This is a genomic window from Pseudomonas azerbaijanoccidentalis (assembly GCF_019145495.1).
GTDB classification, from domain to species: Bacteria; Pseudomonadota; Gammaproteobacteria; order Pseudomonadales; family Pseudomonadaceae; genus Aquipseudomonas; species Aquipseudomonas azerbaijanoccidentalis.
The window spans coordinates 1-222,619 of record NZ_JAHSTU010000001.1; the positions used below are offsets into that span (position 1 = coordinate 1).

The following is a 222,619-nucleotide window of genomic DNA, read 5'->3' on the forward strand; positions in this document are numbered from 1 at the left end:
GAGTTTCGCGAGTCCACGATAACGAAATCATCGCCATTGGCGTGCATTTTATGAAAACTCAGCGGCATAAATAGACCTGGCGACCAGACATGATGAGTTGAGGTTTTAAAGCGATCTATCCTGACTCGCGTGACATTAGCAAGTTGTGTGGAAGCTAATGAGGCAAATAAGTTTGGCAGACCGGGTCATTGTTGTGTTTGATTCGTAAGCGGCTGCCGAGAAATCGGGCCAGCAACGTCCGCTTCTGGCCGTTAGCGGTCGCTTGCAAACTTCCGCTTATGGCTGCAATCGGAATCTCGTTAGCAGCAGCGACCGGACAAAAGAGGATTCTGGTCGCAGTCTGGTTTCGAGATAAAGTGGATGTCTTGGACAAAACGCGAAACGGCATCAAACCATTGATGGAATTCAAATTTACCGAAAATGTTTCACGAGCCTGAATGTGGGGCCTTGCCGCCCCTTAGGATGTTTACCGACTGTGCGAAACGAAATAATCGATTGATGCTTTGCAATTATTCTCTGGCTGGAATTGATAACGTCGCCCTCAAACCTCCCTCTGCCCGGTTTACGAGTTCGATACGGCCGTTCAGGCGCAGGGCGATCGTGTTGACGATGGTTAGGCCTAACCCCGCGCCTTGCGCAGTGCCACGACTGTAGAAACGCTCAAACAATCGCTCTCGACATGACTCATCAATTCCGGGCCCGTGATCGTCCACCGTCAAATTACAGAAGCCATCAGCCTGGCTCAGTTGTACGGTGATTACCCCATTTTCGGGAGAGAAATTGGCTGCGTTGGTGATCAGGTTGTTCAGCGCGATGTCGATGGCGGCGGGGTTGGCGAATACGTGAAAGGGCTGTTCGCTGACGTCGAAGATCAGTTCAAGGTGTTTACTCAGTAACCACGGTGTTAGTTGCACGAGGCTGTTGCGCACGGTTTCGCTGAGGTCGATGCGTTGTAGCAGCGGTGGATTGGGTTTTGGCTCCAGACGCGCCATGGTCAGCAACTGGTAGACCAGTCGGCTGGTGCGATCGACGCCTGAGATGAGGAACTCCAGCGATTCGCGACGCTCCTGTTCAGTGCCTGCTTCCAGCAAATTCTGCGCGTGCACTCGCAGCACAGCCAATGGTGTACGCATTTCGTGGGCGGCGTCGGCAATGAAGCGTCGTTCGCGGCCAAGCACTTCCTGAATCTGCGCGAGCATGCGGTTGAGCGCCGCTTGCATAGGCTCAAGTTCACTGGGTAGAGGCGTCAGTTGCAAAGGCTCAAGTGAGCCGCTGTGGCGGGCCCGCAGGGTCTCAGCCATGTTCGCCAAGGGCTTCAGCCCCCAGCCGATCGCGAGCCAGACCATCGCCGCGAGCAGCAAACTGCCGACAACGTTTGGCCACAGTGTATGACGCACGATGCGGCCGACCAGATCTGCGCGCACATCATCGCGCTCGCCGACCCAGATGCGCATGCCGTTTTGCGGGTCTTCAAGGAGGAACGCGCGCCAGTGACGCTGCTTTAAATCGACTACATCACTGAAGCCCGGCTGAGTCGGCGGATTATTGAAGGAGGGCGCGCTGGCGGTATGCACCAGCACCTCGCCGCCAGGGTTCCATACCTGAAAGGCAACCTTGCGTTCGTAAGGGTGACCATCGCCGCGCGGCACCGCTTCACTCAGTGCGGTATTGAACGCCCGGTACAGTTCGGCGTGTTCTTTGCTCGCCAGTGGCATGCGCATGACGCCTTGCAACAGGCGCGCATTCTGCGCCAGTTGAGCGTCGTAAACCTCGGCGATTTCGTGATTGCTGTCGTGCAGATTGAAGAGGCTGAGCACCGCCAGACCGGCCAGCAACAGGCCGATGATCAGGGTCAGTGTGCGGCGGCGGATGGAAGTCATCAGCGTTCCTCCACTAGATAGCCCACACCCCGAATGGTGCGGATCAGCTCAGTCGAGAACTTCTTGCGCAGGTGATAGATATGCACTTCCAGAGTGTTGCTTTCCGCTTCTTCGTTCCAGCCGTAAAGCAGTTGAATCAGTTGATCACGTGTCATCACTCGGCCCGGCGGTGATAGCAGTTCATGCAGCAACTGATATTCCTTTGGCGTCAGCGCTACAGGATGGCCCTGATAGCTGACCTGCTGGGTGCCGGGGTTGAGGCTGATGCCAGCATGTTCGATCAGCGCTTGCGCACGGCCGGCACTGCGCCGTAACAGGGCGCGCAGTCGCGCTTTGAGTTCAGCCAGGTCGAACGGTTTGATCAGGTAATCGTCGGCACCGGCATCAAGCCCGGCGATGCGATCTTCAGTGGCATCGCGGGCGGTGAGTATCAGCACCGGCAGGTTTGAGCCACTGTCGCGCAGGCGCCGCAACACTTCGAGGCCGTCCATGCGCGGCAAACCGAGATCCAGCACGGCGACATCGAACGTTTCGCTGAGCAGGGCGTGTAGCGCGCTGCTGCCGTCCTGGAGCCAGTCAACGGTGTAGCCCTCGCGCCCCAGCGCTTGATGAATGCCTTCACCGAGCGCCACGTCATCCTCAATCAGTAATAAACGCACGCGGACTCCTGTCAGTCGAGTTTCTTGTTGACGTCCACCAGCAGGGCGGCGATTTCTTTGCGGCGCCCGGCGTCCGCCGTTTCACGGCCGGGACGCGGCGCTGCTTGCAGGGCTTTTTGCAACGCTGCTTTTGCTTCAGCGTAGCGTTTCTGACGGTAGAGGTGATCGCCCCAGAAGTACAGGCTGTCGATGCCGTCGGGGTTGAGTTGCAGCGCCTGCTTGAGCAGTTGTTCCGCTTTATCGCTGTCGCCGAAACCGATGGGCCAGCCGGGCACCCGGTCATACAGCGCCGCCAGGCTGGTGTAGGCCGAGCCTTGCAGGGCCTTAGGGTCGAGGGTCAGCGATTTTTCAAGGTCAGCCTTGGCATCCTTGGCTTTGCCCAGCGCTCCAAGTCCGCCTTGGGCTCCGGCCCAACTGCTGGTGACGATTCCTTGCCAGATCCAGGCTTCGGCCAGCACCGGACGCTGCGACGTGAACGCCTGGGTTTCACCGAACAATTGTTCGAATGCGGCGGCGCGCTGTTTTTCCGCCACTTCATATTGGATGTGCGCCCAGCGGTTTTGGATGCTGCTGAGGCGCTGTTGGTCGGCGGCCTCCAGCGCCCAGACGCTTGGACTAAGGGCTGCGATCAACAGGCACGCGAAGATTTTTTTCATGGCTTGAGGCTCTCGTTGTCGGGTTTTTCGCTGAGGCGGCGGATCAACGGCAATTGCTTGCGCAGACCGCGATCGACCAGATGCGGGAGAAGATTGTTGAGACGCACGAAGAAACGCTCGGGCCAGCCCAGATACAAATCGCGGCGGTCGCCGGCAATCGCGTGGATCACCGCCGAGGCCACGGCTTGCGGGTCATCGACGCTGGCCTTGAGCGCATCGTTCAAGGCTTGCGCCGCCGCGCTGTTCATCGACGTGCGGGTGGCCCGAGGCGCAACGTAGAGTACGTTTACACGGGTGTCGGCCAGCTCTCGGCGCAACGCTTCGGAAAAACCGCGCAAGGCAAACTTGGACGCGCAATAGCTGGCGTAACCGGCATAGCCGATCGAACCGTAGGTCGAGCCGACATTGACCACCATGGCGCTGTCGGCCTGCTTGAGCAGCGGCAGCAACAGCTTGGTCAGGCAGATCGGCGCGCTGATGTTCACCGCGAGCATCGCGTCGATGTCGCCGTCGTCGAGCTGTTCGAGCATGGCGAAGTGATTCACCCCGGCGGCGTTGATCAGCAGATTGACGCCGCCGATCGCTTCGGCGGCGGCGGCGAGCACTTTGCGCCGGTCGCTGAGGGACGTCAGGTCTGCCGCGACCCAGCACAGGGTGTCGGGGTAGCGTTCGAGCATCGGGGCCAAGGCTTGCTGGTGCCGCGCGACAGCCAATACCCGAGAACCGGCGGCGCACAAAGCGTCGGTAATGGCCATGCCGATACCACCACTGGCGCCGGTCAAAACCACGCGCGCGTCATGCAGCTGCATGTTCAGTCTCCGTGTCACGCGGCAGACCACGGAACATGTCGATGTATAGTCGATACACCACTTTAGAGGCATGAACCACCGCCGCTTGGTCTTGAGGATCTTCCAGTCGATTCATCAGGCGGCGATAGGTGTGCATGTGTTCGATGTCGAGCGAACCGTGTGAACTCAGATAAGTGAAAGCGGTTTCCGGCAACGCCAGACGCTCGCGAATGCTCCCCGCAGCGTGCGTGGCCAGCGCGATGCTGGTGCCTTCAAGTACATTGACCATACCGAACAGACCGACCGGATTACCACGGGCGATCTGGTCATAAAGAAAGCTGATCATCAGCTCGATTGGCAGCGACGGCCGGCCATCGCGCACCGCATCGCGATCACCACCGCAGGCTGCAATGTCGTTGAGCACCCACTGCTCGTGGCCGTATTCGTCTTCGATGTACTCGCACACCGCTTTGCGCAGCCATTCCAGGCGCGTCGGCAAACGAGCCCCGCACGCCATCATCAACGGCACGGTGTGACGCACGTGGTAGTAGGCCTGCGCGAGAAACGCCCGATAGCTATCAAGACTGACTTTGCCGTGCAACGCATCGACAATGATTGGCAGGTTGAACAGTTCGTGGCGTTCACGCTGTGTGGCTTCTTGCAGAGTGTCGAAAAAACTCATGATGCGGATTCCTCCCGGACAACGGATTCGGTCAATTGCGCGTGGTACTGCGCGACGATAGCGTCGCGACGGGGGCGACCATTGGCGGTAAGCAGCCCATTGGCGTTGGTGAAGGGACACGGCAGGCGCGTCCATTGATGCACTTGGGCGTAATCAGGCAAGGCGTCATTGGCTTCGGCGACGGTGGCGGCCAGTTCGGCATCGGTGCAGTCAGGTCGATGTGGCCAGAGCAGGGCGAGGTTGCGCGGCAGCGCTTCGCCGTAAACGAAGGCCTGGGCGATGTGGCGGCGTTGGGTGAGTTCCGACTCGACCCATTCCGGGTTGACGTTGCGCCCGTAACTGGTGATGAACTGGTGCTTTTTGCGGCCCTTGATATAGAGAAAACCTTCCGGGTCAAATTCGCCCAGATCGCCGCTCGGCCACCATTCTTCGCTGTTCGGCGTTTCCCCCAGATAGCCCAGCAGCGACGAGCCCTTGATCAGTACTTCGCCGTCATCCGCCAGGCGTACCTCAACGTGCGCCAGGGGCCGGCCGACACTGCCCAGACGCCGTGCACCAGGTCGATTGAGGCAAACCACCGAGGCGCATTCGGATAGCCCGTAACCTTCGTAAACTGGAAGCCCGACACGTTGCGCGCGTTGCAGCAAATCTTCGCTGACGCGTGCTCCACCGACAGCGGCAAACCGCAGGGTTTGTGGATCAAAGGCTTTTTGTTCCGCTGCGCCGACCAGCAATGACAATAATTGCGGCACCAGAATCAGGCTCTGCGGCGCGCGACTGGCCAGATAACTCAGCAGGCGTGGGACGTCGACACCACTGGCGCTTTGAATGCCGAGGGTTTTCTGGCTCGGCAGACTCAGCATCGCACCGGCATACAGCGCAGCGTAACAGCCAAGGTTTTCCAGAAGAATCGCCAGCGGTAGCAACGCCAGATGATGCTGCGGGTCGGCAGGCTCGCTCGCCTGTTGCAGCTCCCGTGCGACGCGCAACAGGCTGTCGCTACTGAGGCAAACACCTTTCGGTGTGCCGGTGGTGCCGGAGGTGAAGGTCAGTTTGGCGGTGCCCATCGGCATGCGTCTTTGGTCGCTAGAGACGCGCCACCAGAACTCGCCGCGTAGCTCATAACCTGCGGCAAGCAACTCGGAGTCCAACTGCGGTTCGGCAATCACGCGTTCGGCCTGACTTTGCTCCAGGCAATGGGCGCGTTGTGCTGGGCTGAAAAACGGCGGCAGCGTTACGCAAGTCAACCCTTCGAACAATACCGCCAGATCCCAAAGCATCGCGTCGACGCCGTTGTCCAGCGCCAGGGCGACAACTTGTACTTGTTCATCACGCAGGCGTTCTTGGCGATACAGCACTTCTGCATACACAGTGGCGTAGTCGAGCTTCAGCGTGTCGCTCCACATGGCGGTCGCGTTGTCATTGCGCCTGGCATGATCGCGCAGGGTTTCTTGAAAGCGTTGCAGTTCAAGCGACATGGCAGGCTTCTTCAATCGAGGTCGGCAAGCCCAGGCGGCTGAACAGGCCGATATTGCTAAGATGGACGAACCCGGCGCGGATGTTGCCGACGTGCACCCAGGGTTTGCTTTCGTAATAACTGCCCCAGTGTTGACGCTCGTCACCCAGTCGATCCGGATCGGCGGCGCACAATGTCAACGGTTTCAAACCGAGACGATGGAAGCTGTTGACCAGTCCGATATTGCCCGTGAACGTCACCCATTGCAGGCCACCCATGGCCAGCAGATAGGTCATCGCGATGATGCTCAGGCGCGCGCTGCCGGTGTCGCTCGCTGCCAGATTGCCGACCTCGACAATGGCACTGCGGTCAACCGGATGATCAGCCGCCGTGCTGATCAACGGCTCGATCGGTTCATCCAGATACCTCTCCAGAAACAGCGGTCCTAAGTGCGCGCGACGCACGCCGGCCACTGCACATAATTGCCCGCCGCCGTTGTGCATACCGAAAAGCTCGGGCATGAAGTGGCGGATGTCGGCACCGTGAGCCTTGCGGAAACGCTGCTGGATAAACGCTTCGAACGCCCCTCGCAAGACGTTGTCCGAAAGCGCGCCGGTCAGTGTTAGCGGGGGCGTTTCGGCGGGGCCGAAGCGCAAGGGTAGCGGGATGTTCCAGTCAAAATCGGGCATGGCTCGAACGCCTCCCTCAATGGGTTTGAGCGAAGTATCCAAGCCATTTCTTAACGAAGTCTGAAGGTGAAAAAAGGTTAACCTGAGAGCCGATCTTCAGACTCTCTTAAGACAGGACGAGTACTGTGGCGCGGCCGGTTCAAGGCAACTGGATTGACCGTCGCTCACAACAACCAAAAGGCATTTTTTATGACCCGCGACACCGCTGTAACTCGTTATGGAAAACTTTCAATCACCTTGCACTGGCTGATGCTGGTGCTGTTTGTCGGCGTGTATGCCTGCGTGGAAATCAAAGGCTACATGCCCAAAGGTAGCGAAGCGCGTGGTTTGCTCATGGGCTTCCACGGCCTGTTTGGCGCAAGTATCTTCGCCCTGGTCTGGATTCGCCTGCTCGGTCGCTTGAGCCCACGACCACCAATCATCCCTAAACCCCCGGCCTGGCAGACCGCTATCGCACATCTCACCCACCTGGCGCTGTACGCCCTGATGATCGTCACGCCGATCCTGGCTTGGCTGATGCTCGCCGCAGGTGACAAGCCGTTCCCGTACTTCGGTTTTCACGTACCGGCGCCGGTGGCGATTGATCCTGACTTTGCCAAACAGCTCAAGTATTGGCATGAGCTGATCGGTACAACAGGGTATTGGCTGATTGGTCTGCACGCAGCGGCGGGGCTGTTTCATCACTTTTGGGTAAAGGACAACACGCTGGAAAGGATGTTGATTGAGCGGAACACATGAGGGACAGCTATTGGCCGATTGCTGCCCCTTGTAACAAGCAGAAAAAGGCCATGAGCAGATGTTAAAAATGACCGAGCAAGACCAAAGCTACCTGACAGATTTCATTGTTGACTGGCGTGGCAGGAGAACAGCAGTTCATAGATTTCAAATGCGTTGTCTGCCATAAGCAGCTCTTTCGCGCGGCTCACGGCGCGTTCCAGGGCGGCATGATCAAGTGCCTGGATGATCAATAACCCCGAAAACTCTCCTTCCTGGCTGCTGCGCATCGACTTCTCTCGAGTGGCGATAGCCGTGGCGTCGGTCTGCACTGTCATCATCTGAACGTTTACGACCCAATCCAGCTCCGCCAGCGCCTCAACCAATTGACGTCCCTTCGACCCTGTCAACGCATCAGGCAGGGCGCCATCGAAGCGCGCAATAGCGAGATGACTACCATGTGCGCCGACATGCCCGCCGCTGATGTCGACCGAACCGCCACCGCGACGGAACTGCATCAGCCGGGGCATGATCCGTTGCGTCCATGGAGTAGGGTCGTTGAGTCGTGCGAGATACGCCGGGCTGGACATCACACTCGCTTCAGCCAACTCATACAACATGAAGTATTGCGATGGCTGACTGTTGCGCCGCTTGAACACACGGCCAGAGAGAAAGCCCGGCACGCTGACACGCTCGAAAATATGTTCGCGTGTAAGCCAGTGCAAATAGTCTGTTTCCACATCCGCCGCAATCGTGCTCCAGATCGCAAGCAAGCCTTTGGATTGGTCGGTCATCAATGTTCTCGCTTTTACGGTTTAGATGTAGCGGTGCGACCCGCGCACCGCTGGATAAGGTCAAGAGTTCGCGTGACGCACTTGCGCATGCTGGTTGCCGGCGACCTCATCGACTGAATCAAGGCGATTCATGTCGACACCCGCTGTTTCGGGACCTATTGCAATCATGCAGAACGAGATCACGTTCAGCGTTCCGACAAGTGCCACGAGTGCCCATGGCGAGCCGTTGCTCAAGTTCAAGAGCCAGGTGGCGACAATGGGAATCGGGCCACCGGCGAACAAACTAGCTCCCGTGAAAGCCAGGGCCGAAGCGGAATAGCGCACATTGGTCGGAAATGCTTCTGCGAACGCAACAGGTTGAATACCGGTCTGGACTTGCGTGAAACCCAGGAACAAGCCCATTGCAATCGCCATCGTCGCGAAGTCTTTGGTTTCAAGCAAAGGGAAGTACAGCATCATCATGATGAACGTCGCGGTCGACGCAAGAAGGAGAGTGCGTTTACGCCCGATCCGGTCACTGAGCAGACCACCCATAATTGAACCCACTATCGCGCAGGCGTTAGCGATCATTAACAGCGTAAAACCCGTCTGTTTAGGAATACCCAGGGTGTTCGTCAAATAGCCGAGGGTGAACACAACGGCGAGATAGAACATTGCCGTCGGCCCGCAGAAGAACAGCATCAGCCGCAGAATGGTTTTCCAGTGAAGTTTGAAAGCGTCGCGAAGAGGGCTACTGACCGTCGCCACCGCAGACTGTTTCATCTGTACAAAAGCTGGCGTCTCCTCTACTCGCATTCGTATGTAAATGCCCACCAGAACTAAAAGGAAACTCATGACGAAGGGGATTCGCCAGCCGTAACTCATAAAGTCATCTGCGCTCAAGGAGGCTGAAAGCAGAAGGAGCACGGCATTAGCGACTATCTGGCTGAGCGGTGCGCACATGCCGATGAGACCTGAATACCGGCCGCGTCGGGCCGCAGGGGCATGTTCGAGCGCCATGAGTTGCCCGCCGGTCGATTCACCCCCAAGCGCAAATCCCTGAATGATACGCAGCAGGACCAGCAGGATTGGCGCGAGTATTCCTATCTGCGCATAGGTCGGAAGCAGTCCCATCAGCACGGAAGTAATACCCATTGCCGATACGGTGCCGAGCATCAAGTTACGCCGGCCAATCTTGTCGCCCAAATGGCCACAGATTATGGCGCCAAGTGGCCGTGCAGCGAGGCCCACGCTGAACGTGGCCAAAGATGCCAACAGCGCAGAACCAGGCTCCATCGCAGGGAAGAACAACTTGGGCAACACGGTAGCTGCCACAACCCCGTACAAGGTGAAGTCGAACCATTCCAAAGCGGTTCCGACCGTGGCAGCGGTGACTGCCCGATTCGCCATGGAACGCGGCGAAGTGTTTGAATCGTTCCCCATACTTATTACCTCCGCTGTACAAAGTGCTCGCAGATACAAACACCAGTACTGTTTATTGTTAGTTATTGTCAGGCATACGAAGTCTTACAGCTTAAGTTTTTAACTTACCGTTCAGGCACAGACTAACCCGCCAACTTTATCGACAAAGTTGGCAGCTTAATTAAATTAGATGGATGCGCGACGCATTACCGGTGAAACGCTACTTGCCTCGGATAACTCTGCTGCCGTGGACAGCAGTGCGGGTAGCAATTCCTTCATTTTTTCATGAGTAAGCCGTGACATCGGTCCTGCAATAATGAGAAGTGCGCCAACGTCACCATTGCCGATAGTCACCGTCGTCGCCAGGGAACTCATTGCTGGCAAGAACATATCTTGCGTCGTGGCATAGCCGTTCTTGCGTGCGGTCTCAATGAGCGGAAGTAGCGTTTTGAAGGTGGTCGGTGCGCTGGGACCAAAGTTGGCCGGAAGACCAAAACCTTGCGCGGAGACAAGCCGCATGACTTCTTCGTCGCTCTTGCCGGCCAGCCAGCTTATCCCGGCGGCACTGCAAGACAGCGTCACAGGGCGGCCCATTTCCGGGTCATAGCGCAACCCTTCGCGCGCGCCTTGGGCCTTGGCTACATAGACCAGTTGCTCCCCATCGACGATCGCCAAACGTACCAACTCTCCGGAAATGACGGCCAGCCGTTCAAGGATAGGCTGAGCAATATCAACCACGCCGCCGGCGCTCAAGAAGCGCAGACCCAAGGATGGCAATTTCATGGTCAAGGTGAACTCACCTCGTCTTTCGTCCTTGCGAACGTAGTCCTGTTCGATCAAATCCCCGAGTAATCGGTGTACGGCCGTGATAGGCATACCAAGAACAGCCGTGAGTTCAGAGAGCGTCATGCCCTCTGGCGAGTTTGCAAGCTCTTCCAAAACACGAAGAATGCGTTCAGCGACGGCGCTCATAGATTGTCGTAGTCCAAGCGGTTACAGGGCCGAAATTGGCAGGTGGCTCACTATAGTGAAAACAGTTTTCAAAATGCAAACTGTTTTCACTTTTTCATTTTCCTGTGGATCACGCTCACCCGAAACGCCGTCGGCCACCTTGGAATGACAACGCTGTAACGCACACATAGGTGTGTAGGTGGCGTGGCTCCTTAAATGAATTCCCATACAGTCAGGTACTTCCGACGCGCTCAGATCGATGGACCAAAGCAGTCTGCAAGCTGGAAAAACCCTGACATTGGCGCAAGAGGCGGGGGCTTCACTGGTCGAAATTACCGAGTCAATCAAGCAAGTGAACGATCGCAACATGTTGATTGCTTCGGCAGCTGAAGAGCAATCACACGCGGCTCGAAAAGTAGACCAAAGCTTGGTAAGTATTCGAGACCTGGCGACCCAAACGGCCGCTGGCTCGCATCAGACAGCGTCCTCCAGCGGAGAATTGTCAATGCTTGCTGTGGATCTTAGCCAGTTAGTCAAGTCCTTCAAGATGTAGCACGCGTGCCGTTCTGTGAACCGCGTGGCGAGGGGATAAATCCCCTCGCCACAGGTTTTTTGTTCGCCTGAAAAGGGAACAGCATTACGGGCAATTGCCGGGCATTTTCATTCTTGGAAACCCAGTGGCGCGGCTTAGATTGCTGCTTCCGGTTGTGACGCGCCGTCCGCGCCCTTACGGGCGATCACGGTTAGGATCGCCAGCGCGGCGATAACCAGCCCGGGTGAGGTTGCCAGCAGCACGCCAGTGGTACCCGCACCGGCGGCGAGGATCTGGCCGGCGGCGAGAGGACCTGCCACCGAACCGAGCCGGCCGATGGCCACGGCCGCGCCGACACCGGTGGCGCGCACCGAAGTCGGGTAGGACGGCGGGGCCAGGGCATACAGCACAAGCTGTGCGGCCATGACGAACAGCCCGACAGCGAACCCGGCGATTGCCATCGGTACGATGCCCACGGACATACCGAGCCCGGCCAATGCCGCCAACACCCCGGCGTACACGAACAGGACGACTTTCACACCGTTGCAGCGATCCAGCATCACCCCGCCGAGCAGCGAACCAATGGCCCCGCCGATATTGAACAGCATTTGCACCATGCCTGCCTGGGGCTTGGTGAAACCCTGTTCCAGCAACAGCGAGGGCAGCCAGTTGAGCAGCATGTACATCACGGTCAGGGTGAAGAAGTAGCTTAACCACAAGGCCAGCGTGTTGCGTGCCCGTCCTTCGCCGAATAATGCCAGGGCGGTAGACGAGCGTGGGCTGCCGGTCGCGACATGTTGCTGGCGGAACGCAGTGGATTCGGGCAGCAGCAGGGCCATCACCGGCACCACCAGCAAGGGCGCGAGACCGCCGATGATAAAAGTGGTTTGCCAGTGTTCACTGGAAAACATCGCCACTACGGCCGCCAGCGCGCCACCCAAAGGCACGCCGCAGTACATGACGCTGATGGCTGTGCCGCGACGGCGCTCGCTCACGGCCTCGGCGCACAAGGCAATCAGGTTGGGCAGGGCAGCGCCCAGGCCAAGGCCGGTCATGAAACGCACCAGCAGCAGGCTGGAGTAGCTCTCGACATAGGCGGTGCAAAGCGAGAAGACGCCAAACAGCAGCACGGCGCCGACGAGGATTTTCTTGCGGCCGATACGATCGGCCACCCAGCCGCCAAAAAAAGCGCCCGGCAGCAGACCGATGATCCCGGCGCTGAACACCCAGCCCATCATCTTCGGGTCCAGGGCAAAGCTCTGTCGCAAGCCAGCGGCAGCGGTGCCGGCGGCCTGCAGATCGAACCCCTCGATAAGCGCAACGATAAAGCACAAAGCGATTGTCAGCGTCGAGCGACGCGATGGACTGTCCATGGGTGAGCCTCGTTGTTGTTTTTGTTATGCAGTCGAGCCGTCCGTGCGTTGGGAACGCCGTAGGAGACCACTGGTGATTAAGATAACAAAGATAACTAAAAAAAGAATGTCACCCGGAAATCTGTAAAAAACGCAGATAAAACCTTTAAAAACAGATGTCTATGAGCGAATTAAGATGGGTATGAAAAAATAGATAATAATATTAATGTTCGATTATCGATCATTTGCGATTGACGGCGACCTTTGGCTGTTTCCATTCTCTGGTTGTGAAGCCGGCAGTCTCGGGTGGATCCGGCAACCACAAACAACAATAAAAAATGGACATCGAACATGCCAAAACGCCTCATGAACACAGGTTCCATAGCGTCGCTCTCATGCATTTGCAGTATCCATTCAAGGTGGATCGTGGCACTGCTAGGCATCAGCGTACTGCCCTCAACATTGCGCGCAGAGGGGTTTATCGAGGACAGCCACGGCAACCTGACCCTGCGCAATTACTATCTGGACCGTGACTACAAGGATGGAGGGGCAAAGTCCGCTGCGCGGGAGTGGGCACAGGGTTTTATCCTTGGCATGGAGTCGGGTTTTACCCAAGGCGTGGTGGGATTCGGTCTGGACGTCCGCGGGTTGCTGGGGGTCAAGCTCGACTCCGCACCGGATCGCAGCGGCACCGAACTGTTGCCGGTGTCGGCCAGCGACAAGCGCGCGGCGGATGAGTATTCACGCCTTGCCCCGACGGCCAAACTAAGGTTTGCCCAATCCACGGTGAAGAGCGGTGACGTCTCGATATTCCTGCCGTTCGCTTTCGCGAGTCCATCGCGACTGCTGCCACAGACCTTTCGCGGCACGACCCTCAGTTCCAAAGATATCGATGGCCTGACCCTCAATACCGGCTACATCGACCGCATCAACAAGCGCGATTCCACGGACTATCAGGCCATGAGCATCGCCACGCCGAACCGGCGATTCAATGGCGCCGCCACTACCTCGCATCTGGCGTATGTGGGGGGTGATTATCAGGTCAACAAAGAGCTCAGTCTGCGCGCTTATCATGCCGAAGTGGCCGAGTTGTACCAACAGGACACCCTGGCGCTGCTGCACAACCTGCCGCTTGGCGACGGTGTGTTCACCAGTGACTTGCGCAGCTTTTTCAGCCGTGAGGATGGCGCCGCCAAAGCGGGGGAGGTGGACAACCGCAACCTTTCGGCGTTGTTCGGCTACCGCCTCGGCGGGCACCGTGTGAGCCTCGGCTACATGCACTCCAGCGGCGACACGGCGACGCCCTACATCTCCGGCACGGAGTTGATGGGCATGAGCGAACTGACCATGGCTTCGGATTTTCTCAACGCCAAGGAGCGTACCTGGCAAGCGATCTATGACTACGACTTCGTCGCATCCGGGGTGCCCGGCTTGAAGGGAAGGTTGCGTTACGTGCGCGGCGACAATATCGAACTGGCCGCCTTCAACGCCGAGGACCGCAAGGAGCGAGAGTTCCAGATGGAACTGGGCTATGTGATTCAGAGCGGCCCGTTGAAAAACGTCGGGCTGTTGGCGCGCAAGGCGATCTATCGCAATGACTTCCCGAGCGGTACGGCGTTTCGTGATGAAAACCAGACCCGCTTCCAAGTGCTTTACACCTTGCCGATCTGGTAACGCCAAGTTGCTCGATGTACTGGCCCGGCCACCCCTCAGGGGTGTGCCGGCATAACGCGTTCAGTCCTGATAAACCTTCTTCAGCAAACGCAGCAGCTCTTCGCGCTCCCCGCCGGTCAGCGTTGATGTGGAGTCTAAATCGCTTTGCGCGGCGATCTGCTTGAGCTCCTTGAGCAAGGTTTCGCCGCTCTTGCTCAGGAAGATCCCGTAGGAGCGTTTGTCCGGCTTGCAGCGTACTCGCACCGCCAGCGCGCGGCTTTCCAGTTTATTGAGCAGTGGCACTACCTGCGGCGGCTCGATGGCCAAGGCGCGGGCCAGGTCGGCCTGCATCAGCCCCGGATTCTGGTCGATGATCGCCAGCGCCGAGAACTGCGCGGGGCGCAGATCGTGGGCTGACAGACGACCAATCAAATTCTGGAACAGCTTGAGTTGGGCGCGACGCATCGCGTAGCCGATCAGGTCATCCAGTGCCGAATCCAGAGGGGCCTGCATCTCGACGGTGGCGGGTGTGGACTCGCTTTGATCGGCGAGGGGAGAAGGCTTGGCCATTGCGGGTGAATCCTGAAAAGGTGGAGGTTAACAAGTGTATCTAGTTTGCCGTGGTTGTTGGCTGATAGCTATGCCTGCTGTTCATGGATCTTGGTTTTCACGATGTCTTGTGGTGGATAAAAAACTGTTAATCAGGTTAATAGTTAATTGACATAACTAAATGGCTGCTTTAATTTCCAGTCATCTCCTAGCCAGAACAAGAGAACAACACCATGAGCAACTACGAAGGTCGCTGGACAACCGTCAAGGTCGAGATCGAAGAAGGTATCGCCTGGGTCATCCTTAATCGCCCGGAAAAACGCAACGCCATGAGCCCGACGCTAAATCGGGAAATGATCGATGTGCTGGAAACCCTGGAGCAGGATCCGGCCGCTAGCGTGCTGGTGCTGACCGGTGCCGGCGATGCCTGGACCGCAGGTATGGACCTCAAGGAATACTTCCGCGAAGTGGACGCGGGCCCGGAGATCCTCCAGGAAAAAATCCGCCGCGAAGCCTCGCAATGGCAATGGAAACTGCTGCGCATGTACGCCAAGCCAACCATCGCCATGGTCAATGGCTGGTGTTTCGGTGGCGGCTTCAGCCCGCTGGTGGCTTGCGACCTGGCAATCTGCGCCGATGAAGCCACCTTCGGTTTGTCGGAAATCAACTGGGGCATTCCACCGGGCAATCTGGTGAGCAAAGCCATGGCCGACACCGTGGGCCATCGTCAGTCGTTGTATTACATCATGACCGGCAAGACCTTCGGTGGGCAGAAAGCTGCCGAGATGGGCCTGGTCAACGAAAGCGTGCCCCTGGCGCAACTGCGTGAAGTCACCGTGGATCTGGCGCGCAACCTGCTGGAGAAAAACCCGGTGGTGCTGCGTGCGGCCAAACATGGTTTCAAACGCTGCCGCGAGCTGACGTGGGAGCAGAACGAAGACTACCTATACGCCAAGCTCGACCAGTCGCGCTTGCTCGACACCGAAGGTGGCCGCGAGCAGGGCATGAAGCAGTTCCTCGACGACAAGAGCATCAAACCCGGTCTGCAGGCCTACAAGCGCTGAGATTGATCGCCGGGTGCATACCCGCCCCGGCGTGCTTTATCGCTCGAATGCATTCCCGACAAAGACAAAAAAGAGGAATCACCATGCTGGAAGTGCCCCTGCTGATTGGCGGCCAGTCGCTGCCTGCCCGCGACGGTCGGACCTTCGAACGCCGCAACCCGATGACCGGTGAAGTGGTATCGCGGGTGGCCGCCGCCACCCTGGAAGATGCCGATGCCGCGGTGGCTGCGGCCCAGGCAGCGTTTCCGGTCTGGGCCGCGCTGGCGCCCAATGAACGTCGCACCCGTTTGCTCAAGGCCGCCGAGCAGTTGCAGGCGCGTAGCGACGAGTTCATTGCGGCGGCTGGCGAAACCGGGGCCATGGCCAACTGGTACGGATTCAACGTGCGGCTGGCGGCCAACATGCTACGTGAAGCGGCTTCGATGACCACCCAGATTCATGGTGAGGTCATCCCCTCTGATGTGCCGGGCAGTTTTGCCATGGCCCTGCGCCAACCCTGCGGCGTGGTGTTGGGCATTGCCCCGTGGAACGCCCCAGTGATTCTCGCCACCCGCGCTATCGCGATGCCGTTGGCGTGCGGCAATACCGTGGTGCTCAAGGCTTCCGAATTGAGCCCGGCGGTGCATCGCCTGATCGGTCAGGTCTTGCAGGATGCAGGTCTGGGCGATGGCGTGGTCAATGTCATCAGCAATGCCCCGGCGGACGCCCCGGCGATCGTCGAGCGGCTGATCGCCAACCCGGCGGTGCGACGGGTCAACTTCACCGGTTCAACCCATGTCGGGCGCATCGTCGGCGAGCTCTCGGCGCGTCACCTCAAACCGGCGCTGTTGGAGTTGGGCGGCAAGGCACCGTTGCTGGTACTCGACGATGCCGATCTGGATGCGGCGGTCGAAGCTGCCGCTTTCGGCGCGTACTTCAATCAGGGGCAGATTTGCATGTCCACCGAACGGTTGATCGTCGATGCGAAGGTCGCCGACGCTTTTGTTGCCAAGCTGGCGGCCAAGGTCGAGACCCTGCGCGCCGGTGATCCTGCATCGGTGGATTCGGTGCTCGGGTCGCTGATAGATGCCAGTGCTGGCACGCGCATCCAATCGCTGATCGACGACGCCCTCGCCAAGGGTGCGCGGCGAGTGGTGGGCGGACAACTGGACGGCAGCATTTTGCAGCCAACGCTGCTCGAAGGCGTCGACGAGACCATGCGTTTGTATCGCGAGGAATCGTTCGGCCCCGTGGCGGTGTTAATGCGCGCTGACGGTGATGAAGCTTTGCTGCGACTGGCCAATGATTCCGAGTTCGGTTTGTCGGCAGCTATCTTCAGTCGCGATACCGGACGCGCGCTGGCGCTGGCCCAGCGGGTCGAGTCGGGCATTTGCCATATCAATGGCCCGACCGTGCACGATGAAGCGCAAATGCCCTTTGGCGGAGTCAAGTCCAGCGGCTACGGTAGTTTTGGCGGCAAGGCGTCTATTGAGCACTTTACCCAGTTGCGTTGGGTCACCTTGCAGCATGGGCCGCGGCATTACCCGATCTGAACCGCACAAACAACAATAAAAAGGCGCCTGCCGCCGCCATGTCCCGTTCGCGTGACTTGGTGGTAGCGTGCCCTGATGGAGAACACGCACGTGAGTCCAGAATTCAGATCGCAACCCCACATCGAGGCCAGTGCGCCGCGCTATCGTCAGGTGTCCATCGGTCGCGCAGCGGTCGAGGTGACGGAGCAGCAGGGCGCACTGCACATGCGTTCCCTAGAACCATTGGACGAGTATCCGCCACGACTGCTCGACCGTCTGGTGCATTGGGCGCAGGTGCGTCCCGAGCAGACTTTCATCGCCGCCCGCCAGGCCGACGGTGAGTGGCGCCGGATCAGTTACGCGCAGATGCTCGACAGTGTCCGGAGCATCGCCCAAAGCCTGTTGAGCTACGGCCTGTCGGCAGACAAACCGCTGGTGCTGCTCTCGGGCAACGACATCGAGCATTTGCAACTCGCCTTCGGCGCCCTGTACGCGGGCATTCCCTACTGCCCGGTGTCGCCGGCCTATTCGTTGCTGTCCCAGGATTTCGCCAAGCTGCGTCACGTTTGCGATCTGCTGCAACCCGGCCTGGTGTTTGTCAGTGATGCCGAGCCTTTCCAGCGTGCAATCGATACCGTGCTGCCGGTCGAAACACCCCTGATCACTGTGCGTGGTCAGGTCACGGGGCGTCGCCAGGTCAGCTTCGCCAGTCTGCTGGAACAGCGGGGCAGTGCCGAGGCCGAAGCCGCGTTCGCCAGCACAGGCCCTGACAGCATCGCCAAGTTCCTGTTCACCTCGGGCTCGACCAAGCTGCCCAAGGCGGTGATCACCACCCAACGCATGCTGTGCGCTAACCAACAGATGCTGCTGCAGACGTTTCCGGTGTTCGGCGAAGAACCGCCGGTGCTGGTGGACTGGCTGCCCTGGAACCACACCTTCGGCGGCAGCCATAACGTCGGCATCGTGCTCTACAACGGTGGCAGCTTTTACCTGGACGACGGCAAGCCCACGGCGCAAGGTTTCGCGCAAACCCTGCGTAACCTTAAGGACGTGTCGCCCACCGCTTATCTGACCGTGCCAAAGGGTTGGGAGGAACTGGCTTCGGCACTGGAGCAGGACCCGGAGCTGCGGGAGGTTTTTTTCAAGCGCATCAGCCTGTTCTTTTTTGCTGCGGCCGGCCTGTCGCAAAGTGTCTGGGACCGCCTCGACCGCGTGGCAGAGCAGCACTGTGGTGAGCGTATCCGAATGATGGCCGGGCTGGGCATGACCGAGGCTTCGCCGTCCTGCACCTTCACTACCGGGCCTTTGTCGATGGCCGGTTATGTCGGCCTGCCGGCGCCGGCTTGCGAGGTGCGACTGGTGCCGGTGGACGGCAAGCTGGAAGCTCGCTTTCGCGGGCCGCACATCATGCCCGGTTACTGGCGGTCGCCGCAGCAGACCCTTGAGGCCTTCGACGCGCAGGGCTTTTACTGTTCCGGTGATGCGCTCAAGCTAGCCGATCCGCGTGAGCCGCAATTGGGGCTGATGTTCGATGGGCGTATCGCTGAAGACTTCAAGTTGTCATCGGGGGTGTTCGTCAGCGTCGGGCCTTTACGCAGCCGTGCGGTGCTCGAAGGTTCGCCTTATGTCCAGGACCTGGTGATCACCGCGCCGGATCGTGAATGCCTGGGCGCGCTGGTCTTTGCGCGGATGTTCGAATGCCGCAAGCTGTCCGGGCTGGCGCCTGATGCCAGCGACGCCGAGGTGTTGGCCAGCGCGCCGGTGCGCGAGTGGTTCGCCGACTGGTTGCAGCGACTCAATCGCGAAGCCACGGGCAACGCCAGCCGACTGGAGTGGATCGCCTTGCTCGATAAGCCGGCGTCCATCGACCGGGGGGAAATCACAGACAAGGGCTCGATCAATCAGCGTGCCGTTCTGCAGTGGCGTGCGGAGCAGGTCGAGGCGCTGTATCGCGGGCTCGATCCGACCATACTGCGCGCGAGAACGAAGTCGTGAGGGCGGGCGGGCAGTACTCGGCTTTTGACGATACGGCGATCATCGCTGCGGTGCGTACCCCATGGGTGGACCTCGGCGGGGCATTGGCCGAGGTGTCGCCGATTGACTTGGGCATCAAGGTCGGGCGTGAAGTACTGGCTCGCTCGGGAATCGATCCGCTGGCAGTCGACAGCGTGCTGGCGGGCTCCATGGCCCAGGCCAGCTTCGATGCCTACATGCTGCCACGCCACATCGGTCTCTACAGCGGCGTGGCGCAATCGGTTCCGGCGCTGGGAGTACAGCGTATTTGCGCCACTGGTTTCGAACTGCTGCGCCAGGCCGCCAGCCAACTGGATGACGGCGTGCAATTGGCCCTGTGTGTGGGCACCGAATCGATGTCACGCAATCCGATTGCCGCCTACACCCATCGAGGTGGCTTTCGCCTTGGCGCAGAAGTGCAGTTCAAGGATTTTCTTTGGGAGGCCTTGTATGACCCGGCTCCCGGGGTGGACATGATCACTACCGCCGACAACCTGGCGCGGCGTTATGGGTTAAGTCGCGAAGCGGTGGATGCCTACGCCTGCGCCAGCCATCAGCGTGCGTTTGCGGCACAACAATCGGGATGGTTGGCACCCGAGACCGTTGCCGTAGGGCATCAAGCGTTTGAACTGGAAGGCTACCAGCCACGCGGTATTCGCCTGCCACGCGGTATCGATACGGTGAGTGAAGACAGCCATCCACGGCCCGCAGACATCGCGGCATTGGGCCGGTTGCGCACCGTTCATGAAGGCGGGGTGCAAACCGCCGGCAACAGTTGTGCGGTAGTCGACGGCGCGGCGGCTGCGCTGGTCGGGCGCGTTTCTGACTATCGCAATACACCGTTGGCCTTGCTGCGCGCCAGTGCGGTAGTGGGGGTGGCGCCAGAATTCATGGGTATTGGGCCAGCACCAGCGATTCGTCTGCTGTTGCAGCGCAGTGGCTTGCGTCTGGAGCAGATCGACCGCTTTGAAATCAATGAAGCGCAGGCCGCCCAGGTGCTGGCGGTGGCCAAGGAACTGGAGTTGGATCCGTCGCGCCTTAACAACCTGGGAGGCTCACTGGCGCTCGGTCACCCCTTGGCTGCCAGTGGCTTGCGTCTGGTGTTGACCCTGGCTCGACAACTGCGTGAGCACAATTTGCGTTACGGCATCGCCGCGGCCTGTGTGGGCGGCGGGCAGGGCATGGCGCTTTTGATCGAGAACCCGGCTTGGCAAGCCTGAGATTTCGTCGGCTGACGTGCAAGCTATGTTTCCAGCCAGTCAGACAGCTGCGGAAAACGCTCCTGCAACCACTCAATAAAAACTTGTACCTGAGGAGCCAGATGTGTCCGGCTTGGATACAACAACGACACAGGGCGAGGGGCTGGCCGATAGGGCTTTAGAATTTCCACCAAGCCGCGACTGTCCAAATGCTCGGCCACGGTTATGCCTGGCGCCTGGATTATTCCGAAGCCCGAAACCCCGCACTGAACGTACGCATTCGACTCGGTGACGGTGATACCGGCGTTGCTCACAAACGCTCGATCGTGACCCTTTACCGAGAAATGCCAAGGCAATGTCCTGTTGCTCTGACCGGATAAGAAGTTGACGCCTCGATGGTCGGCCAGATCGTCGAGTGTTTCGGGTTCACCATGCTCGAGCAGATACTCGGGCGCTGCACACGTCACCATGGTCGCCATCGCAATAGGGCGAGCGATCAAAGTCGAATCCGGTAGATCGCCGATACGCAACGCACAGTCGATGCCTTCACCGATCAGATCGACGACCCGGTCAGTCACGCCCAGTACCAGGTTGATACCAGGGTAGGAGGCGGTGAATTCTTTAAGGCTTTTGATGAATTTCAGTTGCGCGAAAGCGGTCGGGATATCGACGCGAAGTCGGCCTGCCAGCGTTGCTCCGGATCGGTCGAACATCGAGGTCGCAGCAGAAATATCCGCCAGGATTTCCTGTACCCGCTCATAGAACCTCTCGCCTTCGGCGGTGAGTGCCACCTTTCTCGTGGTGCGCTGGAACAGGCGCACGCCTAATGACGTCTCCAACTCCTGGATATACCGAGTGACTTGTGGTCGCCCGATGTCCAGCGATTCGGCGGCTTTGGTAAAACTGCCGAGTTCGGCAAGCCTGGCGAACAGGCGCATCGATTGAAGCAATTCCATGACGCTTTCCTATGAACCCCGCCTGAACGACGAAGTTGAAGATGATTGTTGTCCAAGAATAGAACAATCATGTCTTTTTCCACGCATTTATTGCGCACCCTCGAAGGCGAAAAATGCAGCCAAGGCTAAACCGGTTCTGGTTCTAGTTCATTGATGTGTATTTGGAGATTCGCAATGAAAGCTTGGTTATTGAAAGACTTCGGACTCGACAACCTGCAATTGGGAGAGGTAGAGACCCCGCAACCAAAGGCTGGCGAATTGCTGGTCAAGGTCGGTGCTGTCTCGCTCAACTTTCGCGACAAGGCTATCGTCGACGGCATTTATGAGCCGCACATGGTCCCCAAACCACTGATCCCTGTGAGTGATGCAGCTGGCACGGTGGTAGCGGTCGGTGACAACGTAACGCGATTCAAAGTCGGTGATCGCGTCAACTCGCATCTTTACTCACGTTGGCTGGATGGCGAGCCGGGGCCGAACGAGCCCGATTACTGCTTCGGTTCGCCGTTGCCCGGCGGTTTGGCCGAATACATGATCATTCATGAAGACAGCGCCGTCGGTGCACCCGACAACATGAGTGATGTAGAGGCGGCAACACTGCCTATCGCTGCGCTTACGGCTTGGTATTCGCTGGTCGACTTTGGACAAATTCAGCCGGGCCAGACCGTATTGGTTCAAGGCACTGGAGGCGTATCGATATTTGCCGTGCAGATCGCTACTGCGCTTGGCGCGAAAGTAATCGCAACGTCGAGCAGCGACCAGAATCTGCAAACCGTGAAGACGCTGGGGGCTGTGGCAGGCATCAACTACAGAACGACTCCGAAATGGGCGGACGAAGCGCTGAAGCTGACCGAAGGTAAGGGCGTTGATCTGTTACTCGATGTGGCCGGTGGCAGCGGCATCAATCAATCGGTCGCAGCAACCAAGGCATCGGGGCGTATTGCGCAGATCGGCTTTTTGACAGGGCAAACCGTTGAACTGAATCTGATGCCGCTGATTTTCCGCCAGACGACCATTCGCGGCATCGCCGTGGCGCCGCGCTCATCATTTGATCGGATGAATGCATTCCTCAATGAACACAAGATCCGTCCCGTCATTGATCAGGTGTATCCGTTCGAAAAAGCACGAGAAGCTTACGAGCATCTTGCGAGGGGAGCATTTGGAAAGGTTGTGATCAAAGTCGCTTGATAAAGTGAGGCGCCATTTTGGCGCCTTTTTTGTCTAGCTCAGTAAATTCGACTCCCGAGGGGCTGGCTTTTTGTGATCTACACTCCCGTGGCAAGCGAGCTGGCGCTTCGTCGAGCCGGGGGCTGTGAGCAGTCTCGGTACCTGCTTGCTCAGAACACACGAGGTGAAAATGAACAGGAAGTCTAACCGAAGCTGGACCAAGGCTGCGGCACTCGTAGTAGTGGGTACAACGCTTTTCACGGGGTGTGCGGGCAAAAACGACCCGATATCACAAGCAGACAAAGCGGATGTGGCCAAGGGCGTGGCCGCGCCGAGTCTTGAGCAGACCAAGGCAATCGCCGAGGAAGGTTTTATCTACGGCTTGCCGCTGGTGATGAACTATGCCGTGATGAACGAGTTCGCGGTGGACCCCAAGTCCAGCCAGTTCAAAGCCCCGTTCAATCAACTGCACAACGAGCATCGAGTCGCGACGCCCGCCGACACCGCCGTCATTACGCCAAACAGCGATACACCATATTCGATACTCTGGGCCGACCTGCGCGCGGAGCCGCTGGTGATCACGGTGCCGGCAGTCCCCAAACAGCGCTACTACTCGATTCAACTGATCGACGGCAACACCTATAACTATGGGTACATCGGCAGTCGGGCAACTGCCAGCGCACCCGGCAGCTATCTGGTTGTAGGGCCCGACTGGAAGGGGACGGCACCTCCAGGCATCGACAAGGTGTTTACCTCCTCGACCCCCTTCGCGCTCACCTTGATCCGCACCCAGTTGTTCAACCCGGCCGACATGCCCAATGTCGAGAAGGTGCAGGCGGGCTACAAGATCCGGGGGTTGTCTGCTTTCCTTCATCAACCCGCGCCGCCCGCTGCGCCCAAGATCGATTTCTTGCCGGCTACCACGGCAGGTATCAAGGCTAACTTCTTCGAGTACCTGTCCGCCGCGATGCAGTATGTGCCAGCATCGGCTGACGACAAGGCGATCCGTGCCAGGCTGGCGAGCATCGGGGTAGGGCCTGGTCGGAACTTTGAATTCAAGGACCTCTCGCTCGAACACAAGGCCGCGGTCCTGCTTGGTATGAAGGCCGGCGACGAAAAGGTCGACAGGTTTCTCTCAAGCGGAATGAAGAATATCAATGGCTGGAACGTCGGTGCGTTCTTCGGTGATCAGGCGTTCTACCAGTCCAACTGGCTCATGCGTTCCGGTGCCGCGAAGGGTGGCTTGTACGGCAACGACGCCGCCGAGGCGATGTACCCGTTCACGCGTACCGATGGCAGCGGCCAGACGCTCGATACCAGCAAACACAATTACACGCTCACATTCCCGGCTGGCAAGCTGCCGCCTGTTAACGCCTTCTGGTCGGTGACCATGTACGATGGCAAAAGCCAGTTACTGATCAGCAATCCGCTCAACCGCTACCTGATCAATTCGCCGATGCTGTCGGCCATGAAAAAGAACGCGGATGGCTCACTGACGCTGCACATCCAGAAGGACTCCCCCGGCAAGGCCAAGGAATCCAACTGGCTGCCGGCACCTGACAACACGGTCTATCTGGTGATGCGCCTCTACTGGCCGAAGACCACACCGCCTTCGATTCTTCCCGCTGGCGAGGGCAGCTGGCAGCCACCGGCGCTGGTGGTTTCGAAGTAGTGTGACCTACTGCTGATACGTGCTGTAGGTCGGTATTGGCAGGTGTGCTTTCGCCGATAGCAGCTGATTATGAAGGGCTGTTATTGGCTGGATCGCGATGGGAGCATCGGCGGTTACCATGGATGGTCAGGCTTCCGTTTGCTCCAGCATTTCCAGCGCATCATCGATCTCGATTTCCAGTTTTCTACTTGCATGCTTTTAAGTGAAAACTGCCTTCACCAAACGCCTGAACCGAAAAGCTATCCACAAAAGGAGTGGGTATTCCTGTGGATAATGTGCCAGGAAGCACGGGCCATAAGGTCTGTCGAACGTTGGTCATAATGTGCGCAAACTGACACCTCGGAACTGAGCGCGTATCCCAATGCGCTCAGCCGCTGGCAGCCACAGACAGAAACCTATGCCTGCACGGGGCCAGTCAGTTGGTTGCGGGTATCAATGCTCGTCCGCGACCTTCAAAACCCTCAAAGCAGCCGTTCATGGCAGAATCCCCATAACTTGATGTTTTGGAGACCACAATGCTTCGCGTGTTTGAACGTAGGCTCGACCCTTTTCCTCCTGACGAAGTACCACCGCCACCCGATGGCCTGGCCCGCTTCCTGTGGGCCTGTACGCGGGGAGCTCGCGGTTACGTTCTGGCGCTGGCGCTGCTCAGTGCCGGTGTGTCGATTTACGAAGCCTGGCTGTTTTCCTTTCTCGGGCAGGTCGTGGACCTGCTCTCGACCTGGCAGGCGGGCGGTGAAGCGGCGGCGCAGGAAAGTCGCGTGTTGTGGGGCATGGGCATTGTCATGCTGACCAGTGTCGGGCTGGTGGCGTTGCGCACGATGGTGCAGCACCAGATATTGGCGATTAACCTGCCGTTGCGATTGCGCTGGGACTTCCATCGCCTGATGCTGCGACAAAGTCTTTCGTTTTTTTCCGATGAGTTTTCCGGGCGGGTCACCACCAAGGTGATGCAGACGGCGCTCGCGGTTCGCGACGTGCTCTTCACGCTGATCGAGATTGCACCGGGGATCGGCGTGTATTTCATCGCGATCATCGCCCTGGCCGGCGGCTTCGCCCTTAAGCTGATGCTGCCTTTCATTGCCTGGGCTGCGTTGTTCGGCCTGGCCATGTGGTACTTCGTGCCCCGTCTGGGGAAGGTCGGGCAGGAACAGGCCAATGCGCGCTCGATGATGACCGGGCGTATCTCGGATGCCTACACCAACATCACGACGGTGAAGCTGTTCTCCCACTCCAATCGTGAAGCGCATTTCGCGCGCGCAGCGATGGAAGATTTCAAGTTGACCGGCTTTCGCCAGATGCGCCTGGTCAGCCAGTTCGAGATCGTCAACCAGGCCTTGGTCGTGGCATTGATCATGGGCGCCGGTGGTTACGCCCTGTGGCTCTGGCACCAGGGTGACGTCGGTGCCGGTGCCGTGGCGGCGATCACTGCCATGGCGCTGCGGATCAATGGCATGTCGAACTGGATCATGTGGCAAATGACCTCGCTGTTCGAGAGCATCGGCACCGTGCAGGATGGCATGGCGACGCTGACCCTGGGCACCAAGGTGCAAGACGCGCCCGATGCCGGTGTGCTGGTGACCTCCGGTGGTGCGGTCACCTTCGATAAAGTGAGCTTTAACTACAATGGTGAACGCCAGGTGCTCGATGGCCTGAGCCTGAACATCCGCCCCGGCGAAAAAATCGGTCTGGTGGGCCGCTCCGGCGCTGGCAAATCCACGCTGATCAACTTGCTGCTGCGCTTCTATGACGTCGACAGCGGGGAGATTCGCATCGACGGCCAAAACATCGCACACGTAACGCAAGACAGCCTGCGTGCCTCCATCGGCATGGTCACGCAAGATACCTCGCTGCTGCACCGTTCGATTCGCGACAACATCGCTTATGGCCGTCCCGACGCGACCGACGCGCAAATCCGCAACGCTGCTGCCAATGCCCAGGCCCATGAGTTCATCAGCCAACTGAGCGACCGCCAAGGTCACACCGGCTACGACACGTTAGTGGGCGAGCGCGGCATCAAGCTGTCGGGCGGCCAACGCCAGCGCGTCGCGATTGCCCGGGTAATGCTCAAGAACGCCCCGATCCTGCTGCTGGACGAGGCCACCAGCGCGCTGGACTCGGAAGTCGAAGTGGCCATCCAGGAAAGCCTCGATGAAATGATGCAGGGCAAGACCGTAATCGCCATCGCCCATCGGCTGTCGACGATTGCGGCCATGGACCGGCTCATCGTCATGGACGACGGACGCATCGTTGAACAGGGCACCCACTCCGAACTGCTTGAGAAGAACGGCGTGTATGCGCGGCTTTGGCAGCATCAGAGTGGCGGGTTTCTGGGGGAGGACAAGGGCGTGGTCGAGGCAGTGGATCAGGCGTAAACCCGAAGGCGCCCGGGGAGCGAGAGCATGGCAAAAATGGCATGATCCGTATGCCTGTCAAAAGTTCTGCTTGCACGGGCGTCGAAGCGACAACGTTTACAAGTGCCCCTCATGGAGCAGTCACCCGCGACCTCAAGGCTGCTTGCGGAAGAACAAGGTGATCTGACCGACCTCCACCCCGAATTTGCTCATGAACGAGCGATTGATCATGGTGTTCTTGTCCATCAGGTACATCCAGTCGTCTAAGTGAACCTCGTACTCCTTGCCATCCACCGGAAGGTTGAGCACATATTTCCAGCGCAGTGCATTGCCTGCCACCTCACCAAGCGCCTCGCCCACCACGTCGCCAGCGGTGCCGCGCCATTGGCCAGGGCCGGCAGGGGTTAGCGTCCACACCCGTTTTTGCGTAGTACCATCGCTGTACGTAAACGATTCGTCGAGGATCAGCCTGCGGCCTTCTGAGTGGCCATTGATCACCACATGAAAGCGCTTGGTTACCTCGCCCGAGCGCTTTTGAAACATACCCCACGCTTCGACCCGGCCCTCGAAGAATTCGCGCAATTCAAGCGTGGGCGTCTCCTGGCTGTAGGTATGCACATCCACCCGGCTGCAACTCGCAAGGCCAATGCATAACAGCATTATCCATATCTTGAGCATGTGCATTTCCTCAACGGTCTCAGGGTTTAAGTGGCCCATTTTAGGTCGGCGATTACCGAGCTATTTTCGAGTTGAGTCGTAGCCCAGTTGATTGGTTCAGTGCATTGCAAATGGGGATAGCTAAGCGCGACCTATCGAACGCATGGACGTAACGCAATTAAAGAGGTTCCTATGTCTTGCCCAGCTCCTGCCCAGCCATTAGTAACGACTCGAAATCATCGTTATTTAAAGGTCGACTCAAGAAGTATCCCTGGCCCTCTTCGCAGCAAACCTCTTTGAGCAGATCCATGTGTTGAACAGTTTCAATGCCTTCGGCGGTTACGCTCAAAGATAAAGCGCGGCCCAGCCCTACGATGGCTTTAATGATCGATCTGTCTTCTTCGCTTTCCCCCAATCGGCTGACAAAGCTGCGGTCTATTTTGAGTCCATCAAACGGGAACGAACGAAGGTAACTGAGCGATGAATAACCCGTTCCAAAGTCGTCCATTGAAAGGCGTACGCCTATTCGTTTTAGTGCTCGCATGACCTCCAGCGCGCCCAATGCGTCTTCCAGCATGACACTCTCGGTAACCTCTAACTCTAATCGTTGCGCTTGAAGCCCTGTGGTTGTGATTGCAACGCCTATCCGTTCAACCAGATTTCCACGCTGAAACTCAGTGGGAGATAAATTGACTGAAACAAATAGATTTGTGGGCCAACGAGCCGCACGTTCGCAAGCAGTCGTGAGTACCCAATTACTCAGCGCCAGGATAAGTCCGGTCTCTTCAGCGATAGGAATAAAAGTATCGGGGGGTATGAGGCCTCGTCTAGGATGCTGCCACCGCACAAGCGCTTCGGCACCGACCATTTGCCCGTCTGCGATGCGAAAGCGGGGTTGGAAATGTAGGCGTAGCTCACCGTGTGCTATGCCATAGCGGAGATCATTTTCGAGCTGGCGGCGTTCGATGATTTTGGTATTCATTTCATTGGCATAGAAGCGCCAGGTTTTTCGCCCTCCGGCTTTTGCTTCATACAAGGCGATGTCTGCATATCGGAGTAATTCTGCTGCTTGCGTAGCATCATTAGGTGCCATTGCAATTCCAATGCTGGCACTTACAAAAACCTCCTGATCTTCGACCTTCACTGGTTTCTCAATCGAATCAATCAGTCGGCGGCACGCGATTTCTACTTGTTCAACTGAGCCCAAGTCGTTAAGAATCAACACGAATTCATCGCCACCAATGCGCGCCACGAGATCTCCGCTGCGCACACACTCACCTAGCCGTCGCGACACTTCATTGAGCACCTCATCACCGGCCGCGTGACCGAGAAGGTCGTTTACCGGTTTAAATCGATCAAGGTCTAAAATAAGCATCACGAGAGGATGCTCCGGAGTCGGCGCAGCTTTAAGTTTGCCGTCTAAAAATTCTTGTAGCCTTGTCCTGTTCGGCAGCCCGGTCAGAGCATCATGCTGCGAAAGAAACTCTATACGCCGACGCGCCTCCACTTCATCTGTTATGTCGGTTGCCGTGCCTCGAAATCCTTGGTTGACCAATCCTCGCGCGGATATTCGCGTAAAGCGCGCCGATCGTTTCAAATCAACATAACTACACTGAACACTGATGCTTTGACGACGCTTCGGAATGCTCAACCATTGAGAAACCGTACCAAGTTCCATACGCAGCAAGTCATCAATATTTGCGCCGATCCAAAGGTCTCGAGATAGCCCTGTAACACTTTCAAACCGCTCGGAAAGGTAGGTGAAACGCCACTGCTGATCTATTTCCCAGATCCAATCGGAGCTTGCTTCTGCCACGTCCCGAAAACGCGCTTCGCTCTGCGCAAGGGCCAACTGGCTTAATTGCAGGGACTCATAGCTGCAGTCGAGCGCCCTGGCGGCAGCGGTTGTGCGTCGAATGATGGCCCAGATCATGAACACCACTAGAAGGGCCGCGATGGCGATCAGTGGGAGCATAAGCCCTAATAATCGAGTGCTGGGCGTCGCCGCTTCCCAATGCAGTCCTCCTGCGGATCCGCCTTCACCGAGTGGCAAGATTGATGACTTATGAATCTCGTCGGGCGTAGCGATATGCAGTCCTTTGATGCCGTAATCTTTGCCCATGGCTTCCAGTTTGGCGCTGTCCAGCATTTCCACAAAAAGCAGTACTGAAGATGGCCCGTTATCTGGTTGAACGGTTGGATCGGCCCCAGGAGTCAGAGCGGCTGCGGCAATAAGTGCAGGCATGCCATGGACATTGAGGAACGTCGTTACCACCGCTTCGTTCTCTGCGCCCTGTCGCGCTTGGGCGAGTAGCGCCCCGATGGGTTGTCCTAACCAATTCGCAGCATCAACGGTATTCAGCTCTCCTCTTAAAACCGAGTAGACAGTGCGATCTGCTGCATTTACTACGAATAGGCCGGGTAAACCAAAATCTGAGTAAAGCGTTGGGCCGAGGTTCTGTCTGGTAAATGCCCAGTCGGTATCAACCGTTTTGTGCAAATGCAGGTATCCGTCACCCCAGAAGGCGTAATCCTTGATGGTGGATCGCAGGTTTTTTTCAAGCGACTCAACAGCTTTTTGGGCGTAGAAAGCGTTCTCTGACTCTTCATTGCTATCAAGATTTTTGGCTACGAAAAACAGCAGTCCCGTTGCAAGAATAAATACGATGCCCAGCAACCCTGCGAACTTGAACAAAGAGGCTTTGGCGAGCGCAACGTTTGAGTTTAACGGGACTGCGGGAGTCGCGATGATAGCTTCAGGCTTGGGCATAACACTCCAAGTGATACATCTGGGGTTTGGTCTCGGTCATCTTTTGTCTTCAACGGGTAGAATTTTCAAACGCTGACCAAAGCGTAGTGGCTTTTTAGACTTATCGTATAGATTCCCGATGGTTTCGCACTGGAAATTGCGATGAGGGAAAGGACAGGATCCGGACCCGCGATAGCCGTCAAGGCTAGGGAGCTCTTGCTGAAGGTTCTTCCATACAGTGACGGTGGGGCGGAGTCATATAACGGAGAGGTTCTTGAAATCCGGACGCGTTATTGTTGAATGTTCAGCGCAATGACTTGTCAATCGAGCTATACCTCGTGAGTTCTGGTCATGTCTATTGCTGACGAAACGGTTGTATATCTTCGCGAACATTCGCTGGTGGTGACTACGGCCGAATCCTGTACCGCCGGAAAAATCGTGACGCTTTTGTCCGAGGTCGAGGGCAGCGGCGAGTTTATCGAATGCGGTTACGTGGTTTATTCACCGCAGGCCAAACAACGTGTTTTGCATGTCAGTCCGCACACCATCGAAACCTTCAATCTGACGAGTGTCGAAGTCGCCACGGAAATGGCGATGGGCGCTCTGCGTGACAGCACCGCCAATGTCGCTGTGGCCACCACCGGCATTCTGGGCCCGGAAGATGTGGACGGCATCCCCGCTGGCACCATCTGCTTCGCCTGGGCCTTTCAATTGGCAGGGGGCTGTCATGTTTTTAGTGACGAGCAGCGATTCGCCGGCACTCGTTGCCAGGTGCAAAAAGAAGCAACCGAATACGCCTTGGAACGCCTGCCGTATTTCCATCGTCGAGCGCTGCTCGGCGAAGATGAGTGAACTCATGAGTGGCGATGCAGAACATCCAGATTGGCACCTCAATCACGGTGAGCCCGTTTGTCGTACGCCCCAAAAGTTTTTGAAATTAACTTCGTTGCGCTTGCTTCTGATGAGTGTACGCAGCATTTGATCGCCACAAGCCTATCCTTTGAGCGGGAGGCGCAACGGGTTTCCAGAGCGTTGATGTCGTCTTTGCCATCAACTTCTGCTAAACGCTCAACTCGGAAATAAGGAACACACCATGTCGGAACCACCGTCTTCATTGGTAGCGCCCTTACGTGCCTTGTTTGGACAGGTGACCCGTTCGGGATGGGGCGCAATGTTGTTTTGGCTGGTTCTTGTGGGTGTGATGGTTGTGCTGATGGTCAGCGGTTACGGCGCGTTCGTCGGGGCCAACAAGGACAATCTGCGTTTCGCTTTTGTCGGCGGGTTGTCCGGCTTTGCCGCGACAGCAGTGGGGGCTGTCGTCGCGATTGCACTGCGCGATATTGCGGCGCGCACTCAGGACATCATGCTTGGATTCGCTGCCGGGATGATGCTGGCTGCCAGTTCTTTCTCGCTTATCTTGCCGGGGATCGAAGCCGCTCAGGAACTCAGCGGTAACAGTCTGCTGGCGGCCAGTATCGTGGTGCTGGGATTGGCGCTCGGTGTTGCATTGATGATCGGCCTTGATCGATTTGTTCCTCACGAACATGAGAAAAGTGGCCGGCGCGGGCCTGACGCCAAGCGCATCAATCGAGTCTGGCTTTTCGTCCTGGCGATCACCCTGCATAACCTGCCGGAAGGCATGGCGATAGGTGTCAGCTTTGCCACAGGTGACATGCAAGTTGGTATATCGCTGACGACCGCGATCGCCATTCAGGACATACCCGAGGGTTTGGCCGTCGCCATGGCTTTACGGGTGACCGGGATCTCGGCTCTACGCGCGGCCCTGATTGCAGTCGGCTCTGGCTTGATGGAACCTTTTGGCGCCTTGGTAGGGCTTGGTATTTCCAGCAGCTTCGCTTTGGGTTACCCCATTGCACTTGGCCTTGCTGCGGGTGCGATGATTTTTGTCGTCTCCCATGAAGTCATTCCGGAGACGCATCGCAACGGTCATGAGACGCCTGCCACCTTGGGTCTGATGCTCGGTTTTGGCGTCATGATGTTCCTTGATACCGCGTTGGGCTAGGGCACGCTACGTTTCGTCCGGGACGCGTTTAAAATCTTGGAACATCGATACAGAACCTCTGGTCATTCCCCATGTACAGCCTGTTGTTTTGGCTCGTCGCTCCTTATGCGTCGAAGATTGCAGAGCAGGGCGGAAATCAGGCAGCTCGCAGCCCAGGTCCAGGAGTCCATCATGAAAAAACTCTACGTGTGTCTGAGTCTCTGCAGTGTGTTTTTGCTGCATGGGTGCTTTGACAGTTCAAAGAACACCACCAAAAACAATACCGACGGCAGCAAGTCATCTGTGCAAATGCAAGAAGGTAAAGCCGATGAGAGCAAGTAGCCTGGCCGTGCGAAAAGAATAAATTTTCGATGAACACGTAATTACGGGCGCTAAAGAGGGCGTGTCTGCTCAACCTGCTGGCCGCCAAGGTCTGCAGGTCGACAGACCCAAGATGATCTGCCTGCAATGGACGTCAAACATCAATTTGCAATTCCAGATCTCCATTTGCCAATTTGCGAGTGTGCACAAGGGTACCGGTCAACGGCTGCTTCGAAAGCGGCGTGACGGTTATGGTATGCGCCTTGTGAAGATCATCGGGGAAGGGGGCTTGCACCTGAACTTGAAAGGCACCGGGCGTGATCGGGACGATCAGTGCCTCGCACTCCGCGCTTTTCGCGATGGGGCCCAAAAATGTGTCCAGCAGATAATCCAAGCGTACGCGGCAGCTCATGAACAGACTCCGTTCAGCACAGTGGTCAGAGGATTCACAACGACTTGTTCGCTAGAGGGTCTATCCGTGTTGAAGTTCAACGCGGGGGCCTCAGTGGCTCGCAAAATGGTTTTATTCTCGTCACTGCTGACGGCGTAGCGCTGTGAGCGCAATGGCCGGTGTGTAGTTGTGATGGGACGTCTGGCGTATGGCCTGGATAAGTGCATGGGCTACATTCCTTGGTGGAATGCAGCATATAAAATTAATGAATTTTTATTATCGATATACCAGGCGTAGTTTGATTTGAGGACATGGAGAATTGCCTTGAAATCATCCACTCTCAACTCTGCTGAAAAATTCGATGCTTCACGGGCCAATGAGTACGCGCGACAGAGCCGTATTGCATTAGCCGGTTACGACGCCTGCCAGGATTTGGTGGCGTGCATGCTAGCGGCAAGCCTCGGCAGTACTGTGTCGGCAAAGGTACTCGTGGTGGGGGCTGGCGGTACGGCTCAGGAGATTATTGCCATGGCCAGGCTCGAGCCAAATTGGCACTTCACTGCCGTTGACCCTTCCGAGTCGATGGTTGAAACCGCAAGGCAGCAGTTAGCCTTGAATAATTTGCTTGAGCGCACGGACATTCATCTTGGGTATGTTGAGGATCTGGCGGCGGAGGCGTCATACGACGCCGCCACGTTGATCGGTGTACTCCATCATCTCGATGGAGATGATGCCAAAAGACAAATTTTACGATCTATTCGGGCTCGTCTGAAACCAGGGGCGCCGCTAATTGTTGCAGGCAATCAATATGCCTATGCCAGCCAACCATTACTCCTCGCTGCCTGGGGGCAACGCTGGCGGCAGCACGGCGCCAGTCCTGATGAAGTGAAGGCAAAGCTTGGGAAAATCCTTCAAGGCGCTGATCCGCCACATTCAGAAGCTGCGGTACAGAAACTTTTGCATGACAGCGGATTTGGGGACGCCACTCGTTTCTTCAGCAGCCTTTTCTGGAGTGCCTGGATGACGTGCAAGCTATAAAACTGTCGTCTTTTTGCTGGTGGCAATAGCTGATGCGCCGTGGACTTACTACGAAGTTGTCGCGAGTCCCTGGTTCTCTCCGAACTGGCTACTGAGGGGTGATCGTTGACGCAGGGAATGGATGTGCCTATACAGTCTTTTCTTTCAATTTTTGTTTCGGTAAGTCATGAGCGAAGAACGAGATATTCCAGAGCCCGAGCACGACCACTTGCTCGATCATGAATTTCATGAAGACGAGTCATGGGTTGAAGAAGACGCTCAGGCCATTGTTGACGAAGATGATGATGACGTTGATTTTCTTGATCAGATAGATCAGGACGACTGACTCGGTATTAACACCCAAGGGATTCATGGCGCTCAGAGTTCGAGCATTACGCCAAACTGTGGATTCCCTTGGTGACTCGATTAGGTGGCGGGCAAGTCGACGGTATCGAAGGGCGGCGCTCTGCACTCGCTCAGGGCGCGAGCGTCTGTAAGGCATCGAGCACCTGCCGTAGCGCCTTACCCAACGGCTTATCCTGACGCAGCACAATGCCTAGCGTGCGGCTCAGGGGCGGCTTCAACGGTTCGACTCGTAAGCCACGCCGATAATGAGTTGACGCCACTGACATAGCGGGCACGATGCTGTAGCCCAGCCCGGCAGCAACCATCTCCTTGATTGCTTCGATGCTGCCCAACTCCATCACCGGTTTGACGCGTAGGCCGGCCTGCAAATACCACTCATCGATCAATAACCGCGTGCTACTGCCGGCTTCAAAAACCACCAAGGGCATGCTTGCCAGTGACTGAGGCGTCACACACTGCGGCACATCCGCCTGCTCGGAGCTGAAGATCACCACGAACTCGTCCTCGAGCAAAGGGCATATCGACAAACTGCGCCCGGCGGCGGGAAGAGTGACGAGTGCCAGGTCAAGGCGGTTCTCCTCGACTGCGCGCAGGATGCCATCGGTATTGCCGGTACTGACTCGTACATCCAGCGCCGGAAACTTTCGCCGCAGGGTTTGCAGAATGGGCGGCAGTAAATGGATGCAGGCGGTGGCACCGGTGCCGATGGAGATCTGGCCGGCGACCCCTTGAGCATGACTGGACAGATCGAGAAGGGCGTCTTCAACCACGGCATTAATTCGGCCGATGTGCTCAAGCAAGGTGTTCCCCGCCGACGTCGGCTTTATGCGCTTGCCGACACGTTCTATCAGCTTCAGGTTCAGCCATGTTTCCAGTTGACGAATTTGCAGGCTGACGGCGGGTTGGGTCAGGCCCTGACGCTCGGCGGCGCCGGAGAAGCTACCGTGCTCGATGACCTGAGCGAAGGTGTGCAAATGCTTGAGATTGAGACCATGCATGACAAAGTTTTACTTATGCTGAGGATGAGGAATCATAGCTTTGTTTTGGTTTGTCCTGGCGTCATTATTTGTTCAGCGGGCAGTTGCTCTGCGCGAAGGCGACAGCCAGCAATCCATAATCAATCTGATATTCCTGACGAAGATTATCCATGCCTCACACCTTGTTAGTTCGAGACGCCAGTGACAACGACATGCCTGCGGTGCAGGTGATTTATGCCCATCATGTGATTCATGGCACGGCCAGTTTCGAATTGAACCCACCGACCCTCGAACAGATGCGTCAACGGCACGCCGATATCTATGCCCATGGGCTGCCGTTTCTGGTGGCTGAGCGCGATGGGGAATTGGTCGGTTATGGCTACGCCACCCTGTATCGGCCGCGTCCGGCCTATCGTTTTACGGTCGAGGACTCTGTCTATGTCCGCGAGGATATGTCTGGTTTGGGCATTGGGCAGGCGCTGTTGAGCAAGGTAATCGAACGTTGCATCGAGGGTGGACGGCGGCAAATGGTCGCGATCATCGGCAACAGCGAAAACCTCGCGTCGATCCGTTTGCACGAGCGCCAGGGCTTTCGCACGGTCGGGGTATTTGAATCGGTAGGCTTCAAGCACGGCCGCTGGCTCGACACCGTTATCATGCAGCGTGAATTAGGCGAGGGGGCCGGTAGCACACCCCATGATTAGTGCGGGTATCCGATCCGTGGGTATGCGGACGGCCATGGCACTGGGCCTCTCGCAATTGATCAACTGGGGTGTGTCGTTCTATCTGCTCGGCGCATTCGGCCCGGCCATGGTGAAAGACCTGGGCTGGAGTGGCCAGCAGGTGTTTGCCGGACTCTCGGTGGCGATGGTCGTTATGGGCCTTGTGTCGCCGTTTACGGGTGGCTTGGTGGAGCGCTGTGGCGGGCGTGCAGTGTTGCGATTCGGCACTTTGCTCAATGCAGTCTCTTGTATGCTGTTGGCAAGCAGCTGGCCGTCGCTGCCGATTTACTACCTGATCTGGATGTTGTTCGGCGTCGGCATGCGTCTGTCGTTGTACGATGCATTGTTTGCTGTTCTCGCCGGGCTGGCCGGTGAGCGGGCGCGGGGCACCATGGTGCGTATCACCCTGCTCGGCGGTTTGTCATCGACGGTGTTCTGGCCGCTGGGCAGTGGCTTGCAGGACCTGATCGGCTGGCGACACGGATTGATGGTCTATGCCGCACTGTGTCTTGTCAGCGTCACATTGCTCTATGTGCTGCCTGCTGGTGCGGCCATGTTGAAGGCTGAGCTCGGCGATTCGCACGCTACGCCTCAACGTGCAGCTTCGGTTTTCAACCAATGGTTGTTCGGCCTTGGCGTGACGTTGGTGGGTGTGCTCTCGGCGGGATTGGCACCACAGCTTCCGGATTTACTCACGTCCTTGGGTGCGCCGATCGGCCTGGTGGCATTGTGGGGCATCGGCCAGACGTGTGCACGGATGACGCAAAGCCTGTTGGGCGAGTCGATAACTGCTTTATCGCTTAACGTATGGGTGGGGATCAGTCTGCCGCTGTGTTTCGCCATTGGCCTACTGAGCCAGGGCAGGGTGCTGCTGGCAGGGCTATTCGTGTTTGGTTACGGCGCGCTGAATGGTCTCTCGACACTGCTGCGAGCGAGCCTCCCGTTCGAGCTATTCGCGCCCGACCAATACGCGCGCCTGACCGGAAAGCTGGTGGCGCCAGCTTTCATCCTGTCAGCCTTCGCGCCCTGGTTATTTGCCGCTGTGCGTGATCACTCGGGAGATCGCACCTTGTTATGGATGGCCTTGGGCATTGGACTGTGCAGCCTGATGGTGGCCATTGCCCTGAAGGCTGTGGGAGGTATTGATCATGGGCCGACCACAAAAGAGTGATCTTCGATATGAACGCGGGAAGTGATAACCGTGCGTTTATTGAGGGTTGCTTGTTTGGTATCGCTGACGTGGTCGCCGCGGCTTTCGGGAAGTAAGGTGCCTTGGCCTCGATGTTCATCTTGGATAAGCGCTTCATGGGCGATTTTGCGATGAAATCCTCAGAAATCATAGCAACGGTTCGCGTAGGCGTTTTACACACTCTGGGCCGATTGCTGCTGTTGCAAAAGGTTAAGTAAAACTCCGGGCAGGCGTTATCCAACAGCTGATTTTTATCTTTTCCAAGGGGGGGGGCGAGCAGCGTTCTCCAAGGTCAATGCAACGAAATCCACACCCGGGCCTCATACATAAACGAACCGAGCCCTTGTTGCTGCTAACGGACGCAAGGGTCGGTGCAGGCTCTCTCCCAACTAGAGGCAATGGTGTTCATGACGACTGCTGAAAATAACCATGTGGCGTGGTTGGTCGAACAATCCATGCTGCATGCCGCAAGGCAACGGGCCAAACTTTATTCGGGACAGGGACGCTTGTGGCAACAGCCCTACGCCCAAACCCGGCCTCGCGACGCTTCGGCCCTGGCTTCGGTGTGGTTTACCGCCTATCCAGCGTCCATTGTTACCCGTGAAAACGGCACCGTACTGGAGGCCCTGGGCGATGAAAGCTTGTGGCATGTGCTGTCGAGAATCGGCATCCAGGGCATCCATAACGGGCCGCTGAAAAAGTCCGGGGGCCTGCGGGGGACCGAACACACGCCGACCATCGATGGCAATTTTGACCGCATCAGTTTCGACATCGACCCGCAGTTGGGGACCGAGGCGCAGCTACAGGCGCTGACCCGCATGGCCGCTGCGCACAATGCTGTCATCATCGATGATGTCATCCCGTCTCATACCGGAAAGGGCGCAGACTTTCGTCTGGCCGAGATGGCTTACGAAGATTATCCGGGGCTCTATCACATGGTGGAGATTCGCGAGGAGGATTGGCCGCTGCTGCCTGAGGTGACACCGGGCCGCGACGCGCAGAATCTCAACCCACAGCAAGTTGATGCGCTGCGAGACAAGCATTACATCGTCGGCCAGTTGCAGCGGGTAATTTTCTTTGAACCGGGTGTAAAGGAAACCGACTGGAGTACGACGCCAATCGTATTGGGCGTCGATGGCAAGCCGCGACGCTGGGTGTATTTGCATTACTTCAAGGAAGGTCAGCCCTCGTTGAACTGGCTGGACCCGACCTTTGCCGCGCAACAGATGATCATCGGCGACGCGTTGCATGCCATCGATGTCATGGGGGCGAAAATCCTGCGTCTCGATGCCAACGGATTTCTCGGTGTGGAACGCAAACTCGATGGCACCGCCTGGTCGGAAAGCCATCCGCTGTCCATCACCGGTAACCAGTTGTTGGGCGGGGCGATCCGCAAGGCTGGTGGCTTCAGTTTCCAGGAGCTGAATCTGACCGTTGACGACATCGCTGCGATGTCCCACGGCGGTGCCGATCTTTCCTACGATTTCATCACCCGGCCTGCCTACCAGCACGCGTTGCTGATGGGCGATACCGAATTCCTGCGGCTGATGCTGCGCCAAATGCATGCACTGGGTATCGACCCCGGCTCGCTGATCCACGCCTTGCAGAATCACGACGAGCTGACGCTGGAACTGGTGCATTTCTGGACCCTGCATGCCCACGACACCTTTCTGTTCCAGGGCCAGACTTTCCCCGGCAATATCCTGCGCGAACACATCCGCGAGCAGATGTACGAGCGCCTGGCCGGAGAACACGCGCCCTATAATCTCAAGTTCGTCACAAACGGCGTGTCTTGCACCACCGCCAGCATCATTACGGCCGCCCTCGGGATCCGCGATCTCGAGGCAATCACCGCTGCCGATATTCAACAGATCCGCCAGATTCATTTGCTGTTGGTGATGTACAACGCGATGCAGCCCGGCGTGTTCGCATTATCGGGGTGGGATCTGGTGGGTGCGCTGCCACTACCGGCGGACCAGGTCGAGCATCTGATGGGCGATGGTGATACCCGCTGGATTCACCGTGGCGCCTACGATCTGGTGGATCTGAATCCGGATGCGCCACTGTCAGCGGGCCTGATGCCCCGTCCGAAAACCCTTTACGGCAGCCTGACCACGCAATTGAAAGACCCGGATTCCTTTGCCTCGCAACTGAAGAGAATCCTGGCGGCTCGCCGCGCCTACGATATCGCCGCCAGTCGACAGATCCTGGTCCCGGATGTCCAGCACCCGGGGCTGCTGATCATGGTCCACGAATTGCCAGCGGGCAAAGGCACGCAAATCACCGCGCTGAACTTCGGTGCGACAGTGATTACCGAAACGCTGCATCTACCCAACATCGCGCCGGGCCCCGTGGTCGACATCATCAATGAACGGGTCGAGGGTGACCTCACGGCCGAGGGCGAATTCACCATCACCCTCGATGCTTATGAAGGCCTGGCGCTGCGTATCGTCAGCGCTTCACCGATGATCTAGGCGGGCAGGCCCGCAAGCCTGATGCCAGGTCTGGCCGGTTGCTGCCTGGCGCCACGGTCTGGATTTAATCTGAAGGCGTGTTAAGCAATGAATGCACCCGCGAAGTGAGTTCATTCAGGCTGAAGGGTTTGGTTAGTAATCGGGTTGTCTTATCAACCGAGACCAGTCGCGAACCGCCAGCAAACCCGGTGATGAAAAGCACTTTGAGTCGTGGAAATTTCTTTCTGAGTTCAGCAGCGAGGCTGATCCCGTTCATCGATCCAGGTAAGCCAACATCACTCAACAGTAAGTCCAGGTGTCCCAGCGTTTCTGCCTGTTTGATGGCAGAAACGCTATCGGCTGCTTCAATGACGCGATAGCCAATTTCGGACAGAAGCTCCAGCGCCATTTGCCGGATTGCCGGTTCATCGTCCACCAGTAATATCGTTTCGTTATGCCCGGATGAAATCAGCTGATTGGCGTCGCCCAGATCTACTTTCGGCACTTCCGGTTGCGAATCATCCACCGGGAAATACAGGGTCACAGTGGTGCCGACACCCAGACTGCTATGGACTCTGACCTGGCCACCGGATTGCTGAGTGAAGCCATAGATCATTGACAGACCCAGCCCGGTTCCCTCGCCCAACTTCTTGGTGGTAAAGAATGGATCAAAAATTCGCGACAAAATCTCGGGACTGATCCCTGTGCCGGAATCCGTGGCAGAAATGCTCACATAGGATCCAGCTGGTAGCATTTTGTCGGATGAAGAAGCCTCATCGATTACGCATCGATCAACCTTAATGTCGAGCCTACCTCCATCGGGCATTGCATCGCGTGCATTGATCGCAAGATTAAGCAGCGCGTTTTCCAGTTGGTTCAAGTCGCACCTGATACGATCGGTTGTTCTGAATGAGCACTCAACAACGATGCTTGGACCCACTGCACGCCGGATCATCTCTTCCAGGTCGGCAACCACTTTTCGGGGATCAAGGAGTTCGGGTTCGAGGGATTGCTGCCTGGAGAACGCAAGGAGTCGTTGCGTTAATGCGGCTGCTCGTGATGCCGAAGTCAAGGCGACTGAGTTGTATCGGGCCAAATCGTCGTAACGACCTGCATCAATACGTCGTTGCATCAGTTCCAGGCTACCGATCATGCCCGCCAACAGATTATTGAAGTCATGAGCGATCCCGCCGGTAAGCTGCCCGACCGCTTCCATTTTTTGGCTTTGTCTCAACTTGGATTCCGTCACAGCGCGCTCTCGCTGCTCCTCTTCCAGTTGTTGGGTGCGTTCTGCTATCCGAACTTCAAGCAGGTCGTTCCAGTCACGCAGCGCACTTTCCAATTGCACCCGGTCATCGATGTCCTCGATGGTGCCGTACCATTGTTCGCAGTTTCCGGAGAGGTCGAGGCTGCACAGCGCACGGACTCTAAACCAACGGTAAACGCCAGTGTGCTTTCGTAATCGGACCTGAAGATCAAAAGGCTGCAGCGTGCCCAGAGATTGATCCCAGAGCGCGGCAATTGACACCTGATCTGCCTCATGCGCGGCATTGGCCCACTGGCGTTCCAATGTCTGCTCGAGCGACAGGCCGGTGTATTCGTACCAACGTGGATCGATAGAGATCAGGTTGCCACCCTTGTCGGCAGTCCAAGGCCAAAGTGGATTAAGCTCCGCGGCAATGCGGTAATGCCTTTCGCTTTCACGCAGCCGTTTTTCCGTTGACCGCATAACGTCCAATGTTTTGAAACGCTTCAACGCCGCGCCCAGCAGGTTGCTATACCCACGGAGAAAGTCGATATCGCTGTCTGTAAACTGACGAGGCGTTCGACTGTCCACCTCAAATATTCCGAAAGGGCGTTCTCCGTTAGCGCCGCGCACTAGAACATTGACGAAGGCTTTGACCCCATTGTTCTTTTGAAAATCGTGATAGTGAAATCGGGTTTCCGTTGCAATATCTGTCGAAATGACGGGTGCATTGGTGTTGAGCGAGACGATTTCGGGGCTGCCTTCGCATGCTTGCACGCGAACCTTTCCGACCACATCTGGCGCCCAACCCACGCCGTTTCTTACCAGAAACGTGATGCCGTCTTCTTCTAGCAGCATGAATTTGGCCAGATTAGTTTCAAGGGCATCACCGACTAATCGACACGCCTCGTCGAGGATTTGCTCAAGGTCATCTGACGCCAAGGCAAGCTCGCCAAATCGGGCAAGCACCTTACGCTGACGCAGTAACGTATCCTCGATATTCATAGGTTCACCAAAGGCGGTTTCAATATCCGAGGCTTGAGTTTCAGCTAGGTTCAAAAAGCCTGATTGAAAGCAGTTTTCGCTGAACCTCAGGGCAACTCCTGCGCCAGTTCAATCAGTGCGCGCAATCGTGCCGGCACGAAGCGATGGCCGGAGTAGTAGAGCCTCAACCCGCCAAACGACGGGCACCATGGCACCAACACCGGCACCAGTGCGCCGCTTGCCAGTTCATCGACGATGAACCACTCGGAAATAAATCCAATGCCAAGGCCCAACAACACAGCCTGTTTGATAGCCAGCAACTCGTTGGAGGCGAAGTGAACCGGCAGATCCATCTGCAGCTTTTGGCCATCGCGCTCCAATTCCCACTGGTAGAGGCCACCATGGGCCATGCGCATGCCGATGCTCCGGTGGGTGAGTAAATCTCGCGGATGCTCGGGCACGCCGTGGCGTTCGAGGTATTCGGGCGTTGCTACCACGAGCATTCGGACGTCACCCGACAGGGCCACGGCGATCATGTCTTGTGGCACAGACTCTGCCAGGCGAACCCCGGCGTCGAAGCCTCCGGCGATGATGTCGACCATGCTTGATTCGCTGACGATGTCGATGCGCACGTCGGGATAGCGCTGTGCATACTGCTTCAAGAGCGGTTCCAACAGCAGGTAAGCCGCGCCATAGGGTGCATTGATGCGCAATGTGCCGCTGGGTTCATCGGGGCCGACGCTGGCCTCTTCACCGGCACTTTTGATCTGTGCCAGCGCAGGTGCGATGCGTGCGACATAACGTTGCCCGATGTCGGTGAGGGCAACGCTGCGCGTGGAACGATTGAACAGTCGTACTTTCAGGCGTGCTTCCAGGCCGGCTACCGCACTGCTCACAGCCGTAGTGGACATGCCCAACTCCTGTGCTGCACCGCGAAAACTGTTGCGACGCGCAACGGCCAGTACCACTTCCAGCTCGGTCATTCCTGTTCTGTGCATGGATAGTCCTGAATATAGGGATTCTTCATAAGCCAAAAGATGGCTTATCGGAATAATGAACCCTTCTTAGACTTCATCACAGAGGCTCGCTTCGGGCGAGTCAATTTGAGCGAGGAGTCGCCATGCAACGCGTTGAACATATCTACATCAACGGTGAGTTCGTCATTCCACACGGTCAGGAATGGTTCGACCTTCATAACCCGAGCACCGAAGAAGTCATCGGACAGGTTCGGCTGGGCGATGCACTTGACGCACAGCGTGCGATCGCCGCCGCCAAGGTTGCGTTTCCGGCGTGGGCTCGTACTGGCCGGGAGGAGCGCATTGCGGCACTGCAACGGATGCACCGGGCCATGGCGGCAAGGGAGGAAGAACTGCTGGAGGCCATCCTCGTGGAATACGGCGCACCGTCGGTTCGCGGGCGGTGGATGGCGACTTATCCGGCTGATGTGATCGCCCAAGCAATCGATGCATTGGAAGCGTTCGATTTCGAGGAACAGGTTGGCATGGCCAGGGTGATTCTGACGCCCGTGGGCGTGACCGGTCTGATTACACCCTGGAACAGCAATGCGGGTTTCATTTGCAACAAACTGGCCACCGCGCTGGCGGCAGGCTGCACTGCCGTCATCAAACCCAGCGAGATGAGCGCGCTACAGACGCAGGTCGTGGTCAGGGCGTTGCACGAAGCGGGGCTGCCACCGGGTGTTTTCAATATCGTCAACGGACGGGGTGACGTGGTTGGCGAGGAGATCGCCCGACATCCCGATGTTGCCAAGATCTCGTTCACGGGGTCGTCCGCTATCGGCCAACATCTGGTAAAAGCCGGTGCTGACACCATGAAGCGCGTGACGCTTGAACTCGGCGGCAAGTCGCCCACCGTGGTTCTTGACGATGCGGATTTTCCGGCCGTCATGCCGCTGGTGCTGCAAGCGGGATTTCTCAACAGCGGCCAGGCTTGTATCGCAGGCACTCGCATTCTCGTGCCGCGCAGTCGGTTGGCAGAGTTTGAGCGGATTGCGAAGGAGGGTGTCGCACAGATTCAATCGGGTGATCCACGCAACGCCGACACTGACATCGGTCCGATGGTGAGCCAGAAACAATGGGAACGGGTGCAGCGCTACATCCGTACCGGCCAGGAAGAAGGTGCGAGGTTATTGGCCGGTGGTGAGGGTCGTCCGGAAGGCTTGCATGCGGGATGGTTTGTGAAGCCCACGATTTTCACAGATGCCAACAACCGGATGCGCATCGCGCGTGAGGAAATCTTCGGCCCCGTGCTGACGATCATCCCCTATGAGGATGATGCCGATGCGATCAGCATTGCCAACGATACGGACTATGGGCTGAGCGCCCTGGTGCTGGGGAAGAGTTCAGAACGCTGCTTGAACATCGCCCGTCAGATCGATTCGGGACGCGTGCTCATCAACACCCTGGCCCACGAACCGCGCGCCCCCTTCGGTGGATTCAAGCACTCAGGCCTTGGGCGCGAAATGGGCAGGTGGGGGATGAGCGCGTTTTTGGAGCCGAAGACGTTGATCAGGTATGAACCGTTGAAATGACGGGGTCAGATGCCTGTCTGGCAGCACTGGATGGGAATGGCAGCCGGCGTCCACTTTTGGCCGAGAGCTTTCGTTCGTGAACGCAGCTGCCGGCGAAAGGCGGCCTGTCAGGAGACGGCGGTTCGGACGTTTCCAGCCTTGGTAAACCAACATAGAGCGGCCACGCCGAGCAGCGTGGTTAGCACGGCCAGGAACAGGATTACGCGTTCAGTCCCCAATGGTGCGGCCAACAGCGCCACCAGCAGGCCGGCAAGCGGTTGAGACAGGTTGTTGAGTAAGGTAATCACGCCCACAGTCTTGCCGAAATCCTGAGGCGGAATCACCCGTTGACGCAGACTGCGCATGTAGACGTTGAACATCTTGTCGAAGCCAACGATCAACAGGAACCCCAGCGTATAACCGGCCAAATTAGGGCTCAGGGCGCTGATGAAGGCACCGGCGGCGATCATCGCATAGCCGACACCGCCCAGCACCCGCAGTGGCAGTACCACCCGAGCGAGAAAGAACAGGATCGCGATGGTGGTCACAGCGCCAGCCGCCTGCAGCGCGGCGTAGCCATCCTTGCCACCACCGTATTGGCCGATCACCATGGCCGCCGATGTGGCCAGGGTAACCCCGACGATCAGGTTGACGCCAACGGCCAGCGTGATGATTTTTTGCAACTGTACCTGCTCGCGGATATGCCCGAAGGCAATACGCAGAGGTTGCAGCCAGACGTCCTGGTGCTGCTCGAACACTTTTACGGTGATGCGGCTCCAACGTTGCCACGCCCGCATGCTCAGGTCAGCCAGCAGGAATAACCCGGCGACCCATAGGACCACCCAGTGCCAGCCCCAGACCTCCAGCAACAGCGCCGCTGCCAAAGGCCCGAGAACCAACCCGGTCTGATCGGCGATTTGCGAGTAGGACAAAGTCCTGGTGTAGTCGTATTGCTGGAAGACGTGTGGCATCAGCACCTCTCTCGCCATGATGCCCTGGGTGGTCAACACCCCGCACATCGCTGACAGTATCACCACCCAGGTGATGCCGCCGAAGAGGGCATAGAGCCCCACGGCCACCCCACAAAGCAGGGCCCGATAGACCTGGCTGATGTGCAGGATCCTGACGGGCGAGAACTTGTCGCACAAGGCCCCGCACAAAGGAAACGCCAGAAAGCGTGGCAGTGATTCGACGAAAAACGCCAGCCCCGCCCAGGACACACTGTTGGTGGTCTGGAATACCACCAACGGGACGATGAACAGCAGGATCTGATCTGCCAGACGCGACAGAAACAACGAAATGAAAAAAGCCAGGTAATCCTTACGCATGATGACTTCCTGTCGAAGTGTTTGCTTTTACGTCCTTCAAAGGCCGGTCCTAGGCGCAATGTGGGCTGTTTGCCGGTCCAGTGGCTGAGATAAACCTTGGCGCAGCTGGTTGCATGGATCGAGACGTTTTGACCTGGGCTGGGGGCGATTAATTACCGCAGTGGCGAGCAGAATAGCGATGGGTTGCTCGGTATCAAAGTAGCGTTTTGATAGGGAAAGGTTTTGATTCGGTAGAGCCTTCTGCAACTGGACGCATGATAGAGAATACAGAACCAACTACTCCACTTTGATAGTTCGATATATCACGCGTTGCAGGATTTTCTCGATGGGTGGCTGTCTTAATCGGCGATTGATTGATTCAGATTAATGCACGGCCGACTACGCGTTGACCTGACAATTTCGGGCCGCCAGAATTTCCTGCTCTTGTGAATTTCCAGAGGTCTGTCAGATGCTTAAATCATTGTCTATTGTTGCGTTTAGCTTTTGTGTATCTCAATACGCCTTCGCCGGTGAAACTACGAACACTGCAGTCGGTGGAGGTATCGGTGGTGCTCTCGGAAGCGTTGTCGGTCAAGCTGTAGGGGGCAGCACTGGCGCCGCGATCGGAGCCGGTGTAGGTGGCGCCGCTGGTGGTGCAATGACGGCAAAGAGCGGCAAGAAGACTGAATCAGCCATTGGCGGAGGTCTTGGGGCCGCTGGTGGACAGGTGATCGGCAACAGTGTGGGTGGCTCCACAGGCGGTCTGATTGGTGCGGGACTTGGGGGCGCAGCAGGCAGTGCGGTCGGCAACAATCTGGCCGACGATAACGACCATCACTCTGACTATAAGCATAAGAATAAATACAAACACAAGCATGGCGGTTAGTCGGATACGTCATCCGTAACCTTGTTCTTTGACCTCCTGACCATGCGCTTGAATGAACCGAAAGCCGAAGGCAAGCGCTGCTGTCGTTTCGCCAAGTTTTCAGCCCTTGTCAGAAATCGTATTTCACACCGAGCATGCCCTCGTAGCTATGGCTATCCCCATCAAACGATTTCTGATAGCCGGCGGAGATGAAGAACGTAACCTTCTTGTCTGCCTGGTAATCCACGCCAAGGTTGGCTTCCCACCAGCTTCCGCTGACATCCGCTTCGAAGGGCACGAAGCCGTTGGCCGAGGAAAACTCAGTCTTGGGCTGTCCCTTGAACTCATGCCAGACGCTGGGGCGTAACCAGCCGTTAGTGCGCAGCGTCTCGCCCTTGTCGTTCTCGCGGAACCAGTCTTTAGACGCGCGTACGCCGAGGCGGCCGATCAGCGAGTCGACATCCTTGAAGCGAACGTCGGCGGCGATATCGTCGCTGTTGTCGAGGTCGACATGGGAATAGATCAACTGGGCCTGCGGTTCGAGGTAAAGGTTTTCATTCTTGTGTTGGTCATCGCCCTCGTCGATCAAGAAGGGATATCCGCCCTCTACCGACGCGGTGTAACCCCAACCCTGGGTGTCCAGCTCATCGATGTCGCCCGGTTTTGCCTCGATGTCGAAGCGGTGCAGTTGCAGCACGCCATCCACATAGCCGCCGTCGGGACCGAAATGAGTCCAGTAGGCGCCCAGGCTGTAGGCGCGCAGTTCATCGTCGCCGGCACCGATGCCGGTGTAATGATCGACCCCGCCGGATATGTGGCCGATGGCCAGAGACACACCGGCTTGATCATGGCTGCCGTCGGTGTCCTCGCCGCGATACAGGTCAAGGCCGACCTGGAACGCCTGCATGTCGTAGTTGTAAGCCGGGGAGTCGCCAAACGGGCCGCTGTGGCCGCTCTCGCGCTCGCCATTGCGGAAGATCATCCGGCCCCAACCCAGCGAAGGTCCGTAGGTCTCTTCATGTTCCTTGGGCAGCGGGTCGGTGGGCATGCGCCGCTCTTCGGCCACCCGCTCGTGAAGGGTGTCGATCACGCCGCGGCTGTACACCAGCGCCATGGCGGGAATGGCGCCATAGAGCGAGGTTTCCGGACGGAAGTTCGGTACCGCCGGGTTAGGGGGCGTTGGGTCATCGGAGGGCACCGGAGGTGTCGGTTCGGCAGTGGAGCGCAGGTACCAGGCTTCGCCATTGGTGGCATCCACGCTGGAGCGATGCAGGGAGTACTCGTAGGGGCCGGCGATTGCCCGATTGCCCAGGCGAAAGGCATTGCTGGCGGTGGTGCCGCCATTCTGCGTGTCCACCACCAGGATGCCGTTTCCGGTGGTCAGCGCACCCTGACCGAGCAGGCCGCTTGCATCCCGGGCGTTGCGGATCAGCAACGCGGTGTTGCCGGTGGCGAGTGGTGCCGCGCTACCGCCGTCGATCACCAATTTGTCCGAGGGCGAGCCGTCTTCCTGCAGGAAGGTGTTGAGCGCAATGACGCCATCGCCACTGTAGTTGTTGACGGTTAGCGTCTTGAACACACCGCCTGCCGGTGGCGAGAAGTCGATCAGGCTGGGGTCGTTGACCAGGTTGGTCACGTTCGAGTCCCCGGTCATGCGCCAGACGCTGTTATTGGTCAACGTCAGGTTGGAAACGCTGCCGGGCGCGGTGAAGGCTGAACCCGTCACCGTCGAACCGGAGAGGGTGATGGTGGCCAGTCCTGGGACTACGGGCGGTGCCGGCGCTGTGACCGGAGGCGACTGCAAGGGCGGCAGGGCGCCGGTAATCTCGTCCGGGAAGTCGGACGGACCGGTCAGGGGTGGGTGTGGCGCGGCCAGCAAAGGAAAGTCGTTGAGCGTGCCTACCCGCAGCCACTCGCTGGCACCCGTCACGGTCGAGTCGGTCAGCGTGATGTTCGCATCACCCGCGACACCGATAATCGGTCCGCTACTGTTATTCAGAGAGCTGCGGGTAAAGTCGGCCGTGGACACCGCCCCAGGTATGCCCAAGGCGTAGAGCGCCATCGAGTTGGCCCCGCGGGCCACCACTGAAGTATCGGTGCCGCTGATGCGCCCGCCGATGACCGCCACTGCACCGTGGGCTGTCGCCCCGATGGTCTGGATCGAACCCTGGTTGAGTGTCACCGAAGTGGGATTGTCGCGGGAAAAGGCACCATGGGCGCCGACGCCTTCAGTGAGTACCGTGGTGCGGTTGGCGACCACGTCGGCTTGCCCACGACCGGTGGGGGTTGAACCGTAGTTCTCGAGTACCGCGCGAAGCCCTGAGGCACCGGTGCCATGGGTCGTGATCAAGGTATCGTTCAAGTTCACCGTGGCGGTACTCACCGCTTGGTCATTGCGCGCTTGAGCCTGTGCGCCGTATGCCTTGTTAGGTTTAGTCCAATCTGCGACTTTTTTCGCTAGCTTTGGCGAATTTCGGATCCAACTATCACCCGTCATGAAGGGCTGCCTGCCACCATAAAAAACGCCCGCGAAGATTTAGCCTCGCGGGCGTTTTTACTCATTTGATTACAGCGCGGCGCGTTTTAGTTCGCTGCGTGGTTACCAGGCACTCAGAGGTCGGTAATTTCCTTGTGACGTGGAACCAAAGCCTTCATCACACTCCACGCGACCAGATAGGCAACGGCGCAAATAGCGAACATGATCATGTAGCCGGTGTGGATATCACCAATCATTTTGTAGTGGTCAATTACCCAGCCGCCGATTTTTGTCATCACGACGCCTCCCAAGCCACCGGCCAAGCCGCCAATGCCAACGACTGAGGCAATCGATTTTTGCGGGAACATGTCGGATACCGTGGTGAAAATGTTGCACGACCACGCCTGGTGCGCCGACGCGCCCACCCCGATCAACAATACGGGTACCCAGAAACTGATGTAGCCGAACGGTTGCGCCAGCAATACCAGCAGCGGGAAGCAGGCAATCACCAGCATCGCTTTCATGCGACCGTCATACGGTGCATCGCCACGCGACATAAAATAGCTCGGGAACCAGCCACCACCAATACTGCCGACCATGGTCATGGTGTACAAAACGGACAGGGGGAGCACGATGGCCGAACCCTTCATGCCGTATTGGGCCGAGAGGTAGGTCGGAAGCCAGAACAGGAAGAACCACCACACGCCGTCGGTCATAAACTTGCCGAAGGCAAAGGCCCAGGTTTGGCGGTAGCTCAGCAATTTGAACCAGGATACTTTTTTCGCCTCGACGTTCGATCCCATCGGGTCGATGACTATTGGCGAATCGCTGCGGATGTAGGCCAACTCCTCTGCCGACAGGCGCTTTTGCTTTTCCGGGCTTTCATACAGCGCAATCCACACAGCCACCCAAACGAAACCCAGCCCCCCGATCACGATAAAGGCCGCTTCCCAGCCCCAGAGCGCGGCGATCAGCGGTACGCAAATCGGCGCCAGGATTGCGCCCACGTTCGCACCGGAATTGAAGATGCCGGTTGCAAATGAACGTTCTTTCTTCGGGAAGTATTCGGCAGTCGCCTTGATCGCGATTGGAAAGTTGCCCGCTTCGCCTATCGCCAGCACTGCACGCGACAGCATGAAACCGGCGATCGAAACCGGGATAACGGCCAGGCCGATCGCCCCGGACAGGGAGGCGATGCCTTCACCCATCGGCACCGCAAAGGCGTGCATCACGGCACCTGTGGACCAAACCGCAATCGCCAGTATGTAAGCGGACTTGGTGCCGATCTTGTCGACCAATCGACCTGCAAACAGCATGGAAATCGCATAGACAAACTGAAAAACCGAGGCGATGTTGGCGTAGTCAGTGTTGCTCCAGCCAAATTGCGTCGACAGTTCAGGTGCCAGCAGACTGAGTACCTGGCGATCGAGGTAATTAACAGTGGTCGCAAAAAACAACAACGCACAAATCGTCCAGCGATATTTGCCAACTGCTTGGCCAACGCGTTGCGGATTGATGGGCTCGTTTAGATTCATGGCATCACTTTATTGTTGAATTATGGTGATGATCTCTCGGTTTCAAGCGAGATCAGTTGGGTCTTAGTGCATTGCCAGTCTGTACATGGCCGACGCAGTGGCTGACATCGGCTGCTGTCATCGGCTTTCTCAAGCGTTCTTCAGCCTAATGGCCAAAAGCTGATGTGTAGCTCGCGCAGTCAAACGAGACGCACAGTCATGCGTACTCGACCGGAGCCCGCAAAAAGCAATCCACGTTCGAGGTATCAATATTGGCGTTGAGCAAAAAAGGAGGAGGGAGGCACGTAGGCGTCATGATGGGCATCGACTCATTATTATTTTTGAAGTCAGTTGATGACTATTCGTCAGTCATCGTACAACGTGGTCTTTATATCGATTTCTGTTGGGGGCTGTCAACGTGTTCTCTCACCGTCCGTCAGTCTTTAAAGCACAAACATACATAGGGTTTAAGGCTCTGGATTCGCGCGTTTGATTCTTCGAATGGTGGCACCGGCCGCTTATGCATCGGGCTGAATTGCGCGGTGTTGTCTGATGACAAGGTCGCCCAGCATGCCCGAGAAAATCCCGTTCAAGGGCCACACGCAAACGCCACCGGGCTTATGGTGCAGCAGGTTCTCGTAAGGTTGGATATCGCTGTTTTGGTTTTAATGGATCCATTAATGTTCATTTGTCCGCAAAAAGCTTGACGAATATCAGGTTTGTCCGCTCAAATGGATCCATAAAAACAAGCCTGTCCCGGAGAACCTTATGTATCCGAAAAACACCTGGTATGTCGCCTGCACCCCCGACGAGATCGCTTCCAAGCCCCTGGGGCGGCAGATTTGCGGTGAGAAAATCGTCTTCTATCGTGGGAAAGAAGGGCGCGTGGCCGCCGTCGAGGATTTTTGCCCGCACCGCGGCGCCCCCCTTTCGCTGGGTTATGTCGAGAACGGCAACCTGGTCTGTGGTTACCATGGCCTGGTCATGGGCTGCGATGGCAAGACCGTCGAAATGCCGGGTCAGCGCGTACGGGGCTTTCCGTGCAACAAGACCTACGCCGTTGAAGAACGTTACGGGTTCATCTGGGTCTGGCCTGGTGAGCAGGACAAGGCTGATCCTGCGTTGATCCATCATCTGGAATGGGCGGTCAGCGAGGAATGGGCCTATGGCGGCGGGCTGTTCCACATCAATTGCGACTATCGGTTGATGATCGATAACCTGATGGACCTCACCCACGAAACCTACGTGCACGCCTCGAGCATCGGCCAGAAAGAGATCGATGAAGTGGCGCCGGTCACCACTGTCGAAGGTGACGAAGTGGTCACCGCACGGCACATGGAAAACATCATGGCGCCGCCGTTCTGGCGCATGGCCCTGCGTGGCAACAACCTGGCCGACGACGTGCCGGTGGACCGCTGGCAGATCTGCCGCTTCAGTCCACCCAGCCACGTGTTGATCGAGGTGGGCGTAGCCCACGCCGGCAAAGGCGGTTACCACGCCGAGCCGCAACACAAGGCCGCGAGCATCGTGGTCGACTTCATTACTCCGGAAACCGAGACGTCGATCTGGTATTTCTGGGGCATGGCGCGCAATTTCAATCCCCACGACGAAGAACTGACCGCCACCATCCGCGAGGGCCAGGGCAAGATTTTCAGCGAAGACCTGGACATGCTCGAACAGCAGCAGAAGAACCTGCTGGCCAACCCCGAGCGTAACCTGCTCAAGCTCAATATCGATGCCGGTGGCGTGCAGTCCCGCCGCGTGCTGGAGCGCTTCATCGCCCGTGAGCGCGCGCCCGCTGTCGAGCTGATTGCCACGGCCAACTAGCTCGAACGCGAGGCCAGTCCACTCCCATTGATCCTGTCTGCGGCCACTGCGGTGGCCGGTTTTGAAGGTGCGCCATGATTGAAGTCGTCGTGACATCCCGCAACAACGAAGCGCTGGATATTTGCAGCTACGAGCTGGCCTGTGCACAAGGCGGGCAATTGCCCGGCTTCAGTGCCGGTGCGCACATCGACGTGCATCTGCCCGGCGGGCTGATCCGCCAGTACTCGCTGTGCAATCACCCGCAAGAGCGCCATCGCTACCTGATCGGCGTACTCAAGGACACTGCCTCGCGCGGCGGTTCCCAGAGCCTGCACGAGCAGATCAACAGCGGCGACCGCCTGTTCATCAGCGAGCCGCGCAACCTGTTCCCGCTAGTGGCTGAGGGCCGGCGCAGCCTGTTGTTCGCCGGCGGCATCGGCATCACCCCGATCCTGTGCATGGCCGAGCAACTGGCTCACAGCGGTGCGGATTTCGAGCTGCATTACTGTGCGCGTTCCAGCGAGAGGGCGGCGTTTGTCGAGCGACTCAAAGGCGCCACCTTTGCCGATCGCGTGCACCTGCATTTCGACGAAGAAGCCGATTCGCGCCTGGATGCGGCCAGGGTCCTGGCCAATCCGCAGCCGGATGTGCACCTGTACGTCTGCGGTCCTTCAGGTTTCATGCAGCATGTGCTCGACAGCGCCAAGGCACAGGGCTGGAGCGACGAGCACTTGCACCGTGAATACTTCGCCGCGGCGCCGGTGGATACCAGTGCCGATGGCTCGTTCCAGGTCAAGCTGGCCAGCAGCGGGAAGGTGTTCGACGTTCCAGCCGACAAGACGGTGGTCCAGGTGCTGGAAAGTCACGGCGTCGAGATTGCGCTTTCCTGCGAGCAGGGCATCTGCGGCACCTGCCTGACCCGTGTGCTGGAAGGGGTGCCGGAGCACCGCGACCTGTTCCTCACCGAAGAAGAGCAAGCGGCCAATGATCAGTTCACGCCTTGCTGTTCGAGGGCCAAGTCCAAGTTGTTAGTGCTGGACCTCTGACCCTGTCGATTACTCGCCGCGGGCGATCACTTTCATCCGGTCGCCGTTGTTGATCGCACCGAAGACCTCGGCGTAGCGCAGTGTCGCATTGGCGTGTTCGCGCATGATGGCTTCAGCGCGTGCGCCCTGGCGGCTGACCAATGCGTCGAAGACCGAATGATGTTGCATGTGTGCGAAGTTGAAGCGCCGGTATTCGCGCGCCATGTCCTGGCGATCGATCGCCAGCGCCGACACTGAAGCGAAAGGGCGATGGTCGTTGCGCGCCAGGGCTTCGGCAATCGCCGGGTTGGCGCTGCTGTCGACAATTACCTGATGAAAGCGCATGTTGAGGTCATGAAACGCCTCGAGGTCTTCTTCCGTCACGTAGCCCTTGTCGAACAGCGCATCGCCTTGCACCAGGCATTCGCGCAGCGCCGCCTGGGCTTCTTCACTCAAGCCGCGTTCGGCACTCTGCCGCGCCGCCAGACCCTCCAGCACCCCGCGCACCTCCACGGCCCCGGCGATATCGTCGGCACTCACCGAGCGCACCTGATAACCCCGCCCGCCATGGCGCACCAGCAAGCCTTCCTGCTCCAGGGTCAGGAAGGCCATGCGCACCGGCATGCGCGAGACGCCGAAGCGTTCCGCCGTCGGGATCTCCATCAGCCGTTCGCCGGCCGCCAGCTCGCCCGAAGCAATCATTTTGCGCAGTGCGACCAGCACCATTTGACCCGGTTTGCTCATGCAGGCGACTTCCAGAAGTTGGTCCGCCATAGTAGCGCAAGGAGGGGATAGATGCAGGGGCGACAAGCGCCCCTGGCGGGAGGATCAGAGAGACAGCGGGTAGCTGACGATAACGCGGGTCTGATCGAAGTCGCTGTTGAAACTGCGACGGTTGGTGGCGTTGTTGACCCGCACGCTGAGATTTTTCAGCGGGCCACTTTGCAGGGTGTAGCTGACCTCGGTGTCGCGTTCCCATTCCTTGCCATTGCTGCCGGTCTTGGTGGTGGCGTTGTCGCCATGGCCGTAGCGGGTCATCAGCAGCAGGCCGGGAATGCCGACGGCGACGAAGTTGTAGTCATAACGCGCCTGCCAGGAGCGCTCGTCAGCGTTGCTGAAATTGCCGTTGAACATGTCGTTGCCCAGGGTCCGTCCGCTGCTGCCATATACCGACATCCAGCCGGTATCGCCGCTGACCTTTTGCAGCCCCAGGTACAGGGTATGGCCACCCAGGTTGGCCGAGAATAGCCCGTAGGCGGTATGGCTTTGCACGTTGCCGATCAGGGCGCTGCCGTCATCCTTGTCGATGAAGTAGCCCAGGTTTGCGCCCAGGGTCCAGTCACCGACTTTCTGTTTGTGCAGCAGGTTCAGATAGCTTTGCTGATAGATGTCTTCGAGCTGCGAGTACCAGGCACCGATCTGAGTCTGTTGTTCGTTGAAGCGGTATTCGGCGCCCGCATAGTTGAAGCCGTCCGACTTGACGGTGGGCGCAGCCCAGGCTGAAAGGTCTTGCATGTCCGAGGAGTTGCGCAGGCTCACCGAGGTGTATTGACCGCCCTGCAGGCTCAGACCGGGGAGTTCCCGGGACACCAGCATGGCGCCCTGGAAGGTTTGTGGCAGCAAGCGTCCGTCGTCGTAGCGCAGCAGCGGAATATCCGGCATGAGCTCGCCGAGCATCAGCTCGGTGTCGGACATTCGCATTTTTGCCGCCAGCCCGGCGCGCCCATAGTCGTCGGCGGCGCGACCATCGTCATGCACCGGCAGCAGCTCCGAACCGCTGCGTTGCGGGCCACTGTCGAGCTTGACGCCCAGCATCGCGATACCATCAAGGCCAAAGCCGACAACGCCCGGGGTATAACCGGAGCTGAACTTGAGGATCGCGCCCTGGGCCCATTCCTCGATCTTGCTCTTGCTGGCGCCGGGGTCGTTGAAGTCCCGATTGAAGTAGTAGTTTCGCAGGGTCAGGCTGGTCTTGGAGTCTTCGAAAAAACCGCTGCTTTCAGCGTGTGCCGAAGGCATCAGGGCAAGCGCCATTGCACCGCCGAACAAAGCCCGGGGAGGGAGAGGGAAGCAAGTCATTATTGTTGTTTTCCTGGAGGATGTTGTCAGTAGCGAGGGCGGGGCCTCGCTACTGTTTTGGGTCAGGCCTGGCTGGGTTGGGCGGCAGGCTGCGCCGGGGCCTTGGGTCGCAGTTGCAGCAACACGACAGCGGCAATCACGAAGACCACGGCAAATACCCCATACAGGTGCAGTGGCTGCCAACCGCTGTCGAGCAATAGGCCGGCGACGGTGGGCGACAGGATCGCGCCGATACGCCCGATACCGATGCCCCAACCGACCCCAGTGGTGCGCACTGAAGCGTCGTAGATAATTGGCGACAGCGCGTACAAGCCAGCCACGCAACCGTTGACGAACAAGCCGATCAACAGGCCGAGGCCCAGTGCCATCGAGACCGATGACGCAGAGCCGACGAACAGCACCAGCAGGCCCGCGGTAATCAACATGAACACCGACAGCACTCGGGTCAGCCGCCAGCGCGAGGCCAGGCCGCCTATCAGCGCGGCGCCGAAGATGCCGCCGACGCTCAGGAGCACGCCGCCGCTGATGCCTTGCTGTGCCGTTAGCCCTGCCGAGACCAACAGCTTCGGCGTCCAGCTCATTACGAAGTAGAAGCCGAACATCACCAGGAAGAACAGCAGCCAGATCAGCAGGGTGGTGCGCCGGGATTCAGGCGAGAGCAATTGCGCCAGGCGGCCACGGCCGGAAGTCGGCGCCGAAAGGGCGACGGGCAGTTCGCGCAGTGCCGGCTGGCCGAGACGGGCCGCCAGGCGATTGATGCGAACCAGGGCATTCGCGGGGCGACTGGCGATCAGGAAGTCCAGCGATTCAGGCAAATACAGCAGTACCAAAGGAATCACCGCCAGGGTCACGACGCCGCCGAAGATGAACACCGAACGCCAGCCAAAGTGTGTCAGCAACCACACCGACAACAGTCCGCCCAGGGTCGCGCCCAAGGCATAACCGGTGGATTGCAGGCTCACCGCCAAACCGCGCCAGCGCTTGTTGGCATATTCACTGGCAATCACGTTACTGCTGGCCAGGATTCCCCCGATCCCCAGGCCGGTCAGCCCGCGCAGCAGTGCCAGTTGCAGCGGCGTCTGGCTCAGGGCCGACAACAGCATGCCGGCACCCGAAAGCAGCAGGCAAAACAGGATCAATGGCCGGCGTCCATAACGATCCGCCCATGGCGCAATGAACAGCGAGCCTGCCGCCATGCCAAACAATCCGGCACTCAACAACAAGCCGATCTGCGCGCCGTTCAAACCCCATTCGGCAGACACCGAGGACGCCGTGAAGGCCATCACCAGCACGTCGAAACCATCGATCATGTTCAGGACAATACAGATGCCCACGGCCAGCCACTGGAAGTGTGCCATGGGACGCTCATCGACCACGCTTTTCAGATCGACACTCATGGCTGCCCCTCGAGAAGAGGCTGCGCAACGACAAAGCGAGAAAGGCACACGAAGCTGGGTGCAAGCCGAAGCTCCAACCCTATTGAGAACTCATTCATCCCGACACCCTTGTTATTTTTATGAGCGGGCAGGCGCTGTACCTGACACCGTGCAGTGGCAGTCAATCAATTTATGGATCCATTGAAAAGTGGGTTAATTTATTTGTCTGCGTTATTTTTTCTTTTTTATGGGATTAATCGTTAAAAAACAGATAGTTAGATATATAAATAAATCGTTCGATTATCGGACGATTTACTGTCTTCTTTTTAAAGGATCCAATGTTCAAGGAGAGATAAATTTGCTTGAGACGCACGAGACGTACTGGCAAGGCAGAAAACAAGGCGGCTGCTGTGAGCCGCGAGAAAGGATTGCCAACAGTCAATCAACAAGGTGGTTCAGGTGACCAAGGACTGATTGCGTTTGCTGCCTGCCAGGCCTGCGTGCGTGCAATTGCTCCCATTATCAAATGACCGTTTTTGTTTGCGGTGTCAGCCCGTCAAGAATTCCGCGAAGCCGCTCGGCTTCACGCTGGTGTCCTCTCGCCGATATGTCCAGGTCGTAAAGCTGCTTGCGTAGTTTCGCCGACTCTCCCGATCGCTCTCGCAAATTTGCCATGGCTTCATCGCGCTGACTGATCGCCTCGGTATGCATCTCGACAAGCTTGAAGATCTTTTCTCGGGCCTGGCGCAGTTGCAGGGTCAGTTCCTGGACTTCGTTCTCATAGACGCGCAATGAGTGCCGGCAGGTTTCAAGCGGCGTCGGGCTGCCGAGCCAGTCGTCGGTGTCTTCGATTTCGTAGCGGTTCATCATTTGTGTCTTACTGATACTGTTTGGATATACAGTATCCGAAAGGCGCTTTCGGGGCGAGAGACATTCGACAAACTGGCCAGGTACGCCGTGGTCTGCGATCACTCGACGGCACTGTTCATGAGTTTGAAGAGGCGAGGCCGACCAGGGTGGAAAACCGTTACCCTTTTCGGATCGACCCCCAAATGAAAAAAGGACGAGAGTTTCGGTAAAAAAACCGAATCATCTCGTCCTTTCCACTTACCGATAGGCTTAGGTAGTCAACAGTGTTGCGCTGCTATCGGTCTCCAGAATAGCGATGTGGCTATCGCCGGGTGTCAGAATGACTTTTCGGCAGTCCTCTTCTTTTTTATCAAAGATTTTATATCCCTCAGCGGCCTGTTCCAGTGACATGCGATGGCTGATGATGACTTCCGGTGAGAGACGACCAGTCTCGATGTGGTCGAGGAGCTCAGGTAGGAATCGATGCACATGGGTCTGACCCATTTTGAAGGTCAGCCCCTTGTCGAATGCGTCACCGAAAAGGAAGCCATGAATGAACCCAGAATAGACGCCTGGTACGCTCACAATGCCCCCGCGTCTGACTGCAGCGATACACTGACGTAAAGCTTTGCCGCTGCTGCCCTCCAGCTTGAGTGTCGCGAGAACTGTTTCCGTCGTACTACCTTTTGCTTCAAAACCGACCGCATCCACGACGCCATCAACACCTCGCATTCCTTTGGTTTGCCGAATAATCGTATCTGCGGGATCGTCGTCTTCATCGAAGTTGATCGGAATTACACCATATGTTTTCTGCGCGTAAGCCAAGCGGTAAGGATGGTGATCGACCATGAAAATTTGGTCGGCACCGAGCATCCTTGCACAAGCCGCACTCAACAACCCGACGGGGCCTGCACCATAGATGGCGATGCTTGAGCCATTACCAATCTCCGCGTTCGTTACAGCCTGATAAGCAGTTGGAAGAATGTCAGACAGGAAAAGAACCTTTTCATCCGACAGCGTACCCGGCACTTTAAACGGCCCGGTGTTGGCTTTCGGTACGCGCACGTATTCGGCTTGCCCGCCAGGAACGCCGCCGTACATATGGCTGAAGCCGAACAGCGCGGCTCCTGGTGGAATCGCCTTTTTATTTATGATCGCTCCACGCCCTGTGTTTGTTGTTTCGCAGGCAGCGAACAGATCCATCGCGCAAAAGAAACAACTGCCGCAGGCGATTACAAAGGGGATCACCACACGGTCGCCCGGTTGCACTGCGGTCACCGCTGAGCCTGCCTCTTCAACAATCCCCATGAACTCATGGCCGAAGATGTCGCCATGCTCGACAGTTGGAATCTTCCCCCGATAGAGATGGAGGTCAGATCCGCATATCGCCGTTGCGGTAACACGAAGAATGATGTCATCACTTTCCTCGATAATCGGATCGGGAACCGTGTCGACTTTGACGCTGTGCGCGCCGTGATAGGTGAGTGCTCTCATGACGTCTTACCTACTTCAGCTGGATGGTAAGTTGGAGAGGAAGATCGAAGAAAGTAAGTTCATAGTGATATAGGCGCAAATGACTAGCGGTCGCTTATGTTGGCATGCTCGTTATTTTTTAAACCTAAAGGACCGCGCACGGGGAGGGGTTCCTTTGCCCGAGACTTGCAATTGGATCGTTCGGAGCCGAGCCAGGTCTGAATCCATAATTGAGACCATGCTCTGAAGGATTGGAGTGGCCCCTCTAATGCCGCCATCTCAGTGACATGAACCGAGGGGACATCAATGACAACGCGCCAACTGACCGTCGAAAACCTGCAGTTGAACGTTTCAATATGCGGGCAAGGTAGGCCTTTGCTCTTGCTTAACGGGTTGGGTGGCTTGATCCGTACCTTCGATCCGCTGCGAGAGGAACTTGGGGACTACATGACCATTACGTTGGACGTGCCAGGGGTCGGTGAATCGCAAATGCCTCGCTGGCCGATGCGTCTACCGCGCCATGCCGACGTGATCGCCGAAATGCTGAAGCAGTTGGGAATCGACCATATCGACGTGTTCGGCGTGAGTTGGGGTGGTGCCCTGGCGCAAGAGGTCGCCCTACGTCACCCTAATATGGTGCGCCGCCTGATCCTCGCGGCTACTTCGGCCGGGCCGGTAGTTCTAGTGAAGCCCGCCGACATCTTAGAATTTTTTGGTAAAAGCAAAAGTACCAAGCCGTACAGGCAAGCAGGAACCCGCAATTCAATTCCAGCGCTGCTGCGCTTTGGTGCAGTGAAAGGCATGCTTTCTCTTAATCCGCGGACCTACTACTACCAGCTTGCTGCCTTGGTCGGCTGGACTAGCCTGCTGCGGCTGTTCCGTCTTAGCCAACGCACGCTGATCCTCGCCGGCGACCGCGACACCCTAATTCATGTGTACAACGCGCATATTCTGCGCCGCTCCATCCGCCGGGCCGAACTGCAGATCATGAAGGGGGAGGGGCATTTTTTTGTGTTCACCAGCGCGAAGCGAACTGCCCAACTGCTACGCGAATTCCTTTCTCAGCCAGATGATGGGTTGCGGAAATGATAAAAAAGATGCGGAAACGATCCAGAAAGGGAGAACCACAAATCTCAAGCCTTAGAAACGACAAAGCCCTGAATAATCAGGGCTTTGTCGGTACAAATATGGCGGAGGCGATGGGATTCGAACTCATGGACCTGTTACAGTCGACGGTTTTCAAGACCGCTATATCGACGTAAACGGGCTGCTGCTTCTAGCGATTTTCCGTTCCATTACTTTCATTTTTCAGCACCTCTACAGACCGCATTCTACAAGGGGCCTGCTTCGAGTTATGGAACGGATTTTCAGGCTATTTTGATGGTTTGGCGATGGCACCGATCCTACGGTAAACCCGCTCGGTGATGTCGCCTTTGGTGTGGCCCAGCAGCAAACTTGCCTCGCCGACATCAATGATTTCAGACGCAGCTTTCGGCCGGATGTCCCGGAACTGAAACCCACCAATCTTCGCCGCCAGAAGGTCGTCGCCGATCTCGATTGCCGCTAACTTCGCTTTCTCGCGCGCGATGTCCCAGCGCTTACGCAGCATCGTAGCGGTCATCCGTTTACCGTGCTGGCTCACAATCAGGTAGTTCGAGACATGCCGGGCGTTGCGCTCGGTTATTTCGGCGATCAGCCGGCCCAGGCTATTCGCCTTACCGTCAGTGGTCATCTGAATACGCAGCTTCTTGTGCGTCTTGTTCTGCTGCACCCCCAAATATCCCCCCTCTGCATCATCCTTCCGCATAACCAGGACATCTGCCGGCCGCTGGCCTGTCAGATAGGCCAGGTCCATCGCATCTTTCAGCTCTTGAGCTGCCTTCATGTAAACAGCATCCCAAACCACATCGTTTGCGTAGTAATCCCGCGGCGTTTCCTTGTTTTTGCGCACGCCCTGGCACGGGTTTTCCTTGGTCGTCAGTCCCCACTCCCGGGCAATGTTGAACACGTGGGAGAGGGTGGCGATCTCCCGATTCGCCCGTACCTTGGCCGTCCGTGCGTCCCGGTACCCGGCAATCGTTGCCGGGGTTATCGAGTCGATCGGGGCACTGTCGAACATCGGCCGGAGCTGCTTGATCTCCGCCATATTGTCTTTCTGTGTCCGGGGTGCTTTCTTGGAAACGACATCACGGATATAGCGGTCGAATATTCCTTTCATGGTGCGGAGATCCAGCGGCTTTTCTTTCGCCTCCAGTTCGGCCCATTTGATCCTGGCCTTGTCGAGGTCCTTGCCCAAGGGGATATCTTTGCCGAGCAGGTCGCGGTAGTAGTAGGCCGTCCACGTACTACCGTTTTTGCGCTTGCGTGAACGTTGATACATCCGCGGGGGAAGGTGGTGGTGTTCGGTCTTGCGGGGGCGCATATCAGTTCACTCGCGAGAAGTCAGGCGTCCATGCCGGAACTGCCGGGGTTGGGTTTGGATCGACGATGCTCGGCGAAAGCATGCCCAGCTTCATGCGGGCGTACATCCGGCCAACGAGTGGGCGCTTGCCGCGGCTTTCGACGAACACCCAGTGGCGATCCACCAACCAGCGCCGCTGGTAGGCCCTGGCCTTGTAGCCGGTGAGTTCCGCCAGTTCTTCGTCCGAGAGAATTTCGGTTTCCATGATGATGCTCCATGCCGCGCGTGGCGGCAGAAGGTGGTTTATTCGGTGCGGAAGACTTCGGCTCGAACCGCGCGCCATTCCTGTTTTGTGGTAACCGGTTCGCGGCCAAACCATTGCTCGGCTTCTTTCGCCAGATCCTCGCGAGCCTGGCTCCATCCGCCACCGAGGCGAAGCGCCAGAACGCGCACCTGATCGCCGAGCGATTTGCACCGCCCGATCTTGGTTTCTGCGCAAATAAACATGCGTGCACCTCGCCCGCCGTCCACCGGCAGGCTTTGTGGTTTAATGAGATAGTTTCTTAAGGGAGTTGTTGCTATGGAAAAGGCGTTACGAAATCCGTTGTTTTTAACCGGGCTGCCTCTGGCAATCTGCGGTGTTGCGATTACTGCGCCCGGCCTTTGGATTCCTGGTCTAGCACTGATGGTTGCCGGCTGGGCTAAGGGAAGTAAGCGAGCCTGACGTTCATGGGCAGCCTGCACGCGGATCGTGGAAATCAGACGAGGGGCGTCAGGTAAGCTGGATTGGTGAGCTACGGTTTGTTGGTTCGCCTCGCCAGTTGCGTACACGCTTTCTCCCCTGAGGTGACTGGCGGGGTGAACCCTTACCGACGCGGCCCCTTGTAGATGAGTCAGAGCATGTAGAGCGGCGCTGCGATCATGGCGTCACCTTCTGGCCGAGCAGCACATCGCTGACGACCTCCCAGAGCTGAGCGGGCGACCACTGGAACCGGTCGAAGTCCGTGTCTGGCTCGACCCCGACGCGGCAGGTTGAGTGGGCTCCGGCCTGCCATTCACCAGTCTTTCGCATGATCGTAGCTACCCGGCCATAACCACCTGGCTCTGTGCGGTGGTAGACGTACGCAGTGCTGTCGTAATCCTTGCCGGCCGGTACTTCAAACGAGGCGACCAGATTGAAGTCGGCGCAGCCGTCCGGGGTCCAAGGGCGTCCACCATTGGCGGTCCGCTTGCCCTCATGCAGGTACAGCACGAATTCGCCGTCATGCTTTTTCTGATGGGCATAGACATGGTTGATCTGCGTCCCCACCAGCACGCGCGACACGAAGTCGAAGCGGTGGTCATGAATTGCGGAATGCTCGAAGCAACCGCGGCGCGGAAGCTCTGGGTGCCAAACATGCAGCCGTTGGTTTCCCTGGAGCTGGACCTGCACAAAGCCGAGGCCGTGCAGTGTGATTTTGTCGGTCATTACGTCATCGATGATCATGTGGCCACCGCTGCGACAGAGAGGATGATGGCGCCCCAGATGCAGGCGCTTACGGCCATGCATTTCAGGATCATGCTGCGGCCCTCGCTTCTGTGATCTCGTCGATGAGTGATTGCGGGAGCCGTGCGGCAAACTCACCCTCTGACCACGACAGCGGCTGAGACTGGCGGATCATCTCGTTCAGCAGATCGAATGCCGCAAGCAACTCGTCATCGTTGATCTCGCCGTCCTCCGGCAAGTCATCGCAGAAGTGGTCTGCCGGATCGATTTCACTTGGATAGTTCGGCTCACAGATGCAGAGCTGCAGGTCAGCCAGGTCGATTTCGCTGTCGACCAGGTAGTCGCGCAGATCGTCTTCATCGAAGAAGTACCGATCACCATCGAAGATGACCAGAGGTTCGCCGGCCCAGTCCCTGACTGGCATCGCCGCGAATTTCGCTTGGCGGCGCGCATGGCGACACTCATTGCAGGAGCTGTTCACCTCATAGATTGGATGCTCAGGGTTCACGTCGCAGCGGCGATGAGTTGCGCCACAGTAGCGGGCACGGTTTTCGTCGCCACCGAAAAAGCGACCGTCAGAGGAAACCCAACCGGTTACCGTTTTGAGGCTGGCCGCTTCCGGAGCGTCGAACATGATGATTGGCTTTTGTGCAGGCATGACTTCGTCCTTGCCGCTATAGCGGCTGACTTTGAAGGGGGAGGGAATGGGTGGTAACGATTTAGGTAAAAGTCTAAATGATATTTTGGATCCAATTTGCTAGGATCTGATCACCCGCCTGACTCTGGCTCTTTACCAAGCACGGATTGCTAGGCCAGAGTTGGGCGGGTACTCGTAGGAACTGGATGCTGGAGAGGCGCCTTGATAGAGGCCAGTTACAGCCTCGCTGTAGATGAATTTGATTTGATCCCCACGAGATCATGTGCTGCTGCCCATACCCGTGTGGGTGCGCCAAGGGACCTTGACGTCGTTGACCAGCAAGCCCCAGCCACCGCGCCACTTGCTTGTGATGAGGGTGATGACGCGTCAATTTCGCGCCCGACCGGCAGCGGTTGAATCAAAGTAGTTTCTTCAGGTATGACTTCGTCCTTGCCGCTATAGCGGCTGAAAGTTGTACGAAAATTTGAATTTGTATAGCTGTTGAGACCAGCTGTCAGTTGCGGTTTAGGCGCGCTTGCGCTTCGTTCTCATCGGTCTAGATTTGAACTCGACTCACCATCATGCGAAATTGGCGGGAGGCGATATGAGACTTCGAGGCGATATCTTCTGGGAATGGGCAGACCCGGAACTCCACTGCAGAACACATGATGAAACTCTCAGTGATGGGACTCACATTGACGTGCAGGTCAGGCTATCGCGAGCCGGCGAGACACAGATGTTCATTGGAATCTATGCCTCGGATGGAATGGCTTTGCATGAAGAGGCTGATGACTCACACCCTCGCGAATCGATGACCAGAGCCCTGGCTTGGGGGGTTGGTAGAGCTCGGAAGCTGGCTGCTGGTTCAGGTGCGGGGAATCGCCGATCCGCTTCCTCGAGATAGCCTCTGACCTTAACAGGGCGCTGAGCGTTGGATTGGCAGCCAATTGCCATCGCAACCGGTGGTCTGAGCATGAGGCACAAAACTCAGGATAATGTCACAATGATGCCATGTAGAAGGGTGCTCGCTCCCTTACAACTCATAAAAATAAGTGTGACATCATGCCTTCCATTGATGATTTTCGCTTCAAGGCTCATCACCTCTTGCTCGATCTTGATGCAACAACCAACCACCTCATGATGCTCGTCGTTTCACGCGAAGTCTCAGGTCCGTCGTGGGAAGAAGGCGTGGCCCGTCACAGACAAGCATATGAAGCTTGGGCATCCATCATCACCGGTGTTCAGACGGATCCGATGCCCGCCCTTGATGGTCGACCGCCCCAAGACTCAGCAAGCTCACCAGATTAAAGAGACTCCGTCGCTACCTGGTCATGGGCATTCACTGTCGGCTTCTGCCGCTCTTGGCGTAGCGCTTCTTGCACAGCCTCGACAACTCGGCGCAGATACGTGAACTTGTGGTTCTCCTCGACTGCCTTGCCGTCTAGCGAGTAATGCCATTCATCGCCGAACAAGTCGGTCAGCAGCGCGCTTTGATGCCAGCATTCGCTTGGGCTCTCGATGCTGCGTAGCACGTCGATGTCTTGCCATAGCTCGTGGGCTTCCTCTTTGCTTAGCTCGCCAAGTTCCCAATCGTGGCGTCCGGTCTGCTGCCGTCGGCGCTGGACGATGCACTTCTTGGCCAGGGCGAGTAGCGCGTCGCCGCTGAACACCGTGGGACTGATGCCTCGATCCAAGCAGTTCAGGACGTAGTCCCAGCCGCAGTCGGCGACGAACTCGGCGACGGTGCGCGGGCCCATGCCACCCCAGTAGGCGTTCCAACTCTTATCCCAGCAGTTGATGGTGATCTTACCTTGGGCTGTCTGGTAGTTTGGATCAGGTTCTATGGGGCAGTCGCGCCGGCCGAAGTCCTCGAGGAACACGGTGATCACGTCAAGCCTCGGCGCGCCAGTGATTACCAGTTTCGTGACTGTCGAGCGCTCAATCTTCAACGGCTCGGCCGGTTTGTTTTCTGTGGGCATGGGGATACCTCGGCGCTACTATCGCCATGAATGAATGGAGGCTTGAGATGTCGATCTGTTTGGTGATTTCTGATGTGGATTGGTCGCTCACAAAAGACGTTTTTGCGGTGATCGGAACGGTGATTTCGGGTGTGGGTGTAGTTACTGCCGCGATCATAGGATTCATTAGCCTTGCAACTTGGAGGCGGCAAATTAAAGGTCAAAATGACCACGAGCTGGCTCGTCGATTGCTCGTTGAGCTATATCGGACGGTAGAAAACTTTAAAAAATATCGCGCAAGAGCAATTTACTCCCATGAGGTAAAGAGAGAGGGTGATCCGGTATTTTCCGGTAGCCATCACGATCGACACGCCCGTCAGGAGTTGGGTTTCAGTCGTCGAATAGAAAGTCTTCACGAATCTTATGCACAGATGGCAGCATCGTTGTTTGAGGCTCAAGCTCTCTGGGGTGAGGATGTTGTTTCCAGAGCGACGCACATTAAGCGTCTGATAGATGAATATGGCGATTATGTAAACTTGTTGTTGTTGTCAAGAGATCCTTCAGAGCCCGAGGATGAGCGCGAGGACCACTTGGAGTTCTTAAATTCCCGGCGGATAGTGTTCAAAAATAGACTCAGCGAACAAGATGAGTTTGGAGATGAGCTAGAGCGAGCGGTTCGTAATTTCGAGGTTGTGTTGAAACTGAAGCTGGCGCGATAGATAGCAAATACCGGTGAGCAGTGCATATAGATTCGGTTCATCCACCGAGGCCGACTATCAAAATGCTTGCTGTGGGCATGAGAATTTGCCTGTGATGGCGTGTTGATATTTTTCGGCAGGTAAGTTAGATTTTCTGCCGCTCAGCCTCCTGCGGAAAGCAACAGCTTTCCAGAGGTGGCAGAGTGGCCTATTGCACCGACCTGATAAGTCGACGACTGGGAAACCGGTCCACGGGTTCGAATCCCGTCCTCTCCACAAAACCCCTTCCAGTAATGGAGGGGGTTTTGCGGTTCTGGGGTACGGGTTATGCCGCAACCGCTTGCCGCTGCTCGACTCGCCACGGGTCGTTGGCGCGAGCCAGTGCAGCCATCGGGGGAGGGCTGACGCTGTTGCCGCACATGTGAACCTGCTGGGTTTTGGTGAATGGCTTGCCGTCGGCACCGTGGCTGATGATGTAGTCGGCGGGGAAGCCCTGAGCCTTGTACAGCTCGGCCGGTTGCAGCATCCGCAGGCAGATGTCGACGATCACGTAGGGCGTGCCCTTGATTGTGACGGTGACCAGGCCGAGTCGATCCTTGGTAGTAATCGTTGGCGCTGGTGCGTCGGCGGCGCTCATGTTCTCGGTGCCGTAGTAGCTGATCAGGAATGCCGCAACACGCAGGGCACCGGCTTCCACCTCTGGCGCCAATTGGAACTCGACCAGCGAGCTCTTGCCGCCACCGCCGGCGGTAATGGTTGGTGCTGGTTCGTCCATGCCTTGGCCTACGCTGGCGCCGAACTGGCGTTCCATGAAGGCGGTGACCAGTCCGTGGTGAGTGCCTCCGGCGCTGATGGTATGCAAAGGGTCGGCGACGTCACGCGCATCGCAGTTTCCGCGCAGGTGCACCAGGTTGGCGGTCACCAACTGCTGCTGGCTGCCGGTGTTGGTCACCGTGGTCAGCGGGTCCTCAATGCTCTTGGCGGCCGTGGTGTTGAAGCCGCCATTCATCTGGGCCATGAACACACTCGATATCCCCATCGCATGGGCGGCGCCGGCCGGGCGCTGGTAGTTCCCGCCGCTGGTGATGGTCGGCAACGGTTCGTCGAGCGCCTTGCCTTCGTCCGCAAACCGAAACTTCACCAAGTGCGCCGCCGCGATCACGCGGTGGTTCTGGGTCATCAGTGTCCCGGATGGTTGATCAATCGATGTCGGCTTGCCCGAGTACTCTGGTCCGCCAGCGCCGACCAGCACCGGGCTGATCAGCGTCAGTTCGCCACGATTTGCGCAGGTCACCGTCGGCAGCGGGGCGTGCGGATCGTTTATCCGGTCACTGCCCTGATGCGTGGCTGGCGCGATGATTGGGCTTGCGATGGCGAACGAACCACCACGCGGCCAAGAGGTCACGGTGCGCAGCGGCTCGTGTGCTGACTGAACGCTTTCTCCGGACCAGTTTGCGATCGGCACAATGAACGGGTCGGCGGCATCGATGACGAACTTCTTCATGCCTTTGGCGATTCGGCGCAGGGTGGCGTCCGCCAGCGGCTTCGGCCGACCGAAGATGCTTTTGCTCGGCACTGTCCAGTCGATGCACTCGGCGGCGGTGCGCCACTTCTTTTGGCCTTTGACCGGGTTCTTCGCGTGGGTCGGCTCGGGCCACACAATTGGCTGTCCATCGCACCGGGCAATCATGAACAAGCGCTCACGGCTGGTCGGTGCGCCGAAGTCACAGGCCTTGATCACTCGCCACTCAACGTCGTAGCCCAGGCGTTCCAGTTCAGCCACGAAGACGGCCCATGTCTGCCCGCGGCGTGAAGGATCGGGAACCAGGAACTGATTATCCACTGGTACCACCTCGCCTTGGGCGGCGATGCGGTTCACCATGCTCTTGGGTTTGGTCGGGTGCGGCACCAGGTCGAGAGTCACCACGCGGCCGGTGGCCTTGCAACGCTTGGCGATCAGTGGACCCCACTGGAGGATCTGTTTCACGTTCTCCAGGCTGATGACTCGCGGCTTCTTCTTGCCGGCCCACTTCAGGCCGATCCACGACAGGTTCCGGATCTCGCGCTTGCGGGGCTGGCCGCCGGCGGCCTGGCTGTGGTGCGTGCAGTCTGGCGACATGTGAAACCAACCTACTGCCTTGCCGCCGCCTTCGGTGTCCGGATCACCGTCGAACACGTCGGTGGTGTAGTGCACAGCGCCCGGGTGATTCACGGTGTGCATGCTGATCGCCTGAGGACTGTGATTCTTCGCGACATTCACCGCGCGGCCAAGGCCCATTTCCAGCCCGGTACCGGCGCCGCCACCACCACAGAAGAAGTCGACAACGATCTCGTCGTCCTGAGTGTTGAAGCCAAGGCCGTATTGAGTTTTGAAATCGAAGGGGTGTTTCTTCTGTTGTGCGGACATAGGGGATCCTCGCCGGCTGGCGTGATTCGTTTAAGTGGGAATTCGGTCTACGCTTAACGCGTAAATATGAGGCGTGCTTTATGAGTGATCGCGAAAACAAGGAGCTGGGAATGTCGGATTGCGCATACTGCGGGTTAACGATGAACTTCGTTCCCGATAACAACAGGCAACGGTTTGAGGTCGAGTGCGAGCATTGCCAAAAGGTCAACATAGTGAGTTGGAAAGTTTGGGCAACGGGCGTTTGGTACACAGGGGTTAAGCAAGACTGAAGCGCAGCAAATGAGTCATTCAGACGCTGCCCTTGGTGGTTGGCGTGATACGTCAATTGAGTTGATGATTTGCACTCAGCAAAACCCGGCGGTGATTGCGATGAGCACGAAAACCGATGTGGAAGCGATACGTCTGATCGGCGATGAGGTTGTGCGGCTGCTCAGCCTCCCTGAAGATCAACTTGAGTCTCAGGTGCGAGCCGGGCTCAAGTTGATCGGTGATCTTGCCCGATGGCGCGACTTGGCCGGCTTATCCAACGTCGAGCCAGCTGGCGTGATTCGTTGAAGTGGGGTATTTTTCTGTGTTTGGATGGCTATTTGCTATCCACTTTAGGAGCAGGGCAGGTAACTAATGGCTAAGAAAAGCGAAGATAATTCGGTGTCGCCACCTCTTACTTGTGGCTTAGTGATGCCCATTTCTGCGATCGACGGCTGCACTGCAGATCATTGGGCAGAGGTGAAAAACATTATTTGCGATGCAGTTAGTGCGATCGAAGGTTTAACATTTGTACCAAAGTTAGTAAGCGAGCAAGATGATGTTGGTGTGATCCAAAAGAGGATAGTACAGAATATCTACTCTTCAGATATAGTGATTTGTGATGTTAGCTGTAAAAACGCTAACGTTATGTTCGAGCTCGGAATGAGATTGGCGTTTGACAAGCCAACAATCCTTATTAAGGATGACAAAACCGATTTTTCTTTTGACACCGGAGTGATTGAACATCTTTTATATCCCCGTGATTTGCGGTTTTCTCGCATTGTTAGTTTTAAGAAATCATTGGCTGAAAAAGTATATGCTACATATCAAGCATCTATCAGTGATCCAGCTCACTCTACCTTCTTAAAGAATTTTGGTAGTTTCAAAGTTGCTGCATTGAATCAGACGGAAGGTACCCCTGATCAAGTAATGCTCGATATGCTCCAAGACATTTCCCGGGATGTTTCGAGACTCAAACGAAATGCGTTTTCGGTATTGAATAAGAATAGTCCGCACAAACTTGATCAAATGTCGGATATCCATTCTGCATTTCAAACATACAAAGAGGTGAATGGTTGGGCAGGAAGTTCCTTTGATTTAATCGGCAATGATTCTTTTTATGACTTCATGGAAGGGCATGTGAACTTGCGCTTTTATGAGTCGCGGAAAAGCCTTGTAACTGCGGTTGATGATTATGTTCTGACTAGTGTCTAGTTATTCTTCATCATTTGTGAGGCTCTCTAACCTTTCGATTTCCTCATAAAGTCTCCGCGACATCTTTTTGCTTGGCGCATAAGGTGTCGTGACACACCGAAGCATCTTGGCCTGGGTATCGAAGCCGGCGGCAATCAGGTTCATCAGCAGCCGCTGGTGAATGTCTTGCTGGTTGTTGATGCCGTGGTCCTTCATGACCTTCTTCAGGTCTGGCTTGAAGACCCCGGCAACCTCCACCGTGAACTTCTCGATGCCCAGGGCAGCGTCCTTCGCTGCTGCCTTCTCGCGCTTGCGGCGCTGCTTGAGCGCTTCCGCCGTCGGTTCCTGTTCCTCGGCCATACCCCGCCTCTTCAATTCCGTGGGCCGGTAGATCCAGCCATGTCTGTCGTCGGCGCTGGCGCACCTGGTTGCTGATTCGTCTCATGCTGCTTTCTGCTGACTCCAGACACCCACGGCGTCGAACACCCGGGCAGCCTGTTCTTCTGTGAGCGATACCTCGGCAGGAATGGCGATCCAGCCCGACGCGATCCGGTGATTAGGATTGCTCTCCGCGACCAGGTCCTTGTAGGTTTCCTCGATCACGTCTTCGAGGTGCGCGGCCAAGTAGTTGCCCTGGGGAGCGACCTCGACCGATTTGGTGTAGCGGTGTCCCCACTGATCGCGGCACTGGACGCTGAGGTAGATCGTCCAGCGGTGGGCAAAATCGCACACCGCATCCGCGATGCGCTGGCCGGGCGGGATGTTCTTGCAGTTCTTCCAGTTGATCATGCCCTGACGGCCACTGGGATCGATGTTCACCACTGCAACGTGATTGGTGCTGAGCAGCGCCCGACACGAACGCTCGAACCGGGCGCGCATGTTGTTGGGCTTGCGTCTGCTCATAGTGAATCCGCCATTTTGCGTAGTGCCTGCCGCTGCGCCCAGTTCAATCCCTTGGGTTTGCGCTTGAGCACCGTTTCGGGATCAATTTTCTGGGAGCGGGGAGGCGGCAGCGGATTGCGCGGCGGGCTATTCATTTGGGCGATCTGCCCGCCGGCGGCCAGGTACTGTGCGACCCGGTCGTTGATTGATTCTGCGCTCTGGCGCTGTTGCTCGATGAGGTTGAGATGGTTGCTGATCATGCTGCCCTCACTTGATCCGGATTGAGCTTTCACCACGCTCAAGGTGAGCCCAGATCGGCTCGGGGATCAGTTCGTGTTCCGCGTCTTCGCCGCCTTCCATGCGCTTGCGAACCGCCACGTTGTGATCCCGGATTTCCTTCAGCTTCGCCGCAATCGATTTCTTATCCGGAGCGAACACTGTCTTCGTTTCAATGAAGTCGTCCGGGATCTCGTCTTCCTTGTCGACGATCACCTTTTCCGGTGCGAGCGCCAGGGTGATGGTGAAGAGTGGTCGCTTGATCGACTTGATGTCGGCAGCCTCCATGTTGCGGCGCAGGTAGTCGCTGATCTGGCTGACACTGTTCTTTTTCACGCGCTTCAGTTCATTGAGTCGCTCGACTTCTTTGTCGATAGCGTCGATGTCGCCTTCGATATTGCGACGCAGCATGACAATGTTGTCGGCCTTGACCTCGAATTCACCCTGGATGTCGTCCATGGCGTATTGGAGGGCTTCTTTCAAGCCTTCGTCGTCCGTGTCGGCCATGGCCTGCAGTTCTGCGAGTTTTCCGGTCAATGCATAGAGTTGGGTCATGCTGCGTTCTCCCGTTCAGTGGCTTCGGTGATGCGCTTCCACTCCAGTGAAATGCGCTCCGCACCTTTGGTGTCTTTGCGAATGGTCAGCTTGCGCACGGCGACGTCGTGGATCTTCTTCAGCTCCTGCGCGGACTGGGCGCCGGCCATGGTGTCGATCACGGATTTGATGTAGTCCAAGCGTTCCTGTTTTTGGCGATCCTCTTCGGCGACTCGGTCTTCGGCTTTGTTCAGCGCGACTTCATCCCGCACCGTTTCGACATAGGCTGCATCGTCGAACAGTCCCATATGGATGTCCGCGGCGAAGCCGAGGGGTTGCAGGCATTTGCCGATAGCGTCGGTGAGTGATTTCTTGGCCGCCTCCCAGTCGGTCATGATTTTGCCTTGCTGGAAGTAAACAAACGGGGTGTGGCCGTAGTGCTGGACCGTGCATTTCTGACCGTCCTTGCCCAGGTACCAGAGCTCGATTTTCAACGTGTGCAACTTCGCATTAATGCGCGGGGCTTCTGGCCACTCTTTCGTAGGCGCCTGGAGGGGACCGCCCTCGTCGAACCGGTCTTCAATAACAGTCCAGCCCCAGCCTTCGCCGCATGGACCGAAAACCTCGGTTGCCTTGCGCATGAGGTAGGTTGGCTTGATGGCCGTTCCCTTGAAGCCGCCCATACCGGTAAAGTTTTTCGTTGCGCTGGGATCGGTCGTATCGACCTGGTCCCAGATTCTGGTGTTCTCAGACATGGGGAATCCTTGCCGCGATGTTCGCAGCGTTTGAAGGTGCTGGTTATTGAGTGACGCGATCAGCCAGGACGCTGAGCAACATCAGAAAGGAGAGTGTGGTGATTGCCGAGAACGAACCGCGCCAGATCAGTACGCGGCGCTCCCACTGCCGGCCGGTCACCGGAACACCCTGTAGGTGGTCGAGTGAGGCACCTGGCAGACTTCCGAGTCGCGGGTAACTGCGTAGTCGGCCATGACGATCAGTAGACCGCTTGCGAGGATCCAGAACATGCACTTCATGGCCGAGCCCTCACCACGATACGACCGCCCTTCATGGTTGCAGCCAAGCGTCGTGGTAGGTCGGCGACCAGTTCGTCACGCTGTCGGCCGATCACCTCATTGAAGGGAATGCCGAAACCGAGAATGGCGATGCGGCGCTCGATGTCGTCGAGCTGTTCGTCGATCAGCGTTTTAACCGGTGGCGTACTCATGCGAACTCCTTGCTCTGCCTGCAATGTTTCAGCAGGCGCTGGCAGTAGTGGCTGAATTCTTCGAGGGTGATCAACTGGTCCGTCATCAGGTTGGTGATGATCTGCTGAACCAGAATGCTGTTGCCGGGTGGGCTGTCTGGATGAGTGAGGCTATCTAGCGCTTCATCGATAAGGATGTGAGGGCTCATAGGTCGCCATCCAAATCGTCTTCGGCCTCTTCACGCTGGGCGGCGGCCGCGTCGGCGGCGTGCGGGCGAAGTAGGTCGGCGGCGATTTCCTCAAGCCGTTCGACCAGTCGCTCACTCCCCAACAGGTATTTCGCGTGGGTACGGCAATCACTGCCGCTGCCGACAACAGTGCTCAGCACTAGCTTGGCGAACGAGTCACGATCATCGAGACCGTCGATCTGCCGCTGGTTCAAATACAGCTGCAGGTGCTCGGCGTACTGCGCCGAGGTCACCTTCTGCGCTGGGCCAAACCGGCGCTTCCACGTCACGTCAGTTCCGCACACCAGCTGTTCGGCGGCGCCTTCCAGCCATTCCTGTTGCTCGTCCGACTCGCTCACCGGCGAAGGTAGCTGCGCGTCGTACACGGCCTGACTGAGTTTGAGTGCTGCGTTCATGGTCGCCTCCAGATCGGCGGTGTTGATCCAACAAAACTCGGCTGCACTCATCCATTCCGCTGGTTGCCGTTGGGCGCGGAGGGGAGTGTATGCGGGTGGTGTCGGAAGGGAGTTACCCAGGCCCGCTACTGGCGACGGCCTGGGTTTGCAGCATCAGCAATGTCCGTCGACTTTAGGTTGGGCCTACCGGTCCCCGGTTGATGCGCGGTCACATCCTCGGCCCTGCTTTCCGCTGCCTGTCAGGTGCTGGGCGCAGCCTTCAGGCTTACTGCGCCACACAGGTGAATCGTTCGGCTACTTCATGGCGGTAGCTCCTACTGTTCGCTCACTGGGCAGGCAGTGGCCACCTGTGATTTCCCGTCTGGCCCTGTTGCCAAGGCCAGCCAGTGAAATCTGTTTTCCATTCCATGCGCGGCGCCGCGGATTCCCCACCTGGCCGGCGTCACAAATTTCGTGTTCGGTGTTCTTCGCCGGCTGGCTTGCATGGTTTGGCGTCCTCCCATGAGGGGAGTCCGGCAGGTTCCAGAGCCTGCATGGACTGGTGCTACTATCTGGGCTCCAAAGGAGGGTGGTTGATGGATTTCGATCTGCTTACGCATGAGCTGAAAAAGGCATTTGCTCAACTGGACGTAACCGAAAAGCAAGAAGCGGCGAAAGCTGAAAAGCTCCAGCGAAAAACCGAACGCGCCGCACGACGAAAAGCTGCGCGTAGAAAGCCGGTAACCGTCAAAACAATTCAAAGACCGCCAGCAACAGCGATGTGCAAGGACTGCGGAAAGTCGACGAATCCAGATCCAGAGCTCTATTTCTTGCCAGTTCAGTGTTTGCATTGCCAACAATTATCCGAAGCTATTGACCTCGGCATTCGCAGCAAATCGTGCACTGAGTTTTCGTCGGTAAGCGTGGTTCCGGGCGGTGCGCCGGGTCTTGGCAAGAGAAAGTAATTCCTCCTCACTTCCCAATGCAGCCTGTTGCCAAGCTGCATCAGCGAAATGTTCAGCCGTGACCCGCTACTGGCGTCGGTCATCGGCCTATCTCAAATTATTCCTCCAGCCGCGGGCCTTTCGGCTTGTTCTCCCGCTGGATAACTGCTTTCGACGTTTTACGCTGCACGCCCGGGTCAGTTGCCAACCCTCTGAACCGTTGAGGCCGGTTCATCGCTGCCTTCGAATCTGGGCCGGTGGTAATCCGGCAAGGGGTGTCGCTAAAGAGCGGCGGGTCTGTTGAGGCCCTTCGTAGTGACTGTGTCGCTGCGATCGACGTAGTTAACCATCGGTATATTTTAACGTCAACACCGATGGTTAATTTATTTTCGATTGGTGTGAGATATGCTTTGGTTATAACTGGATGGATGTACAGCTATGGGTGGGGTTATGGCAAAAGCAGCGAAGCAGGTTAAACCAGCAGCACGGCAGGAGATGAGCAGCGTGGAGCGGTTAGGCCTGCGTGTTTCGTCAATGATCAATTCGCCACGCGCCATGGAAAGGTGCTCAGCATTGATTCATCGGCTGGACTCAGATCAGGACGCGGATTGGGATGAAGTTATGGGGCGGATAGCTGAGACGGACGGGGTAAATATGATCTTCCAGGACGATGGTGGGGTTTTGTTAGAGTGGGAGCCGCCCAGCGATGAGGATCGTGTGCTTGAGACGGGCGACATAGAGCTGATAGAGGAACCGGCGCCATTCTGATAGGCGCAAAAAAGCCCGCGCTCGGCGGGCTTTTCTGTGATCTCAATCGGTAATCGGGTGATATTTGCCGCTGACCGAATCCCTATAAACGATTTCGCTGTATAGCCTCGGCCCATCCCGCATCTGCTTCAGGGCAGCCTTGGCTTTGTCCTTTGTTTCAAAGGGGCCGGCACCCACGGCGAGACCCATCATAGAAACTACCGGCAGACCGATCGCGGCAATGGCATCAATCGTGCGCTCCTGCTCTTCTATGTCTCGGCATGTGGTTGTTGCTACCCAGCCGTTTTTGAGGCGAGGGACCGCTACCGCTTCAACTTCTGCACTGCAGTGTTTGCACTTCACCGCTGCCATTTTGATGGTCTCAGCACACAAAGGGCAGGGGCGAGTCTCGGTCTCAGTGCGTGCAGATGTGGTAGCGACTTTCCCGCCCAACAGAATCATCAGCAAGCCTGCCAGCGTAATCATGGCGCCGACGATAGTGTGAACCTGGCGGTCAGCCATGAGGCCTAGATTGTTCACCCGGCCACCCGAGCCCGTTGCCACGGAAACATCCATACCTAGAGCGAATACCAGCCAGCAGACGCCGACGATCATCGCAAACGTACCGAATCCCTTCATTGGTTGCCTCCCAAAATTTAGTCCGAACTCTACCATTCGTGGCGCATGGCCACCATTGGTCGCTCAGAGTGCCATCATTCTGAACGGACCCAGTAACCTGACCTCTACTCCCATAGATCACCATTAGGGGCTCCAATGAGAGAGGCACAGCGAAGACTGGCCATGACGGCCTGGCGCGAGATTTACGTCCTGTCTGAAAACCAAATAGACGCAGAAGAAAAGTATTTCGGACTGCTAAGGCGTGCTGATGCGATGGAGCGTGCCGATCTCATAACCAGCGATGAGTGGAGGAAGCTTGTACAGCAGGCCGGCGCACTTCTTTCCAGCTCCGCAGAGTGTATGGGCGGAGCAGGGTAGACAAGGGCAGAAACAAGAAGCCCGGCGCTGGGCCGGGCTATCGGTTGTAAATCAGAAAAGGTCGGAAGTGCCGCGCCAGAGTTCGTAACGGTTCTGAGTTTCGATCTTCGTAGTGACCTTGAGCGACTCCGGAAATCATATCCGCAAACTGCACGCAGAGATTTTTAGAGCTATCACAAGGGACCGTTTTCAGTTCCGTTGCAACCCCGCGATCCATCCACAGCTGTGTTTGTAAATAGTCATGAAGGCTATTCCCGCTTTGCACCTTTATGCTTCGATCATCAGGCGCGAAAATAACCTCATCAACTCTAGCCATATGATCCAAGAGAAGCATGCCGATCATATAGTTGTAGAGCTTGTTAGGGTCGCGACGTATGTGGGGCATCACATTTTCTTTTTTTGCCGTGATGGATACGTATTGGATTGATCCAGCATTCCCGGCGCATAGCTTTGCAGCCAGCCTGGCAAATTCTAGTCGTTCTTCAGGAGTCATCCGCGCCCACTTCTTTTCTTTGTCGGTGGGCCAATTAAATTTATCGTAGAGCTTTCGCATGACGCGCGCGGGCAATCGAACTGATTGCTCGGAAGCAATTAATGCGGAAATTGTGAGATATCGGCTGGATCCACCATCCCTGTAGGGAAGGTCAAATTTCCAGCCTAGGTCACCGCTTTCATCCAGGAAAATGAATAATTTCGTCATTGAACGCGGTTTCAGAAGAGGGGCGGTGCATTCCCTAAGGCCGACGCTCTTACAGAGCGCTTACGATACAAATCATGCTTCGCGGTTGTCTTAGGATTTACATGCACCGTGACTGAATGTTAAGAACGAAAGGTTCATATGTCAAGAAAATGTTGAATTTGTCATGCCTTATGTGCTTGGGGTTTTACAAAACCTATCTCACATTAAAAGGCTCTACTTGCCTTCCCTCCGCACGATCCTCCCCGCCTTCACCTATTCCGCACGCTCATCGGCCGGCAACGGCTGCTTCTTGAGGAGCAGTCGCTCGGCTTCTTGATACTCCTGCTGAGTCATCGGCATGTTGCCCTGAGGAAGAGGAGAGGGCACTGGTGTGTGTGCGTTGCAGCCAACAAGCGTTGCCAGCGCAAAGAATGCCATAGTCTTTTTCATACCTATCCTTGGCTCAAATTAAAATCCGTTTTCAAGTAAATTTTTCGGCGCCTACTCAGACTTCGCTCGCGTTATTCGCCCAACCTTCACTTCCTCGGCATACTCCATCAGCCGATCCATGTGCTCATGCAGCATTGCGATCTTCTCCATGACTGCCAGGAACTCAGGCTCAGCGTAGGTCTTGGCCTCACGGAAAAGATCGTGTGCGGCATCCTCGATCGCGGAGGCTGCGGCTTTCAGATCGCGGCTTAGTTCCTGGTTGGGCTTGGTGAGAGGCATGGCTCAAGCTTTCCTCGCATTCCAGATCAGCAGCACTTTGGCGTGAACCGTCACGTCTTCGATTCTCGCCTCTTGATCCCTGACGTGCGGATTGTCGGACACAAGCAAGAAACGCTCTGAGTCCAGTAACTGAATACGCTTTATGAATAAATGCTCATGCCAGGTCAGTACGTATATCCCGTCGCCTGCGTACTCGTTGACACCCTTGTCGACGATCAGTGGGTCTTTATCGTTGATCGTTCCCTCCATGCTCTGACCCCAGCCGGTAATCATGGCGAGAGAGTGGGGGGAGGTGTAGGTAATGCCTTTTTCGCGCAGCACGTCCTCGCGAATAATGAGGTTTCTTATTACCTCGTTGTATTCAGCTGGGACCTGGCCGTGCCCCATGGACGCGCGCACGTCGTATTGGCGAATCACGATTTCTTCAGGCCTTGCTTTTATCCCGGAAAAATCAGCCTGAATTACTTTGCCGTGCGCCTCGCCAGCGGCAGACAGCGCCGCCGCCGCGATTTTTTCCTGAGCGTCCGCATCCAGATTCTTACCTGCATGCTTGCGGATCATCTCCATCACTTTATCGGCCGCACTCGATCCTACCGCTACGGCTGGCTTGGCCGTGGCGCTGGTCAGCGCCGCTATCTCGTCAGCCAGGCGCGGGCTGAATGCAGAGACAGGCTCATCAAGCATGCGTGCAAGAACGGCGGCGAATTTAGTGTTCAGGGGATTGATGCCCTTGAAGTAAAGATTCACTGCAGCCGGAGTCATCCCGGCCTCATCGGCAATTTTCTTCTGGCTGAGCTTCAGCTCGTTCTTCTTCGACAGGAATAAGTCGTGCGCGGCTGCGCATTCGGCGATCAGCTCAGGCGGGAGGATTCGTTTTTTGGTCATCGCGCGAATGTATACCAACGGTTAAAAATAAGAAGAAACCATCGGTATTGATTTAGAATTAACAGATGGTTAATATTCGAGTCATCTACGACCGAGGCTTGATCATGAACGAGACCCCCCTCGACAAGTTTGTTGCTGAAAAAGGGCAGTCCGAAGCCGCAAGGCTGCTTCGTGTCACTGCCCCAGCAATTCACAAGGCGCTTTCAGCCAAACGCGACATCCGTGTTCAGGAGCTTCCTGACGGAAGTTTCCAAGCAAATGAACAGCGCCCGTTTCCGTCACAAAAGTCCGCTGCTTAACCACGCTTCGAGCTGAGCGTAATTGTCGCCTGCTCGAAGCCGCGAAGAGCTTCTTGGCTCAACTGACAACGCAGTTGATTGGCCTTCGATTCAAACGCAGGCCAAAGCCTGAGCTGAGAAGACAAGGGCAGGGTGGATGCCAAGGCAGCCACAAAGCAGCAAAGGGCGGTTATCTCGCCTTGCAGTTCTGAAGAGTCGGTCATGGATGCGTCCCTGATCAGTAGTAGCGATTTGGCATGAACCCAGAATACGAACGAGAGAGCCCCATGAATACGTCCAGTTCAAGACACAGCGTTCAAACCCGTGACCAGGTGCTGGTCGCTCATGCTCAAAACCAGATCGCCCGCACCAGCTTGAGCCAGGACGATTTCGCCCAAGCACTGAGCCGGGAAATTTACCTGCGCGTTCCGGCCTTGAAGATCGAGCTGGCCAAGGTGCCTGACTTCGACGAATTGGCCCGCCAGAACGACGTAAGCGAATTCGTGAAAGCGACCGGTCGCTGGCTCAAGCGTGTTCAGCGCTGGCTGACCGGCGATCAGGAAATGCCGTCGTGGCTTGAAGAGTCCTGGGTGAATGCCCTGGAGCCTGAATTTCGCGATCACTGCATCAACGAGCTGGCGGGCCGCCACGGCTTGACGGGTGCCCGCCAAATGCAGAGCGAGCAATGCGCGAACAAGAGCTTTGGCGCGCTGATCCGGGCACTCGGTGACGTCATCGACACCGGCAGCGAAGTGTTCGATGACCAAGTGATGTGCGAAGCCGATCTGCCGCATCTGCCAGCTTTCGTGACGCAGTGCCGCCAGGTGGAAGCGCGGGCAGGGGAGTTGGGGCGGAAGGCCGAAGCACTGCTGGCGAAGCACCGCCCGAGTTTGAAATCCATCGCCTAAATCCCAGGCACAAAAAAGCCGACGGAGAAGGTCGGCTCATCTGCAAAACTAGAGAGACTCGATTATGCAGAGCCAATTCAATTCGAGCAATACCACGGCCAATGTCGCGACACGTTTTGCGAATTCTGAAAACGTGTCGCGGACCACAATGTCGTCCCGCGAGATCGCCAACGTCACCGGTAAGCGTCACGCAAACGTAAAACGCGACATCGTGGCGATGCTGAAAGAGCTGAAGATAGATGTACTCAGTTTTGAGCACATCTACCTGGATGGGCAGAACCGCGAGCAGGCCGAGTACATGCTCGACCGCGAGCACACTGATTGCCTGCTCACCGGCTATAGCGCACCGCTACGCATAAAGGTGATCCGCCGCTGGCATGAACTGGAGCGGCAGCAGGGCGCCCGGGAGCAGGTGCTGCTGAATGGCACCAAGGTCGTCGGCGAGATCGCAATCATGGAGTGCTTCACTCGGCTGCTGAAGCCGGCGGCGTCTTGCCAGATGGCCATGCTCACCAAAATTGCCCAGAACAACGGACTAGATCCGAAGTTTCTCCCAGGCTACGCGGTGGACGCTGCATCCGACGCAGCTGGCGGTTACTCGATGCCCACCAAGTCAGCCACAGCCTTGCTGAAAGACCACAGCATCCGTTACGCGCCGGCGGCGTTCAATCGTGCACTTGAGGCCAGGGGTTACCTGACGCAACTCAAACGCAAGAACTCCAAGCAGGAAATGGTCCCGTTCTGGTCGATCACCGAGAAGGGCATGGCCTTCGGCAAGAACCTCACCAGCCCTCAATCCCCCCGCGAGACGCAACCTCACTGGTACGTCGATCGCTTCCTTGAACTGGCCAAACTGGTCGGGAAGGCCTGATATGCAATTCACCGTCACGATCAATCAGGTGAAGGCGCTGGAGTGGGGGCTGAACTCTCAGCAGGCCCTACTGTTCGCCTTCGTCTACGGCTGCCCGAGCTGGACCAAGCCAATCAAGACGGACGACGGGATCTTCTTCGCGCTGAGCAAGGCCAAGATCATTGAGGAGCTGCCGCTGCTCACCGATAAGCCGGACACCGCTTACCGCATGCTGAAGGCCCTGGAAGAAGCCGGTTTGATTGAGCTTTCCAGCACCTCGAACATCACTCTGTTCCGCTTGACCGAGAAGGCGATCGAGTGGAATCAGAAGCTTGATGGGTCGGAAAAATATCCGACCCCACCAGAGAACAAGGGTCGGAAAAAAATCCGATCTACCTCGGAAAAAAATCCGATCAAGGTCGGAGAAAAATCCGAGCCAGGGTCGGAAAAATCTCCGACAAATCAGGATACCAATCATCAGGGTACCAATCAGGGTACCAATCAGGATACCAGTCAGGACTTGCAAGACGGCCCGGACAAGCCGGCCCGCAACTTGGTGCTGGTGGTTGATCGCACCGACGGTCCCCGCGTCGAGATTCCCGCCGACATGCCTGGCCCCAAAGACCAGTCCTGCAAAACCTTCAAGGCCTGGGCGAACTACGCCATGGCCTACCGCAAACGCTACAGCACCTGGCCGGTGTGGAACGCCAAGGTCGGTGGCCAGCTTGGCCAACTTGTTGACCGCCTCGGTGCCGATGTCGCGCATCACGTCGCTGCTCACTTCCTGAAGACCAGCGATGCCGCCGTCCTGCGCAAGTGCCACAGCCTCAACGAACTGCTGGCCAACGCCGAGAGCTATCACACCCAGTGGGTCACCGGTCAGCGCATCAACGGGACCACGGCCCGCCAGATGGAACGGACTGAGGCGAACGTCTCCGCCGCCGAGCAGGCTGCGCAGATGGTTTTGGCCAAACGCCAAGCAGGTGACCGCAATGAATACCTTTGAGATGAATGACCAGCAGGTTGCCGGCCTGGCAGCGGCGATCTGCGCCACCGCTGAGGCCATGGGCCAGGAGATGAACCCAGGTACTGCGGCGATGATGGCTGAAGACCTGTGCGCTTACTCCGTGCCCGTCGTGAAAGCTGCGCTGAAGGCCTGCCGCTTCGAGGTGAAGGGCAAGCTGGCCATGGCGGACATCCTGCAGCGCGTTCAGGCCGCCGACGGCCGCCCGGGCAAGGATGAGGCATGGTCGATTGCTCTTTGCGGGCACGACGAAAGCGAAACTGTGGTTCTCACCGCTGAGATCCAGCAAGCCATGACCGCGGCTGATTCGATCCTTCGATTGGGTGACAAGGTCGGCGCGCGAATGGCGTTCATGAGTGCGTACGAACGCCTGGTAGCCCAGGCTCGCGCCGAAGCGACCCCGGTGTCTTGGAGTGTTTCGCTGGGCCATAACCCAGTACGGCGGGTGACGGCAATTGAATCGGCAGTTCGCATGCAACTGATCAGCCAGCAAACCGGCACCCAGTACCTGTCTGACCTTCGCATTGCGCCAATCACCGAAGATGGCCAGGCCATTGCTGGCTTGCTAACAGGGTCAGCTGTGCAGCCTTCCGCAAAGCTTCGGGCCCGTTGGCAAGAGGTCAGGGACGACCTGCAGGCACTACGCCGCCGCAAACAAATTCAATCCCGATGGGATGCGCGGTCAGAGCGCCGGCGAGTCGCCTCGCGCAAGGCCCACCAACTGAAATTGATAGATCAAATGACACGCAAGGAGCGCCTGTGATGACAGATAAAATCAGCGTCAACTGTCAGGCCAAGCTATCCGAAGCCATCACGAAGCTCAGCGCCATGTTCCGTGACAAGAAGTTCGTTGTGGTATCGCTGCGCCCGGGCAAGGACCGCACGCTCGACCAAAACAGGCTGTGGTTTGCGATGTACAAACGCATCGCCGAGATGACCCAGATCGGCGACGAGGCCGACGCCCGACGCTACTGCAAGTTGCACATCGGCGTGCAGATCCTGCTGAACGAGGATGCCGGGTTTCAGGCCGAGTGGTACCGGGTGATGCGCCACCTGCCATACGAAACGAAGCTGGCCATGATGGGCGGCTGCAAGCTCTTCGGCCCGGATGGCTTCCCGGTGACCAGCCTGTTCAACCGCGCCCAGGGCGTGGCGTACACCGACCGCATTGTCGCGCGGTTCGCTCCGCAGGGCGTGTACTTCGATGACCTGCTGAGCCAGGAGGCTGCATGAGTCTCACAGCAAGGAAGCCTCGCCCGAAGAAATGCCGCGTCGAAACCTGCGGGGCCTCATTCGTCCCTGCACGCCTGGGTCAGGCAGTTTGCAGCCCAGCCTGCGCGCTCAAGGACGCACCCCGGAATGAGCAGAAGGCGAAGAAGGCCATCGACCAGCGCGATCGCCGCGAGATCAAGGTCCGCAAGGAGAAGCTGAAGAGCAGAGCGGAGCACCTTAAAGATACCCAGCATGCATTCAACGCCTGGGTGCGAGCCCGTGACGCGGAGCTTCCGTGCGTCAGTTGTGGTCGGCAGCACCAGGGCAAGTACGACGCAGGTCATTACCGGACGGTGGGGAGCAATCCGGCGCTGCGCTTCGAGCCAATGAACTGCCATCGGCAATGCTCGCCATGCAATACCCGGCTTTCCGGGAATATCGTGAACTACCGCATTGAGCTGGTGAAGCGGATCGGCGCCGAGGCAGTCGAGTGGTTGGAAGGCCCACACGAACCGAAGAAATACACCATCGAACAACTGAAGGCGATGACCGCCGATTACCGGGCCAAGACCCGCGAACTGAAGAGGGCTGTAGCATGATCTATCCAGGCGTTCTCAACGCAGTTGTCTCCGCCCTCGCGGCCGAGGCCATTGACAACACCAGCAAACAGGCATGGCAGAAGCTGTACAATTCCGCCGACGAGGAGGGGGGCGGAGACCTGGCGACGCTGGTCCGCTCCCGCGGTGCTGATACCATTGACCGCACGCAAGTGGACTGCTGGGTGTCCGCTCGGCTGCACAGTGTGCTTGAGAAAAAGTACTGGGACGCGCTGGTGGCGAAGTACAGCACCCACAAGGGCCGCAAAGTGCAGGCCATCTCTGCATTGCAAGCGCTCATCAACACTCCAGCCCCAAAGCTGTTCCTGTTCAAGGCGACCACTGCCTGGGCTATCCCGCAGCTGAAGGGCGCGCGGCCGAAGGTGGCTACGTCCGTTTCCGTCGAGATCCCAATCGATGCGCCAGAGTGGCGCCGTGAGGCCGTGGTGAAGGCTGCGCTGGCTGCCGGCCAAGCGAAGGTCAAGCGCGACAGCTCCCGATCCGCCGACATGGTCGTGCTCAAGGACAGCTTCTACGACATGAACACCTGGGACAACGACGGCACGCCGGAGTCAACTCGACGCCGGTGGCGGCAGGATATCGGCCGTGCCGCTGACGACCTCGTCAACGAAGCGCTGGCGCACGCCGCCGACATTCTTGAGGCTGAAGGTCTGCTGATTGAACGTGCTGCGTGATTGCCTGTTGACATCAGTGAGCGGATGAGCGAAATTAATCCCATCCTGTTATACCTGCGTGTATCGAGGATTGGATAAAGCCCGACCATTGCGTCGGGCTTTTTTGTGGCTGCGATTTAATTGTGATGCTTGAAGTAGTACGTCAACGCATCGTAAACCGGCTCATTGAATTCAACTTGAATCAGGTCGTCGCCGCGGCGTTTCAGGCGGTAGAAGTTCAAACCGCCCTGGAATCTGATTTTTGTATCCCTTGGCTCTCCTCTAAGTGAGTCAAGCAGTTCGCCCACTGTCATGCTGCTTCCGTCGTCCTTCATGGCACTCTCCAATTAATTGAGCCGCTATTTTGCCATGACTGGAAAAACAGCGTTTTGCATGGTTTGCGTGACGGTCACGGAAATTCCTTCACCCATTACGACCTCGGCATTTGCTGGGGACTTTCTGTTGTCGGCTCCACCACACCCATCGCGCTGAGCTGGGAGTGATGCTGGGGCTGATCCAAATCAAGTCATGCCAACGGAGTCGAGCGCATGGAGTATTTGCAGCGCCTGCTCGACAATCTCGACAGGTTTGGATTGCTGATCGCTGGCCTCACTGGCGCCGTCATTGCCAGCTGGTGGCACAAGGACGATTTAACGGACTGGCGCGCCTGGGCGATCTTCCTGATTACCGGTGTCGCCTGCTCGTGGTACCTGACGAGCATGGTAAGCACATACCTGGGCGTGACCGAACCGAGAATTGTCGCTGGCATCGGCTTTCTGCTGGGTACCTTCGGTGGCTCGCTCTTGGCAGCCATCAACCGCGCCATCAAAGCCGCTGACCTCTGGGCGCTTATCCGCCAGCGGTTCGGGGGAGGCAACCCACCATGAATCTTGAACTGATCAACTCCATCGCCTGCGGCTTGATTGCCTTGTGGGCGACCTGGTGTGTCCTGAGTGGCCGAGTGCGGGACGGCATCCTCGGCAAGCTGATCTATTCGGCGATCGCCATCAGCGGTTTCGTCGTTATGACTCGCAACCAGAATATCTTCTTCGGCCCGACGACTGCAGGCCTGACTCTGCATGTGTCCCTGGCCCTTGCCGGCCTGCGCCATATCTTCATGGTCATCTGGTGGCAGAGGGTGAAGGCCTGGCTCTGCCGCACGCTGAACTGTGAGCACTGCTTGCGCTGCGACAAGGCGCCAGGCGGGATCGAGCGCCGGAGCAAGTAAACCGCGACACGTTTCGCGAATGAGCAAATTGTGTCGCGACGATACGGAAAAACGCCACCCTGAATTGGTCGCACTAGCCGCGACCAAATGAGTAGCGAAAGAGTCTGCATATCAGTACGCCGAGTAGTTGGGTTGCCCCCTCATATACTGCCTAAGCTCATGAAGTGTGGAATCTACCTCGCCGTAAGCCTTTTTCAATGACTCGAATGCAGCGTTCATATGAGACTCGCTGGCATACGCGACGGCATAACCGGTGTGATCAGAAACCCATCTGGTTTTGTCTGAGAGCAAATCGATCATTTGCCGAATGGTGCTGATTACATAATCCTGTTTTGAAAGCGTCACGTGATTGCCAGAGTGGCAAGGGTGACCCGGGTGCCAGTGATAGCCTGAGCACTCTCGGATTAAGCGCTGCATAGCGTTAACTGGTTCCTTCGGCACCTGAAACCCGGCGAAAAAAAATGTAGTCATACGGAAGTCAATAGCTTTACTTGCGAGCGGGATGAACTTCGCGAGAGCAGAGCTGATTTCAGGTTGAGTAGTTGGGGCAGCTGTCGAAACGCCATAGACGTCATTGCATGCTCTAGCCTCAGCACTACGTTGCCATCCTTGAAGAGCACTAGGCGGAAAATCCTCAGGAGCCCTGTCCACGAGAGTGGCGTGCGTTGCACATAACCACGCTCCATTTTCATATGCCCTGCGTTGCTCGGGAGTAAGGGACGCGTCGTATCGAGGCCCATTAGTGGATGCAGCGGTGATGTGAGCAGCGTTGCCGATATTTATTAAAGTGTCGCCTGAAAGGGACGGGCCATGAGTAGCTTTCTGGCAGGGTGGGTATACGCACATAAATCGTACGTTTAAGGCCAGACGAAGCTTTGTGATGTCTGAAAAATTGTCCCTAGTCATTGCAAGTCCCTGAGCGTTTATGAGGGTGTCTGTTAACAAGATACCCGTGCAAGCTTCCTTGCACTAGGAGAGACTCCACTCCAGATTCGCCGACAATTAACCACTATTTAAACTATCAGCGTGACCTCATGACAATTAAGCAACCCGACTGGGAGGCGATCGAACGAGCCTACCGGGCTGGTGCGCTTTCCATCCGCACCATCGCAGACCGGAACAGAGTCAGCGACACCGCGATCCGCAAGAAGGCCAAGGCCTTGGGCTGGGCGCGAGACCTTTCCGAGCAAGTCCGCAAAGAGGTTCGCAATAAGCTGGTTCGCGGTGAGGTTCGCGATGATCAATGTGCGAACCCTGAGCGGGACGCCGAGATCATCGAAGAGGCAGCGGAAGAGGGCGCGACTGTTGTTCGCAGTCATCGCCGAGATATTCGCAAAGCCGCGAACCTTGCGAACCTGCTGATGGACGATCTGCTCACCACGATTAAGCGACGCGAGGAAATCGAAGACGCCATTACTGAAGAAACTGCCGACGATGAGAGCGGCTTCCGTCGCGGCTCGATGCTCGCAGCGGTTGCCCTGCCCAGCAACGCCAAAACCCTTTTCCAATTGTCCTCGGCCATGAAGAACCTGCAGGTACTCGAACGCACCGCATTCGGCCTTGATGACAAGGAGCAGTCGAAAGACTCCGACGAACTCTCGCAACTGATGGACGAACTATCGAAGGACGCCTGACATGAAGCCCGAGCACATGAAGCTGCTCCGGGATCGATTCTGGCGACTGAATAACCTCTACTTCATCACCGACAAGCAGGGGAAGAAGGTTCGCTTCCGCATGACGCAGGAGCAGATCGATTACTTCCAGGGGATGCACACTCGAAACATTATCCTCAAGGCGCGGCAGCTGGGCTTTACGACTCTGGTCTGCATCGTCCAGCTGGACGCTGCGCTGTTCGAAGCTGCTAAGTGCGCGCTGATCGCTCACACCCTGAACGACGCCAAGAGGCTGTTCCGGGAGAAGGTCAAACACGCCTACGACAATCTGCCCAAGGAGATCAGGGCAGCCAACCCGGCACGCAACGACGCTGCCGGGGAGTTGGTGTTCAGCAAAGGCGGCTCACTGTATGTCTCGACCTCATTCCGCGGCGGTACGCTGCGTTACTTGCACGTTTCCGAATTCGGGAAGATCTGCGCCAAATTCCCACACAAGGCGCGTGAGATCGTCACCGGCGCCTTCGAAGCCGTGGCCGCTGAATGCTTCGTCACCATCGAGTCGACAGCAGAAGGTCGGGCTGGATACTTCTTCGACTACAGCCAGTCTGCCGAGAGGCAGCAAATGGCCGGCGTGCCCCTGGGTCTGCTGGACTGGAAGTTCTTTTTCTTCAGCTGGTGGCGCAACCCGCTGTACTGGCTGGATTCGACCGACGTCGTCATCCCGGACCGGCTGACCAAGTACTTCGACGACCTGGTCGCCAAGCATGGCATCGTCACAAACCCAGGCCAGCGCGCCTGGTACAGCGCCAAGGAAAAGACCCTCGGCGAAGACATGAAGCGCGAATACCCATCGATACCTGCCGAAGCATTCCAGCAGACGATCGATGGTGCCTACTACGCCAAGCAATTCACCAAGCTGTATGCGGCCCAGCGCATCGGCAAGCTGCCAGACAACAGCCACTTGCCGGTTCACACGTTCTGGGACATCGGCGTCGGCGACTCCACGGCAATCTGGTTCGTCCGCATCGTTGGCGACGAATACCACGTCATCGACTTCTACCAGAACAGCGGGGAAGGCCTGCGGCACTACATGAAGGTGCTTAAGGATCGAGGTTACACCTACGCAGAGCACTGGGGTCCGCACGACATCGACAACCGGGAATTCGGCAGCGATGGCAAGACCCGCCGAGAGCTCGCCCGAGAGGGCTACGAGATCGACGGTCAGCGCTATTCGATGACGTTCCAGGTGGTGCCGAAGCTCGGTATCGACGAAGGCATCGAGCAGGCCCGCGAGATCCTTCCTAAATGCGCTTTCGACGAAGCCAAGTGCGAGGAAGGCATCACCGCCTTGGAGAGTTACCGCAAGGAGTGGGACGACAAGCGTGGGTGCTGGAAGGACAAACCCCTTCACGATTGGTCCTCTCACCCGGCCGATGCATTCCGGTACTTCGCTGTCGCCCAAAGCGCAAGGAAGCCGGTCAAATCAATCAAAATGGGATTCGCACGCTAATGGCAGACGTCACCTACACCCGCCCGGAATACGACGCGGCACAGTCCCGTTGGCGGCTGGTGCGCGACGTGTGCAAGGGTTCCGAAACAGTCAAAGCTCGCGGCGATGTCTATCTGCCGAAGCCGAATCCGCACGATACTAGCCAGGAGAACGTCGAGCGGTACAAGGGGTACAAGCAGCGCGCCGTGTTCTACAACGCCACCGGCCGGACGAAACACAGCCTAGTGGGCGCAGTGTTCCGGACCTGGCCAACGCTGACTGTCCCCGTGGCTCTCGACTATGTATCGAAAGACATTGATGGGCAGGGCGTGAGCATCTACCAGCAGTCGCAGTCGGTTATAGGGCATTTGCTCGAAGTTGGGCGCCACGGGCTGCTGGTGGATTACGCCGCTGTGAAGGCCGGCACCGTGAGCAAGGCCGATGAGCAGGCAGGCCGTGCCCGGGCGAGTGTCGCCAGCTACCCGGCCGAGTCCATCAGGAACTGGAAGACTCGCAAGGTCGGTGGTCAGCACCTGCTGAGCCTGGTTGTGTTGCGCGAAGAGGTGGACATCGATACCGATGACGGCTTCGGCAGTGAGCGGGTCGTACAATATCGGGTGCTGCGCCTAGACGTTTCCGGCGTATACACGCAGGAAGTCTGGCAAGAGGGCAGCAGCGAAACTGCGATGATCACTCCGCCTTTCACGCCATTGAATGGTCTTGGGCAACCGTGGAAGTTGATCCCGTTCCAGTTCCTGGGCAGCGAAAACAACGACACCAGCATCGACGACTCGCCGCTGTACGACATGGCTGTGCTCAACATCGGCCACTACTGCAACAGTGCGGACTACGAGGACTCGGTGTGGTTCTCCGGACAGCCACAATTCTGGATATCCGGGCTTGATGAAGCCTGGCGCGATCACTTGGAAGCGAACGGTATCTATGTTGGCTCTCGGGCGCCCCTGACGCTCCCGGCCAACGGTTCGTGCGGCTTTGCTCAGCCTGAACCGAACACTCTCGTCAAGGAGGCCATGGACGCCAAGAAAGAGGACATGGTTTCGCTCGGCGCCCGGTTGATCGAACGTGGCAGCGCAGTGAAAACAGCGACTCAGGCTGACAACGATAGCGCCGCCGAGCATAGCGTCCTGTCGCTTGTAGTGAGCAACGTCAGCGAGGCATACAGCCAGTGCCTGATCTGGATGGCCGAGTTCGTAAATGCCCCGGGCGAACCCCTCTACAAACTCAATCAGGACTTCAGCCAGATCACCCTGGACGCGACGATCCTTTCGGCACTGTTCAATGCAGTGCAGGGCGGCAAGCTGCCGGCGGGCGACTTCTGGCAGTACCTGCGCGATCGTGGGGTTATCGATCCAGAAAAGACCGACGACCAGATCCGCGATGAACTGGAAACCGAGAATCCCGGTCCCGACCTGGATGACGACGAGGTAATCCCGAATGGCGGCAAACCAAGCGATCCTTGATGCCACGATTCGGCACGCCGTCTTCCTCGAGCAACTGAAGTCGGGGGAGGTGGCGAAGTTCGGGCCTTTTCTCAAAGAGATCGACCGCTCGATTCGTGAGCGGCTGACCCGGGTCGACCTGACGGATTACACCGTCGCTCGGCTGGAGAGGCTGCTGAGCGAAGTCGACAGCCTGTTGCTGGGCATTTTCGATCGGTACAGCGAGAAGCTGAACCTCGACCTGGTGGATATCGCCAACTACGAGGCCGAGTTTGAAGCAACCAGCCTGACCCGGGCAGCACCGGTGGGTGTTTCGTTCGACGCCGCGGTGCCGGGTGCCGCCGCGATTCGGGCAGCCATTCTCACCAATCCGCTCAGCGTGCGCGGTGTGGACGGCGGGAAGCTGCTCGAATCGTTTATTGAGGGATTCACCAGTACCGAGCGGCAACACCTCACAGGCGCGATCCGGCAGGGCTTCTTCGAAGGCCAGACCAACTTCCAGATCATCAAGAACATTCGCGGTACCAAGGCGCTGAAGTACAACGACGGCATACTGGCCACGACCAACCGGAACGCCGGTGCGATCGTACGGACAGCGGTGCAGCACGTCGCTACCCAGGCGCGCATGGAGACGCTGAAAGAGAACTCAGATGTCGTTCAATCGGTGGAGTGGGTCAGCACCCTAGACACAAAGACGACCAGCCAGTGCCGAACGCTCGACAAGCGCCGGTTCAAACTGACCGAGGGGCCGCGGCCGCCGATTCACATTAACTGTCGCTCGACAGTTGTTGCGGTGACGCGCTTCAGTGCTTTGTTCGCCAAGGATGCCACCCGGGCATCCATCGGTGACGGTGGCGCCCAGCAGGTGAGGGCAGATCTCAGCTACTACGACTGGCTCAAGCAGCAGCCGGCGGCGTTTCAGGATAGGGCTATCGGCCCGGTTCGGGCGAAGCTGTTCCGTGAAGGTGGTCTGAGCGTCGAGCGTTTCGCTGAGCTGCAGCTTGATCGCAACTTTGCGCCTCTGACCCTTGTTCAAATGAAGGCTCTTGAACCGCTGGCTTTTGAACGTGCCGGGTTGCTATAAAGCCCCCATTAATTTGGAGGTGGCATGAAATATCTACTGCTGATAGTGGCCTTTATTGCCTGCATTCTCTGTGGGTTTGCTGGTTTAACCATGGGAGTCAATCTCAATCCAGCCACTACTACGCGATATGTTCCAAATTGGGGGAGTATCGGTGATTGGGTTTCTGGTCTCGGAGCTTTGCTCGCTGTTGGAGTTGCTCTTTGGCAGTCCTATATTCAGCGCAAAGAGGATGTTGAGGACCTTGTAATAAATCAGGCTCAGGGAAATGATCGGTGGAGAGTATCGGTCGTGTCAAAAGGCAAAAGACCTGCACGGGTGCAATGGATCGGATTTTACTCCCGTGAGATTGATACGATTTTGCCAATCAAGAGTTTTGTGTTTCATGGTGACGATGCATCATTGCCTCAAACGCTCAGCTACGCGGAAGACATTCAATTCGTGACTCGCCCAGACTTATTCCTGGATCTTGCGATAAACGCGGTTGTCACATTTGATGATTCGCTGAAGGATCTAGAGATTCACGTCAAGACGACGCTAGGTGTATTTAGAGCCCCTGTCCTTGAAGAAACAAAAGACGCATTTCGTGCTGCAATAAAGAAGCAGCATGATGATTACGTGAATGCAGTTGTTGTTTGAAGAATCTCAGCGTCAAGCTGTCGGGTGATCGTTGACTGAGCACGGGGATCTGCATATACAGTCCGTTCTTTCTTTTTTTTTTTGGTAAGTCATGAGCGAAGAACGAGACATCCCCGAGCCAGAACACGACCACCTGCTCGATCATGAATTCCACGATGACGAGTCATGGGTTGAAGAAGACGCTCAAGCAGCTTTTGACGAAGAAGACAATGACGTTGATTTTCTTGATCAGATCGATCAGGAGGAATGACCCGAAGGGTCTACATGTTTCAAATCAAGCCCTGGCATCCGCCGGGGTTTTTTTATGCCAACGATTTAAACAGGCCTCGTCAATGACGGGGCTTTTTCATATCTGCGGGCAGGGCCTGCAAATCGTCTCTGGGAGACAAAAAAATGGGTTTGAAATATCAGCTGGACACTCTGGATGGTCTCGAAGACTCCGTTAAATCGCTCTACACCGAGAAGGAAGGAAAGTTTGTCCTCGGTATTGAAGGCCTGCCGCAACCAGAAGACGTATCTGGCCTGAAATCCAAGGTCCAAGAGTTGCTGGACGAGAAGAAGGCCGCCGACAAGGCGCGCAAGGATGCTGAAGAGCAGGCCCGACTCGATCGCGAGGAAGCCGCTCGCAAGTCTGGCAACGTCGAAGAGCTCGAACGATCCTGGACTGAAAAATACAACCGCCGCGAAGCTGAGCTGAACGGCATGTTGGAGCAGGAGCGTGGAACGCTGAGCGGACAGATCCGGGATCTGACCGTTGGCCGTACCGCTACCGATATCGCGTCCGCCCTGGCAATCCCGGGCAGCGCCAAAGCCCTGTTGCCGCATATCGAGCGCCGCCTTGGCGTCGAGCAGCGCGACGGGAAGCCTGTTGTGGTCGTCCTCGATCCGCAGGGCAAGCTCTCGGCGGCAACGCTGGATGAGCTGAAAGCAGAATTCGCAAACGACACGGCGTTCGCGCCGTTGATCGCGGGTAGCAAGGCATCGGGCGGCGGGGCTGCTGGTGCTGGAGGTGGCGGCGGGGCCGCAAAAGGAAAAATCGGCGGCACCAAAGAGGAACGCACGGCTGCAATCGCGAGCCGGTTCCCGGATCTCCCTCAATCGTAAGGAATAACTCATGTCCCTGTCGCAAATGCAGGTTTTCAACGAATACATCATGCCGGCGACTCTCGAGACGCTGGATCAGTACCTCGCCGCTTTCAACGCCGCAAGCCGCGGTGCAATCGTGCTGTCCCCGGACGGCTTCACGGGCGACTTCCTCCAAGAGTCGTTCTTCCAGACCTTGGCGGCAGCCCAGCGCCGCGTGGACCGTTACAGCGCAAACGCCGCAGTCGCTGCCACCGACCTGACCGAGCTGAAGAACACTTCGGTGAAGGTAGCCGGCGGCTTCGGTCCGATCCGCTACGAGCCATCGCAGATGACCTGGCTGGAACGCCCAACTGCGCAGGGCGTCGAAGTGGCGAGCCGCGCATTCGCTGAGATCCTGCTCAAGGACCAGCTGAACACTGCAATCGCTGCACTGGTTGCCGCGATCACCGCTCAGGCCGCAGCTGTCAACGATGTGTCGGCTACCGCAGGCATCACCTACGCCGGTCTGAACAACGCCCATGCGAAGTTCGGCGACGCAAGCCAGAACCTTGTAACCCAGGTGATGCAGGGCACCAGCTACCACAAGTTGGTCGGCCAGAACCTGGCAAACCAGCAACAGCTGTTCCAGGCGGGCAATGTTCGCGTCGTGGACATCCTCGGCAAGATTTCCGTGGTGACGGACGCCCCTGCGCTGATGCAGGCCGGTACCCCAAACAAGGAAATCATTCTGTCCCTGGTGCAGGGCGCGGCGTTGGTGCACGACGGTCGCGACATCATCAGCAACGTCCAGACCACCAACGGCAAGGAGCGTATCGAAACCACGCTCCAAACCGATTACACCTTCGGCCTGGGCTTGAAGGGTTATACCTGGGACACCACCACCGGTGGCAAGTCGCCAACCGACGCCGAACTGGCGACCGGTACCAACTGGGACAAGACTGCCACCAGCATCAAGCACACCGCCGGTGTCGCTCTGATCGGTGACGCTTCCAAGTAACTCCTGAATGTTGAGCCGGGCGACGTGCCCGGTTCAACGAGGTAATGATCATGAGCCAAAAAAATATCTGGTACTTGCCCGGTCCATTCCACCAGTACCAGGAAGATGTGAAGGCGCTGGCCAAGGAAAACGGTCTGCGCATTGTCGACGCGAACGCCACCGGAAGCCGCGAGGATGAGGCTGACGATGTTCCGGAGGTGACGGTTCGACAGGTTGAGTCGGCGCCGGTAATGCTGATCGACGGCCAGGGTGGTGTCGATGGTGCTGCGCTGCAGGAGCTCATCGACAAGTTATATGCTGAGCGCGATGGCATCGTGCTGCTGATCGAAGCGGCCGAAGGCCTGTCGGAGCTGGAACATCCGGGTGCTGGCGAATTACCGATCCGCTTGTTCGATGCGCTGAAAGCCTTCCACGAAGGTGTCGTCACCATCGAGGGTGAACGCGATACTCTGGCGGGCGAGGTCGAATTGCTCCGCGCTGAAGTCGAACGCCTCAAGTCGGCAGTGGAGCCCGTCGACAATGCCGAAAAGATCGCAAGCCTCAAGGCGCAGCTCGACGCTGCCAACGTGACGTATCGGGCGAATGCTTCGGTAGAATCACTGGAAAAGGCAGTTGCCGATCTGCCAAGGGCTTAATAATACGGGTGCCAGGGTTTGGGGCGTCCGAATCCAACCCATACAGCGAGCTGATTCATGACTCTCATCATTGAGGACGGTACCGGCAAGCATGACGCCGAAAGCTACGCATCCGCCGAGGATCTGACGTTTTACGCGGTGAAGTTCGGCGTCGTCATTCCTGCGGAAGAGCCTGCGCAAGAAGCGCTGCTGCGCCGGGCCGCCTTGGCGATGGATGGCAAAAGCTGGAAGGGGCGCAAGACCAACAGCGAACAAGCCCTGGCCTGGCCGCGCCGCGGTGTTGAACTCGATCAGGAGATCAAACCCGACAACTACCTGCCGGCGCGAATCCAGTACGGCCAGATGGCCCTGGCTGCCGAGATTCATCAGGACGACATCGATCCGATTGAGAAGCGTAAAGGAGCGGTAACGCTTGAGCGCGTCGAGGGCGCGGTAACTCGCGAGTACGCGACGATCCCGAACACCAGCGGCCGACTGTTGCCCGCGGCGCCGGATCGGCCGAGCGCCACGCAGTTTGCCGACTATCTACAGAAACGAGGGCTATTCGCGGTGCGCGCATAGCCGAACTGGAGACCACCATGGCCACCTTCTACGACGAAATGGCCGTGATGGCTCTGGAGATGATCACAGAGTTCGGCCAGCCCGTGACCATCCGGGCATTTACTGTCGGCGAGTACGACCCGGAAACTGGTACCGCACCGCCCGACACGATCACAGAGCAGACTGCCCAAGGCATCCTGCTCGACTTCACAGGTCAAGAATTCCAGAACAACAGCCTGATCAAGCAGGGCGATAAGAAGCTGAAGATCGCCGCGCAGGGACTTGAGTGGGCGCCTGACCTGCTGAACAAAATCATCGTTCAAGGCCACACCTGGTCAATCGTCCCGCCGCTGAAAGAGATCAACCCCGCTGGCACGCCGATTCTGTATGAACTGCAGGTGAGATCGTGAGCCGGGCCGGTGCCGGACAGTCCGGAAGTTTCGCCCTGAGCCTTGCCGAGTTCGCGGCCCAGGCAACGGAAGCCATCGACGCGAGCCTGCGCGAAATCATTATCGAGATCGGCAGTAGCGTCATCCGCATGTCGCCGGTGGGTAACCCGGAGATCTGGGCGCAGAACACCGTGGCCCGCCAGTACAACAAAGCGGTCGACGATCACAACAGCAGTCTCCGCAGCGATCCCGCCAACCTGACTAAGGCAGGCCGACTCAAGCCTGGCCGTAAGCTGAACGATGGAATGGATATCGTCGCGCCAGAAGGCTATGTCGGCGGGCGGTTCCGGGCCAACTGGCACCTTTCGATTGATGTCGTCGAGAACGTCACATTTGACGAGGTTGACCCCGGTGGCCAGGAGACGATTGCCGCGTTGGTTTCAGCCGTGAGCGACTTCACTGCCGGGCAGACCGCGTACCTCATCAACAACCTGCCGTACGCGATTCCGCTCGAGTTCGGACATTCGACCCAGGCCCCCGGCGGCATGGTCCGTATCACCGTGGCCCGCTTCCAGCAGATCGTGCAGGAGGCCATCAGGAACAACCAGGTATGAGCCACAACATCATCGCCTCGATCTATGAGGCCAAGCTGATCAATTGGGCAAAAGCCTTGCCGGTACCGCTAAAGGTCGTCGTCGAGAACGAGGCCTACACGCCCGCGAACGGCGCCACTTACCTGAAGGCATTCACGCTACCGGCTGACACCGCGAGCAACACGCTCGCTGGTGATCACAAGCTGTTCACCGGAGTGTTTCAGGTCAGCATCGTGACACCGTCCGGCAAGTTCCGTGGCGCGGCAGGCGCGATAGCCGACCAGATTGCCGCTTTGTTCCCTCTGTACGAGCGAATCACGAAAGGCACGCTCACCGTGGTGACCATGAGCCCGGTGGACCCTGGCCCTGGTATCGCTGACGACACCACCTACACGGTGCCGGTGTCTTTCATGTACCGCGCTGACACCACACCCTAATCCGCCCGTTGGGCAAACCCAGAACCCGCCGCTGAGCGGGTTTTGTCATTTCTGCACAGAGGAAACACCCGATGAGCGCCATTCTCCCCAACGGCTCCATTCTCGAAATCGCCGGGACTTTCAGCACTGCGAAGCCGGTCACCGCAATCACCAACGCCAATCCGGCGGTCGCCACGGCTGCGGCTCACGGCCTGGCTGACGGTGACGTCATCGTCGTCGCGTCCGGCTGGACCCGTCTGAACGACAAAGTCGCGCGCGTGGCTGAGTCGGACACCGGCACCTTCGAGCTCGAAGGCATCAACACCACCAACGCTGTTGTGTACACCGCCGGTGCTGGCGCAGGATCGGTGCGCGCTGCCAGCGGCTGGGCTCAGATCAGCCAGATCACCGACAGCACCAGTTCCGGTGGCGACCAGCAGTTCACCACTTTCGGCTTCCTCGAAGAGTCGGACGACCGCCAGCTGCCGACCACGAAGTCGCCGATCAGCATGACCATCACCGTGGCGGATGATCCTGATCTGCCGTATGTGGCAGTGGTGGAAGCAGCCGACGACGATCGTGCGCCGCGTGTGCTGCGTCTGACCCTGCCGAATGGCTCCGTGATCTACTACAACGCGTATGTGTCGATCACGTCGACTCCGACGCTGTCCCGCAACAACATCATGACCCGAACCATCACCCTGTCCCTGGCTGCACGCCCAACCCGCTATGCGGCAGCGGTGTAATCCATGGCTAAATTCTCGATTGCACCAAAGCCCACGTTTACCGTGGAAGTGGCAATCCCCCAGGTCGGCGGCAGGCCGGCCATGGTCCCGTTCACGTTCAAATACCGTGATCGCACGGAATTGGCCGAACTGTTCGACGCCTGGAAGGAAAAGGCCGAGGCCATCGGTGAGCGCTTCAAGGGTACCGAGCCGACGCTGTCCGAAGTCACGGCGGCCGAGGTTGAGCAGGGTGTGGCCCAGATCAAGGATCTTGTCGTGTCGTGGGGCTTTGGCGACAAATTCAACGACGAGTCGATCACTGCCCTGGTGAAAAGCTGCATTGGTGTCTCTGACGCTGTAGTGAAGGCTTACAGCGATGCATTCGGCAATGCCCGCTTGGGAAACTGACGGCCGCCGCCCGGGCGCTGTATGAGCCCGGGCCATCGGAATCGGCCCTGGCTGCCTTCGGGCTGACCAAGGCGGATATTCCTGGCGTGGAATACGAGATCTGGCCGGATGGCTGGCTCTCGTTCCTCGTCATGGATGCCATGGGCACTCAATGGCGAACCGGCGCGTGCGGCGCAACAGGTCTTGACTACGGGGTGCTGCCAAACGTGATGCGGCTCGTCGGCGTTCCGGCGAAGGATCGCCCCCGCGTTTTTCAGGACATCCGCGTCATGGAGTCGGAAGCCATCGCGGTCATGGCTGAGGCACGCGATAACAGCCCGTAAAAACGGGCACTTATTCAAGGTGAGTCGATGAACATTGCAGAACTCGGCATCAAGGTCGATTCGGCTGATGCCGCCAACGCTGCGAACGATCTCGACAAGTTGACCAAGGCCGGTGATCGCGCTGAACAGTCCGCCGTTGGCCTGATGAAAGAGATGGAGGCGCTGGAGAAGTCGCTGTCGAAGGGCGCGACCACCACGCAGGAGCTGGCCAAGCAGCGCGAGAGCCTGGCGAAACTCACTCAAACCGGCGCATACGGTGAAGCTGAATTCACCAAAATCAGTGCGCAGCTCGACAAGCAACAGGTCGCCCTGGCCAAGTCCACCATGGACGAGCAGAAGGCTTTGAACAGCCTGCTGGGGGCAATTGACCCGGCCCGGGCAGCTATGGCCAAACTGGATGGTCAGGTTGAGCAACTGGGCAAGCATCTGGATGCTGGTCGCATCAGTCAGGACCAGTACAACAGCGCACTGAGCAAGATCGACAAGGACTACGACAAGCTCAACAAAACCGCCACCGGCTTCGACAAGTTGCGCCTCGGGACCCGCCAGGCGCAGGAAAATGTCGTTCAGCTCGGCAACGCGCTGTCGTCTGGCGATTGGGGTAGCGGTGTTCGTGCCGTTGCGCAACTGGGCGCGGGCGCGGGCGCCTCTGCCGCCGGACTTCTCGCCATCCTTGCACCTATCGCCCTGGCTACTGCCGCTGTGGGTGGCTTGGCTGTCGCCTACTACAAGGGCAGCAAAGAGCAGGACGCCTACAACAAATCCCTGATCCTCACCGGCAACTATGCCGGTGTGAGCGCTGCGCAGTTGGGCGACATGGCGCGCCAGGTGAGCGCCACGGTAGGCACCACCGGGCAGGCGGCCGAAGTGCTCGCACTACTGGCGGGAAACGGGAAGATCGCCGGCGAGAGCTTCGCCGAAATTACCCAGGCTGTCGTGTCGATGCAGGAGGCCACAGGCAAGGCAGTCAGCGAAACGGTCGCTGAGTTTTCCAAGCTGGCTGATGATCCGGTCAAAGCATCTGCTGCGCTGAATGAGCAATACCACTACCTGACGGCCTCGGTTTACTCGCAGATCGCGGCCCTGGAAGAGCAGGGCGACCACGCAGGGGCGGTCAAGCTCGCGACGGAGCAGTACGCCGACGCGATTAATGATCGAACCCCCAAAATTCTGGAAAACCTGAGCTATTGGGAGAAAGGCTACAACTTGGTAGCCCGCGCAGCGGACAGGCTGAAAGATATTGGTCGGCCTAATCTGGATCTCGATATTTTCTTCGCGCAGCGGAGTTTAGATAACGCGAAAGCAGGAAATGTTGGGCTGTTCCAGGACAAACAGGTCATGGTGGAGTACTACCAAGACCAGCTCAACATGCTGGAGGATCAGAAGGCCGCGGCTGCTGATATTGCCAAGTGGGAAGGCGAACAGGCGAAGGCGCAGCAAAGCGCAGTCGTAGCGATGTCCAAAGTGGACGCCATCACTAAGTCCTCACTGACCAACGAGCAAAAGCGCGCCGAGGCAATCAAGGATTACAAGAAAAGCCTGGACGATATCCGCAAGGTCGATCCGAACGACTCCCGGCTTGATCCAGCTGCGGTTGCCAAGAACATCGCGAACATCTACGACAAGTTCAAGGATCCGAAGGTCGCTGCGGGCAGTGTCGACACTACCGGCTTCAACAACGCGAAGAACGCACTGGCCGAAACCCTGGCCTACTACAAAAACGCCGACAAGGAGTTGGAAGCATCCCAGCGCGCCGGCGTGATCAGCCAGGCCAGTTACACCGAGCAGCGGATCAGCCTGTTGAAGCAGCAGGCCGACGAAGTCGCCCAGGGCTACCAGGCGGAGATCGATGCGCTTGAAGCTGCCAAGGCGAAGAAGGGCACCACTGGTGCCCAGATCATCCAGATTGATCAGAAGATCGCCGACGCCCGAACCGCAATGGTCAAGGCTCAGCAGGACAGCGACAGCGAACTGGCAGTCATTGCAACGAACGAAGAGGGGCGATTGCGCAAGCAGACGCTGGCCGTCAACACGTACACCAGCGCTTTGCAGCAGCAGGTCGACACGCTTCGTCAGCAGGGCCTGCGCGCAGCATCGAGCCTCGGCCAGGGAGACCGGCAACGCGGGCTGACGGATCAGCAAAACGGAATCGACGACCGCTTCAATCAGCAGCGCCTGGAACTGGCCAATCAATACGGCGACGGCTCGCGCGGCATGAGCCTCGACGAGTACACCCAGAAGCTGGCAGCGCTGAAAGCCACTCAGCAGGGTCTGCATGACACGGTGCGGGCCAACTACGACGACATGACGGATGCCCAAGGCGACTGGAGTGCCGGCGCGTCGTCGGCTTGGCAGAACTACCTGGAGTCGGCACGGGATGTTGCGGGGCAAACGAAGAGCCTGTTCACCAACGCCTTCAGCTCGATGGAGGACGCAATCGTCAACTTCGCCATGACCGGGAAGCTGTCGTTTGCCGACTTCACGAAGTCGATCCTCGCAGACATGGCGCGAATCGCCACACGGCAGGCCAGTTCTGCGCTGCTGGGCAGCCTGGTCGGCGCGGCAACCGGTTACTTCGCCGGCAGTGGTTCGTCGCCGTCGTCAGCAGGGTCTACTCAGGGTGGCTACTCCAATGTCGATTTCTCTGGTTATCGCGCTGCTGGCGGCCCAGTCGCAGCCAACTCCTTGTACGAGGTCAACGAACTCGGTCCGGAGCTCTACAACGAGGGCGGCCGATCATTTCTCATGACCGGTGCGAACGGCGGTAGCGTCACTCCGCTCACTTCCGGCGCACGTATTGCGGCAATGAGTGGTGGTGGCGGAGAAGGTGGAATCAGCATCAACGCGCCGGTCAGCGTCGTTACCCAAGATCGAAGCTCTGAAGGGATGCAACTCGATCAGCAGGCGCTGACACAAAACCTTCAAACGCAGATGAAGGCCGCAGCCGAAAAAGCTGTGGCCGAATCATGGCGGCCAGGTGGTACCAGCTTCCGTAACGTCAATGGGAGGGCCTGATGGCAATCGAGACATTCACCTGGCCAACAGAACGCGGGAGTTCACCCGAGATTACCTATCGGGTGCGCACCTCAAAGTTCGGTGGCGGCTACAAGCAGGAAGTAGGTGATGGGCCGAACAACAAGGAAGACTCCTACCCAGTCACCTACAGCGGCCCGCAGGCCAAAGTACTGGAGATCATGGAGTTCCTTGACCGTCACGCTGGTGCGAAAGCCTTCCTTTGGACGACGCCATTGGGTCAGCTCGGCTTGTTCAGCTGCAAGAATCCCGTGCCCACCCCGGTGGGCGGCGGCGTTTTCAAACTCACCGCCACGTTCGAGCGTGCATTCCATCCATAAGGGGCAACCATGCCGCTGATTAGTGACATCCAGGTGCTTGAGCCTGGCAGTGAAGTCTTGCTCTTTGAATTGGACGGCACGGACTACGGGGCGGATATTCTGCGTTTTCATGGGCATGCAATACCGCACTCGGCGGCAGAGTTGATCGCTGCTGGCGCTGATGCCGACCAGTTGCCGGCGAAGGCGATCTACTGGCAGGGCAATGAATACAGCGCCTGGCCGATGCAGATCGATGGCATCGAGGCGAACGGCGACGGCACCGCGGTTCGGCCGACACTGTCTGTGGGCAACGTCAACGGGCGCATCACCGCGCTTTGCCTGGCCTTCGAGGATCTGCTCGAATTCAAGCTGACGATGCGGCACACGCTCGGCACCTACCTTGACGCGGCGAACTTCCCGGCCGGCAACCCAGCGGCCGACCCAACCCAAGAGACGATCGAGGTCTGGTACATCGACCAGAAAATGAACGAGGACGGGGAGAACGTCAGTTGGGAGTTGGCCAGCCCTGGCGATGTCGGTAATGAGTCAATCGGCCGGCAAGCCACAACGCTGTGCCATTGGTGTCTTATCGGCGGATATCGCGGACCGAACTGCGGCTACACCGGCCCGTACGTCACGAAGGACGGCGTCATCACCGACAACCCTGAACTGGACCAATGTGACGCCACGCTTGGAAAGGGCTGCATCCCGCGCTTCGGCGAGGGTAACCCGCTGCCGTTCGGTGGCTTCCCGGCTGTTTCTCTGATTGCCAGGAGTTGACCATGCGCAAGCACATCTTGAACGCCATCCAGGCGCACGCGGCGGCCGAGTACCCGAAAGAGTGCTGCGGGCTGCTGCTGTCGGTCGGACGAAAACAGCACTACTTCCCGTGCCGCAACGTTTCCAGCGAGCCGAACGAAGAATTTCGGATCGATCCGGAGGAATACGCCGCGGCCGAGGATATAGGCGAAGTGATCGGCGTCGTGCACTCGCACCCAGATGCAACCAGCCGACCTTCACCGCGCGACCTGGCTATGTGCGAAGCGACGGCCATCCCGTGGCATATCCTGAGTTGGCCGGAGGGCGATCTGCGCACCATTGTCCCGACCGGAGACGTCCCGCTTCTGAAACGTCCGTTCGTACATGGTGCGTGGGACTGCTGGCAGGTCTGCGCCGATTGGTACAAGCGCGAGTGGGGGCTGGAGTTCGAAGCCTTCAAGCGCGCCGACGGCTGGTGGGAGAGCAAGGACAACACCAGTCTGTACGAGGCCAACCACGAGGCCGCCGGCTTTTACCGCGTTGACCAGCCGCAGCGCGGCGACATGATCGTGATGGAAGTAGGGCGGACGGTTCACCCGAACCATGCCGGGATATTTCTTGGCGACGATCCGGCACTACCGGGTGAGGATGCCGCAACGTTTGGCCCAGGCCCGTTCCTGCTGCACCACCTGTACGGACGGCCGTCAGAGGTCATCGTCTTCGGCGGTCCGTGGCTCGACCGTACGCGCCTGATACTCAGGCACATAAATGCGCAACCACTTACATGATGCGGCGTGGCCGCTGGAGTGTGTCATGAGTCAAATTATTCGCCATGCAACGGCCGGTCTTGTAGATCCCTTCCCTGGAAATCGTGACGCAGGGAAGGTATTGGATTGGCTCAGTCGCCAGATTTCTCAGACGAAACTGGGGAAAGACCTGTTAGCAGAGCTTCAAGAGGAGCATGGTAAATCGAGTCGCCGCCTTTGAATTTTGGTTGTTCTGGAAGTTTGGACTTCAGCACTTCAACCAATTCAATCATTTTATTGCGCTTATCAAATCCGGTGGCTGCTAGGGAAACTCCGATTGCGGTCAGCGCAGCGAGAGTACCAGCCTCAAACGGTGTGATAACGTGATCGCCGCTGCTCGCCTCTACCTTCTTTTCGACTGATTTCAGTCGCTCATCAAGACTTTGCATGCTAATTCCAGCAGTGTTTTCGCTCACATTGACCTCCAGGTCATAAACGCGCCGAAATTGGCGCTACCCCAGTCCTTGGGCTTGCAGGCAAAGGACTGGGAATCCTTCAATTCGTTTTTTAGCGAACCGGGTAAACACCAGACAAAAGAAATTGAGCTAACGCATATGGTCGCTCTTCTTTCTTCTGGTAAATATCCAAGTACTCCTGCGCACCGTCGACCCGTCCAGCAAGGCATTCAGCGTGCTGAATATGGTTTCGAATCATGCTGAAGTTTTCATTGCCCATGCGCTCGCTGAGAAATGCTGCAGCGAAACCCTGGCGAATGTGCGCATCGTATTCTTCCCCAGAAACCTTTCCGTTTTTTGCTACCTCTATTGCTGCTTGGTAAACCCCAAAGCAGTAGCCAAGCGCATAGTAGGTGTGACTTCTGGCGTAGAACTCCTTGAGTGCACCGCCAAGTTCGAATTGCATATGTATGATTCTGGTGCCTAGCTCAATGCTTTCAACTCGCGACTTTTCTTCCGACTTACCCTTACTAAACCAACCCATGGTCTGCCTCGGCGCGATTACTGTTTGATGGGGAGTGGCACAAAGCTACCTTTGCGGGCACCCAATACGCCACTGGCCTTTCATCCACACTGGATGCCTGGACAGTGCCAAGCTACAGTGCACCATTTCCCACAGGAGTGACCTGCATGAAATTGATCGTAGGAGCGTTGGCGGTAGCGCTGTTGGCGGGGTGCACAACTCCTTCTGACCTTATGAAAGAGGCGCCCGAGCTGTCAGCGAACACCAAAAAAGACCCGAAGACTTATGCGCTTTGTGTTTACCCGTCATGGCAAGACTATAGATCCAGCGCAGTTATGAGTGAGACATCAGCAGGCTACAGGCTCGTTGCCGGCAACGATATGAATGGTCAGACCGATGATGTTTTGGATATCAGGAAAATCAAAGGTGGGTCTGCTGTGAAGCTTTATCAGCGCATGGCCTGGCAACAATTGGGCAGAGCCGAGCTTAAAAAATCTTTTAATAGCTGCCTCTAAAGTCGGAAATTCAAAGACCGCCTTCGGGCGGTTTTTTTACGTCTGGAGAAAAACATGACTACGACATCCGCTAGCGATCAGACAATGACCACCATTTTGCTGTCTGGCCCACTGATCAAGCTTTTTGGGCGAATTCATTATCGACAGCTTGGCACCAAATCAGTCGGAGAGGCTTTCAAGGCACTCAAATGCACGCTCGATGGATTTGAGGCGGCGATAAAAAATCTTGAACGTCGCGGCATGCGCTTTGCGATTTTCCGAAATCGGAAGAACGCGCCGGAAAAGGATTTTTCTCTAGGCGGTACTCAAGAGATTCGTATTGTTCCAGTGATTGGCGGTAGCAAGCGCGCTGGATTTCTCCAAACGGTCATTGGCGCAGTGCTGATTGCGGCATCTTTCATCCCTTTACCTGGTTTTCAAGCGCTACTCCCTGTTGGCATTGCGCTCGTTGCCGGCGGCGTAATCCAAATGCTCAGCCCGCAGGCATCAGGACTCAAACAGAGCGCATCCCCCGAAAACTCCCCGTCCTACGCATTCGGTAGCGCCAAGAACACCACGGCCAGCGGCAATCCTGTTCCGATCTGCATCGGCGAGCGGCGGTGGGGTGGAATGATCATCTCGGCTTCGATCCTGGCCGAAGACAAAGCGTAATCAGAGCGCAATGCACAGACCGCCCGCGAGGCGGTTTTTTAATGCCTGGAGGAAAGCATGGGCGCAGCACTACAGATGGACATCCATGGCGAGAAAGGCGGCAGTAGCAAGCCGAAGTCGCCTTCCGAAGCCAGCGACAGCCTGCGCTCGACCAACCTGGCAAAGCTCCTGATCGCCGTGGGCGAGGGCGAGTTCGACAGCGTCCCGACCGATTACGACATCTGCCTGGACAACACGCCGATCCGTGATGCCAGCGGTAACTACAACTTCCCCAATGTGAAGTGGGACTGGCGCCCAGGATCGGTTGATCAGACCTATATCCCAGGCATCCCGGCAGTCGAGAACGAGACCTCGCTGAACGTCGAGTTGCGCAGCGATGCACCGTGGGTGCGCTCAATCACCAATACCCAGTTGTCGGCCGTACGCATGCGTCTGGCTTGGCCAGCGTTACAACGGTCAGACGACGAGGGCAACGTTGGCGGTTATCGCATCGAGTACGCCATCGACGTGGCCACCGATGGCGGTGCCTACCAGCAGGTGTTGGTCGATGCTGTCGACGGCAAGACCACGACGCGTTACGAGCGCTCGCGCCGCATTGATCTGCCTGACGCCACTACCGGCTGGCAGATCCGCGTGCGCCGCCTGACGCCCAACCAGAACACCAATAAGATCGCCGATACCATGCTGGTGGCCGGTTATACAGAAGTCATCGACGCCAAGCTGCGCTACCCGAACACTGCGTTGCTCTACATCGAATTCGATGCCGAGCAGTTCACCAACATCCCGGCTGTCACCGTGAAGTGCAAGGCGCGGCGCTGGATGGTGCCGAGCAATTATGACCCGATCCTGCGCACGTACACCGGTACTTGGGACGGTTCGATGAAGTCGGCGTGGACCAACAACCCGGCGTGGATCACCTACGGCGTGTGCACCAACGATATGTTCGGCCTGGGCAAGCGCATCAAGTCGTTCATGGTCGATAAGTGGGAGCTGTACCGCATCGCCCAATACTGCGACCAGCTGGTGCCGAACGGTCTCGGCGGCGTTGAACCGCGCTTTCTGTGTGACATGAACCTGCAGGGCAAGGCTGATGCCTGGTCACTGTTGCGCGATATCTCGGCAATTTACCGGGGCATGACGTATTGGGCGCAGGGCCAGCTGGTGATGCAAGCGGACATGCCGCGTGCGCAGGACTTCGACTACGTATTTACCCGGTCGAACGTCATCGACGGCAAATTCTCCTACGGCAGCGCCTCGGCGAAAACTCGCTACACCCGGGCGCTGGTCAGCTACGACAACCCGGCCAACAACTACGACACCGACGTCATTCCGTTCGCCGACCTGGATCTGCAGCGCCGTTATGGTGACCGCCCGACCGAGCTCAGTGCCATTGGCTGTACGCGAGCGTCCGAGGCCCAGCGCCGCGGGAAGTGGGCGATCCTCAGCAACAATCAGGACCGCACCGTCACCTTCAAGACTGGCATGGAAGGCGTGATTCCACTGCCGGGGCACATCATTCCGGTGGCGGATTCGCTGCTGGCTGGTCGTGAAGTGGGCGGCCGGATCTCGGCGGCGGCAGGGCGCGTGATTACGCTCGATCGCGACACGCAAGCAAAGGCAGGTGATCGCCTGATCATTAACTTGCCGGGCGGGCGCGCCGAAGGTCGGACCGTGCAGAGCGTGAGCGGCCGAGCCATCACCGTAACGGTGGCCTACGGCGAACCGCCGGTAGCGCAGTTGCAATGGGCGCTCGATGCGGATGACCTCGCCATCCCGCTGTACCGGGTTCTGCGCACCAAGCGCACCACCGAAGGCGACTATGAAATCAGCGCGCTGCAGTTCGAGCCGAGCAAGTTTGCTTTCATCGACACTGGCGCACGCCTGGAAGAGCGCCCGATCAGCGTCATTCCGATCACCGTGGTTCCGGCGCCGGCGAGCGTGTCGCTGTCGTCGACTTCTTCGGTGGTGCAGGGGCTGGCCGTGGCCACCATGACTATCAGCTGGCCCGCCGTAAATGGCGCGGTCGGTTATGACGTGGAATGGCGCAAGGACAGTGGCAACTGGATCAAGCTCCAACGCACCGGCGGTACGAACGTGGACGTGGTCGGTATTTACGCCGGTGCCTACGTGGCCCGCGTCCGGGCGGTGAGCGCCTTCGACATCTCGTCGATCTGGCGCAACTCGATCCTGACCAATCTCAGCGGCAAGCAGGGTCTTCCGCCAGCGGTGTCATACCTCACGGCCACGCCGCTGCTGTTCGGTATCTACCTGAAGTGGGGATTCCCGGCTGGCGCCGAGGACACCCAGCGCACTGAGATCTGGTACGGGCCAACCACAGACCTTGAGGCGGCGAGCAAGCTGACGGACCTAGCTTACCCTCAGAGCGACTTCTCGATGCTTGGCCTGCGGGCTGGCGTGACCTTTTACTTCTGGGCGCGCCTGGTGGACCGGATCGGCAACATCGGTCCGTGGTATCCGATTGGGATGGGTGTCCAGGGTCAATCAAGTGCAGACGCTGCGGCGATTCTGGAAATGATCGCCGGCGAGATTGGCCGCACGGAACTGGGGCAGGACATCCTCGACGAGATTGACAAAATCCCGGGGCTTCAGGCGCAGATCGATGCGCTGGACGGCCTCAAGGCGTATGACCCGGACGCAACGTACGAAGAGTACGACCTGGTCGTCGTCGGCAAGCGGATCTATCAAGCAACCGGTGACGTTCCGCTCAACACGCCGCCGCCTAACCCGGCTTACTGGCTCGACGTTGGCCAGACGGTGGAGACGGCCAATGGCTTGGCACAGCAGGTGGCGACCAACACGGCGGATATCACCGAGATCGACGGCGTGGTTACAGCCCAGGCGACTGCGTTTGAGGCGTTGCGTGCATCCTTTCGTGATGACGACGGGGAGGGCGACCTCGCCGATGCACTGAAGGGTTGGAGCAGCACAGCGGCGATCGCGAACGAAGAGAAAGTACGGGCTTCGGAAAACCTCGCCAGCGCACAGAAGATCACAACGCTGACTGCCGCTGTGGGCGAGAACGAGGCAAGCGTCACCGATCTTCGGCAGGTTGTGGCCACGGACAAGGAAGCCACCGCTACGGCGATCACACAGTTGACCGCTACGGTGGGCGAAAACACTTCAGCCATTCAGGAAACCTCTGAAGCCTTTGCTGACCTGGACGGCAACCTGAGCACGATGTGGTCGGTGAAAATGTCGGTTACTGCTAATGGGCAGTATGTCGCGGCAGGCATTGGACTTGGGATCGAGAACGTGGGCGGGGTGTTCCAAAGCCAGTTTTTGGTGGCAGCGGACCGATTCGCCATCGTCAACACCATCGCCGGCGGTGCCATTGCTGTTCCTTTCGCGGTACAGGGTGGCCAGGTGTTCATCAACTCGGCCTTTATTGCTGACGGCACCATCACCAACGCCAAGATCGGCAGTTACATCAGTTCGACCAACTACATCGCCGGCACGCAGGGCTGGATTCTCAACAAGGACGGAACGCTCGAAATCAATGGCATCGTTCCCGGTCAGGGCCGCTTGGTTATCAACTCACTGAACGTCTCGGTCTACGACGTCAATGGTGTGCTGCGCGTCCGTCTTGGTTATCTGGGGTGATAAATGGCATATGGAATGCGGGTCTGGGGCGCCGACGGCGCGCTTCAGCTCGACGAGAACTCTTTCACCATGCGGGTGGTTCTGTCGACGCTGGTCACCTTCCCAAACAACAACAAAGCGAATCAGGATTTCTCTGTCCCCGGAAGCGACGCCTCCAATTCGGTGGCGATCGTGATTCCCGTCGGCCCCTACGATGAAGGTAGCGCTCGTCAATTCGAAACTGAAATGTTGTCGGGGGTTGCGCGTGTTTACAATCACACACGCACGTTCGAGGCCAGTCTTTCCACCAGCGGGACCATGCGACTGATGGTCATAAGGTTTGCCTGATGAGCTTTGGACTTACCTTCATCAACAACAGTAACCAGGTTGTGATCGATTCAGAATTTGCGCGCCTCAATGTCATTTGCAGTGGACGTTACGCGCCGACTCAAGAATCAGGGCTGGGATCGACAACCTATTTCCCTCGCGTCATCACCAGTCAGGAGCCGCCATTGGTTTTCTGTCGGCCTGACACCGGCGGGATCGGTGGGCTTACGGCCATGCAGGTGATTGGTTCGGCAGGTAACTGGGTGGGGTTCTATGTCAGAGCTTATGACGTGAACACCAACCAACCCAATGGCCGTTACTTCGCTGCGACGTTCGGCGCTCAGGCGGTCTCGACTTATGGCATGCGGCTATGGGATGGATCGGGCAAGTTATTGTTCGACTCCGGCACAGCTAATGCCCTATTCACAAGGGCATTCCAGAACTGGGCCTATGTGCGTTCCGAAACATCAGCTACGGGAAGTACCCGAAGTTTTTACACCGTTAGCTTCAACTTCCCAGAGAACGAATATCTTCTGATCAACACATTCGGCATGAATATGTTGACCGGGTCCCCTGGCGGTCGAATGGTTAAAACCCTCTGGGACTTCAGCGCTGGGACGCTCTATGCCGTGACAGATGGGTTCTCCAATCCGTTTGCCTTTTTCATGCCGGCCGTGTTCGCAAAGCTCGCCGTCTAAACCAATTCAATAAAGGAAGTAGTCCATGCCCTGGTACAAATCAGGAACGGTCTCTGTCGCCTTGAATTCGAATGCCGTGATCGGCACTGGTACCGCATTTATTGCCAACGGTCGTGTCGGCGATGCCTTCCGCGGTCCCGATGGTGGATGGTACGAGATCACAAATATCGCGAGCGATACGGCAATGTCGATCTCTCCGAATTACCAAGGTGTGACGAACGCTGGCGGGGTGTACGCGCTGGCACCAATGCAAGGCTACGTGAAGGATTCAGCCGATGCGCTTCGTGCGCTGGTGAATCAGTTCGGTGGTGTGCTTGCGGTGCTTGGAACGGATCCGACACTGGCCGGCGTACGAGATGCGCTCAATCTCACCACTACAGACGGTTTATCGGAAGGCACAACCAACCTGTATTTCACCGCCGCCCGTGCGATTGCTTCGGCCCTAACCGGCTTTGTCACTACAACCAATTCGCCGGTGGTTGCGACCGATTCGATTGTTGTGGCCGCAGGCAAACTGCAGGCGCAGGTCGCATCTGCGCTGCCCAAGGCTGGCGGCACCTTGACAGGGCCAATCAACGACGCACCCGCTCAGACGATTGCCTCTGCCGCAACCGTCGATATTGGCGCCTCAACCTCAAATGTAGTTGCCATCAGTGGTACGACTACCATTACAGGGTTTGGCACCATTGAGGCCGGAGCTCGGCGGACGGTTAGATTTCTCGGTTCGTTACTGCTGACCCATAACGCGACTTCTCTAATCCTGCCAGGACAGGCAACTATCGCCACGGCAGCGAATGACGTTGCGGTCATGCTCAGCTTGGGCGGCGGTAACTGGATGTGTGTAGATTATGAGCGCGCAAACGGTAAGCCTGTGGCGTTCGCATTTGATCGGTCAAGCGTCGTCGGCACGGTCTCGCAAACTTCTGGACTGCCGACCGGGGCAATCGTTGAGCGAGGCTCTAACACTAACGGAAACTTTGTGAAGTACGCAGATGGGACAATGATTTGCTGGTACTACACATCTGTCTCGTACGCGCTCTCAACGCCCTACGGATCGCAGTTCATCAGCGCGTCACTGAGTTATCCATTCCCTGTCGGCTTCGTCGGGGTTCCGATGGTTGTTCCATCAGCTATTACAACCCCGCAAGTCGTATGGGCCGCAATCGAGGGCAGCGCAAGCGCGTCAGCGATGACCATGCGGTTAATTGGCGTAATAAACGGTGCCACTTCATACGCGGGTTACATCGCAATTGGGAGATGGTTCTAATGCTTATCAATCTTTCTCCGCAACGTCGGGACGACACATTAGAGGTCGTCAAGGCTGGCAACGTTCTGTCAGTCAACGGCAAAGACTTCGACTTTTCTCCGATGGGCGAGGGCGACACGTTGCCAGCGTCTGCCATTTCGTCCATCTGGTTCTTCGATAAAGTCGACCGAATAAACGGCGAGTTGGTGCTCACTCTTTATCTGCCCCTGCCATACAACTATAGCCATGAGCAGGCGTTTCCGGTGCCATTGGAAAGTGTTCCAGATGGACCGGTGGCTTTTCCGCTACCACTGCCAGTTGATCATGAAGCTGAGTTGGAACAAGAGGGTGCGCAGAATGAGCGGTAATATTGACTGGTCTCAATTAATAACAAAGGCAGCGAAGGACGCAGAGGTGGCCGCCGCCGAGCGAGCCGCCGCTGTTCAAATTGAGGACGCATGGCGCCTCAAGGAGACTGCATTTATCGCCGATCAGCTCATCGGCATTGAGGACGGCGACCCAGCTGCACTGCCAGGAACAGAGGCGGAGTGGCGGGCTTACCGGACCAAGGTTCGTAACTGGAAAGAAGGCGCGCAGTTCTTTCCAGACCTGACGCATCGCCCGATTCGCCCTGCATAAACAATCCGCTGCTGTAGGCCCGCCATCGAGCGGGTATTTTTTTGCCCGGAGAAAAGTGATGACCGTTCCTGAAAAAGACCGCGATATCCTCGCCCGCACGCTGTGGGGTGAGGCCCGAGGCGAATCATTGGCTGGCCTGCTCGCCGTGGCCTGGACCATCCGCAACCGAGTGGACGACGGCAAAGCCAAGTCGTGGTGGGGAGAGGGGTATGCCGGTGTGTGCCAGAAGCCGTACCAGTTCAGCTGCTGGAACAAGACCGACCCGAACTATCAGTTCCTGATCGGCGTGAAGCAGATCCTATTCCGCGAACTGGCCCAAGCGCGCATCGCTGCTGACCAGGTGATCGACGGCAAGGTGCCCGATCCCACCGGCGGGGCGACGCACTACTACGCTCTGTCCATGAAGAAGCCACCAGCTTGGGCGGCTAATGCAAAGCAGACCCTCAAGCTCGGCGGGCACGTCTTCTTCAAGGATGTGCCATGACAGCCTTCCGCAGACTTTCTCGTTCGCTGGCCACGACTGAAGAGGGAAGCTTGTGGTTCGAGTGCCCGGGTTGCGAGATGGTGCATCGGATCATGCACGGCACTGGTCCGGGACCGCGCTGGGGCTGGAACGGGAATTTAGAAAGCCCAACTTTCACGCCTTCGGTTTTGGTGCGCTATTCATGGTCTGACGGTGAACGGGTGTGCCATTCGTTCGTCACCGACGGGCGTATCCAGTTTCTGGGCGACTGCACCCATACCCTTGCTGGGCAGACGGTTGACCTTCCGCCTTGGGAGGACGAGCCATGACACCAACGTCTATGAAGCTGGCGCTGGTCGGCGTGCTGGCATTGCTGCTGCTCACCGCCGTCGGTGTGTGGAAAGTGCAGGACTGGCGCTACGGCAAGCAGCTCGCCGAGCAAGCCGGCCTGCATCAGGGCGACCTCACCAGCATCAGTGACGCAGCCGCCGCCCAGGTGCGCGCCGATCAGGACAAGAGACTCGCGCTCGAGCAGCGCCTGGCGGCCAGCGACCAATCCCATCATGAGACTTTGACCAATGCCCAAAAAGACCAGGCTCGCCTGCGCGATCGCCTTGCCACTTCTGATCTGCGGTTGTCAGTCATCCTCGACCAGGGTTCAGCCGGTGGCTGTTCAGTGCCTGCCGCCACCGGCGCCGGCGGCGTGGTTCATGGAGCCGATCGTGCCGAACTTGACCCAGCGCATGCTCAACGAATTGTCGCCATCACCGATGAAGGCGACCGAGGACTGATCGCGTTGGCTGCGTGCCAGGCTTACGTGCGGGCTGTAACGCACTGATCTACTTTCTACGGCGAGAGAGCTTGAAAATGGCCGGCTTTCCCTTGTTGCTCATGGTTGCGCCGATAACGTAGCTACTGATTGCTGCCATTCCAGCTTCGGTCAATACGTTGTACCCGCCTCTGACTTTTAGAAGGTCGCCGTTAGCGATGAGGGCATCTATGTCTGGGTATGGAGGAAAGTTATCAATGGTTTCTTTGATCTGTCTGTATAGCTCTGGATCCATCTGCATTTCTGAACCTCCTTGGTATGGCTTTAATCTGCTTAAAACTCGCTCAAGCTATCTTGAGTTTTTCTGACATGGAATGAAAAAGCCCCGACCATTGCTGGTCAGGGCTGCAAGCCTACATCAGTCTTTGATGTAGATTTTGAAAGGCTTGCCAACCGCACGCTGAATATGGCCGTTTTTAAGGCGGCGGGTCCAGCGCAGGATGAACGTACCCCGTTCGTCGGTATAGGTCATGGCCTATCTCCTTTGAATTGTGGCCACTACTCATCAAGTGGACAGAACTGTCGAACGGGACTAGCATATGCACCTGCTACGGAATGCCTCTGCAAGCTGTTCGTATCTGCGGAAAGCGAGTGGAGTACTTTCCTGGCAGGCATAAAGCCTGCCACCTTCTAGCTGGCCACGTCTCACCGTGGTCAGCTAGATATCTTCTATGCCTTCTTTGTTAGGCGCATTTTTTCTCTGCTTCCCAGCCGCTTCCCCCCTCCTTAAAGAAAAGTTCGGTATCCCTTTTCTCCAAGTGGTTGATTTTTTCGAGAAGCTCCCGAACCGTGCTCGCCTTATTTTGACTTTCGAGATACAGGTTTCTTAGGGTCATATCAGCGGTTTTCTGTATAGGGTTCTCCCCCGACTCCCACTTCTTGACGGTTTCTTCTGAGTAGCCAATAACGCCAGCCAGGGATTTTCTGGTCAGCTTTACCTCGCTTCTCAGAAAGCGAAACTCATCGCCATTCAAAAGCGTGTCTTTTTCTACCAGCGAAAAGGCGATGGCTTTGTGCAGGCCTTTGACGTCTTCGATGTGAAAAACAGGCTTGCCATCACTGGATACGCCCTCGGAGTAGCCATTCGCGAGCCACACGTTGGAGAGACCACAAGCTACATAATGGAACTGGTCCATTTCATTTCACCTCAATTGATGCAGACAATACCTCTATCCAGGAGTCGTCCTGGGTTAGGGCAAAAACAACTTTTACAAGTCCTTCATGGGAGTGATGGGAGATTGTTCCACGAGCTTCGTCATCACTGATCTCCAGCCCGCAGCGCAAAACCTCTCCCTCCGTTAAGCAATCCCAAATTTGTGGCATTGACAAGATCCGTGCGCTTGCGAGGTCGTTTATCTCTTGCGAGTAAGCAACCTTTTCCAAGTCGCTCGCAACCGCGTTAACGCGCCTTGTCAGTATCCTTGGGTGGTCTTCTAATTTCGCGACGTTCTGACTGCTGCTATGCATAGGCTACCACCCGCTTTTTTCTTAGTATAGGTATTTAATACCTGTTCGACAAGACCCCATCTGCCAGGCAGCTAACCGCGCCGTCATGGTGTTTGCCGACTTGTTCAAGCGCGCTGACCAGCGAGCGGGATATCTGGCTGGAGTTCCTGACCAGGCCAGAGCCAGTGGAGTGACCTGCCAGCAGGCTTATGACGGATTGGATCGATTGTAATCAATCAGGGGTCATCATGACGGCCAGCGTCATCTTGATGAACTCCTCGTTTCGGTCGATTGCAACCAAGGCACCGCGTACGTTGCCGGCGACCTCGCTTGCACCGCGCTTCTCGGCCCAGATGGTGAGCTCCATGATGGCAGCTTCGAGGGCGAGCTGGTTTTCGTTGATTTTGAAGAGCAGGGAAGGGAGTAGATCTGAGTGCGGCATGTGCTTTTTCCTCCGTGGATCAAGGAAGCGTAGCACCAGGTTACATGAAGGTTTTTAACGGTCGGCAGAACGCCGAGTGAAGGGGAAACGAGGCTTGGTTATGGAACACTTCCAAAATAGTTATGGAACACATGCCACGCTTCGATATTTTCTCTAGATGCCAGAAACGACAAAGCCCTGACTAATCAGGGCTTTGTCGGTACAAATATGGCGGAGGCGATGGGATTCGAACTCATGGACCTGTTACAGTCGACGGTTTTCAAGACCGTTGCCTTAAACCACTCGGCCACACCTCCGTTTGCGTTGCGGGCGCCATAATACCTGAATGAAACACACTGTCAAACTCTCTGCATAGCTTGTTACAGGGCGTCTGTTATGATCTTTGCGACTGAACGTTTCAAACCAACAGGAGTGTCGCCATGCGCGAACAGGATTACGCAGTTAATAACAGCGTGCAGGCTGAGCAGCTAGAGGTTAGCCGCGTCCTGCGCAACACATACGGCTTGCTCGCCCTGACCCTCGCATTCAGCGGTGTAATGGCTTTCGTTGCCCAGCAGATGCGTGTTGGCTACCCGAACATTTTCGTGGTGCTGATCGGCTTCTACGGTCTTTTCTTCCTTACCAACAAACTCCGCGATTCCGCCTGGGGCCTGGTGTCGGCATTTGCCCTGACCGGTTTCATGGGGTTCCTGCTCGGCCCGATCCTCAACCGTTACCTGGGCATGCAAGGCGGCGCTGAAGTCGTCAGCTCGGCATTCGCAATGACGGCGCTGGTGTTCGGCGGCTTGTCGGCCTACGTGCTGATCACCCGCAAGGACATGAGCTTTCTCGGCGGTTTCATCACGGCAGGCTTCTTCGTGCTGCTGGGTGCGACGCTGGCGAGCTTTTTCTTCCAGATCAGCGGCCTGCAACTGGCGATCAGCGCAGGTTTTGTGCTGTTCTCGTCGGTCTGCATCCTGTTCCAGACCAGCGCTATCATCCATGGTGGCGAGCGCAACTACATCATGGCGACCATCAGCCTGTATGTATCGATCTACAACCTGTTCATCAGCTTGTTGCAGCTGTTCGGCATCATGAGCCGCGATGATTAATCGCCGGTAATGAACAAAAAAACCCGCTTCGGCGGGTTTTTTATTGCCTGAAATTCAGGGTTATTCGTTGATGATAATGCTGCCATCGGCCTGCTGGCGATAGATGGTGTAGGGCAGCAACAGGGTGTCGAGCGCACCGGAAACAACCACGTCCAACAGCACAATGGCCGGGGCACTGTCATGCTTGTCTGCATCTCGTCCATTTTGCAGAGGCGCATTCAATGCACAAAAGTCATAGGTGACGCCGCTGTATATTCGCGGAATCGCCCCGCAGTAACTCTTCTGCTCCTTGAGGCTTTTCGCCGCCACCTCGTCACCGCGCACCACCGTCTGGACGGTGCCGCATCCCGTGAGCATCAAAATCGCCAATAGCATTGCCTGAGTTTTCATACCGCCAGTCCGTTGTCGAGTTGTCGTTCAGTCTGCACCAACCGAGACAGATATTCACCTACGCCATCGGCGGCAAGCGGCGCTTGACCGGGGTTTTCTTGACGATGGCGGTGTTGGTCTCGGCGTGGGTATTAAGCCGGTCGAGGAGGGTGTCCAGCTGTTCCATCGAGCGCACATGCAGACGCGCGATAAAACAGTCATCACCGGTGACCTTGTCGCACTCGGTGAACTCGGGAATGGCCATGATCTGCCGTTCCACCTCCTGCAACTGGCCGGGCAATGGGCGAATGCGCACGATGGCCTGGAGTTGATAACCGAAGCATTTCGGGTCGATTTCAACGGTGTAGCCTTTAAGCACACCTCGCTCTTCGAGGCGCCGCAGTCGCTCGGCAACGCTGGGGGAAGACAGACCGCTGATTTGCGCCAATGCCTTGAGCGAACGTCGCGAGTCTTCCATCAAGGCCGTGATCAGCAACTGGTCGATGTCATCAGTCATGGCGAAAACCTCAATTAGGCAGAATTGTTAAAGTGCCTTGATAAAAAAGGCAGATGCCAAGTTTAGCCTGCTTTTTGCGCTGGAGATGCCTCTCCATGGCTTGGCATACTTTGCCCATCAATCACGGGAGTCTGATGATGGACAAAACAATTCGCCGCGGCTCATTTGAAATGACCGCCGCCATGCTGATCTCCGGAACCATTGGCTGGTTTGTGCTGGTGTCGGGGCAACCGGTACTGGATGTGGTGTTCTGGCGTTGCGTATTCGGGGCCGGCACCTTGCTGCTGATTTGCGCGGCGTTCGGCTTCTTGCGCCCCGGCATTCTGACCCGCACCACGTTCCTGCTGGCGGTGCTGAGCGGAGTGGCGATTGTCGGCAACTGGGTGCTGTTGTTCGCGTCCTATTCGCGCGCTTCGATTGCCATTGGCACCGCGGTCTATAACGTTCAGCCGTTCATGCTGGTGGGATTGGCCGCGCTGTTCCTCAACGAGAAAATCACCCTTCAGAAGCTTGCATGGCTGGGTGTTTCGTTTCTCGGCATGCTGGCAATTGTCAGCGCCCATGGCGGGCAAGGCGAGAGCGGTAACGAATACCTGTTGGGCATCGCGCTGGCGTTGGGGGCGGCACTGCTTTACGCCATTGCCGCGTTGATCATCAAGCGCCTGACCGGCACGCCACCGCATCTCATCGCGTTGATTCAGGTCAGCACTGGTGTGCTGTTACTCGCGCCGTTTGCACATTTTTCAGCTATGCCACAGGCACCCAGTGCGTGGGCCAGTCTCATCACACTGGGCATTGTGCACACGGGCGTGATGTACGTGCTGTTGTACGGTGCGATCCAGAAACTGCCGACCGCCCTGACGGGGGCGCTGTCGTTCATCTACCCGATCGCGGCGATTTTCGTCGACTGGGTTGCCTTTGGCCATCGCCTGGAACCCTTGCAATGGCTTGGGGTTGCCTCGATTTTGTTGGCCGCAGCCGGGATGCAGCAGGGCTGGAGTCTGAAGTTTCGGCGACCTGCTACCCAATGAACGATACGGGGATTTCTGCGCCGGGAGTGCATCATCAGGCGATGTGCACTTCTCGGGTTTGAAGCACTCTAGTTAACCAATACCTTCAAAGAAGGGTGTGATCCGTTCTGCGTCCACACTGTGAGCCGCATAGTAGACATGCGCTCCCTTGTTGTTAAATGCCTCTGCTTTAGCAGTATTGGCGATGAATATGCCGCAGGCTTCCACCCATCCGGGGGAGAGCTGCGTATCCTCGTGGGGCATTTCCCAAACAGATGAGCAATCTTTTTTGAAAACAAGGTACATCTGGATTTGATCATCCTCCATCATTCTGAAAAGAGGCGTGGTGCTGATATGTTGCTCATTCAACAGGCGTTGACAGGCACTTTGAAACTGATCAGTTTTTTCTCTCCAGTCATCTCGCTTCAAGTCAATGATCTTGGATATCGAGGGAAGGTGCCAGTCGAGAATCTGTGTTTCCAGTTCATCGTCGAGTCGTAGCGAGCGGGAAAAAATGGGCAGAGCAACATGCTCGGGGACAAACTGAAAATGTGGGGTGTTCTTGTCGCTGCTGCTTTCGAAGGCATTTTGTACAATGAAATCTCCCGGCGTTCCCCGTTGGGTCAGAAAATCAGCCATCTCGACAAAGTAAGTCGCCGTGTTCAACATTTCGGGCATCTCACGTAAATGGGTTTCATTGGCAAAAACAGTATTGTTGTAGTGCTGTAGTCTTTCTATTGGCGCTTTATTGAACGCTATTTGACTATCGTCTCTAGAGGCGCATCGCAGTAAATCTATCGTTTGAAATTTCTCTTCGCTTCTGAAAATCCTGAAGTCCGGGGTAATGATTTTTTGCCCTTGAAAGTATGGGCTGGTGGGCTCCTGTTCGATGAAAGGATGACCGTTCAACATCAATTCGATGGGCTGCACGGTGCAAGAAAAATCGTAAAACCTTGAAATTGAGCCTTGATCAGAACTCAGTCGGGTATGGCGTTCCTGACTTCGGTTATCGTCAATCCCCAGTTTGTCCAGCAGTCTTTTTCGAGGGGCCTGGAGTGTTTTTTCGGCAAAGGTCAAAGCAGTTGTGTTACCGAGCAGGTCTATCATGTACGGAGATAAAAAATCTGTGTCGTCAGGCTGCGCGAGTGGATGCGTCATTTTCTCTATGTTGCTATTACTGCGTCCTCGTACCTCGCTCAGTTTGATGTAGTCACAGCTATTCTTGGTTGTCGTGAGTTGTGCCGAATGTGCTTGGTTGTTTGGGCTAGGCGCGATAAACGCCATCACGGTTGATCTGTAATTACTGCCAATCATGCGGTTTAACCTCTGTTGTTGTTTTGCATTGGAGGTAGGCGAAATATTATCGTTGGTAGGCGCAGCGCGAATCAGTGAAAGTTTCTGTCGCTTAGTATGCGGTGGGTGATGAAGTGTTGGAGTAGGCGGGCTTTTTGTGCTTCGGCTTCATCCACCGTGGCACTGTTGACTTTGATATTGTTATCGAAAAATATCTGACTGGCCGTGCCCAGATCATCAAGCATGAAGTACATAAAAAGCGTGAGGGTCTGATGGGTTTCAGGCAGGGTTGCCCCGACTCTCAATTGTTCAGTGTATTCTTGTGCGAGAGCCGCACGGCTTTCGAACAGGGTAATGGATTTATTATCTGGTTGACGAGATTTTAAAAGTGAAGTGTGGTTGCTGTAAAAGTCGCGAATGCTCCGTGCTATATCAACAATGACGTCCAGTGAGAGAAGATTTGTTTGTTCGGTTCCAAATTTTATATTCGCAAGATCCTTGTTAAGTGGTGTGAAAAAGGCTTCATTTGTTCTCTCCCTGAGTTGCGTTCGGGCGGGTAGGGCATCGTTTTCCGTGCAGTCCGGTTTCAGCGCTGCATTCTGGTCGTAGTTCATCAGCATCGGAATCATCCTCAACACTGTTTCTGATTGCCAAGTGCTTTCATCCGCAAGGCTAGGAATTTTTTCGAGCACCTCCGGGAGATTTTCATAGGTGTTCATTTGACTGTTGAACAGGTCTTTGTTGGATACGCTTGTGCCGCCGTTGTTAAAAGTGGCGATGGTCAACTTTTCAAGAGGCTTGAATTGAACCTCTATCAGTTTTCGTACTTGTGAATTAAGGGTCTTTTTTTCAGCTGCAAGGCTGTCAATGAAGTTGTCAGGGGAAACAGCTGTGAAGCCTCCCAGAACAAAATTTTGTAAAGGCGTCAGATGTTCTGCTTGCGCAAGTTCATCGTGCGAAAGGAAAGGCTTGCACCGATCCACACCATGAAATGTCATCAATTCAGAGCTTCTTGACTCACCGTGATCCTGCCCGTCTTTGCTGCTGGCCGACCGATGGTGCACGATCATTTCGGTTCGAATACCTGTTTCAAGCGGCGTAGTGTTATCAGGGTTCCGAATCACCACGTATCGTGCGCCAGGGACACCACGAAACTCATTTTCCAAATCTTCCATGGTTGGAAATTTGGTGGCCGCTTCACTTTGAGTGAAACGAATGGAGGTTGACGTGTCATAGGGGAAGGCTGCCAGGCATTGCTCTTTGTTGGCCCGGGCTGTATCTGTGACGCGGGTGGTGATTAATTTGAATTCGGCCGCATAGTTGCTGTTGTCAAAATGAAACATCCATTCCCTGTATTTGCCGTCATCTTTGCTGGCTGGGTTGTCCATGAATCGAAAATTCGATACGGCAGGAATTTCTCCGAGTTGATAGGCGGCCTTGAAGATTTGTAGTGGTGTTAATTTTGATTCGAGACAACGACTGTCTGTTATGAGGGGCTTTATGTTGTGCGTGGCAAAATCCAGCTTTGTATAGTCCTCTTTTTGAGTTGCGTGATTGTTCATGGCTTCGTCGTAAAATGTCCTGAAGTTTTTATAAGTGCTGGTGTCAATTTCGCTGACAGACACTCCATACGTTGACCACTCGTTCAAAATTAGACGAAAGGGTTCTCTTAAGTCCTCGTCAATCAGTAGATTCAGGTTGCAGCGTAACGCGTCAATCGAGGTTTCATTGGCGATTTGTTTGTATTGTGTTTTTTCGATGCCGTTCAGGTCGCTGATGGCGCGAAAACGATTAGGGATTGAGTTGCTGTTGCTGTATTGGCCCAGAAGGGTGCGTACTACTCCGGGCTCTTTAGGCATGCCGGCGGGGTCGCATTGAATGATCTTGTTGATGAAGGTTATATTTAAATTTTTTATTTCCTGTTGTGTGATTTTATGAAGCTCGAGTTGTGGGGTTGATGTGTTTTGTGTTTGCTTTAGTAAAAAAGCCATTTTCTTTGTGTCGTTGTATATGAAACACTTTACTCCTTGAGCCGTATGCGCTTCTATGTATTTGAAGGAAGAGGCTGGCTGAATGCAACTGAGGCCGACGCTGGGCATTTCAAGTCCTTATGATACGTGCGTTATTGGACTCGCTATTATGCTTGGGCGTGACATGCCAGCTGTTAAAAAAAGCTCATTGTTGTGAAGGGTTAAGATATTCGACGGATGTTGTTGAAACTCAATGTGATGTATCGATGGGTATACATTTGTTTGCGTTACAGTGGCAGTTTTAAGTAAGGGAGCTTTGAAAAGCTCCCTTCGCATTTCAAAAAATGTAATCCGTGGTCAAGAAACTTGAACTGCGACCACTGATAATCTCGCTGATCAGGTCTTTGTTGGTCTCCTGGAACTTGGTTGCCACCAGCGTACGGATCGAAAATACCCGCAACGCATCATGGACCGACAAGGTGCCTTCGGCGGAGTTCTTGCGACCGTTGAACGGGTAGGTGTCGGGGCCGCGCTGGCATTGAGCGTTGAGGTTGATGCGACCGACCTGGTTGGCGAAGGTGTCGACCAGTCGGCCGACAGCCACCGGGTTGGTGCCGAAGATGCTCAACTGCTGGCCAAAGTCCGACTCCAGAACGTAATCGATTACCGTGTCCAGATGACGATAGGGCACGATTGGCACCACCGGGCCGAATTGTTCTTCCTGATAAACGCGCATCTGCGCAGTCACCGGGTACAGCACGGCGGGGTAGAAGAACGACGCCCGGGCTTCGCCGCCATGGGGGTTGACCACTTTGGCACCTTTGTCGACGGCATCGGCCACCAGCGCATGCAGGTAGTCGACTTTGCCCTTCTCCGGTAGCGGCGTCAGGGCGACTCCGCTTTCCCACGGCATGCCGGGTTTGAGCGTGGCCAGTTTGGCGTTGAATTTCTCGATGAAGGCTTCGACCACATCCTCGTGCACAAACAGGATTTTCAGCGCGGTACAGCGCTGGCCGTTGAATGACAGCGAGCCGGTGACGGCTTCGTTCACCGCGTTGTCCAGGTCGACCTCCGGCAGGACGATGCCGGGATTTTTTGCATCCAGCCCCAGTGCCGCGCGCAAGCGGTGCGGTTTTGGATGAAGTTTTTTCAGGTCGCTGGCGGCTTTGTTGGTGCCGATGAAGGCGAAGATGTCGATCTTGCCGCTGGCCATCAGCGCGCTGACGGTTTCCCGGCCGCTGCCATAGATCACGTTGATCACCCCGGCCGGGAAGCTGTCGCGGAAGGCTTCGAGCAATGGACGTATCAACAGCACGCCGAGTTTCGCCGGTTTGAACACCACGGTGTTACCCATGATCAGCGCCGGAATCAGCGTGGTGAAGGTTTCGTTCAAGGGGTAGTTGTAAGGCCCCATGCACAACGCCACACCCAGCGGGACGCGGCGGATCTGGCCGAGGGTGTCCTGTTCCAGTTCGAAACGACTGGAGCGACGGTCGAGTTCCTTCAGTGCGTTGATGGTGTCGACGATGTAATCGCAGGTGCGGTCGAACTCTTTCTCCGAGTCCTTGAGGTTCTTGCCGATTTCCCACATCAGCAATTTGACCACCGCTTCACGCTGTTCTCGCATGCGCGCCAGAAAGCTTTCGACGTGCTGGATACGCTCGGCCACACGCATTGTCGGCCACAAACCCTGGCCACGATCATAGGCGCGGACAGCGGCATCCAGAGCAGTCAATGCGGTTTCGGCGTCGAGCAATGGCGTGCTGCCGAGGATCACTTGTTCGTCGCCATTGGCGCCGCTCAGGTACACCGGGCTGCGGACCTGGGCGAGGGGGCCTGCCCAGGTTTTCAGAACGCCGTCGACCAGGTATTCACGCTGTTCCGTCGGGCCGCTCAAGCGGTACTTTTCCGGGATGCTGCCGGCCTCGGGAAACAGGTTGCCAAGGAGATCTGCTGTGCTCATGTCGCTACCCCGTGTGAGATGTCAGCCGTACGCTGATGGCTTGCCGTTCGCAAATCGCTGCAATGGTTATACGCCCAAATGACCCGACTTTTTAAGTCAATCGAGCGGCGATGGGCAGAATAGAGGGGCTGGGGATGTGGATTTTGTGTCTCAAGCGTAGACCGTTTTGCCCGGATCTTGTAACGCGAGTTTTGACCTGGGGCCACACAACGGCCAGTGCTGCGGTTAAACTTCGCGTTCTTTCTAAAGGAGTTCATATGAGTCATTACCAGCCGGGCATTCTCGCCACCCCAGTTCCGCCTCACGCCCGTCATATGTTCTTCGCCCTTGAATCCGCCGCTGAACTGCCGGCCGCGCTGGATAAACTGCATCAACTGGTCGACGGTAAATCGGCCGTGATCGGTTTCGGTGAGTCCCTGGTCAAAGCGCTCGATGGCCGCATCGAAGGCCTGCGCGTGTTCCCGGCATTGACTGGTGTGGGTGTCGACAACCCATCGACGCAGCACGCGTTGTGGTGCTGGTTGCACGGAACTGACCGTGGCGAATTGCTCAATCGCAGCCAAGCCTTCGAAGCCGCGTTGGCCCCCGCCTTGCGTCTGGTGCAGATGACCGAAGGCTTCCGGCACCGCGACGGCCATGACCTGACCGGCTACGAAGACGGCACTGAGAACCCTCGCGACGAAGCCGCTGCGGCTGCCGCGCTGGTGAGCGCGGGCGCTGAAGGGACGGTGGGTGGCAGCTTCGCCGCGATCCAGCAATGGCAGCATGACCTCAAGCGTTTTCACGCCATGCCGTCCCATGAAACGGACGACATCATGGGCCGTCGCCTGAGCGACAATGAAGAACTCGATGACGCGCCGATCTCTGCGCACGTCAAGCGCACCGCGCAGGAAAGCTTCGCGCCCGAGGCGTTCGTGGTTCGTCGTTCGATGCCATGGATCGAGGACGAGCGCGCCGGCCTGATGTTCCTTGCCTTCGGTTTTTCCCTCGACGCCTTCGAAGCCCAGTTGCGACGCATGAGCGGCCTGGAAGACGGCATCACCGACGGCCTGTACCGTATCAGTCGCCCGATCACCGGCGGTTACTACTGGTGCCCGCCGTTGAAAGACGGTCGACTGGACTTGCGTGCACTGCACATCGGCTAACCATCAGGGAGTGATTATGGAAGTGGTCCGTTGGGGGATGATCGGTTGCGGCAGTGTGGCCGAACGCAAAAGCGGGCCAGCCTTCTACAAGGCTCCCGGCTCGGCGCTGGTGGCGGTGATGGGGCGGCGACTGGAGGCGGTCAGCGATTATGCGGCGCGCCACGGGATCGCCCGTGTTTACACCGACGTCGATGCGCTGATCAACGATCCGCAGGTCGACGCGGTGTACATTGCCACGCCGCCCGACAGCCATCACGCCTACGCCCTGAAAGTGGCGGCGGCGGGCAAGCATTGCTGCGTCGAGAAGCCAATGTCGCTCAACGTTGGGCAAAGTCGCGAGATGCACGACGCCTTTGCCGATGCCGGTCTGCACCTGTTCGTTTCCTACTATCGACGCTCGTTGCCGCGCTTTCAGCAAGTTCGGCAGTGGCTGGAGCAGGGGCGAATCGGCGAGGTCCGGCACTTGACCTGGACACTGACCAAGGCTCCGTCGGCGACGGATCTGCAGGGCGCGGGCAATTGGCGAACCGACCCGGCGATTGCCGGTGGTGGTTATTTCGCCGATCTGGCCAGCCATGGCTTTGACCTGTTTCAGTACCTGCTCGGCGACATCGTCGACGTCGCCGGTTTTACCGCGCGTCAGGCCGGTTTGTATGCGGCCGAAGACGCGGTCAGCGCCAGTTGGCGGTTCGCTTCGGGCGCCATGGGCATGGGCTGCTGGAACTTTGTGGCCGACCGCCGTGAAGACCGTGTCGAGATCATCGGCAGCACAGGCCGGATCAGTTTTTCGGTGTTCGATGAGCATCCGGTTCAGTTGCAGGCAGACGAACACCTCAGCCTTGATATCGAGCATCACGCTCACATTCAGTGGCACCACGTGTTGGGCATGAACGCGCACATCCGCGGTGAAGCGCAGCATCCGGCGATAGCCGCAGAGGCGCTGAAAACCGATTGGGTGATGGACCAGATCCTAAAACGCTGCTGATCGCCTGTAGCAGCTGCTCGGCAGCTGCTACAGCCGTGCTGAATCTATCCTTATGCCCAAACAATATTTCTCAAGCCTGTCATTAGAACTCTAAGATCACGTCATAACTCGTTATAACAAGTGATCTTCATGACCGATAACGTTCTATCCCTCAGCAGCGTTCCGCTGCACACCCAACTGCGTGACGTGCTGCGTGCGCGCATCCTCGATGGGGAATACCCTCAAGACAGCCAGATGCCGTCGGAAAGCGAACTCGGCGCGCTGTTCAAAGTCAGCCGCATCACCGTGCGCCAAGCGCTCGGCGATCTGCAGAAGGAAGGGTTGATCTTCAAGATCCACGGCAAAGGCACGTTCGTTGCCAAGCCCAAAACCTTTCAAAACGTCAGCACCTTGCAAGGCCTGGCCGAGTCCATGACCGGTCGCGGTTATGAAGTCATCAACCGGCTGCGCAGCTTCAAATTCATCGCCGCCGATAAACTGGTGGCCGAGCGTCTGCAAGTCGCCGAAGGCGAAACCGTGGCGCAGATCAAGCGCGTACGGCTGATCAATCGCGAGCCGATTTCTCTGGAAATCACCTACCTGCCCAAGGCCATTGGCGAGCGCCTTGAAAAGGCGGACCTGGTGACCCGCGACATTTTCCTGATCCTCGAAAACGACTGCGCCCTGGCGCTCGGGCACGCCGATCTGGCCATCGATGCCGTGCTGGCCGACAGCGACCTGACCCAGGCGCTGAACGTCGAACCCGGCTCGCCGATCATGCGCATCGAGCGTCTGACCCACGATGCCCAAGGGCAACCCGTGGATTTTGAACACCTTTACTACCGTGGCGATGCCTTCCAGTACCGCCTGCGGATCGACCGGCAAAAGGGGGAGCAGGCATGAGTCGCAACACGATCGAGCAGGAATACGACATCGTCGTCATCGGTGGCGGCACGGCGGGTCCCATGGCGGCGATCAAGGCCAAGGAACGCAATCGCGACCTGCGGGTGTTGTTGATCGACAAAGCCAACGTCAAGCGCAGCGGCGCGATCAGCATGGGCATGGACGGCTTGAACAACGCGATCATCCCGGGCCACTCGACACCGGAGCAGTACACCAAGGAAATCACCATCGCCAACGACGGTATCGTCAATCAGGCGGCGGTCTATGCCTACGCCACCCACAGCTTCGAAACCATCGAGCAACTGGACCGCTGGGGGGTGAAATTCGAAAAGGACGAGACCGGCGACTACGCGGTGAAAAAAGTCCACCACATGGGCGCCTATGTGCTGCCGATGCCGGAAGGGCATGACATCAAGAAAGTCCTGTATCGCCAGTTGAAACGGGCACGGGTCAGCATCACCAATCGCGTCGTGTGCACCCGTTTGCTGAAGGATGAAGAGGGCACGATCAACGGCCTGATGGGTTTCGATTGCCGCACGGCTGACTTTCATGTGATCAAGGCCAAGGCCGTGATCCTTGCCTGTGGTGCGGCCGGGCGTCTGGGCTTGCCGTCGTCGGGTTACCTGATGGGTACCTACGAAAACCCGACCAACGCCGGCGATGGTTACGCCATGGCCTATCACGCCGGGGCTGAGCTGGCGAACCTCGAATGCTTCCAGATCAACCCCTTGATCAAGGATTACAACGGTCCGGCCTGCGCCTACGTCACCGGTCCGCTGGGCGGCTACACCGCCAACAACAAGGGCGAACGCTTCATCGAGTGTGACTACTGGAGCGGGCAGATGATGTGGGAGTTCCACCAGGAACTCGAAAGCGGCAACGGTCCGGTGTTCCTCAAACTCGATCACCTGGCCGAGGAGACTATCCAGAACATCGAAGAGATTTTGCACAGCAACGAGCGCCCGAGTCGCGGCCAGTTCCACGCCAATCGCGGCACCGACTACCGCACGCAGATGGTCGAGATGCACATCTCCGAGATCGGCTTTTGCAGCGGGCATTCGGCGTCGGGCGTGTGGGTCAACGAGAAGGCCGAAACGTCGGTCAAGGGCTTGTACTCGGCGGGCGACATGGCTGCGGTGCCGCACAACTACATGCTTGGCGCCTTCACCTATGGCTGGTTTGCCGGCAATAACGCGGCGGATTTTGTCGCTGATCGCGAGTTTTCCGCACTGGATGCCCGGCAGATCGAAACCGAAAAACAACGGGTCTACGCGCCGCTCGATCGCGAGCATGGCCTGCCGCCAGCGCAGGTCGAATACAAGCTGCGACGCTTCGTCAATGACTACCTGCAACCGCCGAAAGTGACCAGGAAAATGCAGATCGGCCTGCAACGCTTCAGCGACATCCAGCGTGACCTCGACCAGATCAAGGCCCACAACGCCCACGAACTGATGCGCGCCATGGAAGTGAGCATGATCCGCGATTGTGCGGAAATGGCCGCGAGGGCGTCGCTGTTCCGCGCCGAAAGTCGCTGGGGGCTTTACCACTATCGGGTCGATCACCCGCAACGCAACGACGCCGACTGGTTCTGCCACTGCCATTTGAAGAAGGACGAAAACGGCGCGATGAGCAGTTTCAAGAAAGCCGTCGAGCCTTACATCATCCCGCTGGATGCCGATGAAATGCAGGCCTACGACCGGCTACGGGTCGGCGCGGATGCTGCCTGAGCATCACCCAAGAGAGAGACCGTGATATGGCCTATCAAGCCCAGGAAATCTTCTTCCGTTCCAACGCCCCCGTCACCGTCGACGAGGACAAATGCATCGCCCACAAAGGCTGCACCGTGTGCGTCGATGTGTGCCCGATGGACCTGCTGGCCATCAACCCGGCCACGCAAAAGGCCTACATGGCGTTCGATGAATGCTGGTACTGCATGCCCTGTGAAAAGGACTGCCCGACCGGGGCGGTGAAAGTCGAAATTCCGTATTTACTGCGCTGATTGAAAGGACGCCATCGCAGCGATGCGGCGACCCGACAAGCCAGCCCCTACAGGGATTTGCAGTGGGACACAGATTTCGCAGGCACCAGAGAACCTTGTGGGAGCTGGCTTGCCAGCGATGAGGCCGCCACAGACAAGTAAAAATGCCATCCGGCAAACCCCGGACGCTTGCTTCAAAACACCCCTCGTTTCCCACCACGCCCTGATCGTGGCGGAGACGAACATCCTATAAATGATTCGAGGGGAAACACCCATGATATTGCGTGCAGCGTTGGCCGGTCTGGTACTGGCGTCATTCACCTTGTCGGCATCTGCCGAAACCATCCGCATTGCCATCGGCACCCAGGACACCACCATCAACTGCGCCGCGGGCGGTTTGTTGATTCGCGAGCTTGGCCTGCTGGACAAATACTTGCCCCACGACGGCGCCTACAAAGACACGAAGTACGAGGTGGAATGGAAGAATTTCACCAGTGGCGCACCGCTGACCAATGAGATGGTCGCCGGCAAACTCGACTTCGGCGCGATGGCTGATTTCCCGGGTTCATTCAACGGTGTGGCGTTTGAAGCGGCGGGCAAGCACAGCCTGTTTATCAGCGTGTTGTCGGGCAGCACCCAAGGCAGTGGCAACGGCATCGTGGTACCGAGCGCATCGGGCGTGCAGTCGCTGGCCGAGCTCAAGGGCAAGACCATTTCCGTGCCGTTCGCTTCCACCGCCCATGGCATGTTGTTGCGTGCAGTGGCGGCTCAGGGCTGGGACCCGCTCAAGGACGTGAACATCATCGCCCAGCCACCGGAAGTTGCTGGCTCCGCGTTGCAGGCGGGCAAGATCGACGCCCACGCGGATTTCGTACCGTTCGCCGAACTGTTCCCGAGTCGCGGTTTCGCCCGCAAGATCTACGACGGTTCCCAGGCCGGAGCGCCGACTTTCCACGGCGCACTGGTCGACCAGAGCTACGCGAAAAAGTATCCGGAAATCGTCGTCGCTTATCTGCGGGCAAGCATCGAGGCCAATCAATTGCTGGCCGCCGAACCTGAGAAATACAGTGAGCTGATCGCCAAGGTCACCGGCGTCGATGCCGAGGTCAATTACCTGTTCCACGGCCCTCTGGGCGTGCAGACCCGTGACCTGAGCTGGAAGCCGGAATACCGCCAGGCCGTGGGCACGGCGATCGATACGCTGAAGTTGTTGAAGAAGGCCGATCGCGGTCTCGATCTGAATACCTTCATCGACGATCAGTACATCCGCGCCGCCTTCAAGGCCTCGAACCTCGACTACAACGCACAGCTGGCCAACTACGCACAAACACCGCTCAAAACGCTGGATGCTTCGAGCGGCAAGGCGATTACCGACTTCAGCCACGTGGCGGAAATATGGGTGCGCGGGGAGCCGAAAGTGCGCCAGTACGCCTCGGCCGAAGCGGCTTTTACGGCGCTGGCCAGCCTGAAGCAGGAAGGCAAAAACATCCGCGCGGTGTATGCCCAGGCCAGCGACAGCGGTATCAAACTGCTGGCCGATCAGGCGTGGTTTGCCAGTGATGCCAAAGGGCGCCTCAGCGCGTTCCTGCTCAAAGGCCAGGCCCAACAATTCGCCACAGCCCAGGGCGGCAAGGTGTTCGACTTCACCGATGCCACGACCCAGGCCGTGGCCGTTCGCTAACACACCATCATCCCTGTAGGAGCTGCCGAAGGCTGCGATCTTTTGATCTTGATCTTCGGCGTATCTGAAACCGCCAAAAGATCGCAGCCTTCGGCAGCTCCTACGGGGTTTGTGATTGTCATCGGGAATTGTGTATGTCTGGATCATATTCACGCTGGATTCCAAGGGCCACTTCACTGGTGCTCTGCCTGCTGTTTTGGCAGCTCGCCGCCAGCCATCACTGGAACCTCGGCCTGGTGACCTTCGCCAACGTACCGACCCCGGTGGCGGTCGTTGAAGCGGCGCTGGGCCTGGGCGACTCCGGCAAACTCGCCCGGCACCTGAGCAGCAGCCTCAGCCGGGTTTTCGCCGGCTACTTCGCGGCGCTGGTCGTCGGGGTTGCCTTGGGCCTTTCCATCGGCCGCTCGAAATGGGCCGAGGATTTGCTGTTGCCCCCACTGGAGGTGTTGCGGCCGATTCCGGCCGTTGCCTGGATTCCGCTGGCGATCCTGATGTTTCCGTCGTCTGAACTGTCGATGGTGTTCATCACGTTCACCGGTGCCTTGTTCCCGATTTTGCTCAATACCGTGCACGGTGTCGAAGGCGTCGACCCACGGCTGATCGCTTCGGCCAAAAGCCTTGGGGCAGGGCGCCGGGCGATTTTGCTGGAAGTGATTTTGCCGGGCGCTGCGCCAAGCATCATCACCGGCCTGGCCATCGGCATGGGCACGTCGTGGTTCTGCCTGGTGACGGCGGAAATGATCTCCGGCCAGTACGGCATCGGTTACTACACCTGGGAGTCCTACACCATTCAGAATTACCCAGACATCGTCGTCGGCATGCTGCTGATCGGTGTACTCGGGATGGGCAGCAGTTTGCTGATCAAGCGTCTGGGCGGGTTGTTCACGCCCTGGCATCGACCACGAGGAAAAGCCTGATGAGTGTTTTTCAACAGCCGCAAGGGCGCATCGATATTCGTGATTTGTCGATCAGCCTGGGCGAGGGCAAGGCCGCTTTCGAGGCCGTGCAAGGCCTGGATTGCCAGATTGAATCGGGCCAGTTCGTGTGCATTCTCGGGCCGTCCGGTTGCGGCAAATCGACGTTGCTCGGTGCGCTGGCCGGTCACTTGCAACCACGCACTGGCACGCTCAACGTCGATGGTGCCGTCATCAGTGGTCCATCGCCCCAGCGCGGCATGGTGTTCCAGCAGCACACGCTGTTTCCGTGGCGCACCGTGCGCGACAACGTTGCCTTCGGCCTGAAAATGCGTGGCGTCGGTAAAGCCGAGCGGCACCGGGCGGCAGATGAAATCCTTGCGCTGGTCGGCCTTGAAGGTTTTGCCGAGCGCTGGCCGGATCAGCTATCCGGTGGCATGCAGCAGCGAGTGGAAATCGCTCGGGTGCTGGTCAACCGTCCGCGGCTGCTGCTGATGGACGAACCCTTTGGCGCGCTTGATGCCTTGACCCGCTTGAACATGCAGGAACTGCTGCTCGACATCTGGACGCGCATTCGCACCACTGTGGTGTTCGTCACCCACGACATCGACGAAGCCTTGTTCCTGGCTGATCGCTTGCTGGTGATGAGCACGCGGCCCGGTCGAATCATCGAAGACTTGCGCCTGGATTTCCCCCGGCCACGAACCACTGAACTGGTCACCAGCCACGAATTTTCCCGCTTGAAACGTCATTGCCTCGAACTCCTGCGTCACGAAGACGGTCGGCAGCTACCGCGCCTGAACCCTCTCGGATTGCCTCCTGAAAACAAACTGCCGCGATTTGCCCTATGACCTCACTATTCGAACTGACCGACAACCACGACATTCTTGCCCTGCAACCCCGCCTGACGGACGACGATGCCGGGGTACGCCGCATTGCCTTGATCGAACTGGCCGACCTCGAAGAACCGGACGGCCTGTTATGGCTGGTCGATCGACTGGCGCACGACCCGAATGCAGACGTACGCGCCGAAGCGGCGCGGTTGCTGGAAGCCTGGGAGGATGCGCCGGTGGTTCAGGCGCTGTGCCAGGCGTTGACCGATCCGTCGGAGGCGGTACAGGCCGCCGCTGCGCAAAGCTTAAGCCTGCTCAAAAGTGAAGCCGCGGGCAGGGTGATACTGCCGTGGACCGGGCATACAGACACTGCCGTGCGCATTGCGGCGTTCAGGGCTTTGCGCGAGTTGCGCTTTGCCGAGGCGGCGCCGGCGGCGGTGCAGGCGCTGGCTGATGCGGATGCCAATGTGCGACGCGAGGCTGTCGGCGTGCTGGGCTGGCTCAAGCAACTCGACGCTTTGCCCGCATTGGCGCGCCTGGCCAGCGCCGACCCGGACACCGAAGTGCGCCGCGCCGCGACCGGCGCATTGGGCCTGGCCTCGGATGCGCAGGTGTTGCCGGCATTGTGCCAAGCCTTGCAAGACCACGCCTGGCAGGTGCGCGAGGAAGCCGCTACGACGCTGGGCAAGGTCGGGCAGGTTGAAGCGGGTGCGGCGCTGGTCGAAGCGTTGACTGACGATTACTGGCAAGTGCGCCTGCGCGCGACCCGTAGCCTTGGCCGCTTGCGTTACGCGCCGGCGCTGGACGCGTTGATCGAGACCCTGGGGCATCGCATCAGCAACCTGCGCAAGGAAGCGGCGCTGGCATTGGGTGAGTTGAATGAGCGCGGCGCCATCGCGCCGTTGCTGGCAGCGCAAGACGACGGCGACCCTGAAGTGCGCAAAGCCGTGCGCATTGCCTTGAGTCAGCTGCAATGAGCCCGCTGGCCGTTGCCAATTCCCGGAGCAAACAACAACTGCACTTGAGCTGGCCGGATGGCCGCGAGCAGTGGCTGGATTACGCTCTCTTGCGCAAGCAATGCCCGTGTTCGCAATGCCGGGCGTTTCGCTTGCAGGGTTCAGCGCCGCTGGTCGATGCTCGTGTTCAGGTGGTCGGGTTGAATGCCCAGGGGTATGGCGTGCAACTGGTGTTCAGCGACGGCCATGAACGGGGGATTTATCCATGGGAGTATCTGGCCCAACTCCCGCCGCACGCAGCGGGAGTGGATGGATGATTCACTGAGCGTGCTGGATGGCGGCAGGCAGTGGCAATTCGATGGGCGTCAGCACCGGTTGCCCGGAGAAAAACGCCACCAGATTCTTGCCCACCAGTTCCACCGTGCCCTGGGTCGCTTCTGGTGAAAGACCGGCAACGTGGGGGGTGAGAATCACGTTGTTCAGGTTCTTCAGGGCCTCCGGCACTTGCGGTTCGTTATCGAAGACGTCCAGCGCTGCGCCGGCGATCCGACGCTGCTCCAGTGCCGTGATCAGGTCTGCGGTGACAATCACGCTCGCGCGGGCGATGTTGACGAGAAAACCCTTCGGCCCAAGGGTATCGAGCACTTGGCGGTTGATCAGGTGTTGGGTGCCGAGTCCGCCGGGTGTGGCAACGATCAGGAAATCCGAAGCTCGCGCCAGTTCGGTGGGCGTGGAGCAGAAGGTATACGGCACGTCGCTGCGATGTTGGCGGTTGTGGTAGCACACGCTCATGTCAAAACCGGCATTGGCGCGTTTGGCAATTGCCATGCCGACAGCGCCGAGGCCAAGAATGCCAAGACGTTTACCGGCCAGTGACGGGCGCATGATCTTCGGCCATTCACCCCGGCGCACTGCCGCGTCACAGCGAGGCACATCGCGCACCAGCGACAACAGCAAAGCCATGGCGTGGTCAGCCACCGACGAGGCATTGACGCCGGCGCCGTTGGTGACGGCGATGCGCCGGTCGGCCGCCGCTTGCAGGTCGACCTGTTCATAACCGGCACCGATCACACAAATGATTTTGAGCTTGGGCAGGGCGGCCATTTCGTCGGCATACAGGCCCAGTGGGCCACGGGTCAGTACCGCGTCGATCTGGCTGCCGTGACGGGCAATGGCAGCGGCACGCTCGGCCGGGGTCGGGGCCAGGATCAGGTGGAAGCCCTGATGTTCGAGGATGGGCAGGTAATCATTAATGGTTTCAACCAGTACCAGTACGGTTGCGGGCATGCTTGGCTCCTGTGTGCATCGCAATATCGGGCTCGAACGTCACTTGAGATTGCTGGCTGCGGAGCTTTTTGGCAATGACCAAAGCTGACCGTCCTCGCAACTGCGCTCCTGAGTGTAGGAGCTGGCGAAGCCTGCGAGGGATTTCTGATCACATTGCGTATCAGGTGGGGTTGGAGCTGTCAGGTTTTCCTTCGGTCAGAAAACGGCAGGTCGCTTCGAGGATTTCATCTGAAAGGGCGTCACCACGGGTGGCGCGAGCGAGCGTCAAGGCGCCCACCATCATCGAATACTGCACCAGCGCCTGCTGGCGGTTCTCGGCAGGATCGCCTGCTTCCATCAGTTGGCCGAAGGATTCGAGCAGTCTGTTCAAGCCGTCCATGAACGGTTCGCGCAAGCCGCTATCGGCGCTCTCATGGCACATGTCGCCAGCGAACGCCACAACCGGACAGCTTTCGCCGGGGTTATCCCGGCTGTGGGCGGACAGATAAGGTTCGATCAAGGCCCGGCGCGCCGAGGCTTTGTCTTCGCCAGTGGCCGCGCGTTCCCGCCAGCGCGTACCCACTTGCTTGAATGCCCGCTCGCTGGCCTCCCTGGCCAGCGCTTCCTTGGAGTCGAAGTGACCGTAGAACCCGCCATGGGTCAGGCCAGCGGCGGCCATCACATCGACCACGCTGATGCCATGCAGGCCGCGCTCACGAAACAGCCGCGTGGCGGCTTCGACGATGATTTCGCGGTTGAGGTCGGCTTGCTTGCGGGAAACTCGGGGCATCAGGCACTCACAATTATCAGATTGGAATATCAGAGGGCGTATTGGGCAATGCCATTGCCGAACGACCAGTTCTCTTTCTTCACTTCCACCAGATTAATGAAAACATCTTCGGTACGCACGGCCAGTTGCGCATTCAGGCCATCGACGATGGTTTTGTAGAGCAGTTTCTTCTTCTCCAGCGTTCGCCCTTCACTCAGGGTGATCTGGATGATCACCAGGTTGTCGGTGCGCTGGATGCCCAGGTACTGCGGGTCAAAGATGAAGTGATGCTCGTCGTGTTCATTGAGGATCTGGAAGTTATCGTTTTCTGGCACATCAATAGCGCTGCGCAGAGCGCCGTAGATCACTTGACCGACACGTTTGGCGAAAGTGGGGTCCTGCTGTTTTTTGACGTCGACGCGAACCAGTGGCATGGGCGGACTCCAGAAGGGATACAGGTGTATTTAAAATACATGATGGAAGACCTTTATCAAGCAAGGTTTGTTGTTGGCCGATGAAGCGTAGATCGCCAAATGAGAATACGTATCAAATGCTGTTCGTATGGTATAGGATGCGCCGCGAACAATTGGCATGTATGCCGTCCCATTTGGCTATTCTCACAAGGTTTCCTAGATGCGTCGTACTCTGGTGTCTATCTGTGTGCTTCAGGCGTTTTCCGCTTCCTCCTGGGCAGAGCAACTCACTCCCGAAAAAGCCAGTCTGGAGCTGCAAGCCACCGACATCGTGGGCACATCCGACTTTGAAACCGCCTTGGGGCCAGTGGACGGCTATCGCGCCACCCGTTCAGCCAGTGCGACCCGCACCGATACGTCGATCCATGAAACGCCGCAGTCAATCAGCGTGGTGAGCAAGGATGTGGTCGAAGACATCAGTGCCACCCGATTGCAGGACGCGCTCGATTATGCCGGCGGGGTGGGGCGAGCCAACAACTTCGGCGGCCAAGGCCTGACCACGTTCACCGTGCGAGGGTTTACCACCGGCGAGTTTTATCGCAACGGCTTCCCGATCAACCGTGGCTACCCGAACATGCCGGATGCGAACAGCATCGAGCGGCTCGAAGTGCTGCGAGGGCCGGCGACCATGTTGTACGGCCGAGGCGATCCGGGAGGCACATTCAACGTCATCTCCAAACAACCTCTGGCCGTGCCAACGGTCACACTGGGCAGCCAACTCGACGACCAGGGGATGCAACGAGGCACCCTGGATGCTTCCGGCCCGCTTGATGAAGAAGGGCGCCTGGCTTATCGCCTGAACGTCGTGGGTGAGGGCGGTGATACCTTCCGCGATCATGTCGAAACTGAACGCTACGGCGTAACGCCGGTACTTGCCTGGCAGGTTAACGACGACACCAAGGTGATTTTCGAAGGCGACTTCATGCGCAACAACCACCCGCTGGATCGCGGCGTGACGCGCTACCCAAACCAGATCGGCACCGCGTCTCGCGACACCTTCTTTGGCGAAAAAGACGTTGGAAAACTCCACAACGACAACAACATGGCGCAGCTGCGGTTCGAACATGTGCTGAGCGATAACTGGACGTTGGGCGGCGGCTTCCAATGGCTTGATGGCTCGCTGCAAGGGAACGCGGTCGAAGCCAACGGTGTCGCCGCAGACGGACGCACCTTGGGCCGTAACTTCAACTATCGCAAGCTGGAGTGGACGGACAAGGACACCCAACTCAACCTTACCGGGCACTTCACCGCCGGTGGCTTCGATCACACGTTGCTGACCGGCGTCGAGTACGAGGATTACGACTACCAGTCGATCATCCAGCGCTCCAGCGGAGCGGTCAGTGCCTACCCGATCGATATCTTCGATCCGGTGTATGGCCAGTCTCGTCCGGCCTTGACCCGAACCCCGACCCACGACAAGGAAAACCTCAAGACCTACGCTGCTTTCGTCCAGGACCAGGTGGCCTTGACCGAGCGCCTGAAGCTCCTGGCCGGCGCCCGCTTCGAACGCTTCGAACATGACTATGAAACCTTTGTACCGGGCGGCAAAAACTGGGAGGCCAGCGACAATGCGGTGACCCCGCGCGTAGGGCTGACCTATGACCTCACCGATACCGTGGCGCTGTACGCCAATACGGCCCGCTCGTTCAAGCCCAATACCGGTGCCAGTCGCCAGGGCGGTGGGTTTGATCCGGAAAAGGGCAAGTCGTACGAACTCGGTATCAAGTGGGATGCGCTGGACGATCAGTTGAGCGTCGAGGCGGCGATCTACCAGATTGAAAAACGTAATGTGCTCACCACCGATCCTGTGGACTCGACCTTCAGCGTGGCCGCAGGCGAGGTGCGCAGCCGTGGTTTTGACCTGAACATTGCCGGCAACCTGACTCCGCAATGGCGAGTGATTGGCGGCTACGCCTATGTCGATGCCGAAGTGACCAAGGACAATGTCATCAAGTCCGGCACCCGATTGATGAACATTCCTCAAAACAGTTTCAGCCTGCTCAATGTCTACGAATTCCAGGACGGCGCATTCAAGGGATTGGGTCTGGGTACAGGCCTCAAGTACGTCGATGAGCGCGCGGGGCAGACGGCCAATACAGCGTTTTCCATGGGCAGTTACACGGTTGTGGATCTGCTGAGCTATTACAGGATCAACGACAAAATCAGGCTCAATCTGGACGTGAAGAACCTGACTGACGAAGATTATGAGGAAGGGGCATTCGGCAACGTCTACGCCTATCCAGGGGCGCCGAGAACGGTGCAGGTCGGCATTTCCTATACGTTATGATCGACTGATTCGGCAGTCTTGTGTGCTGTGAAAATTCAGCACGCCGAGCAGCCATTACGCGAACAACCATGAGTCCATTTCAAAGAGGTGGAACAGGTTTTGGATCACTCTGAAACCTGTTCCATAGGGGCTTGAGCGGCTCCTGAACACTAATCTGGTACCACCGTTCCTCACCTAAGTCTTTGCTTCTGCTCACTAATCCTCCAGAATCGCGCCCCTGTTTCGGCCGGGCGCTGCCTGTCGGGTATCCCGACGCGTTCTGGCCGGGTGGCAAGTGACCGGAATGTGGAGATCCCACCGGATGAATGATCAGGCCAATAGCGTCAACAAGCGCTATGTAGAAGCGACACCCGCAACGCTTTCGAGCTGGAATCGCCAAGACACCACCTGGATGCTGGGCCTGTTTGGCACAGCGATTGGTGCAGGAACCCTGTTTTTGCCGATCAACGCAGGTCTGGGCGGCTTCTGGCCGTTACTGATCCTTGCGCTGCTGGCGTTCCCGATGACGTTCTACGCACACCGTGGCCTGACCCGCTTCGTGCTGTCCGGTCGCGAAGGCGCTGACATCACCGAAGTGGTGGAAGAGCATTTCGGCATCAAGGCCGGCGCGCTGATCACACTGCTGTACTTCTTCGCGATCTTCCCGATCCTGCTGATCTACAGCGTGGCGCTGACCAATACCGTGGGCAGCTTCCTTGAGCATCAACTGCACATCACGCCGCCACCGCGCGCCGTGCTGTCGCTGGTGCTGATCCTCGGCCTGCTGGCAGTGGTCCGTTGCGGCGAACAAATGATCGTCAAGGCCATGAGCCTGATGGTGTATCCGTTCATCGTTGCGCTGCTGTTCCTGGCCGTTTACCTGGTCCCGCACTGGAACGGCGGCATTCTCGCCACCGCGAGCCAGGTGCCGGCGCCGTCGGCGCTGCTGCACACGCTGTGGTTGGCGATTCCAGTGATGGTGTTCTCGTTCAACCACTCGCCGATCATTTCGGCCTTCGCCGTGGACCAGAAACGTCGCTACGGTGAGCACGCCGAAGAACGCAGCTCGCAGATCCTGTCCCGCGCTCATCTGTTGATGGTGGTGATGGTGCTGTTCTTCGTCTTCAGTTGCGTGCTGACCCTGTCGCCAGCGCAACTGGCCGAAGCCAAGGCGCAGAACCTGTCGATCCTGTCGTACCTGGCCAACCACTTCAGCAACCCGACCATCGCTTTCGCGGCGCCGCTGATTGCCTTTGTGGCCATTTCCAAGTCGTTCCTGGGCCATTACATCGGCGCCAGCGAAGGTCTCAAGGGCCTGATCGTCAAGAGCGGCAAGCGTCCGTCCGCCAAGGCGCTGGACCGCATGACCGCGGCCTTCATGCTGGTGGTGTGCTGGATTGTTGCCACGCTTAATCCGAGCATCCTCGGCATGATCGAAACCCTGGGCGGTCCGGTGATCGCGGCGATCCTGTTCCTGATGCCGATGTACGCCATCCGCAAGGTACCGGCCATGGCGCGTTATCGTGGTCAGGCTTCCAACGTGTTTGTCACGGCAGTGGGCTTGGTGGCAATTACAGCGTTGATCTATTCGCTGACCGCCTGATGTAAAGATCAAGAGATCGCAGCCTTCGGCAGCTCCTACGCAACGCCTCTCCGTAGGAGCTGCCGCAGGCTGCGATCTTTTGATTTGAAAGGCATAAAAAAACGCCGCTCATCTCACGATGGGCGGCGTTTTTCATTGCGTTGTAACGTTAGGCTTGAACGACCGGGATGTTGGCGTTCGCTGCAGCTTCACGGAACTCGGCGATCTGGTCGAAGGACAGGTAGCGGTAAACATCGGCCGCCATGCTGTCGATCTTGCCAGCGTATTCCATGTACTCCTCGACGGTCGGCAGGCGACCCATGATGGAGGCCACGGACGCCAGCTCAGCCGAAGCCAGGTAGACGTTTGCGCCGTCACCCAGACGGTTCGGGAAGTTACGGGTCGAAGTCGACACAACGGTCGAGTTCGGCTCTACACGTGCCTGGTTACCCATGCACAGCGAGCAGCCCGGCATTTCCATGCGCGCGCCAGCCTTGCCGTAGATGCCGTAGTAGCCTTCTTCGGTCAGTTGGTGAGCGTCCATCTTGGTCGGCGGCGACAGCCACAGACGGGTTGGCAGCTGACCCTTGACCTGTTCCAGCAGTTTACCGGCAGCGCGGAAGTGACCGATGTTGGTCATGCACGAACCGATGAACACTTCGTCGATCTTCTCGCCAGCAACGCTGGAGAGCAGACGGGCGTCGTCCGGATCGTTCGGCGCGCAGAGCACAGGCTCGTTGATGTCGGCCAGATCGATTTCGATGACTTCAGCGTATTCGGCGTCGGCATCGGCTTCCATCAGCTCAGGGTTGGCAACCCAGGCTTCCATCGCTTGGGCACGACGTTCCAGGGTACGCGCATCGCCGTAGCCTTCGCCGATCATCCAGCGCAGCAGGGTGATGTTGGACTGCAAGTACTCGGTGATCGACTCTTTCGACAGCTTGATGGTGCAACCGGCAGCCGAACGTTCGGCCGAGGCGTCGGACAGCTCGAAAGCTTGTTCCAGCGTCAGGCCTTCCAGGCCTTCGATTTCCAGGATGCGGCCGGAGAAGGCGTTTTTCTTGCCTTTCTTCTCGACAGTCAGCAGGCCGTTCTGGATGGCGAAGTAAGGAATGGCATGAACCAGGTCACGCAGGGTGATGCCAGGTTTCATTTTGCCTTTGAAGCGCACCAGGATCGATTCCGGCATGTCCAGCGGCATGACGCCGGTGGCTGCGGCGAACGCGACCAGACCGGAACCGGCCGGGAACGAGATGCCCATCGGGAAACGGGTGTGCGAGTCACCACCGGTACCGACGGTGTCCGGCAGCAGCATGCGGTTCAGCCACGAGTGGATGATACCGTCGCCCGGACGCAGGGAAACACCGCCGCGGGTCATGATGAAGTCAGGCAGGGTGTGGTGGGTGGTCACGTCGATCGGCTTTGGATAAGCCGCGGTGTGGCAGAAGGACTGCATCACCAGATCAGCGGAGAAGCCCAGGCACGCCAGGTCTTTCAGTTCGTCACGGGTCATTGGACCGGTGGTGTCCTGAGAGCCTACGGTGGTCATCTTCGGTTCGCAGTAGGTGCCAGGACGAACGCCTTGGCCTTCTGCCAGACCGCAAGCCTTGCCGACCATTTTCTGTGCCAGGGTGAAACCCTTGGTGCTTTCAGCCGGGGCTTCAGGCTTCTTGAACAGGTCGAACGCTGGCAGACCCAGTTCGGCGCGAGCCTTCTCGGTCAGGCCACGGCCGATGATCAGCGGGATACGGCCGCCGGCGCGAACTTCGTCCAACAGGACCGGGGTCTTCATTTCGAAGGTGGTCAGGACTTCGTCGGTGCCGTGCTTGCAGACTTTGCCAGCATGCGGGTACAGGTCGATCACGTCGCCCATGTGCATGTTGGAAACGTCGAATTCGATTGGCAGTGCGCCGGCATCTTCCATGGTGTTGTAGAAGATCGGAGCGATCTTGCTGCCGAAGCAGAAGCCGCCTGCACGCTTGTTCGGTACGTAAGGAACGTCGTCGCCGAAGAACCACAGTACGGAGTTGGTAGCCGACTTACGCGAGGAACCGGTACCGACCACGTCACCGACGTAGGCGATCGGGAAACCGGCGTTGCGCATTTCTTCGATCTGCTTCATCGGACCGGTGACGCCTTGTGCGTCAGGCACGATGCCGTCGCGAGCCATTTTCAGCATGGCCAGGGCGTGCAGCGGGATGTCCGGGCGGGACCAGGCATCAGGAGCAGGGGACAGGTCGTCGGTGTTGGTTTCGCCAGTCACCTTGAACACGCGCAGGCTGATCTTGTCGGCCAGGGTCGGGCGGTTCTTGAACCACTCGCCGTCAGCCCAGGATTGCAGCACGCCTTTAGCGTGAACGTTACCGTTCTTGGCTTTTTCAGCGACGTCGTGGAAGGCATCGAACATCAGCAGGGTGTGCTTGAGTTCTTCGGCAGCTACTGGCGCCAGTTCGGCGTCGTCCAGCAGGTTAACCAGCGTCACGATGTTGTAGCCGCCCTGCATGGTGCCGAGCAGTTCAACAGCGCGCTTCTTGTCGATCAGAGGGGATTTGGCTTCACCTTTGGCGATGGCAGACAGGAAGCCGGCCTTTACATAGGCTGCTTCGTCCACGCCAGGCGGAACGCGATTGGTGATCAGGTCAACGAGGAATGCTTCTTCGCCAGCCGGGGGATTTTTCAGCAGCTCGACCAGGCCTGCAGTTTGTTCGGCGTTAAGCGGCTGGGGAACGATACCCAGTGCTGCACGCTCTTCGATATGTTTGCGGTAGGCTTCAAGCACAGTTATTACCCTCATCAGTGGTCCCAAATGGGTGTCCGGGACGCTCATCCCGAAATTGCCGTACTCATGCGCTGCATGGCGTTGTGAGCCACTTAGCCAGAATTACCGACAATTCCTTACAGAAGCTGCTTTCAAAGTTTTACGCCTGCAGAACGGGAGCTGATGAGGGTTGGCGTTGGGCTTTTCCCCGCTGGAAAAACCCCTCGCCAACACCGCTCTGAAGGAACGACTGTGCTCGTGACGCTTTGAAAACAGCTTCTAACGGACATTGGCGCCTAAAAAGGCAGGCTGATTCTACGGCAAAAAAAAATTAAAGGTAAGTCAGCGTTTATTGGACTTTGGTGGTGACGTCCAACAAAGCTCCGTTGACCCTAACCCTTTAACTTTGAGGGGTGATGAATATCGGACAAAGGGCTAACATGCCGGCCTGTTTTGCTTTTTCGCGTTTTTGCCTACCTATGCCCAATCAAACCATCAAGACGCCGTGCGTCGGCCTTTGCTCCACTGTTTACGGTGACCTGGTGTGCCGTGGCTGCAAGCGTTTCCACCATGAAGTGATTCACTGGAACGGTTACAACGAGGAAGAAAAACGCGCGGTGTGGCTGCGTCTGGAGCAACTTTTGTCTCAGGTCATGGCCGCCAAGGTGGAAATTTTCGACCCGGCGCTGCTCAGAACGCAGCTGGAGCAACGCAAGATCCGTTTTGTGCCCCATCAGTCGGAATATTGCTGGGCCTACCAGTTGATCGCGCGGGGTGCGCGGGTGATCAATAACCTGGAAGCCTACGGGATGGTGTTGTTGCCGGAGTTCCGCGAGTGGAACCTGCCGGAGTTGCGCGATGCCATCGACCGCGAGTTTTTCCTGCTGTCCGAGGCGCATTACCAGCGCTACATCGCGCCGGGGTTCCTCAAAGACGTCTTTGGCGCCTGAAAAGATCGCAGCCTTCGGCAGCTCCTACAGGTTGAACGCGATCCCATGCAGGAGCTGCCGAAGGCTGCGATCTTTTGATCTTGCCTCAATGCTTGCCGGCAATCTCCTCCAGATGATCCTCAATCTCCTGCGGCTTTAGCACCAGCACATCGCTTTCCACCGCATCAAGCACCACTTCCGCCGTATTGCCGATCAACGTCCCTGACAAACCACTGCGCGCTACGGTGCCAATCACTGTCACTGCCGCCTGCAGCTTGTGCACCATGAACGGAATCAGCACATCCGCAGGACCTTCCTCGATGTGCAGGTGCTCGTCGTCGATGTCGAACTCAGCCTGGAACGCCTTGCACTGCTCGCGATAGCGCGCGGCGATGGTGTCGCTGAGTTGAAACGTCGGGTCGGCCGACGACAACATCGGTGAAGGGTGGGCGCTGATCACGTGCAGATGCGCCTTGGCCAAAGTGGCGATGTCATAGCCGTGATCGATGATGGTGTTATGCAGGTGACGGTGCTCAAGATCGGTATTGCCGACATCGACCGCCGCCAGAATCACTTTGTCCTTCCACGAACCGGCGGTTTTCACCAACAGCACCGGGGTAGGGCATTCGCGCAGCAGTTTCCAGTCTGCGGGGGTCAGCAGGGCGCGTTTCAAGGCACTGTCGGGGAAGTGCTGCTTGATCACCAGGCCACAACCCTCCGCCTGCTGCACATCGACGATGGTTTCGTGCAGGCTTTGATGCCAGGCCTGTTCGGTGGTGACGCTGAAACCGTCCTCTGACAAAGCCGCTTTGAGCACGCCCAGCATCCCGCTGTGATCATGCTTGGGGTCGCACACCAACAGGTGCAGATGCGCCTGGGTCACACCGGCAATCAACTTGGCGCGTTTGAGGGCCAGGCTTTCCGAGTGTTCGGGCTCGATGACCACCAGAATGCTGCGAATGGCTTGCATGATCGGGATCTCCTGAAAATGAAAAAGCACGGCGTTGCACAACTATAGTTGCTGCCCGTCGACCGGGGTGTTGATACATATCAACGGTCCGCGACTGGTGGTCTGCCCGCAGGCCGGTATAATCGGCGCCCTTCGTTTTGAACCTTTTATCCCGTGGGCCCCATGATCCTTCCCGAAATTCACGAGTTCCTTGGCTGTCGCACCCCAGACGGCTGGGTCCAGGCCGCGCTGGCCGATCAGGAAACCCTGCTGATCGACCACAAGAATTGCGAATTCAAGGCAGCCAGCACCGCGCTGAGCCTCATTGCTAAATATCACTCCCATGTTGATTTGATCAACATGATGTCGCGCCTGGCCCGCGAAGAACTGGTGCATCACGAACAGGTCATGCGCTTGATGAAACGGCGCAAGATCGAACTGCGTCAGCTGTCTGCCGGGCGTTACGCGTCGGGCCTGCGCAAAGTAGTGCGCAGTCACGAACCGGTGAAACTGGTCGATACCCTGGTCGTCGGCGCGTTCATCGAAGCCCGCAGTTGCGAGCGTTTCGAGGCGCTGGTGCCGCATCTGGACGAAGAGCTGGGCAAGTTCTATTTCGGCCTGCTCAAAAGCGAAGCGCGACACTTTCAGGGGTACCTGAAACTGGCTTACCAGTATGGGGACGCCAAGGACATTGCCCAGGTGATCGACAAGGTGCGTGCCGCCGAGCAGGAGCTGATCGAGTCGCCGGATGTTGAGTTCCGTTTTCACAGCGGTGTGCCGGCTGCCGCATAAAGTTACAAAAAACCAAAATGTGTAAAAAACTCTTAAGAGTATGAAACATCGCTGAAAACCGGCCAAAGTGGCCGGTTTTTGCTATCCGCCATCTGCGTTCCGTCGTGGATTGGCGGCATAATGCCGACCCCTTCAAACACGCGTTGGCAACCGGCCGTTATGGATAACCTGGGTTTTGGCAAAGTATTGCTGGTGGAAGATGACGAGCGCCTCGCCGGGCTGATTGCGCATTTCCTGGCGCAACACGGTTTTGAGGTGCGGCAAGTGCACCGCGGCGACCTGGCGCTGGCGGCGTTTCTTGAATTCAAGCCGAAAGTCGTCGTGCTCGACCTGATGCTGCCGGGGCAGAGCGGCCTGCACGTGTGCCGTGAAATCCGCAGTGTGTCCGTCACGCCCATCGTCATTCTGACGGCCAAAGAAGACGACCTCGACCACATTCTGGGCCTTGAGTCCGGCGCCGACGACTATGTGATCAAACCGATCAAGCCGCCGGTATTGCTGGCCCGACTGCGCGCTCTGCAACGTCGCCAGTTACCCGACAGCGGTGTGTGCAGCTCACTGGAATTTGGTCAGTTGAACATCGACCGCAGCTGTCGCGAAGTGCGTCTGGCCGGGGAAAGCATCGAGCTGACCACCATGGAGTTCGAACTGTTGTGGTTGCTCGCCAGCGCTGCGGGCAAGACTTTATCCCGTGATGACATTCTCAATCGCATGCGCGGGATTGCCTTCGATGGGCTCAACCGCAGCGTCGACGTCTACATCAGCAAACTGCGCGGCAAGCTCAAGGACAATCCCCGCGAGCCGGTGTGCATCAAAACGGTGTGGGGCAAGGGTTACCTGTTCAATCCGTTCGCGTGGGAGTTGTAGATGCTGCGGTTATTCTTGGGGTTGTACCTGGTGATGGCCGTGGGGCTGGTGGCGGCGTTGCAAGCGGTCGAACACACGTTCAATGCGCTGCTCGACGGTCAGATGCAGGCCTACAATCGCGAGGCGGTGCGCGGGCAGGCCTGGTCGCTGGTCGAGCACGTGCGCGGTTTCGACGCTGCACAACGAGAAGCGCAACTGCAAAAGCTGCGCCCGCATTATGGCCTTGGCCTGAGCCTGGTGGATGCGGCTGAGCTGGACCTCAGCCAACGGGATCACCAGCAACTGGCCGAAGGCACGCTGGTGATTCGCGAGGACTACACCCAGTTCATTACGTCCATCGATGGCGGCCGGCAATTGTTGAGCATCAAGCTCCCGGCGGAGCCCAGCCTGATGACGTTCTACATCACCGCCGCGTACCTGATGTTGGCCGGGTTGATCGGCATCGTGCTGTTTTTCTGGGTGCGCCCGCACTGGCGCGATCTGGAGAAACTGCGCCTGGCGGCCGAGCGGTTTGGCGACAACGACCTGTCCGCGCGCATCCAGTTGTCGAAGCGCTCGAACATCCGCGATCTGGCCGAACACTTCAATCTGATGGCCGCACGTATCGAAGGCTTGATCGCCAACCAGCGCGAGCTGACCAACGCGGTGTCCCATGAATTGCGCACACCGATTGCAAGGCTTTCCTTCGAACTCGATCAGCTCAGGCAGCAAAACGATCCGAGCCAGAACCGCGAGTTGATCGCCGATATGTACGCCGACCTTGGCGAGCTGGAGGAAATGGTTTCGGAACTGTTGACCTACGCCAGCCTGGAGCGCGGGGCGACCGTCATCTCGCGCGAAACCATTCAAGCGCACAGTTGGCTCGACAGCGTGATCGGCAGCGTCGCTCTCGAAGCGGAAGCCGCTGGCGTGCAGTTGCTGATGGTCGAATGTCAGGTCGACGAGGTGCGCATCGAGCCGCGTTTCATGGCCCGGGCAGTCATCAATTTGCTGCGCAATGCCATTCGTTATGCGGAGGAGCGGGTCGAGGTTTCGCTGGTGCGTCGTGATGATCATTACGAGGTTAGGGTCAACGACGATGGCCAGGGCGTACCACTGGAAGGGCGCGAGAAAATCTTTGAACCGTTCTCGCGTCTCGATGCCAGTCGCGACCGCCGTACCGGTGGTTTTGGCCTGGGCCTGGCGTTGGTCAGGCGCGTCTCGCAGTCCCATGGAGGGCAGGTAGAAGTGACGGATTCGCCGTGGGGCGGGGCGTCGTTTCGCATGACGTGGGCGCATCTGGATTAGCGGCTGCGCTCAATGGCCCCATCGCTAGCAGGCTAGCTCCCACAGGGGACCGCATTTCAAATGTGGGAGCTAGCAGGCTAGCTCCCATAGGGGACCGCATTTCAAATGTGGGAGCTAGCCTGCTAGCGATTAGGCCATCAGGCACACCACCGAATTCAGCAACTCAACCCCAACCGCTCATGCCATTGGGCGATCGACTCTTCGGGGTAAACATCAAACTGTTTGTCACCCGGCCCGACCTTGGCCTCGACCCACGGCGCCTTCGAACTGAGCATCAAATGGGTATGCACCGGCGGCACCGGCAGCGGGGTGTCGATGGCCGATGCGAACGGGTGGATCAGCTCCGGCCATTCGGGGCTGAACAGCCACAACCCCGAGCCACAAACCGAGCAAAAATGCCGCTCGGCCGTGCTGCGGTGCGCACGTTTTTCGCCTTCGCCCTTGAGTAGCGCATGGTAAATCGCGATGTTCTTGCGCCCGCGCACTTTCAGGCTGTTGGCATCCCCGGCAATGTTGATAGCGTAACCGCCACCGCCCTGGGTTTTGCGGCAAATCGAACAGTAGCATCGTTGATAAGGGTAGGGGTGAGCGCTGGTCAGGCTGAACGACACAGCGCCGCAATGGCAGGAACCTTCGAGTTGCATGGCGACCTCCGGCAGGCCAGGGAATTATCCCATCAGACTAGACCGGTACCAGAATCGCATCGCCTGTGGCGACCAATTTGAGCTGATCACCGGTTTGCGCGAACAACTCTGCGCGGGCGAACACCTGTTTCTTCCCGGCCTTTACCACCTTGCCCCGGGCGATGAACACTTCGCCGACGGCGGGCGCCAGGCAGTTGACCGTAAAGTGCGAAGCCAGCACATTGCCGGCCACCGTTCCCGCCGCGAAACCGCAAGCTGTGTCGAGCATTGCACCGATCAGGCCGGCATGCAGGAAACCGGCATATTGCGCCATGTCTTCTGCGCGAAACGCCAGGGTGAGGTCTGCTTCACCGCTCTCGGCGCGGGTGACTTCGAAGCCGGCCCAGCGGTTGAAGGCTGAGGTTGAGTTGATTTGCTTGAGTGTGTTGAGCATGTCGAATCCCTCCGGTTGAGGCAGCAACATGCGCTGGGATGGAGGCGTTGTCATCGTTGATCAGGAACGGTGATAGTCAGCCGGGATGGTGGTGAATGGGCCGGCCTCATCGCCAGCAGGGCTAGCTCCCACATTGGATCGGTGGCATTCACAAATCCCTGTGGGAGCTAGCCCTGCTAGCGATGAACGATAACGCTGACGCACTGGACGCCCATGGCCCATCAGGTCAGCATGAACACCCCCGAATCCCGGACCTGACCTGATGCGACGATTACCTTCCCTGGCCGCCCTCAGAACTTTCGAATGCGCCGCCCGCCATGCCCATTTTGGCCGGGCTGCAGCGGAGTTGTGCGTCACCGACAGCGCAGTCAGCCACCAGATTCGTCAGTTGGAAGAGCAATTGGGCGTGTCGCTGTTTGTCCGTGAAGGCCGGCAGATCCGCCCGACCATGGCGGCCGGGCGCCTGATGCAAAGTTTGCAGCAAGCCTTCGAACTGATCGGCGATGCCTGCGATGAACTGCGCGATCCGTCATCCCTCGCCGTGTTGCGTCTGGCCGTGACCGCTGAATTGGCGCAGAAGTGGCTGATGAGCCGCCTCACCGATTTCTATGCGCGTTACCCCCACATCACGCTGCACCTCTACGAACAACCCATCGACGCCACCGCGCCGGGCGAAGACATCGACCTGGCGATCACCTACGGTACAGGCCCGGTGGACAGCAGCGCGTATTTCGTTCGGCCATTGCCGGCGCTGCAATTCTTCCCGGTGTGCAGTCCCGGTCTGTTCAATCAGGGCACGCTCAAGGCCCCGAAAGATCTGGCCCGCCATTGCCTATTGCATGACGATCAGGACGGCAAGACCTGGACCGCATGGCTCACCAGCCATGCCGGCGATCAGCGCCCCGAACGGCAACTGTATTTCGCCCATGCCGGGTTGGCCCTTGAGGCTGCGGCGCAGGGGCAAGGCGTGGCCATGGGCGACAACCTCACAGCACAGGAGGACCTGCTCAGCGGCCGTCTGGTACGGCCCTTCACCTCCAGCATGACCGCGCTGGGCCAATACGCCTTGGTGTGCGAGCGGGTACGACTGGAGCGGCCGGCCGTGGCTCAAATGCTTGAATGGTTCAACGATCAACTGATTGATTGATGAGTTAGATTCAAGTGTTCCGAAATAAACATCGTTGGTGAGGAGGGTGCCCGCGACCTTAGCCTGTGGTCATTCCAATTCCCGCTGATGAGGTTTGCCCATGGCACGTTTGCTCGATTCCACACCCAAACTCGACGGTTTCCGCCTGCCCGGTGAATTCGAAGCCAAGTCCGGCTGCTGGCTCGGCTGGCCGGAGCGCACCGACGTCTGGCGCAACGGTGCCAAGCCTGCGCAGAAAGTCTGGGTGCAAATCGTCACTGCGATCTCCATGAGCGAACAGGTCAGCGTGTGTGCCTCGGCCTCACAATTCGCCACTGCGCGTCGGCAGTTGCCGCCACAAGTACGGGTGGTGGAAATGACCTGCAACGACACATGGTTCCGCGACAGTGGTCCGTGCTTCGTGGTTAACGACCAAAGCGGCGAAGTACGTGGTGTCGACTTCGAATTCAACGCTTACGGTGGCCTCGACGGCGGGTTGTACTACCCGTGGGACAAGGACGACCAGATCGCCAGCAAGATCCTCGAAATCGAACGCTTCGACCGTTACCGCGCGCCCTTGATTGCCGAACTGGGCGGCATCCAGAGCGACGGTCAGGGCAGCATCCTCACCACCGAACAATGCCTGCTCAACCGTAACCGCAACCAACATCTGGGCAAGGACGAAGTCACCCGCCGTCTGACCGATTACCTCGGCGCTGAGCAAGTGATCTGGCTGCCACGTGGCTGCAAGTTCGACGAAACCGATGGCCACGTCGACGACCTGGCGTGCTTCGTACGCCCGGGCGAAGTGGTGCTGCAATGGACCGATAATCGCGATGATCCGCAGTGGGAAATCTACCAAGAGGCTTACGACATTCTGCGCAGCACCCGCGACAGCCGTGGCCGCGAGTTGATCGTGCACAAACTGCCGCAACCGGACGTGCTGGAGTGGATGGCCGAAGAAGCCGAGGGGCTGGATCAGCAGGACAGCACGCACACCCGTCAGGCAGGGACGAAGATTTGTGCGTCGTACATCAACTACTACGCCGGCAACAGCTCGATCGTGGTGCCGCTGTTTGGTGATCGCAACGATCAAGTGGCGCTGGCGACCCTGGCCGAATTGTTCCCGCAGCACACCATCGTCGGCATCGAGCACTCGCGGGAGATTCTGCTGGGTGGCGGTAACGTCGCCTGCATCACCATGCCGCAGTACGCCGGCACCCGCAAAGGAGCGTGATCATGGGCCTGCACAAACTGACTCAAGCGTTAATGCTGGTGCTTGCACCCCTGTGTGTGCAGGCCGCAGACACCGCCAAACCGGTGGTGAATCTGTACATCTGGGGCGAATACCTGGCCCCCGATACCCTGAAGAATTTCGAGGCGAAAACCGGCATCCATGTGGTGGCCGACCATTTCGACTCGCTGGAAACCGTCGAGACCAAACTGCTCACCGGTCGCAGTGGCTACGATCTGGTCCTGACGGCGGGCCAGCACTTGTCCCGGGCGATTCAGAGCGGCGCGATCCAGACCGTGGACAAGCAGCAATTGCCGCATTTTTCCGGTGTCGGCGAAGAGTTTCGCCAGCACATGGCGGTGTTCGATCCGGGCAATCGCTACGCCGGGATCTACGCCTGGGGCACGACGGGCGTCGGCTATCAGGAACAAGCCGTCAAGCAACGGCTGCCCGATGCACCCACAGACAGCTGGGCGATGCTGTTCGACCCGGCCGTGGTGTCGAAATTTGCCGATTGCGGGGTCAGTCTGCTCAACGATCCCAATGAAGTGTTCGCCGCTGTCATGAAGTACATGGGGCTGGACATCAATCGCCAGAACCTCGACGACCTGAAACGCGCCGAGGCGCAGTTGGCGAAGATTCGCCCGTACATTCGCTACTTCGACAATGACCTGAATATCAGCGATCTGGCCAACGGCAACACCTGTGTGGCGATGTCGTGGAATGGCAACGTGGCCATCGCGGCGGGCCAGGCCGAGGCGGCCGGCAAACCGTTCAAGCTCGATTACCGGATTCCAAAGGAAGGCACGTTAATCTGGTTCGATGCCATGGTCATTCCCAAGGATGCGCCGCACCCTCAGGCCGCACTGGCCCTGATGGACTACCTGATGACCCCGGAAGTGATCGCGCCAATCACCGACACCATCCACTACGCCAATGCGATTACCGCGGCAGACAGCCTGATTGACCCGGCCATTCGCAACGATCCGGGGACCTATCCGACGGCGGCGGTCAGGGCTTCGCTGTACAGCAAGAATGACAACGGCAAGGCGTTCAACCGGGCATTGATTCGGGCGTTCAGCCGGTTGAAATCCGGGTTGTGATGGGCATTGGGTGAGGTATCGCCTGCAATGCCACCCGCGCCAGCAGGTCGGCTCCCACATTTGGAATGCACGCCCCTGTGGGAGCCGTATGGGCGAGCCAGCACATTCATTCGGCTATTTGGCAAACAACTGCCCAATATCCTTGAACGCCTTGAACTCCAACGCATTGCCGCAAGGATCAAACAGAAACATCGTCGCTTGTTCACCGACCAAACCCTGAAAGCGAATCCCCGGCTCAATCACGAAACGCGTCTCCAGCGCCTGCAAGCGCTCCGCCAGTGCTTCCCACTCTGCCATCCCCAGCACCACACCAAAATGCGGCACCGGCACGTTATGCCCATCAACCGCGTTGGTGTGGGCCGCTTCCTGTGAGGCGTTTTTCGGCGCCAGGTGAATCACCAGTTGATGCCCGAAAAAGTTGAAGTCGACCCAGTGATCACTGGAGCGACCTTCCTCCAAGCCAAACACCGAACCATAAAAATGCCGCGCGGCTGCCAGGTCGTAGACAGGAATGGCCAAGTGAAAAGGGGAAAGTTGCATCGTACGTGCCTCGCTCAGGGGTATTTAAGATCGAGTTTAGCGCTGTGCTTTTCGATTGAAAGACGATAGTTTTTGCGTCGAGCTCAAATAATTTCGATCAGTCGAGGCTGGCCATGCTGCGTGAACTGAAAACCTTCATCGCCGTGACGCGTTACGGCACGTTCGCCGCGGCCGGCATGCACGTCGGCCTTACACAGTCGGCGGTCAGTGCGCAGATGCGAAACCTGGAGCAGGCCCTCGGGATTCGTCTGTTTGATCGCACCGGGCGTCAGGCCTTGCTCAATGCCGCAGGCCAGCGCGCGTTGCCCATGGCGCGGGAAATCCTCGAAACCTTCAACCGCATGGCGGTCAGCGATGACGTCAGCGAGTACCGGGGCGAACTGAAAATCGGCGCAGTGGCGACCGCGCAAACCGGCTTGCTGCCCCAGGCCCTGCTGCGTTTACGCCAGCAGGCGCCGTTACTGGAGCCGAAACTGGTGCCCGGTGTGTCACTCAATCTATTGAGCCAAGTGGACACTGGCGAAGTGGATCTGGCGATCCTGATCAAGCCGCCATTTGAATTGCCCAAAGAGTTATCCGCCGAGGTGATCCGCCGCGAGCCCTTTGTGTTGATTGTGCCGGCTGACATTGAAGGCGACGATCCGTTGAAACTGCTCAGTGAACATCCTCATGTTCGTTATGACCGCAACTCGTTCGGCGGCCGCTTGGTCACACGGTTTCTACGCGAGCAGCAGATTGAAGTGCACGTGGCGCTGGAGCTGGATGAGCTGGAAGCCATCGTGAAAATGGTGGACTGCGGGTTGGGTGTTTCACTGCTTCCCGAAGCCGGGTTGTGGCTTGAGCATGGGGCGAAGGTCAGGGTGATCCGTTTGGGCGAATTGGCCTTTTACCGGGAGATCGTCTTGTTGCAGCGCTATAGCCAGCGACAGCAGCCGATCCAACAGTTGTTTGCCCAATGCCTGACAGACAGAAACTGACACCCGGTAAATCACAGGCATAAAAAAACCCGCCAAATCAGGCGGGTTTTCTATTGGCTAAGCGAAGATCACTCTTCGATGTTGCCCATGGCTGTGGTGTTGAAACCACCGTCCACGTACATGATTTCGCCGCTGATGCCAGACGCCAGGTCCGAGCACAGGAAGGCGCCGGCGTTGCCGACTTCGTCGATGGTGACGTTGCGACGCAGCGGGGTTTGCGCTTCGTTGGCGGCCAGCATCTTGCGGAAGTTCTTGATGCCGGAAGCGGCGAGGGTGCGGATCGGGCCAGCCGATACGCAGTTGACGCGGGTGCCGTCCGGGCCCAGGGAGCCGGCCAGGTAACGTACGCCAGCTTCCAGGGAAGCCTTGGCCATGCCCATGACGTTGTAGTTCGGCATGGTGCGCTCGGCGCCCAGGTACGACAGGGTCAGCAGGCTGCCGTTGCGGCCTTTCATCATTTCGCGGCCGGCTTTGGCCAGGGCCACGAAGCTGTAGGCGCTGATGTCGTGAGCGATGCGGAAACCTTCACGGGTGGTGGCTTCGGTGAAGTCGCCGTCCAGTTGGTCGCCCGGTGCGAAGCCGACGGAGTGCACGATGCAGTCCAGGCCGTCCCACTTCTTGCTCAGTTCTTCGAAGACCTTGGCGATTTCTGCATCGCTGGCCACGTCGCACGGGAAGCACAGCTCAGGGCTCGAACCCCAGCCTTGTGCGAACTCTTCGACACGACCCTTGAGTTTGTCGTTCTGATAAGTGAAGGCAAGCTCAGCGCCCTCGCGATGCATGGCGGCAGCGATGCCGGATGCGATGGACAGCTTGCTGGCGACACCGACGATCAGTACGCGCTTACCGGCGAGAAAACCCATGTGTTGCTCCTCTTTTCAGGTTATTGCGCAGTGGCTGGTGCCAAGAAAGCGGCTTCCAGCAACTGCTGTGTATACGGATGTTGGGGGGCGGCAAAAATGCTTTGCGCGTCTCCCTGTTCGACCACTTGGCCATGCTTGACCACCATCAGTTGGTGGCTCAGCGCTTTCACCACAGCCAGGTCATGGCTGATGAACAGATACGTCAGGTTGTACTTGCTTTGCAGGGAGCGCAAAAGCTCCACCACTTGGCGTTGCACGGTGCGGTCGAGGGCCGAAGTCGGCTCGTCCAGCAGAATCAACGCCGGTTTTAGCACTAATGCCCGGGCAATGGCGATTCTCTGCCGTTGCCCGCCGGAAAATTCGTGGGGGTAGCGGTTCCGGGTTTCCGGGTCCAGACCTACCTCCTTGAGTGCTGCAATAATCGCTTGTTCCTGTTCGGCCTCGGTGCCGATCTTGTGGATCCGCAGACCCTCGCCAACAATCTGGCTGACGCACATCCGTGGGCTCAGGCTGCCAAACGGGTCCTGAAACACCACCTGCATCTCTCGACGCAGCGGCCTGACTTGTTGTTGCGTCAGGCAGTCTAGCTGTTTGCCTTCAAAACGGATCGCGCCTTTGCTGCCGATCAACCGCAAGATCGCCAGCCCCAACGTCGACTTGCCGGAACCGCTTTCACCCACAATCCCCAAGGTTTGGCCTTGAGGCAGGCTGAAGTTGATGCCGTCCACCGCTTTGATGTAATCCACCGTGCGCTTGAGCAGGCCTTTCTTGATCGGGAACCAGACTTTCAAGTCCTCGACTGCCAGCAGCGGCGGGCCGATTTCATTGGTTGCCGGTGTCCCGCTGGGCTCCGCTGCCAGCAGGACCCGAGTGTACGGATGCTGCGGCGCGCGGAACAACTCTTCGCACGATGCCTGTTCGACGATGCAACCTCGCTGCATGACACATACGCGATGCGCAATTCTTTTCACAAGGTTCAAATCGTGGCTGATCAGCAGCAATGCCATGCCCAGGCGCGCCTGTAATTCCTTGAGCAATTCGAGGATTTTCAGCTGAACGGTCACGTCCAGTGCGGTCGTCGGTTCGTCGGCAATCAGCAGTTCGGGCTCGTTGGCCAAGGCCATGGCAATCATGACGCGCTGACGCTGGCCGCCGGACAATTCGTGGGGCAGGGCTTTGAGGCGCTTGTGCGGCTCGGGGATGCCGACCATCTCCAGAAGCTCCAGCGTGCGCTTGGTCGCGATCTTGCCGGTCAGGCCCTTGTGGATGCCCAGCACCTCGTTGATCTGCTTCTCGATCGAGTGCAGCGGGTTGAGCGAGGTCATCGGCTCCTGGAAGATCATCGCGATCCGGTTGCCGCGGATGTGGCGGATGGTCTTTTCCTTCAGGTCCAACAGATTCTGGCCGGCGTATTCGATGGTGCCGGAAGGGTGTCGGGCGAGCGGGTAGGGCAGCAGGCGCAGGATCGAGTGGGCGGTCACCGACTTGCCCGACCCGCTTTCGCCGACCAACGCCAGTGTTTCGCCACGCTTGATGTCGAAACTGACGCCCTCGACCACGCGTTGAGCATGGTCACCGACCACGAACTCGACGGAGAGGTCGCGCACTTCAATCAGATTGTCCTGATTCATTTCACTTCCTCGGGTCGAAGGCATCGCGAGCGGACTCGCCGATGAACACCAGCAAACTCAACATCAACGCCAGCACCGCAAACGCGCTCATGCCCAGCCACGGCGCCTGCAGGTTGGATTTGCCCTGTGCCACCAGTTCACCCAATGACGGGCTGCCGGCCGGCAAGCCGAAGCCAAGGAAATCCAGCGCGGTCAGGGTGCCAATGGCACCGGTCAGAATGAACGGCATGAAGGTCATGGTCGAGACCATGGCATTGGGCAGGATATGGCGGAACATGATCGCGCCATTCTGCATGCCCAGCGCCCGCGCCGCACGCACGTATTCCAGATTACGCCCGCGCAGGAACTCGGCGCGCACCACGTCCACCAGGCTCATCCAGGAAAACAGCAGCATGATGCCGAGCAGCCACCAGAAATTCGGCTGGACGAAACTGGCGAGGATGATCAGCAGGTACAACACCGGCAATCCGGACCAGATCTCCAGGAAACGCTGCCCGGCCAAGTCCACCCAACCGCCATAGAAGCCCTGCAACGCACCGGCAATCACGCCGATCAGCGAGCTGAGCAAGGTCAGCGTCAGGGCGAACAGCACCGAGACGCGAAAGCCATAGATCACCCGGGCCAGCACATCGCGACCCTGATCGTCGGTGCCCAGCAGATTGTCCGCCGAGGGCGGAGCAGGGGCCGGGACTTTCAGGTCGTAGTTGATGCTCTGGTAGCCGAACGGGATCGGCGCCCACAAGACCCAGGCGTCCTTGGCCTTGAGCAGTTCGCGAATGTACGGGCTCTTGTAGTTGGCTTCCAGCGGGAATTCGCCGCCGAAAGTGGTCTCCGGGTAGCGCTTGAGCGCCGGGAAGTACCAACCGTTGTCGTAATGCACCACCAGCGGTTTGTCGTTGGCGATCAGCTCGGCGCCCAGGCTGGCGCCGAACAGAATCAGGAACAGCCACAGCGACCACCAGCCGCGTTTGTTGGCCTTGAACAGTTCGAAGCGGCGGCGATTGAGAGGGGACAGGTTCATCTCAATGCTCCCGGCTTTCGAAGTCGATGCGTGGATCGACAAAGGTGTAGGTGAGGTCGCCGATCAGTTTCACCACCAGCCCCAGCAGGGTGAAAATGAACAAGGTGCCGAAGACCACCGGGTAATCACGGTTGATCGCGGCTTCGAAACTCATCAGGCCGAGGCCATCGAGGGAGAAGATCACTTCGACCAGCAGCGAGCCGGTGAAAAAGATCCCGATGAACGCCGACGGGAAACCCGCGATCACCAGCAGCATGGCGTTGCGGAACACATGGCCGTACAGCACGCGGTGATTGGTCAGGCCCTTGGCTTTGGCAGTGACCACATACTGTTTGTTGATCTCGTCGAGAAAACTGTTTTTGGTCAGCAGGGTCATGGTCGCGAAGTTGCCGATCACCAGCGCCGTCACGGGTAGCGCCAAGTGCCAGAAATAGTCGAGGATCTTGCCCCCCGTGCTCAGCTCATCGAAGTTGTTCGAGGTCAGCCCGCGCAAGGGAAACCAGTCTAGGTAACTGCCCCCGGCGAACACCACGATCAGCAGGATGGCGAACAGGAACGCCGGGATCGCATAGCCGACAATGATCGCTGAACTGGTCCAGACATCGAAGTGGCTGCCATGTCGCGTGGCCTTGGCGATCCCGAGCGGGATCGACACCAGGTACATGATCAAGGTGCTCCACAGCCCGAGCGAGATCGACACCGGCATCTTTTCCTTGATCAGGTCGATGACTTTGGCGTCGCGGAAAAAGCTGTCGCCGAAATCCAGCGAGGCATAGTTCTTGACCATGATCCACAAACGTTCCGGCGCCGATTTGTCGAAGCCGTACATGTGCTCGATTTCCTTGATCAGCGCCGGGTCCAGGCCTTGGGCGCCGCGATAGGCGGAACCGGCCACCGACACCTCGGCACCGCCGCCGGCAATCCGGCTGGTGGCGCCTTCGAAGCCTTCGAGCTTGGCGATCATCTGTTCTACCGGGCCACCGGGCGCAGCCTGGATGATCACGAAGTTGATCAGCAGAATGCCGAACAGGGTCGGGATGATCAGCAGCAGTCGCCGAAAAATATACGCCAGCATCTGATTACTCCGTGCCCGCAGGGTCGGCTTGCAATTTGGTTTCGATCTCTATGGCCGGTTTGGCATCGGGTTTGATCCACCAGGTGGCCGTGCCGATGTCGTATTTAGGCGAGACCTTCGGGTGGCCGATGTGGTTCCAGTACGCCACGCGCCAGGTTTTGATGTGCCAGTTGGGAATCACGTAATAGCCCCATTGCAGCACGCGGTCCAGTGCACGGGCGTGGGCCACCAGGCTGGCACGCGAATCGGCGTTGATCAGTTGCTCCACCAGTTGGTCGACTACCGGGTCTTTCAGGCCCATGGAGTTGCGGCTGCCGGGTTTATCGGCGGCGGCGGTCATCCAGAATTCGCGCTGTTCGTTGCCCGGCGAGTTGGACTGCGGGAAGCTGCCGACGATCATGTCGAAGTCCCGCGAACGCACGCGGTTGACGTACTGCGAGACGTCGACGCGACGGATCACCAGTTCGATGCCCAGGTCGCTCAGGTTGCGTTTGAACGGCAACAGCACGCGTTCGAATTCGGTCTGCGCCAGCAGGAATTCGATGCTCACCGGTTTGCCGGTGGCGTCGACCATCTTGTCATCGACGATTCGCCAACCGGCTTCTTGCAGCAATTGGTAAGCCTTGCGCTGCTGGGTTCGGATCATGCCGCTGCCATCGGTGACCGGGTTCTGGAACGCCTCGCTGAACACCTGCTCGGGAATCTTGCCGCGGAACGGGTCGAGGATCGCCAGTTGATCAGCGTCCGGCAGGCCGGTGGCGGCCATTTCCGAGTTTTCGAAGTAACTGCGGGTACGCGCGTAGGCGCCGTTGAACAGTTGCTTGTTGGTCCATTCGAAGTCCAGCAACAGTGTCATCGCCTGGCGCACCCGCACGTCCTGAAACACCGGGCGACGCAGGTTGAACACGAAGCCTTGCATGCCGGTGGGGTTGCCGTTGGGAATCTGTTCCTTGATCAGACGACCTTCGGTAACGGCTGGAATGTTGTAGGCGTTGGCCCAGTTCTTCGCGGTCATTTCCAGCCAGTAATCGAACTGCCCGGCCTTGAGTGCTTCGAGCGCCACGGTGTTGTCGCGGTAATAGTCCGTGGTCATGACATCGAAGTTGTAGAAGCCGCGATTGATCGGCAGGTCCTTGCCCCAGTAATCCTTGACCCGTTCATAGCGCACCGAGCGCCCGGCTTTCACTTCGCTGACCTTGTACGGCCCGCTGCCCAGCGGCACTTCGAGGTTGCCCTTGTTGAAGTCGCGGGTGGCCCACCAGTGCTTGGGCAGCACCGGCAACTGGCCGAGGATCAACGGCAATTCGCGGTTGTTGCTGTGTTTGAACTTGAACAGCACCGTCAGCGGGTCTTCGGCAACCACGTCCGCGACGTCGTTGTAGTAGCCGCGATACATCGGTGCGCCGTCCTTGATCAGGGTCTGGAAACTGAACACCACGTCTTCGGCGCGTACTGGATGGCCGTCATGGAAGCGCGCTTCGGGCCGCAGATAGAAACGCACCCAGTCATTGTTCGGGGCTTTTTCGATCTTGCCGGCGATCAGGCCGTATTCGGTAAAAGGTTCGTCCAGGCTCTGCCGGGCGAGAGTGTCGTAGATCAGGTCGATATCGTTGGCCGATACACCCTTGCTGATGAACGGGTTGAGGCTGTCGAAACCGCCGAACCCGGCCTGACGGAATTTGCCGCCCTTGGGCGCGTCCGGATTGACGTAGTCGAAGTGCTTGAAGTCGGCCGGGTATTTCGGCGGCTCGTTGTACAGGGTCAGGGCATGTTGCGGGGCGGCACTGGCTAGCCCGGCGAACAACAGGGCGCTGGCCTGCAAGAGCAGGGCGCTGATGGGCTTCATCGATCTTTCTCCGAAGATTTCAGCCACCACGCGCTCAGGCCCAGGGTGTAGGGCGGCGTGGTGACAAAGGCGAACCGGTTGCGGTACGCCAAGCGGTGATAATTGAGGTACCAGTTGGGAATGATGTAGTGCTGCCACAGCAGCACCCGGTCGAGGGCCTTGCCGGCAGCGACTTGCTCATCGCGGGTCTTGGCCGCGAGCAGTTGGTCGAGTAAATGATCAACCACTGGGTTGGCGATGCCGGCGTAATTCTTGCTGCCCTTGACCGCCACCTGGCTGGAGTGGAAGTACTGCCACTGTTCCAGGCCGGGGCTGAGGGTCTGGTTGAGGGTCATCAAAATCATGTCGAAGTCGAACTGGTCGAGGCGCTGTTTGTACTGGGCGCGGTCGACCGTACGCAGCCGGGCGTCGATGCCGATGCTGGCGAGGTTCTCGACGTAAGGCTGAAGGATGCGTTCCAGGTTCGGATTGACCAGCAGGATCTCCAGGCGCAACGGTTGCCCGGCAGCATTCTGCAGACGCTGGCCATTGAGTTTCCAGCCCGATTCGGCGAGCAGGCCAAGGGCCTTGCGCAGGGTTTCCCGGGGAATGCCCTGGCCCTGGGTTTGCGGCAGGCTGAACGGTTCGGTGAGCAAACGGGCCGGGAGCTGTTCGCGATAAGGCTTGAGCAGTAGCCATTCATGGCCGACCGGGAGGCCGGTGGCGGAGAACTCGCTGTTGGGGTAGTAGCTCATCGCTCGTTTGTAGGCGTCGCTGAACAGCGTGCGGTTGGTCCACTCGAAATCGAACATCAACCCCAGCGCTTCACGAACCCGGGCCTCGGCGAACGTCGGGCGACGGCTGTTCATGAACAGGCCCTGGGTCTGGGTCGGGATCTGGTGCGGGATCTGCGCCTTGATCACCTGACCACGGCGTACCGCCGGAAAGTTGTAGCCGGTGGCCCAGTTCTTGGCCTGGTGTTCGATGTAGATGTCGAACTCGCCGGCCTTGAACGCTTCAAACGCGACGTCGCTGTCACGGTAGAACTCGACTTCCATGCGGTCGACGTTGTATTTGCCGCGGTTGACCGGCAGGTCTTTGCCCCAGTAATCCTTGACCCGCTCGAAGACGAGTTGCCGCCCCGGCGTCACCGAAGTGATGCGATACGGTCCGCTGCCCAGCGGCGGTTCGAAGGTCGTGGCCTTGAAATCGCGGTCTTTCCAGTAATGCTGCGGCAGCACCGGTAACTCGCCCAGGCGCAGGATCAGCAACGGATTGCCCGCCCGCTTGAACACGAAGCGGATGCGCTGTGGGTTGAGAATGTCGACCCGCAACACTTCCTGAAGATTGGTGCGGTATTGCGGATGACCTTCCTTGAGCAGCAAGCGGTAGGAGAACGCCACGTCGTAGGCCGTGATGGGGGTGCCATCGTGGAAGCGTGCTTCCGGGCGCAGATTGAATACCACCCAGCTGCGGTCTTCGCTGTACTCGACCGACTGGGCGATCAGGCCGTAGCTCGAAGTGGGCTCGTCACCGGACGGCGCGTACTGGCCAGTGCCGACCATCAGCGGTTCGTTCAGCTCGTTGATGCCATATTGCAGGAAGTTCGGCGTGGCGACCGGACTGGTGCCCTTGAAGGTGTAGGGATTGAGCGTATCGAACGTGCCAAACGCCATCACCCGCAACGTACCGCCCTTGGGCGCTTGCGGGTTGACCCAATCGAAGTGGGTAAATCTGGCCGGATACTTGAGCGTGCCGAACTGCGCATAACCATGGCTTTCGCTGATCGTCGCGCTTGCGGTGGAGCTCAAGGCCAGGCTGATCAGGAGCGGGAGCAGGGGACGCTTCAAATAAGAAATCCGATCCAGGCGGCTTGGGCTTTGTGGCCCGTACAGTAACAGCTTGTATGGACAGGAAAAAGACAGGCTTCGAAAGCACTGTCTGGGCATAAAAAAAGATCGCAGCCTTCGGCAGCTCCTACATGGAATGATGTTCATCCTGTAGGAGCTGCCGAAGGCTGCGATCTTTTCAGCGCGGCATCATTTTAGTGCGGATTGGACACCGTCAACATCTGGCCGGGCTTGAGGGCCTGGCCGACACGCGGGTTCCAGCGCTTGAGATGCTGCATTTCAACGTTGAAACGCTTGGCCACGATGTACAGCGAATCACCTTGTTTAACCTTGTATTGCGATTGCGTCTTCTTGGCTTTGGTCTTGGTGTTGGCCGCCACCACGGTGTTGACGCGACCCGAACTGCGTTTGCTGGTGTCCTGCAAAACCAGGGTCTGGCCCGGCTTGAGGTTCTTGCCCGAGAGCTTGTTCCAGCGCTGGATGTCCTTGACGTCGACGTTGTTGGCCTTGGCAATGGAACCCAGGTTATCGCCGCGCTTGACTCGATAATTGCGTTTGGCACTCGCCACGGCCGTGCTGTCGGCGCCATCGAAGACCGGCTTGAGCGGCTTCTTGCTGATCAGCTCGTCTGGACGCATGGTCTGCAGGCTGGTGGTCAGCAGTTGCGCCTTGGACGTCGGCACCAGCAAATGCTGGGGGCCGTCGATGGTGGTGCGTTGCTTGAATGCCGGGTTGAGCTGGAACAACTCGTCTTCGTCGATGTTCGCTACCGCAGCGACCTTGGACAGGTCCATGCGCTGGTTGATTTCGACGACCTGGAAGTACGGTTCGTTGGCAATCGGGTTGAGATTCACCCCGTAGGCTTCCGGCGCCAGTACCACTTGCGACAGGGCCAGCAGCTTCGGCACGTAGGCTTGGGTCTCGGCCGGCAGCGGCAGGTTCCAGTAGTCGGTCGGCAGGCCAAGCTTTTCGTTGCGCTCGATGGCGCGGCTGACCGTACCTTCACCGGCATTGTAGGCGGCGAGCGCCAACAGCCAGTCACCGTTGAACATGTCGTGCAGGCGAGTCAGGTAATCCATCGCAGCGGTGGTCGACGCGGTAATGTCGCGACGGCCATCGTAGAAGCGGGTCTGGCGCAGGTTGAAGTAACGCCCGGTGGACGGGATGAACTGCCACAAGCCCACAGCATCGGCCCGGGAATAGGCCATCGGGTTGTAGGCGCTTTCAATCACCGGCAACAGCGCCAGTTCCAGCGGCATGTTGCGTTCTTCGAGGCGTTCGACGATGTAGTGAATATAGAGGCTGCCGCGTTCGCCGGCGTTTTCCAGGAAAGAAGGATTGCTGGCGAACCACAGGCGCTGTTGCTCGATGCGCGGGTTGACGCCCACGTTGTCCTGCAACTGGAAGCCCTGGCGCATGCGCTCCCAGACGTCCTGCGGGATCTGCGGGCTCGGCTTTTCGCTGAGCCAGATGGGCTTCTGCTTGGCGCGGGCAGCAATGTTCGGCGTATGTGTCGCTTCAGTCTGCGGAGCGTGGCTGGAGCAGCCCGCCAATGTGGCGGACACAGCCACCGCTATGGCTTGAGCCAAGCGGGTCAATGCGTCTGAATTGATGGACTTACGTATGGATGACGACATTGGCTGGAAGTAAGTTCCGGGCAAAAATGTCGGGCGATTCTAGAAAGCGCACCCCCTGCGGTCAACCATTCAGAATTTTTGGACCATCGTGCAAGGTCTTTAGAACGTGTCTTTCCACGCCCTGAGCGCCGCAAAAACCATATCGGGCCGAGAGTTATCGGTGCCGGTCCGTTCGTCCGCTTTTTCTTTAACGGATGTTTCGCCGGTACGCAAAAACGGATTTGTGCGCTTCTCCAGTGCCACCGTGGAAGGCAGCGTGATGACCCCGGCTTCCCGTTGTCGGGTGACGGTGGCCAAGCGTTCGAGGGTGTCCGGATTGCCCGGTTCGACGGCGGCGGCAAAGCGCAGATTGCTCAGGGTGTATTCGTGGGTGCAGTAGACTTGCGTCGCCTCGGGAAGGGCCGCGAGGCGCGACAGCGAGGTGTGCATTTGTTGCGGTGTGCCTTCGAACAAACGCCCGCAACCGGCGGCGAACAGGGTGTCGCCGCAAAACAGCAGGCCGCTGTGATAATAGGCAATGTGTCCCAGGGTGTGACCGGGCACGGCGATGACATCAAAATCATGGCCAAGCACGGTAACGTGGTCACCGTCGTTGAGCGCCACGTCCCGCGCCGGAATGTTTTCGCTGGCCGGACCATAGACCTTCGCGTCCGTCGCTTTCTTCAACTGCTCGACGCCGCCGACATGGTCATGATGATGGTGAGTGATCAGAATATCAGTCAGGACCCAGCCAGGATTGGCCGCAAGCCAGTCTTGCACCGGGGCGGCATCGCCCGGATCGACCACGGCGCAGTGGCGGGTGGCGGGGTCTTGTAACAACCAGATGTAGTTGTCGGTGAAGGCGGGCAGGGCAGTGATCTGTATCATCGTCGGATTCGCCAAGCGGAAAACAATGGCGCATCTTAGAACTTCCTGGCGCGTTGGAGAATGCAATGACCGATAAAGCGTTCGCTCAAGCTGATCCTGACTGGCTGGCGCTGATCAGCGCGGCTCGCGAATGGCTGTCCGGACCCCTCGGGCAATTTTTGCTGGATGAAGAACGGCGCATGCTCGAAGACGAGCTTGGGCGGTTCTTTGGCGGTTACCTGGTGCATTACGGCCCGTCGGCCCAGACGCCGCCTTCAGCCCCTCAGGTGCAGCGCAACGTGCGCTTGGGCGCGCCGTTGCCGGGGGTCGAGATAGTTTGCGAGGAGCAGGCGTGGCCGCTCAGCGAGCACGCCGCCGATGTGGTGGTGTTGCAGCATGGGCTGGACTTCTGCCTGTCGCCCCATGGTTTGCTGCGTGAAGCCGCGAGCAGTGTGCGACCCGGTGGGCATTTGCTGATCATCGGCATCAACCCCTGGAGCACGTGGGGCCTGCGTCACGTATTTGCGCACGACGGACTGGGCAAGGCCCGCTGCATTTCGCCGTCGAGGGTCGCCGACTGGTTGAACCTGCTGGGCTTCGCGCTGGAGAAACGCCGCTTCGGGTGCTATCGTCCGCCGCTTGCGTCACCTGCCTGGCAGACGCGTCTGGCCGGCTGGGAGCGCAAGGCCGGTGACTGGCAGTTGTCCGGCGGCGGCTTCTATTTATTGGTCGCGCGCAAGATCGTTGTAGGCCTGCGGCCGCTCCGTCAGGAACGTCGCGAACCGATGGGCAAGCTGATTCCGTTGCCGATGGCCAAGGTCAACCGCCGCAATTTCGAACCGTAATACCCCCTTTAATTTTCCGACCGGGTTGCCCCGGTCTCGGGCGTTGTCGATCCATGATCGGCAAGCCACCGTATTTTCTGGATAGATTGCATGAGCGATAGCGTAGAACTTTTCACTGATGGCGCCTGCAAAGGCAACCCTGGTCCCGGTGGCTGGGGCGCATTGCTGGTGTGCAAAGGCGTGGAAAAGGAACTCTGGGGCGGTGAAGCCAACACCACCAACAACCGTATGGAGTTGATGGGCGCGATTCGTGGCCTGGAAGAGCTCAAGCGTTCGTGTGATGTGTTGCTGGTAACCGACTCCCAGTACGTCATGAAGGGCATCAACGAGTGGATGGCCAACTGGAAAAAGCGCGGCTGGAAAACCGCTGCGAAAGAACCGGTGAAAAACGCCGACCTGTGGAAACAGTTGGACGAGCAGGTCAACCGCCACAACGTCACCTGGAAATGGGTACGCGGGCACATTGGCCATCATGGCAACGAGCGCGCCGACCAGTTGGCCAACCGTGGCGTGGATGAAGTGCGCGGTTACAAGCAGACTTGATTTTGACTCTGTAGGAGCTGCCTCAGGCTGCGTTCTTTTGACTTTTGTTTTCAAGATCAAAAGATCGCAGCCTGCGGCAGCTCCTACGGGGAGCATGTTAATATCCGCGTTTTTTGCACGAATGACCCGTTGAGAGCTGAGCACTGATGGCCACCAGATCCGTTGTACTCGATACCGAAACCACCGGCATGCCGGTGACCGACGGCCACCGGATTATCGAAATCGGTTGTGTCGAGTTGATCGGTCGGCGCCTGACCGGCCGGCATTTTCACGTTTACCTGCAACCCGACCGCGAAAGTGACGAAGGCGCCATCGGCGTCCACGGCATCACCAACGAGTTTCTGGTCGGCAAACCGCGTTTCGCTGAAGTGGCCGAGGAATTCTTTGAATTCATCAAGGGCGCGCAGCTGATCATCCATAACGCGGCGTTCGACGTTGGCTTCATCAACAACGAATTCGCCCTGATGGGTCAACACGAACGTGCTGACATCACGCAGCACTGCTCGATTCTCGATACGCTGATGATGGCCCGGGAGCGTCACCCGGGGCAGCGCAACAGCCTCGACGCCTTGTGCAAACGCTATGGCGTCGACAACTCCGGCCGTGAGCTGCACGGCGCCTTGCTCGACTCCGAGATTCTTGCCGACGTCTACCTGACCATGACCGGCGGCCAGACGAGCCTGTCGCTGGCTGGCAATGCCTCCGACGGCAACGGTTCCGGTGAGGGCGCGGATAACTCCGCCACGGAAATCCGTCGTCTGCCGGCCGACCGTCAGCCGGCCCGGATCATTCGTGCCAGTGAAGATGACTTGGCGCAGCACGCCGCGCGTTTGGCAATCATCAGCAAATCCGCTGGTGCGCCGGCATTGTGGTTGCAGTTGGCGGAGGCGGAGGCCCAGGCGTAGGCCCTGGGAAAAGATCGCAGCCTCGTTTCACTCGTCAGCTCCTACAAGGAAATGCGTAATCCTGTAGGAGCTGACGAGTGAAACGAGGCTGCGATCCTTTGATCTTCAAAAAACCGCACCACTGGCATGCCACGAATGACCCATTTCAGGGCATTACGCTCGCCACATCCGCTCCAACCCTCTACCCTGATGTGATTGGCAGGCTCTGGTCTGCCGCCTCAGGACACTGAGCCCCATGTATAAAGATTTGAAATTCCCGGTCCTGATCGTCCATCGCGACATCAAGGCCGACACCGTTGCCGGTGACCGTGTGCGGGGTATCGCCCGGGAGCTGGAGCAGGAGGGTTTCAGTATTGTCTCGGCGATGGATTACGCCGAAGGCCGGCTCGTCGCTTCGACCCATCACGGCCTTTCGTGCATGTTGATCGCGGCAGAAGACGCCAGCGCCCATTCCCATTTGTTACAGAATATGGCCGAGCTGATCGGGCTGGCGCGGGTGCGTGCGCCGGATTTGCCGATCTTCGCCCTCGGCGAACAAGTCACCCTGGAAAACGCCCCCGCCGATGCCATGGCCGAACTGAATCAGTTGCGCGGCATCCTCTATCTGTTTGAAGACACCGTGCCGTTTCTCGCTCGTCAGGTCGCGCGGGCCGCGCGCAAATACCTGGACGGGTTGTTGCCGCCGTTCTTCAAAGCCTTGGTGCAGCACACCGCCGACTCTAACTATTCCTGGCACACACCGGGGCATGGTGGGGGTGTGGCGTATCACAAGAGTCCGGTGGGGCAGGCGTTTCACCAGTTCTTCGGGGAAAACACCTTGCGTTCGGATCTATCGGTGTCGGTCCCCGAACTGGGCTCGCTGCTGGATCACACCGGCCCCTTGGCCGAAGCCGAGGCCCGGGCGGCGCGCAACTTCGGTGCCGACCACACCTTCTTCGTGATCAATGGCACTTCAACCGCCAACAAGATCGTCTGGCATTCCATGGTCGCCCGGGATGACCTGGTGCTGGTGGATCGCAACTGCCATAAATCGGTGCTGCACTCGATCATCATGACCGGCGCCATTCCGTTGTACCTGTGCCCGGAGCGCAATGAGCTGGGCATCATCGGGCCGATTCCGCTGAGTGAGTTCAGTCCGCAGGCGATCCAGGCCAAGATCGACGCCAGCCCGCTGACCAAGGGCCGGGCGCCCAAGGTCAAACTCGCGGTGGTCACCAACTCCACGTACGACGGCCTCTGTTACAACGCCGAGCTGATCAAGCAGCAACTGGGCAACAGCGTCGAGGTGCTGCATTTCGACGAGGCTTGGTACGCCTACGCGGCGTTTCATGAGTTTTTTGCCGGGCGCTACGGCATGGGCACTTCTCGCGGTGAAGCCAGCCCGCTGGTGTTCACTACCCACTCCACCCACAAGTTGCTGGCGGCGTTCAGCCAGGCGTCGATGATCCATGTGCAGGACGGCGGGGCGCGGCAGCTGGATCGCGACCGCTTCAACGAAGCGTTCATGATGCACATCTCAACGTCGCCGCAATACGGCATCATCGCTTCGCTGGATGTCGCTTCGGCGATGATGGAAGGGCCGGCGGGGCGTTCGCTGTTGCAAGAGATGTTCGACGAGGCCCTGAGCTTTCGCCGCGCCTTGGCCAATCTACGCCAACACATCGCCGCGGATGACTGGTGGTTTTCCATCTGGCAGCCGCCTTCGGCCGAAGGCATCAATCGTGTGGTCACCGAAGACTGGTTGCTGCACCCAGACGCCGACTGGCACGGTTTTGGCGGCGTGACCGACGACTATGTGTTGCTCGATCCGATCAAAGTCACCCTGGTGATGCCGGGGCTCACGGCCGGTGGCGCGTTGAGCGAGCGCGGGATTCCGGCGGCGGTCGTGAGCAAGTTCCTCTGGGAACGCGGGCTGGTCGTGGAAAAGACCGGGTTGTATTCGTTCCTCGTACTGTTTTCCATGGGCATCACCAAGGGCAAATGGAGCACCTTGCTCACCGAGTTACTGGAGTTCAAGCGCAGTTATGACGCCAACGTCAGTTTGGCCAGTTGCCTGCCATGCGTGGCGCAGGAGCATGTCTCGCGTTATCAGGGTATGGGGCTGCGCGACCTGTGCGATCAACTGCACGCCTGTTATCGCAGCAACGCTACGGCCAAGCATCTCAAGCGCATGTACACCGTACTGCCGGAAATCGCCGTGAAGCCGGCTGACGCCTATGATCATCTGGTGCGCGGTGAAGTCGAAGCGGTGTCGATCGATGCGCTGGAAGGGCGCATCGCGGCGGTGATGCTGGTGCCGTATCCGCCGGGCATTCCGTTGATCATGCCCGGGGAACGCTTCACGGAGACGACCCGTTCGATTATCGACTACCTGGCATTTGCCCGCACATTCGATAGCAGTTTTCCGGGGTTCGTCGCCGATGTGCACGGATTGCAACATGAAGATGAGGGCAATGGGCGGCAGTACACCGTCGATTGCATCAAGGAATGAGGACTTTTCCCAGCATGCAACCGGTCATGAATCCGAATCATCCAGGGCTGTCGGTGCGTGTGGCCGACGAAGGCTTTGCCGCGTACATCTGGGGCGCCGATTTCAGTTTTGAGGTCGCCGCCTACGGTGCGCCCGAAATCGGCCAGCCCGTGGAACAGTGGCGCGTTACCCCGATCACGCCCTATCGAAAATGCTACGGCATCGATCCCGAGGAATTCAGCAGTTTCCGCGATGCACCCGACAGTGCGATTTTCATGGCCTTCCTGGACGACGAGCCCGTGGGCCACCTGGTGATCAGCACCAACTGGAACGGCTTTGCCCATATCGACGAACTGGCGGTGCACGCTCCGGCGCGCCGTCATGGCGTGGCCAAGTCGTTGCTGGATGTGGCGCAGTTCTGGAGTCGCAAAAAGAAATTGCCGGGCATCATGCTCGAAACCCAGAACAACAACCTGGGGGCCTGTCGCTTGTACGAGCGTTGCGGCTATGTGATTGGCGGGATCGACCACCTGCGTTATCGCGGCATCGACCCCAATACCGCCGAGGTCGCGCTGTTCTGGTATCGATTGTTCGATAACCCGCTGGAAAATCCGATCAGTTCGCCAGCATCGCCGCGGCTTGTTCCGTGATGATGGTTAACAAAGTCTGGACGGCGGGCGATGGCTCACCGTTCTTCAGGGTCAGTGCGTAAAGACTGACCGGCACCGCAGGCGCCAACGGACACACATCCAGCCCCACCGATTTGGCGCCGAGGGCGGTGAAGGGGTCGACGATGGCCAGACCTTCGCCGGCCTCGACCATGCTGCGCATCATCTGATGAGTTTGTACCCGGGTCTGGATCACAGGCGCCGGGCGCAGCGCATGCAGTTTGTTTTCCAGCGCCGGGCTTAGCGGGTCATGGCCGTCGAGGCCGACCATGGCTTGGCCGGCCAGGTCCTGAAGCGAAATATATTTCTGTTTCGGTTGCAGCCAGCCATGGGGCGCCAGCAGTTGCAGTTTGCCTTGGGCAATCACCTGGCAATCAATTTCGGTCCGGTCAGGGTCATGCAGGCTCAGGCCCAGATCGCTTTCGCGCAGCAACAGGCTTTTGACGATGTCGCGGGTAGGCTGGCTCAAGAGGGTGCAAGGTACGTCGGGCAGGCGTCGGCGCAGGGCGGCAATGCTTTGCGGTAACAATTGCTGGGCCAGCGGCGGGGTGCAGATGATGCGTAACGGGGGCGCGAGGTATTGCTTGAGGCTGTTGGCCAGGCGTTGCACCGGCTCAAGCGCATCGTAGACGCGGGCGATTTCCACCTGTAACTCCCGCGCCTCGCGGGTAGCCTGTAACCGCCCGCGCACGCTCGAGAACAGCATGAAGCCCAACTGACCCTCGGCATCGCGCAAAATGCGTTCGACTTCGGCCACCGGCAACTGCAGCCATTCGGCGGCGGTGCCCAGGTGACCGGTCTGCAAGAGCGCCTGGATCACTTCGATATGGCGTAAGCGCATGCGTGAAGTCCATGTTCAGCGGGTGAAGGAGTCAGTCGCTGAATCCTAACCCAAGTCCGCGCATATGACTTCTGCTCATAACATCGAGTTATGAAGCAACGCTGGTCGCCGGTTCGCGAACAATGGTCACGCCTGCCTGTACCAGCAGGAATTCATTGTCGTCGACCTTGTTGACACGATCGCCAATGGCCAGTTTGTACGTGGTTACCGGTCCGGAACCGTCTGCCGACGGGGTGGACTCCTGGAACTCGTGTACCGAATAAATGCGGCCTTCCGCGTCTCTTGCATGGAACTGACCGACGAGTACTGCTGCCATCTGCTTAGAACCTCTGGAGATAAAACGCTTGATTTACGGCTTGGTAGACCGCCATCAAGCTTGGTAAGTTTTGTTACTTGAAAAAAATAATCAGAACGCAGATATACCTGTGTTTACTGGCTGAACCGTCGTCCGATCATCTATAACTACAGGCTTCCCCCACGGACAATCGAGAGTCTTCCATGAGCAATGTCTATAACGTCGCCGTTATTGTTGGCAGCCTGCGCAAAGCATCGATCAACCGCAAGATTGCGCTCGCCCTGGCCGACCTGGCGCCGGTCAATCTCAAGCTCACTATCGTCGAAATCGGCGATCTGCCGCTCTACAACGAAGATATCGATGGTGATTCACCGCCGGCAGCCTACAGCACTTTCCGACAACAAGTGAGCTCATCCGACGCGGTGTTGTTCGTCACCCCGGAATACAACCGTTCTGTGCCGGCACCCATGAAAAATGCCATCGACGTTGGCTCGCGCCCGTACGGCAAGAGTGCCTGGAGTGGCAAACCGGGGGCGGTGATCAGCGCTTCGCCGGGTGCAATTGGCGGTTTTGGTGCCAACCATCACCTGCGTCAATCCATGGTGTTTCTCAATGTGCCGTTGATGCAACAACCGGAAGCCTATCTGGGCGGGGCGGGCACGGCGTTTGATGAGGCCGGCAAGTTATCGGAATCGGTCAAGCCGTTCTTGCAGAGTTTCATCAATGCCTACGGGCAGTGGGTCGAGCAACACAAAAAACTGTGATTGCCGGTTTCCAGCGCTCCAGGCTACTGGGCGCTGGTCAGTCGGCTACAGATCATCGTTTCCATTTCCGACAGCCACGCGGCGGTTTGTGCCGCCGCCGGCTGTGCGGTCACGCAATAACGTCGACCTCCCCAGGCCATGATCACCCAGCCATCGATGGTCGCCGGTGAGGGTTGCACTGGCAGATCGTCACAGGCCGCAAAAGCTTCACGCCATTTCTGTGTGAGCTCATCGAACACTCTTCGGTGGTGTTTGGCTTCGGCGATCTGGTGTTCGATGAGCAGCACAGCGTGATTAAACAACGGTTGGCGCTGATCATCGGGGTCGCAGGTCAGGCGAATCAGGCGCTTGATTCGGGTTGGCCAATCCTGGTCAATGGCTTGTACGACAGATTCGTCCAGGTCATGTAGCAGGATATCCAGACGATGGCGGATGTATCCCGATAGCAGGGCTTCCTTGCTCGGGAAGTAGTCGTAGAGCGTGCCGATCGCAACGCCTGCTTGCAGTGCCACTTCGCGGGTGGTCAACCTTGACCAGCCGTCACGCTGCCAAATCCGAACAAATGCCTCATAAATGGCATCGACAGTGAAAATCGCCCGGGCCTGAGTCGGCCGTTTCAGCGGTTTTGCGCGGGGATTGAGGGAGGACAACCGTTCCTTGCTGTTTCCGAACCCGTTCTTCATCGGCGGCCACTACGCTGGTGCTACCCGCCACGGTGTCGCAGCAGGAGATTGAAGGATGCAAATCACAAGCACGGTAACACGACTGATTACCCGTAAAGATGCCCTCGACCAAAGCCGTATCGAGCAGGTTTCGCGTAGTTTCGTTCCGGCCACGGGCGAAGTCATTCTGAAGATTGACCGTTGCGCGCTGACCACCAACAACATTACCTACGCTGCATATGGCAATTCGATGAATTATTGGGGCTTCTTTCCTACCGGGTTGGCGGAATGGGGCCACGTCCCGGTCTGGGGTTTTGCCGATGTCATCGCGTCGGATGTCGCAGGCATCAAGGTCGGAGAGCGTTTTTACGGGTACTTCCCGATTGCCAGCCACCTGTGGATGCGTCCGGAGCGGATTACCGAACGCGGTTTCTACGACGGCGCCGAACACCGGCAAGGTTTGACTTCGGCCTATAACCAGTACACCCGTTGCAGTTGGGACGCTTACTACAGTCCCGATACCGAAAACCTGCAGATTCTACTCAAGCCGCTGTTCCTGACGTCTTCGATGCTTGCCGACTTCCTGCAAGACAAGCAGTGCTTCGGTGCAACTCGGCTGGTGTTCTCCAGTGCATCGAGCAAAACCGCTTATGGCACTGCCGTGTGCCTGGGAAGCCATTCAGGTGTGGAACGAGTGGGTTTGACCTCGGCCGGCAATCAGCCCTTCGTCGAAAGCCTGGATTGTTACGAGCGCACGGTTTCATACGAGGAACTGGAAAGTCTGCCTAACGACCGTCCTACGCTGTACGTGGACTTTTCCGGCGACCTGGATTTGCGGGACCGGGTGCACCGGCATTTTTCCGGGCAGTTGATCTACAGCTGTTTCGCCGGCTCTGCGCAAAGCACCCATGAGGCTCGGCTGACCGCCATCGAAGGGCCGCAGCCAGTGTTCTTCTTTGCACCGATCCAGATTCGCAAGCGCAATGCCGATTGGGGGCCGGAAGGGGTCAGCCAGCATATCGGAGAAGGCTTGCTGCAATTTTTCCAGAAGGTCACGGCCGCTGAGAAACCGTTGCTTACCGTGGTGGAAGGTCGCGGTTACGAAGCGGCGCAGGAGGTTATTTCCCGCCTATTTTACGGCAGAGTCAAACCAGTCGAAGGGCATGTCATTCGCTTGTAAGCGCCTGCGACTCAGCGCTGCAATGACCAGGCAGTGCTTTACTGTATATTCGAAATTCCATATATTCACGCCTCGTTTGTTCAGAGGCGTGTGCCTTCATGTCCGACCCCCGCAGCCCCGTCGATGTATTCAAGGCCCTGGCCGATGACACCCGCAGTCGCGTTGCACTGTTGATTGCTCGCGAGGGCGAACTTTGCGTGTGCGAACTCACCGCCGCGCTAGACCTCAGCCAACCGAAAATCTCCCGACACCTGGCGCAATTGCGCAGCCATGGCCTGTTGGCGGATCGACGGCAGGGGCAATGGGTTTATTACCGTTTGCACCCGCAGTTGTCACCTTGGGTCACCACGATGTTGCAAGAAGCGCTGGTGGCCAATGTCGATTGGCTTGCGGCCGATGTGGCTCGTTTGCAGGCGATGGCTGACCGGCCGGTTCGTTGCTGCTGATTCTTTTCCATTTTTCGTAAGGCAGTCGTCCATGCTGGTAGCGTCATTGATTTTCCTGCTGACCATCACTTTGGTGATCTGGCAACCCAAAGGACTTGGCGTCGGCTGGAGCGCGGTGCTCGGCGCGGTGCTGGCACTGATTTTCGGCGTGGTGCACCTGACCGACATTCCGTTGGTGTGGCAAATCATCTGGAACGCCACCGGCACCTTTGTTGCGTTGATCATCATCAGCCTGTTGCTGGACGAGGCCGGTTTTTTTGCCTGGGCTGCGCTGCACGTGGCCCGCTGGGGCAAGGGCAATGGACGCAAATTGTTTGCCTACATGGTGCTGCTCGGGGCTTTGGTGTCAGCATTGTTCGCCAATGACGGCGCGGCGCTGATCCTCACGCCCATCGTGATTTCCATGCTGCTGGCATTGCGTTTCTCCAAGGTGACGACCCTGGCGTTCGTCATGGGTGCCGGCTTCATCGCCGATACGGCCAGCCTGCCGCTGGTGGTCTCGAACCTGGTGAACATCGTTTCCGCTGACTTTTTCAACATCGGTTTCAACCGGTATGCGGCGGTGATGATCCCGGTCAACCTGGTGAGTGTGGCGGCGACCCTGGCAATGCTGATGTGGTTTTTCCGGCGCGACATTCCCAAGGCCTACGACCCCGAACAACTGGAGCACCCCGAAACTGCGATTCACGACAAGGCAACGTTCTACGCCGGGTGGGCGGTGTTGGTGATTCTGTTGCTGGGCTGTTTCGCACTGGAACCGTTGGGCATCCCCATCAGTGCGATTTCAGCGGTGTGCGCGGCCCTGCTGCTGGCAATCGCGGCCCGAGGCCACAAGATTTCCACGCGCAAGGTGATGAAAGAAGCACCGTGGCACATCGTGATTTTCTCGCTGGGCATGTACCTGGTGGTCTACGGCTTGCGCAACGCCGGGCTCACGGGCTACTTGGCGGAGTGGCTCAATGCGTTTGCCGGTTACGGCGTCTGGGGCGCGGCGATGGGCACTGGCGTATTGACCGCGTTGCTGTCGTCGATCATGAACAACTTGCCGACGGTGCTGATCGGGCTGCTGTCCATCGATGCCAGCCAGGCGACCGGAGTGGTGAAGGAGGCGATGATCTACGCCAACGTCATCGGCAGTGACCTGGGGCCGAAAATCACCCCGATTGGCAGCCTGGCGACATTGCTTTGGTTGCATGTGCTGGAGCGCAAAAACATTCAGATTGGCTGGGGGTATTACTTCAAGGTCGGGATCGTGTTGACGGTGCCGGTGTTGTTGGCGACGCTGGCGGCGCTGGCTGTGCGGTTGTCTCTTTAACCGCGTCGGCCCTATCGTCGGAGCGCCGCCCGGAGCAGGCTCGCTCCCACAGGGGAATGCATTTCAAATGTGGGAGCGAGCCTGCTCGCGATAGCGGTAGTCCAGTCAACACGGTGCTCAACCTTGCCCCGGCACATTCGGCCAAAGATCCGCCACCAGAAACAACCGCTCGGCTTCTTCCCAGTCGCCCTTGGCATTTTCGATCAATCGCACCAGCAGTTGCGCTGGCGCCAGTGGGTCGAGGTCACTCAGCCACACGTTCAGTTGTTCCGTGTTCCAGGTGTGTTCCGCCGTGTAGTGCGCCGGCGCCAGCCAGGCGTGGCGGGGCAGGGGTTGCCAACGGCCGGTGGGGCTTTGGGCGAAAAACGCCGACCAGTCCTTTTGATGCAGCCAGCGACCGCGCAAATGTTGTGGATGCGCACCACTCGGTGCGGCGGCTTGTCCCGGCCATGGATACAGCAAGTAACCGCCCAGCCACAGATGTGCGCTGAACTGCTGGATGTCCAGTGCCGCCAGCACTTCGCGGCTCTCGGGACGCGCGGATATCGGCAGTTGATGCTGGCTCAGATGCGCCAGCTTGCGGTCCAGCCGATCATGGCAGCCGGGGCCGAGCCACTGCGCGGTGTCGCGTCCATCGCCCGATTGCGGGCCGAGATAGAGCTTGATCGCCAGTTCCAGGTGATGCACGCCGTCCCGGTCACGCATCAGCATGTCCAGTTCGCCCAACGTATGGCCTTCGCGGCGGATTGGCAGGTTGGCGGCAATCAGCTCGATGCCGGGCGCGTGCTCCACGGCAAATTGCCACAAACGTTCGTAGTACAAGCCCAGGCGACGAGTGCGGGCCTGGGCCAGCCAGTGGAGCAGGCCGTAGCTGTCTTGATCGAGCCGGCGCAACCAGTGCTCCAGGCGGTCCGGTGCCTGCACCCAGTCGCTGCCAGCCAGCGGATGGCGTTGCGGCCACGGTGTGTTGGCGAGCATCGGCGGCGCGAGGATGACCCATGCCAGGTCGCGCACTTCCGGGTGGCGCAACTGGTGGGGTAACTGGAGCAAATCTGGAAATAGGATCATCTTGCGAGCATAGCCCGAAACGCGAGCACACCCTTGAGGCTGAAAGGATTTTGTCTATCAGCGGCTTTCGCCCATAATCGTGTTTTTCGTCGCCGCACAGATTCCCAGCAGGAGCCCCATGGAGCAATTTCGCAATATCGGCATCATCGGTCGCTTGGGCAGTTCCCAGGTGCTGGATACCGTCCGCCGACTGAAACGGTTTCTGCTCGATCGTCACCTGCACGTGATTCTCGAAGACACCATTGCCGAAGTCCTGCCGGGCCACGGCCTGCAAACCTCGTCGCGCAAGATGCTCGGCGAAGTGTGCGACATGGTCATCGTGGTGGGCGGTGATGGCAGTCTGCTGGGTGCTGCCCGGGCATTGGCCAAGCACAACATTCCGGTACTGGGGATCAACCGTGGCAGCCTCGGCTTCCTGACCGATATTCGCCCGGACGAGCTGGAGATCAAGGTCGCCGAAGTGCTCGACGGCCACTATCTGGTGGAAAACCGCTTCCTGCTGCAGGCTGAAGTTCGCCGGCATGCCGAGGCCATCGGCCAGGGCGACGCGCTGAATGACGTGGTGCTGCACCCCGGCAAATCCACGCGGATGATCGAGTTCGAACTGTACATTGACGGCCAGTTCGTCTGCAGCCAGAAGGCCGACGGCCTGATCGTCGCCACGCCGACCGGTTCCACCGCGTATGCATTGTCCGCCGGCGGGCCGATCATGCATCCCAAGCTCGACGCCATTGTAATTGTGCCGATGTACCCCCATACCTTGTCGGGCCGGCCAATTGTGGTCGATGGCAACAGTGAGCTGAAAATCGTCGTGTCCAAGGATATGCAGATTTACCCGCAAGTTTCGTGTGACGGGCAGAACCACTTTACCTGCGCGCCCGGCGACACCATCACCGTCAGCAAAAAAGCGCAGAAATTGCGGCTGATCCATCCGCTCGACCACAACTACTACGAAGTCTGCCGGACCAAACTCGGCTGGGGCAGCAAGTTGGGTGGTGGAGGCGACTGATGCTCGATCCCGCGCGTAGCTACGACCTGATCGGTGACGTGCACGGTTGCGCAATGACCCTTGAGCATTTGCTCGACCGGCTCGGTTATCACAAACAAGGTGGCGTCTGGCGCCATGCATCGCGCATGGCGGTGTTCGTCGGCGACATCATCGACCGTGGCCCGCGGATTCGCGAGGCGCTGCACATCGTTCACGACATGGTCGAGGCCGGTCAGGCGTTGTGCATCATGGGCAACCACGAATTCAACGCGCTGGGCTGGGTGACACCGGCGCTGCCCGGCAGTGGCAAGCAATTCGTGCGCGAGCACACGCCGCGCCACGCCCGTCTGTTGCACGAAACCCTGACTCAGTTCGAACACCATCCCGGCGACTGGCACGACTTCCAGCAATGGTTCTATGAACTGCCGCTGTTCCTCGATGCCGGGCGTTTCCGCGTGGTGCATGCGTGTTGGGATGCCGGTCTGATCGAACCGCTGCGGGCGTTGTTCCCCAACGGTTGCATTGATGAGCATTTCCTCCAGGCTTCGGCCGAGTCCGGCTCCTTTGCCTGTACCGTGTTCGATCGTCTGCTGCGCGGTACCGACATGCGCTTGCCCCATGGTTTGACCATGACCAGCGGCGACGGCCTGGTGCGTTCGTTCTTCCGCACCAAGTTCTGGGAAGACGACCCGAAAACGTACGGCGATATCGTGTTCCAGCCAGACGCCTTGCCGGAGCCCGTGGCCCAGACGCCACTGACCTCCACTGAAAAGAACAACCTGTTGCGCTACGGCGTCGACGAACCCTTGCTGTTCGTCGGCCATTACTGGCGCAGCGGCAAACCGGCGCCGATTCGCCCCAACCTGGCGTGCCTGGATTACAGCGCCGTGCTCTACGGCAAACTGGTCGCCTATCGCCTGGATCAGGAAACGCGGCTCGATCCGCATAAATTTGTCTGGGTCGATGTCGAGCGGCCTGAGGTGTTGCAATGAAAGAGAGGTCGCAATGAGTGCGGTAGCGGTATTGCGCCTGCCCTTGGCAGTGGACCTGAGCGGGTTCGTCAAACTGCTGCAACGCATGCAGGTGCCGCACCGGGTCAGCGAAGAGTCCGGTGAACAGGTGTTGTGGGTGCCACAAAACATCAGTGAAGACGTCCGTGCCCTCTACGAACGCTTCCCGGCAGGTGACCCCGATCAGCAACTGGACATACCCGAGGCGGCGCAAACCCGCAAACGCCCGAGCTTCATTGAGCAGGTGCGGCACGCGAAAGCCACGGGGCTGGTGCTGATCCTGAGTTTGATCGTCGGCGCGGTCACGTTGCTGGGCGACAACCTCGATACCATGCGCTGGTTGACGTTCCTCGATTTCCGCATCGTCGGCGAGTACATCCATTTCGTGCCGCTGGCTGACAGCCTGGCGGCGGGGCAGTGGTGGCGACTGGTTACGCCGATGCTGATCCACTTCGGCATCCTCCACCTGGCCATGAATGGCATGTGGTACTGGGAGCTGGGGCGACGCATCGAGTCGCGCCAGGGCAGCATCAACCTGGTCGGGCTGACCTTGTTGTTCGGCCTCGTCTCCAACTACGCCCAATATTATTTCAGTGGCCCGACCCTGTTCGGCGGCTTGTCCGGCGTGCTTTATGGCCTGCTGGGGCATTGCTGGATTTTCCAGATACTGGCGCCGAACGCCGCTTATCGCCTGCCCCGTGGCGTGCTGGTGATGATGCTGGTGTGGCTGCTGTTGTGCCTGTCCGGGTTGGTCTCGATGATCGGCTTCGGCGAGATCGCCAACGCGGCCCACGTCAGCGGGTTACTCATCGGATGCTTCACCGGTTTGTTGGGCGGTTTGTATAACCGCCGTAAACTGGCCGCCTAATTCAGAACATGCATTAAAGAGACGGAGACCCAATGTCCTCTTTTAACGAAATGATCAAGAACATCACCCCGGACATCTACCAGAGCCTGAAGCTGGCGGTGGAAATCGGTAAATGGTCCGACGGGGGCAAGCTGACCGCCGAACAGCGCGAGCTGTCGCTGCAAGCGATGATCGCCTGGGAAGTCCAGAACCTGCCCGAGGAAGAGCGTACCGGTTACATGGGGCCGCAGGAATGCAGCTCCAAGTCGATCCAAGTGCCGAATATTCTGTTCAAGTCGGATGCCATCCATTGATTGAGATTGGCCGCGGTGCAATCAGTAAAATGTCGGCGCGCCTGGACGGGCCGAACGTGCAATACGCATTTCGTCTGGGCGACGCCGAGGTTCCGGTCAATCCATTGATCGGCACCACTGTTCGTCTGGAATACCTGGGGGCGATTCACTGCACCCATTGCGGACGCAAGACTAAAACCAGTTTCAGCCAGGGTTACTGCTACCCGTGCATGACCAAACTGGCCCAGTGCGACGTGTGCATCATGAGCCCGGAACGCTGCCATTACGACGCAGGCACCTGCCGGGAGCCGGAGTGGGGCGAGAAGTTCTGCATGACCGATCACATCGTCTATTTGTCGAATTCATCCGGGGTCAAGGTCGGGATCACCCGCGCCACCCAGTTACCGACCCGCTGGATCGATCAGGGTGCCAGCCAGGCCTTGCCGATCATGCGCGTCGCGACCCGCCAGCAATCGGGCTTCGTCGAAGACCTGTTCCGCAGTCAGGTAGCCGACAAGACCAACTGGCGCGCCTTGCTCAAGGGCGATGCTGTGTCGGTGGATCTGCCGCAGATCCGCGACCAGTTGTTCGACAGCTGCGCCGAGGGCCTGCAAGGATTGCAGGAACGATTCGGCCTACAGGCGATCCAGACGATTGCCGACGTCGAACCGCTCGAAATCCGCTTTCCGGTCGAGCAGTATCCGGCGAAAATCGTCAGCTTCAACCTGGACAAGAATCCGATTGCCGAAGGCACGCTGATGGGGATCAAGGGCCAATACCTGATCTTCGACACCGGCGTGATCAACATTCGTAAATACACGGCTTATCAGCTCGCCGTGCATCAGTAAGGACTCCAGCATGCGCACCGAACAACCGAAGATGATCTACCTCAAGGACTATCAGGCGCCCGAGTACCTGATTGACGAAACACACCTGACCTTCGAGTTGTTCGAGGACCATAGTTTGGTCCACGCGCAACTGGTGATGCGCCGCAACCCCGAGCGCGGCCCGGGCCTGCCGCCGCTGGTACTGGATGGACAGCAGCTGGAGTTGCTGTCGGTCACTTTGGCCGATCAGGAGCTGGCTGAGGCGCAGTACCAGTTGACCGAGAATCACCTGACCCTGCACCCGACCAGCGCCACCTTCACGGTCGACACCAGCGTCAAGATCCACCCGGAAACCAACACCGCGCTGGAGGGCTTATACAAGTCTGGCACGATGTTCTGTACCCAATGCGAAGCCGAAGGTTTCCGCAAGATCACTTATTATCTCGACCGCCCGGACGTGATGAGCAAGTTCACCACCACCGTGGTGGCCGAGCAGCACAGCTATCCGGTGTTGCTGTCCAACGGCAACCCGATTGCCAGTGGCCCCGGCGAAGACGGCCGGCACTGGGCAACCTGGGAAGACCCCTTCATGAAGCCGGCGTACCTGTTTGCGCTGGTGGCCGGCGATTTGTGGTGTGTTGAAGACACCTTCACCACCATGACCGACCGCACCGTGGCGCTGCGCATTTATGTCGAGCCGGAAAACATCGACAAGTGCCAGCACGCGATGAACAGCCTGAAGAAATCCATGCGCTGGGACGAAGAGGTCTATGGTCGCGAGTACGATCTGGACATATTCATGATCGTCGCCGTGAACGACTTCAACATGGGCGCGATGGAGAACAAGGGCCTCAACATCTTCAATTCCAGCGCCGTGCTGGCCCGCGCCGAAACCGCCACCGATGCCGCGCACCAGCGCGTCGAGGCAATCGTCGCCCACGAATACTTCCACAACTGGTCGGGCAACCGCGTGACCTGCCGCGACTGGTTCCAGTTGTCGCTCAAGGAAGGCTTCACGGTATTCCGCGATTCGCATTTCTCCGCCGACATGAACTCGGCGACGGTCAAGCGCATCCAGGACGTGGCCTACCTGCGTACCCACCAGTTCGCCGAAGACGCCGGCCCAATGGCTCACGCCGTGCGCCCGGACAGCTTCATCGAGATTTCCAACTTCTACACCCTGACCGTGTACGAAAAGGGCTCGGAAGTGGTGGGCATGATCCACACCTTGCTCGGCGCCGAAGGCTTCCGTAAGGGCAGCGACCTGTATTTCGACCGCCACGATGGCCAGGCCGTGACCTGCGATGACTTCATCAAGGCCATGGAAGACGCCAATGGCGTGGACCTGACCCAGTTCAAACGCTGGTACAGCCAGGCCGGTACGCCGCGTTTGGCGGTGAGCGAGTCCTACGACGCCGCGGCAAAAACCTACAGCCTGACCTTCCGCCAAAGCTGCCCGGAAACCCCGGACAAGGTTGAAAAGCTGCCGTTCGTGATTCCGGTCGAACTCGGCCTGCTGGACAGCAAGGGCGGTGAAATTGCCCTGCGTCTGGCCGGTGAAGCCGCCGCCCAAGGCACCACCCGCGTGATCTCGGTGACCGAAGCCGAGCAGACATTCACGTTTGTCGACATCGCCGAACAACCACTGCCGTCGTTGCTGCGTGGTTTCTCCGCGCCGGTGAAACTGACCTTCCCGTACAACCGCGATCAGCTGATGTTCCTGATGCAGCACGACAGCGACGGCTTCAACCGCTGGGATGCCGGGCAGCAATTGTCGGTGCAGGTGCTGCAGGAACTAATCGCCCAGCAGCAGAAGGGCGAGACGCTGGTGCTGGATCAGCGTCTGGTCAGCGCGTTGCGTACTGTGTTGTCGGATGAATCGCTTGACCAGGCCATGGTCGCGGAAATGCTCTCGCTGCCAAGTGAAGCGTACCTGACCGAAATCAGCGAAGTGGCCGATGTCGATGCCATTCACACTGCCCGTGAATTTGCTCGCAAACAGCTGGCGGACGCGTTGTTCGAAGGTCTGTGGCTGCGTTATCAGGCCAACCGTGATTTGTCCAAGCAGACGCCGTATGTGGCGGAGGCCGAGCACTTTGCCCGTCGTGCCTTGCAGAACATTGCTTTGTCGTACCTGATGCTCAGCGGCAAACCGGAAGTGCTGGCCGCGACGCTGGAGCAGTTCGATGCGTGCGACAACATGACCGAACGTTTGACGGCGCTGGCGGTGTTGGTCAATTCGCCGTTTGAAGAACAGAAGGCTAAGGCTCTGGCGAGCTTCGCCGAGCACTTCAAGGACAATCCGTTGGTCATGGATCAGTGGTTCAGCGTCCAGGCCGGCAGTGTCTTGCCGGGTGGGCTGGATCGGGTCAAGGCGTTGATGCAGCATCCGGCGTTCAACATCAAGAACCCGAACAAGGTGCGTGCACTGATCGGGGCGTTTGCCGGGCAGAACCTGATCAACTTCCATGCGGCTGACGGTTCCGGGTATCGGTTCCTGGCGGATCTGGTGATTGAACTGAACGGGTTTAATCCGCAGATTGCTTCGCGTCAGTTGGCGCCTTTGACTCGCTGGCGCAAGTATGACGATGCTCGTCAGGCTTTGATGAAAGGCGAGTTGGAGCGGATTCGGGGTTCTGGGCAGTTGTCCAGTGATGTATTTGAGGTGGTTAGCAAGAGTTTGGCTTGATCGCTGTCTTGGACTTGGCGGCCTCTGGGCCGACCAAGGCCTTGGCTGATTGAGTGCATATCCGTTGCTGCGGTAACGCTCGGCCTGTGGAGTGGTGAAGAGCCAGCTCGCGATGGCGGCCTGACAGCCGACCCTGATTTCACGGATATACCACGCCCAAGGTAGGAGCTGCCGCAGGCTGCGATCTTTTGATCTCGCCTGTAAAAAAACAAAATCAAAAGATCGCAGCCTCGTTGTACTCGTCAGCTCCTACAGGGGGAATGTGAACGAGCTAACGATCAGGCCGGCCGGTCGGCCGCCTCGCTTTCGCTTACTTTTCGGCGTTTGGAAAAGTGAGTCGCTGTAAGAGCGAAGCCGCCAGCCGCCATTACCGCAGCAACGGGTATGTACTCCGATCCTAAACCTCAAACTCCAAATCACCGAACCTAATACCCAACCATTCAGAAAAACCAAACACCCCCGCGGTTAACAAAACATAACGTGCCGTCGATTGTCAGCCCTTCAAAAACACCGATAGGATAAGCCAGCTTCCGAAGGGGCTCTGGATTGCGGGTTTCAGGACTATGCTCTGAAACAGGTGATCCCGGTCAGCACCCTTGCGGCGCCCAGAAAGGTTGAACGACCTAACAATAATAATGGGGGAAGGTCTATGAGTGAGCCTGTCATGGGTGTGGGTATCTGCCGCCCGCCGGCATTACGCAAATTCGCGTTGCTGGCTACAGCGCTCTCGCTGTTGGGCTCTGCCATGCTGTCGGCACCTGTGCTGGCCGCGGCTGCGCCAGCATCCGACGTTGTTTATTCCATTGAATCGGCCAAGGCCAGCAAAAGCCTGATGCTCGATGTCGTCCACGCAGGCAAGCGCCTCGTGGCGGTCGGGGATCGCGGGCACATTCTGTATTCCGATGACCAGGGTGCCACCTGGACTCAAGCCAAGGTGCCGACCCGGGCACTGCTGACCTCCGTGTTTTTTGTCGATGACAAACACGGCTGGGCTGTCGGTCATGACGCACAGATCCTCGCCAGCGAAGACGGCGGCGTCACCTGGACCAAGCAATTCGAAGACCTGAAGCGCGAATCGCCGCTGCTCGACGTCTGGTTCCAGGACGCTAACAGCGGCTTTGCCGTGGGCGCCTACGGTGCGTTGATGGAAACCACCGACGGTGGCAAGCACTGGGAAGACGTCAGCGACCGCCTCGACAACGAAGACCAGTTCCACCTCAACGCCATCGCTGCCGTCAAGGACGCCGGGCTGTTCATTGTTGGCGAGCAGGGCAGCATGTTCCGCTCCGCCGATTGGGGCCAGACCTGGGAAAAACTCGAAGGACCGTACGAAGGTTCGCTGTTTGGTGTGATCGGCACCGCACAACCTTCTACGCTGCTGGCCTATGGCCTGCGCGGCAATCTGTATCGCTCCACCGATTTCGGTAGTAATTGGGAACAAGTCGAACTCAAGGCCGAACGTGGTGATCTGGAGTTCGGTCTGTCCGGCGCCACGTTGCTCGATGATGGTTCCATCGTGATCGTCGGCAACGGCGGTTCGGTGATTCGCAGCAATGACGATGGCGAAACCTTCAAAGTGGTCAACCGTTCGGATCGCATCTCCGTCTCGGCAGTCACGGCGGCAGGCAATGGCAATCTGGTTCTGGCTGGACAGGGCGGCGTTCGCGTCACCTCGGCTAACGGCACCGAGTCGGGTAAATGAGCCAGGTTAATAATAAGAAGGCGCAGCTATGACTTCCTTGAGTACTCATCATCAGGAAAAGGCGACACTCCTCGAGCGCCTGATCTTCAACAACCGCCCGGCAGTGATCGTCATCTGCCTGCTGGTCAGCGTTTTCCTGTTCTGGCAGGCGACGTTGATCCGGCCGTCCACCAGCTTCGAAAAAATGATTCCGCTGGAGCATCCATTCATTCAAAAGATGATGGAGCACCGCAACGATCTGGCGAACCTGGGCAACACCGTGCGGATTTCGGTGGAAGCCACCGACGGCGATATCTTCTCCAAGGAATACATGGAGACCCTACGCCAGATCAACGACGAAGTGTTCTACATTTCCGGTGTTGACCGTTCCGGCCTCAAGTCGCTGTGGAGTCCGAGCGTGCGCTGGACCGAAGTGACGGAGGAGGGCTTCGCCGGGGGTGAAGTGATCCCGCAAAGCTATAACGGTTCCCAGGCCAGTCTCGATCTGCTTCGCAACAACGTACTCAAGTCCGGGCAGGTTGGCCGGCTGGTGTCCAACGACTTCAAGTCGAGTATCGTCGACATCCCGTTGCTGGAGGCCTACCCGGACCCGCAGGACCAGGGCAAGTTGCTGGCCCTGGACTACCGCAAGTTCTCCCATGAGCTTGAAGACAAGATCCGCAACAAGTTCGAAGCGCAGAACCCCAACATCAAGATCCACATCGTCGGTTTCGCCAAGAAGGTTGGTGACCTGATCGATGGTCTGGTGATGGTGGTGATGTTCTTCGGGATCGCCTTTGTCATCACCCTGATCTTGCTCTACTGGTTCACCAACTGCATGCGCAGTACCGTGGCGGTGTTGAGTACGACGCTGGTGGCGGTGGTCTGGCAGTTGGGCCTGATGCACTTCTTCGGTTTCGGCCTGGATCCGTATTCGATGCTGGTGCCGTTTCTGATTTTCGCCATCGGTATTTCCCACGGTGTGCAGAAAATCAATGGTATCGCCTTGCAATCCAGCGAGGCCGAGAACGCTCTGACCGCAGCACGCCGGACCTTCCGCCAGTTGTTCCTGCCGGGGATGATTGCCATCCTGGCCGATGCGGTGGGCTTCATCACGCTGTTGATCATCGACATCGGCGTGATTCGTGAGCTGGCCATCGGTGCGTCCATCGGCGTGGCAGTGATCGTGTTCACCAACCTGATCCTGTTGCCGGTCGCGATTTCCTACGTCGGAATTAGCAAGCGCGCAGTGGCGCGCAGCAAAAAGGATGCGACCCGCGAACATCCGTTCTGGCGTCTGCTGTCGAACTTCGCCAGCCCGAAGGTGGCCCCGGTGTCGATCGCTCTGGCCCTCATCGCGTTTGGCGGCGGTCTCTGGTACAGCCAGAACCTGAAGATCGGTGACCTTGACCAAGGCGCACCGGAGCTGCGTCCGGATTCGCGTTACAACAAGGACAACAACTTCATCATCAGCAACTACTCCACCAGCTCTGACGTATTGGTGGTGATGGTCAAGACCAAGGCTGAAGGCTGCTCGCGCTACGAAGCCATGGCGCCGATCGATGAGTTGATGTGGAAGATGCAGAACACCGAGGGCGTGCAGTCGGCGATTTCCCTGGTGACCGTGTCCAAGCAGATGATCAAGGGCATGAACGAGGGCAACCTGAAATGGGAAACCCTGTCGCGTAACCCGGACGTCCTGAACAACTCCATCGCTCGGGCCGATGGCCTGTACAACAACAGTTGCTCGCTGGCGCCGGTGCTGGTGTTCCTCAATGATCACAAGGCTGAAACCCTGGACCGTGCGGTGCACGCCGTGCAGGACTTCGCCAAAGAGCACAATACCGAAAACCTGGAGTTCATCCTGGCAGCCGGTAACGCCGGGATCGAGGCGGCCACCAACGAAGTGATCAAGAAGTCCGAGCTGACCATCCTGATCCTGGTGTACATCTGCGTGGCGGTCATGTGCATGATCACCTTCCGCTCCTGGGCGGCGACCTTGTGCATCGTGCTGCCGCTGGTACTGACGTCGGTGCTCGGCAACGCCCTGATGGCCTTCATGGGCATCGGCGTGAAAGTCGCGACCCTGCCGGTCGTGGCGCTCGGGGTGGGGATTGGCGTGGACTACGGCATCTACATCTACAGCCGTCTGGAAAGTTTCCTGCGTGCGGGCCTGCCGCTGCAAGAGGCGTACTACCAGACCCTGAAGTCCACCGGTAAAGCGGTATTGTTCACCGGTCTGTGCCTGGCCATCGGCGTGTGCACCTGGATCTTCTCGGCCATCAAGTTCCAGGCCGACATGGGGCTGATGCTGACCTTCATGCTGCTGTGGAACATGTTCGGTGCGCTGTGGCTGTTGCCAGCACTGGCGCGGTTCCTGATCAAGCCGGAGAAACTGGCGGGACAGAAGGGCAACTCGCTGTTTGCTCACTGATCCACGCTGAAATGAAAAAGCCGCAACCTCAGGTTGCGGCTTTTTTTATTGCGCGTGTTCCAAAAGATCGCAGCCTTCGGCAGCTCCTACGGGTGTATCGCATTTCGCTGTAGGAGCTGCTGCGATCTTTTGATTTGGCTTACGAAGGATCGTTACCCAGCACCACATTCAGCGCACTGCGCGCATCATCCAGTTGCACCAGCGTCGCATGCCGCGCGCCGAGAGCGTCGCGGTTTTCGATGGCGGTCAGGATTGCCTTGTGCCGTGGCAATGCCAACTCATGCAGGTTCGGCCGCTGGTTGGAGTGCTTCAAGGCTTCAGCGATGGCCACCGACAGCATGTTGCACAGGTTGGCCAACAAGTCGTTGTGGGTCGCATCGGCGATGCGGCTGTGGAAGTCCAGGTCCGGTTGTAGCAGGGCTTCGGGGGTCGGCGCGGCTTCCATGCGCTGGTAGGCTTCGCCGATGGACGCGATGTCGTCGTCGGTGGCGAACTGCGCCGCGAGGGCCGCAGCGGCCGGCTCGATGATGCTGCGCACGCTGGTCAGCAGATTGAAAAACTCGTTCTGTGGGCTGCTTTGCATCAACCAGTGCAGCACATCCGGGTCGAGCATGTGCCATTCCCGACGCGGTTTGACCACGGTGCCCACTCGCGGACGGGAATACACCAAGCCCTTGGCAACCAGCACCCGGGTGGCTTCGCGCAGTACCGGGCGACTCACGGCATATTCCTCGCACAACAGGGCCTCGGCAGGCAGTTTGTCGTCCGGCAGAAAACGCCCGGAAACGATCTGCATGCCCAATTCCTGGACGATGCGCGAATGCATGCTTTTGCGGTCGGAAGGTTTGCGGTAATCCATGGGGGGCGACGCGGTCCTGTGCGGGAGGGTGTCGCGCATGATAGCAGGCGCGGACGATCGGCGATTCAACCCTTGAAAAGATCGCAGCCTTCGGCAGCTCCTACAGAGATCCGGTTCACACAAAAGATGTGTTTGACCTGAATCCTGTAGGGGCTGCCGAAGGCCGCGATCTTTTGCTTTTAGTGAGAGTGACGCGGCACTTCAGCCCCGCGGCAGCCGACCAGGAAGTCGAAGTCGCAACCCTGATCCGCCTGCAACACATGGTCGATGTACAGCTGACGGTAACCGCCCACCAGCAACTGCTGCGGCGGTTGCAGGTCGGCCATGCGTGCAGCCAGCTCGGCATCCGGAATGTCCAGGTGCAGACGGCCGGTGGCGCAGTCGAGTTCGATCCAGTCGCCTTCTTTTACGGTCGCCAAAGGCCCGCCTGCCGCCGCTTCAGGGGCTACGTGCAACACAACCGTGCCATACGCGGTGCCGCTCATGCGCGCATCGGAAATACGCACCATGTCGGTCACTCCCTGGGCCAGCAGTTTGGCCGGCAGGCCCATGTTGCCAACTTCAGCCATGCCCGGATAACCCTTCGGCCCGCAGTTTTTCATGACCAGAATCGAGTTGGCATCCACGTCCAGTTCCGGGTCGTTGATCCGTGCCTTATACATGTCGAAGTTCTCGAACACCACGGCGCGACCACGGTGCTGCATGAGTTCCGGGGTGGCGGCGGACGGCTTGAGCACGGCACCGAGCGGTGCCAGGTTGCCGCGCAACACACAGATGCCGCCATCGGCGCGGATCGGGTTGTCGAGGGTGCGGATCACTTCGTCTTCGCCGTAGATCGGCGCGTCCTTGGTGTTCTCGCCGATGGACTTGCCGTTGACAGTCAGGGCATTCGGGTTCGGGATCAGATTGGCTTCGCCGAGACGGCGCAATACCGCAGGCAGGCCGCCAGCGTAGTAGAACTCTTCCATCAGGAAACGCCCGGACGGTTGCAGGTCGACAATGGTCGGCATGCCGCGACCGATGCGGGTCCAGTCGTCCAGATCAAGCTCTACACCGATACGCCCGGCGATGGCCTTCAAGTGGATCACGGCGTTGGTCGAACCGCCAATCGCCGCGTTGACGCGAATGGCGTTTTCGAAGGCTTCCTTGGTCAGGATCTTCGACAGTTTCAAGTCTTCACGAACCATCTCTACCGCGCGCATGCCGGACATGTGCGCCAACACATAACGGCGTGCGTCGACCGCCGGGATGGCGGCGTTGTGGGGCAGGGAAGTGCCGAGCGCTTCAGCCATGCAGGCCATGGTCGACGCCGTGCCCATGGTGTTGCAGGTACCGGCCGAGCGGGACATGCCGCCCTCGGCCGCAAGAAAATCGTCGATGGTGATGGTGCCGGCCTTGACCTGTTCGCTGAGCTGCCAGACCACGGTGCCCGAACCGATGTCCTTGCCCTTGTGCTTACCGTTGAGCATCGGTCCGCCGGTGACGACGATGGCCGGCACGTCGCAACTGGCTGCGCCCATCAGCAAGGCCGGGGTGGTTTTGTCGCAACCGGTCAGCAGCACCACACCGTCAATCGGGTTGCCGCGAATCGCTTCTTCCACGTCCATGCTCGCCAGGTTGCGAGTGAGCATGGCGGTGGGGCGCAGGTTGGATTCGCCGTTGGAGAACACCGGGAATTCCACCGGAAAGCCTCCGGCCTCGATCACTCCGCGTTTGACGTGTTCCGCGATCTGGCGGAAATGCGCGTTGCACGGGGTCAGTTCCGACCAGGTGTTGCAGATGCCGATGATCGGCTTGCCGTGGAACTGGTGGTCGGCGATGCCCTGATTCTTCATCCAGCTGCGGTACATGAAGCCGTTTTTGTCGGCAGTGCCAAACCATTGGGCGGAGCGCAGGGTGGGTTTCTTATCAGACATGATCGATTCTCTTATTGTATGACTATATTGTTCGAGCTGAGGCGTAACATAAGCTCAAATTCGCCTCTTTGGAAGTGTTGTTGGGTAAATAGTATTACTATATAGTCGTTTTCAGCGGAGGGATGGCCCTGACGACTTTTCGTGAGAGGCGTCCCCCGAGGTTCTATAAAAACAACAATCGGAGACCGATCTCATGAGCCAGGAACTGCGGCTTATTCGCCGCATCACGCTGAAACTGATTCCCTTCCTGATCCTGCTGTACCTGATCGCCTATGTGGATCGCTCCGCGGTGGGCTTCGCCAAATTGCACATGGGCGCCGACATCGGCCTGGGCGATGCGGCCTACGGTCTCGGCGCAGGATTGTTCTTCATTGGCTACTTCCTGCTGGAAATCCCCAGCAACCTGATGCTCGACCGCTTCGGCGCACGGCGCTGGTTTGCGCGGATCATGGTTACTTGGGGCGCCATCACCATCGGCATGGCCTTCGTCCAGGGGCCGAACAGCTTCTACGTGATGCGCTTCTTGCTCGGCGCCGCCGAAGCCGGGTTCTTCCCGGGCGTTCTGTACTACATCACCCAATGGTTCCCGGTTCGCCATCGCGGCAAGATCCTCGGGCTGTTCATCCTCTCCCAACCCATTGCCATGATGATCACCGGCCCCGTGTCCGGTGGCTTGTTGGGCATGGACGGCGTGCTCGGCCTGCACGGCTGGCAGTGGTTGTTCATCGTCATCGGCACCCCGGCGATCCTGCTGACCTGGCCGGTGTTGCGCTGGTTGCCCGACGGCCCGCAACAGGTGAAGTGGATGGACCAGGCGGAAAAAGACTGGCTCAGCGGTGAGCTTCAAAAGGACCTCCAAGCGTACGGCCAAACCCGTCATGGCAATCCTTTGCACGCCCTCAAGGACAAGCGCGTGTTGCTGCTGGCACTGTTCTACCTGCCGGTGACCCTGAGCATTTATGGCCTCGGTTTGTGGTTGCCGACGCTGATCAAACAGTTCGGTGGCAGCGACCTGGTAACCGGGTTCGTGTCATCGGTGCCTTACATTTTCGGGATCATCGGTCTGTTGATCATCCCGCGCAGCTCCGACCGCATGAATGATCGCTATGGCCATCTGGCTGTGCTTTATGTACTGGGCGCTATCGGCCTGTTCCTGAGTGCCTGGCTGACGGTGCCGGTGCTGCAACTGGCCGCGTTGTGCCTTGTGGCGTTCGCGCTGTTTTCCTGCACGGCGGTGTTCTGGACCCTGCCGGGCCGGTTCTTTGCCGGCGCGAGTGCGGCGGCGGGGATTGCGCTGATCAACTCGGTGGGCAACCTCGGCGGCTACATCGGCCCGTTTGTGATCGGCGCGCTCAAGGAATACACCGGCAATCTGGCCTCGGGCCTGTATTTCCTGTCCTGCGTGATGGTCTTCGGCCTGATTCTGACTGGCGTGGTTTACCGGTTGTTGGAGCGCAAGCACGTGCTGCCGGCGGATGAATTTGCGGCGAGTGCGCGTGGGGCGACTCGTACCTGACACGAAATAAGCATCACCACCGACCCTGTGGGAGCGGGCTTGCCCGCGATGACGCAGGCACATTCACCATTGATGTGCCAGACAGATTGCTATCGCGGGCAAGCCCGCTCCCACAGGGATCTGCGATTGTTTTCGAAATTTATACTCGGGAGAAAATCCATGCGTTTGGTTCAATTCGAATTGAGTAACGGCGAACGCCGCGTCGGCGTGGTCGAGGGCGGGCAGGTGCGTGAAGTGCAAGACGCACGCACTGTGCGCGATCTGGCGCTGGCCGCGATCGAGGCAGGTGTCGGTCTTGAGCAGCAAGTGAGCGCGCTGGGCCTGGGCGTCAGCCACGATTACGCACAACTGCTGGCACAACTGCGTATCCTGCCGCCGCTGGATCACCCGGACCCGGCGCACATGCTGGTCAGCGGCACCGGTCTGACCCATTTGGGCAGCGCCTCGGCCCGGGACAAAATGCACCAGCAGGCTGGTGACGAAGCGGCGATGACCGACACCATGCGCATCTTCAAGTGGGGCGTGGAGGGCGGTAAACCTGCGGCAGGTCAGGCGGGCGTGCAGCCGGAGTGGTTCTACAAAGGCGATGGCAGCATCGTCGTGCGTCCCGGCCAGCCGTTCCCGTTGCCGCCGTTTGCCGAAGACGCGGGTGAGGAACCGGAGCTCAGCGGCCTTTATGTCATCGGCCATGACGGCAAACCGTATCGCGTCGGTTTTGCCATAGGCAACGAATTCTCCGATCACGTCATGGAGCGCAAGAACTACCTGTATCTGGCCCATTCGAAACTGCGCAGTTGCAGCTACGGTCCCGAGTTGCGGGTCGGTGAATTGCCCCAGCATCTGGCCGGCACCAGCCGCATCTTGCGCGACGGCGAAGTGCTGTGGCAGAACGAGTTCCTCAGTGGCGAGGCCAATATGTGCCACAGCCTGGCGAACCTTGAGTTCCACCATTTCAAATACAGTCAGTTCCTGCGTCCTGGTGATGTGCACATTCACTTCTTCGGCACGGCAACGCTGTCGTTTGCCGATGGCGTGCGCACGCAACCGGGTGATGTATTCGAGATCAGCCAGGCTGAATTCGGCGCGCCGTTGATCAATGGCATCGCACCGGTTGCAGCAGCGTTCGAACCCGGCACCGTCGGCACACTTTGAGGAGAAATGCATGACCCTGATACTCGGTCACAACTACATCGGCGGCCAGCGCAGCGCCTTGGGCAGCGTCAAGTTACAGAGCGTTGATGCTGAAACCGGCGAAGCGTTGCCTCACGATTTCATTCAGGCGACGCCCGATGAAGTCGACGCCGCTGCCAAAGCGGCCGCAGCGGCATACCCGGCTTATCGCAGCCTGAGTGCAGAGCGTCGCGCGCAGTTTCTGGATGCGATTGCGACAGAGCTGGACGCGCTGAGTGATGAATTCGTCAGCCTGGTGTGTCGGGAAACCGCGCTGCCGGCCGCCCGGATCATCGGTGAGCGTGGACGCACCAGTGGCCAGATGCGGCTGTTCGCCAATGTGTTGCGTCGTGGTGATTTCTACGGCGCGCGTATCGATCAGGCACTGCCGTCCCGCCAACCGCTGCCGCGTCCCGACCTGCGTCAGTACCGCATCGGCCTGGGCCCGGTGGCTGTGTTCGGTGCCAGCAACTTTCCCCTGGCGTTCTCGACAGCCGGCGGCGACACCGCATCGGCCTTGGCCGCCGGATGCCCGGTAGTGTTCAAGGCCCACAGTGGCCACATGGCAACAGCCGAACTGGTGGCCAATGCGATCATCCGCGCCGCGGAAAAAACCGCGATGCCGGCCGGTGTGTTCAACATGATCTACGGCGGCGGCGTCGGTGAAGCGCTGGTCAAGCATCCGGCCATTCAGGCCGTAGGCTTCACCGGGTCGCTCAAGGGCGGTCGAGCCTTGTGCGACATGGTCGCTGCGCGCCCGCAGCCGATTCCGGTGTTTGCCGAAATGTCGAGCATCAACCCGGTGATCGTCCTGCCCCAGGCATTGCAAGCACGCTCGGAAACCATCGCGCGTGATCTGTCGGCCTCGGTGGTGCAAGGCTGCGGCCAGTTCTGCACCAATCCGGGTTTGGTCATCGGGATTCGTTCGCCACAGTTCACCGCATTCCTCACGTTGCTGGCTGACATGATGGCGGATCAATCGGCGCAAACCATGCTCAATGCGGGGACGCTCAGCAGCTACGGCAAAGGCCTGCAAAAGCTCCTTGACCATCCGGGCATTGCACATCTGGCGGGCGAGCCGCAACAAGGGCGTCAAGCACAGCCACAGTTGTTCAAGGCCGATGTCAGCCTGTTGATCAACGGCGATGAAGTGCTGCAAGAGGAAGTGTTCGGCCCGACCACCGTGGTCGTCGAAGTGGCGGATCAGGCGCAACTGAGCGCGGCGTTGAACGGCCTGCACGGTCAGTTGACCGCGACGATCATTGGCGAGCAGGCTGATTTCCAGCAGTTCGGCGAGCTGACGGCGTTGCTGGAGCAGAAAGTAGGGCGAATCCTGCTCAATGGCTACCCGACCGGTGTGGAAGTGTGTGATTCGATGGTCCATGGCGGGCCCTATCCGGCGACGTCGGATGCACGCGGCACGTCGGTGGGCACCTTGGCAATCGACCGTTTCCTGCGCCCGGTGTGTTTCCAGAACTACCCCGACAGCCTGCTGCCGGAAGCGCTGAAGAACGCTAACCCGCTGCGCATTCAGCGACTGGTGGATGGCAAGCCCTCGCGCGACGCCCTCTAACGACCCACGACCCCGTAGGAGCTGCCGAAGGCTGCGATCTTTAGATCTTGATCTTAAAAAGCAACATCAAAAGATCGCAGCCTTCGGCAGCTCCTACGGGGGATTGTGCGGAACATTGAGCTATCATTGCGTCTTTCCCATTCAAAGATTGACTGCCATGACTGCTCCAGCCGACACCTTGCTCAATGCCCTCGAACACTGCGGAATGGTGGAAATCGATGGGCTTCATGCCTTCGAATTCGCGCTCGATGAGTTCGATAACCTGCACATTGAATGCATGGATGGCCGTGTGGCCAAACACTGGGAGTTCACCCCGGCGCAGATCCAGGCCGCCACCTTCGATGCCACCCTGCAAAGCTGGGTGATCGCCGGTGATTCAGGCGAACACCGACTGGTGTGCCTCGGCGATGTCATCAGCGGCGACAACGAAGACGATGATCAGGACGATGCGTAACCTCTGGCCGCTGTTGATGGCCGGCAGCATCGGCGCGATGGGCGTTCAGGCCGCGTTCGCCGACGACTATCAACTGCTCGTGGGTTCGTACACCGCAGGTGAGAGCCAAGGCATCTATCGCCTGAACTTCGACAGCGCCACCGGGCAAATCAACCCCAAGCCGTTACAAGTGATCAAAAGCGAAAACCCGTCATGGTTGACCCTGTCCAGGGATCAGCGACGCTTGTTCGTGGTCAACGAAAATGGTCCGGGCCAGGCTGATCCGGTCGGGCGTGTGAGCAGCTATGCGATCGACCCCAAGAGCCATGCGCTGAGCCTGATCAATCAGGTGCAGAGCCTGGGCAACGAACCGACGCATTCGAGCCTCAGCCTCGATGCCAGCCATTTGTTCGTCAGTAATTACTCGGTGGCCGAAGACCCGGGTGGCACCCTGGCGGTGTTACCGGTCGGTGCTGATGGCACGGTCAAATCCGTGGTGCAGATGAGCAGCCATCCGGCCAGTCGGGTCAACGCCGAGCGGCAGATGTCGGCGCATGTGCATTCGACGGTGCCGTCGCCCGACGGTAAGTTCGTGTTCTCCAATGACCTGGGGGCAGACAAGGTGTTTGTCTACCGCTTTGACCCCAAGGCCAACCCGGAACTGCCGTTGACGCCCGCCACACCGGCGTTCGTCCAGTTGCCCGCCGGTAGCGGCCCGCGTCACCTGTTATTCAGCGCCGATGGCCAGCACGCGTGGCTGACCATGGAGATGAGTGCCCAGGTGGCCGTGTTCGATTATCGCGATGGCAAGCTTGAACAAACGCAGATGGTCGATCTGGCTGCCGGGCAACCGGTCTCGGACAAAGCCGCCGCTGCGCTACACGCTTCAGCCGATGGCAAGTTTCTGTACGTGAGCAACCGCGGCACCGCTAATCAGCTGCTGGTGTTCGCTGTCGACCCGGCGACCGGCCATCTCAAGGAACTGCAACGCCGAGCGGTGGAGGGCGATCATCCGCGTGAGTTCAGCCTCGATCCAAGTGGCAAGTTCTTGTTGATCGCCAACCAGAAAAGCAACCAGATTGTCGTCGTCGAACGCGATGCGAAGACCGGTCTGCTAGGCAAAACCGTGCAAAAACTGCCGATGGATGCCCCGAGCGATCTCAAGTTTCTTCTGCGACAATAAACCGCAGGCCCCGAATCACGGGGCCTGCGCGGTTCTATCGATGAGGCTGATATCTAGTAATGCTACAAAGCATTTCAAGGCCTCGTTCCTCGGGGGTTAAGTTTGCTTCACGGCCCCACCGGGCAAGCAAGCCAACTGACTCCGAGGATTACCCATGAACTTCAATCTCTTCTCCATCATCGCCGCTTCCGCCATCTCTGCCACTGTTGCACTGCCAGCCAGCGCCAACGTTGAAATCAGCGACAAAAAATCCCACACCCAGAGCTACACCCAGAAATACTTGCAACAAAGTGCCAACTTCTACGCCGCGCTGGATCACAAAGCCCAACACTGAAATTTCCTTTCTGCAGACTTTATGCAGGAGCGAAGTCACTTGCCAATCGAGGTTGACGACTCGAAACGCGCTGAAGTGATGTCGCTCCTGCATAACGCATTTACGACAGCATCAAGTTGCCATCAAGGTATCGCTTGATATCACATAGCCATCGGTTTAAATTTGACGCGAATTTATTGACTCCTTCCCAAGAAAAGGATCGACAATATGGCGATGCGTCTGGCCGTGGTTTTGCTTTTCCTCTATTCCACCCCGATTTTGTCCGCGGCAGAGCCCATTTCCGGGGAGCCTGACGCTGCCCGTGAGCGCATGATCAGTTTTATTGAAGACTGAGATAGAGTGGCTTAATGATCAACGCAGCTGATAGTTGATATAGACGCGTCTAGTTGGTTATCGCTGCTTTTTTGATCGATTCTGTGGACTCTACAACATGTCCACGGAGTTCATCATGGCCCGCGCAATCATCACTTCTGCCAAACACGGCGCCTACATGGCTATCGGTCTTTACCTGGTCATGGTGCTGGTTGTCAGCCTTTCACCGCAGTCGCAACAAACCTTCGAAGCGCCGATTCAGGTCGCCCATCCTGGCATCCAGTTTGAACACCGCGCCCAACAAGCGCTGGTCGATCAGGCTGATCTCGCAGGAGTTGGCGGAGCATGAAAGGTTGCAAGCTCTTGATCGTCGCCTTTCTGGCGTTCATCACTAATGGATTTTCCTTGCTGGGAATCGGGCAGGGTTCGATAGGCGGTGTGGCACGGGCCATGGAGGCCAATCACAACATCGCGCGGAGCATAGAGATCGCCAAGGCCATGGGGATGCTAGCCGGAAATCCTCCGGTCGAACCTGAAAGCGGGTTTTTCGGGCCGTTCGAAGTGGACTGCTCGGTGATCGGAATGTGTGAAGTGTTGGCGTGAATCACACGCCACTGGTAGGAGCTGCCGCAGGCTGCGATCTTTTTAAGATCAAGATCAAAAGATCGCAGCCTGCGGCAGCTCCTACAGGTTTCGGTTATTTCTTCATGATGCCCGTGAATAAGTCGGACTCCAGAAACCGCTGCAACCAATCCTGTAACCGTGAATACGGCGTCTGCGCAAACCACTCGCGATCGACATGGGCAAACTGCCGTATGAACGGCATCAACGCCACATCGGCCAGGCATGGGTGTTGCGCCAGCAAGTAGTCGCGATGCTCCAGCAACTGATCAAGTTTGTGCAAAAACACCTCGCCCTCGGCGCGATAGGTTTCCATCGGGTGCTCAGGGTAGCGTTCGGCGTACTTGTAGCGGTTCAGATGGATTTTGAACGCCTGATCGTTCTCCTCGATCAGTGCAGCAATTCGCGACGGGCCTTGTGGATCGTCGTTGAGCAACCAGTCCAGCGGATCGTTCTGAGCCAAGGCCCAGCGCATGATGTCCAGGCTTTCTTCGATCACCTGACCGTCGACACTGAGCACCGGCACCGTGCCTTTGCTCGACAGCGCGAGCATCTCTGCTGGTTTGGCTTTCAGACTGACTTCGACGATGTCCACGGCAACTCCGGCGTAACGCAACGCCATGCGCGCCCGCATGGCGTACGGGCAACGACGGAACGAGTAAAGCGTAGTCATTTCACCTCCACGGTACTGAGGCCGTTGCCTTGGCGACGGACCTGAATCTGCACCGGAATTCGCTCATGCATTTCCTGCACGTGGGAAATCACCGCGACCTTGCGGCCCTGCGCCTGCAAGCCGTCAAGCGCATCCATGGCCAGTTGCAGCGATTCAGGGTCTAGACTGCCGAAGCCTTCGTCGATGAACAGCGATTCGATTTTCAAGGTGCTTGAAGCCATCGATGCGAGCCCGAGCGCTAGCGCCAACGAAACCAGGAAGGTCTCGCCACCGGACAGCGAATGCACCGAGCGCAGCTCGTCGCCCATTTCGGTGTCCATCACCAGCAAACCGAGCATGCTGCCACCGCGCTTGAGGCGGTATCGGCGCACCAGTTGCCGCAGTTGCACGTTGGCGTGGTGCACCAACAGATCAAGGTTGTAGGCCTGGGCGATTTTGCGGAAGGTGTCGCCGGTGGCGGAACCGATCAGCGCACTCAGGCGCGCCCAGCGCTGGAACTCGGCATAGGCGTCGGCAATTTGTTGTGCCAGGGCCTGATTGGCATTCTGTCGGCGCTGATCTTCGGCCTGCTCGGCGCGCAGTTCCGCGCAGAGATGCTCGCTGACGGCGTACAGGTTTTGCAATTCGGCCAAGGCGCTGTCGAGTTGTTCGGCATCGAGATTGCCGTTGTGCTGCGCTTGATGATCGAGCAAAACCTTTTCGCGTTCCTGCACCAGGACGCGGGTCTGTTCGACGGCTTTTTCGGCGTGCTGCAAGCGTTGGCGCAACTCGCTGACGTGAGCGTCGTCGACTCGCAGCAGGTCGTCGAGGCCACCGTCATCCAGTTCCGGATGGCGGGCACGCCAGTCGGAAATTTTTTCGCAAAGATCACGTTCCTCGTTTTGCAGCGCTTCCAGTCGTTCTTGCTGTGCCTTGAGTTCGGCGGCGATTTGCACCCGTTGCGTGAGTACGCTTTGCAGGGTCTGGGCGGTCGTGATTTCAGCGCCGCGCGCGGTTTCCACGGCTTGCTCCAGTTGCTGCTGCCAATGCTCGGCGCTGACGTGTGAGCCGAGCAACTGCGCAAGTGTTTGCTGGCTCGCCTGTTGTTGTTCAGCCAACGCGTTGAACTGTTGCTCGGCGACTTGCAGTTGCTGCACGCGGGTTTGCTGCCGGTCCTGCTCCTTCTCGAGGATTTGCTGGCGCTGTTGCTGTTCAGCCAGCTCTTCCTTCTGCTGATCGAGTTGTGACAGGCGCTCGGCGATTTGCCGGTCAAGCTGCATGAACGTTGCGGCCGGCTCGATGCGCAATGCCTCCAGCGTCTCGGCGGGCAGCAGGCTGGAAAATGCGTTGAGTTCTTCGTCCAGACGGGCACGGTCGCTGGCGAGTTCGCGTTGCTGATTGTCCAGGTGCTGGGCCGCTTGCTGGTGCGCGGTTTCTGCGTGGCGCAGTTGCTGGGTCAGACGCGCCGCATCCTGTTGCAGGGTGAGCAGGGCGGTTTGCCGTTGCTCATCCTGATTGATGCTTTGGTTCAACTGGCTGTTTTGCTGGGCGAGCCAGGCATCGCGTTTGTCGACGCCCTGGTTCAACAGCGCGGCAGACAACGAGTGCGCTTCAAGGCTTGGCGCCAACGCTTGTTGCTGGGTTGCCAGTTGCTCCTGCTGTTGCAGCAACTCCTTTTGCTGGGCGATCAAGCCACCGACTTCAGCACGCAGGTCGGTGAGCTTTTCCTTGAGCAGGTCGACGGCTTTCTGCGCGTTGGCCTGTTCGCTTTCATCATGGCGGCCAAGGCTTTGCAACAGCGCTTCGGGCTGATGATACGGATGCTCGTTGCTGCCGCAGACCGGACAGGGCTGATCATCCTGCAACTGCGCGCGCAGTTCCTCGACACTGGCACTGCGCGCCAACCGCTGGCGTTCCAGCAGTTCGCGGGTGACGTTGAGGGTTTGCTCGGCGGTGCTCAGTTCAGCCTTGGTTTTGACCCCATCCTGAGTCAGCCGCTCGCGTTCCTGTTGCGCAGCGAGCTGACGCTGTTGCAATTCGGTAGCGCGTTTATCCAGTTCCTGCTGGCTGGCCCACAACCGCGTCAGGTCTTCGATGGCGCGCAATTGTTTGCGGTTGTCCTGCAACAGGCTGCCGAGTATGCCGATCTGCTCGGCGACGGCATCCGGTTCGGCACCGGCTTCTTTGAACAGCACTTCCAGCTGTTGTTTCTGCGCAGCGAGTTCTTGCGCCGTACGCGTGGCGTTTTGTTCGAGGCTGGCCAGTTCGGCCTGGCCTTTATTCAGGCGATTGCCGATCAACATCAACTGTTGCAGGCGATCGCGGTAAGCATTCCAGGCATCGCTAAGCGGCGCCAGATGGGCGCTTTGCTCCAGTTCGGCGGCGATGCGCTGCAAGTGCCCGGCGACCAGTTTTTGCTGATCGAGCAGGTTTTGAATCGTGCTCTGGCCTTGGGTGCAGGCCTGTTCGGCACTGTGCTTTGCCTCGGCGCTGTGGGCGGAGTCTTTGGCCAGGCGAGCGAGGTTGCTTTGTGCTTCGAACGCCTGACGCAACAGCGGCGCACTGTCGGTTTGCTGCTGTTGCGCTTCATTCAAGGCGATGCGCGCAGCGCCGATCTGTTGCTCCAGTTCGGTCTGACGCTGGCCAAGTTCGTCCTGTTGTCGGGTTTGCTCGGCGATCAACGCCGCCAAGGGTGATAGCAACGCATCGACTTCGGCCTTGCGGGCGAACTGGTGCCGCTGGGGCGCCAGTTGCTCCAGGCGGGTCAACTTCAGGCGCTCGCCGTCCAGGCTTTGCCAATGGGTCTGTGCCGATAGCAGTTGCTCAGTGGCGCTGTGTTGCGCGTCCTGTAGCTGGCGCAATTCCTTGAGCCAGGTGTGCTGCAATTCCAGCTGCTTGAGTTGCGCTTGCCGGGTCTTGAGTTGCCGTTGCGACTCGTTGAAGCGTTCGTCGAGTTCGGCGCGCGCTTCGGGCGCCAGTGGCGTGACACCGCTGGCTTGATCCTGCAACAGCTTGTGGGCTTCACGGGCCTCTTTGGTTTTATCGAAGGCGCGGCGGCCGAGGCGGGTGTAGAGCGCGGTGTCAGTGAGCTTTTCCAGCAGCTCGCTGCGATCGTTGTCATCGGCCTTCAGGAAGGCGCTGAACTCACTTTGTGCCAACAGTACGGCGCGGGTGAACTGTTCGAAGTTCAGCCCCAGTACGGCTTCCAGTTGCGTTTTGTGTTCGCCTTTCTGGCTGGCCAGCAATTGATCCTGATCGATATCGCGCAAGCTCTGGCGGCTGGCTTGCAGCTTGCCACCGGCCTTTTCCCGGGCGCGATTGGCTTCCCAGCGGGCGCGATAACGACGGCCATCGACGCCGACGAAATCCACTTCGGCATAGCCTTCACCGGTGCCGCGACGCAACAGGGTGCGCGGGTCACCGGTACCGATTTCGCCGTCGGCGTCCGGCACCTTGGCGTCACGGCCAGTGTTGTTCAGGCGCGGCACGGCGCCGAACAGGGCCAGGCACAAGGCGTCTAGCAAAGTGCTCTTGCCGGCGCCGGTTGGTCCGGTAATGGCGAACAATCCGGCGCTGGCCAATGGCTCGGCAGTGAAATCGATCTCAAACGGGCCGGCCAGGGAGGCAAGGTTTTTCAGGCGGATCGCGAGGATTTTCATGGCTGTTCGCTCTCCAGCTGAACGTCTTGCAACAGCTCGGCAAAGTCCTTGAGGGTTTGCTCGTCGACCTCGCTGCCGTAGTTATCCTGCCAGGCGCGACGGAACAGTTCCTGGGGTGTGAGCTGGTCGAGTTCGATCAAGGCGTCGCCGTCGTTTGCACCCTCGCGGTTGCCGTTGCCTGCGTATTCGGCGGCAATCCGCACCAGGCGCACGGCCTTGCCTTGCAGGGCGGTTTCAATCTGATTGCGCAGATCGGGCTGGGGTTCATCCATGCGTACGCGCACTTCCAGCCAGGGTTGGCGTTGGTAATCCGCCAGCAGGTCGATGTTTGGCAGATCGGCCAACTGCAAGAGGATTTCCGCCAGTGGCGCCGGGCCGATGCGTTGCAGATTGACCGCGCGCGGGATCAGCTTGGGTTCCACGCTGACCAGGGTTTCGCCGTCGAGTGTGATGTCGAGTATCTGGTGCTTGTAGCCGATCTCGGAAAACGACAACGGAATCGGCGAGCCGCTGTAGCGGATGCGTTCTTCACCGTTAACCTTCTGCGGTTTGTGCAAATGCCCTAGGGCGACGTAGCTGATGCTCGGCCCGAAGAGGCTGGCGGGCAGGGCTTCGGCGTTGCCGATGATCAGGCTGCGCTCGGAGTCTTCCGACACCGAGCCGCCGGCCATGTGCGCATGGCTGATGGCGATCAGCGCCTGGCCCTTCTTGCGCTTGGCGTTGGCCGCCTCGATCAGCCACTCATGAACCTGGCCAATGCCGCGCAGGTAGTTGTCGCCCAGGTGCGCGCCCGTGACTTCGGGGGGGCGCAGGAACGGCAGCGCCAGGCACCAGGCGACGGTTTTACCTTTGGCGTCCGGCAGGGGCAACAGCAAGCGTTCAGCGTCGAGTTGCCCGTCGTCCAGCCACAGCACCCGGCCCAGCGCGTGGGTGCGCAAACGGCGCATCAACGGCGCTGGCAGTTCAATTCGCGAGCCGGAGTCGTGGTTGCCAGCGATCATCACGATGGTCAGCTTCGGCTGCTGCTCGTGGGCGCTGACGATGAAGTCGTAAAGCCGTTCCTGGGCTTTGACCGGTGGGTTGACCGTGTCGAAGATATCGCCGGCGATCAACAGCACATCCGGCTGATCCAGTTTGAGCTGACGCAGCAGCCAGTCGAGAAAACAGCCGTGCTCGAAATCGCGATCCTGGCCGTGCAGGTTCTGCCCGAGGTGCCAGTCGGAGGTGTGAAACAAGCGCAAGGCGGACTCCGCTACATAAAAGGTGATGGCCGCGAGAACAAATGACAGCGGCGAAAGGGGAGAGAGTTTACTGGTAAACGATTGTGGTTGCTGAACGACCCTGAAAGATCGCAGCCTTCGGCAGCTCCTACGGGGTGTAAGCCGATTCATTGTAGGAGCTGCCGAAGGCTTCGATCTTTCTCGGCAGCGAGAGATGGGTGTCCGCAAAACTAGCTACCGCCTGTCCCTACTGTCAGATTTGCCAGTAGGCGTTGTGGCGAGCCGGGTATTCAATGGATTCGAGCATGGAGCCTTACGGTGCATACGGTGCCTGTAGTGGTTAGGGCGTTACATGTGATTCGAAGATTATCGAAGCTACCTTAATGGAGAAACACTATGTCACAGGGTCGCCCGAACGCTATCAGTAGAAGCAACAGTCCAAAACATGGCCACGTTTTTTCCCCCTCTTCACGGGCTCATTTCGAATGGCTTGCGGGGCGCCTCGACGAAGGGGCTCTGAATCAACGCGAGTCCGGCAAGTTTTTTCCTCTGACTGCCGGCGGAGTCAGGGATGTTTTTGCCATAGATGACGACGCTAACGTCCCGCCGCCTCGGGATGGAAAAATTGCCAGTGCAGATCAACTGACCGGCGCAGTACTGGATGAGCCAGGAAGGCACTGGCAAAAACATGATGTGAGAAGTGGCGAAACGCTGGATATTTCCTGGCATTTCAGCGCGAAGCACGCTACTCGGCGCTGGAACTATTTCATGACGAAGGCAGATTGGAACCCTGACGAAGTCTTGTCGCGCAGCCAGTTTGAAGAAGTGCCGTTTTACACAGTGCAAATCAACCTGCAACCGCATTGGGCCCATGGCGAGCAAATGCTGCCCGCTTCACCCACCACGCATGCCGTCCCACTTCCGAAACGGGAGGGGTACCAGGTCTGTCTGGCGGTTTGGGAAGTTGCCAACACTTCGATGGCTTTTTACCAAGTGGTTGATCTGAATTTTCTGCCACCGGATGGCGGGGGTGAACTTCCCGATACACCGACCGGACTGGCCGCAGTGAAGGTCACTGACAAGCAGGTACTGTTGCAATGGAATACAGCAACCGGCCCGTTTCCGATTGCTTCCTACCGCATTATGCGTAACGGAGGCTTTTTGGTTGATGTAGACGCTCCGAATCTGGCTTTTGCAGATAACGGCGTGGCGCCTGAAACCCAGTACAACTATGCCATCAGCGCAGTTGATGATAACGGCAATGTCTCGACGCCGAGCCGGCCAATTCATGTGCACACCTTGCCAGAAGGTGGCGAGGGACCTACTGCACCGTCGAACCTGCACAGCATGAGCCAGACCGCGCAAAGCGTCAGCCTGATGTGGGGTGCCTCTACCGGCAGCGCGCCAATAATGGATTACCTGATCGAACGGGACGGCATTCACATCAAAACCGTAAGCGCCGCTCAGACCTCTTTTGACGACTCTGGCCTCTCACCTGACACCCAATACCGCTACGCGGTCAAAGCCCGCGACCTGAACAACAAGCTCTCGCTGTCCAGTAACGTCCTGAGCGTCAGGACCCTGGGTGGCGGGGGCGAGTATCCGGCGTGGAAGCTGGGTTCTGTGTATGCAAAAAATGACGTGGTGAGCCACGTTGGACAGAACTGGACCTGCACGCAGGCACATACGGCCTATGTAGAGGAGTGGGCGCCTGGAGAGGGCGACAATGTGCTTTGGAAAGTACACGCCTGATCTGTAGGCAGATTCAATGTAAATGGCTGGAGAGCCTTAAAAGATCGCAGCCTGCGGCAGCTCCCCGCAGGCTGCGATTTTTTTACTTCGGGTAAAGCGGCGGAAGGCCGCTGTCGCCGACCGGGTCTTGGACCCGTTCGGTAATGGGGATGGTGCGAATCGCCCGCCACAGTTCTTCACCTTGCCAGTGCTGGCCAGTTTCGCTGTAGAGCGCGCCGTTCAGGCCGTCGAGGGCGTCGGACAGTGGCACGAAACGGGCGGCCATGTCGGCCAGGGTTTCCGGTTGTTGCCTGGCCCAGGCGTCGAGGGCCTGGCGGGTGGCGTGGGGGTCGTTGGCCTGGCAGGCGCGCTTGAGTTCGTCGAGCACGGTGCGCGGGCTCGGGCCGGTTTGCGCGGCGCGCAGGATCGCTGGTTGCCAGCGCGCTCGCCACCACAGGCCGAAGCCGAGCAGGGTGGTGCAAGCCAGAATCAGCGAGCTGAGTTTCCAGCGCCAAAGTACTTCGCTGTCGGCACTGGCGTTGCTTGGTGAAGTGCCGGGTGGGGTATCGACCATCAGGCTTGGGTTGGCCGCCACTTGCAGGGTACGGGCGGGCAGGCTGCTGTGTTCAAGGTGGTCTTCAAAGGTGTTCCACCAGACCACTTCCACCGACGGCAATTCGATCGAACCACTGCGCGACGGCACCAGCGCTTCGCGGTCCTCGCGGCTGCCGACCAGGCCGCGTTCACTGTTCTGGTTGCCCAACAGCGGCTGGTCCGGGTAACGGCGCAGGCCATTCACCTCAGTGCCTGGCAAGGGAGGCAGTTGCGAGCTGGCCAGGCCTTCGGCCTTCACCGTCAGGCTGCGGGTCAGCGAGTCGCCGACCTGAACGTGTTCCGGTTCCGGGTTCCAGCTCTCGCTGAGGGTCAGGCTGCGGGCCGGCAGCCATGGCAGGTCAGCGGGGTAGGTAATGGGTTTGGCCTTGACCGTCAGCAGCAGTTCGCCGGAACTGACGCGCATCAGTTTTCCGGATTTCGGCGATTGTGATGGGGTGTCTTTGGCGGGCTGCGCGTCCACCAGGGCAGCATTGAAGATTTGCCCCGGAATGATCAGTTCACCGCTGTGCTGCGGATAGATCGCGTAGCGCATTTCAATCACGCCATGGCGCACGCCATTGATGTCTTTTTCGTAGGTGCGTGATTCGCCCAGTTGCTCAATGCGTGCATCGGGAATCTGCAACGGTGGCAGGCTGCTGTCGTCGTACAGCGACACCGAATGGTAGATGCGCAGGGTGAGGATCGCCTGGGCCTGCACATAGACGCTGGTTTGATCGAGGCTGGCGTCGATGAACACTGGCGCCTGTTTGTTCGGATTGTTCTGGGCCTCGCTCTCGACCACTTGCACGGTAATTGGCTGGCTCTGCAAGTCACCCAGCTTCAATGACGGGATTTCCACACTGCCGTTTTGCAGCGGCAGCAGGGTCACGATCCAGCGCGTGGTCGCGCGGTTGTCGCCATTGAGGGTGTTCAACTGGTTGACCTGACGCGTGCCGCGGACTTCGAACAGCGGCTCCAGCGGCGTCAGGTCGGGCTTGCCGAACTGGGTCACGTCGTTGGATTCCAGGGTCAACTCGACCGTCTCGCCGGAATTCAGGCGCGCGCGATCGACACTGGCGACCAGCTCGGCTGCCTGGACCTGCGCGGTGCAGAGCAGCAAGGCGATCATGAAAGCGGTGAAGCGGGTCATCGAGTTTTTCCCTGATCCTGATGTTGTTGCTGTTCGTACCAGAATTTGCGCCGGAGCAATTCTCCCGGGTCATCCGGGATCTGCCGCAACCATTGCTCCAGCGCCTGTTGCTGTTCGCCATTAATGCTGTCGCTGGCGGGACGCATAGGCGGTGTGGTGTGCTGTTCGTCACCCAGTTCACTGCCCGGGACTTCGTTGCTGCCGGGGCGCGGCGGCGTGGTGGGCGGTTGCTCGGTGTCAGTACTGGCCTGTGCGTCAGCGGTTTTCGGTTCGCCGTTGTTCGAGGGCTGAGCCGGTGCGCCGGGCAGTGTTTCCTGTTCAGTGGCCTGCGCAGTTTCGTTGGCGTCTTTGTCCGGTTCGGCCGGGGGCGGGGGGGGCTTCTGCTTGAGCAGACTTTCCACCAGTGCCTTGTTGGTCAGCGCCGGACGCAAATCCGGCTGGCGTTCAAGGGCCTGTTCGTAAGCGTCCAGCGCCGCTTCCAGTTCACCACTTTTCGCCAGGGCATTGCCACGATTGTAGTGGGCGTGGGCATCGTTGCCTTCGGCGAAGCGCTGGGCGGCCGCGCTGTAATCACCGGCTTCATAAAGCGCCACGCCTTGCCACTGATGATCTTCGAAGTGTTGCGCGGCCTCGGCGGGGCGTTTTTTCTGGAGCAGGTGCAGGCCCTGCTGGTCAGGTCGCAACCACAGGTCCTGAAATTCGAAAGCCTGGCTCGGCTGCGGCACTCCAAGCAACAACGGCAGGCACAGCAGCCAGCCACGGCGACCGGCGCAGGCTGCCAGCAGCAAGAGCGGCAACAGCAGCCAGTAACCCTGATCGGCCCAGGTGTCCAGGAGCAACGTCTGGCCGTCGTTGCGCAAGTGACGTGGACCATCGAGCAGGCCCAAGGCTCGCAGGTCGGAATCACTCAAGCGCGCATGGCGATAGCGTCCGTCCAGGTCAGCGGCAAAGGCTTTCAGGCCCGGTTCATCCAGATGCGGCACCAGAATCGCGCCCTGTTCGTCCTTGAGGAAACTGCCGTCCTCTTGAGTGATCGGCGCACCTTCGGCGGTGCCGATGCCGATCATCAGCCATTGCGTTGATTTGCCGCTCAATGCGCGACGAATGCCCTGGCGCTCAGTGTCCGTGAGGGATGAGCCGATCAGCAGGATACGGCCGTCACCCAGCGCAGCTTGGTCTAGCAATGCCAGGCCTTTTTCCACCGCCAGATCGGCACGGTGACCGGGTTCGGGCATCAGCGACGGCTTGAGCGCGTCCAGCAGGTTGCGGCTGGTCGAGAGGTCGTCCGATAGCGGCACCAGCGTGTGCGCACTGCCGGCGTAGACCACGATGGCCGTCTGCGCATCGCTGCGGTATTGCAGCAGGTCGAAGAGCTTGCGTCGGGCCTGTTCCAGTCGGTTGGGCTGAACGTCGGTGGCGAGCATTTCCGGGGTCAGCTCAAGGATCACCACCAGCGGATCGGCAGGCTTCTGGCTGAGTTGTTCCACCCGCGACCAGCTAGGGCCGACCAGCGCGAAGAGGGTCAGCAACCACGCCACGCCCAGGGCGATCCATGGCAATTTGCTGTCGCGGCCATTGCCGCCACTGAGCAGGACTGCGTGAAAGGCCGGCGGCAGGATCATCTGCCAGCGTCCGGCGCGCTTCTGCCGGTGCCAGAGTTGCCAGAGCAGCCAGGCGAGCAGCGGCAGCAACAGCAGCCACCAAGGGCGGAACCAATAGGGCCAGAGCGCGCTCATCGGCGCCTCCGCAGACGCAAACGTCGAAGACGCTGGCGCCAGTCAGGCAGTTGCGATTGCAAAAACAGGTCCTTGGTAAACAGGCGCTGGAACGGGTTGTCCGGCCAGAGTTCGCGGGCAACCAGCAACATGCTAAGCAACAGCGCGATCGCCAGGGGCCAGTGATACAACGCCTGGGCCGGGCGCGCCTGAGTTGGTTGCTGGGTGACGGGCTCCAGTTGATCGAGGGTGTCCTTGACCGCTTGCAGTTCCTTGCCATCACGCGCCCGGAAATACTGGCCGCCGGTTGCTTCAGCAATCGCCATCAAGGACGGCTCATCCAGATCCAGGCTCGGGTTGATGCCGAGAAAACCCAAGGTGCCGCTTTGCTCCGGGTCGGCGCCGATGCCGATCGGGTAGATTTTCACCCCTTCCTTGGCCGCCAGCCGCGCCGCCGTCAGTGGGTCGATCTCGCCACCGTTGTTGGCGCCGTCGGTGACCAGGATCAGTACACGGCTTTGGGCCGGACGCTGGCGCAGGCGTTTGAGGCCCAGGCCAATGGCGTCGCCGATGGCGGTGTTCTTGCCGGCAATGCCGATGCGCGCTTCGTCAAGCCAGACGCGTACGGTGTGCCGGTCAAAGGTCAGCGGTGCTTGCAGGTAAGCCTGGCTGCCGAACAGGATCAGGCCGACCCGGTCGCCTTCGCGGCTTTCGAGGAAGTCGCCGAGCAAATGCTGGACCAGTGTCAGGCGGCTGACGTCCTCGTCCTGCCATTGCATGTCGGGGTAATCCATGGAACCGGACACGTCCACCGCCACCAGCAGGTCGCGGCCACTAGCGGCAATCGGCAGCGGGTCGCCTAGCCATTGCGGGCGGGCGGCGGCGGTCAGCAACATCAGCCATAGCAGCAGGAACGGCGCCTGTTGGCGCCAGGCAGGCAGATTGGCCCTGGCGCGGCGTCCGGCCAGGCCTTCGAGGTCGCTGAGGAAGCTGACCTTGAGCGCCGGTTCACCGCTGTCGGCCACCGGCAACACGATGCGCATCAGCCACGGCAGGGGCAGCAGCGCGAAGATCCATGGCCAGGCGAACTCAAACATGTTTGCGAATCCAGGTTTCGACCGCTTGGGTCAGGCCGGCAATCGCCTTGTCGTCGAGCTTGCATTCCGGTTTGTAGGCGCCTTCGACCAGCACCATCCAGCGCGTCAGGCCTGCAGCCGGGCAACGGTTGTCGAGAAACGCCAGCCATTTGCGGCCATTGAGGGTATGGCTTTGGCTGTAGGGGTAGTGATTGCGACACAGGCGTTTGAGCAGGCCATTGAGTTGCTGCAACCAGGCGCCGGCTGGTGCGCCGTCGTATGGCTTGGGCATCAACGCCAGTTCAGCCAGCGCGGCGACGCGCACCGGGTCCAGCGGTTGTTCGGCGCGCACGACAGGCCGCTTGTTGGGAATGAAACGCCGCAGCTTCCAGATGCCGAAGCCAATGATCGGCAGCAACAACAGCAGGAGCCACCAGCCCGGCGCAGGAGGCCAGAAACCGATCTGCGGCGGGGAAATCAGCGGTTGCAGTTGATCGAGACCGTTCATCGGCCTTTCCCGGGTTTCTGCGGGTTCAGGTATTCGCGCAGTTGTTCGACCATTTCGCTCTGGGTGCTTAAGGGCATCAGCAGTACTCGCAGCTTTTGCGCGAGCAATTCCCAGCGGGCGATACGGGCTTCAGCCTGGGCTCGGTAGGTCTGGCGCAGGTCGAAGTTGAGGGTGTCGAGTTCCAGTTGCGCGCCGCGTTCGGCAAAACGCAGCAGGCCGGCGGCGGGCAGGGCGTGATCCAGCGGGTCGGAGAGTGGCAGCAGCAACAGATCGCAATGGCGCGACAACAGGCTCAGCTGTTGTTCGGCACTCTCGGACAAGGCGCGCTCATCGCAAATCACAATTGCCAGGCTGCCGGGGCGCAGGACTTCACGGGCGCGGCGCAAGGCAATACCGAAGGCGTCACGATCCGGCTCGCTTTCGGTGTGCAACGACTGGTTGACCCGCACCAGACGGTTGAGCAATTGCAGCAGGCTTTGTTTGCTGCGCCGCGGTTTGATTTCGTAGTGTTCGTTGTCGCCGAACACCAGTCCGCCGACCCGGTCATTGTGGCCCAGTGCGGCCCAGCCGATCAGCGCTGCCGCCTGCGCGGCGAGCACCGATTTGAACATCAGGCCCGAGCCGAAGAACAGCCGACGGCTTTGCTCGACCATGATGAAAATCGGCCGTTCGCGCTCTTCATGGAACAGTTTGGTGTGCGGTTCCTGCGTTCGGGCTGTCACGCGCCAGTCGATGGTTCGCACATCGTCGCCAGCCTGATAGACCCGTACCTGATCAAAGTCCACACCACGGCCACGCAATTTAGAGTGATGCAGGCCAATCAGCGGGCTGCGTTGGCTCGGCGTGGAAAACAGCTGCACTTCGCGCACGCGATGGCGCATCTCGATCAGCTCGGCGAGCGTGATGCGGATGCCCGGTTGGGGCGGCAGGAGGGTGTTCATCGGACTCAAGCGACGGCTACGACGTCGAGAATCCGCTGGACCACACGGTCCTGATCGATGCCAGCGGCTTCGGCTTCAAAGGAAAGAATGATGCGGTGGCGCAACACATCGAACAGCACCGCCTGAATGTCTTCGGGGCTGACAAAGTCACGCCCGGCCAGCCAGGCGTGGGCGCGGGCGCAACGGTCGAGGGCAATGGAGCCGCGAGGACTGGCGCCATAGGCGATCCACTCGGCCATCTCCGGGTCGAATTTAGCCGGTGTACGGGTCGCCATGACCAGTTGCACCAGGTATTCCTCCACGGCGTCGGCCATGTACAAACCGAGGATTTCCTTGCGTGCGGCAAAAATCGCCTGCTGGCTGACCCGGCGTTCAGGCTTGGTTTCACCATTCAACGCTTCGCCACGGGCCTGTTGCAGGATGCGGCGCTCGACGGCGGCATCCGGGAAGCCGATTTTTACGTGCATCAAAAAGCGGTCGAGCTGGGCTTCAGGCAGCGGGTAGGTGCCTTCCTGCTCGATGGGGTTTTGCGTGGCCATCACCAGGAACAGCGGCGATAGCTCGTAAGTGCTGCGCCCGACGCTGACTTGCCGCTCGGCCATGGCTTCGAGCAAGGCCGACTGAACTTTGGCCGGGGCGCGGTTGATTTCGTCCGCCAGCACCAGGTTATGGAAGATCGGCCCTTGCTGGAACACGAAGCTGCCGGTTTCCGGGCGATAGATTTCCGTACCGGTGATGTCGGCGGGCAAAAGGTCGGGGGTGAACTGAATTCGATGGAACTGGGCTTCGATGCCTTCGGCGAGTTCTTTGATGGCCTTGGTCTTGGCCAGGCCAGGGGCGCCCTCGACCAGCATGTGGCCGTCGGCGAGCAGGGCGATGAGCAAGCGCTCGATGAGTTTTTCCTGGCCGAGAATCTGCGTTGAAAGAAAGGTTCGCAGCGCTAGCAGCGCTTCACGATGTTCCATCGATGACTGTTCCTGGAAATGGGGGGCCGTGGGCGTGCGTAATACGCCAGGGCTGGGGGCGTTACTTTAATCCATCGCGGGGGGTGGCGACTAACGGCATTTTGTGCAAAGTGCGGGAAAAGACCGGGGGCATTGCTGGTTTTTTGTAGCGGGGGAGTTTTGGGCCGACAGTTCCGGCCCCATCGCTGGCAAGCCAGCTCCCACAGATATTGGCGGCGTACATGCGATATGTGCGTCACATCGATCACTGTGGGAGCTGGCTTGCCAGCGATAGGGCCTGTCCAGGCGCCATCAAACTTCGCTAATGAAGGTGCCAGTCCCACTGAGAATGTTCTTCAAAGTCTCTGCAACTTCATCCATATCCACCATGTCCGGGTTGAAGGTGATTTCCAGCACATCATCCCCATTCAGCGCATCGGCATCCGCCGCCGCAATTTCAATCTTCAACAGGGTAGGGCTCAACGTGACCTTCACGCCATCCAGCGTCGAAGGCTCGCCATCGAGGGTGATTTCCAGCTCATCCTCGTCCGGGTAGCGGCTCATCAGGAACATCTCGCCCTGATCGCTATGGCAGCAGAGCATGGCCATGTTGTCTTCCTCGTCGTCGCACGGGTTGACGATCAAGAGGGCGGTGGTCATTTGCATGGGGAATTCCTGGTGTGGGGGCGTTGTAGGCGGGCGAAACGGGATTTTGCCATCGTCGGATTTTTTTTGCTGGGGTGATGGGACTATTAGTTCTGCTAGTTGCCGCGCTTGGCAAAAGGCTCGACATTGTGGGTTGCCCGCTATCGCTAACTGCCGGAGTCTTCGATGCCAAACCAGCATAAAACAACGCTCATTGGCTATCACTACGACGCACTGGATCGCCTGACCGGCCACCGCCAGATAGAAGGTGTCAGGCGTCAGCTTTTTTACTGCGAAAGCTGGTTGGTAACCGAGATTCAGGGAGAAGAGCAAAGATCGATCGTTCAGCACGGGGATCAGTTACTGGCACAGCAACAGCGTCTTGATAACAGAGTCGTTAGCATGTTGTTGGCGACCGATCAGCAGCGCTCCGTATTCAATGCGCTTCAGGGTACCCAACAGCGATCGATTGCTTACTCTCCCTTTGGCTATCACCCTGGCGCGAGCGGGTTGAGTAGTTTGTTAGGTTTCAAGGGTCAACTGCCGGATCCAGTGACTGGGCATTATTTATTGGGTAATGGTTATCGAGCGTTTAATTCGGTGCTGATGCGATTTAATAGCCCTGATAGTTTGAGTCCGTTTGGGGCAGGTGGTTTGAATGCGTATGCCTATTGCCTGGGTGATCCGGTAAATCGGAGTGATCCGACGGGGCATATTGTTTCTGAGCTCAGTCAGTTTTTATCAAGGACTAAAGCGCGAGCCTATTCTATTGAGACTGGCATTCAGCTAAAGCCTGCAAGGAATGTAACAAGGCTCTCTGAGGGTATCTTTACATTTGAAGATGATTACAAGGGCGCCCCCAGGCTAACCATCACCGGGCATGGGGTTCCCGGAAAACTGGAAGAGGGTTTCAGCGGGTTGGAGCTCGTCAGCCTTGCAAAGCGACATGGGGTTCATATCGACAAATTTGAAAGTATACGGATGGTTGTGTGCTCCTCGGCAGATATAGAAAGAAATTCTTACGGAATAGCGGATGTTTCATATGCTGAGGGCTTTAATCGCCTTGTGAAGCGTCCGGTGAAAGCCTATCAAGGGACGGTCGGATCTATCAATACATATAAGGTGTTTGAGGAGTTGGGTGTTGGTGAGACTTATTCTGGTGAGTATTACTTCGGGGTTTTAAAGCCGGATAGCACTCGTGAACAGCATCCCGGTGTGCAATATCGTCCGGTCGTCTTTGATGTAGCAAAAAGATCAAGCAAGGTAAGAAGTTAGCGATTTTTACCGCATTAAGTTGGTGTAGCGACAGCAGGCTCCAGACGTGGGCTCATCGAGGCATGCTCTGACCATGCTCTTCTGGACGTGCTCAATGGTCGCGAGTATCCGTGAACGGATTTTAATTGCTGGTCATTTCCAGCACGAATGCCCGGTTAAATCGACCTGAAAACCGTCATTTTCCTGTGCGAATGCTAGTGTTGTTCGATGCGCCGCCCTCAAGCTGCGTGCCGTTGACCGAATATGTCGCAGCACCGCAAGCACGGGCCTTGCCGCACTCGTTAAGCTGCGCAACGGATGAGCACCCGTAAAGACATTGCGTTGCACGCAGCCCAGTCGTTTTTGCAGATGCCCATTCACGGAAGGTGAATGTGACCCGAGTGTCCCGTCCAGCTTCACCCACCTGTCACCCTGTTTCCTCTGCCCGAGAATCAGGAACCGGGTGACGGACTGCCCCGAAAGGGGTGATGTACGCGACGCTTCCATCAATAACAAGCCCAAGCGGAGTACCACAGATGGCGTTCTTCACCGCAGCCAGCAAAGCCGACTTCCAGCACCAACTGCAAGCGGCACTGGCGCAGCACATCAGTGAACAGGCACTGCCACAAGTGGCGCTGTTCGCTGAACAATTCTTCGGCATCATTTCCCTGGACGAACTGACTCAACGTCGGTTGTCCGACCTCGCTGGCTGTACCCTTTCTGCGTGGCGCCTGCTTGAGCGCTTCGATCACGCGCAACCGCAAGTGCGCGTCTACAACCCCGATTACGAACGCCACGGCTGGCAGTCGACCCACACCGCGGTCGAAGTGCTGCACCACGACCTGCCATTTCTGGTCGACTCGGTGCGTACCGAGCTGAACCGCCGCGGTTACAGCATTCACACCCTGCAAACCACCGTGCTGAGCGTGCGTCGTGGCAGCAAGGGTGAGTTGCTGGAAATCCTGCCTAAAGGCACCCAGGGCAACGACGTGCTGCAAGAGTCGTTGATGTACCTGGAAATCGACCGTTGCGCCAACACCGCTGAACTGAACGTGCTGTCCAAAGAGCTGGAGCAAGTGCTCGCTGAAGTGCGCGTCGCGGTGGGTGATTTCGAGCCGATGAAAGCCAAGGTCCAGGAAATCCTGACGAACCTGGACAACAGCCGTTTTGCTGTCGATGGCGACGAAAAGACTGAAATCAAAAGCTTCCTGGAATGGCTGGTGGGTAACCACTTCACCTTCCTCGGCTATGAAGAGTTCGTGGTCACCGACCAGGCCGATGGCGGCCACATCGAGTATGACCAGAGCTCCTTCCTGGGCCTGACCAAATTGCTGCGCACCGGCCTGACCTACGATGACCTGCGCATCGAAGACTACGCCGTGAATTACCTGCGCGAACCGACCCTGCTGTCGTTCGCCAAAGCTGCGCACCCTAGCCGTGTGCATCGTCCGGCTTACCCGGACTACGTATCGATCCGCGAGATCGACGCCGACGGCAAGGTCATCAAGGAATGCCGTTTCATGGGCCTGTACACCTCGTCGGTGTATGGCGAGAGCGTGCGGGTTATCCCGTACATCCGCCGCAAGGTTGAGGAAATCGAACGCCGCTCCGGCTTCCAGGCCAAGGCTCACCTGGGCAAGGAACTGGCCCAGGTGCTCGAAGTGCTGCCGCGCGACGACCTGTTCCAGACCCCGGTCGACGAGCTGTTCAGCACCGTGATGTCGATCGTGCAGATCCAGGAACGCAACAAGATTCGCGTGTTCCTGCGCAAAGACCCGTACGGCCGTTTCTGCTACTGCCTGGCCTACGTGCCGCGTGACATCTATTCCACCGAAGTGCGCCAGAAGATCCAGCAAGTGCTGATGGATCGCCTGAAAGCCTCGGACTGCGAGTTCTGGACCTTCTTCTCCGAGTCCGTGCTGGCCCGCGTGCAGTTGATCCTGCGTGTCGACCCGAAAAACCGTATCGACATCGATCCACAGCAGCTCGAAAAAGAAGTGGTACAGGCCTGCCGCAGCTGGCAGGACGACTACTCGGCCTTGACCGTCGAAAGCTTCGGCGAAGCCCATGGCACCAACGTGCTGGCTGATTTCCCGAAAGGTTTCCCGGCCGGTTACCGCGAACGTTTCGCCGCGCATTCGGCTGTGGTCGACATGCAGCACCTGCTGAGCCTCAGCGAAAAAAATCCGCTGGTCATGAGCTTCTATCAGCCACTGGGCCAGGTCTCCGGTCAGCGTGAGCTGCATTGCAAGCTGTACCACGCCGATACCCCGCTGGCACTGTCCGATGTGCTGCCGATCCTGGAAAACCTCGGCCTGCGCGTGCTGGGTGAGTTCCCGTACCGCCTGCGCCACACCAATGGCCGCGAGTTCTGGATTCATGACTTCGCGTTCACCGCGGCCGAAGGCCTGGACCTGGATATCCAGCAACTCAACGACACCCTGCAGGATGCGTTCGTCCACATCGTGCGTGGCGATGCCGAGAACGATGCGTTCAACCGTCTGGTGCTGACTGCCGGCCTGCCTTGGCGTGACGTGGCGCTGCTGCGTGCGTATGCCCGCTACCTGAAGCAGATTCGTTTGGGCTTCGATCTGGGTTACATCGCCAGCACCCTGAACAACCACACCGACATCGCTCGCGAACTGACCCGGTTGTTCAAGACCCGCTTCTATCTGGCGCGCAAGCTCAGCAGCGACGACCTCGAACAGCGTCTGGAACAAGCGATTCTGACCGCACTGGACAACGTTCAGGTGTTGAACGAAGACCGCATCCTGCGTCGTTACCTTGATCTGATCAAAGCGACCCTGCGGACCAACTTCTACCAGACCGACGCCAACGGCCAGAACAAGTCGTACTTCAGCTTCAAGTTCAACCCGCACCTGATTCCTGAGCTGCCGAAGCCAGTACCGAAGTTCGAAATCTTCGTTTACTCGCCACGCGTCGAAGGCGTGCACCTGCGCTTCGGTAACGTCGCTCGGGGTGGCCTGCGTTGGTCCGACCGTGAAGAAGACTTCCGTACCGAAGTCCTTGGCCTGGTGAAAGCCCAGCAAGTGAAGAACTCGGTCATCGTGCCGGTGGGCGCGAAGGGCGGCTTCCTGCCGCGTCGCCTGCCACTGGGCGGCAGCCGGGACGAGATCGCGGCCGAAGGCGTTGCGTGCTACCGCATCTTCATTTCGGGCCTGTTGGACATTACCGACAACCTGAAAGATGGCGCCCTGGTGCCGCCGACCAACGTCGTGCGTCATGACGACGATGACCCGTACCTGGTAGTGGCAGCGGACAAGGGCACTGCAACCTTCTCCGACATCGCCAACGGCATCGCCATCGATTATGGTTTCTGGCTGGGTGACGCGTTTGCGTCCGGTGGTTCGGCCGGTTACGACCACAAGAAAATGGGCATCACCGCCAAGGGCGCGTGGGTCGGCGTACAGCGCCACTTCCGCGAACGCGGCATCAATGTTCAGGAAGACAGCATCACCGTGGTGGGCGTCGGCGATATGGCCGGTGACGTGTTCGGCAACGGCTTGTTGATGTCCGACAAGCTGCAACTGGTCGCAGCGTTCAACCACCTGCACATCTTCATCGACCCGAATCCGAACCCGGCGACCAGCTTCGCCGAGCGTCAGCGCATGTTCGACCTGCCACGTTCGGCCTGGTCGGATTACGACACCACCATCATGTCCGAAGGTGGCGGTATCTTCTCGCGCAGCGCGAAGAGCATCGCGATCTCCCCACAGATGCAGGAACGCTTCGACATCAAGGCCGACAAGCTGACCCCGACCGAACTGCTCAATGCCTTGCTCAAGGCACCGGTGGATCTGTTGTGGAACGGCGGTATCGGTACTTACGTCAAGGCCAGCAGCGAAAGCCACGCCGATGTCGGCGACAAGGCCAACGATGCACTGCGTGTGAATGGCAACGAACTGCGCTGCAAAGTCGTAGGCGAGGGCGGTAACCTCGGCATGACCCAGCTGGGTCGTGTGGAATTCGGTCTCAATGGCGGCGGTTCCAACACCGACTTCATCGACAACGCCGGTGGCGTGGACTGCTCCGACCACGAAGTGAACATCAAGATCCTGCTGAACGAAGTGGTTCAGGCCGGCGACATGACCGACAAGCAACGCAACCAGTTGCTGGCGAGCATGACCGACGAAGTCGGTAACCTGGTGCTGGGCAACAACTACAAGCAGACTCAGGCATTGTCGCTGGCGGCCCGTCGTGCTCTGCCGCGTATTGCCGAATACAAGCGCTTGATGAACGATCTGGAAGGCCGTGGCAAGCTGGATCGCGCCATCGAGTTCCTGCCGAACGAAGAAGCGCTCAACGAGCGAATCGCAGAAGGCCATGGCCTGACCCGTGCCGAGCTGTCGGTGCTGATCTCCTACAGCAAGATCGACCTCAAGGAGCAGCTGTTGGGCTCCCTGGTGCCGGACGACGACTACCTGACCCGCGACATGGAAACCGCTTTCCCGCCGACCCTGGTGAGCAAGTTCTCCGAAGCCATGCGCCGTCACCGTCTGAAGCGCGAAATCGTCAGCACCCAGATCGCCAACGATCTGGTGAATCACATGGGCATCACTTTCGTTCAACGACTCAAAGAGTCGACCGGCATGAGCCCGGCGAACGTGGCTGGGGCTTATGTGATCGTGCGCGACATTTTCCATCTCCCGCACTGGTTCCGTCAGATCGAAGCCCTGGATTATCAGGTTTCCGCTGACGTGCAACTGGAGCTGATGGATGAGCTGATGCGTCTAGGCCGTCGCGCCACGCGCTGGTTCCTGCGTGCCCGTCGCAACGAGCAGAACGCTGCCCGTGACGTCGCGCACTTCGGTCCGCACCTGAAGGAGCTGGGCCTCAAGCTCGACGAGCTGCTCAGTGGCGAGATCCGCGAAACCTGGCAGACCCGTTATCAGGCGTACGTCGAAGCCGGTGTGCCGGAGTTGTTGGCACGCATGGTGGCTGGCACTTCGCACCTGTACACGCTGTTGCCGATCATCGAGGCTTCCGACGTGACCGGTCAGGACCCGGCGGACGTGGCCAAGGCGTACTTCGCCGTTGGCAGCGCGCTGGATATCACCTGGTACCTGGCACAGATCAGCGCTCTGCCGGTTGAAAACAACTGGCAGGCACTGGCCCGTGAAGCGTTCCGCGATGACGTCGACTGGCAGCAGCGTGCGATCACCATTTCGGTCCTGCAACAGGGTGACGGCACCCAGGACGTGGAAGCACGCCTGGCGCTGTGGATGGCGCAGCACGAAAGCATGATCGAACGCTGGCGTGCCATGCTGGTGGAAATCCGTGCCGCCAGCGGCACCGACTACGCCATGTACGCGGTAGCCAACCGTGAACTGTTGGACCTGGCGTTGAGCGGGCAGGCGGTGGTGCCTGCCGCTGTCGCCGCCGAGCTGGAACCAGCGGCCTGATCAGGCGCTGAATGAAAAAGCCCCGCATTGAAAGATGCGGGGTTTTTTTTGGATTTTTGTTGTGGTCGGTCTTTGAAGTCAATACAACTTCTGACTTGTTTGATTATCAATCATCGACACATTACTTGTCGGACTAGTCAGCAAATTGTTGAGCGACTGGTCAAACTTCTGCAGCGCCCTTACTTGCACATTTTGTTGTTCGTTAATATCGGCAACGATCTCTTCACTGCGTTTGAAGTCGGCCCATACCGGACTTAGCGCCTTGGCGTCATGGCCTTGAGCCGTCCCGATGTAATTAAAGTTACGATCATAAAAGTCGGCACTGACTTTGGACTCGACATCTGAACTGCGGGAGGTGATCAACTGGCTGCGGCTGTCGACGATGGCCATTACGTCCGGCTTGGCGGCTTTCAGGCTCTGCATGTCCGGGTACACGGTGACCGAGCCAAACTGGCGTTGCAGCGACGCCTTGACCCAGTCCACGGCCAGGTCGGGCTTGGAAGTGGCGACGTAGGCATCGTGGATCGTTTGTACCAGCAGGCTCTGGCCGAAACCGGTGCCGGCGTTGGCCTGGTAATCCTGCAGGTAAGCGCGGTTGGCCTGGGTATTGCGGCTGTACACCACGCCCAGCGACACCTGGCTGCCATTGGGAATTCGGGTCACGTTGCTGCGGCCCACGGGTTCGGTAAAGATTCCGTCCAGCGAAGACACCGCGGAAGGCGCGGTAGGAATCGAACAGCCAGCCAAAACAGCCGTTATCGTTAACGCACTGACAAGCGCAAGTTTCATGGTGTCTCTCCAGTGAAACAACATCAGTCGGAAAGTCTATATCGCCGGAATGAGCCGGCAGTTATTCCAGACTAAACCGGGAATGGCTCGATGAAACGGTCAAATGTTTAGTTATCCGGCCGCCAATAGTTTTGTTTGGTTTAAACAATCGTGGTTAATGACGTCAAGCAATAAAAAGGCTCAAAACAGTGTTTCGAGCCTTTTTATTTATGGCTGTACGTTCAGCCATCAGTTTTTCAATGGCACCAGCACCGGCTCGTCCGGCGACAACACCATGAACACCAGCAACTTGGCCGGTTGGGTTGCACTGGCGTTTTTTGACACTAGGTGCTCGGAGCCGGCCGCTTCGTACCAATAATCGCCAGCCTTGTAGGTGACTGCTTTTTCGCCTTTCACTTGCGAGGTAATGGCGCCCGATAGCACGTAGGCCATGGCCGTACCGTCATGTTTGTGGGCGATGGACGATTGGCCGGGTTTGTAGTCGACTTCGATCATCAGGGCTTTTTTGCCCGGGACGTTTTTCAGCAGTTGCTCCTGAAGCACCGTGACCTTCTCCGAAGGCGCGCCGGTTTCATGGGCGAATGCCGAGGCAGAAACGGTCAAGGTCAGGGCAACAAAGGGAGCGGCACAGATGCGCAAAACGATCATGGTTCATTACCTGCGGTGGGTGAGTGGTCTGGGACCAATCTAAGTCGCCGCGGGCGCTAATCAAACAGCCAATATTCGGGAAGGTCAGGTGACCAATCTCAGCCGTACAAAGAAAAAGATCGCAGCCTGCGGCAGCGCCTGCAGGGAAACGCATAAACCCCTGTTGGCGCTGCCGCAGGCTGCGATCTTTCTATCTTTCTTTCAGCGAATCGGAAAGCTGTTGAAGTCTACGGCGTTGGCCAGCTGGCAATCGATCAGGTCGATGAAGCCTTGCACCTGCGGGCTGTTGAAGTGCGACTGCATGGCCGCTTCCGATTGCCAGTGGGCGCTGACGGTCCAGCGGTTACTGTCCTCGGGGCAGCGGTCGACCATATAGGAATCACAGCCCGGTAACTCGCGCAGGGTTTCGACAATCTTTTGCAGTTGCTTGCCCAGTTCTTCCGAGCGGCCGCTGACGGCCTGCACCTTTACGGTATTGATCACTTCGTTGGACATTGGCTCACACTCCTGAATCAGGCCGGACGAATCCTGCTCACTGAGGGATAACGCCTATGCAGGATAGGCCTGCACCCCCGGACCACCAATAGCCAATCGCCGGATAAAGCCGCAGACCAATCCGTCAGGCGACTTGCTGCAAAATGTCTCGCAGGCGATCCAGGGCGGTGTCGATGTCCAGGGTTTCTATGGCGCCAAAGCCCATCAGAAACCCGGCCTTTGCCGGTTGCTGGTGGAAAAAGGCCTCGATGGAGTAAAGCCCGACTTCCACTTTTTTCGCCAGTTCAATGACCAACGGAATGTCGATGGGCACTTTGCACATCACCACCATGTGAAAACCCGCCGTACTGGGCACCGGTTCAAGCCATGGCGAGAGATCACCCGCCATGCGCGAAAGAATGCGCTCGCGTCGGCCCGCATAAATCGTATGACAGCGCCGGATGTGCTTGAGCAGGCAGCCTTCGGCTATGAATTTGGCCAGTGCCCATTGGGGCAGGGTGGAGGTGTGCAGGTCCGTAAGCTGCTTGGCACGCACCACGGCTTCGAGAATCGCCGGCGGCAGGATCGCGTAACCCAGGCGCAGTTCCGGCAACAACGTTTTGGAGAACGTCCCGACGTAGGCGACGATCCCGCGCTCATCCATGCTTTGCAGTGAGTCCGTAGGGCGGCCTTCGTAGCGGAACTCGCTGTCGTAGTCGTCCTCGATGATGATCGCCCCCAGCTCATGGGCCTTGGCCAGCAGCGCGATCCGCCGTTCCTGGCTCATGGGCATGCCCAGGGGAAACTGGTGCGAAGGGGTGACGTAGATCAACCGGGTGCCGAGGGGAATCTTGTCCACCTGAATGCCTTCGGCGTCCACCGGCACACCGACCACTGTGGCGCCGTGGGTGCCGAACAGCAGGCGCGCGGGCGGATAACCGGGGTCTTCCATAGCGACGATGCTGCCCGGACGCGTCAGTACTCGGGAAATGAGGTCCAGCGCCTGTTGTGCGCCGTTGCACACCACCACGTCTTCGTCCTGGCAGTTGACCCCGCGGGAGAACGCGATGTGCCGTGCGATGGCGTTGCGCAGCGCCGGCAGGCCTTCGGGCAGGCTGTAGAAACCCTTGGACGCTGCAATCTGGCGCAAGGCGTGGGACGTACAGCGTCGCCAATCGTCTTGGGGAAACTGGCCCTTGCTGGTGGCGCCGCCAATGAAGTCATAACGCAGCGAGCCTTCCAGCGTCGGGTGGCGCAGAAACACCGGCAGGTTGCGCCAGGACTCGATCACCTCGAAACCTGCAAGCTCCGAATGGCTTTGCTTGCGTTCGACCCTGGAGGTGCGCGCATTGACGTACGTGCCTTTGCCGATCACGCCGGTGAGGAAGTTTTCGTAGGTCAGTTGCGCGTACGTATCGGAAATGGTCTTGCGTGAAATGCCCAGTTGCTCGGCAAGCAAGCGGCTGGGTGGAAGCTGTGTCCCCGCCGCCAGACGGCCCGATTCGATGGCGCTGCGCAGCTGGTTGTACAACTGGCCTGCCAGGTCCTTGCGGCCATTGATGACAACATGTAGTTCCATACCGGCGAGGCTCCGGAGCAATTGAGGCGCGTGTGCGTCGCGCCAGATTACCCTCATCCGGTGTGGGTGCAGAAGTTGCGTGGTGCAAAAAGGGTGAATTGGTCTGGCGCCATGTGGTCCACGGTTTTTTCGCAGAATTGGACCTGTAACGCACGCGCATCAACGACTACCTTGAAGGGCATCTCTTCGCTGCACGAGGCCGCGCCATGAACCCCCGCCTGGATTACTACAGCGCTTCACCCAAAGCGATGAAAGCGATGATCGCCATGGAGGCGTTGACCAGCAGCCTGAGTATCGAAGCGGCGTTACTGCACCTGATCAAGATCCGCGCCTCGCAGCTCAATGGCTGTGCGTTCTGCACCGACATGCACTCGGTGGATGCCCGGCGTCTGGGCGAGACCGACCGACGCCTGTATTCGATCGTGGTCTGGCGCGACAGCAATTTCTTCAACCCGCGTGAGCGTGCAGCCCTGGCCTGGACCGAAGCGGTGACCCTGCTTTCGCAAAGCCATGTGCCGGACGATGTCTTTGAACAGGCGCGGGCGCAATTCAGCGAGGCTGAACTGGTGGACCTGACCATCGCGGTCACCACCATCAATAGCTGGAATCGTCTGGCGGTGAGTTTTCGGCAAGCGCCCAGCACCTGAGCCCTGCTTTTGTAGGAGCTGCCGGAGGCTGCGATCTTTTGATCTGGCTTTTATCCAATCAAAAGATCGCAGCCTCGTTTCACTCGACAGCTCCTGCGGGAGCTTTCAAGGCGTAGTTGCAGGGCGCTGCGGTTTTACCGAGGTGCCAAAGGTGTTGCCCATGCGCGTGCTGGTGCCTGCCGGGGTCGCCAGGCCAACCTGATTAGGTGGGCGCTTGTTGACCGGTACGTTCATCGCTTCCAGATTTTTCTGCGCAGCGGCGGCGCCTTCAGGGTTGTTCCCCATCTGCTGGCTCAGGCAGTTGTAGTCCGGCGCCTTGTAGCCACCCACCGATACCTCGACGCAACCCGAGGGCTGCGCAGCCTGCGACAGTGAGACTGCGCTCATCAGCAGCACGCCCGCTGCGACACTCGATAACCTGTTCATTGAAGACCTCCTGTCCAGCCCGGACGGGCCGCGCATGCGCTGAGTCTAATGCATAGCGATTTGATATCTCATGATGGTTTTTTTGCACGGCCCGTCACACCAGATTCATAAACAGTCATCAGGATGACGGTTTTCAGGGGCAAGTCAGTCGTGCAACGAGGCAGAGTCAGGGACGCGCGCCAGATTTCGCTGATACATGTCCGGCAGGTGTGCCTGGCGCTGCTGATCGGGTTGATTTCTTCGTTAGCCATGGCTGGACCGCTGGATGCCGCGACACCCCAGGTGCTGGATATTCCGGCCCAGGAACTGGCCAGCGCCCTTGAACAGTTCAGCCGTACGACCGGCATGGCGGTGTTGGTGGATCGGCAATTGACCCGCGGCCGACGCTCGCTGGCGGTCAAGGGTCGCTTGAGCGCCACCGATGCCTTGAGCCAGATGCTCAGCGGCAGTGGGTTGATGGCCCGGTATGCGCGGGCGGATGCCTTCACTTTGCAAAAGGCGACGGTCGCTCCAGTGCCGGCCGCGGCGGCGCATGTTGAGAGGGGAACGGCGCTGTCGGGCAGCAGTTATGCAGCATCGATTCAAAGCGCGATTGAACGCAGCCTGTGCCGCTCGTCATTGATCCGGCCAGGGAGCTTTCGCGCGTTGCTGCAACTGTGGATCGGCCGCGACGGAGTGGTTCAGTACAGCCGTCTGGTCAGTTCGACGGGGGATGTTCAGCGCGATGCCGCGCTGGTGGAAAGCTTGCGCAACCTGGATATCGAACGCCCGGCACCCAGCTCTCTGAGCCAGCCGGTCACGCTGCTTTTGTTACCGGAATCGTCAGGAAAACGCATGGACTGCTTAAAAGGGAAAGGAGTTTCCGGGGGATGAAAGACACCGGAAAAAAATCGATGGTCAGGCTGTTTCTGACGTCCTACGACGACTTCCGGGTGCGCCTGCGCCGACGTCTGGGTTCGGAAGACCTGGCCAACGATGTGCTGCATGAAACTTACCTGCGGGTCGACCGCATGGAAGAGGCGCCGGACATCGCCCAGCCCAATGCCTATTTGTATCGCATGGCGCTGAACATCGCCGCCGACCGACGCCAGTCGGATGCTCGC

The 222,619-nt window shown here is 58.3% G+C and carries 222 protein-coding genes and 2 tRNA genes (1 of these 224 cut by a window edge); 128 read left to right on the plus strand and 96 right to left on the minus strand.

The annotated features are described in order from the left end of the window. Window positions 1-509 precede the first annotated feature (509 nt). From KVG88_RS00005 to KVG88_RS00035, 7 genes are read right to left on the minus strand one after another with little or no spacing between them, the layout of a single operon-like run. Window positions 510-1,880, minus strand: a complete 1,371-nt coding sequence (locus tag KVG88_RS00005) for an ATP-binding protein (protein ID WP_217869869.1) — start codon at window positions 1,878-1,880, stop codon at window positions 510-512. Continuing rightward, window positions 1,880-2,539, minus strand: a complete 660-nt coding sequence (locus KVG88_RS00010; protein ID WP_150703334.1) for a response regulator — start codon at window positions 2,537-2,539, stop codon at window positions 1,880-1,882. Before KVG88_RS00010 ends, KVG88_RS00005 begins: the two co-directional genes overlap by 1 nt. Before the next feature lie 11 nt (window positions 2,540-2,550). Next, window positions 2,551-3,195, minus strand: a complete 645-nt coding sequence (locus tag KVG88_RS00015; protein ID WP_150703335.1) for a tetratricopeptide repeat protein — start codon at window positions 3,193-3,195, stop codon at window positions 2,551-2,553. Further along, complete coding sequence (locus tag KVG88_RS00020) at window positions 3,192-4,004, minus strand: SDR family oxidoreductase (protein WP_217869870.1); 813 nt, start codon at window positions 4,002-4,004, stop codon at window positions 3,192-3,194. Before KVG88_RS00020 ends, KVG88_RS00015 begins: the two co-directional genes overlap by 4 nt. Further along, window positions 3,991-4,665: an iron-containing redox enzyme family protein gene (locus KVG88_RS00025; RefSeq protein ID WP_150703337.1), complete on the minus strand. Its 675-nt coding sequence runs from the start codon at window positions 4,663-4,665 to the stop codon at window positions 3,991-3,993. The genes KVG88_RS00020 and KVG88_RS00025 overlap by 14 nt, the downstream gene beginning before the upstream one ends. Continuing rightward, window positions 4,662-6,143 carry an AMP-binding protein gene (locus KVG88_RS00030; RefSeq protein ID WP_150703338.1) on the minus strand — a complete coding sequence of 494 codons (1,482 nt, stop codon included), beginning with the start codon at window positions 6,141-6,143 and terminating at the stop codon, window positions 4,662-4,664. Before KVG88_RS00030 ends, KVG88_RS00025 begins: the two co-directional genes overlap by 4 nt. Further along, complete coding sequence (locus KVG88_RS00035; RefSeq protein ID WP_150703339.1) at window positions 6,133-6,810, minus strand: thermostable hemolysin; 678 nt, start codon at window positions 6,808-6,810, stop codon at window positions 6,133-6,135. Before KVG88_RS00035 ends, KVG88_RS00030 begins: the two co-directional genes overlap by 11 nt. Before the next feature lie 189 nt (window positions 6,811-6,999). Here KVG88_RS00035 and KVG88_RS00040 point away from each other — a divergent pair, with 189 nt between their 5' ends. Continuing rightward, window positions 7,000-7,548 carry a cytochrome b gene (locus tag KVG88_RS00040; RefSeq protein WP_217869871.1) on the plus strand — a complete coding sequence of 183 codons (549 nt, stop codon included), beginning with the start codon at window positions 7,000-7,002 and terminating at the stop codon, window positions 7,546-7,548. 101 nt (window positions 7,549-7,649) lie between these two features. On the opposite strand, the gene KVG88_RS00045 is transcribed toward KVG88_RS00040, so the two are convergent. From KVG88_RS00045 to KVG88_RS00055, 3 genes are all read right to left on the minus strand, one after another. Beyond that, complete coding sequence (locus tag KVG88_RS00045; protein ID WP_217869872.1) at window positions 7,650-8,318, minus strand: DUF4286 family protein; 669 nt, start codon at window positions 8,316-8,318, stop codon at window positions 7,650-7,652. A 60-nt stretch (window positions 8,319-8,378) separates the two neighbouring features. Then, window positions 8,379-9,740, minus strand: a complete 1,362-nt coding sequence (locus KVG88_RS00050; protein ID WP_217869873.1) for an MFS transporter — start codon at window positions 9,738-9,740, stop codon at window positions 8,379-8,381. Between the two features lie 165 nt (window positions 9,741-9,905). Continuing rightward, the gene (locus KVG88_RS00055; RefSeq protein ID WP_150703303.1) at window positions 9,906-10,691 is read right to left on the minus strand and encodes an IclR family transcriptional regulator; all 786 of its coding nucleotides are present in this window, start codon (window positions 10,689-10,691) and stop codon (window positions 9,906-9,908) included. A 238-nt stretch (window positions 10,692-10,929) separates the two neighbouring features. On the opposite strand from KVG88_RS00055, the gene KVG88_RS00060 reads away from it, so the two are divergent. After that, window positions 10,930-11,223, plus strand: a complete 294-nt coding sequence (locus tag KVG88_RS00060; RefSeq protein ID WP_217869874.1) for a hypothetical protein — start codon at window positions 10,930-10,932, stop codon at window positions 11,221-11,223. A 134-nt stretch (window positions 11,224-11,357) separates the two neighbouring features. Here KVG88_RS00060 and mhpT read toward each other — a convergent pair whose 3' ends face one another. Then, the gene (gene mhpT, locus KVG88_RS00065; RefSeq protein ID WP_217869875.1) at window positions 11,358-12,575 is read right to left on the minus strand and encodes a 3-(3-hydroxy-phenyl)propionate transporter MhpT; all 1,218 of its coding nucleotides are present in this window, start codon (window positions 12,573-12,575) and stop codon (window positions 11,358-11,360) included. Between the two features lie 345 nt (window positions 12,576-12,920). Between mhpT and KVG88_RS00070 the strand changes: the two genes are divergently transcribed. Further along, on the plus strand, window positions 12,921-14,228 hold the full coding sequence (locus KVG88_RS00070) for an OprD family porin (RefSeq protein WP_225933861.1): 1,308 nt from the start codon (window positions 12,921-12,923) through the stop codon (window positions 14,226-14,228). 60 nt (window positions 14,229-14,288) lie between these two features. Here the strand turns inward: KVG88_RS00070 and KVG88_RS00075 are convergent, their stop codons facing one another. Further along, complete coding sequence (locus KVG88_RS00075; RefSeq protein WP_150703300.1) at window positions 14,289-14,777, minus strand: MarR family winged helix-turn-helix transcriptional regulator; 489 nt, start codon at window positions 14,775-14,777, stop codon at window positions 14,289-14,291. A 212-nt stretch (window positions 14,778-14,989) separates the two neighbouring features. On the opposite strand from KVG88_RS00075, the gene KVG88_RS00080 reads away from it, so the two are divergent. From KVG88_RS00080 to KVG88_RS00095, 4 genes are all read left to right on the plus strand, one after another. Then, window positions 14,990-15,820 (plus strand): p-hydroxycinnamoyl CoA hydratase/lyase, encoded by an 831-nt coding sequence (locus KVG88_RS00080; RefSeq protein ID WP_217869877.1) that lies wholly within the window; start codon window positions 14,990-14,992, stop codon window positions 15,818-15,820. A gap of 83 nt (window positions 15,821-15,903) precedes the next feature. After that, a complete protein-coding gene (locus KVG88_RS00085; protein WP_150703298.1) occupies window positions 15,904-17,352 on the plus strand; it encodes an aldehyde dehydrogenase in 1,449 nt (482 codons plus the stop codon). Between the two features lie 90 nt (window positions 17,353-17,442). Next, window positions 17,443-19,326 carry a feruloyl-CoA synthase gene (locus tag KVG88_RS00090; protein ID WP_217869878.1) on the plus strand — a complete coding sequence of 628 codons (1,884 nt, stop codon included), beginning with the start codon at window positions 17,443-17,445 and terminating at the stop codon, window positions 19,324-19,326. Beyond that, window positions 19,323-20,564 carry a thiolase family protein gene (locus tag KVG88_RS00095; RefSeq protein WP_217869879.1) on the plus strand — a complete coding sequence of 414 codons (1,242 nt, stop codon included), beginning with the start codon at window positions 19,323-19,325 and terminating at the stop codon, window positions 20,562-20,564. The genes KVG88_RS00090 and KVG88_RS00095 overlap by 4 nt, the downstream gene beginning before the upstream one ends. A gap of 23 nt (window positions 20,565-20,587) precedes the next feature. Here the strand turns inward: KVG88_RS00095 and KVG88_RS00100 are convergent, their stop codons facing one another. Then, window positions 20,588-21,499 (minus strand): LysR family transcriptional regulator, encoded by a 912-nt coding sequence (locus KVG88_RS00100; protein WP_217869880.1) that lies wholly within the window; start codon window positions 21,497-21,499, stop codon window positions 20,588-20,590. A 174-nt stretch (window positions 21,500-21,673) separates the two neighbouring features. Here KVG88_RS00100 and KVG88_RS00105 point away from each other — a divergent pair, with 174 nt between their 5' ends. The 3 genes from KVG88_RS00105 to KVG88_RS00115 all read left to right on the plus strand — a co-directional run bounded on the left by KVG88_RS00105 (window position 21,674) and on the right by KVG88_RS00115 (window position 26,710). After that, window positions 21,674-22,684 carry a zinc-dependent alcohol dehydrogenase family protein gene (locus KVG88_RS00105; RefSeq protein ID WP_217869881.1) on the plus strand — a complete coding sequence of 337 codons (1,011 nt, stop codon included), beginning with the start codon at window positions 21,674-21,676 and terminating at the stop codon, window positions 22,682-22,684. A gap of 169 nt (window positions 22,685-22,853) precedes the next feature. Then, the gene (locus KVG88_RS00110; protein ID WP_217869882.1) at window positions 22,854-24,335 is read left to right on the plus strand and encodes a DUF1254 domain-containing protein; all 1,482 of its coding nucleotides are present in this window, start codon (window positions 22,854-22,856) and stop codon (window positions 24,333-24,335) included. Window positions 24,336-24,850: 515 nt separating this feature from the next. Beyond that, on the plus strand, window positions 24,851-26,710 hold the full coding sequence (locus tag KVG88_RS00115; RefSeq protein WP_217869883.1) for an ABC transporter ATP-binding protein: 1,860 nt from the start codon (window positions 24,851-24,853) through the stop codon (window positions 26,708-26,710). 132 nt (window positions 26,711-26,842) lie between these two features. On the opposite strand, the gene KVG88_RS00120 is transcribed toward KVG88_RS00115, so the two are convergent. Further along, on the minus strand, window positions 26,843-27,367 hold the full coding sequence (locus KVG88_RS00120) for a DUF3833 domain-containing protein (RefSeq protein ID WP_150703291.1): 525 nt from the start codon (window positions 27,365-27,367) through the stop codon (window positions 26,843-26,845). 169 nt (window positions 27,368-27,536) lie between these two features. Continuing rightward, window positions 27,537-30,116: a bifunctional diguanylate cyclase/phosphodiesterase gene (locus tag KVG88_RS00125; RefSeq protein ID WP_217869884.1), complete on the minus strand. Its 2,580-nt coding sequence runs from the start codon at window positions 30,114-30,116 to the stop codon at window positions 27,537-27,539. 330 nt (window positions 30,117-30,446) lie between these two features. Between KVG88_RS00125 and KVG88_RS00130 the strand changes: the two genes are divergently transcribed. The 3 genes from KVG88_RS00130 to KVG88_RS00140 all read left to right on the plus strand — a co-directional run bounded on the left by KVG88_RS00130 (window position 30,447) and on the right by KVG88_RS00140 (window position 32,439). Next, window positions 30,447-30,947 (plus strand): CinA family protein, encoded by a 501-nt coding sequence (locus KVG88_RS00130; RefSeq protein ID WP_150703259.1) that lies wholly within the window; start codon window positions 30,447-30,449, stop codon window positions 30,945-30,947. A 349-nt stretch (window positions 30,948-31,296) separates the two neighbouring features. Continuing rightward, the gene (locus KVG88_RS00135) at window positions 31,297-32,118 is read left to right on the plus strand and encodes a ZIP family metal transporter (protein WP_437179932.1); all 822 of its coding nucleotides are present in this window, start codon (window positions 31,297-31,299) and stop codon (window positions 32,116-32,118) included. A gap of 171 nt (window positions 32,119-32,289) precedes the next feature. After that, entirely contained in the window at window positions 32,290-32,439 is a 150-nt protein-coding gene (locus KVG88_RS00140; RefSeq protein ID WP_191630501.1) for a hypothetical protein, read from the plus strand. Between the two features lie 133 nt (window positions 32,440-32,572). On the opposite strand, the gene KVG88_RS00145 is transcribed toward KVG88_RS00140, so the two are convergent. Further along, window positions 32,573-32,830, minus strand: a complete 258-nt coding sequence (locus tag KVG88_RS00145; protein WP_150703257.1) for a hypothetical protein — start codon at window positions 32,828-32,830, stop codon at window positions 32,573-32,575. Between the two features lie 303 nt (window positions 32,831-33,133). Here KVG88_RS00145 and KVG88_RS00150 point away from each other — a divergent pair, with 303 nt between their 5' ends. Both KVG88_RS00150 and KVG88_RS00155 read left to right on the plus strand, forming a co-directional pair. Further along, window positions 33,134-33,847 carry a class I SAM-dependent methyltransferase gene (locus KVG88_RS00150; protein ID WP_217869886.1) on the plus strand — a complete coding sequence of 238 codons (714 nt, stop codon included), beginning with the start codon at window positions 33,134-33,136 and terminating at the stop codon, window positions 33,845-33,847. 166 nt (window positions 33,848-34,013) lie between these two features. Beyond that, window positions 34,014-34,172 (plus strand): hypothetical protein, encoded by a 159-nt coding sequence (locus KVG88_RS00155; RefSeq protein ID WP_217869887.1) that lies wholly within the window; start codon window positions 34,014-34,016, stop codon window positions 34,170-34,172. A gap of 130 nt (window positions 34,173-34,302) precedes the next feature. On the opposite strand, the gene KVG88_RS00160 is transcribed toward KVG88_RS00155, so the two are convergent. Continuing rightward, window positions 34,303-35,190: a LysR family transcriptional regulator gene (locus KVG88_RS00160; protein ID WP_217869888.1), complete on the minus strand. Its 888-nt coding sequence runs from the start codon at window positions 35,188-35,190 to the stop codon at window positions 34,303-34,305. A 149-nt stretch (window positions 35,191-35,339) separates the two neighbouring features. Between KVG88_RS00160 and KVG88_RS00165 the strand changes: the two genes are divergently transcribed. The 3 genes from KVG88_RS00165 to treS all read left to right on the plus strand — a co-directional run bounded on the left by KVG88_RS00165 (window position 35,340) and on the right by treS (window position 39,554). Then, a complete protein-coding gene (locus tag KVG88_RS00165; RefSeq protein WP_217869889.1) occupies window positions 35,340-35,873 on the plus strand; it encodes a GNAT family N-acetyltransferase in 534 nt (177 codons plus the stop codon). After that, the gene (locus tag KVG88_RS00170) at window positions 35,866-37,062 is read left to right on the plus strand and encodes an MFS transporter (protein WP_437179923.1); all 1,197 of its coding nucleotides are present in this window, start codon (window positions 35,866-35,868) and stop codon (window positions 37,060-37,062) included. Before KVG88_RS00165 ends, KVG88_RS00170 begins: the two co-directional genes overlap by 8 nt. Before the next feature lie 425 nt (window positions 37,063-37,487). Beyond that, window positions 37,488-39,554 carry a maltose alpha-D-glucosyltransferase gene (gene treS / locus KVG88_RS00175; RefSeq protein ID WP_217869890.1) on the plus strand — a complete coding sequence of 689 codons (2,067 nt, stop codon included), beginning with the start codon at window positions 37,488-37,490 and terminating at the stop codon, window positions 39,552-39,554. Window positions 39,555-39,618: 64 nt separating this feature from the next. Here treS and KVG88_RS00180 read toward each other — a convergent pair whose 3' ends face one another. Together KVG88_RS00180 and KVG88_RS00185 are read right to left on the minus strand one after the other, a co-directional pair. After that, complete coding sequence (locus tag KVG88_RS00180; RefSeq protein ID WP_217869891.1) at window positions 39,619-41,784, minus strand: ATP-binding protein; 2,166 nt, start codon at window positions 41,782-41,784, stop codon at window positions 39,619-39,621. 86 nt (window positions 41,785-41,870) lie between these two features. Beyond that, on the minus strand, window positions 41,871-42,761 hold the full coding sequence (locus KVG88_RS00185) for a LysR family transcriptional regulator (RefSeq protein WP_225933827.1): 891 nt from the start codon (window positions 42,759-42,761) through the stop codon (window positions 41,871-41,873). Window positions 42,762-42,883: 122 nt separating this feature from the next. Here KVG88_RS00185 and KVG88_RS00190 point away from each other — a divergent pair, with 122 nt between their 5' ends. Then, window positions 42,884-44,314, plus strand: a complete 1,431-nt coding sequence (locus KVG88_RS00190) for an aldehyde dehydrogenase family protein (protein WP_217869892.1) — start codon at window positions 42,884-42,886, stop codon at window positions 44,312-44,314. Window positions 44,315-44,421: 107 nt separating this feature from the next. Here the strand turns inward: KVG88_RS00190 and KVG88_RS00195 are convergent, their stop codons facing one another. Beyond that, window positions 44,422-45,621, minus strand: coding sequence for an MFS transporter (locus KVG88_RS00195; RefSeq protein WP_217869893.1), 1,200 nt, complete (start codon window positions 45,619-45,621; stop codon window positions 44,422-44,424). A gap of 448 nt (window positions 45,622-46,069) precedes the next feature. Here KVG88_RS00195 and KVG88_RS00200 point away from each other — a divergent pair, with 448 nt between their 5' ends. Further along, window positions 46,070-46,486, plus strand: coding sequence for a YMGG-like glycine zipper-containing protein (locus KVG88_RS00200; RefSeq protein ID WP_217869894.1), 417 nt, complete (start codon window positions 46,070-46,072; stop codon window positions 46,484-46,486). A 109-nt stretch (window positions 46,487-46,595) separates the two neighbouring features. On the opposite strand, the gene KVG88_RS00205 is transcribed toward KVG88_RS00200, so the two are convergent. Both KVG88_RS00205 and KVG88_RS00210 read right to left on the minus strand, forming a co-directional pair. Then, on the minus strand, window positions 46,596-48,848 hold the full coding sequence (locus tag KVG88_RS00205) for an autotransporter family protein (protein WP_217869895.1): 2,253 nt from the start codon (window positions 48,846-48,848) through the stop codon (window positions 46,596-46,598). 227 nt (window positions 48,849-49,075) lie between these two features. After that, window positions 49,076-50,476 (minus strand): MFS transporter, encoded by a 1,401-nt coding sequence (locus tag KVG88_RS00210; RefSeq protein ID WP_150703247.1) that lies wholly within the window; start codon window positions 50,474-50,476, stop codon window positions 49,076-49,078. Between the two features lie 747 nt (window positions 50,477-51,223). On the opposite strand from KVG88_RS00210, the gene KVG88_RS00215 reads away from it, so the two are divergent. After that, the gene (locus KVG88_RS00215; protein WP_217869896.1) at window positions 51,224-52,282 is read left to right on the plus strand and encodes a Rieske 2Fe-2S domain-containing protein; all 1,059 of its coding nucleotides are present in this window, start codon (window positions 51,224-51,226) and stop codon (window positions 52,280-52,282) included. Between the two features lie 74 nt (window positions 52,283-52,356). Beyond that, entirely contained in the window at window positions 52,357-53,307 is a 951-nt protein-coding gene (locus KVG88_RS00220) for a PDR/VanB family oxidoreductase (protein ID WP_217869897.1), read from the plus strand. Window positions 53,308-53,316: 9 nt separating this feature from the next. Here the strand turns inward: KVG88_RS00220 and KVG88_RS00225 are convergent, their stop codons facing one another. The 5 genes from KVG88_RS00225 to KVG88_RS00245 form a co-directional block, all read right to left on the minus strand. Beyond that, window positions 53,317-54,030, minus strand: coding sequence for a GntR family transcriptional regulator (locus tag KVG88_RS00225; RefSeq protein WP_150703244.1), 714 nt, complete (start codon window positions 54,028-54,030; stop codon window positions 53,317-53,319). A gap of 84 nt (window positions 54,031-54,114) precedes the next feature. Further along, window positions 54,115-55,305 (minus strand): OprD family porin, encoded by a 1,191-nt coding sequence (locus KVG88_RS00230; protein ID WP_225933828.1) that lies wholly within the window; start codon window positions 55,303-55,305, stop codon window positions 54,115-54,117. Window positions 55,306-55,427: 122 nt separating this feature from the next. Continuing rightward, a complete protein-coding gene (locus KVG88_RS00235) occupies window positions 55,428-56,762 on the minus strand; it encodes an MFS transporter (protein WP_217869899.1) in 1,335 nt (444 codons plus the stop codon). Window positions 56,763-57,263: 501 nt separating this feature from the next. Beyond that, window positions 57,264-57,608 carry a hypothetical protein gene (locus tag KVG88_RS00240; protein ID WP_150703241.1) on the minus strand — a complete coding sequence of 115 codons (345 nt, stop codon included), beginning with the start codon at window positions 57,606-57,608 and terminating at the stop codon, window positions 57,264-57,266. Window positions 57,609-57,860: 252 nt separating this feature from the next. Next, the gene (locus KVG88_RS00245) at window positions 57,861-59,084 is read right to left on the minus strand and encodes a zinc-dependent alcohol dehydrogenase (protein WP_150703240.1); all 1,224 of its coding nucleotides are present in this window, start codon (window positions 59,082-59,084) and stop codon (window positions 57,861-57,863) included. Between the two features lie 285 nt (window positions 59,085-59,369). On the opposite strand from KVG88_RS00245, the gene KVG88_RS00250 reads away from it, so the two are divergent. After that, a complete protein-coding gene (locus tag KVG88_RS00250; RefSeq protein ID WP_217869900.1) occupies window positions 59,370-60,152 on the plus strand; it encodes an alpha/beta fold hydrolase in 783 nt (260 codons plus the stop codon). Between the two features lie 283 nt (window positions 60,153-60,435). Here KVG88_RS00250 and KVG88_RS00255 read toward each other — a convergent pair whose 3' ends face one another. Together KVG88_RS00255 and KVG88_RS00260 are read right to left on the minus strand one after the other, a co-directional pair. Beyond that, window positions 60,436-61,485 carry a tyrosine-type recombinase/integrase gene (locus KVG88_RS00255; protein ID WP_217869901.1) on the minus strand — a complete coding sequence of 350 codons (1,050 nt, stop codon included), beginning with the start codon at window positions 61,483-61,485 and terminating at the stop codon, window positions 60,436-60,438. Window position 61,486: 1 nt separating this feature from the next. Continuing rightward, window positions 61,487-61,729: a DUF4224 domain-containing protein gene (locus KVG88_RS00260; RefSeq protein WP_217869902.1), complete on the minus strand. Its 243-nt coding sequence runs from the start codon at window positions 61,727-61,729 to the stop codon at window positions 61,487-61,489. 11 nt (window positions 61,730-61,740) lie between these two features. On the opposite strand from KVG88_RS00260, the gene KVG88_RS00265 reads away from it, so the two are divergent. Beyond that, entirely contained in the window at window positions 61,741-62,031 is a 291-nt protein-coding gene (locus KVG88_RS00265) for a hypothetical protein (protein ID WP_217869903.1), read from the plus strand. Between the two features lie 352 nt (window positions 62,032-62,383). On the opposite strand, the gene KVG88_RS00270 is transcribed toward KVG88_RS00265, so the two are convergent. Beyond that, the gene (locus tag KVG88_RS00270) at window positions 62,384-62,950 is read right to left on the minus strand and encodes a hypothetical protein (RefSeq protein WP_217869904.1); all 567 of its coding nucleotides are present in this window, start codon (window positions 62,948-62,950) and stop codon (window positions 62,384-62,386) included. A 70-nt stretch (window positions 62,951-63,020) separates the two neighbouring features. After that, complete coding sequence (locus KVG88_RS00275; protein WP_217869905.1) at window positions 63,021-63,608, minus strand: hypothetical protein; 588 nt, start codon at window positions 63,606-63,608, stop codon at window positions 63,021-63,023. 583 nt (window positions 63,609-64,191) lie between these two features. Here KVG88_RS00275 and KVG88_RS30985 point away from each other — a divergent pair. Both KVG88_RS30985 and KVG88_RS00280 read left to right on the plus strand, forming a co-directional pair. Further along, window positions 64,192-64,491, plus strand: a complete 300-nt coding sequence (locus tag KVG88_RS30985) for a hypothetical protein (RefSeq protein WP_225933829.1) — start codon at window positions 64,192-64,194, stop codon at window positions 64,489-64,491. A gap of 158 nt (window positions 64,492-64,649) precedes the next feature. Then, window positions 64,650-64,895: a hypothetical protein gene (locus tag KVG88_RS00280; protein ID WP_217869906.1), complete on the plus strand. Its 246-nt coding sequence runs from the start codon at window positions 64,650-64,652 to the stop codon at window positions 64,893-64,895. Here KVG88_RS00280 and KVG88_RS00285 read toward each other — a convergent pair. Then, entirely contained in the window at window positions 64,892-65,566 is a 675-nt protein-coding gene (locus KVG88_RS00285; RefSeq protein ID WP_217869907.1) for a phiTE_072 family protein, read from the minus strand. The two genes, KVG88_RS00280 and KVG88_RS00285, sit on opposite strands and share 4 nt — an antisense overlap. A gap of 47 nt (window positions 65,567-65,613) precedes the next feature. On the opposite strand from KVG88_RS00285, the gene KVG88_RS00290 reads away from it, so the two are divergent. Both KVG88_RS00290 and KVG88_RS00295 read left to right on the plus strand, forming a co-directional pair. Further along, the gene (locus KVG88_RS00290) at window positions 65,614-66,264 is read left to right on the plus strand and encodes a hypothetical protein (RefSeq protein WP_217869908.1); all 651 of its coding nucleotides are present in this window, start codon (window positions 65,614-65,616) and stop codon (window positions 66,262-66,264) included. Window positions 66,265-66,434: 170 nt separating this feature from the next. After that, window positions 66,435-66,519: transfer RNA gene (locus KVG88_RS00295), tRNA-Ile, on the plus strand. 49 nt (window positions 66,520-66,568) lie between these two features. Here KVG88_RS00295 and KVG88_RS00300 read toward each other — a convergent pair. Further along, a complete protein-coding gene (locus tag KVG88_RS00300; protein ID WP_217869909.1) occupies window positions 66,569-68,650 on the minus strand; it encodes a DNA cytosine methyltransferase in 2,082 nt (693 codons plus the stop codon). A 369-nt stretch (window positions 68,651-69,019) separates the two neighbouring features. Between KVG88_RS00300 and KVG88_RS00305 the strand changes: the two genes are divergently transcribed. Beyond that, a complete protein-coding gene (locus KVG88_RS00305) occupies window positions 69,020-69,205 on the plus strand; it encodes a hypothetical protein (protein WP_217869910.1) in 186 nt (61 codons plus the stop codon). Window positions 69,206-69,271: 66 nt separating this feature from the next. Continuing rightward, window positions 69,272-70,111, plus strand: a complete 840-nt coding sequence (locus KVG88_RS00310; RefSeq protein WP_217869911.1) for a hypothetical protein — start codon at window positions 69,272-69,274, stop codon at window positions 70,109-70,111. Here KVG88_RS00310 and KVG88_RS00315 read toward each other — a convergent pair whose 3' ends face one another. From KVG88_RS00315 to KVG88_RS00350, 8 genes are all read right to left on the minus strand, one after another. Further along, the gene (locus KVG88_RS00315; RefSeq protein ID WP_217869912.1) at window positions 70,112-70,450 is read right to left on the minus strand and encodes a hypothetical protein; all 339 of its coding nucleotides are present in this window, start codon (window positions 70,448-70,450) and stop codon (window positions 70,112-70,114) included. A gap of 81 nt (window positions 70,451-70,531) precedes the next feature. Further along, window positions 70,532-70,993 (minus strand): hypothetical protein, encoded by a 462-nt coding sequence (locus tag KVG88_RS00320; protein ID WP_217869913.1) that lies wholly within the window; start codon window positions 70,991-70,993, stop codon window positions 70,532-70,534. Then, window positions 70,990-71,232, minus strand: a complete 243-nt coding sequence (locus KVG88_RS00325; protein ID WP_217869914.1) for a hypothetical protein — start codon at window positions 71,230-71,232, stop codon at window positions 70,990-70,992. The genes KVG88_RS00320 and KVG88_RS00325 overlap by 4 nt, the downstream gene beginning before the upstream one ends. A gap of 7 nt (window positions 71,233-71,239) precedes the next feature. Further along, entirely contained in the window at window positions 71,240-71,803 is a 564-nt protein-coding gene (locus tag KVG88_RS00330; RefSeq protein WP_217869915.1) for a siphovirus Gp157 family protein, read from the minus strand. After that, window positions 71,800-72,537, minus strand: a complete 738-nt coding sequence (locus KVG88_RS00335) for a hypothetical protein (RefSeq protein WP_217869916.1) — start codon at window positions 72,535-72,537, stop codon at window positions 71,800-71,802. The genes KVG88_RS00330 and KVG88_RS00335 overlap by 4 nt, the downstream gene beginning before the upstream one ends. A 275-nt stretch (window positions 72,538-72,812) precedes the next feature. After that, window positions 72,813-73,007 carry a hypothetical protein gene (locus KVG88_RS00340; protein ID WP_217869917.1) on the minus strand — a complete coding sequence of 65 codons (195 nt, stop codon included), beginning with the start codon at window positions 73,005-73,007 and terminating at the stop codon, window positions 72,813-72,815. Then, entirely contained in the window at window positions 73,004-73,195 is a 192-nt protein-coding gene (locus KVG88_RS00345) for a hypothetical protein (protein WP_217869918.1), read from the minus strand. Before KVG88_RS00345 ends, KVG88_RS00340 begins: the two co-directional genes overlap by 4 nt. After that, window positions 73,192-73,629 carry a hypothetical protein gene (locus tag KVG88_RS00350; RefSeq protein WP_217869919.1) on the minus strand — a complete coding sequence of 146 codons (438 nt, stop codon included), beginning with the start codon at window positions 73,627-73,629 and terminating at the stop codon, window positions 73,192-73,194. The genes KVG88_RS00345 and KVG88_RS00350 overlap by 4 nt, the downstream gene beginning before the upstream one ends. A gap of 575 nt (window positions 73,630-74,204) precedes the next feature. Between KVG88_RS00350 and KVG88_RS00355 the strand changes: the two genes are divergently transcribed. Continuing rightward, window positions 74,205-74,573 (plus strand): hypothetical protein, encoded by a 369-nt coding sequence (locus KVG88_RS00355; protein WP_217869920.1) that lies wholly within the window; start codon window positions 74,205-74,207, stop codon window positions 74,571-74,573. A 429-nt stretch (window positions 74,574-75,002) separates the two neighbouring features. Then, window positions 75,003-75,320, plus strand: a complete 318-nt coding sequence (locus KVG88_RS00360; RefSeq protein ID WP_217869921.1) for a DUF1654 domain-containing protein — start codon at window positions 75,003-75,005, stop codon at window positions 75,318-75,320. 42 nt (window positions 75,321-75,362) lie between these two features. Here the strand turns inward: KVG88_RS00360 and KVG88_RS00365 are convergent, their stop codons facing one another. The 5 genes from KVG88_RS00365 to KVG88_RS00385 all read right to left on the minus strand — a co-directional run bounded on the left by KVG88_RS00365 (window position 75,363) and on the right by KVG88_RS00385 (window position 78,588). Next, on the minus strand, window positions 75,363-75,938 hold the full coding sequence (locus KVG88_RS00365) for a hypothetical protein (RefSeq protein WP_217869922.1): 576 nt from the start codon (window positions 75,936-75,938) through the stop codon (window positions 75,363-75,365). A gap of 394 nt (window positions 75,939-76,332) precedes the next feature. Then, the gene (locus KVG88_RS00370; RefSeq protein ID WP_217869923.1) at window positions 76,333-76,995 is read right to left on the minus strand and encodes a DUF3800 domain-containing protein; all 663 of its coding nucleotides are present in this window, start codon (window positions 76,993-76,995) and stop codon (window positions 76,333-76,335) included. Between the two features lie 252 nt (window positions 76,996-77,247). Further along, window positions 77,248-77,424, minus strand: a complete 177-nt coding sequence (locus KVG88_RS00375) for a hypothetical protein (RefSeq protein ID WP_217869924.1) — start codon at window positions 77,422-77,424, stop codon at window positions 77,248-77,250. A 51-nt stretch (window positions 77,425-77,475) separates the two neighbouring features. Further along, entirely contained in the window at window positions 77,476-77,703 is a 228-nt protein-coding gene (locus KVG88_RS00380; RefSeq protein ID WP_217869925.1) for a hypothetical protein, read from the minus strand. Window positions 77,704-77,706: 3 nt separating this feature from the next. Continuing rightward, window positions 77,707-78,588, minus strand: a complete 882-nt coding sequence (locus KVG88_RS00385; protein ID WP_217869926.1) for a LexA family transcriptional regulator — start codon at window positions 78,586-78,588, stop codon at window positions 77,707-77,709. Window positions 78,589-78,692: 104 nt separating this feature from the next. Here KVG88_RS00385 and KVG88_RS00390 point away from each other — a divergent pair, with 104 nt between their 5' ends. Further along, on the plus strand, window positions 78,693-78,887 hold the full coding sequence (locus KVG88_RS00390; protein WP_217869927.1) for a Cro/CI family transcriptional regulator: 195 nt from the start codon (window positions 78,693-78,695) through the stop codon (window positions 78,885-78,887). Here KVG88_RS00390 and KVG88_RS00395 read toward each other — a convergent pair. After that, window positions 78,884-79,090 (minus strand): hypothetical protein, encoded by a 207-nt coding sequence (locus KVG88_RS00395; RefSeq protein ID WP_217869928.1) that lies wholly within the window; start codon window positions 79,088-79,090, stop codon window positions 78,884-78,886. The two genes, KVG88_RS00390 and KVG88_RS00395, sit on opposite strands and share 4 nt — an antisense overlap. Window positions 79,091-79,153: 63 nt before the next feature. Here KVG88_RS00395 and KVG88_RS00400 point away from each other — a divergent pair, with 63 nt between their 5' ends. The 7 genes from KVG88_RS00400 to KVG88_RS00430 all read left to right on the plus strand — a co-directional run bounded on the left by KVG88_RS00400 (window position 79,154) and on the right by KVG88_RS00430 (window position 84,151). Then, window positions 79,154-79,774, plus strand: coding sequence for a DUF8585 domain-containing protein (locus KVG88_RS00400; RefSeq protein WP_217869929.1), 621 nt, complete (start codon window positions 79,154-79,156; stop codon window positions 79,772-79,774). A 148-nt stretch (window positions 79,775-79,922) separates the two neighbouring features. Further along, entirely contained in the window at window positions 79,923-80,645 is a 723-nt protein-coding gene (locus tag KVG88_RS00405; RefSeq protein WP_217869930.1) for a Rha family transcriptional regulator, read from the plus strand. Between the two features lies 1 nt (window position 80,646). Beyond that, a complete protein-coding gene (locus tag KVG88_RS00410) occupies window positions 80,647-81,630 on the plus strand; it encodes an SIR2 family protein (RefSeq protein ID WP_217869931.1) in 984 nt (327 codons plus the stop codon). Beyond that, window positions 81,617-82,411, plus strand: a complete 795-nt coding sequence (locus KVG88_RS00415; protein ID WP_217870825.1) for a hypothetical protein — start codon at window positions 81,617-81,619, stop codon at window positions 82,409-82,411. Before KVG88_RS00410 ends, KVG88_RS00415 begins: the two co-directional genes overlap by 14 nt. After that, window positions 82,411-82,881: a hypothetical protein gene (locus KVG88_RS00420; RefSeq protein WP_217869932.1), complete on the plus strand. Its 471-nt coding sequence runs from the start codon at window positions 82,411-82,413 to the stop codon at window positions 82,879-82,881. Before KVG88_RS00415 ends, KVG88_RS00420 begins: the two co-directional genes overlap by 1 nt. Further along, window positions 82,878-83,459: a recombination protein NinG gene (locus KVG88_RS00425; RefSeq protein ID WP_217869933.1), complete on the plus strand. Its 582-nt coding sequence runs from the start codon at window positions 82,878-82,880 to the stop codon at window positions 83,457-83,459. The genes KVG88_RS00420 and KVG88_RS00425 overlap by 4 nt, the downstream gene beginning before the upstream one ends. Beyond that, on the plus strand, window positions 83,456-84,151 hold the full coding sequence (locus tag KVG88_RS00430) for a hypothetical protein (protein ID WP_217869934.1): 696 nt from the start codon (window positions 83,456-83,458) through the stop codon (window positions 84,149-84,151). The genes KVG88_RS00425 and KVG88_RS00430 overlap by 4 nt, the downstream gene beginning before the upstream one ends. 116 nt (window positions 84,152-84,267) lie before the next feature. On the opposite strand, the gene KVG88_RS00435 is transcribed toward KVG88_RS00430, so the two are convergent. Beyond that, the gene (locus KVG88_RS00435) at window positions 84,268-84,465 is read right to left on the minus strand and encodes a hypothetical protein (RefSeq protein ID WP_217869935.1); all 198 of its coding nucleotides are present in this window, start codon (window positions 84,463-84,465) and stop codon (window positions 84,268-84,270) included. 213 nt (window positions 84,466-84,678) lie between these two features. Here KVG88_RS00435 and KVG88_RS00440 point away from each other — a divergent pair, with 213 nt between their 5' ends. The 22 genes from KVG88_RS00440 (at window position 84,679) to KVG88_RS00545 (ending at window position 102,631) form a co-directional block, all read left to right on the plus strand. Next, entirely contained in the window at window positions 84,679-85,017 is a 339-nt protein-coding gene (locus KVG88_RS00440) for an MFS transporter (protein ID WP_217869936.1), read from the plus strand. Then, window positions 85,014-85,358, plus strand: coding sequence for a hypothetical protein (locus KVG88_RS00445; protein ID WP_217869937.1), 345 nt, complete (start codon window positions 85,014-85,016; stop codon window positions 85,356-85,358). Before KVG88_RS00440 ends, KVG88_RS00445 begins: the two co-directional genes overlap by 4 nt. 1,034 nt (window positions 85,359-86,392) lie before the next feature. Then, window positions 86,393-86,992 carry a hypothetical protein gene (locus KVG88_RS00450; RefSeq protein WP_217869938.1) on the plus strand — a complete coding sequence of 200 codons (600 nt, stop codon included), beginning with the start codon at window positions 86,393-86,395 and terminating at the stop codon, window positions 86,990-86,992. Between the two features lies 1 nt (window position 86,993). Then, window positions 86,994-88,481 carry a terminase large subunit gene (locus KVG88_RS00455; protein WP_217869939.1) on the plus strand — a complete coding sequence of 496 codons (1,488 nt, stop codon included), beginning with the start codon at window positions 86,994-86,996 and terminating at the stop codon, window positions 88,479-88,481. Then, window positions 88,481-89,941, plus strand: coding sequence for a DUF4055 domain-containing protein (locus KVG88_RS00460; protein ID WP_217869940.1), 1,461 nt, complete (start codon window positions 88,481-88,483; stop codon window positions 89,939-89,941). The genes KVG88_RS00455 and KVG88_RS00460 overlap by 1 nt, the downstream gene beginning before the upstream one ends. Beyond that, a complete protein-coding gene (locus tag KVG88_RS00465; protein WP_217869941.1) occupies window positions 89,916-91,004 on the plus strand; it encodes a minor capsid protein in 1,089 nt (362 codons plus the stop codon). Before KVG88_RS00460 ends, KVG88_RS00465 begins: the two co-directional genes overlap by 26 nt. 24 nt (window positions 91,005-91,028) lie before the next feature. Further along, window positions 91,029-91,640: a hypothetical protein gene (locus KVG88_RS00470; RefSeq protein WP_217869942.1), complete on the plus strand. Its 612-nt coding sequence runs from the start codon at window positions 91,029-91,031 to the stop codon at window positions 91,638-91,640. A gap of 91 nt (window positions 91,641-91,731) precedes the next feature. Next, the gene (locus KVG88_RS00475) at window positions 91,732-91,890 is read left to right on the plus strand and encodes a hypothetical protein (RefSeq protein ID WP_217869943.1); all 159 of its coding nucleotides are present in this window, start codon (window positions 91,732-91,734) and stop codon (window positions 91,888-91,890) included. A 143-nt stretch (window positions 91,891-92,033) separates the two neighbouring features. Then, on the plus strand, window positions 92,034-92,744 hold the full coding sequence (locus KVG88_RS00480; protein ID WP_217869944.1) for a hypothetical protein: 711 nt from the start codon (window positions 92,034-92,036) through the stop codon (window positions 92,742-92,744). Between the two features lie 10 nt (window positions 92,745-92,754). Further along, window positions 92,755-93,723 carry a major capsid protein gene (locus KVG88_RS00485; RefSeq protein ID WP_130931603.1) on the plus strand — a complete coding sequence of 323 codons (969 nt, stop codon included), beginning with the start codon at window positions 92,755-92,757 and terminating at the stop codon, window positions 93,721-93,723. 50 nt (window positions 93,724-93,773) lie between these two features. After that, window positions 93,774-94,358, plus strand: coding sequence for a hypothetical protein (locus tag KVG88_RS00490; protein ID WP_217869945.1), 585 nt, complete (start codon window positions 93,774-93,776; stop codon window positions 94,356-94,358). Window positions 94,359-94,415: 57 nt separating this feature from the next. After that, window positions 94,416-94,919 carry a DnaT-like ssDNA-binding protein gene (locus KVG88_RS00495; protein ID WP_217869946.1) on the plus strand — a complete coding sequence of 168 codons (504 nt, stop codon included), beginning with the start codon at window positions 94,416-94,418 and terminating at the stop codon, window positions 94,917-94,919. A 17-nt stretch (window positions 94,920-94,936) separates the two neighbouring features. Then, window positions 94,937-95,308 (plus strand): hypothetical protein, encoded by a 372-nt coding sequence (locus KVG88_RS00500; RefSeq protein ID WP_217869947.1) that lies wholly within the window; start codon window positions 94,937-94,939, stop codon window positions 95,306-95,308. Next, complete coding sequence (locus tag KVG88_RS00505; protein WP_217869948.1) at window positions 95,305-95,901, plus strand: hypothetical protein; 597 nt, start codon at window positions 95,305-95,307, stop codon at window positions 95,899-95,901. The genes KVG88_RS00500 and KVG88_RS00505 overlap by 4 nt, the downstream gene beginning before the upstream one ends. Next, window positions 95,898-96,317, plus strand: a complete 420-nt coding sequence (locus KVG88_RS00510) for a phage tail terminator-like protein (protein ID WP_217869949.1) — start codon at window positions 95,898-95,900, stop codon at window positions 96,315-96,317. Before KVG88_RS00505 ends, KVG88_RS00510 begins: the two co-directional genes overlap by 4 nt. A gap of 71 nt (window positions 96,318-96,388) precedes the next feature. Then, window positions 96,389-97,042, plus strand: coding sequence for a phage tail protein (locus KVG88_RS00515; protein WP_217869950.1), 654 nt, complete (start codon window positions 96,389-96,391; stop codon window positions 97,040-97,042). Between the two features lie 3 nt (window positions 97,043-97,045). Next, window positions 97,046-97,429 (plus strand): phage tail assembly chaperone, encoded by a 384-nt coding sequence (locus KVG88_RS00520; protein ID WP_217869951.1) that lies wholly within the window; start codon window positions 97,046-97,048, stop codon window positions 97,427-97,429. A gap of 62 nt (window positions 97,430-97,491) precedes the next feature. Then, on the plus strand, window positions 97,492-97,752 hold the full coding sequence (locus KVG88_RS00525) for a DUF1799 domain-containing protein (RefSeq protein WP_225933864.1): 261 nt from the start codon (window positions 97,492-97,494) through the stop codon (window positions 97,750-97,752). Between the two features lie 27 nt (window positions 97,753-97,779). Beyond that, complete coding sequence (locus KVG88_RS00530) at window positions 97,780-100,767, plus strand: phage tail tape measure protein (RefSeq protein WP_217869952.1); 2,988 nt, start codon at window positions 97,780-97,782, stop codon at window positions 100,765-100,767. Beyond that, complete coding sequence (locus tag KVG88_RS00535) at window positions 100,767-101,105, plus strand: phage tail protein (protein WP_217869953.1); 339 nt, start codon at window positions 100,767-100,769, stop codon at window positions 101,103-101,105. Before KVG88_RS00530 ends, KVG88_RS00535 begins: the two co-directional genes overlap by 1 nt. Before the next feature lie 9 nt (window positions 101,106-101,114). Next, window positions 101,115-101,864: a phage minor tail protein L gene (locus KVG88_RS00540; protein WP_217869954.1), complete on the plus strand. Its 750-nt coding sequence runs from the start codon at window positions 101,115-101,117 to the stop codon at window positions 101,862-101,864. Window positions 101,865-101,866: 2 nt separating this feature from the next. Next, a complete protein-coding gene (locus KVG88_RS00545) occupies window positions 101,867-102,631 on the plus strand; it encodes a C40 family peptidase (RefSeq protein WP_217869955.1) in 765 nt (254 codons plus the stop codon). A gap of 110 nt (window positions 102,632-102,741) precedes the next feature. Here KVG88_RS00545 and KVG88_RS00550 read toward each other — a convergent pair whose 3' ends face one another. Next, the gene (locus KVG88_RS00550; protein WP_217869956.1) at window positions 102,742-103,065 is read right to left on the minus strand and encodes a hypothetical protein; all 324 of its coding nucleotides are present in this window, start codon (window positions 103,063-103,065) and stop codon (window positions 102,742-102,744) included. Window positions 103,066-103,156: 91 nt separating this feature from the next. Next, window positions 103,157-103,510, minus strand: coding sequence for a hypothetical protein (locus KVG88_RS00555; RefSeq protein WP_217869957.1), 354 nt, complete (start codon window positions 103,508-103,510; stop codon window positions 103,157-103,159). Between the two features lie 224 nt (window positions 103,511-103,734). On the opposite strand from KVG88_RS00555, the gene KVG88_RS00560 reads away from it, so the two are divergent. The 11 genes from KVG88_RS00560 to KVG88_RS00610 are packed head-to-tail and all read left to right on the plus strand — an operon-like array spanning window position 103,735 to window position 112,544. Further along, complete coding sequence (locus KVG88_RS00560; protein WP_217869958.1) at window positions 103,735-104,082, plus strand: hypothetical protein; 348 nt, start codon at window positions 103,735-103,737, stop codon at window positions 104,080-104,082. Window positions 104,083-104,136: 54 nt separating this feature from the next. After that, a complete protein-coding gene (locus KVG88_RS00565; protein ID WP_217869959.1) occupies window positions 104,137-104,733 on the plus strand; it encodes a tail assembly protein in 597 nt (198 codons plus the stop codon). Window positions 104,734-104,790: 57 nt separating this feature from the next. Further along, window positions 104,791-108,354, plus strand: a complete 3,564-nt coding sequence (locus tag KVG88_RS00570; protein ID WP_217869960.1) for a TipJ family phage tail tip protein — start codon at window positions 104,791-104,793, stop codon at window positions 108,352-108,354. 15 nt (window positions 108,355-108,369) lie between these two features. Beyond that, window positions 108,370-108,681 (plus strand): hypothetical protein, encoded by a 312-nt coding sequence (locus KVG88_RS00575; protein WP_217870830.1) that lies wholly within the window; start codon window positions 108,370-108,372, stop codon window positions 108,679-108,681. Continuing rightward, on the plus strand, window positions 108,681-109,358 hold the full coding sequence (locus KVG88_RS00580) for a hypothetical protein (protein ID WP_217869961.1): 678 nt from the start codon (window positions 108,681-108,683) through the stop codon (window positions 109,356-109,358). Before KVG88_RS00575 ends, KVG88_RS00580 begins: the two co-directional genes overlap by 1 nt. A 25-nt stretch (window positions 109,359-109,383) precedes the next feature. Continuing rightward, entirely contained in the window at window positions 109,384-110,625 is a 1,242-nt protein-coding gene (locus KVG88_RS30990; protein WP_225933830.1) for a phage tail protein, read from the plus strand. Then, on the plus strand, window positions 110,625-110,972 hold the full coding sequence (locus KVG88_RS00590) for a hypothetical protein (protein ID WP_217869962.1): 348 nt from the start codon (window positions 110,625-110,627) through the stop codon (window positions 110,970-110,972). Before KVG88_RS30990 ends, KVG88_RS00590 begins: the two co-directional genes overlap by 1 nt. Continuing rightward, window positions 110,962-111,243 carry a hypothetical protein gene (locus KVG88_RS00595; protein ID WP_217869963.1) on the plus strand — a complete coding sequence of 94 codons (282 nt, stop codon included), beginning with the start codon at window positions 110,962-110,964 and terminating at the stop codon, window positions 111,241-111,243. Before KVG88_RS00590 ends, KVG88_RS00595 begins: the two co-directional genes overlap by 11 nt. Before the next feature lie 58 nt (window positions 111,244-111,301). After that, the gene (locus KVG88_RS00600) at window positions 111,302-111,727 is read left to right on the plus strand and encodes a cell wall hydrolase (protein WP_217869964.1); all 426 of its coding nucleotides are present in this window, start codon (window positions 111,302-111,304) and stop codon (window positions 111,725-111,727) included. Beyond that, on the plus strand, window positions 111,724-112,035 hold the full coding sequence (locus KVG88_RS00605; protein WP_217869965.1) for a ubiquitination-like system serine protease family protein: 312 nt from the start codon (window positions 111,724-111,726) through the stop codon (window positions 112,033-112,035). Before KVG88_RS00600 ends, KVG88_RS00605 begins: the two co-directional genes overlap by 4 nt. Continuing rightward, on the plus strand, window positions 112,032-112,544 hold the full coding sequence (locus tag KVG88_RS00610) for a lysis system spanin subunit (protein WP_217869966.1): 513 nt from the start codon (window positions 112,032-112,034) through the stop codon (window positions 112,542-112,544). The genes KVG88_RS00605 and KVG88_RS00610 overlap by 4 nt, the downstream gene beginning before the upstream one ends. A gap of 1 nt (window position 112,545) precedes the next feature. Here KVG88_RS00610 and KVG88_RS00615 read toward each other — a convergent pair whose 3' ends face one another. Further along, window positions 112,546-112,776: a hypothetical protein gene (locus KVG88_RS00615; RefSeq protein ID WP_217869967.1), complete on the minus strand. Its 231-nt coding sequence runs from the start codon at window positions 112,774-112,776 to the stop codon at window positions 112,546-112,548. A 442-nt stretch (window positions 112,777-113,218) separates the two neighbouring features. After that, window positions 113,219-113,671 (minus strand): helix-turn-helix domain-containing protein, encoded by a 453-nt coding sequence (locus KVG88_RS00620; protein WP_217869968.1) that lies wholly within the window; start codon window positions 113,669-113,671, stop codon window positions 113,219-113,221. A 431-nt stretch (window positions 113,672-114,102) separates the two neighbouring features. On the opposite strand from KVG88_RS00620, the gene KVG88_RS00625 reads away from it, so the two are divergent. Continuing rightward, entirely contained in the window at window positions 114,103-114,213 is a 111-nt protein-coding gene (locus tag KVG88_RS00625) for a DUF2514 family protein (protein ID WP_496197683.1), read from the plus strand. Here the strand turns inward: KVG88_RS00625 and KVG88_RS00630 are convergent, their stop codons facing one another. Both KVG88_RS00630 and KVG88_RS00635 read right to left on the minus strand, forming a co-directional pair. Continuing rightward, window positions 114,214-114,423 (minus strand): hypothetical protein, encoded by a 210-nt coding sequence (locus KVG88_RS00630; protein WP_217869970.1) that lies wholly within the window; start codon window positions 114,421-114,423, stop codon window positions 114,214-114,216. It abuts the gene before it with no gap. Window positions 114,424-114,631: 208 nt separating this feature from the next. Then, window positions 114,632-114,719 (minus strand) — tRNA-Ser (locus tag KVG88_RS00635). A gap of 123 nt (window positions 114,720-114,842) precedes the next feature. Here KVG88_RS00635 and KVG88_RS00640 point away from each other — a divergent pair. Continuing rightward, complete coding sequence (locus KVG88_RS00640; protein WP_034147218.1) at window positions 114,843-115,514, plus strand: Bax inhibitor-1/YccA family protein; 672 nt, start codon at window positions 114,843-114,845, stop codon at window positions 115,512-115,514. Window positions 115,515-115,574: 60 nt separating this feature from the next. Here KVG88_RS00640 and KVG88_RS00645 read toward each other — a convergent pair whose 3' ends face one another. Continuing rightward, on the minus strand, window positions 115,575-115,904 hold the full coding sequence (locus tag KVG88_RS00645) for a YceK/YidQ family lipoprotein (protein WP_150702070.1): 330 nt from the start codon (window positions 115,902-115,904) through the stop codon (window positions 115,575-115,577). 58 nt (window positions 115,905-115,962) lie between these two features. Beyond that, window positions 115,963-116,400, minus strand: a complete 438-nt coding sequence (locus tag KVG88_RS00650; RefSeq protein WP_046038550.1) for an Lrp/AsnC family transcriptional regulator — start codon at window positions 116,398-116,400, stop codon at window positions 115,963-115,965. Window positions 116,401-116,537: 137 nt separating this feature from the next. On the opposite strand from KVG88_RS00650, the gene KVG88_RS00655 reads away from it, so the two are divergent. Further along, window positions 116,538-117,431 (plus strand): DMT family transporter, encoded by an 894-nt coding sequence (locus KVG88_RS00655; RefSeq protein WP_217869971.1) that lies wholly within the window; start codon window positions 116,538-116,540, stop codon window positions 117,429-117,431. A 72-nt stretch (window positions 117,432-117,503) separates the two neighbouring features. On the opposite strand, the gene KVG88_RS00660 is transcribed toward KVG88_RS00655, so the two are convergent. The 3 genes from KVG88_RS00660 to KVG88_RS00670 all read right to left on the minus strand — a co-directional run bounded on the left by KVG88_RS00660 (window position 117,504) and on the right by KVG88_RS00670 (window position 122,636). Further along, a complete protein-coding gene (locus KVG88_RS00660; protein WP_217869972.1) occupies window positions 117,504-118,724 on the minus strand; it encodes a hypothetical protein in 1,221 nt (406 codons plus the stop codon). 71 nt (window positions 118,725-118,795) lie between these two features. After that, window positions 118,796-120,802, minus strand: coding sequence for a hypothetical protein (locus tag KVG88_RS00665; RefSeq protein ID WP_217869973.1), 2,007 nt, complete (start codon window positions 120,800-120,802; stop codon window positions 118,796-118,798). A 208-nt stretch (window positions 120,803-121,010) separates the two neighbouring features. Continuing rightward, window positions 121,011-122,636: an NADP-dependent glyceraldehyde-3-phosphate dehydrogenase gene (locus tag KVG88_RS00670; RefSeq protein WP_217869974.1), complete on the minus strand. Its 1,626-nt coding sequence runs from the start codon at window positions 122,634-122,636 to the stop codon at window positions 121,011-121,013. A 257-nt stretch (window positions 122,637-122,893) separates the two neighbouring features. Between KVG88_RS00670 and KVG88_RS00675 the strand changes: the two genes are divergently transcribed. The 10 genes from KVG88_RS00675 to KVG88_RS00720 all read left to right on the plus strand — a co-directional run bounded on the left by KVG88_RS00675 (window position 122,894) and on the right by KVG88_RS00720 (window position 132,327). Then, window positions 122,894-123,781, plus strand: a complete 888-nt coding sequence (locus tag KVG88_RS00675) for a Dyp-type peroxidase (RefSeq protein ID WP_217869975.1) — start codon at window positions 122,894-122,896, stop codon at window positions 123,779-123,781. 16 nt (window positions 123,782-123,797) lie between these two features. Continuing rightward, entirely contained in the window at window positions 123,798-124,766 is a 969-nt protein-coding gene (locus tag KVG88_RS00680) for a Gfo/Idh/MocA family protein (protein WP_217869976.1), read from the plus strand. A 129-nt stretch (window positions 124,767-124,895) separates the two neighbouring features. Continuing rightward, window positions 124,896-125,648: a GntR family transcriptional regulator gene (locus KVG88_RS00685; protein WP_150702075.1), complete on the plus strand. Its 753-nt coding sequence runs from the start codon at window positions 124,896-124,898 to the stop codon at window positions 125,646-125,648. After that, window positions 125,645-127,375 carry a fumarate reductase/succinate dehydrogenase flavoprotein subunit gene (locus KVG88_RS00690; RefSeq protein ID WP_217869977.1) on the plus strand — a complete coding sequence of 577 codons (1,731 nt, stop codon included), beginning with the start codon at window positions 125,645-125,647 and terminating at the stop codon, window positions 127,373-127,375. Before KVG88_RS00685 ends, KVG88_RS00690 begins: the two co-directional genes overlap by 4 nt. Window positions 127,376-127,401: 26 nt before the next feature. Continuing rightward, a complete protein-coding gene (locus KVG88_RS00695; RefSeq protein ID WP_008050632.1) occupies window positions 127,402-127,647 on the plus strand; it encodes a 4Fe-4S dicluster domain-containing protein in 246 nt (81 codons plus the stop codon). A 253-nt stretch (window positions 127,648-127,900) separates the two neighbouring features. Further along, entirely contained in the window at window positions 127,901-129,307 is a 1,407-nt protein-coding gene (locus KVG88_RS00700) for an ABC transporter substrate-binding protein (RefSeq protein WP_217869978.1), read from the plus strand. Between the two features lie 134 nt (window positions 129,308-129,441). After that, window positions 129,442-130,224, plus strand: a complete 783-nt coding sequence (locus KVG88_RS00705; RefSeq protein ID WP_217869979.1) for an ABC transporter permease — start codon at window positions 129,442-129,444, stop codon at window positions 130,222-130,224. After that, complete coding sequence (locus tag KVG88_RS00710; RefSeq protein ID WP_217869980.1) at window positions 130,224-131,072, plus strand: ABC transporter ATP-binding protein; 849 nt, start codon at window positions 130,224-130,226, stop codon at window positions 131,070-131,072. The genes KVG88_RS00705 and KVG88_RS00710 overlap by 1 nt, the downstream gene beginning before the upstream one ends. Further along, on the plus strand, window positions 131,069-132,031 hold the full coding sequence (locus KVG88_RS00715; protein ID WP_217869981.1) for a HEAT repeat domain-containing protein: 963 nt from the start codon (window positions 131,069-131,071) through the stop codon (window positions 132,029-132,031). Before KVG88_RS00710 ends, KVG88_RS00715 begins: the two co-directional genes overlap by 4 nt. After that, complete coding sequence (locus KVG88_RS00720; RefSeq protein ID WP_217869982.1) at window positions 132,028-132,327, plus strand: DUF971 domain-containing protein; 300 nt, start codon at window positions 132,028-132,030, stop codon at window positions 132,325-132,327. Before KVG88_RS00715 ends, KVG88_RS00720 begins: the two co-directional genes overlap by 4 nt. Window position 132,328: 1 nt before the next feature. On the opposite strand, the gene KVG88_RS00725 is transcribed toward KVG88_RS00720, so the two are convergent. From KVG88_RS00725 to KVG88_RS00735, 3 genes are all read right to left on the minus strand, one after another. Next, window positions 132,329-133,297, minus strand: a complete 969-nt coding sequence (locus KVG88_RS00725) for a 2-hydroxyacid dehydrogenase (protein WP_150702081.1) — start codon at window positions 133,295-133,297, stop codon at window positions 132,329-132,331. Between the two features lie 160 nt (window positions 133,298-133,457). Continuing rightward, a complete protein-coding gene (locus KVG88_RS00730; RefSeq protein ID WP_217869983.1) occupies window positions 133,458-134,066 on the minus strand; it encodes a TetR/AcrR family transcriptional regulator in 609 nt (202 codons plus the stop codon). A gap of 29 nt (window positions 134,067-134,095) precedes the next feature. Then, window positions 134,096-134,479 carry a tautomerase family protein gene (locus tag KVG88_RS00735; RefSeq protein ID WP_150702083.1) on the minus strand — a complete coding sequence of 128 codons (384 nt, stop codon included), beginning with the start codon at window positions 134,477-134,479 and terminating at the stop codon, window positions 134,096-134,098. 199 nt (window positions 134,480-134,678) lie between these two features. Between KVG88_RS00735 and KVG88_RS00740 the strand changes: the two genes are divergently transcribed. Both KVG88_RS00740 and KVG88_RS00745 read left to right on the plus strand, forming a co-directional pair. After that, complete coding sequence (locus tag KVG88_RS00740) at window positions 134,679-136,805, plus strand: TonB-dependent siderophore receptor (RefSeq protein WP_150702084.1); 2,127 nt, start codon at window positions 134,679-134,681, stop codon at window positions 136,803-136,805. A 301-nt stretch (window positions 136,806-137,106) separates the two neighbouring features. Further along, entirely contained in the window at window positions 137,107-138,387 is a 1,281-nt protein-coding gene (locus KVG88_RS00745; protein ID WP_150702085.1) for a serine/threonine transporter, read from the plus strand. A 148-nt stretch (window positions 138,388-138,535) separates the two neighbouring features. On the opposite strand, the gene acnB is transcribed toward KVG88_RS00745, so the two are convergent. Then, window positions 138,536-141,145, minus strand: a complete 2,610-nt coding sequence (gene acnB, locus KVG88_RS00750; protein WP_217870835.1) for a bifunctional aconitate hydratase 2/2-methylisocitrate dehydratase — start codon at window positions 141,143-141,145, stop codon at window positions 138,536-138,538. 458 nt (window positions 141,146-141,603) lie between these two features. Between acnB and KVG88_RS00755 the strand changes: the two genes are divergently transcribed. Beyond that, window positions 141,604-142,074, plus strand: a complete 471-nt coding sequence (locus KVG88_RS00755; protein ID WP_150702086.1) for a DUF1289 domain-containing protein — start codon at window positions 141,604-141,606, stop codon at window positions 142,072-142,074. Between the two features lie 85 nt (window positions 142,075-142,159). Here KVG88_RS00755 and KVG88_RS00760 read toward each other — a convergent pair whose 3' ends face one another. Next, window positions 142,160-143,023 (minus strand): universal stress protein, encoded by an 864-nt coding sequence (locus KVG88_RS00760; protein ID WP_150702087.1) that lies wholly within the window; start codon window positions 143,021-143,023, stop codon window positions 142,160-142,162. A 162-nt stretch (window positions 143,024-143,185) separates the two neighbouring features. Between KVG88_RS00760 and KVG88_RS00765 the strand changes: the two genes are divergently transcribed. The 3 genes from KVG88_RS00765 to KVG88_RS00775 all read left to right on the plus strand — a co-directional run bounded on the left by KVG88_RS00765 (window position 143,186) and on the right by KVG88_RS00775 (window position 145,948). Continuing rightward, window positions 143,186-143,794 (plus strand): MiaE family protein, encoded by a 609-nt coding sequence (locus KVG88_RS00765; protein WP_150702088.1) that lies wholly within the window; start codon window positions 143,186-143,188, stop codon window positions 143,792-143,794. Window positions 143,795-143,953: 159 nt separating this feature from the next. Continuing rightward, window positions 143,954-144,661 carry a winged helix-turn-helix domain-containing protein gene (locus KVG88_RS00770; protein WP_217870839.1) on the plus strand — a complete coding sequence of 236 codons (708 nt, stop codon included), beginning with the start codon at window positions 143,954-143,956 and terminating at the stop codon, window positions 144,659-144,661. Continuing rightward, entirely contained in the window at window positions 144,662-145,948 is a 1,287-nt protein-coding gene (locus tag KVG88_RS00775) for an ATP-binding protein (RefSeq protein ID WP_217869984.1), read from the plus strand. A gap of 155 nt (window positions 145,949-146,103) precedes the next feature. Here the strand turns inward: KVG88_RS00775 and KVG88_RS00780 are convergent, their stop codons facing one another. Next, the gene (locus KVG88_RS00780) at window positions 146,104-146,592 is read right to left on the minus strand and encodes a GFA family protein (RefSeq protein ID WP_217869985.1); all 489 of its coding nucleotides are present in this window, start codon (window positions 146,590-146,592) and stop codon (window positions 146,104-146,106) included. Window positions 146,593-146,629: 37 nt separating this feature from the next. Continuing rightward, window positions 146,630-147,025, minus strand: coding sequence for a PaaI family thioesterase (locus KVG88_RS00785; RefSeq protein ID WP_150702091.1), 396 nt, complete (start codon window positions 147,023-147,025; stop codon window positions 146,630-146,632). 262 nt (window positions 147,026-147,287) lie between these two features. Between KVG88_RS00785 and KVG88_RS00790 the strand changes: the two genes are divergently transcribed. From KVG88_RS00790 to KVG88_RS00800, 3 genes are all read left to right on the plus strand, one after another. Further along, entirely contained in the window at window positions 147,288-148,172 is an 885-nt protein-coding gene (locus KVG88_RS00790) for a LysR substrate-binding domain-containing protein (RefSeq protein WP_077432223.1), read from the plus strand. A gap of 100 nt (window positions 148,173-148,272) precedes the next feature. Beyond that, on the plus strand, window positions 148,273-149,388 hold the full coding sequence (gene aguA / locus KVG88_RS00795; protein WP_217869986.1) for an agmatine deiminase: 1,116 nt from the start codon (window positions 148,273-148,275) through the stop codon (window positions 149,386-149,388). Window positions 149,389-149,390: 2 nt separating this feature from the next. Further along, entirely contained in the window at window positions 149,391-150,488 is a 1,098-nt protein-coding gene (locus tag KVG88_RS00800; RefSeq protein ID WP_217869987.1) for an extracellular solute-binding protein, read from the plus strand. A 114-nt stretch (window positions 150,489-150,602) separates the two neighbouring features. Here KVG88_RS00800 and KVG88_RS00805 read toward each other — a convergent pair whose 3' ends face one another. Beyond that, window positions 150,603-151,028: a VOC family protein gene (locus KVG88_RS00805; protein WP_217869988.1), complete on the minus strand. Its 426-nt coding sequence runs from the start codon at window positions 151,026-151,028 to the stop codon at window positions 150,603-150,605. A gap of 113 nt (window positions 151,029-151,141) precedes the next feature. On the opposite strand from KVG88_RS00805, the gene KVG88_RS00810 reads away from it, so the two are divergent. Then, window positions 151,142-152,005 (plus strand): LysR family transcriptional regulator, encoded by an 864-nt coding sequence (locus KVG88_RS00810; RefSeq protein ID WP_217869989.1) that lies wholly within the window; start codon window positions 151,142-151,144, stop codon window positions 152,003-152,005. Window positions 152,006-152,073: 68 nt separating this feature from the next. On the opposite strand, the gene fabI is transcribed toward KVG88_RS00810, so the two are convergent. The 8 genes from fabI to gloB form a co-directional block, all read right to left on the minus strand. Further along, on the minus strand, window positions 152,074-152,868 hold the full coding sequence (gene fabI, locus KVG88_RS00815; RefSeq protein ID WP_034146538.1) for an enoyl-ACP reductase FabI: 795 nt from the start codon (window positions 152,866-152,868) through the stop codon (window positions 152,074-152,076). A gap of 20 nt (window positions 152,869-152,888) precedes the next feature. Further along, window positions 152,889-154,499, minus strand: a complete 1,611-nt coding sequence (locus KVG88_RS00820; protein WP_150702096.1) for an ABC transporter ATP-binding protein — start codon at window positions 154,497-154,499, stop codon at window positions 152,889-152,891. Between the two features lies 1 nt (window position 154,500). Then, a complete protein-coding gene (locus KVG88_RS00825) occupies window positions 154,501-155,520 on the minus strand; it encodes an ABC transporter permease (RefSeq protein ID WP_150702097.1) in 1,020 nt (339 codons plus the stop codon). 1 nt (window position 155,521) lies between these two features. Then, window positions 155,522-156,595 (minus strand): microcin C ABC transporter permease YejB, encoded by a 1,074-nt coding sequence (locus tag KVG88_RS00830; RefSeq protein ID WP_150702098.1) that lies wholly within the window; start codon window positions 156,593-156,595, stop codon window positions 155,522-155,524. 4 nt (window positions 156,596-156,599) lie between these two features. Continuing rightward, the gene (locus KVG88_RS00835) at window positions 156,600-158,441 is read right to left on the minus strand and encodes an extracellular solute-binding protein (protein ID WP_150702099.1); all 1,842 of its coding nucleotides are present in this window, start codon (window positions 158,439-158,441) and stop codon (window positions 156,600-156,602) included. Then, complete coding sequence (locus tag KVG88_RS00840; protein WP_437179933.1) at window positions 158,438-160,258, minus strand: extracellular solute-binding protein; 1,821 nt, start codon at window positions 160,256-160,258, stop codon at window positions 158,438-158,440. The genes KVG88_RS00835 and KVG88_RS00840 overlap by 4 nt, the downstream gene beginning before the upstream one ends. Window positions 160,259-160,464: 206 nt before the next feature. Then, the gene (locus KVG88_RS00845) at window positions 160,465-161,907 is read right to left on the minus strand and encodes a LysM peptidoglycan-binding domain-containing protein (protein WP_217869991.1); all 1,443 of its coding nucleotides are present in this window, start codon (window positions 161,905-161,907) and stop codon (window positions 160,465-160,467) included. 99 nt (window positions 161,908-162,006) lie between these two features. After that, the gene (gene gloB / locus KVG88_RS00850; RefSeq protein WP_217869992.1) at window positions 162,007-162,774 is read right to left on the minus strand and encodes a hydroxyacylglutathione hydrolase; all 768 of its coding nucleotides are present in this window, start codon (window positions 162,772-162,774) and stop codon (window positions 162,007-162,009) included. Between the two features lie 65 nt (window positions 162,775-162,839). On the opposite strand from gloB, the gene KVG88_RS00855 reads away from it, so the two are divergent. From KVG88_RS00855 to KVG88_RS00875, 5 genes are all read left to right on the plus strand, one after another. After that, window positions 162,840-163,598 carry a class I SAM-dependent methyltransferase gene (locus tag KVG88_RS00855; RefSeq protein ID WP_217869993.1) on the plus strand — a complete coding sequence of 253 codons (759 nt, stop codon included), beginning with the start codon at window positions 162,840-162,842 and terminating at the stop codon, window positions 163,596-163,598. Window positions 163,599-163,688: 90 nt separating this feature from the next. Then, the gene (gene rnhA, locus KVG88_RS00860) at window positions 163,689-164,141 is read left to right on the plus strand and encodes a ribonuclease HI (protein ID WP_150702104.1); all 453 of its coding nucleotides are present in this window, start codon (window positions 163,689-163,691) and stop codon (window positions 164,139-164,141) included. Window positions 164,142-164,287: 146 nt separating this feature from the next. Next, on the plus strand, window positions 164,288-165,046 hold the full coding sequence (dnaQ, locus tag KVG88_RS00865) for a DNA polymerase III subunit epsilon (RefSeq protein WP_217869994.1): 759 nt from the start codon (window positions 164,288-164,290) through the stop codon (window positions 165,044-165,046). Between the two features lie 235 nt (window positions 165,047-165,281). Then, window positions 165,282-167,537: an Orn/Lys/Arg family decarboxylase gene (locus tag KVG88_RS00870; RefSeq protein ID WP_150702106.1), complete on the plus strand. Its 2,256-nt coding sequence runs from the start codon at window positions 165,282-165,284 to the stop codon at window positions 167,535-167,537. 14 nt (window positions 167,538-167,551) lie between these two features. After that, entirely contained in the window at window positions 167,552-168,166 is a 615-nt protein-coding gene (locus tag KVG88_RS00875; protein WP_150702107.1) for a GNAT family N-acetyltransferase, read from the plus strand. On the opposite strand, the gene KVG88_RS00880 is transcribed toward KVG88_RS00875, so the two are convergent. Continuing rightward, a complete protein-coding gene (locus tag KVG88_RS00880) occupies window positions 168,132-169,025 on the minus strand; it encodes a LysR substrate-binding domain-containing protein (RefSeq protein ID WP_217869995.1) in 894 nt (297 codons plus the stop codon). The genes KVG88_RS00875 and KVG88_RS00880 overlap by 35 nt on opposite strands. An 88-nt stretch (window positions 169,026-169,113) precedes the next feature. Continuing rightward, window positions 169,114-169,341 (minus strand): hypothetical protein, encoded by a 228-nt coding sequence (locus tag KVG88_RS00885; RefSeq protein ID WP_150702109.1) that lies wholly within the window; start codon window positions 169,339-169,341, stop codon window positions 169,114-169,116. A gap of 182 nt (window positions 169,342-169,523) precedes the next feature. On the opposite strand from KVG88_RS00885, the gene KVG88_RS00890 reads away from it, so the two are divergent. Then, window positions 169,524-170,084, plus strand: coding sequence for an NADPH-dependent FMN reductase (locus tag KVG88_RS00890; protein ID WP_150702110.1), 561 nt, complete (start codon window positions 169,524-169,526; stop codon window positions 170,082-170,084). Between the two features lie 23 nt (window positions 170,085-170,107). Here KVG88_RS00890 and KVG88_RS00895 read toward each other — a convergent pair whose 3' ends face one another. Further along, window positions 170,108-170,767: a TetR/AcrR family transcriptional regulator gene (locus KVG88_RS00895; protein ID WP_217869996.1), complete on the minus strand. Its 660-nt coding sequence runs from the start codon at window positions 170,765-170,767 to the stop codon at window positions 170,108-170,110. A gap of 55 nt (window positions 170,768-170,822) precedes the next feature. On the opposite strand from KVG88_RS00895, the gene KVG88_RS00900 reads away from it, so the two are divergent. The 3 genes from KVG88_RS00900 (at window position 170,823) to KVG88_RS00910 (ending at window position 173,687) form a co-directional block, all read left to right on the plus strand. Beyond that, window positions 170,823-171,926: a DUF2855 family protein gene (locus KVG88_RS00900; RefSeq protein ID WP_217869997.1), complete on the plus strand. Its 1,104-nt coding sequence runs from the start codon at window positions 170,823-170,825 to the stop codon at window positions 171,924-171,926. A 98-nt stretch (window positions 171,927-172,024) separates the two neighbouring features. Further along, complete coding sequence (locus KVG88_RS00905) at window positions 172,025-172,372, plus strand: metalloregulator ArsR/SmtB family transcription factor (RefSeq protein ID WP_217869998.1); 348 nt, start codon at window positions 172,025-172,027, stop codon at window positions 172,370-172,372. Window positions 172,373-172,403: 31 nt separating this feature from the next. Beyond that, window positions 172,404-173,687 (plus strand): arsenic transporter, encoded by a 1,284-nt coding sequence (locus KVG88_RS00910; protein ID WP_150702114.1) that lies wholly within the window; start codon window positions 172,404-172,406, stop codon window positions 173,685-173,687. 117 nt (window positions 173,688-173,804) lie between these two features. On the opposite strand, the gene KVG88_RS00915 is transcribed toward KVG88_RS00910, so the two are convergent. Next, the gene (locus KVG88_RS00915; RefSeq protein WP_150702115.1) at window positions 173,805-174,755 is read right to left on the minus strand and encodes a DUF1853 family protein; all 951 of its coding nucleotides are present in this window, start codon (window positions 174,753-174,755) and stop codon (window positions 173,805-173,807) included. 118 nt (window positions 174,756-174,873) lie between these two features. On the opposite strand from KVG88_RS00915, the gene KVG88_RS00920 reads away from it, so the two are divergent. From KVG88_RS00920 to KVG88_RS00955, 8 genes are all read left to right on the plus strand, one after another. Beyond that, window positions 174,874-175,764, plus strand: coding sequence for an NAD(+) kinase (locus KVG88_RS00920; RefSeq protein ID WP_011333623.1), 891 nt, complete (start codon window positions 174,874-174,876; stop codon window positions 175,762-175,764). Then, on the plus strand, window positions 175,764-176,735 hold the full coding sequence (locus KVG88_RS00925; protein ID WP_150702116.1) for a metallophosphoesterase: 972 nt from the start codon (window positions 175,764-175,766) through the stop codon (window positions 176,733-176,735). The genes KVG88_RS00920 and KVG88_RS00925 overlap by 1 nt, the downstream gene beginning before the upstream one ends. Window positions 176,736-176,748: 13 nt before the next feature. Then, window positions 176,749-177,621, plus strand: a complete 873-nt coding sequence (locus tag KVG88_RS00930; RefSeq protein ID WP_217869999.1) for a rhomboid family intramembrane serine protease — start codon at window positions 176,749-176,751, stop codon at window positions 177,619-177,621. A gap of 32 nt (window positions 177,622-177,653) precedes the next feature. Next, window positions 177,654-177,914: a YeaC family protein gene (locus KVG88_RS00935; protein WP_150702118.1), complete on the plus strand. Its 261-nt coding sequence runs from the start codon at window positions 177,654-177,656 to the stop codon at window positions 177,912-177,914. Then, window positions 177,911-178,741 (plus strand): DUF2797 domain-containing protein, encoded by an 831-nt coding sequence (locus KVG88_RS00940; RefSeq protein ID WP_217870000.1) that lies wholly within the window; start codon window positions 177,911-177,913, stop codon window positions 178,739-178,741. The genes KVG88_RS00935 and KVG88_RS00940 overlap by 4 nt, the downstream gene beginning before the upstream one ends. Before the next feature lie 10 nt (window positions 178,742-178,751). Next, window positions 178,752-181,409 (plus strand): aminopeptidase N, encoded by a 2,658-nt coding sequence (gene pepN / locus KVG88_RS00945; protein WP_217870001.1) that lies wholly within the window; start codon window positions 178,752-178,754, stop codon window positions 181,407-181,409. 649 nt (window positions 181,410-182,058) lie between these two features. Continuing rightward, on the plus strand, window positions 182,059-183,111 hold the full coding sequence (locus KVG88_RS00950; protein WP_217870002.1) for a YCF48-related protein: 1,053 nt from the start codon (window positions 182,059-182,061) through the stop codon (window positions 183,109-183,111). A gap of 28 nt (window positions 183,112-183,139) precedes the next feature. Continuing rightward, the gene (locus tag KVG88_RS00955) at window positions 183,140-185,524 is read left to right on the plus strand and encodes an efflux RND transporter permease subunit (protein WP_150702122.1); all 2,385 of its coding nucleotides are present in this window, start codon (window positions 183,140-183,142) and stop codon (window positions 185,522-185,524) included. A 139-nt stretch (window positions 185,525-185,663) separates the two neighbouring features. Here KVG88_RS00955 and KVG88_RS00960 read toward each other — a convergent pair whose 3' ends face one another. Together KVG88_RS00960 and KVG88_RS00965 are read right to left on the minus strand one after the other, a co-directional pair. Further along, a complete protein-coding gene (locus KVG88_RS00960) occupies window positions 185,664-186,383 on the minus strand; it encodes a FadR/GntR family transcriptional regulator (RefSeq protein ID WP_191630474.1) in 720 nt (239 codons plus the stop codon). Between the two features lie 179 nt (window positions 186,384-186,562). Beyond that, the gene (locus KVG88_RS00965) at window positions 186,563-188,299 is read right to left on the minus strand and encodes an IlvD/Edd family dehydratase (protein ID WP_217870003.1); all 1,737 of its coding nucleotides are present in this window, start codon (window positions 188,297-188,299) and stop codon (window positions 186,563-186,565) included. 193 nt (window positions 188,300-188,492) lie between these two features. On the opposite strand from KVG88_RS00965, the gene KVG88_RS00970 reads away from it, so the two are divergent. The 9 genes from KVG88_RS00970 to KVG88_RS01005 all read left to right on the plus strand — a co-directional run bounded on the left by KVG88_RS00970 (window position 188,493) and on the right by KVG88_RS01005 (window position 195,423). After that, window positions 188,493-189,815: an MFS transporter gene (locus KVG88_RS00970; protein ID WP_150702125.1), complete on the plus strand. Its 1,323-nt coding sequence runs from the start codon at window positions 188,493-188,495 to the stop codon at window positions 189,813-189,815. A gap of 159 nt (window positions 189,816-189,974) precedes the next feature. Beyond that, window positions 189,975-190,967 carry an AraD1 family protein gene (gene araD1 / locus KVG88_RS00975; RefSeq protein WP_217870004.1) on the plus strand — a complete coding sequence of 331 codons (993 nt, stop codon included), beginning with the start codon at window positions 189,975-189,977 and terminating at the stop codon, window positions 190,965-190,967. Window positions 190,968-190,977: 10 nt separating this feature from the next. Further along, window positions 190,978-192,558 (plus strand): aldehyde dehydrogenase (NADP(+)), encoded by a 1,581-nt coding sequence (locus tag KVG88_RS00980; RefSeq protein WP_217870005.1) that lies wholly within the window; start codon window positions 190,978-190,980, stop codon window positions 192,556-192,558. A gap of 157 nt (window positions 192,559-192,715) precedes the next feature. Then, window positions 192,716-193,012, plus strand: a complete 297-nt coding sequence (locus tag KVG88_RS00985; RefSeq protein WP_217870006.1) for a DUF5629 family protein — start codon at window positions 192,716-192,718, stop codon at window positions 193,010-193,012. Then, window positions 193,005-194,174: a lactonase family protein gene (locus KVG88_RS00990; RefSeq protein ID WP_217870007.1), complete on the plus strand. Its 1,170-nt coding sequence runs from the start codon at window positions 193,005-193,007 to the stop codon at window positions 194,172-194,174. The genes KVG88_RS00985 and KVG88_RS00990 overlap by 8 nt, the downstream gene beginning before the upstream one ends. Before the next feature lie 154 nt (window positions 194,175-194,328). Then, window positions 194,329-194,508, plus strand: a complete 180-nt coding sequence (locus tag KVG88_RS00995; RefSeq protein ID WP_011334602.1) for a hypothetical protein — start codon at window positions 194,329-194,331, stop codon at window positions 194,506-194,508. 207 nt (window positions 194,509-194,715) lie between these two features. Continuing rightward, window positions 194,716-194,841: a hypothetical protein gene (locus tag KVG88_RS31160; protein ID WP_256590244.1), complete on the plus strand. Its 126-nt coding sequence runs from the start codon at window positions 194,716-194,718 to the stop codon at window positions 194,839-194,841. 115 nt (window positions 194,842-194,956) lie between these two features. Continuing rightward, window positions 194,957-195,169 (plus strand): hypothetical protein, encoded by a 213-nt coding sequence (locus KVG88_RS01000; protein WP_217870842.1) that lies wholly within the window; start codon window positions 194,957-194,959, stop codon window positions 195,167-195,169. Then, complete coding sequence (locus KVG88_RS01005) at window positions 195,166-195,423, plus strand: hypothetical protein (protein ID WP_150702130.1); 258 nt, start codon at window positions 195,166-195,168, stop codon at window positions 195,421-195,423. The genes KVG88_RS01000 and KVG88_RS01005 overlap by 4 nt, the downstream gene beginning before the upstream one ends. 94 nt (window positions 195,424-195,517) lie before the next feature. On the opposite strand, the gene KVG88_RS01010 is transcribed toward KVG88_RS01005, so the two are convergent. From KVG88_RS01010 to KVG88_RS01020, 3 genes are read right to left on the minus strand one after another with little or no spacing between them, the layout of a single operon-like run. Further along, window positions 195,518-196,114, minus strand: a complete 597-nt coding sequence (locus tag KVG88_RS01010) for a glutathione S-transferase (protein ID WP_217870008.1) — start codon at window positions 196,112-196,114, stop codon at window positions 195,518-195,520. Continuing rightward, window positions 196,111-199,752, minus strand: coding sequence for an AAA family ATPase (locus KVG88_RS01015; RefSeq protein WP_217870009.1), 3,642 nt, complete (start codon window positions 199,750-199,752; stop codon window positions 196,111-196,113). Before KVG88_RS01015 ends, KVG88_RS01010 begins: the two co-directional genes overlap by 4 nt. Further along, the gene (locus KVG88_RS01020) at window positions 199,749-200,993 is read right to left on the minus strand and encodes an exonuclease SbcCD subunit D C-terminal domain-containing protein (RefSeq protein WP_217870010.1); all 1,245 of its coding nucleotides are present in this window, start codon (window positions 200,991-200,993) and stop codon (window positions 199,749-199,751) included. Before KVG88_RS01020 ends, KVG88_RS01015 begins: the two co-directional genes overlap by 4 nt. Before the next feature lie 375 nt (window positions 200,994-201,368). Between KVG88_RS01020 and KVG88_RS01025 the strand changes: the two genes are divergently transcribed. Next, complete coding sequence (locus KVG88_RS01025; protein ID WP_217870011.1) at window positions 201,369-202,724, plus strand: lytic polysaccharide monooxygenase; 1,356 nt, start codon at window positions 201,369-201,371, stop codon at window positions 202,722-202,724. 82 nt (window positions 202,725-202,806) lie between these two features. On the opposite strand, the gene KVG88_RS01030 is transcribed toward KVG88_RS01025, so the two are convergent. The 7 genes from KVG88_RS01030 to KVG88_RS01060 form a co-directional block, all read right to left on the minus strand. Further along, a complete protein-coding gene (locus KVG88_RS01030; RefSeq protein ID WP_217870012.1) occupies window positions 202,807-204,447 on the minus strand; it encodes a BatD family protein in 1,641 nt (546 codons plus the stop codon). Further along, a complete protein-coding gene (locus tag KVG88_RS01035) occupies window positions 204,444-206,183 on the minus strand; it encodes a tetratricopeptide repeat protein (protein WP_217870013.1) in 1,740 nt (579 codons plus the stop codon). The genes KVG88_RS01030 and KVG88_RS01035 overlap by 4 nt, the downstream gene beginning before the upstream one ends. After that, the gene (locus tag KVG88_RS01040) at window positions 206,180-207,259 is read right to left on the minus strand and encodes a vWA domain-containing protein (protein ID WP_150702137.1); all 1,080 of its coding nucleotides are present in this window, start codon (window positions 207,257-207,259) and stop codon (window positions 206,180-206,182) included. Before KVG88_RS01040 ends, KVG88_RS01035 begins: the two co-directional genes overlap by 4 nt. After that, window positions 207,252-207,746, minus strand: a complete 495-nt coding sequence (locus KVG88_RS01045) for a DUF4381 domain-containing protein (RefSeq protein WP_217870014.1) — start codon at window positions 207,744-207,746, stop codon at window positions 207,252-207,254. The genes KVG88_RS01040 and KVG88_RS01045 overlap by 8 nt, the downstream gene beginning before the upstream one ends. Then, a complete protein-coding gene (locus KVG88_RS01050) occupies window positions 207,743-208,687 on the minus strand; it encodes a DUF58 domain-containing protein (RefSeq protein WP_217870015.1) in 945 nt (314 codons plus the stop codon). The genes KVG88_RS01045 and KVG88_RS01050 overlap by 4 nt, the downstream gene beginning before the upstream one ends. A 5-nt stretch (window positions 208,688-208,692) precedes the next feature. Continuing rightward, a complete protein-coding gene (locus KVG88_RS01055; RefSeq protein ID WP_003218556.1) occupies window positions 208,693-209,652 on the minus strand; it encodes an AAA family ATPase in 960 nt (319 codons plus the stop codon). 291 nt (window positions 209,653-209,943) lie between these two features. After that, window positions 209,944-210,297: a hypothetical protein gene (locus KVG88_RS01060; protein WP_150702140.1), complete on the minus strand. Its 354-nt coding sequence runs from the start codon at window positions 210,295-210,297 to the stop codon at window positions 209,944-209,946. 165 nt (window positions 210,298-210,462) lie between these two features. Here KVG88_RS01060 and KVG88_RS01065 point away from each other — a divergent pair, with 165 nt between their 5' ends. Both KVG88_RS01065 and KVG88_RS01070 read left to right on the plus strand, forming a co-directional pair. After that, complete coding sequence (locus tag KVG88_RS01065) at window positions 210,463-211,551, plus strand: RHS repeat-associated core domain-containing protein (protein WP_217870016.1); 1,089 nt, start codon at window positions 210,463-210,465, stop codon at window positions 211,549-211,551. 515 nt (window positions 211,552-212,066) lie between these two features. Beyond that, a complete protein-coding gene (locus tag KVG88_RS01070; protein ID WP_217870017.1) occupies window positions 212,067-216,953 on the plus strand; it encodes an NAD-glutamate dehydrogenase in 4,887 nt (1,628 codons plus the stop codon). A gap of 78 nt (window positions 216,954-217,031) precedes the next feature. On the opposite strand, the gene KVG88_RS01075 is transcribed toward KVG88_RS01070, so the two are convergent. From KVG88_RS01075 to pdxR, 4 genes are all read right to left on the minus strand, one after another. Continuing rightward, window positions 217,032-217,742: an ATPase gene (locus tag KVG88_RS01075; protein WP_217870018.1), complete on the minus strand. Its 711-nt coding sequence runs from the start codon at window positions 217,740-217,742 to the stop codon at window positions 217,032-217,034. A gap of 228 nt (window positions 217,743-217,970) precedes the next feature. Next, a complete protein-coding gene (locus KVG88_RS01080; protein WP_217870019.1) occupies window positions 217,971-218,390 on the minus strand; it encodes a cupin domain-containing protein in 420 nt (139 codons plus the stop codon). Between the two features lie 201 nt (window positions 218,391-218,591). Then, a complete protein-coding gene (locus tag KVG88_RS01085) occupies window positions 218,592-218,885 on the minus strand; it encodes an antibiotic biosynthesis monooxygenase family protein (RefSeq protein WP_150702145.1) in 294 nt (97 codons plus the stop codon). A 124-nt stretch (window positions 218,886-219,009) separates the two neighbouring features. Then, window positions 219,010-220,443: a MocR-like pyridoxine biosynthesis transcription factor PdxR gene (gene pdxR, locus KVG88_RS01090; protein ID WP_217870020.1), complete on the minus strand. Its 1,434-nt coding sequence runs from the start codon at window positions 220,441-220,443 to the stop codon at window positions 219,010-219,012. A gap of 206 nt (window positions 220,444-220,649) precedes the next feature. On the opposite strand from pdxR, the gene KVG88_RS01095 reads away from it, so the two are divergent. After that, window positions 220,650-221,090 carry a carboxymuconolactone decarboxylase family protein gene (locus KVG88_RS01095; protein ID WP_150702147.1) on the plus strand — a complete coding sequence of 147 codons (441 nt, stop codon included), beginning with the start codon at window positions 220,650-220,652 and terminating at the stop codon, window positions 221,088-221,090. A gap of 105 nt (window positions 221,091-221,195) precedes the next feature. On the opposite strand, the gene KVG88_RS01100 is transcribed toward KVG88_RS01095, so the two are convergent. Continuing rightward, on the minus strand, window positions 221,196-221,516 hold the full coding sequence (locus KVG88_RS01100) for a hypothetical protein (protein WP_217870021.1): 321 nt from the start codon (window positions 221,514-221,516) through the stop codon (window positions 221,196-221,198). Between the two features lie 189 nt (window positions 221,517-221,705). Between KVG88_RS01100 and KVG88_RS01105 the strand changes: the two genes are divergently transcribed. Both KVG88_RS01105 and KVG88_RS01110 read left to right on the plus strand, forming a co-directional pair. Next, a complete protein-coding gene (locus tag KVG88_RS01105) occupies window positions 221,706-222,389 on the plus strand; it encodes an STN domain-containing protein (RefSeq protein WP_437179934.1) in 684 nt (227 codons plus the stop codon). Further along, window positions 222,386-222,619, plus strand: partial view of an RNA polymerase sigma factor gene (locus KVG88_RS01110; RefSeq protein WP_150702149.1) — the beginning only. 312 nt of this gene lie beyond the right edge of the window; 234 of the gene's 546 nt are visible here — the first part of the coding sequence; the start codon lies at window positions 222,386-222,388; the stop codon falls past the right edge of the window. The genes KVG88_RS01105 and KVG88_RS01110 overlap by 4 nt, the downstream gene beginning before the upstream one ends.

Excerpts from the sequence above, each read along its gene's own strand:
- KVG88_RS00660 (WP_217869972.1), bottom strand. The coding sequence starts at position 118,724 with ATGATTGGCAGTAATTACAGATCAACCGTGATGGCGTTTATCGCGCCT.
- KVG88_RS00710 (WP_217869980.1), top strand. The coding sequence starts at position 130,224 with ATGAGTGTTTTTCAACAGCCGCAAGGGCGCATCGATATTCGTGATTTG.
- KVG88_RS00870 (WP_150702106.1), top strand. The coding sequence starts at position 165,282 with ATGTATAAAGATTTGAAATTCCCGGTCCTGATCGTCCATCGCGACATC.
- KVG88_RS00855 (WP_217869993.1), top strand. The coding sequence starts at position 162,840 with ATGACCGATAAAGCGTTCGCTCAAGCTGATCCTGACTGGCTGGCGCTG.
- KVG88_RS01045 (WP_217870014.1), bottom strand. The coding sequence starts at position 207,746 with ATGAACGGTCTCGATCAACTGCAACCGCTGATTTCCCCGCCGCAGATC.
- KVG88_RS00050 (WP_217869873.1), bottom strand. The coding sequence starts at position 9,740 with ATGGGGAACGATTCAAACACTTCGCCGCGTTCCATGGCGAATCGGGCA.
- KVG88_RS00120 (WP_150703291.1), bottom strand. The coding sequence starts at position 27,367 with ATGCTCAAGATATGGATAATGCTGTTATGCATTGGCCTTGCGAGTTGC.
- KVG88_RS00260 (WP_217869902.1), bottom strand. The coding sequence starts at position 61,729 with ATGGAAACCGAAATTCTCTCGGACGAAGAACTGGCGGAACTCACCGGC.
- KVG88_RS00475 (WP_217869943.1), top strand. The coding sequence starts at position 91,732 with ATGAGCGAAGAACGAGACATCCCCGAGCCAGAACACGACCACCTGCTC.
- KVG88_RS00560 (WP_217869958.1), top strand. The coding sequence starts at position 103,735 with ATGAAATTGATCGTAGGAGCGTTGGCGGTAGCGCTGTTGGCGGGGTGC.
- KVG88_RS00995 (WP_011334602.1), top strand. The coding sequence starts at position 194,329 with ATGAACTTCAATCTCTTCTCCATCATCGCCGCTTCCGCCATCTCTGCC.
- KVG88_RS00715 (WP_217869981.1), top strand. The coding sequence starts at position 131,069 with ATGACCTCACTATTCGAACTGACCGACAACCACGACATTCTTGCCCTG.
- KVG88_RS00915 (WP_150702115.1), bottom strand. The coding sequence starts at position 174,755 with ATGATCCTATTTCCAGATTTGCTCCAGTTACCCCACCAGTTGCGCCAC.
- KVG88_RS00920 (WP_011333623.1), top strand. The coding sequence starts at position 174,874 with ATGGAGCAATTTCGCAATATCGGCATCATCGGTCGCTTGGGCAGTTCC.
- KVG88_RS01080 (WP_217870019.1), bottom strand. The coding sequence starts at position 218,390 with ATGATCGTTTTGCGCATCTGTGCCGCTCCCTTTGTTGCCCTGACCTTG.
- KVG88_RS00390 (WP_217869927.1), top strand. The coding sequence starts at position 78,693 with ATGAACGAGACCCCCCTCGACAAGTTTGTTGCTGAAAAAGGGCAGTCC.
- KVG88_RS00345 (WP_217869918.1), bottom strand. The coding sequence starts at position 73,195 with ATGAGCCCTCACATCCTTATCGATGAAGCGCTAGATAGCCTCACTCAT.
- KVG88_RS00085 (WP_150703298.1), top strand. The coding sequence starts at position 15,904 with ATGCTGGAAGTGCCCCTGCTGATTGGCGGCCAGTCGCTGCCTGCCCGC.
- KVG88_RS00235 (WP_217869899.1), bottom strand. The coding sequence starts at position 56,762 with ATGAGTGTCGATCTGAAAAGCGTGGTCGATGAGCGTCCCATGGCACAC.
- KVG88_RS00190 (WP_217869892.1), top strand. The coding sequence starts at position 42,884 with ATGCAACGCGTTGAACATATCTACATCAACGGTGAGTTCGTCATTCCA.
- KVG88_RS00055 (WP_150703303.1), bottom strand. The coding sequence starts at position 10,691 with ATGAGCGCCGTCGCTGAACGCATTCTTCGTGTTTTGGAAGAGCTTGCA.
- KVG88_RS01010 (WP_217870008.1), bottom strand. The coding sequence starts at position 196,114 with ATGACTACGCTTTACTCGTTCCGTCGTTGCCCGTACGCCATGCGGGCG.
- KVG88_RS00380 (WP_217869925.1), bottom strand. The coding sequence starts at position 77,703 with ATGCCTCTCACCAAGCCCAACCAGGAACTAAGCCGCGATCTGAAAGCC.
- KVG88_RS00325 (WP_217869914.1), bottom strand. The coding sequence starts at position 71,232 with ATGATCAGCAACCATCTCAACCTCATCGAGCAACAGCGCCAGAGCGCA.
- KVG88_RS00040 (WP_217869871.1), top strand. The coding sequence starts at position 7,000 with ATGACCCGCGACACCGCTGTAACTCGTTATGGAAAACTTTCAATCACC.
- KVG88_RS00875 (WP_150702107.1), top strand. The coding sequence starts at position 167,552 with ATGCAACCGGTCATGAATCCGAATCATCCAGGGCTGTCGGTGCGTGTG.
- KVG88_RS00160 (WP_217869888.1), bottom strand. The coding sequence starts at position 35,190 with ATGCATGGTCTCAATCTCAAGCATTTGCACACCTTCGCTCAGGTCATC.
- KVG88_RS00270 (WP_217869904.1), bottom strand. The coding sequence starts at position 62,950 with ATGATCATCGATGACGTAATGACCGACAAAATCACACTGCACGGCCTC.
- KVG88_RS00005 (WP_217869869.1), bottom strand. The coding sequence starts at position 1,880 with ATGACTTCCATCCGCCGCCGCACACTGACCCTGATCATCGGCCTGTTG.
- KVG88_RS00495 (WP_217869946.1), top strand. The coding sequence starts at position 94,416 with ATGACTCTCATCATTGAGGACGGTACCGGCAAGCATGACGCCGAAAGC.
- KVG88_RS00745 (WP_150702085.1), top strand. The coding sequence starts at position 137,107 with ATGAATGATCAGGCCAATAGCGTCAACAAGCGCTATGTAGAAGCGACA.
- KVG88_RS00680 (WP_217869976.1), top strand. The coding sequence starts at position 123,798 with ATGGAAGTGGTCCGTTGGGGGATGATCGGTTGCGGCAGTGTGGCCGAA.
- KVG88_RS00155 (WP_217869887.1), top strand. The coding sequence starts at position 34,014 with ATGAGCGAAGAACGAGATATTCCAGAGCCCGAGCACGACCACTTGCTC.
- KVG88_RS00110 (WP_217869882.1), top strand. The coding sequence starts at position 22,854 with ATGAACAGGAAGTCTAACCGAAGCTGGACCAAGGCTGCGGCACTCGTA.
- rnhA (WP_150702104.1), top strand. The coding sequence starts at position 163,689 with ATGAGCGATAGCGTAGAACTTTTCACTGATGGCGCCTGCAAAGGCAAC.
- KVG88_RS00730 (WP_217869983.1), bottom strand. The coding sequence starts at position 134,066 with ATGCCCCGAGTTTCCCGCAAGCAAGCCGACCTCAACCGCGAAATCATC.
- KVG88_RS00215 (WP_217869896.1), top strand. The coding sequence starts at position 51,224 with ATGTATCCGAAAAACACCTGGTATGTCGCCTGCACCCCCGACGAGATC.
- KVG88_RS00180 (WP_217869891.1), bottom strand. The coding sequence starts at position 41,784 with ATGAATATCGAGGATACGTTACTGCGTCAGCGTAAGGTGCTTGCCCGA.
- KVG88_RS00405 (WP_217869930.1), top strand. The coding sequence starts at position 79,923 with ATGTCGTCCCGCGAGATCGCCAACGTCACCGGTAAGCGTCACGCAAAC.
- pepN (WP_217870001.1), top strand. The coding sequence starts at position 178,752 with ATGCGCACCGAACAACCGAAGATGATCTACCTCAAGGACTATCAGGCG.
- KVG88_RS00820 (WP_150702096.1), bottom strand. The coding sequence starts at position 154,499 with ATGAATCAGGACAATCTGATTGAAGTGCGCGACCTCTCCGTCGAGTTC.
- KVG88_RS00640 (WP_034147218.1), top strand. The coding sequence starts at position 114,843 with ATGCGCGAACAGGATTACGCAGTTAATAACAGCGTGCAGGCTGAGCAG.
- KVG88_RS00350 (WP_217869919.1), bottom strand. The coding sequence starts at position 73,629 with ATGAACGCAGCACTCAAACTCAGTCAGGCCGTGTACGACGCGCAGCTA.
- KVG88_RS00765 (WP_150702088.1), top strand. The coding sequence starts at position 143,186 with ATGATCCTTCCCGAAATTCACGAGTTCCTTGGCTGTCGCACCCCAGAC.
- pdxR (WP_217870020.1), bottom strand. The coding sequence starts at position 220,443 with ATGGAACTACATGTTGTCATCAATGGCCGCAAGGACCTGGCAGGCCAG.
- KVG88_RS00225 (WP_150703244.1), bottom strand. The coding sequence starts at position 54,030 with ATGAGCAAACCGGGTCAAATGGTGCTGGTCGCACTGCGCAAAATGATT.
- KVG88_RS00395 (WP_217869928.1), bottom strand. The coding sequence starts at position 79,090 with ATGACCGACTCTTCAGAACTGCAAGGCGAGATAACCGCCCTTTGCTGC.
- KVG88_RS00720 (WP_217869982.1), top strand. The coding sequence starts at position 132,028 with ATGAGCCCGCTGGCCGTTGCCAATTCCCGGAGCAAACAACAACTGCAC.
- KVG88_RS00895 (WP_217869996.1), bottom strand. The coding sequence starts at position 170,767 with ATGAAGAACGGGTTCGGAAACAGCAAGGAACGGTTGTCCTCCCTCAAT.
- KVG88_RS00330 (WP_217869915.1), bottom strand. The coding sequence starts at position 71,803 with ATGACCCAACTCTATGCATTGACCGGAAAACTCGCAGAACTGCAGGCC.
- KVG88_RS00210 (WP_150703247.1), bottom strand. The coding sequence starts at position 50,476 with ATGAATCTAAACGAGCCCATCAATCCGCAACGCGTTGGCCAAGCAGTT.
- KVG88_RS00650 (WP_046038550.1), bottom strand. The coding sequence starts at position 116,400 with ATGACTGATGACATCGACCAGTTGCTGATCACGGCCTTGATGGAAGAC.
- KVG88_RS00245 (WP_150703240.1), bottom strand. The coding sequence starts at position 59,084 with ATGAGAGCACTCACCTATCACGGCGCGCACAGCGTCAAAGTCGACACG.
- KVG88_RS00410 (WP_217869931.1), top strand. The coding sequence starts at position 80,647 with ATGCAATTCACCGTCACGATCAATCAGGTGAAGGCGCTGGAGTGGGGG.
- KVG88_RS00620 (WP_217869968.1), bottom strand. The coding sequence starts at position 113,671 with ATGGACCAGTTCCATTATGTAGCTTGTGGTCTCTCCAACGTGTGGCTC.
- KVG88_RS00480 (WP_217869944.1), top strand. The coding sequence starts at position 92,034 with ATGGGTTTGAAATATCAGCTGGACACTCTGGATGGTCTCGAAGACTCC.
- KVG88_RS00255 (WP_217869901.1), bottom strand. The coding sequence starts at position 61,485 with ATGCGCCCCCGCAAGACCGAACACCACCACCTTCCCCCGCGGATGTAT.
- KVG88_RS00805 (WP_217869988.1), bottom strand. The coding sequence starts at position 151,028 with ATGCAACTTTCCCCTTTTCACTTGGCCATTCCTGTCTACGACCTGGCA.
- KVG88_RS00825 (WP_150702097.1), bottom strand. The coding sequence starts at position 155,520 with ATGAACCTGTCCCCTCTCAATCGCCGCCGCTTCGAACTGTTCAAGGCC.
- KVG88_RS00775 (WP_217869984.1), top strand. The coding sequence starts at position 144,662 with ATGCTGCGGTTATTCTTGGGGTTGTACCTGGTGATGGCCGTGGGGCTG.
- mhpT (WP_217869875.1), bottom strand. The coding sequence starts at position 12,575 with ATGGACAGTCCATCGCGTCGCTCGACGCTGACAATCGCTTTGTGCTTT.
- KVG88_RS00705 (WP_217869979.1), top strand. The coding sequence starts at position 129,442 with ATGTCTGGATCATATTCACGCTGGATTCCAAGGGCCACTTCACTGGTG.
- KVG88_RS00540 (WP_217869954.1), top strand. The coding sequence starts at position 101,115 with ATGCCGCTGATTAGTGACATCCAGGTGCTTGAGCCTGGCAGTGAAGTC.
- KVG88_RS00240 (WP_150703241.1), bottom strand. The coding sequence starts at position 57,608 with ATGAACCGCTACGAAATCGAAGACACCGACGACTGGCTCGGCAGCCCG.
- treS (WP_217869890.1), top strand. The coding sequence starts at position 37,488 with ATGACGACTGCTGAAAATAACCATGTGGCGTGGTTGGTCGAACAATCC.
- KVG88_RS00140 (WP_191630501.1), top strand. The coding sequence starts at position 32,290 with ATGAAAAAACTCTACGTGTGTCTGAGTCTCTGCAGTGTGTTTTTGCTG.
- KVG88_RS01005 (WP_150702130.1), top strand. The coding sequence starts at position 195,166 with ATGAAAGGTTGCAAGCTCTTGATCGTCGCCTTTCTGGCGTTCATCACT.
- KVG88_RS00930 (WP_217869999.1), top strand. The coding sequence starts at position 176,749 with ATGAGTGCGGTAGCGGTATTGCGCCTGCCCTTGGCAGTGGACCTGAGC.
- KVG88_RS00590 (WP_217869962.1), top strand. The coding sequence starts at position 110,625 with ATGCTTATCAATCTTTCTCCGCAACGTCGGGACGACACATTAGAGGTC.
- KVG88_RS00360 (WP_217869921.1), top strand. The coding sequence starts at position 75,003 with ATGGCAAAAGCAGCGAAGCAGGTTAAACCAGCAGCACGGCAGGAGATG.
- KVG88_RS01075 (WP_217870018.1), bottom strand. The coding sequence starts at position 217,742 with ATGAAACTTGCGCTTGTCAGTGCGTTAACGATAACGGCTGTTTTGGCT.
- KVG88_RS00810 (WP_217869989.1), top strand. The coding sequence starts at position 151,142 with ATGCTGCGTGAACTGAAAACCTTCATCGCCGTGACGCGTTACGGCACG.
- KVG88_RS00075 (WP_150703300.1), bottom strand. The coding sequence starts at position 14,777 with ATGGCCAAGCCTTCTCCCCTCGCCGATCAAAGCGAGTCCACACCCGCC.
- KVG88_RS00770 (WP_217870839.1), top strand. The coding sequence starts at position 143,954 with ATGGATAACCTGGGTTTTGGCAAAGTATTGCTGGTGGAAGATGACGAG.
- KVG88_RS00760 (WP_150702087.1), bottom strand. The coding sequence starts at position 143,023 with ATGCAAGCCATTCGCAGCATTCTGGTGGTCATCGAGCCCGAACACTCG.
- KVG88_RS00320 (WP_217869913.1), bottom strand. The coding sequence starts at position 70,993 with ATGAGCAGACGCAAGCCCAACAACATGCGCGCCCGGTTCGAGCGTTCG.
- KVG88_RS00250 (WP_217869900.1), top strand. The coding sequence starts at position 59,370 with ATGACAACGCGCCAACTGACCGTCGAAAACCTGCAGTTGAACGTTTCA.
- KVG88_RS00610 (WP_217869966.1), top strand. The coding sequence starts at position 112,032 with ATGACACCAACGTCTATGAAGCTGGCGCTGGTCGGCGTGCTGGCATTG.
- KVG88_RS01040 (WP_150702137.1), bottom strand. The coding sequence starts at position 207,259 with ATGTTTGAGTTCGCCTGGCCATGGATCTTCGCGCTGCTGCCCCTGCCG.
- aguA (WP_217869986.1), top strand. The coding sequence starts at position 148,273 with ATGGCACGTTTGCTCGATTCCACACCCAAACTCGACGGTTTCCGCCTG.
- KVG88_RS01050 (WP_217870015.1), bottom strand. The coding sequence starts at position 208,687 with ATGAACACCCTCCTGCCGCCCCAACCGGGCATCCGCATCACGCTCGCC.
- KVG88_RS00910 (WP_150702114.1), top strand. The coding sequence starts at position 172,404 with ATGCTGGTAGCGTCATTGATTTTCCTGCTGACCATCACTTTGGTGATC.
- KVG88_RS00925 (WP_150702116.1), top strand. The coding sequence starts at position 175,764 with ATGCTCGATCCCGCGCGTAGCTACGACCTGATCGGTGACGTGCACGGT.
- KVG88_RS00955 (WP_150702122.1), top strand. The coding sequence starts at position 183,140 with ATGACTTCCTTGAGTACTCATCATCAGGAAAAGGCGACACTCCTCGAG.
- KVG88_RS00980 (WP_217870005.1), top strand. The coding sequence starts at position 190,978 with ATGACCCTGATACTCGGTCACAACTACATCGGCGGCCAGCGCAGCGCC.
- KVG88_RS00365 (WP_217869922.1), bottom strand. The coding sequence starts at position 75,938 with ATGAAGGGATTCGGTACGTTTGCGATGATCGTCGGCGTCTGCTGGCTG.
- KVG88_RS00080 (WP_217869877.1), top strand. The coding sequence starts at position 14,990 with ATGAGCAACTACGAAGGTCGCTGGACAACCGTCAAGGTCGAGATCGAA.
- KVG88_RS00615 (WP_217869967.1), bottom strand. The coding sequence starts at position 112,776 with ATGCAGATGGATCCAGAGCTATACAGACAGATCAAAGAAACCATTGAT.
- araD1 (WP_217870004.1), top strand. The coding sequence starts at position 189,975 with ATGCGTTTGGTTCAATTCGAATTGAGTAACGGCGAACGCCGCGTCGGC.
- KVG88_RS00440 (WP_217869936.1), top strand. The coding sequence starts at position 84,679 with ATGGAGTATTTGCAGCGCCTGCTCGACAATCTCGACAGGTTTGGATTG.
- KVG88_RS00890 (WP_150702110.1), top strand. The coding sequence starts at position 169,524 with ATGAGCAATGTCTATAACGTCGCCGTTATTGTTGGCAGCCTGCGCAAA.
- KVG88_RS00575 (WP_217870830.1), top strand. The coding sequence starts at position 108,370 with ATGCGGGTCTGGGGCGCCGACGGCGCGCTTCAGCTCGACGAGAACTCT.
- KVG88_RS00600 (WP_217869964.1), top strand. The coding sequence starts at position 111,302 with ATGACCGTTCCTGAAAAAGACCGCGATATCCTCGCCCGCACGCTGTGG.
- KVG88_RS01000 (WP_217870842.1), top strand. The coding sequence starts at position 194,957 with ATGGCCCGCGCAATCATCACTTCTGCCAAACACGGCGCCTACATGGCT.
- KVG88_RS00735 (WP_150702083.1), bottom strand. The coding sequence starts at position 134,479 with ATGCCACTGGTTCGCGTCGACGTCAAAAAACAGCAGGACCCCACTTTC.
- KVG88_RS00830 (WP_150702098.1), bottom strand. The coding sequence starts at position 156,595 with ATGCTGGCGTATATTTTTCGGCGACTGCTGCTGATCATCCCGACCCTG.
- dnaQ (WP_217869994.1), top strand. The coding sequence starts at position 164,288 with ATGGCCACCAGATCCGTTGTACTCGATACCGAAACCACCGGCATGCCG.
- KVG88_RS00145 (WP_150703257.1), bottom strand. The coding sequence starts at position 32,830 with ATGAGCTGCCGCGTACGCTTGGATTATCTGCTGGACACATTTTTGGGC.
- KVG88_RS00275 (WP_217869905.1), bottom strand. The coding sequence starts at position 63,608 with ATGCCTGCACAAAAGCCAATCATCATGTTCGACGCTCCGGAAGCGGCC.
- KVG88_RS01100 (WP_217870021.1), bottom strand. The coding sequence starts at position 221,516 with ATGAACAGGTTATCGAGTGTCGCAGCGGGCGTGCTGCTGATGAGCGCA.
- KVG88_RS00450 (WP_217869938.1), top strand. The coding sequence starts at position 86,393 with ATGACAATTAAGCAACCCGACTGGGAGGCGATCGAACGAGCCTACCGG.
- KVG88_RS00500 (WP_217869947.1), top strand. The coding sequence starts at position 94,937 with ATGGCCACCTTCTACGACGAAATGGCCGTGATGGCTCTGGAGATGATC.
- KVG88_RS00195 (WP_217869893.1), bottom strand. The coding sequence starts at position 45,621 with ATGCGTAAGGATTACCTGGCTTTTTTCATTTCGTTGTTTCTGTCGCGT.
- KVG88_RS00420 (WP_217869932.1), top strand. The coding sequence starts at position 82,411 with ATGACAGATAAAATCAGCGTCAACTGTCAGGCCAAGCTATCCGAAGCC.
- KVG88_RS00470 (WP_217869942.1), top strand. The coding sequence starts at position 91,029 with ATGAAATATCTACTGCTGATAGTGGCCTTTATTGCCTGCATTCTCTGT.
- KVG88_RS00695 (WP_008050632.1), top strand. The coding sequence starts at position 127,402 with ATGGCCTATCAAGCCCAGGAAATCTTCTTCCGTTCCAACGCCCCCGTC.
- KVG88_RS31160 (WP_256590244.1), top strand. The coding sequence starts at position 194,716 with ATGGCGATGCGTCTGGCCGTGGTTTTGCTTTTCCTCTATTCCACCCCG.
- KVG88_RS00670 (WP_217869974.1), bottom strand. The coding sequence starts at position 122,636 with ATGAGCACAGCAGATCTCCTTGGCAACCTGTTTCCCGAGGCCGGCAGC.
- KVG88_RS00880 (WP_217869995.1), bottom strand. The coding sequence starts at position 169,025 with ATGCGCTTACGCCATATCGAAGTGATCCAGGCGCTCTTGCAGACCGGT.
- KVG88_RS00570 (WP_217869960.1), top strand. The coding sequence starts at position 104,791 with ATGGGCGCAGCACTACAGATGGACATCCATGGCGAGAAAGGCGGCAGT.
- KVG88_RS01015 (WP_217870009.1), bottom strand. The coding sequence starts at position 199,752 with ATGAAAATCCTCGCGATCCGCCTGAAAAACCTTGCCTCCCTGGCCGGC.
- KVG88_RS00700 (WP_217869978.1), top strand. The coding sequence starts at position 127,901 with ATGATATTGCGTGCAGCGTTGGCCGGTCTGGTACTGGCGTCATTCACC.
- KVG88_RS00435 (WP_217869935.1), bottom strand. The coding sequence starts at position 84,465 with ATGAAGGACGACGGAAGCAGCATGACAGTGGGCGAACTGCTTGACTCA.
- KVG88_RS00300 (WP_217869909.1), bottom strand. The coding sequence starts at position 68,650 with ATGTCCGCACAACAGAAGAAACACCCCTTCGATTTCAAAACTCAATAC.
- KVG88_RS00990 (WP_217870007.1), top strand. The coding sequence starts at position 193,005 with ATGCGTAACCTCTGGCCGCTGTTGATGGCCGGCAGCATCGGCGCGATG.
- KVG88_RS00510 (WP_217869949.1), top strand. The coding sequence starts at position 95,898 with ATGAGCCACAACATCATCGCCTCGATCTATGAGGCCAAGCTGATCAAT.
- KVG88_RS00355 (WP_217869920.1), top strand. The coding sequence starts at position 74,205 with ATGGATTTCGATCTGCTTACGCATGAGCTGAAAAAGGCATTTGCTCAA.
- KVG88_RS01030 (WP_217870012.1), bottom strand. The coding sequence starts at position 204,447 with ATGACCCGCTTCACCGCTTTCATGATCGCCTTGCTGCTCTGCACCGCG.
- KVG88_RS00545 (WP_217869955.1), top strand. The coding sequence starts at position 101,867 with ATGCGCAAGCACATCTTGAACGCCATCCAGGCGCACGCGGCGGCCGAG.
- gloB (WP_217869992.1), bottom strand. The coding sequence starts at position 162,774 with ATGATACAGATCACTGCCCTGCCCGCCTTCACCGACAACTACATCTGG.
- KVG88_RS00885 (WP_150702109.1), bottom strand. The coding sequence starts at position 169,341 with ATGGCAGCAGTACTCGTCGGTCAGTTCCATGCAAGAGACGCGGAAGGC.
- KVG88_RS00130 (WP_150703259.1), top strand. The coding sequence starts at position 30,447 with ATGTCTATTGCTGACGAAACGGTTGTATATCTTCGCGAACATTCGCTG.
- KVG88_RS00375 (WP_217869924.1), bottom strand. The coding sequence starts at position 77,424 with ATGAAAAAGACTATGGCATTCTTTGCGCTGGCAACGCTTGTTGGCTGC.
- KVG88_RS00790 (WP_077432223.1), top strand. The coding sequence starts at position 147,288 with ATGCGACGATTACCTTCCCTGGCCGCCCTCAGAACTTTCGAATGCGCC.
- KVG88_RS00535 (WP_217869953.1), top strand. The coding sequence starts at position 100,767 with ATGGCAATCGAGACATTCACCTGGCCAACAGAACGCGGGAGTTCACCC.
- KVG88_RS00125 (WP_217869884.1), bottom strand. The coding sequence starts at position 30,116 with ATGCCCAAGCCTGAAGCTATCATCGCGACTCCCGCAGTCCCGTTAAAC.
- KVG88_RS00665 (WP_217869973.1), bottom strand. The coding sequence starts at position 120,802 with ATGCCCAGCGTCGGCCTCAGTTGCATTCAGCCAGCCTCTTCCTTCAAA.
- KVG88_RS00845 (WP_217869991.1), bottom strand. The coding sequence starts at position 161,907 with ATGTCGTCATCCATACGTAAGTCCATCAATTCAGACGCATTGACCCGC.
- KVG88_RS00185 (WP_225933827.1), bottom strand. The coding sequence starts at position 42,761 with ATGCACAGAACAGGAATGACCGAGCTGGAAGTGGTACTGGCCGTTGCG.
- KVG88_RS00555 (WP_217869957.1), bottom strand. The coding sequence starts at position 103,510 with ATGCAATTCGAACTTGGCGGTGCACTCAAGGAGTTCTACGCCAGAAGT.
- KVG88_RS00490 (WP_217869945.1), top strand. The coding sequence starts at position 93,774 with ATGAGCCAAAAAAATATCTGGTACTTGCCCGGTCCATTCCACCAGTAC.
- KVG88_RS00645 (WP_150702070.1), bottom strand. The coding sequence starts at position 115,904 with ATGAAAACTCAGGCAATGCTATTGGCGATTTTGATGCTCACGGGATGC.
- fabI (WP_034146538.1), bottom strand. The coding sequence starts at position 152,868 with ATGGGTTTTCTCGCCGGTAAGCGCGTACTGATCGTCGGTGTCGCCAGC.
- KVG88_RS00385 (WP_217869926.1), bottom strand. The coding sequence starts at position 78,588 with ATGACCAAAAAACGAATCCTCCCGCCTGAGCTGATCGCCGAATGCGCA.
- KVG88_RS00105 (WP_217869881.1), top strand. The coding sequence starts at position 21,674 with ATGAAAGCTTGGTTATTGAAAGACTTCGGACTCGACAACCTGCAATTG.
- KVG88_RS00265 (WP_217869903.1), top strand. The coding sequence starts at position 61,741 with ATGCCGCGCGTGGCGGCAGAAGGTGGTTTATTCGGTGCGGAAGACTTC.
- KVG88_RS00305 (WP_217869910.1), top strand. The coding sequence starts at position 69,020 with ATGAGCACGAAAACCGATGTGGAAGCGATACGTCTGATCGGCGATGAG.
- KVG88_RS00530 (WP_217869952.1), top strand. The coding sequence starts at position 97,780 with ATGAACATTGCAGAACTCGGCATCAAGGTCGATTCGGCTGATGCCGCC.
- KVG88_RS00460 (WP_217869940.1), top strand. The coding sequence starts at position 88,481 with ATGGCAGACGTCACCTACACCCGCCCGGAATACGACGCGGCACAGTCC.
- KVG88_RS01035 (WP_217870013.1), bottom strand. The coding sequence starts at position 206,183 with ATGAGCGCGCTCTGGCCCTATTGGTTCCGCCCTTGGTGGCTGCTGTTG.
- KVG88_RS00675 (WP_217869975.1), top strand. The coding sequence starts at position 122,894 with ATGAGTCATTACCAGCCGGGCATTCTCGCCACCCCAGTTCCGCCTCAC.
- KVG88_RS00605 (WP_217869965.1), top strand. The coding sequence starts at position 111,724 with ATGACAGCCTTCCGCAGACTTTCTCGTTCGCTGGCCACGACTGAAGAG.
- KVG88_RS00370 (WP_217869923.1), bottom strand. The coding sequence starts at position 76,995 with ATGACGAAATTATTCATTTTCCTGGATGAAAGCGGTGACCTAGGCTGG.
- KVG88_RS00580 (WP_217869961.1), top strand. The coding sequence starts at position 108,681 with ATGAGCTTTGGACTTACCTTCATCAACAACAGTAACCAGGTTGTGATC.
- KVG88_RS00595 (WP_217869963.1), top strand. The coding sequence starts at position 110,962 with ATGAGCGGTAATATTGACTGGTCTCAATTAATAACAAAGGCAGCGAAG.
- KVG88_RS00905 (WP_217869998.1), top strand. The coding sequence starts at position 172,025 with ATGTCCGACCCCCGCAGCCCCGTCGATGTATTCAAGGCCCTGGCCGAT.
- KVG88_RS01085 (WP_150702145.1), bottom strand. The coding sequence starts at position 218,885 with ATGTCCAACGAAGTGATCAATACCGTAAAGGTGCAGGCCGTCAGCGGC.
- KVG88_RS00685 (WP_150702075.1), top strand. The coding sequence starts at position 124,896 with ATGACCGATAACGTTCTATCCCTCAGCAGCGTTCCGCTGCACACCCAA.
- KVG88_RS00900 (WP_217869997.1), top strand. The coding sequence starts at position 170,823 with ATGCAAATCACAAGCACGGTAACACGACTGATTACCCGTAAAGATGCC.
- KVG88_RS00985 (WP_217870006.1), top strand. The coding sequence starts at position 192,716 with ATGACTGCTCCAGCCGACACCTTGCTCAATGCCCTCGAACACTGCGGA.
- KVG88_RS00290 (WP_217869908.1), top strand. The coding sequence starts at position 65,614 with ATGTCGATCTGTTTGGTGATTTCTGATGTGGATTGGTCGCTCACAAAA.
- KVG88_RS00970 (WP_150702125.1), top strand. The coding sequence starts at position 188,493 with ATGAGCCAGGAACTGCGGCTTATTCGCCGCATCACGCTGAAACTGATT.
- KVG88_RS00725 (WP_150702081.1), bottom strand. The coding sequence starts at position 133,297 with ATGCCCGCAACCGTACTGGTACTGGTTGAAACCATTAATGATTACCTG.
- KVG88_RS01025 (WP_217870011.1), top strand. The coding sequence starts at position 201,369 with ATGTCACAGGGTCGCCCGAACGCTATCAGTAGAAGCAACAGTCCAAAA.
- KVG88_RS00310 (WP_217869911.1), top strand. The coding sequence starts at position 69,272 with ATGGCTAAGAAAAGCGAAGATAATTCGGTGTCGCCACCTCTTACTTGT.
- KVG88_RS00220 (WP_217869897.1), top strand. The coding sequence starts at position 52,357 with ATGATTGAAGTCGTCGTGACATCCCGCAACAACGAAGCGCTGGATATT.
- KVG88_RS00415 (WP_217870825.1), top strand. The coding sequence starts at position 81,617 with ATGAATACCTTTGAGATGAATGACCAGCAGGTTGCCGGCCTGGCAGCG.
- KVG88_RS00565 (WP_217869959.1), top strand. The coding sequence starts at position 104,137 with ATGACTACGACATCCGCTAGCGATCAGACAATGACCACCATTTTGCTG.
- KVG88_RS00135 (WP_437179932.1), top strand. The coding sequence starts at position 31,297 with ATGGTTGTGCTGATGGTCAGCGGTTACGGCGCGTTCGTCGGGGCCAAC.
- KVG88_RS00115 (WP_217869883.1), top strand. The coding sequence starts at position 24,851 with ATGCTTCGCGTGTTTGAACGTAGGCTCGACCCTTTTCCTCCTGACGAA.
- KVG88_RS01065 (WP_217870016.1), top strand. The coding sequence starts at position 210,463 with ATGCCAAACCAGCATAAAACAACGCTCATTGGCTATCACTACGACGCA.
- KVG88_RS00780 (WP_217869985.1), bottom strand. The coding sequence starts at position 146,592 with ATGCAACTCGAAGGTTCCTGCCATTGCGGCGCTGTGTCGTTCAGCCTG.
- KVG88_RS00655 (WP_217869971.1), top strand. The coding sequence starts at position 116,538 with ATGGACAAAACAATTCGCCGCGGCTCATTTGAAATGACCGCCGCCATG.
- KVG88_RS00340 (WP_217869917.1), bottom strand. The coding sequence starts at position 73,007 with ATGAGTACGCCACCGGTTAAAACGCTGATCGACGAACAGCTCGACGAC.
- KVG88_RS00755 (WP_150702086.1), top strand. The coding sequence starts at position 141,604 with ATGCCCAATCAAACCATCAAGACGCCGTGCGTCGGCCTTTGCTCCACT.
- KVG88_RS00280 (WP_217869906.1), top strand. The coding sequence starts at position 64,650 with ATGCCTTCCATTGATGATTTTCGCTTCAAGGCTCATCACCTCTTGCTC.
- KVG88_RS30990 (WP_225933830.1), top strand. The coding sequence starts at position 109,384 with ATGCCCTGGTACAAATCAGGAACGGTCTCTGTCGCCTTGAATTCGAAT.
- KVG88_RS00520 (WP_217869951.1), top strand. The coding sequence starts at position 97,046 with ATGGCTAAATTCTCGATTGCACCAAAGCCCACGTTTACCGTGGAAGTG.
- KVG88_RS00400 (WP_217869929.1), top strand. The coding sequence starts at position 79,154 with ATGAATACGTCCAGTTCAAGACACAGCGTTCAAACCCGTGACCAGGTG.
- KVG88_RS00200 (WP_217869894.1), top strand. The coding sequence starts at position 46,070 with ATGCTTAAATCATTGTCTATTGTTGCGTTTAGCTTTTGTGTATCTCAA.
- KVG88_RS00785 (WP_150702091.1), bottom strand. The coding sequence starts at position 147,025 with ATGCTCAACACACTCAAGCAAATCAACTCAACCTCAGCCTTCAACCGC.
- KVG88_RS00465 (WP_217869941.1), top strand. The coding sequence starts at position 89,916 with ATGGCGGCAAACCAAGCGATCCTTGATGCCACGATTCGGCACGCCGTC.
- KVG88_RS00740 (WP_150702084.1), top strand. The coding sequence starts at position 134,679 with ATGCGTCGTACTCTGGTGTCTATCTGTGTGCTTCAGGCGTTTTCCGCT.
- KVG88_RS00015 (WP_150703335.1), bottom strand. The coding sequence starts at position 3,195 with ATGAAAAAAATCTTCGCGTGCCTGTTGATCGCAGCCCTTAGTCCAAGC.
- KVG88_RS00690 (WP_217869977.1), top strand. The coding sequence starts at position 125,645 with ATGAGTCGCAACACGATCGAGCAGGAATACGACATCGTCGTCATCGGT.
- KVG88_RS00800 (WP_217869987.1), top strand. The coding sequence starts at position 149,391 with ATGGGCCTGCACAAACTGACTCAAGCGTTAATGCTGGTGCTTGCACCC.
- KVG88_RS30985 (WP_225933829.1), top strand. The coding sequence starts at position 64,192 with ATGAGACTTCGAGGCGATATCTTCTGGGAATGGGCAGACCCGGAACTC.
- KVG88_RS00445 (WP_217869937.1), top strand. The coding sequence starts at position 85,014 with ATGAATCTTGAACTGATCAACTCCATCGCCTGCGGCTTGATTGCCTTG.
- KVG88_RS00285 (WP_217869907.1), bottom strand. The coding sequence starts at position 65,566 with ATGCCCACAGAAAACAAACCGGCCGAGCCGTTGAAGATTGAGCGCTCG.
- KVG88_RS00935 (WP_150702118.1), top strand. The coding sequence starts at position 177,654 with ATGTCCTCTTTTAACGAAATGATCAAGAACATCACCCCGGACATCTAC.
- KVG88_RS00170 (WP_437179923.1), top strand. The coding sequence starts at position 35,866 with ATGATTAGTGCGGGTATCCGATCCGTGGGTATGCGGACGGCCATGGCA.
- KVG88_RS00455 (WP_217869939.1), top strand. The coding sequence starts at position 86,994 with ATGAAGCCCGAGCACATGAAGCTGCTCCGGGATCGATTCTGGCGACTG.
- KVG88_RS00035 (WP_150703339.1), bottom strand. The coding sequence starts at position 6,810 with ATGCCCGATTTTGACTGGAACATCCCGCTACCCTTGCGCTTCGGCCCC.
- KVG88_RS00025 (WP_150703337.1), bottom strand. The coding sequence starts at position 4,665 with ATGAGTTTTTTCGACACTCTGCAAGAAGCCACACAGCGTGAACGCCAC.
- KVG88_RS00965 (WP_217870003.1), bottom strand. The coding sequence starts at position 188,299 with ATGTCTGATAAGAAACCCACCCTGCGCTCCGCCCAATGGTTTGGCACT.
- KVG88_RS00230 (WP_225933828.1), bottom strand. The coding sequence starts at position 55,305 with ATGCCTTCGGCACACGCTGAAAGCAGCGGTTTTTTCGAAGACTCCAAG.
- KVG88_RS01070 (WP_217870017.1), top strand. The coding sequence starts at position 212,067 with ATGGCGTTCTTCACCGCAGCCAGCAAAGCCGACTTCCAGCACCAACTG.
- KVG88_RS01095 (WP_150702147.1), top strand. The coding sequence starts at position 220,650 with ATGAACCCCCGCCTGGATTACTACAGCGCTTCACCCAAAGCGATGAAA.
- KVG88_RS00335 (WP_217869916.1), bottom strand. The coding sequence starts at position 72,537 with ATGTCTGAGAACACCAGAATCTGGGACCAGGTCGATACGACCGATCCC.
- KVG88_RS00060 (WP_217869874.1), top strand. The coding sequence starts at position 10,930 with ATGGACCAAAGCAGTCTGCAAGCTGGAAAAACCCTGACATTGGCGCAA.
- KVG88_RS01055 (WP_003218556.1), bottom strand. The coding sequence starts at position 209,652 with ATGGAACATCGTGAAGCGCTGCTAGCGCTGCGAACCTTTCTTTCAACG.
- KVG88_RS00950 (WP_217870002.1), top strand. The coding sequence starts at position 182,059 with ATGAGTGAGCCTGTCATGGGTGTGGGTATCTGCCGCCCGCCGGCATTA.
- KVG88_RS01060 (WP_150702140.1), bottom strand. The coding sequence starts at position 210,297 with ATGCAAATGACCACCGCCCTCTTGATCGTCAACCCGTGCGACGACGAG.
- KVG88_RS00100 (WP_217869880.1), bottom strand. The coding sequence starts at position 21,499 with ATGGAATTGCTTCAATCGATGCGCCTGTTCGCCAGGCTTGCCGAACTC.
- KVG88_RS00430 (WP_217869934.1), top strand. The coding sequence starts at position 83,456 with ATGATCTATCCAGGCGTTCTCAACGCAGTTGTCTCCGCCCTCGCGGCC.
- KVG88_RS00960 (WP_191630474.1), bottom strand. The coding sequence starts at position 186,383 with ATGGATTACCGCAAACCTTCCGACCGCAAAAGCATGCATTCGCGCATC.
- KVG88_RS00425 (WP_217869933.1), top strand. The coding sequence starts at position 82,878 with ATGAGTCTCACAGCAAGGAAGCCTCGCCCGAAGAAATGCCGCGTCGAA.
- KVG88_RS00485 (WP_130931603.1), top strand. The coding sequence starts at position 92,755 with ATGTCCCTGTCGCAAATGCAGGTTTTCAACGAATACATCATGCCGGCG.
- KVG88_RS00165 (WP_217869889.1), top strand. The coding sequence starts at position 35,340 with ATGCCTCACACCTTGTTAGTTCGAGACGCCAGTGACAACGACATGCCT.
- KVG88_RS00515 (WP_217869950.1), top strand. The coding sequence starts at position 96,389 with ATGAGCGCCATTCTCCCCAACGGCTCCATTCTCGAAATCGCCGGGACT.
- KVG88_RS00070 (WP_225933861.1), top strand. The coding sequence starts at position 12,921 with ATGAACACAGGTTCCATAGCGTCGCTCTCATGCATTTGCAGTATCCAT.
- KVG88_RS00630 (WP_217869970.1), bottom strand. The coding sequence starts at position 114,423 with ATGCCGCACTCAGATCTACTCCCTTCCCTGCTCTTCAAAATCAACGAA.
- KVG88_RS00030 (WP_150703338.1), bottom strand. The coding sequence starts at position 6,143 with ATGTCGCTTGAACTGCAACGCTTTCAAGAAACCCTGCGCGATCATGCC.
- KVG88_RS00835 (WP_150702099.1), bottom strand. The coding sequence starts at position 158,441 with ATGAAGCCCATCAGCGCCCTGCTCTTGCAGGCCAGCGCCCTGTTGTTC.
- KVG88_RS00315 (WP_217869912.1), bottom strand. The coding sequence starts at position 70,450 with ATGGCCGAGGAACAGGAACCGACGGCGGAAGCGCTCAAGCAGCGCCGC.
- KVG88_RS00020 (WP_217869870.1), bottom strand. The coding sequence starts at position 4,004 with ATGCAGCTGCATGACGCGCGCGTGGTTTTGACCGGCGCCAGTGGTGGT.
- KVG88_RS00045 (WP_217869872.1), bottom strand. The coding sequence starts at position 8,318 with ATGACCGACCAATCCAAAGGCTTGCTTGCGATCTGGAGCACGATTGCG.